Annotated in this window: 209 protein-coding genes, 10 tRNA genes and 1 other RNA gene (2 of these 220 running past the window's edge); 76 read left to right on the top strand and 144 right to left on the bottom strand. The window is 65.3% G+C overall.

The window, feature by feature from the left end; all coding sequences use genetic code 11:
- From J9314_RS09430 to J9314_RS09410, 5 genes are all read left to right on the top strand, one after another.
- On the top strand, positions 1-707 hold the 3' portion of the coding sequence (locus J9314_RS09430) for a DUF5058 family protein (RefSeq protein ID WP_210605433.1). The gene continues 40 nt to the left of window position 1, outside the view; 707 of the gene's 747 nt are visible here — the last part of the coding sequence; its start codon lies off the left edge, out of view; the stop codon is at positions 705-707.
- Between the two features lie 10 nt (positions 708-717).
- The gene (locus J9314_RS09425; RefSeq protein ID WP_210605432.1) at positions 718-1,449 is read left to right on the top strand and encodes a hypothetical protein; all 732 of its coding nucleotides are present in this window, start codon (positions 718-720) and stop codon (positions 1,447-1,449) included.
- 81 nt (positions 1,450-1,530) lie between these two features.
- The gene (locus tag J9314_RS09420; protein WP_210605431.1) at positions 1,531-2,763 is read left to right on the top strand and encodes an amidohydrolase; all 1,233 of its coding nucleotides are present in this window, start codon (positions 1,531-1,533) and stop codon (positions 2,761-2,763) included.
- Between the two features lie 4 nt (positions 2,764-2,767).
- Positions 2,768-4,201 (top strand): amidase, encoded by a 1,434-nt coding sequence (locus tag J9314_RS09415; RefSeq protein ID WP_210605430.1) that lies wholly within the window; start codon positions 2,768-2,770, stop codon positions 4,199-4,201.
- A gap of 141 nt (positions 4,202-4,342) precedes the next feature.
- The gene (locus J9314_RS09410; RefSeq protein WP_181273758.1) at positions 4,343-4,858 is read left to right on the top strand and encodes a ferritin; all 516 of its coding nucleotides are present in this window, start codon (positions 4,343-4,345) and stop codon (positions 4,856-4,858) included.
- 165 nt (positions 4,859-5,023) lie between these two features.
- Here the strand turns inward: J9314_RS09410 and J9314_RS09405 are convergent, their stop codons facing one another.
- Entirely contained in the window at positions 5,024-5,956 is a 933-nt protein-coding gene (locus J9314_RS09405; RefSeq protein ID WP_210605429.1) for an AEC family transporter, read from the bottom strand.
- An 82-nt stretch (positions 5,957-6,038) separates the two neighbouring features.
- On the opposite strand from J9314_RS09405, the gene J9314_RS09400 reads away from it, so the two are divergent.
- Positions 6,039-6,509 (top strand): Hsp20/alpha crystallin family protein, encoded by a 471-nt coding sequence (locus tag J9314_RS09400; RefSeq protein WP_210605428.1) that lies wholly within the window; start codon positions 6,039-6,041, stop codon positions 6,507-6,509.
- A 94-nt stretch (positions 6,510-6,603) separates the two neighbouring features.
- Here J9314_RS09400 and J9314_RS09395 read toward each other — a convergent pair whose 3' ends face one another.
- Positions 6,604-7,344 (bottom strand): class I SAM-dependent methyltransferase, encoded by a 741-nt coding sequence (locus J9314_RS09395; protein WP_210605427.1) that lies wholly within the window; start codon positions 7,342-7,344, stop codon positions 6,604-6,606.
- Positions 7,345-7,520: 176 nt separating this feature from the next.
- Between J9314_RS09395 and J9314_RS09390 the strand changes: the two genes are divergently transcribed.
- Positions 7,521-8,780 (top strand): aspartate aminotransferase type Ic, encoded by a 1,260-nt coding sequence (locus tag J9314_RS09390; protein WP_210605426.1) that lies wholly within the window; start codon positions 7,521-7,523, stop codon positions 8,778-8,780.
- Between the two features lie 155 nt (positions 8,781-8,935).
- Here the strand turns inward: J9314_RS09390 and J9314_RS09385 are convergent, their stop codons facing one another.
- From J9314_RS09385 to J9314_RS09375, 3 genes are read right to left on the bottom strand one after another with little or no spacing between them, the layout of a single operon-like run.
- The gene (locus J9314_RS09385; protein WP_210605425.1) at positions 8,936-9,790 is read right to left on the bottom strand and encodes a 3-hydroxybutyryl-CoA dehydrogenase; all 855 of its coding nucleotides are present in this window, start codon (positions 9,788-9,790) and stop codon (positions 8,936-8,938) included.
- 35 nt (positions 9,791-9,825) lie between these two features.
- Positions 9,826-10,332: a peptide deformylase gene (locus J9314_RS09380; RefSeq protein WP_181273763.1), complete on the bottom strand. Its 507-nt coding sequence runs from the start codon at positions 10,330-10,332 to the stop codon at positions 9,826-9,828.
- The gene (locus J9314_RS09375) at positions 10,325-13,726 is read right to left on the bottom strand and encodes a pyruvate carboxylase (protein WP_210605424.1); all 3,402 of its coding nucleotides are present in this window, start codon (positions 13,724-13,726) and stop codon (positions 10,325-10,327) included. The genes J9314_RS09380 and J9314_RS09375 overlap by 8 nt, the downstream gene beginning before the upstream one ends.
- Positions 13,727-13,903: 177 nt before the next feature.
- On the opposite strand from J9314_RS09375, the gene J9314_RS09370 reads away from it, so the two are divergent.
- Entirely contained in the window at positions 13,904-14,749 is an 846-nt protein-coding gene (locus tag J9314_RS09370; protein ID WP_181273765.1) for a ParA family protein, read from the top strand.
- Positions 14,750-15,119: 370 nt separating this feature from the next.
- Here the strand turns inward: J9314_RS09370 and J9314_RS09365 are convergent, their stop codons facing one another.
- Positions 15,120-15,701 carry a MerR family transcriptional regulator gene (locus J9314_RS09365; RefSeq protein WP_166971694.1) on the bottom strand — a complete coding sequence of 194 codons (582 nt, stop codon included), beginning with the start codon at positions 15,699-15,701 and terminating at the stop codon, positions 15,120-15,122.
- A gap of 230 nt (positions 15,702-15,931) precedes the next feature.
- On the bottom strand, positions 15,932-16,711 hold the full coding sequence (locus J9314_RS09360; RefSeq protein WP_210605423.1) for a lysophospholipid acyltransferase family protein: 780 nt from the start codon (positions 16,709-16,711) through the stop codon (positions 15,932-15,934).
- Positions 16,712-16,816: 105 nt separating this feature from the next.
- Here J9314_RS09360 and J9314_RS09355 point away from each other — a divergent pair, with 105 nt between their 5' ends.
- The 3 genes from J9314_RS09355 to J9314_RS09345 are packed head-to-tail and all read left to right on the top strand — an operon-like array spanning position 16,817 to position 19,902.
- The gene (locus J9314_RS09355; RefSeq protein ID WP_210605422.1) at positions 16,817-17,605 is read left to right on the top strand and encodes an alpha/beta hydrolase; all 789 of its coding nucleotides are present in this window, start codon (positions 16,817-16,819) and stop codon (positions 17,603-17,605) included.
- Between the two features lie 28 nt (positions 17,606-17,633).
- Complete coding sequence (locus tag J9314_RS09350; RefSeq protein ID WP_210605421.1) at positions 17,634-18,095, top strand: hypothetical protein; 462 nt, start codon at positions 17,634-17,636, stop codon at positions 18,093-18,095.
- A 49-nt stretch (positions 18,096-18,144) separates the two neighbouring features.
- Positions 18,145-19,902, top strand: coding sequence for a DEDD exonuclease domain-containing protein (locus J9314_RS09345; RefSeq protein ID WP_210605420.1), 1,758 nt, complete (start codon positions 18,145-18,147; stop codon positions 19,900-19,902).
- On the opposite strand, the gene trpD is transcribed toward J9314_RS09345, so the two are convergent.
- Positions 19,870-20,991 carry an anthranilate phosphoribosyltransferase gene (gene trpD, locus J9314_RS09340; RefSeq protein WP_210605419.1) on the bottom strand — a complete coding sequence of 374 codons (1,122 nt, stop codon included), beginning with the start codon at positions 20,989-20,991 and terminating at the stop codon, positions 19,870-19,872. The two genes, J9314_RS09345 and trpD, sit on opposite strands and share 33 nt — an antisense overlap.
- Positions 20,992-21,206: 215 nt before the next feature.
- On the opposite strand from trpD, the gene ctaE reads away from it, so the two are divergent.
- From ctaE to qcrB, 4 genes are read left to right on the top strand one after another with little or no spacing between them, the layout of a single operon-like run.
- Positions 21,207-21,845: an aa3-type cytochrome oxidase subunit III gene (ctaE, locus tag J9314_RS09335; RefSeq protein ID WP_484793038.1), complete on the top strand. Its 639-nt coding sequence runs from the start codon at positions 21,207-21,209 to the stop codon at positions 21,843-21,845.
- A gap of 57 nt (positions 21,846-21,902) precedes the next feature.
- Complete coding sequence (gene qcrC / locus J9314_RS09330) at positions 21,903-22,688, top strand: cytochrome bc1 complex diheme cytochrome c subunit (RefSeq protein WP_210605418.1); 786 nt, start codon at positions 21,903-21,905, stop codon at positions 22,686-22,688.
- Positions 22,689-22,737: 49 nt separating this feature from the next.
- Positions 22,738-23,781: a cytochrome bc1 complex Rieske iron-sulfur subunit gene (gene qcrA, locus J9314_RS09325; RefSeq protein ID WP_210605417.1), complete on the top strand. Its 1,044-nt coding sequence runs from the start codon at positions 22,738-22,740 to the stop codon at positions 23,779-23,781.
- Positions 23,778-25,406 carry a cytochrome bc1 complex cytochrome b subunit gene (qcrB, locus tag J9314_RS09320; RefSeq protein ID WP_181273774.1) on the top strand — a complete coding sequence of 543 codons (1,629 nt, stop codon included), beginning with the start codon at positions 23,778-23,780 and terminating at the stop codon, positions 25,404-25,406. The genes qcrA and qcrB overlap by 4 nt, the downstream gene beginning before the upstream one ends.
- A 451-nt stretch (positions 25,407-25,857) precedes the next feature.
- Here qcrB and J9314_RS09315 read toward each other — a convergent pair whose 3' ends face one another.
- The 7 genes from J9314_RS09315 to J9314_RS09285 all read right to left on the bottom strand — a co-directional run bounded on the left by J9314_RS09315 (position 25,858) and on the right by J9314_RS09285 (position 33,031).
- On the bottom strand, positions 25,858-26,787 hold the full coding sequence (locus J9314_RS09315) for a hypothetical protein (RefSeq protein ID WP_210605416.1): 930 nt from the start codon (positions 26,785-26,787) through the stop codon (positions 25,858-25,860).
- Positions 26,788-27,373: 586 nt separating this feature from the next.
- A complete protein-coding gene (locus J9314_RS09310; RefSeq protein WP_181273776.1) occupies positions 27,374-27,775 on the bottom strand; it encodes a cytochrome c oxidase subunit 4 in 402 nt (133 codons plus the stop codon).
- On the bottom strand, positions 27,772-29,469 hold the full coding sequence (gene ctaD, locus J9314_RS09305) for an aa3-type cytochrome oxidase subunit I (protein WP_181273777.1): 1,698 nt from the start codon (positions 29,467-29,469) through the stop codon (positions 27,772-27,774). Before ctaD ends, J9314_RS09310 begins: the two co-directional genes overlap by 4 nt.
- A complete protein-coding gene (ctaC, locus tag J9314_RS09300; RefSeq protein WP_181273778.1) occupies positions 29,466-30,338 on the bottom strand; it encodes an aa3-type cytochrome oxidase subunit II in 873 nt (290 codons plus the stop codon). The genes ctaD and ctaC overlap by 4 nt, the downstream gene beginning before the upstream one ends.
- Positions 30,339-30,448: 110 nt before the next feature.
- A complete protein-coding gene (locus tag J9314_RS09295; protein ID WP_210605415.1) occupies positions 30,449-31,189 on the bottom strand; it encodes a leucyl/phenylalanyl-tRNA--protein transferase in 741 nt (246 codons plus the stop codon).
- 33 nt (positions 31,190-31,222) lie between these two features.
- Positions 31,223-31,576 (bottom strand): HesB/IscA family protein, encoded by a 354-nt coding sequence (locus J9314_RS09290; RefSeq protein WP_210605414.1) that lies wholly within the window; start codon positions 31,574-31,576, stop codon positions 31,223-31,225.
- 78 nt (positions 31,577-31,654) lie between these two features.
- Positions 31,655-33,031: a dipeptidase gene (locus J9314_RS09285; protein WP_210605413.1), complete on the bottom strand. Its 1,377-nt coding sequence runs from the start codon at positions 33,029-33,031 to the stop codon at positions 31,655-31,657.
- A 23-nt stretch (positions 33,032-33,054) separates the two neighbouring features.
- Between J9314_RS09285 and J9314_RS09280 the strand changes: the two genes are divergently transcribed.
- Entirely contained in the window at positions 33,055-33,666 is a 612-nt protein-coding gene (locus J9314_RS09280) for a DUF3043 domain-containing protein (RefSeq protein WP_181273782.1), read from the top strand.
- Here the strand turns inward: J9314_RS09280 and J9314_RS09275 are convergent.
- Entirely contained in the window at positions 33,641-34,747 is a 1,107-nt protein-coding gene (locus J9314_RS09275) for a quinone-dependent dihydroorotate dehydrogenase (protein WP_210605412.1), read from the bottom strand. The two genes, J9314_RS09280 and J9314_RS09275, sit on opposite strands and share 26 nt — an antisense overlap.
- A 104-nt stretch (positions 34,748-34,851) precedes the next feature.
- Here J9314_RS09275 and J9314_RS09270 point away from each other — a divergent pair, with 104 nt between their 5' ends.
- From J9314_RS09270 to sucB, 3 genes are all read left to right on the top strand, one after another.
- Positions 34,852-36,327: a leucyl aminopeptidase gene (locus J9314_RS09270; RefSeq protein WP_210605411.1), complete on the top strand. Its 1,476-nt coding sequence runs from the start codon at positions 34,852-34,854 to the stop codon at positions 36,325-36,327.
- 152 nt (positions 36,328-36,479) lie between these two features.
- Positions 36,480-37,868: a dihydrolipoyl dehydrogenase gene (lpdA, locus tag J9314_RS09265; RefSeq protein ID WP_210605410.1), complete on the top strand. Its 1,389-nt coding sequence runs from the start codon at positions 36,480-36,482 to the stop codon at positions 37,866-37,868.
- A 21-nt stretch (positions 37,869-37,889) separates the two neighbouring features.
- Positions 37,890-39,770, top strand: coding sequence for a 2-oxoglutarate dehydrogenase, E2 component, dihydrolipoamide succinyltransferase (gene sucB / locus J9314_RS09260; protein ID WP_210605409.1), 1,881 nt, complete (start codon positions 37,890-37,892; stop codon positions 39,768-39,770).
- 78 nt (positions 39,771-39,848) lie between these two features.
- Here sucB and J9314_RS09255 read toward each other — a convergent pair whose 3' ends face one another.
- Positions 39,849-41,510, bottom strand: coding sequence for a serine/threonine-protein kinase (locus J9314_RS09255; RefSeq protein ID WP_210605408.1), 1,662 nt, complete (start codon positions 41,508-41,510; stop codon positions 39,849-39,851).
- 157 nt (positions 41,511-41,667) lie between these two features.
- Between J9314_RS09255 and lipB the strand changes: the two genes are divergently transcribed.
- The 3 genes from lipB to J9314_RS09240 are packed head-to-tail and all read left to right on the top strand — an operon-like array spanning position 41,668 to position 44,162.
- Complete coding sequence (gene lipB / locus J9314_RS09250) at positions 41,668-42,306, top strand: lipoyl(octanoyl) transferase LipB (protein ID WP_210605407.1); 639 nt, start codon at positions 41,668-41,670, stop codon at positions 42,304-42,306.
- A gap of 10 nt (positions 42,307-42,316) precedes the next feature.
- The gene (gene lipA / locus J9314_RS09245; protein ID WP_210605406.1) at positions 42,317-43,369 is read left to right on the top strand and encodes a lipoyl synthase; all 1,053 of its coding nucleotides are present in this window, start codon (positions 42,317-42,319) and stop codon (positions 43,367-43,369) included.
- A gap of 55 nt (positions 43,370-43,424) precedes the next feature.
- Entirely contained in the window at positions 43,425-44,162 is a 738-nt protein-coding gene (locus J9314_RS09240) for a DUF4191 domain-containing protein (protein WP_210605405.1), read from the top strand.
- Positions 44,163-44,253: 91 nt separating this feature from the next.
- On the opposite strand, the gene J9314_RS09235 is transcribed toward J9314_RS09240, so the two are convergent.
- The gene (locus tag J9314_RS09235; RefSeq protein WP_210605404.1) at positions 44,254-44,694 is read right to left on the bottom strand and encodes an RDD family protein; all 441 of its coding nucleotides are present in this window, start codon (positions 44,692-44,694) and stop codon (positions 44,254-44,256) included.
- A 142-nt stretch (positions 44,695-44,836) separates the two neighbouring features.
- Between J9314_RS09235 and glnA (J9314_RS09230) the strand changes: the two genes are divergently transcribed.
- Together glnA (J9314_RS09230) and J9314_RS09225 are read left to right on the top strand one after the other, a co-directional pair.
- A complete protein-coding gene (gene glnA, locus J9314_RS09230) occupies positions 44,837-46,261 on the top strand; it encodes a type I glutamate--ammonia ligase (RefSeq protein WP_181273792.1) in 1,425 nt (474 codons plus the stop codon).
- 132 nt (positions 46,262-46,393) lie between these two features.
- Complete coding sequence (locus J9314_RS09225) at positions 46,394-47,860, top strand: mycothione reductase (RefSeq protein WP_210605403.1); 1,467 nt, start codon at positions 46,394-46,396, stop codon at positions 47,858-47,860.
- Positions 47,861-47,928: 68 nt separating this feature from the next.
- Here the strand turns inward: J9314_RS09225 and J9314_RS09220 are convergent, their stop codons facing one another.
- The 3 genes from J9314_RS09220 to J9314_RS09210 are packed head-to-tail and all read right to left on the bottom strand — an operon-like array spanning position 47,929 to position 52,542.
- Positions 47,929-50,970: a bifunctional [glutamine synthetase] adenylyltransferase/[glutamine synthetase]-adenylyl-L-tyrosine phosphorylase gene (locus tag J9314_RS09220; RefSeq protein WP_210605402.1), complete on the bottom strand. Its 3,042-nt coding sequence runs from the start codon at positions 50,968-50,970 to the stop codon at positions 47,929-47,931.
- 5 nt (positions 50,971-50,975) lie between these two features.
- Complete coding sequence (glnA, locus tag J9314_RS09215; protein ID WP_210605401.1) at positions 50,976-52,334, bottom strand: type I glutamate--ammonia ligase; 1,359 nt, start codon at positions 52,332-52,334, stop codon at positions 50,976-50,978.
- A gap of 4 nt (positions 52,335-52,338) precedes the next feature.
- Positions 52,339-52,542, bottom strand: a complete 204-nt coding sequence (locus J9314_RS09210) for a hypothetical protein (protein WP_166975885.1) — start codon at positions 52,540-52,542, stop codon at positions 52,339-52,341.
- A 296-nt stretch (positions 52,543-52,838) separates the two neighbouring features.
- Here J9314_RS09210 and ald point away from each other — a divergent pair, with 296 nt between their 5' ends.
- Complete coding sequence (gene ald, locus J9314_RS09205) at positions 52,839-53,957, top strand: alanine dehydrogenase (protein WP_210605400.1); 1,119 nt, start codon at positions 52,839-52,841, stop codon at positions 53,955-53,957.
- Positions 53,958-54,016: 59 nt separating this feature from the next.
- Here ald and J9314_RS09200 read toward each other — a convergent pair whose 3' ends face one another.
- Positions 54,017-54,748: a FadR/GntR family transcriptional regulator gene (locus J9314_RS09200; protein WP_210605399.1), complete on the bottom strand. Its 732-nt coding sequence runs from the start codon at positions 54,746-54,748 to the stop codon at positions 54,017-54,019.
- A gap of 173 nt (positions 54,749-54,921) precedes the next feature.
- Here J9314_RS09200 and map point away from each other — a divergent pair, with 173 nt between their 5' ends.
- Together map and ppgK are read left to right on the top strand one after the other, a co-directional pair.
- On the top strand, positions 54,922-55,836 hold the full coding sequence (gene map / locus J9314_RS09195) for a type I methionyl aminopeptidase (protein WP_210605398.1): 915 nt from the start codon (positions 54,922-54,924) through the stop codon (positions 55,834-55,836).
- Complete coding sequence (gene ppgK / locus J9314_RS09190; RefSeq protein ID WP_210605397.1) at positions 55,833-56,666, top strand: polyphosphate--glucose phosphotransferase; 834 nt, start codon at positions 55,833-55,835, stop codon at positions 56,664-56,666. The genes map and ppgK overlap by 4 nt, the downstream gene beginning before the upstream one ends.
- Before the next feature lie 71 nt (positions 56,667-56,737).
- Here ppgK and rnpB read toward each other — a convergent pair.
- Positions 56,738-57,107: RNase P RNA component class A (gene rnpB / locus J9314_RS09185), an RNA gene on the bottom strand.
- A gap of 141 nt (positions 57,108-57,248) precedes the next feature.
- Between rnpB and J9314_RS09180 the strand changes: the two genes are divergently transcribed.
- Positions 57,249-58,025, top strand: a complete 777-nt coding sequence (locus tag J9314_RS09180; protein WP_210605396.1) for a YaaA family protein — start codon at positions 57,249-57,251, stop codon at positions 58,023-58,025.
- A gap of 43 nt (positions 58,026-58,068) precedes the next feature.
- On the opposite strand, the gene J9314_RS09175 is transcribed toward J9314_RS09180, so the two are convergent.
- Both J9314_RS09175 and J9314_RS09170 read right to left on the bottom strand, forming a co-directional pair.
- Positions 58,069-58,797, bottom strand: coding sequence for a zinc ribbon domain-containing protein (locus J9314_RS09175; protein WP_210605395.1), 729 nt, complete (start codon positions 58,795-58,797; stop codon positions 58,069-58,071).
- Positions 58,798-58,811: 14 nt separating this feature from the next.
- Complete coding sequence (locus J9314_RS09170; protein ID WP_210605394.1) at positions 58,812-59,702, bottom strand: Nif3-like dinuclear metal center hexameric protein; 891 nt, start codon at positions 59,700-59,702, stop codon at positions 58,812-58,814.
- Between the two features lie 128 nt (positions 59,703-59,830).
- Between J9314_RS09170 and J9314_RS09165 the strand changes: the two genes are divergently transcribed.
- Both J9314_RS09165 and J9314_RS09160 read left to right on the top strand, forming a co-directional pair.
- The gene (locus J9314_RS09165) at positions 59,831-61,378 is read left to right on the top strand and encodes a fatty acyl-CoA synthetase (protein WP_246490713.1); all 1,548 of its coding nucleotides are present in this window, start codon (positions 59,831-59,833) and stop codon (positions 61,376-61,378) included.
- A gap of 69 nt (positions 61,379-61,447) precedes the next feature.
- On the top strand, positions 61,448-62,860 hold the full coding sequence (locus tag J9314_RS09160; protein ID WP_210605393.1) for a uracil-xanthine permease family protein: 1,413 nt from the start codon (positions 61,448-61,450) through the stop codon (positions 62,858-62,860).
- 50 nt (positions 62,861-62,910) lie between these two features.
- Here the strand turns inward: J9314_RS09160 and J9314_RS09155 are convergent.
- Positions 62,911-62,987 (bottom strand) — tRNA-Pro (locus tag J9314_RS09155).
- A gap of 82 nt (positions 62,988-63,069) precedes the next feature.
- On the opposite strand from J9314_RS09155, the gene J9314_RS09150 reads away from it, so the two are divergent.
- Positions 63,070-63,567, top strand: coding sequence for a TetR family transcriptional regulator (locus J9314_RS09150; RefSeq protein WP_210605392.1), 498 nt, complete (start codon positions 63,070-63,072; stop codon positions 63,565-63,567).
- 137 nt (positions 63,568-63,704) lie between these two features.
- Positions 63,705-63,778: transfer RNA gene (locus J9314_RS09145), tRNA-Val, on the top strand.
- A gap of 83 nt (positions 63,779-63,861) precedes the next feature.
- On the opposite strand, the gene J9314_RS09140 is transcribed toward J9314_RS09145, so the two are convergent.
- Both J9314_RS09140 and J9314_RS09135 read right to left on the bottom strand, forming a co-directional pair.
- Positions 63,862-64,209, bottom strand: coding sequence for a cupin domain-containing protein (locus J9314_RS09140; protein ID WP_210605391.1), 348 nt, complete (start codon positions 64,207-64,209; stop codon positions 63,862-63,864).
- A gap of 27 nt (positions 64,210-64,236) precedes the next feature.
- Positions 64,237-64,902, bottom strand: a complete 666-nt coding sequence (locus J9314_RS09135) for a helix-turn-helix transcriptional regulator (RefSeq protein ID WP_246490712.1) — start codon at positions 64,900-64,902, stop codon at positions 64,237-64,239.
- Between the two features lie 48 nt (positions 64,903-64,950).
- Here J9314_RS09135 and J9314_RS09130 point away from each other — a divergent pair, with 48 nt between their 5' ends.
- Positions 64,951-65,550, top strand: coding sequence for a DUF2249 domain-containing protein (locus J9314_RS09130; RefSeq protein ID WP_246490711.1), 600 nt, complete (start codon positions 64,951-64,953; stop codon positions 65,548-65,550).
- On the opposite strand, the gene J9314_RS09125 is transcribed toward J9314_RS09130, so the two are convergent.
- Positions 65,534-65,707 carry a hypothetical protein gene (locus J9314_RS09125; RefSeq protein WP_210605389.1) on the bottom strand — a complete coding sequence of 58 codons (174 nt, stop codon included), beginning with the start codon at positions 65,705-65,707 and terminating at the stop codon, positions 65,534-65,536. The two genes, J9314_RS09130 and J9314_RS09125, sit on opposite strands and share 17 nt — an antisense overlap.
- A 19-nt stretch (positions 65,708-65,726) precedes the next feature.
- Positions 65,727-66,203: an Lrp/AsnC family transcriptional regulator gene (locus J9314_RS09120; RefSeq protein WP_210605388.1), complete on the bottom strand. Its 477-nt coding sequence runs from the start codon at positions 66,201-66,203 to the stop codon at positions 65,727-65,729.
- Positions 66,204-66,312: 109 nt separating this feature from the next.
- On the opposite strand from J9314_RS09120, the gene J9314_RS09115 reads away from it, so the two are divergent.
- The gene (locus J9314_RS09115) at positions 66,313-67,494 is read left to right on the top strand and encodes a trans-sulfuration enzyme family protein (protein WP_210605387.1); all 1,182 of its coding nucleotides are present in this window, start codon (positions 66,313-66,315) and stop codon (positions 67,492-67,494) included.
- A gap of 49 nt (positions 67,495-67,543) precedes the next feature.
- A complete protein-coding gene (locus tag J9314_RS09110) occupies positions 67,544-68,305 on the top strand; it encodes a MerR family transcriptional regulator (protein WP_210605386.1) in 762 nt (253 codons plus the stop codon).
- A gap of 27 nt (positions 68,306-68,332) precedes the next feature.
- Here J9314_RS09110 and J9314_RS09105 read toward each other — a convergent pair whose 3' ends face one another.
- The 3 genes from J9314_RS09105 to J9314_RS09095 all read right to left on the bottom strand — a co-directional run bounded on the left by J9314_RS09105 (position 68,333) and on the right by J9314_RS09095 (position 69,709).
- Positions 68,333-68,737 carry an HIT family protein gene (locus tag J9314_RS09105; protein WP_210605385.1) on the bottom strand — a complete coding sequence of 135 codons (405 nt, stop codon included), beginning with the start codon at positions 68,735-68,737 and terminating at the stop codon, positions 68,333-68,335.
- A 64-nt stretch (positions 68,738-68,801) separates the two neighbouring features.
- Positions 68,802-69,269: a redoxin domain-containing protein gene (locus tag J9314_RS09100; protein ID WP_210605384.1), complete on the bottom strand. Its 468-nt coding sequence runs from the start codon at positions 69,267-69,269 to the stop codon at positions 68,802-68,804.
- The gene (locus J9314_RS09095; protein ID WP_181275225.1) at positions 69,266-69,709 is read right to left on the bottom strand and encodes a DUF3052 domain-containing protein; all 444 of its coding nucleotides are present in this window, start codon (positions 69,707-69,709) and stop codon (positions 69,266-69,268) included. Before J9314_RS09095 ends, J9314_RS09100 begins: the two co-directional genes overlap by 4 nt.
- Positions 69,710-69,970: 261 nt before the next feature.
- Here J9314_RS09095 and aceE point away from each other — a divergent pair, with 261 nt between their 5' ends.
- From aceE to J9314_RS09065, 6 genes are all read left to right on the top strand, one after another.
- The gene (aceE, locus tag J9314_RS09090; protein WP_210605383.1) at positions 69,971-72,733 is read left to right on the top strand and encodes a pyruvate dehydrogenase (acetyl-transferring), homodimeric type; all 2,763 of its coding nucleotides are present in this window, start codon (positions 69,971-69,973) and stop codon (positions 72,731-72,733) included.
- 147 nt (positions 72,734-72,880) lie between these two features.
- Positions 72,881-74,080, top strand: coding sequence for a PucR family transcriptional regulator (locus J9314_RS09085; RefSeq protein WP_210605382.1), 1,200 nt, complete (start codon positions 72,881-72,883; stop codon positions 74,078-74,080).
- A gap of 55 nt (positions 74,081-74,135) precedes the next feature.
- Positions 74,136-75,041, top strand: a complete 906-nt coding sequence (locus tag J9314_RS09080; protein ID WP_210605381.1) for an ACP S-malonyltransferase — start codon at positions 74,136-74,138, stop codon at positions 75,039-75,041.
- 19 nt (positions 75,042-75,060) lie between these two features.
- The gene (locus J9314_RS09075; RefSeq protein ID WP_210605380.1) at positions 75,061-76,062 is read left to right on the top strand and encodes a beta-ketoacyl-ACP synthase III; all 1,002 of its coding nucleotides are present in this window, start codon (positions 75,061-75,063) and stop codon (positions 76,060-76,062) included.
- A gap of 118 nt (positions 76,063-76,180) precedes the next feature.
- Positions 76,181-76,432 (top strand): acyl carrier protein, encoded by a 252-nt coding sequence (locus J9314_RS09070; protein WP_009882400.1) that lies wholly within the window; start codon positions 76,181-76,183, stop codon positions 76,430-76,432.
- Between the two features lie 66 nt (positions 76,433-76,498).
- The gene (locus J9314_RS09065; protein WP_210605379.1) at positions 76,499-77,743 is read left to right on the top strand and encodes a beta-ketoacyl-[acyl-carrier-protein] synthase family protein; all 1,245 of its coding nucleotides are present in this window, start codon (positions 76,499-76,501) and stop codon (positions 77,741-77,743) included.
- Positions 77,744-78,073: 330 nt separating this feature from the next.
- On the opposite strand, the gene J9314_RS09060 is transcribed toward J9314_RS09065, so the two are convergent.
- From J9314_RS09060 to J9314_RS09035, 7 genes are all read right to left on the bottom strand, one after another.
- The gene (locus tag J9314_RS09060) at positions 78,074-78,565 is read right to left on the bottom strand and encodes a DUF3145 domain-containing protein (protein ID WP_210605609.1); all 492 of its coding nucleotides are present in this window, start codon (positions 78,563-78,565) and stop codon (positions 78,074-78,076) included.
- Between the two features lie 245 nt (positions 78,566-78,810).
- Positions 78,811-78,887: transfer RNA gene (locus J9314_RS09055), tRNA-Ile, on the bottom strand.
- A gap of 91 nt (positions 78,888-78,978) precedes the next feature.
- Positions 78,979-80,247, bottom strand: a complete 1,269-nt coding sequence (locus J9314_RS09050; protein ID WP_246490710.1) for an EAL domain-containing protein — start codon at positions 80,245-80,247, stop codon at positions 78,979-78,981.
- A 138-nt stretch (positions 80,248-80,385) separates the two neighbouring features.
- On the bottom strand, positions 80,386-80,532 hold the full coding sequence (locus tag J9314_RS19165; RefSeq protein WP_246490709.1) for a hypothetical protein: 147 nt from the start codon (positions 80,530-80,532) through the stop codon (positions 80,386-80,388).
- Positions 80,529-81,305 carry an MFS transporter gene (locus J9314_RS09045; protein WP_246490708.1) on the bottom strand — a complete coding sequence of 259 codons (777 nt, stop codon included), beginning with the start codon at positions 81,303-81,305 and terminating at the stop codon, positions 80,529-80,531. The genes J9314_RS19165 and J9314_RS09045 overlap by 4 nt, the downstream gene beginning before the upstream one ends.
- Positions 81,306-81,477: 172 nt before the next feature.
- Entirely contained in the window at positions 81,478-82,518 is a 1,041-nt protein-coding gene (locus tag J9314_RS09040; protein ID WP_210605378.1) for an LLM class flavin-dependent oxidoreductase, read from the bottom strand.
- Positions 82,519-82,599: 81 nt separating this feature from the next.
- A tRNA-Asn gene (locus J9314_RS09035) sits at positions 82,600-82,672 on the bottom strand.
- 246 nt (positions 82,673-82,918) lie between these two features.
- Here J9314_RS09035 and J9314_RS09030 point away from each other — a divergent pair.
- Complete coding sequence (locus J9314_RS09030) at positions 82,919-83,830, top strand: DMT family transporter (RefSeq protein WP_246490707.1); 912 nt, start codon at positions 82,919-82,921, stop codon at positions 83,828-83,830.
- Positions 83,831-85,042, top strand: a complete 1,212-nt coding sequence (locus tag J9314_RS09025) for a glycosyltransferase (RefSeq protein ID WP_343207055.1) — start codon at positions 83,831-83,833, stop codon at positions 85,040-85,042.
- Positions 85,043-85,077: 35 nt separating this feature from the next.
- Here J9314_RS09025 and gluQRS read toward each other — a convergent pair whose 3' ends face one another.
- From gluQRS to J9314_RS08960, 13 genes are all read right to left on the bottom strand, one after another.
- Entirely contained in the window at positions 85,078-86,058 is a 981-nt protein-coding gene (gluQRS, locus tag J9314_RS09020; protein ID WP_246490706.1) for a tRNA glutamyl-Q(34) synthetase GluQRS, read from the bottom strand.
- Positions 86,055-86,375 carry a GNAT family N-acetyltransferase gene (locus J9314_RS09015; RefSeq protein ID WP_210605377.1) on the bottom strand — a complete coding sequence of 107 codons (321 nt, stop codon included), beginning with the start codon at positions 86,373-86,375 and terminating at the stop codon, positions 86,055-86,057. Before J9314_RS09015 ends, gluQRS begins: the two co-directional genes overlap by 4 nt.
- A gap of 172 nt (positions 86,376-86,547) precedes the next feature.
- Complete coding sequence (locus tag J9314_RS09010; protein ID WP_210605376.1) at positions 86,548-87,390, bottom strand: amino acid ABC transporter permease; 843 nt, start codon at positions 87,388-87,390, stop codon at positions 86,548-86,550.
- Entirely contained in the window at positions 87,387-88,049 is a 663-nt protein-coding gene (locus J9314_RS09005) for an amino acid ABC transporter permease (protein ID WP_181275235.1), read from the bottom strand. Before J9314_RS09005 ends, J9314_RS09010 begins: the two co-directional genes overlap by 4 nt.
- A gap of 70 nt (positions 88,050-88,119) precedes the next feature.
- Positions 88,120-89,013: a glutamate ABC transporter substrate-binding protein gene (locus tag J9314_RS09000; protein ID WP_210605375.1), complete on the bottom strand. Its 894-nt coding sequence runs from the start codon at positions 89,011-89,013 to the stop codon at positions 88,120-88,122.
- Between the two features lie 45 nt (positions 89,014-89,058).
- The gene (locus J9314_RS08995) at positions 89,059-89,808 is read right to left on the bottom strand and encodes an amino acid ABC transporter ATP-binding protein (protein ID WP_425514179.1); all 750 of its coding nucleotides are present in this window, start codon (positions 89,806-89,808) and stop codon (positions 89,059-89,061) included.
- 148 nt (positions 89,809-89,956) lie between these two features.
- The gene (locus J9314_RS08990; protein WP_210605374.1) at positions 89,957-91,648 is read right to left on the bottom strand and encodes an AMP-binding protein; all 1,692 of its coding nucleotides are present in this window, start codon (positions 91,646-91,648) and stop codon (positions 89,957-89,959) included.
- Positions 91,649-91,680: 32 nt separating this feature from the next.
- Positions 91,681-93,372, bottom strand: coding sequence for an ABC transporter permease (locus J9314_RS08985; protein ID WP_210605373.1), 1,692 nt, complete (start codon positions 93,370-93,372; stop codon positions 91,681-91,683).
- Positions 93,372-94,142: a molybdate ABC transporter substrate-binding protein gene (modA, locus tag J9314_RS08980; protein ID WP_210605372.1), complete on the bottom strand. Its 771-nt coding sequence runs from the start codon at positions 94,140-94,142 to the stop codon at positions 93,372-93,374. The genes J9314_RS08985 and modA overlap by 1 nt, the downstream gene beginning before the upstream one ends.
- 95 nt (positions 94,143-94,237) lie before the next feature.
- Positions 94,238-94,639 carry a TOBE domain-containing protein gene (locus J9314_RS08975; RefSeq protein ID WP_181275240.1) on the bottom strand — a complete coding sequence of 134 codons (402 nt, stop codon included), beginning with the start codon at positions 94,637-94,639 and terminating at the stop codon, positions 94,238-94,240.
- Complete coding sequence (locus J9314_RS08970; protein ID WP_258234212.1) at positions 94,636-95,103, bottom strand: molybdenum cofactor biosynthesis protein MoaE; 468 nt, start codon at positions 95,101-95,103, stop codon at positions 94,636-94,638. Before J9314_RS08970 ends, J9314_RS08975 begins: the two co-directional genes overlap by 4 nt.
- The gene (gene moaC / locus J9314_RS08965) at positions 95,085-95,555 is read right to left on the bottom strand and encodes a cyclic pyranopterin monophosphate synthase MoaC (RefSeq protein ID WP_210605371.1); all 471 of its coding nucleotides are present in this window, start codon (positions 95,553-95,555) and stop codon (positions 95,085-95,087) included. Before moaC ends, J9314_RS08970 begins: the two co-directional genes overlap by 19 nt.
- A complete protein-coding gene (locus tag J9314_RS08960) occupies positions 95,552-96,781 on the bottom strand; it encodes a molybdopterin molybdotransferase MoeA (protein ID WP_246490705.1) in 1,230 nt (409 codons plus the stop codon). The genes moaC and J9314_RS08960 overlap by 4 nt, the downstream gene beginning before the upstream one ends.
- Before the next feature lie 40 nt (positions 96,782-96,821).
- Between J9314_RS08960 and moaA the strand changes: the two genes are divergently transcribed.
- Positions 96,822-97,910, top strand: coding sequence for a GTP 3',8-cyclase MoaA (gene moaA / locus J9314_RS08955; protein WP_210605370.1), 1,089 nt, complete (start codon positions 96,822-96,824; stop codon positions 97,908-97,910).
- Entirely contained in the window at positions 97,911-98,156 is a 246-nt protein-coding gene (locus J9314_RS08950) for a MoaD/ThiS family protein (RefSeq protein ID WP_181275243.1), read from the top strand.
- Between the two features lie 127 nt (positions 98,157-98,283).
- On the opposite strand, the gene J9314_RS08945 is transcribed toward J9314_RS08950, so the two are convergent.
- A complete protein-coding gene (locus J9314_RS08945) occupies positions 98,284-99,522 on the bottom strand; it encodes a HesA/MoeB/ThiF family protein (protein ID WP_210605369.1) in 1,239 nt (412 codons plus the stop codon).
- A gap of 69 nt (positions 99,523-99,591) precedes the next feature.
- A complete protein-coding gene (locus J9314_RS08940; RefSeq protein ID WP_210605368.1) occupies positions 99,592-100,839 on the bottom strand; it encodes a molybdopterin molybdotransferase MoeA in 1,248 nt (415 codons plus the stop codon).
- An 85-nt stretch (positions 100,840-100,924) separates the two neighbouring features.
- Here J9314_RS08940 and J9314_RS08935 point away from each other — a divergent pair, with 85 nt between their 5' ends.
- Positions 100,925-101,773, top strand: coding sequence for a CPBP family intramembrane glutamic endopeptidase (locus J9314_RS08935; protein WP_246490704.1), 849 nt, complete (start codon positions 100,925-100,927; stop codon positions 101,771-101,773).
- Positions 101,774-101,896: 123 nt separating this feature from the next.
- Here J9314_RS08935 and J9314_RS08930 read toward each other — a convergent pair whose 3' ends face one another.
- Positions 101,897-103,366, bottom strand: a complete 1,470-nt coding sequence (locus J9314_RS08930; RefSeq protein WP_210605366.1) for a peptide MFS transporter — start codon at positions 103,364-103,366, stop codon at positions 101,897-101,899.
- Positions 103,367-103,513: 147 nt separating this feature from the next.
- The gene (locus J9314_RS08925) at positions 103,514-104,875 is read right to left on the bottom strand and encodes an MFS transporter (RefSeq protein WP_210605365.1); all 1,362 of its coding nucleotides are present in this window, start codon (positions 104,873-104,875) and stop codon (positions 103,514-103,516) included.
- Positions 104,876-105,185: 310 nt separating this feature from the next.
- On the opposite strand from J9314_RS08925, the gene J9314_RS08920 reads away from it, so the two are divergent.
- Positions 105,186-105,605: a phage holin family protein gene (locus tag J9314_RS08920; protein ID WP_181275249.1), complete on the top strand. Its 420-nt coding sequence runs from the start codon at positions 105,186-105,188 to the stop codon at positions 105,603-105,605.
- 74 nt (positions 105,606-105,679) lie between these two features.
- Positions 105,680-105,910: a hypothetical protein gene (locus J9314_RS08915; RefSeq protein ID WP_181275250.1), complete on the top strand. Its 231-nt coding sequence runs from the start codon at positions 105,680-105,682 to the stop codon at positions 105,908-105,910.
- 73 nt (positions 105,911-105,983) lie between these two features.
- Here J9314_RS08915 and J9314_RS08910 read toward each other — a convergent pair whose 3' ends face one another.
- Together J9314_RS08910 and J9314_RS08905 are read right to left on the bottom strand one after the other, a co-directional pair.
- Positions 105,984-106,853 (bottom strand): alpha/beta fold hydrolase, encoded by an 870-nt coding sequence (locus tag J9314_RS08910; protein ID WP_210605364.1) that lies wholly within the window; start codon positions 106,851-106,853, stop codon positions 105,984-105,986.
- 14 nt (positions 106,854-106,867) lie between these two features.
- Positions 106,868-107,773: a universal stress protein gene (locus J9314_RS08905; protein ID WP_181275252.1), complete on the bottom strand. Its 906-nt coding sequence runs from the start codon at positions 107,771-107,773 to the stop codon at positions 106,868-106,870.
- 845 nt (positions 107,774-108,618) lie between these two features.
- On the opposite strand from J9314_RS08905, the gene J9314_RS08900 reads away from it, so the two are divergent.
- Both J9314_RS08900 and J9314_RS08895 read left to right on the top strand, forming a co-directional pair.
- A complete protein-coding gene (locus J9314_RS08900; protein ID WP_181275253.1) occupies positions 108,619-108,846 on the top strand; it encodes a hypothetical protein in 228 nt (75 codons plus the stop codon).
- Positions 108,847-108,960: 114 nt separating this feature from the next.
- Positions 108,961-109,033 (top strand) — tRNA-Ala (locus J9314_RS08895).
- A gap of 126 nt (positions 109,034-109,159) precedes the next feature.
- On the opposite strand, the gene J9314_RS08890 is transcribed toward J9314_RS08895, so the two are convergent.
- The 5 genes from J9314_RS08890 to yczR form a co-directional block, all read right to left on the bottom strand.
- Positions 109,160-109,666 carry a methylated-DNA--[protein]-cysteine S-methyltransferase gene (locus J9314_RS08890; RefSeq protein ID WP_210605602.1) on the bottom strand — a complete coding sequence of 169 codons (507 nt, stop codon included), beginning with the start codon at positions 109,664-109,666 and terminating at the stop codon, positions 109,160-109,162.
- Between the two features lie 122 nt (positions 109,667-109,788).
- Positions 109,789-111,249: an AlkA N-terminal domain-containing protein gene (locus J9314_RS08885; RefSeq protein WP_210605363.1), complete on the bottom strand. Its 1,461-nt coding sequence runs from the start codon at positions 111,247-111,249 to the stop codon at positions 109,789-109,791.
- 32 nt (positions 111,250-111,281) lie between these two features.
- On the bottom strand, positions 111,282-112,259 hold the full coding sequence (locus tag J9314_RS08880; protein ID WP_210605362.1) for an arsenic resistance protein: 978 nt from the start codon (positions 112,257-112,259) through the stop codon (positions 111,282-111,284).
- A 14-nt stretch (positions 112,260-112,273) separates the two neighbouring features.
- Positions 112,274-113,053 (bottom strand): YggS family pyridoxal phosphate-dependent enzyme, encoded by a 780-nt coding sequence (locus tag J9314_RS08875; protein WP_210605361.1) that lies wholly within the window; start codon positions 113,051-113,053, stop codon positions 112,274-112,276.
- A gap of 141 nt (positions 113,054-113,194) precedes the next feature.
- Complete coding sequence (gene yczR, locus J9314_RS08870; protein ID WP_246490702.1) at positions 113,195-114,643, bottom strand: MocR-like transcription factor YczR; 1,449 nt, start codon at positions 114,641-114,643, stop codon at positions 113,195-113,197.
- Positions 114,644-114,731: 88 nt separating this feature from the next.
- On the opposite strand from yczR, the gene yczE reads away from it, so the two are divergent.
- Positions 114,732-115,415 (top strand): membrane protein YczE, encoded by a 684-nt coding sequence (gene yczE, locus J9314_RS08865; protein WP_210605360.1) that lies wholly within the window; start codon positions 114,732-114,734, stop codon positions 115,413-115,415.
- Positions 115,416-115,488: 73 nt separating this feature from the next.
- Here yczE and J9314_RS08860 read toward each other — a convergent pair whose 3' ends face one another.
- Complete coding sequence (locus tag J9314_RS08860; RefSeq protein ID WP_210605359.1) at positions 115,489-116,862, bottom strand: pyridoxal phosphate-dependent decarboxylase family protein; 1,374 nt, start codon at positions 116,860-116,862, stop codon at positions 115,489-115,491.
- 160 nt (positions 116,863-117,022) lie between these two features.
- Between J9314_RS08860 and J9314_RS08855 the strand changes: the two genes are divergently transcribed.
- The 4 genes from J9314_RS08855 to J9314_RS08840 all read left to right on the top strand — a co-directional run bounded on the left by J9314_RS08855 (position 117,023) and on the right by J9314_RS08840 (position 121,083).
- On the top strand, positions 117,023-117,913 hold the full coding sequence (locus J9314_RS08855) for a TetR family transcriptional regulator (RefSeq protein ID WP_210605358.1): 891 nt from the start codon (positions 117,023-117,025) through the stop codon (positions 117,911-117,913).
- Entirely contained in the window at positions 117,910-118,821 is a 912-nt protein-coding gene (locus J9314_RS08850) for a beta-keto acid cleavage family enzyme (RefSeq protein WP_210605357.1), read from the top strand. Before J9314_RS08855 ends, J9314_RS08850 begins: the two co-directional genes overlap by 4 nt.
- The gene (locus J9314_RS08845; protein WP_246490701.1) at positions 118,818-120,356 is read left to right on the top strand and encodes a 3-hydroxyacyl-CoA dehydrogenase NAD-binding domain-containing protein; all 1,539 of its coding nucleotides are present in this window, start codon (positions 118,818-118,820) and stop codon (positions 120,354-120,356) included. Before J9314_RS08850 ends, J9314_RS08845 begins: the two co-directional genes overlap by 4 nt.
- 175 nt (positions 120,357-120,531) lie before the next feature.
- Entirely contained in the window at positions 120,532-121,083 is a 552-nt protein-coding gene (locus J9314_RS08840) for a YdeI/OmpD-associated family protein (RefSeq protein WP_210605356.1), read from the top strand.
- A 22-nt stretch (positions 121,084-121,105) separates the two neighbouring features.
- On the opposite strand, the gene J9314_RS08835 is transcribed toward J9314_RS08840, so the two are convergent.
- The 4 genes from J9314_RS08835 to J9314_RS08820 all read right to left on the bottom strand — a co-directional run bounded on the left by J9314_RS08835 (position 121,106) and on the right by J9314_RS08820 (position 124,368).
- Positions 121,106-122,386: an MFS transporter gene (locus tag J9314_RS08835; protein WP_246490700.1), complete on the bottom strand. Its 1,281-nt coding sequence runs from the start codon at positions 122,384-122,386 to the stop codon at positions 121,106-121,108.
- Positions 122,383-123,735, bottom strand: a complete 1,353-nt coding sequence (locus J9314_RS08830; protein WP_210605355.1) for a GH1 family beta-glucosidase — start codon at positions 123,733-123,735, stop codon at positions 122,383-122,385. The genes J9314_RS08835 and J9314_RS08830 overlap by 4 nt, the downstream gene beginning before the upstream one ends.
- A gap of 87 nt (positions 123,736-123,822) precedes the next feature.
- Positions 123,823-124,176, bottom strand: a complete 354-nt coding sequence (locus J9314_RS08825) for a DoxX family protein (protein WP_210605354.1) — start codon at positions 124,174-124,176, stop codon at positions 123,823-123,825.
- 119 nt (positions 124,177-124,295) lie between these two features.
- A tRNA-Ala gene (locus J9314_RS08820) sits at positions 124,296-124,368 on the bottom strand.
- A gap of 164 nt (positions 124,369-124,532) precedes the next feature.
- On the opposite strand from J9314_RS08820, the gene J9314_RS08815 reads away from it, so the two are divergent.
- Positions 124,533-125,744 (top strand): NAD(P)/FAD-dependent oxidoreductase, encoded by a 1,212-nt coding sequence (locus J9314_RS08815; RefSeq protein WP_210605353.1) that lies wholly within the window; start codon positions 124,533-124,535, stop codon positions 125,742-125,744.
- 43 nt (positions 125,745-125,787) lie between these two features.
- Here J9314_RS08815 and J9314_RS08810 read toward each other — a convergent pair whose 3' ends face one another.
- The gene (locus tag J9314_RS08810) at positions 125,788-126,060 is read right to left on the bottom strand and encodes a hypothetical protein (RefSeq protein WP_210605352.1); all 273 of its coding nucleotides are present in this window, start codon (positions 126,058-126,060) and stop codon (positions 125,788-125,790) included.
- 56 nt (positions 126,061-126,116) lie between these two features.
- Here J9314_RS08810 and J9314_RS08805 point away from each other — a divergent pair, with 56 nt between their 5' ends.
- A complete protein-coding gene (locus tag J9314_RS08805; protein ID WP_210605351.1) occupies positions 126,117-126,839 on the top strand; it encodes an alpha-ketoglutarate-dependent dioxygenase AlkB family protein in 723 nt (240 codons plus the stop codon).
- A 47-nt stretch (positions 126,840-126,886) separates the two neighbouring features.
- Here J9314_RS08805 and J9314_RS08800 read toward each other — a convergent pair whose 3' ends face one another.
- Genes J9314_RS08800 through J9314_RS08775 form a run of 6 tightly spaced genes read right to left on the bottom strand, consistent with a single transcriptional unit; the run spans position 126,887 to position 132,800 of the window.
- Positions 126,887-127,294, bottom strand: a complete 408-nt coding sequence (locus J9314_RS08800) for a cation:proton antiporter (protein ID WP_210605350.1) — start codon at positions 127,292-127,294, stop codon at positions 126,887-126,889.
- The gene (locus J9314_RS08795; protein WP_181275269.1) at positions 127,294-127,554 is read right to left on the bottom strand and encodes a monovalent cation/H+ antiporter complex subunit F; all 261 of its coding nucleotides are present in this window, start codon (positions 127,552-127,554) and stop codon (positions 127,294-127,296) included. The genes J9314_RS08800 and J9314_RS08795 overlap by 1 nt, the downstream gene beginning before the upstream one ends.
- Positions 127,551-127,928 carry a Na+/H+ antiporter subunit E gene (locus tag J9314_RS08790; protein ID WP_309136001.1) on the bottom strand — a complete coding sequence of 126 codons (378 nt, stop codon included), beginning with the start codon at positions 127,926-127,928 and terminating at the stop codon, positions 127,551-127,553. Before J9314_RS08790 ends, J9314_RS08795 begins: the two co-directional genes overlap by 4 nt.
- Positions 127,925-129,442 carry a monovalent cation/H+ antiporter subunit D family protein gene (locus J9314_RS08785; protein ID WP_181275270.1) on the bottom strand — a complete coding sequence of 506 codons (1,518 nt, stop codon included), beginning with the start codon at positions 129,440-129,442 and terminating at the stop codon, positions 127,925-127,927. The genes J9314_RS08790 and J9314_RS08785 overlap by 4 nt, the downstream gene beginning before the upstream one ends.
- Positions 129,439-129,771 (bottom strand): sodium:proton antiporter, encoded by a 333-nt coding sequence (locus J9314_RS08780; protein WP_181275271.1) that lies wholly within the window; start codon positions 129,769-129,771, stop codon positions 129,439-129,441. The genes J9314_RS08785 and J9314_RS08780 overlap by 4 nt, the downstream gene beginning before the upstream one ends.
- Positions 129,768-132,800, bottom strand: a complete 3,033-nt coding sequence (locus J9314_RS08775) for a DUF4040 family protein (protein WP_210605349.1) — start codon at positions 132,798-132,800, stop codon at positions 129,768-129,770. Before J9314_RS08775 ends, J9314_RS08780 begins: the two co-directional genes overlap by 4 nt.
- 112 nt (positions 132,801-132,912) lie before the next feature.
- Between J9314_RS08775 and J9314_RS08770 the strand changes: the two genes are divergently transcribed.
- The gene (locus J9314_RS08770; RefSeq protein WP_210605348.1) at positions 132,913-134,052 is read left to right on the top strand and encodes a glycosyltransferase family 4 protein; all 1,140 of its coding nucleotides are present in this window, start codon (positions 132,913-132,915) and stop codon (positions 134,050-134,052) included.
- Between the two features lie 98 nt (positions 134,053-134,150).
- On the opposite strand, the gene J9314_RS08765 is transcribed toward J9314_RS08770, so the two are convergent.
- The 12 genes from J9314_RS08765 to J9314_RS08710 form a co-directional block, all read right to left on the bottom strand.
- Positions 134,151-134,750, bottom strand: a complete 600-nt coding sequence (locus tag J9314_RS08765) for a histidine phosphatase family protein (RefSeq protein ID WP_210605347.1) — start codon at positions 134,748-134,750, stop codon at positions 134,151-134,153.
- The gene (gene rsfS / locus J9314_RS08760; RefSeq protein WP_246490699.1) at positions 134,747-135,154 is read right to left on the bottom strand and encodes a ribosome silencing factor; all 408 of its coding nucleotides are present in this window, start codon (positions 135,152-135,154) and stop codon (positions 134,747-134,749) included. Before rsfS ends, J9314_RS08765 begins: the two co-directional genes overlap by 4 nt.
- A 37-nt stretch (positions 135,155-135,191) precedes the next feature.
- Positions 135,192-136,793, bottom strand: a complete 1,602-nt coding sequence (locus tag J9314_RS08755; RefSeq protein WP_210605345.1) for a hypothetical protein — start codon at positions 136,791-136,793, stop codon at positions 135,192-135,194.
- The gene (gene nadD, locus J9314_RS08750) at positions 136,786-137,391 is read right to left on the bottom strand and encodes a nicotinate-nucleotide adenylyltransferase (protein WP_181275277.1); all 606 of its coding nucleotides are present in this window, start codon (positions 137,389-137,391) and stop codon (positions 136,786-136,788) included. Before nadD ends, J9314_RS08755 begins: the two co-directional genes overlap by 8 nt.
- Position 137,392: 1 nt before the next feature.
- On the bottom strand, positions 137,393-137,554 hold the full coding sequence (locus tag J9314_RS08745; RefSeq protein ID WP_166968546.1) for a hypothetical protein: 162 nt from the start codon (positions 137,552-137,554) through the stop codon (positions 137,393-137,395).
- Between the two features lie 174 nt (positions 137,555-137,728).
- The gene (locus J9314_RS08740; RefSeq protein ID WP_210605344.1) at positions 137,729-139,018 is read right to left on the bottom strand and encodes a glutamate-5-semialdehyde dehydrogenase; all 1,290 of its coding nucleotides are present in this window, start codon (positions 139,016-139,018) and stop codon (positions 137,729-137,731) included.
- A 3-nt stretch (positions 139,019-139,021) separates the two neighbouring features.
- Positions 139,022-140,188, bottom strand: coding sequence for a glutamate 5-kinase (gene proB / locus J9314_RS08735; RefSeq protein WP_210605343.1), 1,167 nt, complete (start codon positions 140,186-140,188; stop codon positions 139,022-139,024).
- Complete coding sequence (gene obgE / locus J9314_RS08730; protein ID WP_181275280.1) at positions 140,185-141,753, bottom strand: GTPase ObgE; 1,569 nt, start codon at positions 141,751-141,753, stop codon at positions 140,185-140,187. The genes proB and obgE overlap by 4 nt, the downstream gene beginning before the upstream one ends.
- A 100-nt stretch (positions 141,754-141,853) precedes the next feature.
- Positions 141,854-142,105, bottom strand: coding sequence for a 50S ribosomal protein L27 (gene rpmA, locus J9314_RS08725; RefSeq protein WP_166971488.1), 252 nt, complete (start codon positions 142,103-142,105; stop codon positions 141,854-141,856).
- 15 nt (positions 142,106-142,120) lie between these two features.
- Positions 142,121-142,429 carry a 50S ribosomal protein L21 gene (gene rplU, locus J9314_RS08720; RefSeq protein ID WP_166971486.1) on the bottom strand — a complete coding sequence of 103 codons (309 nt, stop codon included), beginning with the start codon at positions 142,427-142,429 and terminating at the stop codon, positions 142,121-142,123.
- A gap of 252 nt (positions 142,430-142,681) precedes the next feature.
- Positions 142,682-142,999, bottom strand: coding sequence for a chorismate mutase (locus J9314_RS08715; RefSeq protein ID WP_181275281.1), 318 nt, complete (start codon positions 142,997-142,999; stop codon positions 142,682-142,684).
- 98 nt (positions 143,000-143,097) lie between these two features.
- A complete protein-coding gene (locus tag J9314_RS08710) occupies positions 143,098-144,627 on the bottom strand; it encodes an alanine/glycine:cation symporter family protein (protein WP_210605342.1) in 1,530 nt (509 codons plus the stop codon).
- A 141-nt stretch (positions 144,628-144,768) separates the two neighbouring features.
- Between J9314_RS08710 and J9314_RS08705 the strand changes: the two genes are divergently transcribed.
- On the top strand, positions 144,769-146,061 hold the full coding sequence (locus J9314_RS08705; protein ID WP_246490697.1) for an SPFH domain-containing protein: 1,293 nt from the start codon (positions 144,769-144,771) through the stop codon (positions 146,059-146,061).
- Between the two features lie 113 nt (positions 146,062-146,174).
- On the opposite strand, the gene J9314_RS08700 is transcribed toward J9314_RS08705, so the two are convergent.
- Positions 146,175-149,198: an Rne/Rng family ribonuclease gene (locus tag J9314_RS08700; RefSeq protein WP_246490696.1), complete on the bottom strand. Its 3,024-nt coding sequence runs from the start codon at positions 149,196-149,198 to the stop codon at positions 146,175-146,177.
- A gap of 301 nt (positions 149,199-149,499) precedes the next feature.
- Between J9314_RS08700 and J9314_RS08695 the strand changes: the two genes are divergently transcribed.
- Positions 149,500-150,147, top strand: a complete 648-nt coding sequence (locus J9314_RS08695) for a vitamin K epoxide reductase family protein (RefSeq protein WP_210605340.1) — start codon at positions 149,500-149,502, stop codon at positions 150,145-150,147.
- 170 nt (positions 150,148-150,317) lie between these two features.
- Here the strand turns inward: J9314_RS08695 and ndk are convergent, their stop codons facing one another.
- The 6 genes from ndk to J9314_RS08665 all read right to left on the bottom strand — a co-directional run bounded on the left by ndk (position 150,318) and on the right by J9314_RS08665 (position 158,099).
- The gene (gene ndk / locus J9314_RS08690; RefSeq protein ID WP_210605339.1) at positions 150,318-150,731 is read right to left on the bottom strand and encodes a nucleoside-diphosphate kinase; all 414 of its coding nucleotides are present in this window, start codon (positions 150,729-150,731) and stop codon (positions 150,318-150,320) included.
- A gap of 82 nt (positions 150,732-150,813) precedes the next feature.
- Complete coding sequence (locus J9314_RS08685; RefSeq protein WP_181275286.1) at positions 150,814-151,179, bottom strand: DUF4233 domain-containing protein; 366 nt, start codon at positions 151,177-151,179, stop codon at positions 150,814-150,816.
- Positions 151,176-152,561, bottom strand: a complete 1,386-nt coding sequence (locus J9314_RS08680) for a bifunctional folylpolyglutamate synthase/dihydrofolate synthase (protein WP_210605338.1) — start codon at positions 152,559-152,561, stop codon at positions 151,176-151,178. The genes J9314_RS08685 and J9314_RS08680 overlap by 4 nt, the downstream gene beginning before the upstream one ends.
- Positions 152,558-155,821: an isoleucine--tRNA ligase gene (gene ileS / locus J9314_RS08675; protein ID WP_210605337.1), complete on the bottom strand. Its 3,264-nt coding sequence runs from the start codon at positions 155,819-155,821 to the stop codon at positions 152,558-152,560. Before ileS ends, J9314_RS08680 begins: the two co-directional genes overlap by 4 nt.
- 292 nt (positions 155,822-156,113) lie before the next feature.
- A complete protein-coding gene (locus J9314_RS08670; protein ID WP_181275289.1) occupies positions 156,114-156,869 on the bottom strand; it encodes an SDR family oxidoreductase in 756 nt (251 codons plus the stop codon).
- Between the two features lie 66 nt (positions 156,870-156,935).
- Positions 156,936-158,099: an acyltransferase gene (locus J9314_RS08665; RefSeq protein ID WP_210605336.1), complete on the bottom strand. Its 1,164-nt coding sequence runs from the start codon at positions 158,097-158,099 to the stop codon at positions 156,936-156,938.
- 127 nt (positions 158,100-158,226) lie between these two features.
- On the opposite strand from J9314_RS08665, the gene valS reads away from it, so the two are divergent.
- Both valS and J9314_RS08655 read left to right on the top strand, forming a co-directional pair.
- On the top strand, positions 158,227-160,872 hold the full coding sequence (gene valS, locus J9314_RS08660; RefSeq protein WP_210605335.1) for a valine--tRNA ligase: 2,646 nt from the start codon (positions 158,227-158,229) through the stop codon (positions 160,870-160,872).
- A gap of 348 nt (positions 160,873-161,220) precedes the next feature.
- On the top strand, positions 161,221-161,913 hold the full coding sequence (locus tag J9314_RS08655) for an AIM24 family protein (protein WP_181275292.1): 693 nt from the start codon (positions 161,221-161,223) through the stop codon (positions 161,911-161,913).
- 97 nt (positions 161,914-162,010) lie between these two features.
- Here J9314_RS08655 and J9314_RS08650 read toward each other — a convergent pair whose 3' ends face one another.
- The 7 genes from J9314_RS08650 to J9314_RS08620 form a co-directional block, all read right to left on the bottom strand.
- The gene (locus tag J9314_RS08650; RefSeq protein WP_210605334.1) at positions 162,011-163,297 is read right to left on the bottom strand and encodes an MFS transporter; all 1,287 of its coding nucleotides are present in this window, start codon (positions 163,295-163,297) and stop codon (positions 162,011-162,013) included.
- A gap of 12 nt (positions 163,298-163,309) precedes the next feature.
- Positions 163,310-164,596, bottom strand: a complete 1,287-nt coding sequence (gene clpX, locus J9314_RS08645) for an ATP-dependent Clp protease ATP-binding subunit ClpX (protein ID WP_210605333.1) — start codon at positions 164,594-164,596, stop codon at positions 163,310-163,312.
- A gap of 221 nt (positions 164,597-164,817) precedes the next feature.
- Positions 164,818-165,462 carry an ATP-dependent Clp protease proteolytic subunit gene (locus J9314_RS08640; protein WP_166971456.1) on the bottom strand — a complete coding sequence of 215 codons (645 nt, stop codon included), beginning with the start codon at positions 165,460-165,462 and terminating at the stop codon, positions 164,818-164,820.
- 26 nt (positions 165,463-165,488) lie between these two features.
- The gene (locus tag J9314_RS08635; RefSeq protein WP_166975828.1) at positions 165,489-166,085 is read right to left on the bottom strand and encodes an ATP-dependent Clp protease proteolytic subunit; all 597 of its coding nucleotides are present in this window, start codon (positions 166,083-166,085) and stop codon (positions 165,489-165,491) included.
- A 204-nt stretch (positions 166,086-166,289) separates the two neighbouring features.
- Complete coding sequence (gene tig / locus J9314_RS08630) at positions 166,290-167,648, bottom strand: trigger factor (RefSeq protein WP_210605332.1); 1,359 nt, start codon at positions 167,646-167,648, stop codon at positions 166,290-166,292.
- A 213-nt stretch (positions 167,649-167,861) separates the two neighbouring features.
- The gene (locus tag J9314_RS08625) at positions 167,862-169,277 is read right to left on the bottom strand and encodes a hypothetical protein (RefSeq protein ID WP_246490695.1); all 1,416 of its coding nucleotides are present in this window, start codon (positions 169,275-169,277) and stop codon (positions 167,862-167,864) included.
- A gap of 68 nt (positions 169,278-169,345) precedes the next feature.
- Positions 169,346-169,419, bottom strand: a tRNA-Gly gene (locus J9314_RS08620).
- Positions 169,420-169,554: 135 nt separating this feature from the next.
- Here J9314_RS08620 and J9314_RS08615 point away from each other — a divergent pair.
- The 4 genes from J9314_RS08615 to J9314_RS08600 all read left to right on the top strand — a co-directional run bounded on the left by J9314_RS08615 (position 169,555) and on the right by J9314_RS08600 (position 173,919).
- Positions 169,555-169,628: transfer RNA gene (locus tag J9314_RS08615), tRNA-Pro, on the top strand.
- Positions 169,629-170,581: 953 nt separating this feature from the next.
- A complete protein-coding gene (locus J9314_RS08610; protein WP_210605331.1) occupies positions 170,582-172,393 on the top strand; it encodes a DUF7933 domain-containing protein in 1,812 nt (603 codons plus the stop codon).
- Positions 172,394-172,753: 360 nt separating this feature from the next.
- Positions 172,754-173,398 (top strand): hypothetical protein, encoded by a 645-nt coding sequence (locus J9314_RS08605; protein WP_210605330.1) that lies wholly within the window; start codon positions 172,754-172,756, stop codon positions 173,396-173,398.
- On the top strand, positions 173,395-173,919 hold the full coding sequence (locus J9314_RS08600; RefSeq protein ID WP_210605329.1) for a TetR/AcrR family transcriptional regulator: 525 nt from the start codon (positions 173,395-173,397) through the stop codon (positions 173,917-173,919). Before J9314_RS08605 ends, J9314_RS08600 begins: the two co-directional genes overlap by 4 nt.
- Before the next feature lie 628 nt (positions 173,920-174,547).
- Here J9314_RS08600 and J9314_RS08595 read toward each other — a convergent pair.
- Positions 174,548-176,881: a Cys-Gln thioester bond-forming surface protein gene (locus J9314_RS08595; RefSeq protein WP_210605328.1), complete on the bottom strand. Its 2,334-nt coding sequence runs from the start codon at positions 176,879-176,881 to the stop codon at positions 174,548-174,550.
- A 788-nt stretch (positions 176,882-177,669) separates the two neighbouring features.
- Between J9314_RS08595 and J9314_RS08590 the strand changes: the two genes are divergently transcribed.
- From J9314_RS08590 to J9314_RS08580, 3 genes are all read left to right on the top strand, one after another.
- Positions 177,670-178,386 (top strand): DUF5819 family protein, encoded by a 717-nt coding sequence (locus tag J9314_RS08590; protein ID WP_246490694.1) that lies wholly within the window; start codon positions 177,670-177,672, stop codon positions 178,384-178,386.
- Positions 178,387-178,721: 335 nt separating this feature from the next.
- Positions 178,722-179,414 (top strand): HTTM domain-containing protein, encoded by a 693-nt coding sequence (locus tag J9314_RS08585; RefSeq protein WP_246490693.1) that lies wholly within the window; start codon positions 178,722-178,724, stop codon positions 179,412-179,414.
- A gap of 103 nt (positions 179,415-179,517) precedes the next feature.
- A complete protein-coding gene (locus tag J9314_RS08580; protein WP_210605326.1) occupies positions 179,518-180,117 on the top strand; it encodes a MarR family transcriptional regulator in 600 nt (199 codons plus the stop codon).
- 59 nt (positions 180,118-180,176) lie between these two features.
- On the opposite strand, the gene J9314_RS08575 is transcribed toward J9314_RS08580, so the two are convergent.
- The 3 genes from J9314_RS08575 to J9314_RS08565 form a co-directional block, all read right to left on the bottom strand.
- Complete coding sequence (locus J9314_RS08575) at positions 180,177-181,289, bottom strand: alcohol dehydrogenase catalytic domain-containing protein (protein WP_210605325.1); 1,113 nt, start codon at positions 181,287-181,289, stop codon at positions 180,177-180,179.
- A gap of 48 nt (positions 181,290-181,337) precedes the next feature.
- The gene (locus J9314_RS08570; protein ID WP_210605324.1) at positions 181,338-181,811 is read right to left on the bottom strand and encodes a ribose-5-phosphate isomerase; all 474 of its coding nucleotides are present in this window, start codon (positions 181,809-181,811) and stop codon (positions 181,338-181,340) included.
- A gap of 131 nt (positions 181,812-181,942) precedes the next feature.
- The gene (locus tag J9314_RS08565; RefSeq protein WP_181275299.1) at positions 181,943-182,548 is read right to left on the bottom strand and encodes a mycothiol-dependent nitroreductase Rv2466c family protein; all 606 of its coding nucleotides are present in this window, start codon (positions 182,546-182,548) and stop codon (positions 181,943-181,945) included.
- A gap of 204 nt (positions 182,549-182,752) precedes the next feature.
- On the opposite strand from J9314_RS08565, the gene pepN reads away from it, so the two are divergent.
- The 3 genes from pepN to J9314_RS08550 are packed head-to-tail and all read left to right on the top strand — an operon-like array spanning position 182,753 to position 186,992.
- Positions 182,753-185,407: an aminopeptidase N gene (pepN, locus tag J9314_RS08560; protein ID WP_210605323.1), complete on the top strand. Its 2,655-nt coding sequence runs from the start codon at positions 182,753-182,755 to the stop codon at positions 185,405-185,407.
- A 27-nt stretch (positions 185,408-185,434) separates the two neighbouring features.
- Positions 185,435-186,604, top strand: a complete 1,170-nt coding sequence (locus J9314_RS08555) for a mechanosensitive ion channel family protein (RefSeq protein WP_246490692.1) — start codon at positions 185,435-185,437, stop codon at positions 186,602-186,604.
- The gene (locus J9314_RS08550; RefSeq protein WP_181275302.1) at positions 186,588-186,992 is read left to right on the top strand and encodes a globin; all 405 of its coding nucleotides are present in this window, start codon (positions 186,588-186,590) and stop codon (positions 186,990-186,992) included. Before J9314_RS08555 ends, J9314_RS08550 begins: the two co-directional genes overlap by 17 nt.
- 116 nt (positions 186,993-187,108) lie before the next feature.
- Here the strand turns inward: J9314_RS08550 and J9314_RS08545 are convergent, their stop codons facing one another.
- The gene (locus J9314_RS08545) at positions 187,109-187,777 is read right to left on the bottom strand and encodes a DUF8185 domain-containing protein (RefSeq protein WP_210605321.1); all 669 of its coding nucleotides are present in this window, start codon (positions 187,775-187,777) and stop codon (positions 187,109-187,111) included.
- Positions 187,774-188,328 (bottom strand): acyl-CoA thioesterase, encoded by a 555-nt coding sequence (locus tag J9314_RS08540; protein WP_246490691.1) that lies wholly within the window; start codon positions 188,326-188,328, stop codon positions 187,774-187,776. Before J9314_RS08540 ends, J9314_RS08545 begins: the two co-directional genes overlap by 4 nt.
- An 84-nt stretch (positions 188,329-188,412) precedes the next feature.
- Between J9314_RS08540 and J9314_RS08535 the strand changes: the two genes are divergently transcribed.
- A complete protein-coding gene (locus tag J9314_RS08535) occupies positions 188,413-189,321 on the top strand; it encodes an acyl-CoA thioesterase (RefSeq protein WP_181275304.1) in 909 nt (302 codons plus the stop codon).
- Complete coding sequence (locus J9314_RS08530; RefSeq protein WP_246490690.1) at positions 189,318-189,551, top strand: hypothetical protein; 234 nt, start codon at positions 189,318-189,320, stop codon at positions 189,549-189,551. Before J9314_RS08535 ends, J9314_RS08530 begins: the two co-directional genes overlap by 4 nt.
- A gap of 182 nt (positions 189,552-189,733) precedes the next feature.
- Here J9314_RS08530 and ettA read toward each other — a convergent pair whose 3' ends face one another.
- The 9 genes from ettA to J9314_RS08485 all read right to left on the bottom strand — a co-directional run bounded on the left by ettA (position 189,734) and on the right by J9314_RS08485 (position 198,767).
- Positions 189,734-191,416 (bottom strand): energy-dependent translational throttle protein EttA, encoded by a 1,683-nt coding sequence (ettA, locus tag J9314_RS08525; protein WP_210605320.1) that lies wholly within the window; start codon positions 191,414-191,416, stop codon positions 189,734-189,736.
- A gap of 126 nt (positions 191,417-191,542) precedes the next feature.
- A complete protein-coding gene (locus tag J9314_RS08520) occupies positions 191,543-192,232 on the bottom strand; it encodes a DUF6993 domain-containing protein (RefSeq protein WP_210605319.1) in 690 nt (229 codons plus the stop codon).
- A 77-nt stretch (positions 192,233-192,309) separates the two neighbouring features.
- Positions 192,310-192,999: a single-stranded DNA-binding protein gene (locus J9314_RS08515; protein ID WP_210605318.1), complete on the bottom strand. Its 690-nt coding sequence runs from the start codon at positions 192,997-192,999 to the stop codon at positions 192,310-192,312.
- Between the two features lie 169 nt (positions 193,000-193,168).
- The gene (locus tag J9314_RS08510) at positions 193,169-194,749 is read right to left on the bottom strand and encodes a GTPase (protein WP_210605317.1); all 1,581 of its coding nucleotides are present in this window, start codon (positions 194,747-194,749) and stop codon (positions 193,169-193,171) included.
- Complete coding sequence (locus tag J9314_RS08505; RefSeq protein ID WP_210605316.1) at positions 194,746-196,443, bottom strand: dynamin family protein; 1,698 nt, start codon at positions 196,441-196,443, stop codon at positions 194,746-194,748. The genes J9314_RS08510 and J9314_RS08505 overlap by 4 nt, the downstream gene beginning before the upstream one ends.
- Positions 196,444-196,666: 223 nt before the next feature.
- Positions 196,667-196,740 (bottom strand) — tRNA-Arg (locus J9314_RS08500).
- Positions 196,741-196,859: 119 nt separating this feature from the next.
- Entirely contained in the window at positions 196,860-197,066 is a 207-nt protein-coding gene (locus J9314_RS08495) for a hypothetical protein (RefSeq protein WP_181275311.1), read from the bottom strand.
- An 80-nt stretch (positions 197,067-197,146) separates the two neighbouring features.
- A complete protein-coding gene (locus J9314_RS08490; protein ID WP_210605315.1) occupies positions 197,147-197,461 on the bottom strand; it encodes a thiamine-binding protein in 315 nt (104 codons plus the stop codon).
- Positions 197,462-197,576: 115 nt separating this feature from the next.
- On the bottom strand, positions 197,577-198,767 hold the full coding sequence (locus J9314_RS08485) for an acetyl-CoA C-acetyltransferase (protein WP_210605314.1): 1,191 nt from the start codon (positions 198,765-198,767) through the stop codon (positions 197,577-197,579).
- A gap of 226 nt (positions 198,768-198,993) precedes the next feature.
- Between J9314_RS08485 and J9314_RS08480 the strand changes: the two genes are divergently transcribed.
- Both J9314_RS08480 and nucS read left to right on the top strand, forming a co-directional pair.
- Complete coding sequence (locus J9314_RS08480) at positions 198,994-200,640, top strand: coiled-coil domain-containing protein (protein WP_210605313.1); 1,647 nt, start codon at positions 198,994-198,996, stop codon at positions 200,638-200,640.
- Between the two features lie 493 nt (positions 200,641-201,133).
- Positions 201,134-201,829, top strand: coding sequence for an endonuclease NucS (gene nucS / locus J9314_RS08475; RefSeq protein ID WP_181275315.1), 696 nt, complete (start codon positions 201,134-201,136; stop codon positions 201,827-201,829).
- 276 nt (positions 201,830-202,105) lie between these two features.
- Here nucS and J9314_RS08470 read toward each other — a convergent pair whose 3' ends face one another.
- The 27 genes from J9314_RS08470 to J9314_RS08340 all read right to left on the bottom strand — a co-directional run.
- The gene (locus tag J9314_RS08470; RefSeq protein WP_210605312.1) at positions 202,106-202,984 is read right to left on the bottom strand and encodes a hypothetical protein; all 879 of its coding nucleotides are present in this window, start codon (positions 202,982-202,984) and stop codon (positions 202,106-202,108) included.
- A gap of 443 nt (positions 202,985-203,427) precedes the next feature.
- Entirely contained in the window at positions 203,428-204,741 is a 1,314-nt protein-coding gene (gene murA, locus J9314_RS08465; protein WP_210605311.1) for a UDP-N-acetylglucosamine 1-carboxyvinyltransferase, read from the bottom strand.
- Entirely contained in the window at positions 204,741-205,208 is a 468-nt protein-coding gene (locus tag J9314_RS08460; RefSeq protein ID WP_135538628.1) for a DUF2550 domain-containing protein, read from the bottom strand. Before J9314_RS08460 ends, murA begins: the two co-directional genes overlap by 1 nt.
- A 22-nt stretch (positions 205,209-205,230) precedes the next feature.
- Complete coding sequence (locus J9314_RS08455; RefSeq protein ID WP_166971406.1) at positions 205,231-205,491, bottom strand: F0F1 ATP synthase subunit epsilon; 261 nt, start codon at positions 205,489-205,491, stop codon at positions 205,231-205,233.
- 3 nt (positions 205,492-205,494) lie between these two features.
- Positions 205,495-206,943 (bottom strand): F0F1 ATP synthase subunit beta, encoded by a 1,449-nt coding sequence (gene atpD, locus J9314_RS08450; RefSeq protein ID WP_181275318.1) that lies wholly within the window; start codon positions 206,941-206,943, stop codon positions 205,495-205,497.
- Positions 206,944-206,969: 26 nt separating this feature from the next.
- On the bottom strand, positions 206,970-207,902 hold the full coding sequence (locus J9314_RS08445) for a F0F1 ATP synthase subunit gamma (protein WP_210605310.1): 933 nt from the start codon (positions 207,900-207,902) through the stop codon (positions 206,970-206,972).
- 31 nt (positions 207,903-207,933) lie between these two features.
- The gene (gene atpA, locus J9314_RS08440) at positions 207,934-209,568 is read right to left on the bottom strand and encodes a F0F1 ATP synthase subunit alpha (protein WP_210605309.1); all 1,635 of its coding nucleotides are present in this window, start codon (positions 209,566-209,568) and stop codon (positions 207,934-207,936) included.
- A gap of 81 nt (positions 209,569-209,649) precedes the next feature.
- Complete coding sequence (locus J9314_RS08435; RefSeq protein ID WP_210605308.1) at positions 209,650-210,456, bottom strand: F0F1 ATP synthase subunit delta; 807 nt, start codon at positions 210,454-210,456, stop codon at positions 209,650-209,652.
- The gene (locus J9314_RS08430; RefSeq protein ID WP_181275322.1) at positions 210,456-211,007 is read right to left on the bottom strand and encodes a F0F1 ATP synthase subunit B; all 552 of its coding nucleotides are present in this window, start codon (positions 211,005-211,007) and stop codon (positions 210,456-210,458) included. The genes J9314_RS08435 and J9314_RS08430 overlap by 1 nt, the downstream gene beginning before the upstream one ends.
- 19 nt (positions 211,008-211,026) lie before the next feature.
- Positions 211,027-211,251 carry a F0F1 ATP synthase subunit C gene (gene atpE / locus J9314_RS08425; protein WP_101572413.1) on the bottom strand — a complete coding sequence of 75 codons (225 nt, stop codon included), beginning with the start codon at positions 211,249-211,251 and terminating at the stop codon, positions 211,027-211,029.
- Between the two features lie 79 nt (positions 211,252-211,330).
- Positions 211,331-212,077 (bottom strand): F0F1 ATP synthase subunit A, encoded by a 747-nt coding sequence (gene atpB, locus J9314_RS08420; protein ID WP_210605307.1) that lies wholly within the window; start codon positions 212,075-212,077, stop codon positions 211,331-211,333.
- Positions 212,078-212,430: 353 nt separating this feature from the next.
- A complete protein-coding gene (locus J9314_RS08415) occupies positions 212,431-212,877 on the bottom strand; it encodes a Cg1360 family ATP-synthase-associated protein (RefSeq protein ID WP_210605306.1) in 447 nt (148 codons plus the stop codon).
- A complete protein-coding gene (locus J9314_RS08410; protein ID WP_166971389.1) occupies positions 212,874-213,983 on the bottom strand; it encodes an MraY family glycosyltransferase in 1,110 nt (369 codons plus the stop codon). The genes J9314_RS08415 and J9314_RS08410 overlap by 4 nt, the downstream gene beginning before the upstream one ends.
- Positions 213,984-214,634 (bottom strand): L-threonylcarbamoyladenylate synthase, encoded by a 651-nt coding sequence (locus J9314_RS08405; protein WP_210605305.1) that lies wholly within the window; start codon positions 214,632-214,634, stop codon positions 213,984-213,986.
- Between the two features lie 39 nt (positions 214,635-214,673).
- Positions 214,674-215,561, bottom strand: a complete 888-nt coding sequence (prmC, locus tag J9314_RS08400; RefSeq protein WP_210605304.1) for a peptide chain release factor N(5)-glutamine methyltransferase — start codon at positions 215,559-215,561, stop codon at positions 214,674-214,676.
- Between the two features lie 25 nt (positions 215,562-215,586).
- A complete protein-coding gene (gene prfA, locus J9314_RS08395) occupies positions 215,587-216,663 on the bottom strand; it encodes a peptide chain release factor 1 (protein ID WP_210605303.1) in 1,077 nt (358 codons plus the stop codon).
- 1 nt (position 216,664) lies between these two features.
- Complete coding sequence (gene rho / locus J9314_RS08390) at positions 216,665-218,734, bottom strand: transcription termination factor Rho (RefSeq protein WP_210605302.1); 2,070 nt, start codon at positions 218,732-218,734, stop codon at positions 216,665-216,667.
- Positions 218,735-218,957: 223 nt separating this feature from the next.
- On the bottom strand, positions 218,958-219,860 hold the full coding sequence (gene thrB, locus J9314_RS08385) for a homoserine kinase (protein WP_246490689.1): 903 nt from the start codon (positions 219,858-219,860) through the stop codon (positions 218,958-218,960).
- 2 nt (positions 219,861-219,862) lie between these two features.
- Entirely contained in the window at positions 219,863-220,948 is a 1,086-nt protein-coding gene (thrC, locus tag J9314_RS08380; protein WP_210605301.1) for a threonine synthase, read from the bottom strand.
- Between the two features lie 2 nt (positions 220,949-220,950).
- Positions 220,951-222,294, bottom strand: coding sequence for a homoserine dehydrogenase (locus tag J9314_RS08375; protein ID WP_246490688.1), 1,344 nt, complete (start codon positions 222,292-222,294; stop codon positions 220,951-220,953).
- Positions 222,291-223,733 (bottom strand): diaminopimelate decarboxylase, encoded by a 1,443-nt coding sequence (gene lysA / locus J9314_RS08370; RefSeq protein WP_210605300.1) that lies wholly within the window; start codon positions 223,731-223,733, stop codon positions 222,291-222,293. The genes J9314_RS08375 and lysA overlap by 4 nt, the downstream gene beginning before the upstream one ends.
- The gene (locus J9314_RS08365) at positions 223,733-224,512 is read right to left on the bottom strand and encodes a DALR anticodon-binding domain-containing protein (RefSeq protein ID WP_210605299.1); all 780 of its coding nucleotides are present in this window, start codon (positions 224,510-224,512) and stop codon (positions 223,733-223,735) included. Before J9314_RS08365 ends, lysA begins: the two co-directional genes overlap by 1 nt.
- 122 nt (positions 224,513-224,634) lie before the next feature.
- Positions 224,635-225,810 (bottom strand): MFS transporter, encoded by a 1,176-nt coding sequence (locus J9314_RS08360; protein WP_210605298.1) that lies wholly within the window; start codon positions 225,808-225,810, stop codon positions 224,635-224,637.
- A gap of 66 nt (positions 225,811-225,876) precedes the next feature.
- Complete coding sequence (locus J9314_RS08355; RefSeq protein ID WP_210605297.1) at positions 225,877-228,426, bottom strand: ABC transporter permease; 2,550 nt, start codon at positions 228,424-228,426, stop codon at positions 225,877-225,879.
- Positions 228,423-229,202, bottom strand: coding sequence for an ABC transporter ATP-binding protein (locus J9314_RS08350; protein ID WP_210605296.1), 780 nt, complete (start codon positions 229,200-229,202; stop codon positions 228,423-228,425). Before J9314_RS08350 ends, J9314_RS08355 begins: the two co-directional genes overlap by 4 nt.
- A 123-nt stretch (positions 229,203-229,325) precedes the next feature.
- Positions 229,326-229,401: transfer RNA gene (locus J9314_RS08345), tRNA-Arg, on the bottom strand.
- Between the two features lie 113 nt (positions 229,402-229,514).
- On the bottom strand, positions 229,515-229,933 hold the end of the coding sequence (locus tag J9314_RS08340; protein ID WP_210605295.1) for a M15 family metallopeptidase. The gene runs 625 nt beyond the window's last position; 419 of the gene's 1,044 nt are visible here — the last part of the coding sequence; the start codon falls outside the window, past its right edge; the stop codon is at positions 229,515-229,517.

Here is a 229,933-nt window from a genome sequence, read left to right as displayed (position 1 = left end):
CCAACACACCGATCCTGTGGATCCTGGCGTCGGCGGTGATGGGAGTCGTCGTCGTCCAATCGCTCATCTACATGAGTGCCGTGCGGAAGAACGCCGAATCGGCCGGAATGAGCCAGCGTGAGGTCAGGGCCGCCTTCCGCGCCGGCGGGGTCGCAGCGATCGGGCCCTCGCTGTCCGTCGTGCTCGTGGCGATCGCCCTGCTGCCGCTGTTCGGCACTCCCCCGGTCGTCGTCCGCGTCGGCCTCATCGGCTCAGCCGCCACCGAGGTGGCTTCCGCCTCCATCGCGGCAGGAACCATGGGCGCGAACCTCGGTGATGAGTCCTTCACCCGCGGCGTCTTCATCGTCGCGCTCATGGCGATGAGCCTCTCGGGAGCAGGCTGGATGATCTGCACCCTCGTCCTCACCCCGATCTTCAAGCGCAGCTCCCACAAGCTGGAGAAGGTCAATCCCGCGCTCATGTCCATCATCCCCGGCGCCGCACTGCTCGCAGCCTTCGCGGCACTGACCTTCCGCGAACTCCCGAAATCGCCGACCCACGTCATCGCCGTCGTCGCCTCCGCGATCACCATGACCATCTGCCTCTTCCTCGCACAGAGACTGAAGTTGCCCTGGCTGAAGGAATGGGGATTGGGGATCTCGCTGCTCGTCGGACTCGTCGCCGCCTACTCCGCCCACTACGCCGGACTCGGCGCCCCGGCAGCCTGAGGAGAAGACCATGTCATCCATCATCACCGCACCCTCCCACGCAGCATTCGAACGGACCACGACGAAATGGGGGTCGATCACGCTGTTCATCGGCTTCCTCATCGCCACCTCGGTGCCGTTCTATCTGCTCTTCGTCGCCGATGCCGACATCGACTTCGGCACCATCATCACCGGTTTCCTCGCAGTCTTCGCCGTCTACGGGGTGTTCTGGATCGTCGAACCGCTCACCTACTTCCCCATCCTCGGACCGGCCGGGATGTACCAGGCATTCCTCATCGGCAACATCTCGAACAAACTCCTGCCCTCGGCAATCGTCGCGCAGGACACGATCGGAGCGAAACCGGGCACCCGCAAGGGCGAATACGCTGCGACGATGGCCATCTGCGGGGCAGCGATCATCCACGTCGCCTCGATGGTGCTCTTCGTCGGCATCCTCGGCACCTGGCTGCTCACGCTCATCCCCGAATCGGTGACCCTCATAGCGAAGCTCTACATCCTGCCGGCCATCCTCGGCGGAGTCACCGTCCAGCTCATCGCCTCACTGCGCCAGGTCAAGTCGACGCTCATCGCGCTCGGCATCGCCGCGCTCATCATCTTCGTCCTCATTCCGCTCGTTCCCGTTCTCGCTCCCGGCGACGTCGCCATCGTCGTGCTCCTCACCATCGCCATCACCTGGTTCACCCGGAAGAAGAGCATCACGGACCGGCGGGGCGATGACGGCGAGAACGTCGGCATCAACTGACCACCCGGCCACCCATCGAACAGCAGAACCACCCGTCTCCGGCATCTGCCAGCATGGAGGCAACCACGATGAAAGGACATCATGACGCTCAACCCCGTGTTCACCTCCGCGATCGAGGAGAACCTCGACCGCATCCTCGGCGACTACAAGGACTTCCACCGCTCCCCCGAGCTCTCCATGCAGGAGACGTGGACCGCCGGGCAGATCGAGAAGCGTCTGCACGAGCTCGGACTGAGCACCCAGACCTTCGGAGGGACCGGCATCGTCGCCGTCATCGAGAACGGTGAGGGGCCCGTCGTCGGCTACCGTGCCGACACGGACGGACTGCCCATCACCGAGGACACCGGACTCGACTACGCATCGACCGCCGAAGGCACGCTTCCCGACGGATCGACGACGAAGGTGATGCACGGCTGCGGCCACGACACCCACATCACCGTCGGACTCTACCTCGCCGCTTCCCTCGTCGAACACCGCGACCTGTGGTCGGGCACCGTCGTCATGCTCTTCCAGCCCGGAGAGGAGACCGGCGAAGGAGCGCGGGCGATGCTCGACGACGGACTCTGGGACTCGATCGTCCGCCCCGAGGTCATCTTCGGGCAGCACGTGTGGCCGGGACGCGCCGGCCACGTCTACGTCTCGTCCGGTACTGCCATGGCGATGTCCGACTGCCTCAAGGTCACGGTCAAGGGCAGACAGGCCCACGGCTCCCAGCCGGAGGCGGCGATCGACCCGATCGTCCTCGGCGCGTTCATGATCACCCGGCTGCAGTCGATCGTCTCCCGGGAGATCTCCGGTCGCGACATGGCGGTCGTCACCGTGGGCACCTTCCACGGCGGCCTCAAAGAGAACATCATCCCCGACTCAGCGGAGTTCAAACTCAACATCCGCACCTTCGACGAGGATGTCCGCGAGCTGGTCCTCGACCGAGTCCGCCGCATCATCCTCGCCGAGGCGCAGGCCTCCGGCGCACCCGAGCCCCTCATCGAGGACATGTACCGCTTCCCCCGCTGCTACAACGATCCCGAGGAGACCGGAGCCTTCGTCGACGCCGCCACCGCTGAGCTCGGATCCGAGCACGTCCACGTCGAAGACCCGGTCACCGGCAGCGAGGACTTCGGTGCCTTCGGCGATGACATCGGAGTCCCCTACGTGTACTGGTTCTTCGGCGGCTACTCCGATGCGAAGTTCACCGGCGACGAAGCACCTGCGGGCAACCATTCGCCCTTCTTCGCCCCCGACGACGTCGAGACCACCCTGACAACCGGACTCCGCACCGCTCTGACCGCAGTGCTGAGCAAGGTCGGGCGGTGACCCGATGAGCGAGGAACTGCGCTGGCTGTCCACCCGGGAACTCGCCGCCCGAATCGCTGCGAAGGAGATCTCGGCCCGCGAGGCGCTGGACGATCACCTCGACCGCATCGATCAGGTCAATCCCGCGATCAATGCTGTGGTCACCCGCGATGACGAGGCGGCCTATGCCAGCGCCGCCGTTGCCGACGAGGCTCTGGCCCAAGGTGAAAGCCTCGGGCCGCTGCACGGGGTGCCGATGACCCACAAGGACACCCACGACACCGCCGGAATGCGCACCACTTGGGGCTCCCCCATCATGGCCGACCGCGTACCCGACACCGACTCCCTCATCATCGCCCGGCTCAAGGCCGCCGGAATCACGACGACGGGAAAGACCAACGTGCCGGAGTTCGCGGCCGGCTCCCACACCTTCAACGAGGTGTTCGGCACGACCGTCAACCCTTACGACCGGACCAAATCGGCTTCCGGATCATCGGGCGGGGTGGGTGCCGCACTGGCCGCAGGCATCCAGGCTTCCGGTGACGGCTCGGACATGGGCGGGTCCCTGCGCTCGCCGGCCTCGTTCAACAATGTCGTCGGCTTCCGCCCGAGCAACGGGCGCATCCCGCACACCCCACCGGCGAATCCGTACTCCTGGCTCGCCCAGTCCGGATTCATGGCCCGCACCGTCTCCGACGTCGCGCTGCTCATGAGCGTGGCCTCCGGTCCCGAACCCACGGCACCGGCGTCGCTGCCCGAATCGGGAGGTGTCTTCGACCTCCCCGAATTCGGGCTCGGTGCAGGCTACTCCCCCGATCTCACGGGAGTGCGCATCGGCTTCTCCCCCGACCTCGATGGCCTCCTTCCTGTCGAGACGGAGGTGGTGGACATCGTCGGCGGGACGGCTCAGGTCTTCACCGACCTCGGTGCCCGAGTCGAGGGAACGATCCCCGACCTCACGGACGCCGACGAGGTGTTCGGGGTGCGCCGAGCACTCGACTTCGTCGGATCCTGGGGCGCGCTCTATGAGGCCAACCCGGACCGGATCAAGGATTCGGTGGTCTGGAACCTCCGAATGGGTCTCGAGCTGACCGGCGCCGAGGTGGCCTCCGCTGAGGCCGCGCGGGCACGCCTGCATTCGGAGGTCGAACGCTTCTTCTCGAGCGCCGACGTCCTCGTGCTCACGACGTGCCAGGTGCTGCCGTTCGACGCCTCGGTCGAATACCCCACCGAGATCAACGGAGTGGAGCTGTCGAACTATCTCGACTGGATGCGCGCACTGTGCCTGATCTCGGCCACAGGGTGCCCTGCGATCTCCGTGCCCGCCGGATTCTCCGACTCGGGCCTGCCCGTGGGTGTGCAGATCGTGGCCCGGCCGGGAGCCGATGTCGAGCTACTGCGCATCGCCCACGCCTTCGAAGCCGCTACCGGTCATCACCTGCGTCACCCACAGATCTGAGCTGTCCGAAGATGGGGCAGGTATGGCAAACCTGCGGAGAGTTTGCCGAGCCTTTCCACACTGGAACCATTCTAGAAAAGGTGTCAGGATAGTATCTGAGCAGGCGGAACGGATCCGTCTCGAATCGCAAAGGAGTAATACATGCACCTGAGCCCCGCCATGCAGAAGGTCCTCAACGAGCAGGTCACCCTCGAACTCGAGGCCTCCCTCGTCTACCTCCAGCTGTCCATCCAGCTCGACGATCTCGATCTGCCCGGAATGACGCGCTGGATGCGCGCCCAGTCCGAAGAGGAACAGGTCCACGCCGCGAAGTTCACCCAGCACTGCCTCGACCGCGACTTCGCCCCGCAGATCGGCGACATCGCAGCACCGAAGGTCTCCGGATCGCAGCCGATCGACTTCTTCAAGGCCGCACTGGCACATGAGGAGAAGGTCTCCGAATCGATCCGCAACATCTACCGCACCGCGCAGTCCGAGGCCGACCTCGACGTGCTGCCGCTGCTGCACTGGTTCATCGACGAGCAGGTCGAAGAGGAGTCGAGCATCTCCGAGATCATCGGCCGCCTCGAGCGTGTCGGCGACGACGGTGCAGGAGTGCTCCGCATCGACTCCGAGCTCGGCTCGCGTCACCCCGATATCACCGCTGACAGCGAGTGATCGACGCGCACATCGCGTGATCCATGCGCGTATTGCTTGAGTTCCGCACTCATGCATGATTGACGCGCACAGTGCGCAATCGCCACGAGAGGGCGGTCGGTTCCACACAGGAACCGACCGCCCTCTCTGCGCCTTCGCCTGTCTGCGCTTCACCTGGCTCCAAGCTCAACCAAGGACGGCGTGAGCGAGAAGCAGTACGAACGGCAGAGTGATGAGCATGACCACGGTCTGGCCGGCGATGAGGGCGGCCATGAGCTTCGCGTCCCCGCCCAACTGTCTGGCCATCACGTATCCCGAGCTTGCCGTGGCGATCGCCTGGAAGATCATGCCGACGAGAGCCGGCACCGGCGGCACGTCGAAGACCGCGAGCATGAGCAGAGACAGTCCCGGCACGACGATGAGCTTGATGAGCGTCGACGAGGTGATGGCGGCGGCGTGTGCGCGGAATGAGAATCGGCGGAGCCCGGCACCGACGCACAGCAGGCCGATCGGCAGAGAAGCCGCGGCCAGCGGATCGAGGACCATGGCCGCAGGGTCCGGCAGCCCCAGTCCGCTGATATTGGCCGCTCCCCCAGCCAGGCAGCCGACGACGAGAGGATTCGTGATGATGGCCCGCAGAAGTGCGAGGATCGAGCTCGGTGCCGTCCGCAGAAACTCGAAGCCGAGGCTGGAGATGACATTCACCGTCGGTACGAGGATCGCCGCGACGATCGCAGCCACGGCCGAGCCCTCGGATCCGAAGAGGCTGCCGGCCAGAGACAGTCCGATATAGGTGTTGAACCTGATTCCACCCTGCAGCACCGAGGTGAATGCGGGCAGGTCCCGGGCGATGACTCGGCGGGCCAGTACGATTCCGATCGAGACGATCACAGTGGGGATGACGAGCGCGCCCGCCAACCGCGCCACCGGCACATGGGCGACGTCCACCTCGGCGACGGAGGTGAAGAGGAGGACGGGAAGGAGACAATAGTATGCGAGCCTCTCCGCCCCTGACCAGAACTCCTCGCTGCCGAAGCCGGGCAGGTGCTTGAGCACGAGACCCAAGGCGATGAGCACCGTGACGGGAAGGAGGGCGAGAAGCACCGGAACCAGACTCACGAACTGAGAGTTTCATGAGTTCGGAATCATTTCAAAGTTGAGTGTGTTTGACTCAATATAGGAACCGAGCGAAAGGAAGCATATGGCTACACGATTCGACCCCATCCGTGATCTCGATCGATTCTTCTCCGAGGTCACCCGTACACCCAATGCGACGTCTCTGCCGATGGACCTCTACCGCGACGGGGAGGTCTTCATTGCCCGCATCGATATGCCGGGAGTCGACCCCGCCAGCATCGATGTCGACGTCGAGGATCGCACGCTGACCGTTCGCGCACGTCGCGAATCCGAGGTCGCGGACAAGGACGTGAAGTGGCTGACGCGCGAGCGCACCACCGGAACCTACGCCCGCCAGCTCACTCTCGGCAATCGGGTCGCCCTCGATCGGATCAGCGCCGACTACAGTGACGGCGTCCTCACACTGACCATCCCGGTCGCCGAGGAGGCTCGTCCGCGGAAGATCTCCGTCAACCACGCGTCGACGGGCAATCGGCCCGAGGTCGTCGGATCGACCTCGACCGACGGGCCCCAGGCTTCCGGCGGCGAAGGCTGACCAGCACTGCGAATCCCATCTGCATCGGCGGGCCGCTCCCTGCGAATGGGAGCGGCCCGCCGTCTCTGTGCCAGCCTCCGTTCGCCGCGGACTATCAGCTCGCCGTGTGCTCGAGCAGGTAGGCCAGACACATGTACGGCAGATCGACCGCGCCGGTGATCGGATGTTCGGTGCTCAGATACTCCCGCAGATTCGACTCCACCCGGCTGCGCGTCGCTGCGTTCGAGCGCAGCCAGTACGAGCGAGTGCGGGCCAGGTCGACGATTCCGTCGACGTCGAGCGGTGTCGCGAACTCGACGAGACGATGGTCGATGAGATCGAGTCCCCGGCCCGGCCGCGGACGGTACTGCGGACGGTAGACATCGCCGGCATGCATGATTCGGCTCAGTCGCAGCACCCAGTCGATACGCACATCGAGCTGATTGATGAGGATGAGCAGACGTCCGCCCGGACGCAGGATCCGGGAGATCTCCGCCGCCGCACGGTCCTCGTCGAACCAGTGCCACGCCTGCGCCACGGTGACGATGTCGAAGCGATCCGTCTCGGCGCCTGTGTCCTCGGCCGTGCCGATCAGCCCGTCCGCCGGATTGTGTTCGAGAGCAGCGGCGTCTGGGTCGACGGCGAGGACATGGCTGCCGCGCTCACCGAGCTCCCGGCTGAGGATTCCCGTACCGGCACCGAGGTCGCAGACCTGCAGACCAAACCACCCATCGTCCCACCCGTCGACGGCGAGATCGATCGCGGCCGCGGGATAATCGGGGCGCACCTGGTCATAGGTCGCGGCCTGAGCGCCGAAGCCACGTCCGTGCACCGCCTGCGCGCGTGGTCGCACCATCGCTGCCGCCTCTCTCCTCTCGGGGGAAGACCTGTGTGAGTCCTCGGTTGAGGTCGCGCACGTGTGAGCAGACGTGATCGCCGCGTCCCGAATACCACTCTAACGTCGGGCAGTGACCGGAGAATCGTTAGGATGGTCTCAACGGCCTGACCCCAGCTGCGAAGGAACGAACCACCATGCCCTCACCGTCCGACCTGCAGACACGCCTGGATGAGGCGTCGACCGCCTACGAGGAGTTCGCCTCCCGCGGACTCAAGCTCGACATCACTCGCGGCAAGCCCGCCCCCGAACAGCTCGACCTCGCCGCAGACCTCCTCACTGCGGTCTCCGGTGACGACGTCTTCACTGCCAGCGGGGTCGACACCCGCAACTACGGCGGCGCGGCCGGGCTCATCGAACTGCGAGAGATCTTCGCTCCCCTGCTCAAGGTGCCCGCCGCCCAGCTGCTGGCCGGCGGCAACGCGTCGCTGACCTTCATGACCCAGGCCCTGACGTTCGCGCTGCTGCACGGCACCGCCGTCGACGACAGGCCGTGGGGGCAGGGACCGCACAAACTGCTGTGCCCGGTGCCCGGCTACGACAGGCACTTCACTCTGGCCGAGTCACTCGGCTTCGAACTGCTCACGATCCCGATGGACGAAGAGGGACCGGTGGTCGCCGAGGCTCAGAAGCTCGCCGAGGACCCCGCTGTCAAAGGCATGTGGCTGGTCCCGATGTATTCGAATCCCACCGGCATCACCATCACCGAGGCTCGGGCGCGGCAGCTGGCGGCGATGCCGACCGCCGCCCCGGACTTCGCTCTGCTGTGGGACAACGCCTACGCGCTGCATCACCTGCGGGCAGATCATCCTGACAATCTCGACATCCTCTCGCTGTGTGCCAAGGCGGGGAACCCCGAACGGGCGTGGATCTTCGCATCGACCTCGAAGGTCACGCATGCCGGTGCCGGTGTGTCCTTCTTCGCCGGAGGTCCGGCGACCGTGGACTGGATGCTCGCCAACCTCGGGAAGGTCTCGATCGGTCCTGACAAGATCAATCAGCTGCGTCACGTGCGCTTCTTCGGTGATTCGGCAGGAGTCGAGGCGCATATGCGCAAGCATGCCGAGATCATCGCCCCGAAATTCGACGCCGTGCTCACAGCACTCAAGGACGGGCTCGGGGCGGAGAACCTGGCGACGTGGACCAGCCCCGACGGCGGCTATTTCATCACCCTGACGACGATGGACGGCATCGCCGATCGCGTCGTGAAGCTCGCCGCCGAGGCCGGCGTCAAACTCACGCCGGCAGGCGCCACTCATCCCTACGGGCTGGATCCGAACAACAGCATCATCCGCATCGCCCCGACGATGCCGACGCTCGAGGACGTCGAGCTGGCCGCCGCCGGACTCGTCGCCTGCGTGCGGCTGGCCAGCTATGAGAAGCTCATGGCCGGCTGAAGCAGCGTCACCGTCTGAGCAGCCTCGGTGGGCATCTCAGGGAAGACGGCACCGCCCCCGAACCGATCGGTTCGGGGGCGGTGCCGTTTCACGTCAGGTCGCAGCGGCCGGTGAGGCCGACTCGGAGTCTGCAGGCACTCAGCGAGTACGGCCGATCAGTACTCGTAGAAGCCGCGGCCGCTCTTCACACCGAGCAGACCGGCGTCAACCATGCGCGAGAGCAGCACCGGCGGCTTGGTGGCGAGGTCACCGGTCTCTTCGTACATGCTCTGTGCGGCGAAGAGGCAGGTGTCGAGTCCGACGAGGTCGGCGAGCTTGATCGGGCCCATCGGGTGCGCGCACCCGTTGACCATGCCCGTGTCGATGTCCTCCTTCGTCGCGAATCCGGATTCGAGCATCCGGATGGCGCTGCACAGGTACGGGATGAGGAGCGCATTGACGATGAAGCCGGGACGATCCTCAGCCTGGACTGGTTTCTTGCCGAGCACGTCCGTGACGAATCCCGTGACGGTGTCCCTGACATCGTCGGCGGTGAGCACGGACGACACGATCTCGACGAGCGGCTGCACGGGTGCCGGGTTGAAGAAGTGAATGCCGAGGACCCGTTCGGGACGCGAGGTCGACTGCGCGAAGCGGATGATCGGCATCGACGACGTGTTCGAGGCGAGGATCGCCTCGGGGTCGGTGACGACCTCGTCGAGTTCCGCGAATATCGACTTCTTGATGTCCTCGTTCTCACTTGCCGCCTCGATCACGAGCTGGCGGTCGGCCAGATCGGCGATGTCGGTGGTGAAGCGCAGGTTCGACAGAGCCTTGTCTCGGGCGTCGGCGTCGAGCTTTCCCTTCTCGACGGCGCGGCCCAAGGACTTCTCGATCCTCGCCTTGCCGGCAGCCGAGGCCTCGTCGTTGATCTCACGGACGATCACGTCGAGACCGGACTTCGCGAGCACCTCGGCGATGCCGGCGCCCATGAGTCCGCTGCCGATGACGGCGGTGCGTTGAATGGTCATTGTCTGCTCCTATTCGATGTCTGGTGGTGGAAGGTTCAGCTCATGCGGGCGAGGAACCAGTCGCTCGACCGGATCTGCTTCATGGCTTCCCGGCGGCGGTCTTTCGGCAGGGTCTGGATGTAGACCTGTCCGTCGAGGTGTCCCACCTCGTGCTGAAGCATCTGGGCGAACACCTCGGTGCCTTCGATCTCGACAGGCTCATTCTGCGCATCCACACCCCGCACCCGAGCGAACTCGTAGCGCGGGGTCGGGAAGAACAGTCCGGGCACGGACAGGCAGCCCTCTTCGATGTCGCGCAGCTCTCCCCCGAGTTCGACGATCTCGGGGTTGAAGACGCAGCCGGTGCGCCCGTCGAGGTCGTAGCCGAAGGCCCGCAGGCCGACCCCGATCTGCGGGGCCGCGACGGCGGCTCGGCCCTCCGGCCGAGCCGAGTCGACGAGGTCCTCGGCCAGTGCTGCGATGTGTTCGTCGAAGACGGTCACCGGTTCGCAGGCGCTGCGCAGAACAGGGTCGCCCCAGAGGCGGATGTCGCGTTCAGCCATCGATGACTACGACGAGGTCGCCGCCCTCGAGCTGCTGGACATCGGCGATCGCGACACGGGAGACGGTGCCCCCGGTCTGGGTCGTGATCGTCGCTTCCATCTTCATCGCCTCGATCGTTGCGATGGTGTCACCGGCGGCGACCGTGTCGCCCTCGTGCACCTGCATCGTCACGACGCCGGCGAAGGGGCTGCCGACGTGGCCGCGGTTGTTCGGGTCGGCCTTCTCCGCGGTCTTGACCTCGCTCTCGACCGAACGGTCGCGAACGTTGAGAGGACGCAGCTGGCCGTTGAGGGTGAACATCACCGAACGCATTCCGCGTTCGTCGGTGCCGCCGATCGCCTGGACGCCGATGAGTAGGTTCTTGCCCTTGGCCAGTTCGACCGCGTGCTCCTCGCCGGGGGTGAGTCCGTAGAGGTATTCGGAGGTCTCGACGACGGAGAGGTCGCCGTAGCTCGAACGCATCTGCTCGAATTCCTTCGTCGGCCCGGGGAACAGGAGCTCGTTGAGCTTGTCCTTGCGCTCCCGACCGGACTCCCTGAGCGCCTCGGCATCGGCGGGCTCGAGCTTCTCGATGAGGGGCTTGTGCGCTCGACCGGCCAGGGCCTTCGTGCGGAACGGCTCGGGCCATCCGCCCGGAGGATCACCGAGGTCGCCGTTGAGGAACCCGATCACCGAGTCCGGGATGTCGAACTTGTCCGGGTTCTCCGCGAAGTCCTCCGGCGAGACGCCGGCACCGACGAGGTGCAGAGCGAGGTCGCCGACGACCTTCGACGACGGAGTCACCTTGACGAGGTGGCCGAGGATCGAATCGGCCGCCGCGTACATGTGCTCGATGTCTTCGAATCGCTCCCCCAGTCCCAGGGCGACGGCCTGCTGGCGCAGGTTCGACAGCTGTCCGCCGGGGATCTCGTGACGGTAGACGCGGCCGGTGGGTCCGGCGAGGCCGGATTCGAACGGGGCGTAGACCTTGCGCACCGACTCCCAGTACGGCTCGAGGTCGCTGACGGCGTCGAGGCTGATGCCCGTGTCGCGGTCGGTGTTCTCGAAGGCCGCGACGAGGGCCGACAGGCTCGGTTGGCTGGTGGTGCCCGCCATCGACGCCGCCGCGGCGTCCACGGCATCGGCGCCGGCTGCGGCCGCGGCGTAGAGGCTGGCGAGCTGACCGCCGGCCGTGTCATGGGTGTGGACGTGGACAGGCAGGTCGAAGTTCTCCCGCAGTGCGGTCACGAGCTTCGCGGTGGCACCGGGACGCAGCAGACCGGCCATGTCCTTGATCGCCAGAACGTGTGCACCGGCGTCGACGATCTGTTCGGCAAGACGCAGGTAGTAGTCGAGCGTGTAGAGTTCTTCCTTCGGATCGAGGATGTCCGAGGTGTAGCACAGGGCCACCTCGGCCAGTGAGGAGTTCGTGGCACGGACAGCCTCGATGGCCGGGCGCATCTGCTCGACATCGTTGAGAGCGTCGAAGATGCGGAAGATGTCGATGCCGGTGCGAGCCGCCTCGTCGACGAAGGCGTCGGTGACCTCTGTCGGGTACGGGGTGTAGCCGACCGTGTTGCGCCCACGCAGGAGCATCTGCAGGTTGATGTTGGGAACCGCGGTCCGCAGCGCCTCGAGACGCTCCCAGGGATCCTCACCGAGGAAGCGCAGCGCCACGTCGTAGGTCGCCCCGCCCCAGGCCTCAATGCTCAGCAGCTCCGGGGTCATCCGGGACACGTGTCCGGCGACGGCCAGCAGATCGCGGGTGCGCACACGGGTGGCCAGGAGAGACTGATGGGCGTCTCGGAAGGTCGTGTCGGTCACGGCCAGGGCGGTCTGCTCGCGCAGGGCGCGAGCGAAGCCTTCGGGTCCGAGTTCAGCAAGGCGATCCCTGCTGCCAGGACTCGGGTCGACCGACAGATCGATGTCGGGGAGCTTGTCGCCGGGACGGATGCGCACACCCGGTTCGCCGTGGGGACGGTTGACGGTGACATCGGCGAGGTAGTCGAGCAGCTTCGAACCGCGGTCGGCGCTGACGCGAGCGTCGAGCAGCTGCGGACGCTCCTCGATGAAGGACGTCGAGAGATCGCCGGCGACGAACGAGGGATCGTCGAGCACAGCCTGGAGGAAGCCGATGTTCGAGGACACGCCGCGGATGCGGAACTCGGCGAGGGCGCGCTTGGCCCGGCCGACGGCCTGGGGGAAGTCCCGGCCGCGGCATGAGAGCTTGACGAGCATCGAGTCGAAGTGCGGACTCACGGCCGCCCCGGCGTGGACGGTGCCACCGTCGAGGCGGACACCGGCGCCGCCGGCCGAACGGTAGGCGGTGATCGTGCCGGTGTCGGGACGGAACGAGTTCGCCGGATCCTCGGTGGTGATGCGGCACTGCAGGGCGGCTCCCTTGATCCGCATGTCCTCCTGGCGCAGTCCGATCCCTTCGAGGGTCTCACCGGAGGCGATGCGCATCTGCGAGGCGACGAGGTCGACGTCGGTGATCTCCTCGGTCACGGTGTGCTCGACCTGGATGCGCGGATTCATCTCGATGAACACATGCTTGCCCGCACGCGGACCGTCGGTCTCGAGGAGGAACTCGACGGTGCCGGCGTTCTGGTAGCCCAGCGCCTTCGCGAATTTGAGGGCGTCGGCGTGGAGCGCCTCGGCAATGGCGGGATCGAGGTTCGGGGCCGGAGCGATCTCGACGACCTTCTGGTGACGTCGCTGCACGGAGCAGTCGCGTTCGAAGAGGTGGATGGCGTTCGAGTCGTTGTCGGCGAGCACCTGCACCTCGATGTGGCGGGGGCGCTGCACGGCCTGCTCGATGAAGACCGTCGGGTCGCCGAAGGCGCCTTCGGCCTCACGCATGGCGGCCTTGAGGGCATCTTCGAGATCCGAGGCCCGAGCGACTCGGCGCATGCCGCGTCCGCCGCCGCCGGCGACGGCCTTGACGAAGAGCGGGTACTCCATCGACTCGGCGTCTGCGAGGAGCTGCGCGATGTCGGCCGAGGGTCGGGTGGAGTCGAGGACGGGGATGCCGGCGTTGCGGGCGGCAGCCAGTGCCTGCACCTTGTTGCCGGCGAGTTCGAGGACGTCCGCTTTCGGGCCGATGAAGGTGATGCCCGCCTCGGCGCAGGCCCGCGCCAGATCGGGATTCTCCGACAGGAAGCCGTAACCGGGATAGATGGCGTCGGCGCCGCTCTCCTTGGCGACTCGCAGCATCTCCTCGACGCTGAGGTAGGCCCTGACGGGGTGGCCTTCTTCGCCGATCATGTAGGCCTCATCGGCCTTCATGCGATGTTCGGAGTTGCGATCTTCATAGGGGAAGACGGCGACGGTCGAGGCTCCGAGCTCATAGGCGGCGCGGAACGCACGGACGGCGATCTCTCCGCGGTTGGCCACGAGGACTTTAGAGAACATAGGTGTCTCTCACTTCTGTATCGGCCGCACTGGTGCGACTGGTCGACAGGCTGTCGGGAACATACTCTACTCAGTGACCTGGAACACTCTGTCGACCGGGGGTCCACTTTCGACTGAGACGTGTGTCTCGGCGTGGTCGGCGCGGCCGGGCACGGCCCGATACGTTACCGTAGGAGGGTGCTTGTCCTCAGTATCAGCAGCCTCAAAGGCGGAGTCGGTAAGACATCCGTGACGCTCGGTCTCGCCTCGGCGGCATACAGCAGGGGAATTCCGACCCTGGTCGTCGATATGGACCCCCAAGCGGATTCGTCGACCGGCCTCGATGTGCCGACCTCGACGCGCGTCGATATCGCCGATGTTCTCGCTGCTCCGAAGTCCCAGAAGATCCTGTCCGAGGCGATCATCCCCTCGGGGTGGGTCGGCGATAAGCTCGGGCATCTCGATGTGATCTCCGGTTCGCCGCGTGCCGCCGAGTTCGATCGCCCGTCGCTGTCGGAGCGCTATCTGCGTCGGCTCGAGGACGCGCTCAGTCGGATTGCCAAGGGATATCGTCTCGTCCTCATCGACTGTCCTCCCAGCCTCAACGGACTCACCCGCACGGCGTGGACGGCGAGCAATCGGGTCGCCGTCGTCACCGAACCGAGCTTGTTCTCCGTGGCCGCTGCCGACCGTGCCCTGCGCGCGACCGATGAGCTGCGCCAGCGCGGGGCGAGTGACCTGCAGCCGCTGGGCCTCGTGGTCAACCGGGTTCGTGCAGGGTCGACCGAGCACGACTACCGCATCCAGGAGATGCGAGAGATGTTCGGGCCGCTCGTGCTCAATCCGCCGCTGGCCGAGCGGGCAGTGATGCAGCAGGCCCAGGGCTCGGCCCGCCCCATCCACTCATGGCCGGGCAAACCAGCCGAGGAGGTCGCCGGTTCCTTCGACGCACTGCTCGAGCGTGCGCTGCGTTCGGAGAGCATCCGCAGCCGACGCGGCAGCGCTGCGGCGAAGCCGGAGAAGCAGAAGGCCGACAAGCAGTAGCGGAGCAGCAGCAACCGGACGAGGAGTCGCGCCCCGCTGCGAACCCTGCCGGCGCGGGTCGGAGCGGCCCGAGGGGAACCCGGAGCCACCACAACTGTATGTCCGAAGTGCCCACGCAGTGCATTTATGCACTGCGTGGGCACTTCTGCTAGACACTTACTCGAACGAGGCCACGGGTCGGGGTCCACCCAACTCGGACGAGGCCACGGACCAGGCACCGACTCCTGCACACAAGACCTCGGACCAGACATCCGCCTCACCGCACACAAGATCTCGTGCGGGAGCACCAACCCCACCGGGAATCGCGGAGGCGGTCCACCCTGTCGGATGGACCGCCTCGGCGATGGTGATGGGAACTCGGTGAGACTCCTCAGCCGCTCTTGCGTGCGCGACGAGCGGCGAGCTCGTCCATGGCCTCGATGACGGCGTCGTCTTCGGGGATCCGTTCGCTGGGAAGTTCGGAGAGCGTTCCTTCGACCTCGTTCCAGACGCGGCCGACGGCGATGCCGAACACACCTTGTCCGCCCTGCAGGAGGTCGACGACCTCATCGGGCGAGGTGCACTCGAAGACGCTGGCACCATCGGACATCAGAGTGATCTGAGACAGGTCCTCGACACCGCGGGACCGCAGATGATCGACCGCGGTGCGGATCGACTGGAGCCCGACGCCGGTGTCGAGGAGTCGCTTGACGATCTTGAGTACGAGGATGTCGCGGAAGCTGTAGAGTCGCTGGCTGCCGGATCCGGTCGCATTCCGGATCGACGGGGTGACCAGATCGGTGCGGGCCCAGTAGTCGAGACGACGATAGCTGATGCCGACGACCTTGCAGACGGTGGGACCGCGGTAGCCGGCCTCTTCGTCGAGAACGGGCAGATCATCATCGAACAGCAGCCCTTGGGCCGCTGACGGCATCGGCGTCATGTCGACGCTTTCGTGACTTGAGCGGTTCACACCGACTCCTCCTTAAAGTCCCTGGGGGAAGCGAAGGTCGCTTGGAAGGACCGAGAACATAGTCATTCTAGCCCTCTTCCCAGCGAACCTACAGTGGGATTCAACAACTCCAAGTTATTCTGCCTGCCCGGTCAGGACAAACACCGCAAGGTAACGATTTCTGCGTGTCGCCGTTATCGCAGTATTCGAACACGAACCGCTGCCGTCGGATGGAGCCGGTGGTGAGGGCTTCAGGGCTTCTTCGGCGGCGTGTCCGGCTTGTCGTCCTCGGCGCCGTGGCCGGCACCGGCGGACGGATCCTCGGGCTTTTCGGACTTCTTGGGCTTAGCGCTGGTGAGCAGCTTCGTCTTCACGGTCGAGGCGTAGGTGTCGACGTATTCCTGGCCGGAGAGTCGCATGATCTCGTACATGATCTCGTCAGTCACGGAGCGCAGCAGGAACCGGTCGGTCGGCAGCCCGGAGTATTTCGAGAAGTCCATCGGGGAGCCGAATACCACGCCGACACGACGCAGCTTGGGCACGAGCCTGCCTGCGGGCTGGAGCTTGTCGGTGCCGATGATGGCCACCGGAATCACGGGCGCGCCGGATTCGAGGACGAGCCGTGCGATGCCGGTCCGGCCGCGATAGAGCTTGCCGTCGGGTGATCGGGTGCCTTCGGGGTAGATGCCGAGCGAATTGCCCTCGCCGAGGACCTTGAGCCCGGATTCGAGAGAGGCCTGCGAACCCGATCCTCCGCCGCGGTCCATCGGAAGCTGGTTGTTGAGCTTGAAGAACCAGCGGGTCACCGCCCCTTTGATCCCGCGACCGGTGAAGTAGTCCTTCTTTGCAAGGTAGACCACTGGCCGCGGAGCGAGAAGAGGGACGAAGATCGAGTCCATGAAGTGGTTGTGGTTTCCCGCGATGATCGCCGGGCCGTCCGCCGGCAGATTGTCCAGGCCGCGCACCCAGGGACGGAAGAGGATCCGCAGGATGGGTCCGGCGAGGACTCGCTTGAGAAACCAGTAGAACACGCGCACCCTTCCATGTACGACTCCTTGTCGTCCTCGGCAATCATATATCCACACGAACCGTGAACGGCGATGCCCAGACTATGTCATTCGTGCCATGCTGGATGCATGGAGATCGATTTCACACCTCGGGCCGATCCGATGGCCGCCTACAGCAAGGTCGTCGGATCCTCGAGCGCGGTCCTCTTCCTGCACGGGCTGACCGGCTCACCCGTGCCCTGGGTGCCGATCGCACGCGCGGTCGCGGCTGAAGGCATCGACGTCAGTGTGCCCGTACTGCCCGGCCACGGCACCACCTGGCGGGATATGGACTCCACCGGGTGGGCCGACTGGCTCGCCGCGGCCCGCGGCGAACTCGGTCGACTGCAGGCCGCTCATGATCGCGTCATCGTCGCCGGACTCTCCATGGGAGGATCCCTCGCCCTGGCACTCGCGGCCGCGGAAGGCGCGCCCGACGAGATCGTCGTGGTCAATCCCGCGCTCTACATCGACTCCCCCTTCGCACCTCTGCTGCCCGCCCTCCGCCGAGTCGTGCGCACCATCCCGTCGATCGGCGGCGACATCGCCCACCCCGACCGCGATGAGCGTGCTTACCCCCGCACTCCCCTGGCACCGCTGGCGACCTTCCACCGGGCGCTGAATGTCCTGCGCGAGGACCTGTGGAAGATCGACCGCCCGGTCACCGCCATGATCTCCGGTGAGGACAACGTCGTCGGCCCGCGGTCGCTGCGCGTCCTGCGCTCGCGGCTGCCGCACCCGCCGCGCATCGTCCCCCTGCGCCGATCCCGACACGTCGCCACCCTCGATTTCGACGCCGACACCATCGCCGAGGTGGTGCTCGACCGAGCTTGCACCGACACTGTCGACGGAGCCGGGAGGAGCGCGGACGGGGAATAGCCCTCGCTCGCAGATTGCTGTGACGGATATGGATGACGAGCACGACCCCACGACGCCCGAGGACGGCCGGGAGGACGACGGACGGGAAGACTGGAGGGACGAGGTTCCCGATTCGGAGCGGATCGGCCGCGATCGTTCGCGCATCGCCGACGATGAGTGGGAGGACCTCGTCCGACAGATCGCCGAGCCCTCGGCCCCGATGGGTGATATCCCCGCCGAGGAGGTCCGTGCCGCTCTCGACGACGATCATTGGCAGCCGGGACCGGCCGAACCCATCGGCTGGCGCACCGCCTCCCCGACGCTCGTACTGTCCTGGGCGGCCGCCCTCGGCGCTGTCGCCCTGCTCCTCATCGGGGTCATCTTCTTCCGTCCGCTGCCCGGCTGGTATCTTCTCATCGGACTCGCCGTGGGCGTAGGCGGCGGCATCGGACTGTTCTTCCACCTCCCGCAGCACCGGTCGCCCGATGACGGCGACGGCTCCTCAGTGTGAGGACAGCATCGCTGCGCCCGTGTCATCGGCGGCTGAGACACTGGAGACCATGACCGTTCCATTCGACCGCGCCCCCAGCGCTCTGCAGAATACACAGCTGTCCTTCGACAGCCTCGGCACACCGCTGTCCGATGTCACGTTCGTCATCGTCGACCTCGAGACCACTGGCACCAGGGCGGGCCAGTCGGAGATCACCGAGATCGGTGCGGTCAAGACGCGCGGCGGTGAGGTGATCGGAGAATTCCAGTCACTGGTCAAACCCGAGCAGTCGGTCATCAGCCCCTTCGTCGCCCGGCTCACCGGCATCACCCATGCGATGGTCGACGACGCCCCCTCGATCGCCGCGGTCCTGCCGAGCTTCCTCGAGTTCTCGATCGGTGCGGTCCTCGTCGCCCACAATGCGCCGTTCGACATCGGCTTCCTGCGTTCGGCGTGCGAAAGGCTCGACTACCACTGGCCTGCGCCCACCGTCCTCGACACCGTGACCCTCGCCCGTCGAGTCGTCGGCCGCGATGAGGTCCGCAACCACAAACTCTCGACGCTTGCCGCTCACTTCGGCACCCAGGTCGCTCCCGATCACCGTGCGCTCTCCGATGCGCGGGCGACCGGGGAGCTGCTCCACCACCTGTTCGAGCGCTTCGGCGGCTACGGGGTGACCACCCTCGAGGAGCTGTCGACCGTACGCCAGTCCGGGTGGGCGAAGAGACAGGCGAAGTCGCACCTCGCCAAGGGAGTGCCGGCCGAACCCGGCGTCTACATGTTCCTCGACGGCACCAGGCGAGTCCTCTACATCGGCAAGTCGGGAAATATGGCCCGCCGCGTGCGCGGATACTTCAATGCCTCGGAGAACCGCGGCCGGATGGCGGAGATGATCACCGCTGCGCAGGAGATCAGCTGTCTGCCCTGCGCACACGCTCTCGAAGCCGAGGTCAGGGAGATCCGGCTCATCGGCGAACTCGCCCCGCCCTACAACCGACGCTCGAAGAATCCCGAGCGGAACTCGTGGATCGTGCTCAGCGACGATCTCTTTCCACGGCTGTCGGTGGCACGTTCGGACTCGGCACTCGAGCGCTCTCCCGCCCCGCCGCTGGGTCCATTCCGCTCGCGTAAACGCGCCCAAGCGGTCAAGGAGCTCCTCGACACCCTCTACCCCGTGAAGAGGTGCACGACGAAGGTGACGAAACGCAGCCTCGGCGAGCATCGACCCTGTGTGAGCGCCCAGGTCGGCCAGTGCGGAGGACCCTGCGCGGGTATCACCGACCCCGATGCCTACCGGGAGAGCATCGCAGATCTCTTCGACCTCCTCGGCGACGATCTGTCCTCACTGCAGCGTTTCGGCGCCGAACGGATGCAGCGCCTGGCAGGCGAAGCGCGCTTCGAAACGGCGGCGGAGGTCCGCGACGCGCTGCGGTCCGCGGTCACGACCGCCGCCCGCGCCGAGGACGTCGCCGGTCTGCGTGCCGTGCCGGAGATGCTCGCCGCCGCGCCCGGGTTCGAGTCCGGCTGGGACCTCGCGGTCATCCGTCACGGACGACTCGCCGGAGCCGGCCACGTCACTGCGCGATCCGGCATGGCGGAAGCCTTCGCGGCGCTGCGATCGACCGCGGAGTGGGTGCCGGCGCCCGGACCGCTGCCGCGGAGCACCGACTCGCTGCCGGAAGAGACGCGACTGCTGGTCGGCTGGCTCGAGACCGCGGAGCTTATCGATGCTGCGCCGGCCGATGATGCCGGCTGGTCGCTCCCCCGCGCAGGCGCCAACGCCCATGCGCGGGCCTCAGGTGCGATTGGCCTCGGCGACGCGATGTGAGACCTCGATGAGCTGATCGAGCTTCGCCGCACCGCTCCCGTCGTCGATCGTCTCGATCGCCGTCTGCAGCTTGGTCGCGAGTCGTTCGGTGAAGGTTCCGACGGCGGATTCGTCGGCGGCGACGAGAGCCGCGGCCGCGTTGACGGCGACGATGTCGCGGACCGGTGACCGCTCTCCCGAGAGCACAGCACGCGTGATGTCGGCGTTCTGCTCGGGCCCGCCGCCGCGCAGGTCGTCCTTCGTCGCCCGGTCGATGCCGAGGTCGAGGGCATCGAAGCTCGTGTGCTCGATCTCGCCGTGCCGGACCTCCCAGACGTCGTTGACCGCAGTGTTGCTCAGCTCGTCGAGGCCGTCACGAGACCGGAATACGACCGCCTGATGACCGCGCTTGGCCAGCGTGCCCACGACCAGCGGCGCCATCTGAGCGTCCGCGACTCCGATCGCGGCGTGACGGGCCCGTGCCGGATTCGTCAGCGGACCGAGGATGTTGAATGCCGTGGGCACGCTGATCTGTCGGCGGACCGCGGCGACGAACTGCATCGAGGGATGGAAGACGTTGGCGAAACAGAAGGCCAGCCCGACCTCCTGGGCGATCTGTCCGGTCTGCTCGGGAGTGATGTCGAAGCGCACGCCGAGGGCTTCGAGCACGTCGGCGGACCCGGAGGCCGAGGAGGTCGCCCGATTGCCGTGCTTGACCACCCGCTGACCGGTGGCCGAGATGATCATGGCCGCGGTCGACGAGATGTTCGCCGTCTTCGCTCGGTCACCTCCGGTGCCCACGATGTCGACGGAGTCCTCAAGCCCCGGCAGGGGCACGGCGTGATCCATCATCGCCGACACGAGCCCGGCGATCTCGTCGACGGTCTCGCCCTTGGTGTGATGAGCGGCGAGGAATGCGGCCATTGTCACATCAGGTGTCTTGCCCGACATGATCTGATCCATCGCCCAGGCCGCCTGGTCCCCGGTGAGGTCCTGCTGGTGCATCAGCGCCATGAGCAGATCCGGCCAGTTCTGCGCGGCTGCCTGTTCCGGGCTGGGGGCCGCAGAGGCCGGTGCAGCCGGTGTGGTCAGGGGCGTGGAATCGGTCATCCGGATGAACTCTCACTAGGTGTCGCCGTCGCCCCGCAGTACGGGGCGACCCTTACCTGCGGCATCCTATCCTGTGTTCGACACGCGGGCAGAAGTGACTTGCGAAACGAGATTCCAGCACCAGATCGCGGTTTTCGCTACATCGTGTAGAAATTTCTTTCCCGAAACCTGGGTAAAAGATGAAAACTCACCCCCAGACGGGTAATAATGGGGGTGTGTCAACTGCCACTGCATCTCAAACAGCGCCAGCACATCCGGTTGTCAATCGCCCGAATGTGACCACGGTGGGCTTCATCGTGTTCCTCGCGAGCGACCTGATGTTCTTTGCCGCGCTCTTCGCCATGTACTTCACCATTCGATCCGTCGTGCCGGAGCTGTGGGAGACGAGGACCGAGATCCTCGACATCCCGTACGCCCTCGGCAACACGATCATCCTGGTGTCGTCTTCGTTCACCTGCCAGCTCGGTGTTTTCGCCGCCGAACGGTTCCGTCCTCGCCGGACCGGATCCCTATTCAACATCTCCAAGTGGGGAATGGTCGAGTGGTTCTACCTCACGTTCCTCCTCGGAGCGGTCTTCGTCTCCGGTCAGGTCATGGAGTACGCGACCCTCGTCAGCGAGGGAATCGCCATCAACTCCGACGGGTACGGCTCCGTCTTCTACCTGACGACAGGGTTCCACGGCATCCACGTGACCATCGGCCTCATCTGCTTCCTGCTCGTCATCGGGCGTTCCTATGGGGCGAAGAAGTTCGGCCACCACGAAGCCACATTCGCGATCTGCGTGTCCTACTACTGGCACTTCGTCGATGTCGTCTGGATCGGCCTCTTCGGCGTCATCTACCTGCTGCAATAGCCGGTCTGAGATGCTCGGCCCCCACGACTCACAACACTTCAAGCAAAGGACGATCAAGTGAAGCTTCTAGCAGATCGCCGCAGACATCCCATGGCGCTGGTGGCGCTTCTTCTCGTGGGACTGCTGCTGACCGGCGGAGCCTATGCACTCTTCACACAGACTTCGAGCGCCAAGGCAGACACAGCCAGCGCATCGGACATCAAAGAGGGCAAGAAGCTCTTCCAGGCCAACTGCGCCACCTGCCATGGTATGAACGCAGAAGGTTCGAAGGCCGGACCGGGCCTCATCGGCGTCGGTGCCGCGGCAGTCGACTTCCAGGTCGGCACCGGACGTATGCCGCTGCAGGCCAACGGCCCGCAGGCACGTGTCAAGGAACCGCAGTTCGACGATGAGCAGACCTCGCAGCTGGCCGCCTACGTCGCTTCGCTCGGTCCCGGACCCGCAGTGCCCGAGGACGAATACCTCGACACATCGAAGGGCGACCCCGCTGCCGGCGGCGGCCTGTTCCGCACCAACTGCGCGATGTGCCACAACGTGGTCGGCGCCGGCGGTGCCCTGACACGCGGCAAGTATGCACCGAACCTCTCCGAGGTCTCGGAGAAGCACCTCTACGAAGCGATGCAGACCGGCCCGCAGAACATGCCGATCTTCAACGACGCTAACCTGACCCCTGACGACAAGCGCGATGTCATCGCCTACGTCAAGGAAGTCTCGGACAATCCCTCCCCCGGCGGATTCAAGCTCGGATCGCTGGGACCGGTGGCAGAGGGACTGTTCATCTGGTTCTTCGGACTGGCAGCCGTCATCGGTATGACAGTGTGGCTGTCATCCAGGTCCAAGTGAGTCCGGCCGTGTCGTTCACCATCCATCACGAGAATAGACGGGGAATTCAATGACCTCGAAAGAGCACTCCGGCGGCGGCAGCCAGCTCGAGGAGTTGAACGGGTTCACCAACCCGGGTCTGCCCGAGCACAAGCCGCGCTTGTCCGATGCGGATCCGCGGGCCCAGAAGGTCGCCGAACGACAGGTCGCGGGATGGTTCGTCCTGTCGATGATCGGAACCATCTGGTTCATCGTCGCCTACTTCCTCTTCTCCCCCGGCGAGTCGATGCGAAGCATCCGTCTGCACACCATGTTCGTCGGCCTCGGTGCCGCCGTGGCGATGTTCTCCATCGGCTTCGGTGCGGTCCTGTGGGCGAAGAACCTCATGAGCGATCACGAGGGAGTCGATGAACGCCATGACATCGGCGGCAGCGAAGAGGATCAGGCGATCGCGCTCGAGATCCTCCACCAGGCCAAGGAAGAGTCAGGCATCGCCCGACGCCCGCTCCTGCGCAACACGCTCATCGCCGCATTGGCCATCGCTCCGCTGCCTGCGGTCCTCGTCTTCCGAGACCTCGGACCGCTGCCCGGCGACAAGATGTTCAACACGCTGTGGTCGAAGGGCACCCGCCTGATCCGCGACGTCGGCGGAATCCCCGCGGTCGACTCGGAACGTCCGATCAAGGCCGACGAGGTCACCATCGGATCCGCCTACCACGTTCTGCCTTCCGGCATCGGCGACGAGGAGGCGAGCGAGCACCCGCTGAACGAGAAGGCCAAGGCCGCTGTTCTGCTCATGCGCATCGATCCGAAGGAGCTCAAGGAAGATCCGGACCGCAAGGACTGGTCCCACGACGGAATCGTCGCCTACTCGAAGATCTGCACGCACGTCGGCTGCCCGGTGGCACTGTACGAGCACCAGACCCACCATCTGCTGTGCCCGTGCCACCAGTCGACCTTCGACGTGACCGAACACTGCAAGGTCATCTTCGGCCCGGCCAAACGACCGCTTCCTCAGCTGCCCATCACCGTGGACAGCGAAGGCTACCTGGTTGCCCAGTCGGACTTCCCTGAGCCTGTCGGACCTACGTTCTGGGAGATCAACCACCCATGAGTACTACAACGCCAACCACCACCATCGGGAAGGCAGCGAACTTCGCCGAGACTCGCGTCGGGGCTTCGGTCCTGGTCCGTGAGTTCGGTCGCAAGATCTTCCCGTCACATTGGTCCTTCATGCTCGGTGAGGTCGCTCTCTACAGCTTCATCATCGTCGTCCTCTCCGGAACGTTCCTCACGTTCTTCTTCCAGCCCGCCATGGGTGAGCTGCACTACGAGGGTCCCTGGTTGCCTCTGCGCGGTGTGGAGATCTCCGAGGCCTACGACTCGACTCTGCGGATCTCGATGGAGATCCGCGGCGGCCTATTCATCCGTCAGATGCACCACTGGGGAGCCCTCCTCTTCGTCGCCGCTCTGAGCATCCATATGCTGCGCGTGTTCTTCACCGGGGCATTCCGCCGTCCGCGCGAGCTCAACTGGGTCGTCGGTGTCCTGCTGGTCATCATGGGCATGGCCGCCGGCTTCACCGGCTACTCGCTTCCCGACGATCTGCTCTCGGGCAACGGCCTGCGCATCATCGACGGAATCCTCAAGTCGCTGCCTCTGGTCGGCACCTACATCTCGTTCTTCCTCTTCGGAGGCGAGTTCCCCGGCATCGACATCGTGGCGCGTCTCTACACGCTCCACATCATGATCGTGCCCGCTCTGCTCATCGCGCTCATCGGCATCCACCTGGTGTTCGTGGTCGTGCACAAGCACACCCAGTACCCGGGTGCCGGTAACACCGAGAAGAACGTCGTCGGTGAGCCTGTCCTCCCGACATTCGCGGCCAAAGGCGGCGGATTCTTCTTCCTCATCTTCGGTCTGCTCTCGCTGATCTCGGCACTGTTCACGATCAACCCGATCTGGAACTACGGACCCTACGACCCGTCGCCGGTGTCTGCAGGTACCCAGCCTGACTGGTACATCGGTTGGGCCGACGGATTCCTGCGCATCGTGCCGGGCTGGTTCGAGTTCTACATCTTCGGATGGCCGATCTCGCTGAACATCAACAGCGCCGTGATCGTCATGGGCGGCGTCTTCCTCGTGATGTTCGTCTACCCGTTCTTCGAGGCATGGCTGCTCAAAGACAACCGTGAGCACCACATCCTCGACCGTCCGCGCAACAACCCGACTCGCACGGCCATCGGTGTCGCAGGAATCATCTTCTACTGCAACATGTGGGCCGCCGCTTCGGGTGACATCATCGCTGTGTTCTTCCAGATGTCGCTCAACGATATGATCTACATCTTCCGCACGGTGTTCTTCCTCGGACCGATCATCGGCTACATCATCACGAAGCGGATGTGCATCGCTCTGCAGCGCAAGGATCGTGAGATCGCTCTGCACGGCCGCGAGACTGCGCAGATCATCCGTCTCCCCCACGGTGAGTTCCTCGAGCGTCACGAGGCACTGCCCCCGCACAAGCTGTGGAAGCTCACCGCATTCGAATCGCCGGAATACAAGCCGGCCGAGCCGAATGCCGAGGGCAAGGTGACGAAGTCGGAGAAGCTGCGCGCACGACTGTCACGGTTCTTCTTCGAAGATCGTGTGGCGCCGGTGACGAAGCACGAGCTCGAGGCTTCGCATCACGACCATCACGATGCTGTCGAAGGTTCGGACAACAAGCAGCTCGGTCACTGACCGGTCGCAGTCGAGATCTCAGAGGGGCTCAGCAGTTGAATCTGCTGAGCCCCTCTTCGCGCATTCGTCCGCGTTCTGCCGATTCCGGACGAATAATGTCCGCGCGTCGTTCATCGAGGCTGATCCGACTGGCCTGCGGTATTGGGCTGCTGTGCTGAGCACGTTTGCCGTGCAGCCACGAGTCCTGGTGAGAGATCCCGCGGCACGCAGCCTGGCACCTCTACCACCAGGGCTGAGCCATCACCGTCGACCTCGTTCCTGGGCTCGGAAGTCAACGCGCTCAACCTCGACCTCCGCGGCGCCTGACAGCCGCTGCCAACGATTGTTCGGTCGATCCAACATGGTCTCGCTGGCCGAAACGCGCCGGATCGACCAAACAATTTGTTGAGGACAGGGAACGGACGTGCTTCTCGCTTACGGCAGCGGCAGTGGAGGCTTCCCGGCGGGGCGCTCAACCGAGATATGACGCGAGTAGCTGTTTGAACCTCGCCATATCGGTGCGTTTCGAGACACGAAGAACCACCCATCCCTCGGCCTCCAGCAGCTGCCGGCGTTCGATGTCCACACCGAACTGGATGGACGACGTCCTGTGGTGGTCACCTTCGTATTCGATGGCGAGCTTGATATCGGGGTACCCGAGGTCAGGATGCAGAGTCGCTCCAACCAGCGAGCAGTCTACTGACGGGTGGACGACAGGCTCCGGGAACCCGTTGTCGATGATCCACAGGCGCAGCCAGGTTTCGCGCGGAGAGTCGACCGTTTCGCGGATCAAAGCCAACGCCCGCTCAGCCTTCTTGCGTTCCCGAAGGTAGCCGCTTGCCTCAGCATGAGCGCGAAGTAGCTCGAGACTGGTGATCGGGCCGCTTCGACGGCGGCTGATGGCAGCGTCGCCCACCGCGATCAGCTCATTGTCGTAGAGCTGTGGCGCGAGTGCGAAGAACAGGTCAGTGCCGGAGATGATAGGCAGATCGTAGAAATCAGTTCTGTCGAATGCGGCTCTGCGCCGGAGTCTCACCCTCGCCCGACGGATACGCAGATAAGGATCGTCGCTGATGACATGAGTGCTGCGATCGATGACGCGATTGGGAAGCGGCAACCCATAGAGCACGGCCGCGGTCAGCGAATCGGCGACGATACTCGGGTGCAAGAGGCGAAGCGCCGAAAACTTGGTCCGCTGTTTCAGCCAGTTCCGGTCGGCCCATGGAGGACAGAGCACCATGGTGGAGGGGGCTGTCTCGATCCAGACACCGCGGAAGACCTGCGTGAACCGGGACTTATCTTGCAGAGCGAACTTGGTGAACCCCCGCGCCTTGAGATCATTGTTTGTGAAAGGGACGGGGGCCGTCTGAAAGTCCGCCGGCGATAGAATCGTTCTGCGCATGACTGACATGATGGACTCCCGGCTACCGTGAGGGAAAGCCCCAGGAATCGCCTGTGGACATTTCTCGCGGGTTCACAGCAGAGTACGTCTGAGTGCCGAATCCACTGCTTCCCCGCCGAGCTTGATGAACCTGGACTTCGGTCGACGCATGGAGCGATTCGAAAGAGACGGCCGTCCACAGGATTCGGTGGTGGAGTGGGGCGTCCGGAGTCGGGATCGAGGCGGGTCTTCGGCGAATTGTTCGGTCGATCCAACGTGATTTCGACGTTCAGAACGCCGCGGATCGACCAAACAATCGAGCCAGACGCTGTAGTCGTGAAGTGGAGCGAGCCAGACGCTGAACTCGTGAATCGGAGGCCGGAGGCCGAGTCCCCGGAGCCGCCCGCACGGCGAGAACCCGACACACGTTCCTGCCCCAGGACGAGAATGTACAACTCGCCTGTACACGCGCATGCGACGTACAAGCGAGTGAATAGGGCTGTGGCCCGGACTCGCTAAGAGTCCGGGCCACAGGTACTGTCCGACTGTGTCAGGCCGGTGAACGGATCACCGTAGCTGACGCTGCGGCGTCATGGTGCGAAGGTGATCAGTGGGCGAAGTCCCCACGATCGTGCTCGTACGACAGTCCCACGAGGGCAACGAGGCCGAGCACAGCACCGAAGGGGAAGATCCACCATCCCATCGCGATTCCGTAGAACGAGATGGCACCGGCGCCGGCGCAGACGATCGGCCACCAGCTCCACGGGCTGAAGAACCCGTAGTCGGCATCGGCGTCGGAGATCTCGGCGTCGTCGTTGTCCTGAGGCTGGACGCCGACGCGACGGTCCGTCAGCCACAGGTAGACGCCGATCATCAGGGCCATCGCGCCGACCAGGAGCAGCGCCGGGAATCCGACGAGCTCGGTGAAGTCGGTGAAGAACCCGTAGAACACGCCTACCGCGAGGAAGAAGAGTCCGCAGAGGTTGAAGACGTAGATCGATGACTTCATTTGGCGCTGTCTCCTGTGAGCTGGGGTTCTGCCTGACCGTGTCCGCTGTACTCAAGCAGCTCGGGGTGGTTGAGGTCGAACGCAGGACGTTCGGAGCGGATCCGCGGCAGGGAGGTGAAGTTGTGACGCGGGGGCGGGCACGAAGTGGCCCACTCGAGAGACGCACCGTAGCCCCACGGATCGTCGACCGTCACCTTCGGCGCATTGCGGGCGGTGATCCACACGTTCCAGAAGAACGGAACCATGGACAGACCCAGCAGCAGCGAACCGACCGTCGATACCTGGTTCATCCAGGTGAAGCCGTCCTGCGGGAGGTAGTCGGCGTAGCGACGGGGCATGCCGTCGACACCGAGCCAGTGCTGGACGAGGAACGTGCCGTGGAAGCCGATGAACAGCATCCAGAAGTGGATGTGGCCGAGCTTCTCGTTGAGCATCTTTCCGGTCCACTTCGGCCACCAGAAGTAGAATCCGGCGAACATCGCGAACACGACGGTGCCGAAGACGACGTAGTGGAAGTGAGCCACGACGAAGTAGGTGTCGGACACCGACTGGTCGAGCGCGGGGCTGGCCAGGATGACGCCGGTGAGGCCACCGAAGAGGAAGGTGGCGAGGAAGCCGATCGACCAGACGATCGGAGTCTCGAACGTGATCGAGCCTCTCCACATCGTTCCGATCCAGTTGAAGAACTTCACACCGGTCGGGATGGCGATGAGCATCGTCATGAACGCGAAGAACGGCAGCGCCACGACGCCGGTGACGTACATGTGGTGGGCCCACACTGTCACAGACAGCGCCGCAATCGTGATCGTCGCGAACACGAGCTCCTTGTAGCCGAACACCGGTTTGCGACTGAACACCGGGAAGATCTCCGTGACGATGCCGAAGAACGGCAGCGCGATGACATAGACCTCCGGGTGTCCGAAGAACCAGAACAGATGCTGCCAGAGCACCGGTCCCCCGTTGCCCGGACTGAAGACATGCGAACCGAGTATGCGGTCGGCACCGAGGACCAGCAGAGCCGCGGCCAGAGGCTGGAAGGCCATGAGGACGAGGATGCCCGTGATGAGCACGTTCCAACTGAAGATCGGCATGCGGAACATGGTCATGCCCGGTGCGCGCATCGTGATGACCGTGGTGATGAAGTTGACCGAACCGAGGATGGTGCCGAAGCCCTGCAGCGCGAGTCCGAGGACCCAGAGGTTTCCTCCGGCGCCTGGCGTGAACGTCGTATTGCTCAATGGCGCATAAGCCGTCCAACCGAACGATGCCGCACCCTGCGGGGTGAGGAAGCCGGAGATGGCGACGAGGCTGCCGAAGAGGTACATCCAGAACGCGAAGGCGTTCAGCCGTGGGAACGCCACATCCGGGGCACCGATCTGCAACGGCATGATGACGTTGGCGAATCCGGCGAACAGCGGGGTGGCGAACATCAGCAGCATGAGCGTGCCGTGCATGGTGAACAGCTGATTGTACTGTTCTTTCGTCTCCACGATCTGCATACCGGGCTCGAAGAGCTCGAGGCGGATGATGAGCGCCATCACACCGCCGACGCAGAAGAAGAAGAACGAGCCGATGAGGTACATGTACCCGATCGTCTTATGGTCCGTCGACGTGATCCAGTCGACGATGATCTTGCCCTTGCTCCGTGGAACCACGGGAGCGTCAAGAGCCGCCTGATCCATCGTGGCGGTCATTTCTCAGCACCTTCTTTCGGGTACCAGTTGCGATCGTACTCCGGTCCCAGCTGTCCTGTGTTGCCCTGATCGGCAAGCGACTTGGTGTAGTCGGCGAACTCTTCCTTCGACACGACCTTGACGTTGAAGAGCATCTCCGAGTGGTATTCACCGCACAGTTCGGCGCACTTGCCGACGTACTCGCCTTCCTTCTCGGCGCGCAGATGCAGGCTCTGGTCGTGGCCGGGGATCATATCGCGCTTCTCGAGGAAGGCGGGGACCCAGAAGGAGTGGATGACGTCGCGGGAGTGCAGGCGGATCTCCAGGTCGGTGTCGACCGGCAGGTAGAGAACCGGCGCGGTCTTCTCGGGAGCTTCCGTGCCGTCGAGCTCAACCTGCTTGCCGGCATAGTAGACGTCCTCGGTCTCATAGTTGAAGTCCCAAGCCCACTGCTTGGCGGCGACCTCGATGACCTGCTCGCCGGGAGTCGTATCATCGGTCGTCTTCTCCATCACCTGGACGTTCTGGAAGAAGAAGCCGAGCACGAGGACGACCGGGGTCACGGTGAACAGGATCTCGATGGGCATGCTGTAGCGCATCTGCACCGGCAGGCCGCGGTCGTGCTTGCGACGACGGTAGGCGACCATGGCCCAGAGAATGAGACCCCAGACGATCAGGCCGACGATGAGCAGCGCGATCCAGGCACCGTTCCACAGTGACGTGTATGCGTCGGTGTGGTTCGTCGCACCCTTGGATTCGACGGGGTAGAAGCCTGAGGCGATCTGCTCTTTCGTGCAACCCGATAGCAACGCCGGTATCAACACGGCGCTCAGAATGCCGAGCCGCTTCGCCCAGGACCGCTGCGGTCCTGACTGATTCGGAGAATCCACGTGCAGCCTTTCACAACGTTCTTTCGTCTCTGGTCAGGCCGAGAGACGTGTACTTACTCTGTCACCACCAAGACTACCGCTACACGCGGTAGAAATTCACCTGCGGATGTTCATTTGTTGAGAATACGCTGACAGAGATCGCCGCGGAGCGCGGAATCTAGCCGTGCGGAGTACTCGAGGCCTCCGACCTCCGACACGCCGAGGGTCTCAAGATGTGATGTCTGCCACTGGGTGTCGATGAGCCATGGCTCATCGGCCAACGGCGAATCCGCCGAGGTGGGACCGTCGTTCGCGGGTCCGGCCGGGTGACCGTCGGCGTCCGTCGGATCGTCCGGAGAGGCGCTCGTCGGCGCCACGGATCCGACGTCGACGGAGTCGAAGAGCGAGACGAGATGGGCCAGGGCGGCCTTCGACGCGTCCCGGCGAGTGTGGAACATCGATTCGCCGGCGAAGAAGGATCCGATCGCCACCCCGTAGAGTCCGCCGACGAGCTCATCGTCGGCCCAGACCTCGACCGAATGTGCCCATCCGTCGCTGTGCAGTCCGAGGTAGAGGGCGATGATCTCCTCGGTGATCCAGCTGCCGGACCGGCTCGGGTCGCCGCAGGCGCGGATGACGTGTTCGAAGGCCCGATCGGTGCTGAAGGTGAAGTGCTTCATCGACTTGCGCAGACTCTTGGTCACACGCAGGTCGCCGGGCAGCAGCACGCCGCGTCGTCGCGGTGCCCACCACCCCATCCGGCCGGTTCCCCCGTCGCCGACGCCCATCGGGAAGAGACCGGCCCGATACGAAAGAAGGACCTGGGGCTGCGTGGCCGTGTACGACACGGCACGCAGATCCTCCAGGTCCATCGGTCTCAGTCCAGTGCGATCAGCCGAAGCCGATCAGTGGAACGAGTCGCCGCAGGCACAGGACCCGCCGGCATTGGGGTTGTCGATCGTGAAGCCCTGCTTCTCGATGGTGTCCGAGAAGTCGATGGTCGATCCGTTGAGGTAGGGCACACTCATCCGATCGACGATGACCTCGACCCCGCCGAAGTCCCGCACGGCGTCACCGTCGAGGTGGCGCTCATCGAAATAGAGCTGGTAGATCAGTCCGGAGCATCCGCCCGGCTGGACGGCCACACGCAGGCGCAGGTCGTCGCGACCCTCCTGCTCGAGCAGGCTGCGCACCTTGTCGGCAGCGGTCGCCGACAGCTCGACCTCGTGAGTGGCCTCGGCATTTTCAGTCACAGTCATGGTTACTCCTTCACACGTTCCTGTCCCCAGGCTACACCGCGCACAACGTCTGCGCCTTCAGCCCTATTCCCGATCACGTCACCGATTCTCACCGAGGCGCTGCAGCAGGAGCGCCTCGGCGACGATCGCGGCCCGGAAGTCCGGCAGATAGAGCGACTCGTTCGCGCTGTGCGCCCGGGCATCGGGGTCTTCGACACCGGTGACGAGTATCGACGCGCCGGGGAACACCTCGAGCAGATCGGCGATGAACGGGATCGACCCGCCGATGCCCATCTCCACGGACTCGGTGCCCCACGCGTCGCTGAGCGCCTGCCGCGCAGTCTGGACGACGGGGTCCGAATCGTCGGCGCGCCAGGGACTGCCGCCCTCGGTATCGCCGATGCTCAGCTGAGCCCCGAAGGGCAGGTTCGCGCGCAGATGCTCTTCGACTGACCCGACCGCCGAGGCGGGGGTGTCCCCGGGCGCCAGACGGATCGAGAGCTTGGCACGCAGAGACGACTGCAGCGTGTTCGACGACACTGCGACGTCGGGGACGTCGAGGCCGATGACGGTGATCGACGGCTGCGTCCACAGCCGGGAGGCCAGGGTGCCGGTGCCGATGAGCTCGGTGGACTCGAGGACCCCGGAATCGGTGCGCAGGGTCGCCTCGTCGTAGTCGATGGCGGTTTCGGCTTCGGAGTGGAGTCCGGCCACAGCGACCGAGCCGTTGTCGTCGTGGAGGCTCGCGAGCACCTTCGTCATCGCCAGCATCGCGTCGGGTGCGACGCCGCCGTACATGCCCGAATGCACCGCGTGGTCGAGGGTGGAGATCTCGAATTCGACTGCGCACATCCCCCGCAGGCTCGTCGTCAGGGCCGGAGTCCCGGCCGCCCAGTTTCCGGAATCGGCGACGACGATGACATCGGAACGCAGACGGTCGCGGTAGGTCTCGAGGAAGTTCCGGAAACTCGGGCTGCCGGCTTCCTCTTCCCCTTCGAAGAACAGAGTGACGCCCACGCCGAGGCGGTCGGCCAGCAGCCGCAGCGCCGTGAGGTGGACCATGATGCCCGCCTTGTCATCGGCGGCGCCGCGCCCGAAGAGGCGATCTCCCTTCCGCGTGGCGACGAACGGTTCGGTGTCCCAGTCCTCGGCGCGACCGGGAGGCTGCACATCGTGATGGGCGTAGAGAAGCACCGTCGGTGCACCCTCCGGAGCGGGGATCCGGGCGACGACGGCCGGGTATCCGGGGGTGCCGTCCGCCTGCTCGGCGGAGAGGATGTCGACGTCGAGGCCGAGGCCCCGCGCCAACCCGGCGACCGCCTCGGCGCTGGCGGTGACCTGGGCGGCGTCGAAGCTCGGCCAGGCCACGGAAGGAATGGCCACGAGGTCCGTGAGATCGGTCAGGACGTCATCGAAGATGGCGTCCAATTCGGCATGCAGTTGTGCACTGTTGAGTGCTGAAGTCGATTCGGTCATTCTCCAAAGGTAGTATTCATCAGGTGTTCGGACGTAGAAAATCTCACGCGGAGGACGAAACCTCTGCCCCTCAGCCAGCCCATGACGAAACCGCCGCCGACGCCGCAGCCCGGCGCGAAGCGGAGCAGAAGAAGGGGCGCCCGACGCCCAAGCGCAGCCAGCAGGAGTCCGCGCGGCGCCAGCCCCTGGTGAATAGGGATCGCAAGGTTGCGAACCAGAAGGCCAAGGAGCAGCAGCGCAAGGAACGCGATCGTGCGCGCATCGGAATGATGAACGGTGAGGAGAAGTACCTCACCCGCCGCGACAAGGGCCCCCAGCGTCGCTACATCCGCAACTACATCGACGCCCGGTTCTCGATCGGCGAGATCTTCATCCCGGCGGCGATCCTCATCCTCGTCATCGCCTTCACCCAGCCGGTGCAGATCCAGCAGTACTTCACCTACGCCGTCTGGGGTCTCATCGCGCTCATCGTCCTCGACGGGTTCGTGCTCAACTACATCCTCAAGAACCGGCTGCGGAACAAGTTCGGTTCGGTCGAACGCGGCATCACCTTCTACGCGATCATGCGCAGCATCCAGCTGCGTCCGCTGCGCATGCCCAAACCGCAGGTCAAGCGCCGCCAGTACCCCGAGTGAGCAGACGGCTCGACCCGAGGCCGCGGATGACGCGGCCGGGGAAGAACGGACCTGAGTAGATCATCTCCGAATAGACCTGAACCAGATCGGCGCCCGCGGCCACTCGTGCCCGGGCGTCTTTCGCATCCGCGACTCCTCCGACGGAGATGACGGTGAGTGCGTCTCCGACCCGTCCCTTGACCAGCCGCAGCACCTCGAGAGAGCGCTCGGCCAGAGGCCGACCGGAGATCCCACCGGCCTGGTCGGTCGCGAACTGCTCCTCGGTACCGGTGAGGACTGAGCGGTCGATCGTGGTATTCGTCGTGATGAGGCCGTCGACTCCGGCCCTCAGGGCGAGATCACAGATCTCGAGGACATCGTCGTCGGCGAGGTCCGGGGCGATCTTGACCAGCAGCGGGACATGACCCAGCTGCGATCGCGGCTGCTCGACCACCTCGGCGGCGGTCTCCCGGACCGCGGCGATGATCGGTTCGAGGCTCGTCACCGACTGCAGGTCCCGCAGTCCCGGCGTGTTGGGCGAGCTGACATTGATGACGAGGTAGTCGGCCAGCGGAGCCAGTGCTCGCGTCGAGGCAGCGTAGTCGCCGACGGCCTCGGAGGCGTCGACGACCTTCGTCTTGCCGATGTTCACGCCGACGATCGGGCGCAGCCGCTGCGGCAGTGCTGCGATTCTCTCCCGCTGCTCTGCGATGTTGAACGACGCCTGCCTGGCGCCGTCGTTGTTGAAGCCCATCCGGTTGAGCAGGGCGAGATTGTCCCGCAGCCGGAACAGACGCGGTTTGTCATTGCCCGGCTGTGCATGGGCCGTGATGGTGCCGACCTCGATGTGTCCGAAGCCGAGCGCCGAGAGCGCGCGGACCCCGACACCGTTCTTGTCGAACCCGGCAGCCAGACCGATCCGATTGGGAAAGGGCAGCCCGAGGACGTCGACAGGATGCACCGTCGATCGGGCGCAGACGAAGCGCAGCAGCCGACCGAGGAGCGGCACGGAGTCGAGGATGCGCAGTGCGGTGAATGAGAGGTGATGGGCGCGCTCGGCGTCCATCGGCACGAAGAGGAGCCTGAAGATCAATGAATACACGATCCCAGACTATGTCAGAGACGGTCTCGTCTGCGGCATCACACATCCGCACCGGTTTGGCATTAGGATCGAATCAACGTTCAAAGACGACTGAAAGGGAACTCATGGCTGGTGCATCCACCCCAAGCAGCTACTCCACGATCTCACCGGTGAAGGCCACCGCCTCGGTGCTGGTGATCGGTGTCGCGGATTCCTCCGTGCTCGGACTCGAGGGTGCGAAGGCGGTGCGGACCGCCCTCGACGACACGGTGAGGGCGATCGGCTTCACGGGATCGGCTGGAGCGACCGCCCGCATTCCCGCACCCAAGGGCGTGTCCGCCGGATCGGTTCTGCTTGTCGGCCTGGGTGAGTTCGACCCTTCAGGTGAGGATGTCGCAGCCGCTCATGAGGCCCTGCGCCGCGCCGCCGGTGCCGCCCTGCGTTCGCTCGACGGAGCCGAATCGATCGCCGTCGCGCTTCCGGCGGCCTCTCCTGACGACGTCGAGGCGGTGGCTGTGGGCGCCGGTCTCGGCGCGTACAGGTTCCTCGACTACCGCAGCGAGGGCAAGGTCCCCGGAGTGCTCTCCGTGATCGGACCCAAGGGCAAGTCGTTCTCCGCCGCCCACGATTCGGGAGTCGTCATCGCGGCCGCCACGAACCGTGCGCGCGACCTCGTCAACACTCCCCCGCTCGACCTCTACCCCGAGTCCTATGCCGAGATCGTCAAGGCTCAGGCCAAGGAGCGCAGACTCAAGGTCACCGTGCTTGGTGACAAGGAGCTCAAAGCCGGCGGCTATGGGGGAATCATCGGCGTCGGGCAGGGGTCGACACGCGGACCCCGCCTGGTCAAGGTCGAATACGCTCCGAAGGGAGCCAAGCGCCATCTGGGCTTCGTCGGCAAGGGCATCACCTTCGACTCCGGCGGCATTTCGCTCAAGCCCGCCAAGAACATGGAGGACATGAAGTCCGATATGGCCGGCTCCGCCGCCGTCCTGCAGGCGCTGTTGGGAATCTCCGACCTCGGCCTGCCGGTCCGGGTCACCGCGTGGCTGCCCCTGGCCGAGAACATGCCCGGCTCCTCTGCGCAGCGGCCCAGCGATGTGCTCACGATGCGCAGCGGCAAGCGCGTCGAGGTCACGAACACCGACGCCGAAGGCCGCCTCGTGCTCGCCGATGCCCTCACCGACGCCGATGCTGAGCGGCCGGATCTGCTCATCGACGTAGCGACACTCACGGGCGCTCAGATCGTCGCCCTCGGCGAACGAACCTCCGGCGTCATGGGCACCCCGGCTGCCCGCGACGATGTGATCGCCGCTGCTGCTGCAGTCGGAGAGAATATGTGGGCGATGCCGATCCCGGAGGAGATGCTCTCGGGCTTCGATTCAACTGCCGCCGATCTCACGAACTCCGGTCCGCGTCCCGGCGGTATGCTGGCCGCCGCGGCCTTCCTCCGCGAGTTCGTCGGCGAGGACACGAAGTGGGCTCACATCGACATCGCGGGACCGAGCTTCAACGGCTCGGCTCCCTTCGGCTACACCCCGAAGGCGGCCACCGGCGCCGCGGTGCGCACCCTCATCCAGATCGCGAAGACGCTCAACTGACCGTGAGGTTCTACGCGTTGTCGAAACCGAAGTGATGATGACCACCTGTGGCCAATCAGACAGCGTTTGCTTTCGCCCCTGGCGAGAAAAGTGGAAAGATAAGACAGAAAGCTGCGTACCGCAGTCTTATTCACAGCTACGAGGAGTAATCCGTGAGTGACTCATTGACCTACGACCTTGTCGTTCTGGGAGGCGGAACCGGTGGCTATGCCGCTGCGCTGCGCGCCGCAGAGCTGGACATGAAGGTCGCTTTGATCGAACGCGACAAGGTTGGCGGCACCTGCCTGCACCGTGGCTGCGTTCCCACGAAGGCGCTTCTGCATGCCGCCGAGGTTGCCGACTCCGCCAAGAGCTCCGAGACCTTCGGCGTCGAAGCCGAGTTCAAGGGCATCGACATCGCCAAGGTGCTCGAGTACAAGGACGGAGTCATCACCCGCAACTACAAAGGCCTGCAGGGTCTGGTCAAGGCTCGCGGAATCGACACTTACTTCGGCACCGGCAAGCTGACCGGCAAAGACACCGTCGAGGTCACCGGTGAGGACGGCAACCACACCGTCAAGGGCACCAACGTGCTGCTGTCGACCGGTTCGACCTCGAAGACCATCGGCCTCGAGATCACCGATCGCGTGATCACGAGCACCGAGGCCCTCCAGCTGAACAAAGTGCCGAAGTCGGCGATCGTCCTCGGCGGCGGCGTCATCGGCGTCGAGTTCGCCAGCGTCTGGAACTCCTTCGGCGCCGACGTCACCATCGTCGAAGGCCTCAAGCACCTCGTGGCCAATGAGGACGAGACGATCTCGAAGAACCTCGAACGCGCCTTCAAGAAGCGCAAGATCGGCTTCAAGCTCGGTGTCATGTTCAAGGGCGTCGAAGAGACCGCCGAGGGAGTCAAGGTCACCCTCGAAGACGGATCGACCCTCGAAGCCGAGTACCTCCTCGTGGCAGTCGGCCGCGGCCCCGTCACCGAGGGCTTCGGATTCGAAGAGCAGGGCATCCCGATGGATCGCGGATTCGTCCTGGCCAACGAACGTCTCCACACCGGAGTCGGCAACATCTACGCCTGCGGCGACATCGTCCCCGGCCTCCAGCTGGCCCACCGTGCCTTCGGGCAGGGCATCTTCATCGCCGAGGAGATCGCCGGCCTCAACCCCGTGCCCGTCCTCGAAACGGGCATCCCTCGGGTCACCTACTGCGAACCGGAGATCTTCTCCGTCGGACTCTCCTCGGCTCAGGCCGAAGAGAGGTACGGCAAGGACCAGGTCGAATCGCTCGAGTACAACCTCGGCGGCAACGGCAAGTCGGTGATTCTCAACACGACCGGACTGATCAAGGTCATCCGCGAGAAGGACGGACCGGTCGTCGGCGTCCACGGCATCGGCGCCCGACTGAGCGAGCAGGCCGGTGAGGCGCAGCTCATCGTCAACTGGGAAGCCTTCCCCGAAGAGGTGGCGCAGCTCATCCACGCGCACCCCACGCAGAACGAAGCCATCGGCGAAGCCCACCTGGCTCTGGCCGGCAAACCCCTGCACTTCCACTCATAAGATCCGAGGAGACGAAAACTCATGTCGAATTCCGTTCAGATGCCGGCTCTCGGAGAGTCGGTCACCGAGGGCACAGTCACCCGCTGGCTCAAGTCCGTCGGCGACGAGGTCGAGGTCGACGAGCCGCTGCTCGAGGTCTCGACCGATAAGGTCGACACCGAGATCCCCAGCCCGTACGCGGGCACCCTGGAGAAGATCCTCGCTGACGAAGACGATGTCGTCGAGGTCGGCGGCGACCTCGCCTACATCGGCGACGGCAGCGGAGAGTCCTCGAGCGACGACGCCCCTGCCGAAGAACCCGCCGAGGCTCCGGCCGAGGAATCCGCACCCGCCGAGGAAGCACCCGCCGAAGAACCGGCTGCCGAGGAACCGGCTGCCGAGTCGGCCGACGAGCCCGCAGGTGGCACGCCCTCCTCAGAAGGATCGGGCGAAGGCACCGAGGTCACCATGCCCGCGCTCGGCGAATCCGTCACCGAAGGCACCGTGACCCGCTGGCTCAAGGAAGTCGGTGAGGAGGTCGAGGTCGACGAGCCGCTGCTCGAGGTCTCCACCGACAAGGTCGACACCGAGGTGCCCTCCCCCGTCGCCGGAACCGTCCAGGCACACCTTGCCGAAGAGGACGAGACCGTCGAGGTCGGTGCCCCTCTGGCGCGCATCGGCTCCGGGGCACCCGCCGAGGACGCTCCTGCCGAGGCTCCGCAGGACGAAGCACCGGCTGCCGAAGCACCGAAGCAGGAAGAAGCTCCCGCCGAGGCACCGAAGCAGGAGGCACCTGCCCAGGAGGCTCCTAAGCAGGAGGAACCGAAACAGGAGACTCCGAAACAGGAGTCGGCTCCTCAGCCTGCTCAGACCGAGTCCGCACAGTCGGCATCCGCCGCTCAGGCCGAGGAACCCGTTGAAACGGCTGCCGCGTCGGAGCAGTCCGGATCGGCACAGTCCGCTGCGGATACGGTCGGTGAGAACGCCGCCTATGTCACCCCGCTCGTGCGCCGTCTGGCACGCGAGAAGGGTGTGGACCTGTCGCGGGTCTCCGGCACCGGTGTCGGCGGGCGCATCCGCAAGCAGGACGTCGAATCGGCTGCGAAGAACGCCCCGGCCGCTGCTCCCGCTGCCGCCGGAGCTCCCGCCGGAGCTCCGAAGGAGCCGTTCAAGGTCGAGATCCCCGAGGAGGCTGCGAAGCTGCGCGGCACCACGGAGAAGGCCTCGCGGATCCGTCAGACCATCGCCAAGCGCATGAGCGAATCCCTCGACGTCTCGGCTCAGCTGACGCAGGTCATCGAGGTCGACATGTCCCGTGTCGTCAAGCTGCGCAAGGCCAACAAGGATGCGTTCGCGGCCAAGCACGGTTCGAAGCTGACCTATCTGCCCTTCTTCGCCAAGGCGATCGTCGAGGCCCTGCAGGTGCACCCGAAGGTCAACGCTCAGTATGACCTCGAGTCGCAGCAGATCACCTACTTCGATCACGAGCACCTGGCCGTCGCGGTGGACACTCCCCGCGGTCTGCTGGTGCCGGTGATCAAGGATGCAGGTGACCTCAGCGTCGCCGGCCTGTCCAAGGCCATCGACGATGTCGCCGACCGCACCCGCAACAACAAGATCATGCCGGACGAGCTCTCGGGCGGCACATTCACGGTGACCAACATCGGTTCCGTGGGTGCGCTGTTCGACACGCCGATCATCAACCAGCCGCAGATGGGCATCCTCGGCACGGGTGCCATCGTCCGTCGCCCGATCGCCGTGAAGACGGCCGACGGAGATGAGTCGATCGCCATCCGCGACATGGTCTACCTGCCGTTGACCTACAACCACCAGCTGGTCGACGGCGCCGATGCGGGACGCTTCCTGCAGACGATCAAGGCACGTCTGGAAGAGGGCAACTTCGAGGCCGATCTCGACCTCTGAGTCACATCTCTTCCGCACACGACCGAGGGGCCGATCATCCGTGATCGGCCCCTCGGCCCATTCATCCTCTCGATCACTCTAGGTCTCGGTGACCTCCGCGACGCGCCAGTGTCCGTCTACGAGCCGAAGTTCGAACTCGACGGACCGGGCGTCGAACCGCTGCGCATCCTCGCCGGTTCCGGCACTCGAGCGCATCTGCGCGCGAGCGACGATCTTCTCGGCCGCGGAAGCCTCGACGGTGATGTCCTCGACCTCGATGGTGTAGTCCTGCCCTGCGAAGGCTGCTTCGTCGATGAGTTCATCGGCGGCTGCGGCGGCCGAGCCCGGCACAGTCAGCAGCCGCAGTGCTTCGACGTCGCCGTCGCTCAGGGCTTCCGCGCGAGCCGAACAGAGCTCTTTGAGCGTCCGGATCGCCTCGGGGTCGCTCGGGGTCGAATCATCAGCGGACTCTTCGGTCTCCTCCGCGGCGGTGTTCTCAGGCGCAACGGCACCGGTCGAGGCCCGGCCGCCGTTCGGGCCCTCGCTCCCCTGCACAGCGTTCGGCACATCATTCATCGCTTCCGCACCGGGTCGCGATCCCCAGACGATGAGGCCGCCGAACACCGTCAGGCACACCGCCCCGGCGATCAGCCACCTGCCCGTCAGCGCGCCGCGCAGACTGCCGATACGCTCGCGCACTTCGGCTAGCTGACGACTCAGTCGAACGAGGCGACCACTCATTCCGTCGGCGGTGCGTGGACTCTTTCCTCCTCTGCTCCGCGGTGCCCCTCCCCCTCCGGCTCGTCGTCCGCGACGCTTTCGACCGAAGCGCGTTCGGGCATTTCTGCCGCCGCCTTCTCGTCGATGCTGCCGACGGCTGGACTCGCGTCTTCGCTCCCCACGGCTGGCAGCCCGCAGGGTCACCGCGGGATCGCTGCCGCCCGGAGTCGCGGTTCCATCAGTCGGCCCAGAGGGTGCCGAGGCGGCGGCCGTGTCTGCCTCGTGCGCGGGCGCCTCGTGAAAGGGCCCCTCATGTGTGTGCCGCTCGTGCGTACGTCGAGTAGGCGGGTGACCCGCCGCGACGCGCAGGCGGGCCGTCAGCGCCGCTTCCGGGTCCGAGGATCGGTCTGCCGGCACGAGCGGAAGCGCCGCGGGCCGGGCCAGCATCCGCATCGCCTCGGCCACCTCGTCGAGCGCTGCTGCCAGCCCGGCTCCCGAGGTCGGCGTCGCCTCCGGCGACATGTCGGCGAGGAGTTCCCCGACCACCGAGCGCAGGCCCGGTGACGACTCAGCCAGCGCGAGATTCACCGGCATCAGGCACTCCGCCCACGCTCGACCGCATCCTGCGTGATAGAGCATCTCTCCCAGCGCCCGCCTCGGCGAGGTCGGCAATGGTGCCGAGACACCCGGAATCAGGACGGGTCGGCCCTCGGCGTCGAGGGCGAATGCGGAAAGAGTGAGCCGGTCCGCGGCCGATTCGACATCCCGGAGCGCGGAGACGATGCCGAGGAAGAGCGTGCACAGCTCCGCATCCGTCAGCCCCTGATAGGTCCGCACCGCGTCCAGGACCAACCCTCCCGGGAACGAGGGCACGATGAGCAGGGAACGCGACCCGGTCGGCAGCTCCACCTCGGCGATGGGCAGCGACGGGCACCGCGCTTCATCGAATCCGCGATGATCGACTCCCCATGCATGTTCGCCGCTCGGCCCGATCACACGATGGACGACGTCCGCGATCGTCACCTGGAAATCCCACGTCATTGTTCGTCATCTCCATTGATGATGTTCGCTGCTGTTTGATGTGCTTTAATAGTGCTTGCCCAATGCTTCCGTGTCAAGATCCGTGTCCCACGGGAAGGTGTCGAGGGTCATCATTCGGCAGATTGAACCCTCGACAGAAGAGTCATAGTGTGGAGTCATGCCCCTGGCCACAGAAACGCTCGGGTTCGCTCCGGTCCTCGCGGACTATCGGCAGACCTGGGAGATGCAGAAGAGATATCACAACGAAGTGCTCGCAGGTGAACGGGAATCGACGATCCTGCTGCTTGAGCATTCCCCGGTCTACACCGCCGGGAAGCGCACCGAGGATCACGAGCGTCCCGACGACGGCACCGAGGTCATCGACGTCGACCGCGGTGGCAAGATCACCTGGCACGGTCCCGGCCAGCTCGTCGCCTACTTCATCTACCGCCTCAACGATCCCAAAGAGGTCCGGCTCTTCGTGTCCCAGCTCGAGGATGCGATGATCACCCTGCTCGCGGAATACGGCATCGATGCCACGACGGTCGGCGGCCGCGCCGGAGTCTGGCTGCTCGGGGACGGCCTCCGCCGCGACCGCAAGATCGGCGCGATCGGCATCCGCATCCACGAGGGGGTCACGATGCACGGATTGGCACTCAACTGCAGCAATGAGCTCGGAGCGTACGAGAACATCATCCCCTGCGGCATCGCCGACGCCGACACCACAACGATCAGTGCCGAACTCGGTAAGACGGTGACGCCGGAGGACACGGCCGCTCGTCTCAACGAGATCCTGCACGAGACCATCACCGCCTAGGAGGACGCAGATGACGATTGCCCCAGAAGGACGCCGGATGCTGCGGGTCGAGGCCCGCAATTCCGAGACTCCGATCGAAGACAAGCCCGCCTGGATCAAGGCGAAGGCGCATATCGGCCCCGAATACTCTGCTCTCAAATCACTCGTCCGCAAGCAGGAACTGCACACAGTGTGTGAAGAGGCCGGCTGCCCGAACATCTTCGAATGCTGGGAGGACCGCGAAGCGACGTTCCTCATCGGCGGTGAGCAGTGCACTCGTCGCTGTGACTTCTGCCAGATCGACACCGGCAAGCCCGCGGATTTCGACGCTGACGAGCCTCGGCGCGTGGCCGCCTCGGTGGCGGAGATGGGTCTGCGCTACTCGACGATCACCGGTGTCGCCCGCGACGATCTCGAGGACGGCGGCGCCTGGCTCTACGCGGAGACCGTGCGCAAGATCCACGAACTCTCCTACGTCGACGGACGCGGGACCGGCGTCGAGCTGCTCATCCCCGACTTCAACGCGAAGCCGGACCAGCTCGCTGAGGTCTTCTCCTCTCGTCCCGAAGTGCTCGCGCACAATGTCGAGACCGTGCCGCGGATCTTCAAACGCATCCGCCCGGCCTTCCGCTACGAGCGTTCGCTGTCGGTGATCACGCAGGCCCGCGAGGCCGGGCTGGTGACGAAGTCGAACCTCATCCTCGGCATGGGCGAGACGAACGATGAGATCATCTCGGCCCTGCAGGATCTGCACGACGCCGGCTGCGATCTCATCACGATCACTCAGTATCTGCGTCCCTCGCCCCGTCATCATCCGGTGACCCGGTGGGTCAAACCGGCGGACTTCGTCATGCTCCGCGATGCCGCGGAGGAGATCGGATTCCTCGGCGTCATGTCCGGGCCGCTGGTGCGTTCGTCCTACCGCGCAGGACGCCTGTGGGCGACCGCGATGCGCCAACGTGGAGAGGCGATCCCTTCGCATCTGGCTCATCTCGACAAGCACACGCCTGCCAAGCAGGAGGCCCAGGCCGTTGTGGATACCTTCGGCCCCGGCGAAGAGGTAGACTTGTCTGCTGAGCAATGAAGGCGCCCGTCACCGCAGGACGGGGCCGCAACGCCCTTCTAGAGCAAGTGAGAGAATGAGCGAAGAACCGCGTAAGGGACTTTTCCGGCGCAAGCCCAAGGATCCGAACAAGAAGCCCGGCCGACTGGCGCAGATGCGACAGGTCTACGAGCTGTCCGCCAAACACAACAAGGCGACTCCGTGGCTGCTGGCTGCCGCCGTGCTCGGACTCACGCTCATCGGCCTCATGGTCGGCCTGCTCATCGGCGGCACCACCGCGATCTTCACCACGATCCTCGGTTTCATGCTCGGACTCCTGCTGGGTATGTTCATGCTCGGCCGGTTCGCTGAAACCGCGGCCTTTGCGCAGATGGATGGTCAGCCCGGTGCCTTCGGTGCCGTTCTCAACACGGCTCGCCGCGGCTACCTCATGGATGACAAGCCGATCGCCATCGATCCGAAGAGCCGGGACCTCGTGTTCCGCTCGACCGGACGCGCCGGCGTCGTCCTGCTCAGCGAAGGTCCGAAGGGACGCAGCGCGAAACTGCTGTCCAAGGAGAAGAAGCGTCACGAGCGCATCCTCCCCAATGTGCCGATCCACACCTTCCAGGGCGGGAAGGAAGAGGGCCAGCTGTCGATGAAGCAGGTCGTTCCGACCGTGCAGAAGCTGCCGCGCAAGCTCAACCGCGCCGAGGTCCTCGCCGTCCGCAACCGTCTGGCGGCGCTGGGAACTCAGGGCACTCGCCCGCCGATTCCGAAGGGCATCGACCCGAACAAGGCCCGTCCGAACCACAAAGCGATGCGCGGCCGCTGACCGCCCCACACCTCCTATTGCTACCTGACGGCGGCCCAGCACCCTCGCGCGAGGTTGCTGGGCCGCCGTCAGGTAGCAATAGTAAGGGATTTCAGCGACGGAGGATGACGGTGACCGCCGCCAGATCATGGACGCCGCGGTTGTCTCTGTTGAAGATGAGCGCGGGAACGACGAGTACCACGAGCAGAGCGCGGATGAGCGATTTGAGCATTCCCGGGACGTGTCCGTCGAGACGGCGGACCTCGATGCCGAAGAGGCGATGACCCACCGAATAGCCCAAGGTGCCCACGAGCAGGAAATTCTCGAGGGCGAAGATCCCCGGTGCCAGGAACGGATTCGAGCCGTCGATGAGATTCGCGATGCCCAGGCACATCAGCCAATCGACGAGGAGCGCGAGGAGGCGCTTCCACGCCGGGGCCAGGGAATGGGAACCGGAGAACGGCAGGCCGAGCCTCTTGCCCGGCCAGTCGTCGGCCTCTCTTTCGAAGCGGGGCCCGTCGAGCCACGAACCCAAATCATCTCGATTGATCACTCCCCCAGCCTACGGAATCGGCCCTGAGTGAATCCTCAGGAAACATGCCCGAAACATGAGCGTCATCACGACTTCATGCAGACCCGACTAGGATTGACCGTGGTCAGCCAAACGGCCAACGTACCCTAACTAGGAGACCTAAGTGTTCTCGTCTGCTGAAGAACTCGTCAAGTACATCTCGGACAACGACGTGAAATTCGTCGATGTCCGTTTCTGCGATCTGCCCGGTGTGGTCCAGCACTTCAACCTCCCCGCCGCCTCGTACGGCGAAGAGGAGATCACCGAAGGTCTGCTCTTCGACGGGTCCTCGATCACAGGTTTCCAGGGCATCCACGAATCCGACATGAAGCTGCTGGCCGATGTCACCTCCGCCTACATCGATCCCTTCCGCGAGGCGAAGACCCTCGTCGTCTCGCACTCGATCGTCGACCCGTTCACCGACGAACCGTACTCCCGCGACCCCCGCCAGGTCGCCGCAAAGGCCGAGGCCTACCTCGAGTCCACCGGCATCGCCGACACCGTGTTCTTCGGCGCGGAAGCCGAGTTCTACCTCTTCGATTCCGTTCGCTACGACAACACTCCCGGCAGCAGCTACTACGCGGTCGAATCCGAAGAAGCGGCATGGAACACCGGTGAGGACGAGCCCGGCGGCAACCAGGGCTACAAGACTCCTTTCAAGGGCGGATACTTCCCTGTCTCCCCGCAGGATCACTTCGCTGACATCCGCGACAAGATGTCGCTGACGCTGGAGCAGATCGGCTTCGAGATGGAACGCGCCCACCATGAGGTCGGTACCGCAGGGCAGCAGGAGATCAACTACAAGTTCAAGACTCTCCAGCACGCTGGCGATCAGCTGCTCGACTTCAAATACGTCATCAAGAACACCGCTTTCGAAGCCGGCAAGTCCGCGACGTTCATGCCGAAACCGCTGTTCAACGACAACGGCTCGGGTATGCACTGCCACCAGTCGCTGTGGAAGAACGGCGAGCCGCTGTTCTATGACGAGAACGGCTACGGCGGCCTCTCCGACCTCGCCCGCTGGTACATCGGCGGACTCATCGAACACGCCGGTGCCGTGCTGGCGTTCACGAACCCGACGATCAACTCCTACCGCCGTCTGGTCCCCGGCTACGAGGCACCCGTCAACCTCGTCTACTCGGCCCGCAACCGTTCGGCAGCGATCCGCATCCCGGTGACCGGGTCGTCGCCCAAGGCCAAGCGCCTCGAGTTCCGCGTGCCCGATCCGTCGTCGAACCCGTACCTCGCGTTCTCCGCACAGCTGATGGCCGGTCTTGACGGCATCCGCAACCGGATCGAACCGCCGGAGCCGATCGACAAGGACCTCTACGAGCTCCCGCCCGAGGAGGCCAAGGACATCAAACTCGTCCCCGGCAGCCTCGACGAGGCGCTCAACGAGCTCGAGAAGGACCACGACTTCCTCACCGCCGGTGACGTCTTCACCCCGGACCTCATTGAGACCTGGATCCGGATCAAGCGTGAGAACGAGATCGACGTTGCACGTCTGCGTCCGACACCGACGGAGTTCGAGCTCTACTACGCACTCTGAGCCGCTCCGGCGCACGGAGGCTTCACCGCGCGTGGAATAGAGTGAGGGCGTCACGGGTTTGCACCCGTGGCGCCCTTTCGCCGTTTCGGGCCGATACCGGGCCGGACGTACAGACCCCTGGAGGGAACGACTTTGACGCATTATGATCTGCTTCTCATCGGCACCGGATCGGGAAACATGTTCCTCGACGAGCGATTCGCGGGCCTGAAGACGGCCGTCGCAGAGGAATGGCATTTCGGCGGCACCTGCCTCAACGTCGGCTGCATCCCGACGAAGATGTTCGTCTACCCCGCGACCGTGGCCGAGCAGGCCGCACAGGCCGAACGCTACAACCTTTCGGCCACGCACCCGCAGGTCGACTGGTCGGCTCTGCAGGAACGCATCTTCTCCCGCGTCGACGCCATCGAAGAAGGAGGGCGCGAGTACCGCAGCAGTGACCGACAGCCGAACATCACCGTCGTGCCCGAACACGTTCACTTCACCGGCGAGAAGACCGTCGTCACAGCCTCCGGTGAGCAGATCACCGCCGATCGCATCGTCATCGCCGCAGGTGCCCATCCGTTCATCCCACCGATCGACGGCCTCGACCCCTCCTTGGTCGACACCGAAGACTTCCCTGTCGTCACCTCGAACACCGTCATGCGCCGCCCCTCCCCTCCGCGCCGGCTGATCATCATCGGCTCGGGAATCATCGCGATGGAGTTCGCCCACGTGTTCGCCTCGTTCGGCACCGAGGTGACCGTCCTTGCACGCGGTCCCCGACTGCTCGGCAACCTCGACGAGGAGGCCGCTGACGAGTTCACCCGTATCTTCACCGAATCGCACACCGTCCTCACCGGGGCGCAGGCGAAGCGGTTCGACCTCGCCGACGGCGAGGTCACTCTCACCATCGAACCCAGCGGGCGCGTCGCCGAGGCGGACCTGCCCGATACGCTCACCGCGGACGTTGTGCTCGTGGCCACCGGACGCGTGCCCAACACCGCCGAGCTCGCCGTCTCCGCCGCCGATCACGATGTCATGACCGATGAGCGGCTGGCCGTCGACGAGTACCAGCGGGTGCTCTCCGGCGGGGCCCCGGTACCCGGCGTCTTCGCCCTCGGCGACATCTCGTCACCGCACCAGCTCAAACATGTGGCCAACCATGAAGCGAAGATCGTCGGACGCAACCTCGCCGCCGACGTGGCCGCCGGTTCCCCTGGATCGGCACCCGACGATGAACTCGCCGCCGTCAACCACCATGCGGTGCCCGGTGCGGTGTTCTCCTCCCCGCAAGTCGCCTATGTCGGTATGAGCGAACAGGATGCCAGGAACGCCGGACACGATGTCACCGTCAAGGTGCAGCAGTACTCGGATGTCGCGTACGGCTGGGCGATGGCCGATGACCCCGGAATCGTCAAGATCATCGCCGACCGCGACAGCAGGCTCATCCTCGGCGCGCAGATCGTCGGGCACGAGGCCTCGATGATCATCCAGCCGCTCATCCAGGCCATGGCCTTCGGACAGCGGGCCGACGAGGTCGCCACCGGCCAGTACTGGATCCACCCGGCCCTGCCCGAAGTCATCGAGAACGCTCTGCTGGGCCTGGAATTCTCGGACTGAGCACTCCCACCAGCGCCTGACCGGGCCCGGTTGCGCCCGAACCCGCAGACCCGCGCCGAGGCGGCCGTTCAGAAGCCGTAGAAGCGCTGCTCCATCACGGCGCGGGCATGGCGGGTGGTGCGCAGGTAGTCGTCCTCGAGGTCGTGGCCCGTTCCCGCCGCATAGCCGAGCAGTCGGGCGGTCGCCTCGAGTTCGGTGTGATCGGCAGGCAGCGATTCGGCGGTGCGACCGCGGAAGAGCATGACGGCGGAGCGCACATCCGTGGCGATCTGCCATGCGGCCTTGAGCTCGGCGGCGTCCTCGTCGGGAACCAGCCCCGTCTCGCAGGCTGCGTCGAGGGCGACGAGCGTCGATGTCGTGCGCAGTCCGGCTGTGTCATGGGCGTGCTCGAGCTGGAGGAGCTGGACGGTCCACTCGACGTCGGAGAGGCTGCCGCGGCCGAGTTTGAGGTGCCGACGTTTGTCGGCGCTGCGCGGCAGACGCTCGTCCTCCATCCGCGCTTTGAGGGTGCGGACCTGGGTGAGCGCCTTCTGCGGCATCTCGGTCGGATACCGCAGCGGGTCGATGAGGTCGAGGAAGTCGGTGATGAGTTCATCACTGCCGGCGACGGGTCGCGCCCGAAGCAGGGCTTGAGCCTCCCATGGCTGCGACCATTTCGCGTAGTAGGCCTGATAGGAGGCGAAGGTGCGCACGAGGGGCCCGTTCTTTCCCTCGGGACGGAGATCCGCGTCGAGGTCGACTCCCTGTGCTCCCTCGCTGGCTTTGAGCCGCGAGGCCAATCGGAGGGCGACCTTCGTGACATGCTTGCTCAGCATGCCCTTCGCGTCCGCGTCGAGGTCGGTGTCTTTCGCCCGGTAGACGTACATGACGTCCGCATCGGAGAAGTAGCCGATCTCCCGTCCTCCCCAGCGGCCCATGGCGATTACGGCGAAGTCGTATCCTGGGATCTCCTCGCTGTCGAGATCGGCCCGCACCGCCTGCAGCGCACCGCGGACGGCGAGGTCCATGAGATCGGAGAGGTCGCCGGGGATCTCGGTGCGATCGCCGACGCCGAGGACGTCGCGTAAGGCGATGCGCAGGAGCTCGCGGCTGTAGGTCTCCCGAATCGGCGTCACCGCGGCCTTGCCATGTCGTTTGAGCAGCCCGTCGACCTCGGCGCCGAGCACCTGCTGATCTCGGGCCTCGAGATTGTCCAGGCGATCGAGCCAGGCCACCGCTGCCGGCTGTCGCAGCAGCAGCTCGGTCGCATAGCCGGACAGGGACAATACCTCGGCGACGGACTTCGCGGCCAGGCCGGAGTCACGGAGCATCTTGAGGAACCATCCCGAGCTCGACAGGGATTCGCTGAGGCGCCGGAAGGCCAAGAGGGCGCGGTCCGGTTCGACGCCGTCGGAGAACCAGTCCAACAGTGCCGGCAGCACCTGTTTGATCACCATCGCGGTCCGTGACACACCGGTGGTCAGGGCCTTGATATGGCCCAGTGCGCCCTGCGGATCCCGGTAGCCGAACGCCTGGAGTCGGTCCGCTGCCGCCTGCAGGCTCGTTCCCCGCTTGTGGGCATCGACGACGGCTCCATGGACACCGACCGCGGCATCGAGGATCGGCCGGTAGAAGATCTGCTCATGCAGTCGGGTGACCTGCCGGGCGTAGTCCCGCCGGGCCTCTTCGAGTCGAGCACCGGTGCGGGAGCCGGAGCGGAACACTGACCGCGCGAGGATCCGCAGCTTCGCATCGTCATCGGGGATGAGTGCATTGCGCATCATCCGCGGGATCTGCACCCGGTGTTCGACGACCCGCATAAACCGGTAGGCGGTCGAGAAGACCGAGGCGTCCTGCTGACCGATATAGCCGTGTTCGCCGAGTTCGCCGAGCGCGACGAGTGTGTTCGGCGTGCGGATCTCCTCATCGGTGCGGCCGTGGACAAGCTGGAGCAGCTGTGCGGAGAACTCGACGTCGCGGAGACCGCCTCGACCGAGCTTGATCTGCCTGGGTGCTTCGGCGGCGGGGATGAGATCGACGACGCGGCGACGCATCGCCCTGATTCCGTCGATGAAGCCGGTGCGGGTGGCAGCTTTCCAGACCAAGGGCAGCAGCGACTGCGAGAACCACTCCCCCACCTCGGCGTCACCGGCCACGGGCCGAGCCTTGAGAAGGGCCTGGAACTCCCAGTTGTGAGCGATCTCGTCATAGTAGTGCTCGAATTCAGAGAGCGTGCGCACGAGTGCGCCGGCCTTGCCCTCCGGGCGCAGCGCGGTGTCGACCTCCCACAGAGCCGGCTCGCCGCCGGCGTCGGAGAGGATGCCGCGCACGCGCTGGGCGAGTTCGGTGGCCAAACGTCGCCCCTCTTCATCGGTGCGGGAATCGAGGACGAAGACGACGTCGACGTCGGAGACGTAGTTGAGCTCCCTGGCCCCGGTCTTTCCGAGGGCGATCACCGCGAGGCGCACGGAACCCGCCTCGTCGAGCTCGGCACGCGCGATCGCCAGTGCGGCATCGAGAGCGGCCGCCGCGAGATCCGACAGGGCGGCCATGACGTGCTCGACGATGTCCTCCGGAGACTCCGCCGAGAGATCGTCGGCGACCAGTCGCAGCACTGCGTCCCGATAGGTCCGGCGCAGCACCCGGATGCCGTCGTCGCCGGCGACCCCGGCGCGGGGAGCCGGATCATCCGGGTCCGCGCCGAGGGCCCCGAGCAGGCTCGCGCGCAGCGACACAGCCGAGGCATCGGGGGTCTCGATGAGGAGGAAGGGATCCGGTGCCAGCAGCAGCGGGAGGGAGTCAGGATGCCGTACGAGGTGGTCGACCATCGCCTCCGAGGTGCCCATGACGGCGAGCAGCCGGGCCAGCAGCGGACGGTTGAGCTCGTCCTCGGCGAGATCCTTCGCGGTCCCCGAACGCACCGCGCTCAGCAGCTGGGCCGACCCGTCTCCGGCCGCCTCGACCACCCGCAGCAGTCCGAGCGCGGCGCCGTGCGGGTCGGGGGTGGCCATGAGCAGGTCGACGAAGCGGGAGTCCGTGGCCAGAGGCTCCCCCAGGAGTTCGTCGAGCTCGTAGAGGAAGCGTGACGTTGCGTCCGGGACGGTCGTCGTGCGTGAAGTGATTCCTGCCATTGCGACTACATCGACGTGAAGTGCTTGGCGAGCTCGTAGGGCGTCACCTGAGCCCGGTAGTCGCTCCACTCCTGCTTCTTGTTGCGCAGGAAGAAGTCGAAGACCTCCTCGCCGAGCGTTTCGGCCACGAGGTCGGAGCTCTCCATCAGGGTCACCGCATGCGAGAGGCTGGCCGGCAGCGCTTCGATGCCCATGGCGCGGCGTTCGGTGTCCGAGAGCAGCCACACGTTGTCCTCGGCCTCCTCCGGCAGCTCATACCCTTCCTCGATGCCCTTGAGTCCGGCGGCGAGCATGAGCGCGTAGGACAGATAGGGATTGGCTGCGGAATCCAGCGCCCGGTATTCGATGCGCGCGGACGAGGACTTGCCCGAGTTGTACTGGGGAACCCGCACCAGCGCCGATCTGTTCCGGTGGCCCCACGAGATGTAGGACGGAGCTTCGTGGCCGGTCCACAGTCGCTTGTAGGAGTTCACGTGCTGATTGGTCACGGCCGAGATCTCGCCGGCGTGAGTGAGCAGACCCGCGATGAACTGACGCCCTGTCCGCGAGAGCTGATATTCGGCACCGGGTTCGAAGAACGCGTTGTTCTCGCCCTCGAACAGGGACACATGCGTGTGCATGCCATTGCCCGGCTGCGCAGACAGCGGCTTGGGCATGAACGAGGCGTAGACCCCCTGTGAGATCGCGACCTCCTTGATCACCGAGCGGAACGTCATGACGTTGTCGGCCATCGTCAGGGCATCGGCATAGCGCAGGTCGATCTCGTTCTGGCCGGGTCCCGCCTCGTGGTGGGAGAACTCGACCGAGAGTCCCATCGCCTCAAGCATCGTCACGGCCTCGCGACGGAAGTCGTTGGCGGTGCCGCCGTTGACATGGTCGAAGTATCCAGCTGTGTCCACCGGCATCGGTGCGGTGCCGTCGCTGATGCCTGTGACCGGGTCGAGGTTGTCGGTCTTGAACAGATAGAACTCGATCTCCGGGTGCACATAGAAGGTGAAGCCGCGTTCGGCGGCCTTCGCCAGCGTGCGTTTGAGGACGTTGCGCGGATCGGCCGGGGCAGGTTCGCCTCCGGGAACGTGGACATCGCAGAACATCCGACCGGTCGGTTCGACCTCTCCGCGCCACGGCAACAGAGAGAACGTCGACGGATCGGGCTTGAGGACCATGTCAGCCTCGTAGACCCGGGAGAGCCCTTCGACCGCGGAACCGTCGAACCCGATGCCTTCGGAGAAGGCTCCTTCGAGTTCGGCCGGGACGATGGCCACGGACTTCAGCTGTCCGAGGACATCGGTGAACCACAGCCGGATGAAACGCACCTCACGATCCTCGACGGTCCTGAGAACGAATTCCTCCTGACGCGACATCGGTTCAGCCGTTCCACTTCTCGTCGTCGTCATCCCACTTCTCGTTGCGCTCGCGGGCCTTCTCAAGTGCCGCCCGTGCGACCTCTTCGCTCTCGTACGGGCCCATGCGGTGCGTCCAATCGCTGACCAGGCCCTTTTCGACGGTGTTCGTCTCGAGATTGAAGTAGTACTTCGAGTCGGGGTCGTCGATATCTTCGTAGAGTCCCATGGCGAGCCTTCTCTCCTTGGTGGGGTTCTGCACTGACGTCTTCAGCTTACCGTTTCGCACCGAGTTCGCAGTGCACCCCGTCCATATCGTCCGGCTCGGTCTCTGCGCTGGCTGGATCCATGTTTTCCGCACCATCTGGCACCACAGAACACTGATTTCGCAACATTGATAACGGAAACAGGCATAAAGGTTTGCTCTGCAAACCTTCTAAGGAATACAGTGGGAGCCATCGACGGACGACGGCGAGGTCGGCCGTTCCCGCCCCAGCGGCGCACGATCATGAGAGAAGGAAGACAATGCGCATTTCAGTGCCCACCGAGGTCAAGAACAACGAGTTCCGAGTCGCCATCACCGCCGCCGGCGTCCACGAACTCGTCGCCCACGGCCATGAGGTCACCGTGCAGTCGGGAGCCGGCGAGGGCTCCTTCATCAGCAACGACGAATACGTCGCCGCCGGCGCCGTCATCGCCCCGGACGCCGCCGCCACCTGGGCCGCCGGAGACATGGTGCTCAAGGTCAAGGAACCCATCGCGTCGGAATACGGATTCCTCCGCAAGGACCTCGTCCTCTTCACCTACCTCCACCTCGCCGCCGATGAGGCGCTGACCCAGGCGCTGATGAACGCCGGCACCACCGCGATCGCCTACGAGACCGTCGCCCCTGACGGCGGCGGCCTGCCTCTGCTGGCCCCGATGTCCGAGATCGCCGGGCGACTGTCGACCCAGGTCGGCGCGCACAGCCTGCTCAAGGCCGAGGGCGGACGCGGCATTCTGCTCTCGGGCGTGCCGGGAGTCGAACGCGCCAATGTCGTCGTCATCGGCGCCGGTGTTGCCGGCACGAACGCGGCACGCATGGCTCTGGGCCTCGGGGCGAACGTCGAGGTCATCGACATCAACATCCCCCGCCTGCGCCAGATCGACGAGACCTTCAACGGTGCGATCGCCACGAAGGTGTCGAACAAGTATGAGATCACGAAGTCCCTGGCCTCGGCCGACCTCGTCATCGGATCCGTGCTCATCCCCGGCAAGAAGGCCCCCAAGCTCGTCACCGACGAGATGGTTGCCGGGATGAAGCCGGGATCGGTTCTCGTCGACATCGCCATCGACCAGGGCGGCTGCTTCGAGCACTCCCGACCCACGACCCATGACGACCCGACCTTCACGGTGCACAACTCGGTGTACTACTGCGTGGCGAACATGCCCGGAGCCGTGCCGAACACCGCGACCGCGGCGCTGACGAATGCGACCCTGCCCTATGCGGTGAAGCTGGCCGACCGCGGCTGGCATCAGGCACTGTCAAGCGATTCGGGGCTGGCGCGCGGACTCAATGTCCACAACGGGCACGTCACGAACGACAACGTCGCCGAGGCATTCGGCCTCGAGGCCGTGTCCGTGGCCCACGCCCTCGCAAACTGACCCCACAATTACTACCTGACGGCGGCCCAGCAACCTTGCGCGAGGTTGCTGGGCCGCCGTCAGGTAGTTCTGGAGACGATCGTGGTGTAGCGGAAATGCTCCTCGCACAGCCGCCCGGCCTTGTCCGCATCGCCTTCGGCGATCGCGTCGACGATCGCCGCGTGGTCGGCCACTGCGTGGTCGAAGAGCTCGGCGGAGAACGGATCATGACGGAAGCCGGCATTGATCTTCGTATCGATGTCGATCGCCATCCTCACCAGCTCGGGATTGTGCCCGGCGCGAGCGATGGCGAAATGGAACTGCGCGTCCGCGGTGCGGGCGGCGGCCGCCTCGGCGAGTCGGGAATAGGTCTCGGCCAGCTCTCGCAGCTCCGTGAGCTCCTCGTCGGTGCGCCGACGCGCCGCGGTCGCGGCCAGCGAGTTCTGGAACACCGCGCGGGCGTCGAGGAGGTTGCGGCGCTCGGCATGGAATTCGTCGATCCGGCCGGCCATCGGGGCCAGAGCCTCCGGACGGGCGTTCTTGACGAAGGTGCCTCCGCCGCGTCCGCGTCGGCGTTCGACGACGCCGAGCCGTTCGAGTCGCAGCAGGGCGGCGCGCACACTCGAGCGCGACACCTGCAGATCGGCGGCCAGGGTGCGCTCCCCCGGCAGCAGCGTGCCTTCCGGAAGAGCACCGACGGCGATGCCGGAGAGGATGTGATCGGCGATCTGCTGCGGCGCGCTCGTCAGGCTCACGACGTCCCCGAGGCCGGAGAACTCATGACCTGCTGCCGTCGTGTCGTCGCTCAACATGCCTCCCGGTCTCCTCGTGTGCCGCATGACGGATGCGTTCATGCGCTCCCGCCGACCGTCGATCGTCGACGCAGTTGCTTACGATTCTAGACGCGAGGCACCGCCGACCCGCACACCGACAGACTTCGCGAAGTGGGACAAAGCTCAAGAAGCGCCATAGAATCGGTTCCATCATGACAGCACACACGCGCCTGCTCACTCCCGGCACGATCTCCGCCGAACGCGGAGTGCCGAAGTCCATCCCCCGTCCCGAATACGTCGGTCGGGCCGACGCCGATGAGGGCCGCGGCAGCAACGTCTACACCGCCGAGGAGATCGAGACGGTGCGGGCCGCCGGCCTCATCGCCGCGAACGCTCTTGCCGCGGTCGGCGAGATGATCGCACCCGGTGTCACCACCAATGACATCGACGCGGTCGCCCATGAGTTCATGTGCGATCACGGAGCCTACCCGTCGACGTTGGGCTACCGCGGATTCCCGAAGTCGGTGTGCACATCGGTCAACGAGGTGATCTGCCACGGCATCCCGGATTCGACGGTGATCGTCGACGGCGACATCGTCAACGTCGACATCACGGCCTATTTTGAAGGGATGCACGGCGACACGAACTACACGTTCGCAGTCGGCGAGGTCGACGAGACCTCCCGCCTGCTCATCGAACGCACGTATGAGTCGATGATGCGCGGAATCAAGGCCGTCAGACCCGGACGCGAGATCAACGTCATCGGTCGCGTCATCGAGAAGTACGCCAAGCGCTTCGACTACGGCGTCGTCCGGGACTACAGCGGACACGGGGTCGGCCGTGAGTTCCATTCCGGGCTCATCGTCCCCCACTACGATGCGGCTCCTGCCCACGCCGAGGTGATCGAGCCGGGAATGATCTTCACGATCGAACCCATGCTCAACCTCGGCACCATCGACTGGGAGGTCTGGGACGATGCCTGGACCGTGGTGACGAAGGATCGGAAGCGTTCTGCCCAGTTCGAACATACCCTCGTCGTCACCGAGACCGGGGCGGACATCCTCACCCTCCCCGACGCCGCCACCGCCATCGCCGGCGGCCCGCAGAGAGAGAGGACCGTCGGATGAGCGACGAGACGACGAACCGCTTCGCCATCGGCATCGACATCGGCGGAACCGGCATCAAGGCCGCCCTCGTGGACACGGTGACAGGGAAGCTGCCGTTCAAAAGAATCCGGGTGCTCACCCCGAAGCCGGCGACTCCGAGCGCCGTCGCCGAGGCGATCGCCGGGCTGCTCGAGGACCTGACCGTGAGGGCGCTCGAGCTGGGGATCGTCGCGGACAGAGCCGATCTCGATGCCCTGCCCGTCGGCTGCGGATTCCCCGGCGTCATCCGCGATCACCTCGTCGAATACACAGCCAACCTCGACCAGAGCTGGATCGGGTCGAACATCACCGCCGTCATCGGGGCGCGCACCGGCCGGACCGTCTACTTCCTCAACGATGCGGACGGAGCAGGGCTGGCCGAGATGATCTTCGGCGCCGGTCGCGAACACCGGAAGAAGACCGTGCTGCTGACCACCTTGGGAACCGGGATCGGCACGGCCCTGTTCACACAGGGCCGGATGGTCCCGTACACGGAGTTGGGCCATATCGAGATGAACGGAGCCGATGCGGAGACGCAGGCCGCCGAATCGGTGAAGACACGTTTGGGGCTGTCCTATCCGGAGTGGGCGGCGCGTCTGCAGCAGTACTACACGCAGCTCGAACTCCTCGTCGCCCCCGACGTCATCATCGTCGGCGGCGGAGTCTCGAAGTCCCATGCGGAGTTCCTGCCGCTGATCAGCACACGGGCCACACTCAAACCGGCCAAGCTGCTCAACAACGCCGGCATCGTCGGGGCCGCGATGATCGCGGTCAACGGCGGCAAGGCGAAGGTGAAGAAGAGCACGTCCTGAGCACTTTGGCCCACCGGAGATCGAGTGAATTCCCGCCGAAGAGCGGGCGAAGAGCGGACCACCACGGGGAAGAGGACAGGCCACCGATACGCCGGGTTCTGTCGACGAGTCGGTTGCCCTTCTCGCCTGACGGCCATCTGTCTGGGACCGATGTTGCCACCGGCCTCAAGCAATCCACCCGACAGCTCGGCGAGCAGCCTCGAACGCTGTCTGTCTGATCTTGCTCCGGATGGGGTTTACCCAGCGGCACCGGTCACCCGGCACCCTGGTGGTCTCTTACACCACCGTTTCACCCTTACCCGACCGGAGTCGGGCGGTCTGCTTTCTGTTGCACTGGCCCGCGGGTTACCCCGGGTGGGTGTTACCCACCATCCCTGCTCTGCGGAGCCCGGACGTTCCTCAGCCCTCGACAAGGAGAGCCGCGACCGTCTGGTGACCTGTCCTCAAGCACCCCAGTCTAGCCCCTGCACCGCAGGCGAACACACCGGACTTCGCCTGAGCCCGAAACAGGAGCGAAGAACGTGACGAAGCTCATTCGGACCCGGCCTCCGTCGGCTCCTGACGTACTCCTACGATGGACTGGTGAAGATTCTGCTGCCGCCCTCCGAGGGCAAGACCCCGGCCGAAACCGGTCCGCCCCTCGACTTCGAAAGCCTCTCGGCACCGGAGCTCAATCCCAGCCGGAAGCGGGTTCTGACCGCCCTCAAGTCGGTCTCGAAGCGTCGGGACGCTCTCGCGCAGCTCGGCGTCGGTGCATCCTTGGCCGCGGACGTCGAACGCAACACCGTCCTCGACACGATGCCCTGCGCCCCGGCCCTGCTCACGTATTCCGGTGTCCTCTATGAGGCGATGGGCGCGGCCGAACTCGTCTCACGCGCCGCTGCGGACACGACTCTGGAGGAGCGGCTGCGACAGGTCCATGTCTTCTCCGCACTCTTCGGCCGGGTCCACGGGCTCGACCTCATACCGGCCTATCGGCTGGCGATGAAAACCGATCTCGGCAGGCTGGGTCGACTCACGTCGTTCTGGAAGCCGATCCTCGCGAAATCTCCCGAACTCGCACCCGCCGAGGTGGCCCTCGACTGCCGCTCGAGCGATTACCGATCCGCGTGGCCGGGGCCCCACGACCAGGTGATCACCATGGGTGCCGTGACCGTCAGCGGCGGAAAGCGACGCGTCGTCTCCCACTGGGCGAAGTTCTACCGCGGCGAGTTCGCCGGCCGCCTCCTCTCCGATGCCCGGGCACTGCCGGCGAGCACCGATGAGCTCGTCGCCCGAGCCGAGGAGAACTACGAGGTCGAGTTCACTCCGCACACGAAGTCGAAACCGGCCGTCCTCACGATCGTCCTGCCGGGCTGAGCCTCGCCCGGTCGAGCGGAGGAACAGCACGCCGGACCGAGCGTCAGCTGCGGCGCAGCAGCACCGCCTCGCATTCTTCGCATTCGTAGGTCTCGTTGACATCGGCGCCGAGCATCGCATTCCACGCCGCCCCGCCGATCTGCTGACCACAGGCCTGACAGTTCGGTCCCGTGAGCACGGCCGCACCCGGGCCTCCTTGAGCGACGTTCGCCTCGAAGACGGTGACGAGTTCGGCCGGCAGCTCGCCCTTGGCCTCACGCGCCGAGGCGGCATTGTCCTCGAGAAGGCCCTGCAGCTCGGCCTTGCGCTCCTTCACCGCTGTCTGAACCTCTTTGCCGGAGGCCGTGACCTCGGCGATGCGACTCTCGACGTCCGCCAGTCCCGCCTCGGCGGCCTCGAGGTTCTCCATCTCGGTCAGTTCGGTCTCTTCGAGTTCGGCGACTCGGGCTTCGTGACCCGCGATCTCGTCCTGCATGTTGACCATGTCTCTGCTGGTCAGTCCCGTGCCGTCGTTGAGTTCCGCGGTCTTCTTCTCGATCTTCGCCCGCTGGGCTTCGATGAGCGTGTTCGTTTCGGCGATCGTCGACCGATGCCCGTCGACGACCTCAGCGGCCTGCGTCTTCTCCTCACCGAGTCGTCTGTGGTTCGCGACGAGCTCCTGGAGTTCGGCGGCACGCTTCGGGTTGTCATGTTCATGGCGCAGGGCGCGGCCTGAGGCCGTGAGCTCGATGAGGGTCTGCAGCGCAGTGCGCTGGGCGTCGGTGATGAGCATCGTCGATCTCCTCGTCAGTAGCGTTCGACCCAGGGGTCCGTGTTGATGGCCGAGTGCTGCAGTGCGACCGTGAAGCCGCGGGCGGCGAACTCGGCGTCGAGCTCTCGGGCCGCGGTCTCCAGCCACACGGTCTCCGAGGCCCAGTGGGAGACGTCGATGAGCTGAGGGCTCCCGTCGTGGCGGTTCGCGGTGTCGCGGGCCTCTGTGGCGGGGTGATGACGCAGGTCGGCGGTGATGAAGACCTCGGCGCCGCTGGCCCGGACGTCGTCGAACAGGGAGTCCCCGGCACCGCCGCAGACGGCCACCCTGGTGACCGTCGCCGCCGGGTCACCGGCGATCCGCACACCCGTCGTCGTCCGCGGCAGAGCCTCGGCGAGGGTGCGTGCGATGTCACGCACAGGGGTCGGACGGTCCAGGTCGCCGACGCGGCCGATTCCGGTCGGACGGCCAGCCTCCGCGGCAGAAGAATCACGCACCACAGCGGACCGGGGCGTTGCCGGGATCGGTTGAGTATGCGTGACCAGCGGATCCGCGTCGGTGATGCCCAGCAGGGAGATGAGGACGTCGGAGACTCCTCCGCGGGCGGAGTCGGCGTTGGTATGCGCGTTGAACAGGGCGATGTCGTTGCTGATGAGCGTGTGCACCGCACCCCCCTTGAGGGTCGACGCATTCACCGATTTCACGGGTTTGAGCATGAGCGGGTGATGAGTGAACACGAGATCGGCATCGAGCACGACCGCCTCGGCGATCACCGCATCCATCGGGTCGAGGGCCAGGAGGATCGCTCGGACCTCCGCAGCGGGATCGCCGACGGACAGCCCCACGGAATCCCAGGATTCGGCGAGGGCCGGCGGCCACAGCGAATCGAAGACGTCGACGCAGTCACTCACCTTCGGATGCTTCATGGCACCACACTATTACATCAGCGAACCGCGGAGGTCGCCGATCGGTCCCCAGGTCACCTCGCCGATCACCCGCCCGTCCGAATGAGACGCAGTTCACTTTTCCGGGTCGTCGCTCCTATATTTGGCACATGACCTCTTCACAGTCCTCCGACTCTGAGTCCACCGCCCCCACCATGTCCACGGCGTCGACGATCTCCGACCTCATCCGCCGCAGCGCAGGCCGGTTCCCCACGGACACTGCCGTCGAATTCGCCGACCGGACCTGGACGTATGCCGAACTCGACGCTGCCGTCACGGCCGTCGCCCGCGAACTCGTGCGCCTCGGTGCCGCGAAGGGCGACCGTGTGGCCGCTTATGGCAAGAACTCCGACGTCTACCTGCTCCTCTACCTCGGCTGCGCCCGGGCGGGCATCATCCACGTGCCCGTGAACTATCAGCTGAAGAACGATGAGCTCGACTACATCCTCGACAATGCCGGGGCGGGAATCGTCTTCGCCGACCCCGACCTCATCGGGGCCGTCACGGCGACGCCCACAGGTGCGGCGGCCGAGGTCCTCGACCTGAACTCGCTCGTGCCGGTCGCCGCCGCCGTTGCCATCAGCCCCGCAGGCGACGGGGAATTCTCGGTCAGCGACACCGACGTCGCACAGCTGCTCTACACTTCCGGCGCCACCTCGGCGCCGAAGGGCGCGGTGATGACCCATCGTGCCCTCATCCACGAATACCTCTCCGCACTCCTCGTGCTCGACTTCGACGCGGGCGACCGCGCCGTCCACGCGCTTCCGCTCTACCACTCGGCACAGATGCACGTGTTCCTCCTGCCGCTGCTCTCGATCGGCGCGCACAACATCATCGTGCCCGCACCCGTGCCCGAGCAGCTGCTGGCACTGTTCGAAGAGCGCGAGATCAACTCCTTCTTCGCCGCACCCACCGTCTGGGTGGCCCTGGCCAACAGTCCCGACCTGCAGACCCGCAATCTCGGCAGTCTGCGCAAGGCCTACTACGGTGCCTCGATCATGCCCGGCCCGATCCTCGAACGCCTGCGGGCTCGACTGCCCGAACTCGGGTTCTTCAACTGCTTCGGCCAGTCCGAACTGGGTCCGCTGTGCACGGTGCTTCGGCCCGAGGACCACGACGCGCACCCCGGTTCGGCAGGCAAACCGGTGATGTTCGTCGAAACACGTGTCGTCGACGGTGAGGGCAACGATCTCGGACCCGGGCAGGAGGGCGAGATGCTCTACCGGTCCCCGCAGCTGTGCGAGGGCTATTGGAACCGGCCCGATGCCACTGCCGAGGCCTTCGACGACGGCTGGTTCCATTCCGGAGACCTGGTCAAGGTCGACGAGGACGGATTCGTCGAGGTCGTCGACCGGGTCAAGGACGTCATCAACACCGGCGGGGTCCTGGTGGCCAGCAGGCAGGTCGAGGATGTGATCTTCGAACTCCCCCAGGTCTCCGAGGTCGCCGTCGTCGGTGTCGCCGACGAGAAGTGGATCGAGGCGATCTCCGCCTTCGTCGTCCGCAAACCCGAGCAGGACGAGCTGAACGCCGACGAGGTGATTGCCCACGTCAAGAGTCGCCTCGCCGGATTCAAGGTGCCCAAGCGCGTCGAATTCGTCGCCGAACTGCCGAAGAATTCGGCCGGAAAGATCCTCAAACGCAGCCTGCGCGGCTGAGTGCGAGGCTGCGCATAGACTTCTTCCGACGGTTCGGACTCGAACCGAGCAGTTGCAGCAAGGAGCACAATGGTGAAATCGGTACAGACGGACGACGACGATCGGAATGTCATCCGCCGCGGATGGCGACTGCACAGCAACGGACGCACGATCGCCCAGGGCGCACGCGTCCTTCCCGAGGAGCGGCTGAGTTGGGCGCGGACCATCAGCATCGGCGCTCAGCATGTCGTCGCGATGTTCGGAGCGACCTTCCTCGTTCCCCTGCTCACCGGTTTCCCTCCGTCGACGACGCTGTTCTTCACAGCGATCGGGACGCTGCTCTTCCTGCTCATCACCAAGGGCATGATGCCCTCCTACCTCGGATCCTCGTTCGGGCTGCTCGCTCCGATCGGCGCAGTCACCGGGTTCTCGGCGACTTCAGGCGAGGAGCTCGACTCTCATGCGATGGCGCTGGCCCAGGGCGGAATCATCTCCGTCGGCGTCACGCTCGCACTCGTCGGGCTCATTGTGCATTTCGTCGGCGTCCGGTGGATCGAGGTGACGATGCCGCCGGTGGTCACCGGAGCGATCGTCGCCCTCATCGGCCTCAACCTCGCCCCTGCCGCCTGGGACTGGGTCAAGGCGGCTCCCCTGACGGCCGTGATCACCATCGCGGCGATCCTCATCACCACCGTGGCCTTCCGCGGCATGCTCGGGCGCCTGTCGATCCTCATCGGCGTTCTCGTCGGCTACGCGGCCGCCTGGCTGCAGGGTCAGATCGACTTCTCGACGGTCGCCCACGCCGGTTGGGTCGGGCTGCCGAGCTTCCACGCACCGGCCTTCGATCTCGGATACCTCGGGCTGTTCCTCCCCGTCGTCCTCGTCCTCATCGCTGAGAACATCGGCCACGTGAAGTCGGTGGCGGCCATGACCGGCAGAGATCTCGATCACCTGACCGGCCGCACCCTCTTCGCCGACGGCTTCTCGACCATCCTCGCCGGATCCGGTGGCGGGTCCGGCACGACGACCTACGCCGAGAACATCGGGGTCATGGCGGCCACCCGCATCTTCTCCACAGCTGCATACCTGTGCGCGGCGGTCATCGCACTCATCCTCAGCATGCTCCCGAAGTTCGGTGAGATCATCGCCACCATCCCGCCCGGCGTCCTCGGCGGTGCCGCGACCGTCCTGTACGGAATGATCGGTCTGCTCGGCGTGCGGATCTGGGTGGAGAACAAGGTCGACTTCTCGAATCCGATCAACCTCAACACTGCCGCGGTGTCCCTCATCGTCGCGATCGCGAACTTCACCTGGTCCCCCGGCGGACTGCAGTTCGAGGGGATCGCGCTCGGCACAGCCTCGGCGATCGTCGTCTATCAGGTGATGAAGGTGATCGCCCGGTGGCGCGGCACCGATCCCGATGCCCTGGTCGAGAGCCTCGCCGAGGCGGCCGGCCCGGCCGACGCAGATGCGCAGCCCCGTACGCGCCCCGATCCCGGCTGACAATGCAAAGTGCCGCAACCTCGCCTGAGCGATGCTGCGGCACTTTTCCCTGGTCGGGATAGCGGGATTCGAACCCACGACCTCCTCGTCCCGAACGAGGCGCGCTACCAAGCTGCGCTATATCCCGTGACCAGGAACTACTATAGCGATGGGAACGCGATCTGAAAAATCGAGATCGGCCGCCGACGCCGAATGAAAGGAACGTCTCATTGGCACTGACAGCCGAGACCATCACCGACACCGCTTTGGACATCCTTTCGCGCTACGGACTCGGTGATCTCTCCATGCGTCGACTCGCCCGTGAGCTCGAGGTTCAGCCGTCCGCGCTCTACTGGCACGTCAAGGACAAGCAGTCTCTTCTCGTCCTCATCTCCAAAAGCCTCAAGGTCGAGGTCGACGCATTGTGTCCCGTCACCGCGGACCCTCTCGCCGCAGCCCTGTCGCTGCGAGAAGTGCTGTTGAAATACCGCGATGGGGCAGAGATCGTGCTGCTCGGCTACTCCATCGCCGCCGCCGATGTCACACCCCGAGCGCTGAGCAGCGAACGCCTCGGCGCCGAGGTCTCGCAGGGCATCCTCACGCTGACCCTCGGGGCCGTGGCCGTCGAGCAGAACCGCAGACTCTTCGACATCGCGCCGGCGGGTGCTGCTGAGAACTTCGCGGCCAACGCCGCTGCGATGCTTGACGCAGTCCGCTTCCAATCCTGACCGAAGCGCCCGACACCGATCGGTAGGGACCAGTTCGATCGCCGCGGACTCGGATTCGGCGAGCCCTCCGGATTCGGAGGACCGGCCTGGGTATGGCATACTGATCAGGCGCTTGCGAGGTCATCGTCGGTGCCGTGGGGCCTATAGCTCAGTTGGCTAGAGCATCTCGTTTACACCGAGAGGGTCGGGGGTTCGAGTCCCTCTGGGCCCACAGGACGAACGCCCTCCTCCGGGAGGGCGTTTTCGCATTCTCCTGCGCTCCAGAGCCGGGTGGAGAGTCCTCAGAGCTCCGCGCTACGCGCCTGCGACGTCCGTGCGGATCGTCAGTATGAATGCCGCATCACTGAGCGCTGTCACCGAGTGCCGCTGGGACGGGATCGCGATGAGATCGCCTTCGCTCAGCTTCCAGGAGTCGTCGGCGGTCGCCAATCGCACCTCTCCCCTGAGCACCTGAAGGGTCGCTTCGGGCGGAGAATCATGATCGGCGAGTTCTGAGCCCGCGGACAGCGTGAGCAGTGCCTGCCGCAGGTAGGCGCCGACGAAGATGCCCTTCGCTGCGCGGCCGCTGTGTGAGGCTCGCGCCTTGTCCAGCAGCTCCGTGCTCAGTGCTGTGAGATTCTGTGCGGTCAGCTCGTCTGTCATCGGGGTCCTCTTTCCTGGGTGTCGGTCTCATCGTTGCTGCAGGTGGGCGCGGCAGGTCGTCGCTGTGGCGAAGGGCACGAGTGAGTCGACGGTGCGCGGAGACTGCGCGGCGTCGAGGAATCCGGTCATCAATCCTCGGTGGACGGCACACACCAACCGCCCGTAAGGGTCGAGGAATTCGCGCAGCGGGCAGTTGTGCAGATCGATCACGGCACCTTCGCCCGCGCTCGGAGCAAAGCCTGACGATTCGAGTACATCGAGCAGACCGGCAACGGCGTCGGTGCCCGTTCGGCCCGACCGCACGGCCTCGTCACTCCCCCACTGATGGCCCGCCTCCTCGGCCTCGATCTCCGGATCATCGCCCGCGGCGATGCGGGTCAGCAGTATCCGGGCGAGCAGATCTGCGCGAACACCCGCGGAGGTCTGCGTCGGCGGCAACCTGAAGCGCAGTTCTGGTCGGCCCGGCGTCTGCGTCGTCGACTGTTCGCGGACGACCGCGCCGCTGCGCTCGAGGACACCGAGGTGGAAGCGGATGGTGTTCGGATGGACGCCGAGGAGGTCGGCCAGTTCGACCGCAGATGCGCTGGTGCGTCCGCGCAGCGTTCGCACGATCTCCGAACGGCGCTCATGCCGCGGTGCCGCCGATCCTCCCCGCCGGCTCGACCCCGACAAGCCCGCTGCCGTCATCTCCATGGTGATAGTTTATACAAGACTCACTTGGATCAACTCAGAGGAGCCTCAGTGGCCGAAGAAGTCGTCATCGACGTGCGCACCGTCCCGAAGCCCGAGCGTCACCCACGCATCCTCGAAGCATATGAGCAGCTCGAGGTCGGCGACGGGCTGATCCTCGTCAACGATCATGTTCCCGAAGGACTGCGGGTGGAGATGGTTCGGGAGTACGCCGATGCGGTGGGCTGGGAACCATTGGACAGCGCCGAGGCCGCGGTGCGGGTACGCATCAGCAAGCAGGCGACCACCCCGGCCCCGCGAGTCGTCCTCGACGTCGCCGATGTCACCGCTTCCGCCGATGCCGCAGAACTGTCCGGCTCCGTCTGGCAGCTGTCTCCGCATCAACGTGGCCTCGATGCCAACGTCATCGCTCTCGGACCGGGCGGCGAGATCCGGGAACATGTCGGCCCGGACCTCGACGTCCTCATCCACGTCCTCGCCGGCGCCGGCGCACTCGAGACAGAGACCGGCTCGATCGAACTGACTCCCGGTCAGATCGTGTGGCTGCCGCGTCGGTCACGCCGCCGCTTCATCGCCGACAGCGAGGAGGGGCTGCGGTATTTCTCCGTCCACCAGCGCAAACAGGGGCTGACGATCACCGCTCGCCCTTGAGCTGAATCGACGGACCCCACAGCACCGGCTCGTATCCGGTGACCTCGCGGAAGATCGCCTCGAGGGCGAATCCGTCTTCGCGACGCGTCTCAGGTGTCACCGCTGCCAGGAACGCATCGACATCGGCGTCGGTCGGCTGCGTCTTGTTCTCTGCCATGCGTCGAGTATGACACGTCTCACTCCCCCGAGGGGATCCACGCCGAACCGTCCTCGACGCGGTAGATGAGGTTCGTGCGGGTGTGCGCGACGGCCGGGTAGCGCGTGAGGTAGTCGAGAACGAAGGACTGCACGGCCTCGGTGTCGGTGGCGACGATGTGGAGCAGATAGTCGTCGGCCCCGGCCATGTGATACATCCGCACCACTCCGGGAAACTGCGGAGCCGCCGCGGTGAAGGCATCGATCTCCGCACGGTCGTGCTTGGCCAGACGGATCGAGATGAGCGCCTGCAGACCGACCCCCAGCGCTGCGGGGTCGACGTCGAGGTGGAACCCGCGGATGACGCCGAGGGACTTCAGGCGCTTGAGCCTCAGCGAGGCCGTCGACTCGGAGATGCCCACGGCCGCAGCCAATGCCGCACCCGAGGCTCGCGCATCGGCGTTGAGCTCACTCAGGAGGCTGAGGTCGGTGGCATCCAATGAGACGTTCTGCGGCATGGCTCACAGTCTCGCATAGTCGATCGAAGATCCTCCCTCTCGGTGATCGATCACTGCAGATCGTTGACATCTTGTTGCCGCAGTCCGGAGAAGTGGATTGAATGTCGGTATGAACTCCCAGCATCCCGAAACCCGCATGGTCCACGGCGGAATGGACGGCCTCACCGAGGCGGGCGTCCACGTTCCCTCCATCGACCTGTCCACCACCAACCCGGTCAACGACATCCTCACGGGCGGCGATTCATATGAGAGCCTCGCCTCGGGACACCCGCTGGCCGACGGTGACTCAGCGGTGTACCAGCGCCTCTGGCAGCCCGGTGTCGCCCGATTCGAGACCGCGCTTGCCGGCCTCGAGGGCGCCGAGGAGGCCGTGGCGTTCGCCACCGGTATGGCGGCTCTGACTGCGGCGCTGCTCGCGGCCGTGGATGCCGGCACACCGCACATCGTCGCGGTCCGTCCGCTCTACGGCGGCAGCGATCATCTCCTCGAATCCGGCCTTCTCGGCACCTCAGTGACGTGGGCCGCCGAGGACGAGGTCGCCGATGCCGTCCGGCCAGACACAGGAATGGTCATCATCGAGACTCCGGCGAACCCGAGCCTCGATCTCGTCGACATCTCGGCCGTGGTCGCCGCGGCCGGGACCGTTCCGGTCCTCGTCGACAACACCTTCTGCACTCCGGTGCTGCAGCGTCCCCTCGCCCACGGGGCCGCCCTCGTCCTCCACAGCGCCACGAAGTACCTCGGCGGTCACGGCGATGCCATGGGCGGAATCATCGCGACGAACTCACAATGGGCGGCGCGGCTGCGCCGGGTCCGCGCGATCACGGGCGCGCTGCTCCACCCGATGGGCGCCTACCTGCTTCACCGCGGACTGCGCACACTGTCCGTGCGCATGCGCACAGCCCAAGACACCGCCGCAGAACTCGCCCGGCGACTCCGCTCGAGGCCGGAGGTCGCGGCCGTGCACTACCCCGGCCTGTCCGGATCCGACACCCGCAGCCTCGTCGGCCGCCAGATGGACGGCGGTGGGGCGATGATCGCGATCGAACTCGCGGGCGGCTTCGCGGCGGCGACCACCTTCGTCGAACACTGCGAACTCATCGTCCACGCCGTCTCCCTCGGTGGGGTCGACACCCTCATCCAGCATCCAGCCTCACTGACCCACCGCCCGGTGGCCGCGACTGCGAAGCCCGGCGACTCCCTGGTCCGTCTCTCGGTCGGACTCGAACACGTCGACGACCTCGCCGGGGACCTGTTCGCCGCTCTCGACGCCATCGGCGCAGCGGCTTGAGAAACCTGCCCTTGACCTTGACGCTGCGTCAACCTCTAGTGTTTTCGTCATGGACTGGTCCATTCAGGAAACAGCACGACTGACGGGAACGACGAGCCGAACTCTGCGTCACTACGACGCAATCGGCCTGCTGTCGGCGACATACATCGCCGCCAACGGCTACCGCTGCTACGACGAAGCTGCCCTGATGCGCCTGCAGCGCATCATGCTCCTCAAGGAGCTGGGGCTGCCGTTGGCTCGGATCGCCGAGGTGCTCGATCGCAGTGAGGACCCGATCGCAGCGCTCGAGCAGCACGTGCTCTCACTCGGACGCGAACGAGAGCGCATCGATCGGCAGATCGCCGCCGTCACCGCAACCATCACACGTTTGAAAGCAGGTGAGCCGCTCATGGCGGAAGAGATGTTCGATGGGTTCGACCATCGGGAGCACGAACAGGAAGTGACCGAAAGGTGGGGTGCCGAAGCGTATCGGCGCTCCGACGAGTGGTGGTCAGCGCTGAGCAATGAGCAGAAGACGGACTGGAAGTCCCGCGTCGAGGCTTTGTCCCGGAATTGGATCGCCGCCGCCGAGGCGGGGGCCGGCCCCGAATCGGACCGGTGCCAGGACCTGGCCCGACGCCATATCGAATGGCTCAGCGCCGTGCCGGGCACTCCGGCGAATGACCCGAAAGGCGATCTCGCCGGTTATGTCCGCGGGCTCGGCCGGATGTACGTCGACGACCCCCGGTTCGGGGCGAACTACGGCGGGAGCGCCGGGGCCGAACTGGTCAGGGACTCACTCGACCATTACCTCGAGACCCACGGGCTCTGAGGCGACTCCTCTCGGATCTCCACGGCCTCAGGACAGCTCGGCCAGTGCCTGCCGGATCTTTTCGGCCGGTTCCTCCAGCTGTTCCGGGGTCTGCATCGGGGCGCGATCATTGATGTCGAAGTCATCCATCGAGTTCGTCGGCAGGACGTGGATGTGCAGGTGAGGGACCTCGTAGCCGACGACGAGGAGTCCGATCCGCTCGCAGTCGAAGGCGTTCTTCTGTGCCTCGCCGATCCTCTTCGCCACGGCCATGAGATGGTCGAGCAGTTCCTGATCGGCGTCGATCCAGTGGGAGATCTCCTCGCGCGGGACGACCATGACGTGCCCGTCGGTCATCGGGGCGACGTCGAGGAAGGCGACGCACGCATCGTCCTGGTGGACGAAGGTGCCGGGGATCTCGCCGTCGATGATCTTCGTGAACAGCGTAGCCATGTGGGGTCCTCCTGAACTCTCAGCGCAGAATCGTGATCCGAGCCCTGCGCGCTGGGGTCTGATGTCAGAGGCTGGAGAGTGCCGCGTCGAAGTCTGCGGAGAAGTTCCGAGTCTCGGTGCGGGCGACCTGCCTGCCACTGACGATCGTACCTGCCGGAGAGATGACGAAGACCCCGCGTTCGGCCACACCGTGGTGTGGGTCGAAGACGCCGAACGCTCGGGCAGCGGCGCCGTGCGGCCAGAAGTCCGACCCGAGGAGGACATCGGTGCCGGTCTGCTGCGACCACGCCGCAAGTGTGTATTTCGAATCCACGGATACGACGAGGACGCTGACGGCTTCCTCGGCCTGTCGCATCCGTGTCTGCCGCTCATCGAGGGCGGCGAGTTCGTCGCCGCAGATCGGCGAGAAGGCGAACGGGACGAATGCGAGCACGAGTGCGGACCTTTCGGTCGCCTCGGCGAGGGTGATCACCGATCCGTGCTGATCGGGAAGTGAGAGATCCGGGGCCCGGTCACCGGGCCGGAGGATCATGAATAGTTCTTCTTGCCCACGAGCCGGAACCCGGCCCAGTCGTCGGCGGCGCTGACGGTCGAGGTCACGTGCATGCCGGCGGTGGGCGCCGCCTCGGAGATATCGGCCGGGGTGATATGACCGGGGCGATTGGCCTTCGGGCTGAGCAGCCAGACGACTCCGCCCTCCTTGAGGGTGGCCTGGGCATCGACGAGGCCGTCGATGAGGTCATCGTCGTCCGATCTCCACCACATGAGGATCACGTCGTAGACATCGTCCTCTTCGCCGTCTGCGATCTTATCGCCGATGATGGTCTCGATCGCCTCACAGAGTGCCTGGTCGACATCGTCGTCATAGCCGATCTCTTGCACATAGTCGCCCTTGCTCAGTCCGAGGTTGTGTCCCAGCTCGGCTGCAAGGGTCGAAGTGGAGGATGTCCTTTCAGAAGCGGAGTTGCTCATGCCTGTATTGTTCCGCCAACTGAGGTCAAGGTGCAAATGTCGGCGCGTCTGCCGATCGCAATCACGACCAAACCGCATCGAAGCACGCGATTGCGTCAGGCAGATCACAAGAGATCGGCAGAGCGAACTCTGCCCGCGCGTACTAGGCTGATGGCAGTATCGGGTGGACCCTGGGCTCAGACATCCTGCGAACCACACTCCATCTGATCGACATGATCTCTACACCAATGAAGATCGTGGAGCTGAAGAGAGGACCACATCGTGGACAATCGGAATCAGGGCGGACCCATCCTCAACGGGCTGCCCAGCCAGGTGCCTGACGTCGACCCGGAGGAGACCGAGGAATGGCTGGCCTCCCTCGACGGCCTCATCGACGAGAACGGTCGCTCCCGGGCCCGCTACGTCATGCTGCGCCTGCTCGAGCGCTCGCGCCAGAAGCAGATCGGGGTTCCCAGCCTCACCGCCACCGACTATGTCAACACCATCGGTCCGGAGAACGAACCCTGGTTCCCCGGTGACGAAGAGGTCGAACGTCGCTACCGTCGCTGGAACCGCTGGAACGCCGCCATGCTCGTCCATCGCGCCCAGCGACCGGGCGTCGAGGTCGGGGGCCACATCTCGACCTATGCCTCCTCGGCCACCCTGTACGAGGTCGGCCTCAACCACTTCTTCCGCGGCAAGGATCACCCGGGCGGCGGCGACCACATCTTCTATCAGGGCCATGCCTCCCCTGGAATGTACGCTCGTGCCTTCCTCGAGGGGCGGATGACCGCCGATCAGCTCGACGGCTTCCGCCAGCAGCAGTCGCACTTCATCGACGGCAAGCCCCAGGGCCTGCCCTCCTACCCGCACCCGCATCAGCTGCCGGACTTCTGGGAGCACCCGACCGTGTCGATGGGTCTGGGGCCCATGAACGCGATCTCCCAGGCCCAGTTCGACAAGTACCTGCACAACCGCGGCATCAAGGACACCTCCCAGCAGCAGACGTGGGCCTTCCTCGGCGACGGTGAGCTCGATGAACCCGAGAGCCGCGGTATGCTCCACGTCGCCGCGTTCGAGGAGCTCGACAACCTCAACTTCGTCATCAACTGCAACCTGCAGCGTCTCGACGGGCCCGTCCGCGGCAACGGCAAGATCATGCAGGAGCTCGAGTCCTACTTCCGCGGCGCCGGGTGGAACGTCATCAAGGTCGTCTGGGGCCGCGAATGGGACGCCCTGCTGGCCAAGGACCGCGACGGTGCTCTGGTCAACCTCATGAACGTCACACCCGACGGCGACTACCAGACCTACAAGGGCGAGTCCGGCGGATTCGTCCGTGACAACTTCTTCGGCCGCGACCCGCGGACGAAGGCGATGGTCGAGAACTACAGCGACGAGCAGATCTGGAACCTCAAGCGCGGCGGACATGACTACCGCAAGGTCTATGCCGCGTACAGGGCCGCCATGGAGCACACCGGACAGCCGACCGTGATCCTCGTCAAGACGGTCAAGGGCTACTCGCTCGGACCGCACTTCGAGGCTCGCAATGCGACCCACCAGATGAAGAAGATGACGGTTGAGGACCTCAAGCTCGCCCGCGACCACTTCCAGATCCCGATCTCGGATAAGGATCTCGAGGAGAACCCGAAGCTTCCCCCGTACTACCACCCGGGAGTCGACGCTCCGGAGATCAAGTACATGCAGGAGCGTCGCGCAGCCCTCGGCGGGTACTCTCCCGAGCGTCGCAGCACTCACATCGATCTCAAGATGCCCTCCGAGAAGGCGTTCGAGGCCGGTCGTCGCGGCTCGGGCAAGCAGCAGATCGCGACCACGATGGGCTTCGTGCGCATCCTCAAGGACCTCATGCGGGAGAAGGAGTTCGGTCACCGGATCGTCCCGATCATCCCGGATGAGGCCCGCACCTTCGGCATGGACTCGTTCTTCCCGACGGCGAAGATCTACAATCCGCACGGGCAGAACTACATCTCCGTGGACCGGGACCTGTTCCTCGCCTATAAAGAGGCCACGGACGGTCAGCTGCTGCACGTGGGCATCAACGAGGCCGGTGCGACCGCCGCGCTGACGGCGGTGGGCACGTCCTACGCCACCCACGGCGAGCCGATGATCCCGTTCTACATCTTCTACTCGATGTTCGGCTTCCAGCGCACGGGCGACTTCTTCTGGGCCGCCGGCGATCAGATGGCCCGCGGCTTCGTCCTCGGGGCGACGGCCGGACGCACCACTCTTGTGGCCGAGGGCCTGCAGCACGGTGACGGACACTCGCACCTGCTCGCCTCGACGTACCCGTCGGTCGTCTCCTATGACCCGGCGTACAGCTATGAGATCGCCCATATCGTCAAGGACGGCATCCACCGGATGTACGATCCCGCCGATGAGCGCGACCCGAACGTGCTCTACTACATCACGATGTACAACGAGCCGATGGTGCAGCCGACCGAGCCGGAGGACCTCGACGTCGACGGTGTCCTCAAGGGTCTCTACCTGCTCAAGAAGGGACCCGACAACGGCGGACCGAAGGTCCAGCTGATGGCTTCGGGCGTCGGTGTGCCGTGGGTCCTCGAGGCCCAGGAGCTGCTGGATCAGGACTGGGGAGTCTCCGCCGATGTGTGGTCGGTGACCTCGTGGACCGAGCTCCGTCGCGACGGACTGGATGCGGAGAACGACCGGCTGAAGAACCCCGAGGCCGAACCGCGCGTGCCCTATGTCACGGCGAAGATGGCCGAGGCCGAAGGCCCCGTCATCGCGACCTCGGACTACATGCGCGCCGTTCCCGACCAGATCCGCCAGTACGTGCCCAGCCACTTCACCTCTCTGGGCACCGACGGCTATGCGATCTCGGACACCCGTCCGGCCGCCCGCCGCTACTACCTCGTCGACGGGCCGTCGGTGGTCACCCAGGCCCTCCTCTCGTTGGCCGACACCGGTGCGGTGCCGAAGGAGAAGGCCGCCGAGGCGGCGCAGAAGTATCAGCTCGACGACGTCCGCGCGGGCTCCTCGGGGTCGACCGAGGGGGCAGGGGCCTGATCCTCTGACAGTTCTCGAGAGCTGAGCTCGACCAGGGCCGGAGAATATGGCCGGAGCCTCAAAGGCTCCGGCCATATTTGTACCCAAGTAGACGAGTTTGTATGTCGCTGACAACCAACTTGTGACAATTCGTCTAAGGTGGTGGCCATGATGTCCGATTCCGAGACCCTGCGCCGTCGCGCCGAAACCGCCCGCCGACTGCGCGCCGGAGTAGGAGTCCTGTCCTCGGTGACCCTGCAGCGCCTCGAGACCCAGCTGCCCTGGTACCGCACGATGTCCTCCTCCGACCGATCGTGGGTGGGAGTCCTCGCCCAGTCGGGAATCTCCTCGTTCATCGACTGGTACCGCAAGCCCGATACGAACCTGCGAGTGGTCTCCGACATCTTCAAGAACGCACCCCGGGACCTCATCCGCGCCATCAGTCTCCAGCAGACGCTGCAGCTGCTCAAGACCGTCGTCGAGGTCGTCGAGGAACGCGTGCCCGACATCGCCCGCCCGGCCGAACAGTCCGCTCTGCGCGAGGCCGTGCTCGTCTACTCCCGCGAGGTCGCCTTCGCCGCAGCCGACGTCTATGCCCGGGCCGCCGAGGCTCGCGGCAGCTGGGATGCGCGGCTGGAAGCCATGGTCATCGACGCCCTCGTACGCGGAGACTCCGTCGATGAGCTCGCCAGCCGCACCGCAGCCTTCGGCTGGCAGTCCGACGGTCCGGTCTGCGTCATCGTCGGCCGAGCTCCCCAGCGATCGGCGAAGAAAGGCCTCGAAGCCGTCAGACGCAAGTGCCGCCGCTGGGCCGATGACGCCCTCGTCGGAATCCACGACAATCGGCTGCTCATCGTCCTCGGCGGAGTCACCGAACTCGACGCCGCCGTCGAGGACCTCTCCGACTGCTTCGGCCCTTCCGAGGTCATCGTCGGACCGACGGTTCCGGCCCTCGCCGAGGCGGCCACCTCGGCGAAGGCCGCGATCCGGGCGCTCAAGGCCGCAACCGCGCGTCCTGACTCCCCACGGCCGGTCAAGGCCGATGATCTGCTGCCCGAACGCGCCCTGTCCGGTGACTCGATGGCGCTGAACGAGCTCATCGCCCGCTACTACGAGCCGCTCACCTCAGGGACGGGACAGCTGCTCAAGACCGTCAGCGCCTACGTCGAGTTCGGCGCCTCCCTCGAAGCCACGGCAAAGGCCCTGTCCGTACATCCGAACACCGTGCGCTACCGCCTGCGGAAGATCACGGACGCGATCGGGCTCGACCCGACGACGTCGCGCGATGCCTTCGTCATCCACATCGCATTGGTGTACGGACGACTGTCAGAGGACGGCCTATTGTCGAACACCGACAAAACTCCTTGACCCCGCCGCTGTGTCCACTAGATTGATCTGCGAAACCCAATGAAAAGAGAACTGAGTGCTAGCAATCACCTGCCCGGGCCAGGGTGCCCAGAAATCCGGATTCTTAAGCTCCTTCCTCGAACTCGAGACCTTCTCCGCCCAGATCGACGAACTCCAGGCCGCCTCGGGGATCGATCTGCGTCTGCACGGAACGGAATCCGATGACGAGACCATCAAGGACACCGCGCTGGCTCAGCCTCTCCTCGTCGCCTCGGCGATCGCCTGCGCCGCGGAACTCGGTGTGACACCCGCCGTCGTCGCCGGACATTCGGTCGGCGAGATCGCCGCGGCACAGCTCGCCGGAATCTTCACCTCGGCCGACGCCATGTCCTTCGTGTCGGTGCGTGCGAACGGAATGGCCTCGGCCGCCGCTGCCACCCCCACCGGCATGTCCGCCGTCGTCGGCGGAGTGCCCGAGGATGTGCTCGCCGCCATCGAGGCCGCCGGGGCCAGCCCCGCCAACGTCAACGGCGGCGGGCAGACCGTCGCCGCCGGTTCCCGCGAAGCCCTGGATGCGCTGGCGGAGAATCCACCGGAACGAGCACGAGTCATCCCGCTGCCCGTCGCCGGTGCCTTCCACACCGAGTACATGGCTCCGGCCACCGAAGCACTCGCCGCCACCGCCGAAGAGCTCGAAGTCTCCGACCCGCAGGTGCGCATCCTCACCAACTCGAACGGCTCGGCCGTTGCCGCCGGCCGTACCTATGTCGATCTGCTCGTCAAGCAGGTCACCAACCCCGTGCGCTGGGACCTGTGCCAGGAGACCCTCCTGGCACAGGGCGTGACCGGAATGATCGAACTCGTTCCCGGCGGCACACTGACCGGAATCGCTCGCCGCGCCATGAAGGGCGTGGAGACATACGCCATCAAATCAGCCGCCGACCTCTACGGCGCGCGTGAGTTCGCGGCAGCCCACGCCTGAGCATCGAAGGACACCAATCATGCCAACACTGAAGACAGCCGAGCCCGCACGGTTCTCCCGTATCGCGGGAATCGGTGCCTATCGCGCCGAGAACCTCGTCACGAACGACGACATCGCCGGGCCGATCAACTCCTCCGACGAATGGATCCGCCAGCGCACCGGAATCGTCACGCGTCGCCGTGCGAGCAAAGACGTCGGCGTGCTCGACATGTGCGAGGAGGCGGCTCTCGAGGCCATTGCCTCCTCCGGTCTCAAGCCCGAGGACATCGGCGGGATCATCATCTCCACCGTCACCTTCCCGTACTTCACCCCGTCGGCGGCCGCCGCGCTCACCGACCGCCTCGGCACGGGCCCGGTTCCCGCTTGGGACATCAGCGCCGCCTGCGCGGGATACTGCTACGGAATCTCTCAGGCCGATGCGCTGGTGCGTGCCGGGACGATGGACAACGTGCTCGTCATCGGTGCGGAGAAGCTCTCGGACGTCATCGATCCCGAGGACCGTTCGATCTCGTTCATCCTCGGTGACGGTGCGGGCGCCGTGGTGGTCACCTCATCGGACGAACCGGGCATCTCGAAGACCGTCTGGGGATCGAAGGGTGAGAACTGGTCGACGATCCGCATGACCGACTCCCTGATGGACATCCGCGACAACCGGGAGCTGCCGTTCCCCACTCTGCGTCAGGACGGACCGACCGTCTTCCGCTGGGCCGTCTGGGACGGCGCCGAGGTGGCCAAGGAAGCGCTCGCGGCCTCCGGCGTCGAAGCGAGCGATCTCGCCGCCTTCATCCCACACCAGGCGAACATGCGCATCATCGACGAACTCGCCAAGCAGCTGAAACTGCCCGAGTCCGTCGTCATCGCACGTGATATCGCCGACAACGGGAACACCTCGGCGGCGTCGATTCCGCTCGCCACCGAGCGGCTCCTGCGCGAGCAGCCCGAACTCAGCGGGGGCTTCGCACTGCAGATGGGCTTCGGAGCAGGACTCGTCTACGGTGCACAGGTCGTGCGCCTGCCCTGAGACACACCATTCACGGAAAACTCTCCGTGAATGTCTTAAGATATTCGGCGGGACACTCGTCGAATAGTTCCTCAAGCGGCCGAAAGACCCTCGGCCGGAATCAGAAAGTAGGAAAGAAATGGCATTCACCGAAGCTGAAGTCCTCGCTGGGCTCGCAGAGATCGTCAACGAAGAGACCGGCCTGGCTGTCGAGGCAGTCGAAGCCAACAAGTCGTTCACCGACGACCTCGACATCGACTCCATCTCGATGATGACCATCGTCGTCAACGCCGAGAAGAAGTTCGGAGTCAAGATCCCCGATGACGACGTCAAGGACCTCGTCACCGTTCAGGACGCTGTTGACTACATCAACAAGGCTCAGGAAGCCTGAACCACGCACCCGAACACGGCCCGTCCACAGACGGGCCGTGTCCACTCTATCGACGAGGTTTGTACCATGACATCTAAAGTTGTCGTCACCGGCATCGGTGCGGTAACCCCCTTGGGCGCGACTGTCGATGCCACTTGGGAAGCCATTCTGGCCGGCACGTCCGGCGTCCACACGATGGACAACGATTGGTCCGAGAAGTACGGCCTCGCCGTCGACTTCGCCGCTCAGGTCGACCCACAGGTCGTCGAAGACAATCTCAAACGCGTTCAGGCCAAGCGTCTCGACCCTTCGAGCCAGTTCGCGCTCATCTCCGCCCGTGAGGCCATGGCGGATGCCGGCCTCGAGGAGACCGATCCGGAACGCACCGCAGTCTCCTGGGCGACCGGCATCGGCGGAGTCTGGACCCTGCTCGACGCCTGGGACACCCTGCAGGAGGAGGGCCCGCGCCGGGTCATGCCCCTGACTGTTCCCATGCTCATGCCCAATGGACCGGCAGCGGCCATCGGCATGGAGTTCAAGGCTCGTGCCGGGGTGCAGACGCTCGTCTCGGCCTGCGCCTCGTCGACCGAGAGCCTCGGCCATGCCTACGACGTGCTGGCCTCGGGCCGTGCTGACGTCATCATCGCCGGTGGCTCCGAGGCCGCGATCCACCCGATCACTCTGGCGGCGTTCAACTCGATGCAGGCGCTGTCGCGTCGCACCGACTCTCCGGAGACGGCATCGCGCCCCTATGACGTCGACCGCGACGGATTCGTCATGGGTGAGGGTGCCGGTGCACTGATCCTCGAGACCGAGGAACATGCGAAGGCCCGTGGTGCGAAGATCTACGCCGAGGTGGCCAGCTGGGGCATCTCGAACGACGCTTACCACATCACCGGTGGTGAGCCGGAGGGCAAGCATGCCCTGGCCGCCATGCAGCAGGCCCTCGACGCAGGCGATCTGTCCGCGTCCGACATCAAGCACGTCAACGCCCACGCCACGTCGACTCCCGTCGGGGACATCCCTGAGTCGCTGGCGATCAGCGAGCTCCTCGGCGACAACGTCGGCGAGACACTCGTCTCGGCCACGAAGTCGATGACCGGCCACCTCCTCGGTGGCACGGGCGCTGTCGAGGCGATCCTCACGGTCAAGGCGCTGCAGACCCGCACCGCTCCCCCGACGATCAACATCGACGAGGTCGATCCGAAGGTCGTCGGCATCAACATCGTGCGGGACACTCCTGCAGAGCTTCCTTCGGGAGACATCGCGGCGATCACGAACTCGTTCGGCTTCGGCGGACACAACGCCGTCGTCGCGTTCCGCTCCGTCTGAGCCTCTGCGCGGCCTCTTCAGAGTTCAGCACACTCTGGGTACGGCTAGTAGAGTTTCGGCACACTTCAGGGTGGAGAGCCCAGTTTCAAACTTGGGCTCTCCACCCTGAAGTGTGCCGCTTCCATTTGTGCCCGTCATCGGCAGCAGTATCCGTCGATCATAGGATGGGCGAGGCTTGTTTCGCGCGTGGAGACTGCGTGGCTCTCGGCACCAATACCGCCTGCGGATAGGCGAAATGGGCACACCCGAGGTAGGAAGGTGTGCCCATCAGGCATATTGGGCGCCCGAACGGTCCCGCAGTGAAGCCGGTCGGATGCGAACGAGTGTTTCTCAGCCGACCTTGGTCAGCCAGCGGACGGGCGCGCCTTCGCCAGCGTGACGGAAGGCGTCGAGTTCTTCGTCCCATGCTTCACCGAGCGCGGTCGCCATTTCTGCGGAGAATTTCGCCGGGTCACCTGCGGCACGTTCCATCACGGACCGGATGCGGTCTTCGGGGACGAGGATGTTACCGGCAGTGTCGGTGACAGCGTGGTAGATGCCGAGATCCGGGGTATGGCTCCAGCGGCCGCCGTCGACACCTGCTGAGGGTTCTTCGGTGACTTCATAGCGGAGTGAGTCCCACCCGCGCAGCGCCGACGCGATACGGGCTCCGGAGCCTGCAGGCGCACGCCAGCAGACTTCGGCACGCACGAGTCCGGGTGACGCCGGCTGGGGTGTCCAGTCGAAGCGTGCTTGCGCACCGATCGCCCCGCCCGCGGCCCATTCGATGTGAGGGCACAGCGCACGAGGTGCTGAGTGGACGAAGAGTACGCCCTGTGTCATATCCATTTCTGCCTCCTACCTCGGATACGTCTTCCCCTACGATCCGAAAGGAGGTGCTGACCACATGATAGTCCATGTTCGGCCAGCGGCCAAGCATCAAAGACGCTGGTGATGTCGGGTGTCTGTGGTGGGCGTGAAGAACGAACACGAGTCCGCGTCGGGGCAGACCTTCACACCGGACTTACAATCCGAGTGTTCAGAAGAGCACGACTGACAGCGGACGGAAACGGCCTGGCTGAGCACTGTGGTGCCCCCGGCCGGACTTGAACCGGCGACCAAAGAATTATGAGTTCCCTGCTCTGACCAGCTGAGCTACGGGGGCCGACCGAGACAAGATTAGCACCAACGACGCGCCCGGTCCCATTCGGACGACACAGTCTCTGCTGTCGGCCCGGCAACCGCCTCGGCGAGGCTCAGGCGCGCTGTGCCGCCGCACCGTTGAGCGGTGCGACGCGCGTGAGGACGCTGCGGGCGGCGTCGACGCAGGTGTACCGGTCGGTGGTGATGTAGACGTCGTACTCCGTCTGGCCATCGCTGCCGGGATCGTTCCGCTTCGACGCGGCGACCATGCCCGACCAGTCGGGTCCGACTACGACGACACCATGCTCATTGCGCATCGGATCGGAGGCGTCGACGAGTCCGGTGCGCACTCCCGGGATCGGCGGTCCGTCGAACCCTCCGGAGAACATAGCGGTGAGGCCGACGGTGTCGCGGATCTTCTCATAACGGATACGGGTCGGCTCGGAGAACGCCTCGTCCTCGCCGAAGACACCCAATGCGATCGTCGCCGTACCCGACGCCAGCGCCCGTTCTTCGAGCGCAGCGATCTGAGCGATGAGCATCTCACGATTCATCACCAGCGGTTCACGACGCAGGCCCTGAGAGATCGAGTACGGAGTTCCCAGCGCCGGCAGGTTGCGCGAGTAGTGCGAGACGAGAGCATCCTCTTTCGGCTCCTCGAACGGGTGCGGCTCCTGTGTCGCCTCGCCGAAGTAGGGGCCGGACATGAAGCGGGCCCCAAGCGCGCGAACCCGGTCGAGATCGTCCTCGCTCTCGACCCCCTCGGCGAGGATGACCGCTCCGGTGCGTTCGATGTGGGCGTGGAGCAGACGGTTGAGTTCGGCCAGATGCGAATCCGAATCGATGCGCAGCACGTCCGGGTGAAGACCGACGACCGACGGGTTGACGAGGGGAACGAAGGAGGCGCTGCGCAGATCGGCCCCGACCGCCGACATGCCCACTCCCCAACCGAGGGTTCGGGCGGAGCGGACGGACCGCAGCACCGAAGCGGGAGAGTTCGCGACACGGTTGGCGTCGAGTTGGAGGATGACCGATCGGTCCGGTTCGCCCGTGCGGTCCTCGAGGGTGGCGAACGACTCCGCCTCGGCGTGAAGGAACAGCCGGTTCGACTTCGGCAGTCCGGCGCCTTCGGCGGTCCGCAGTGCGGTGTCGCGCAGGGAGGCGTCGATGTCACCGATCATCGACGAGGTGTGCATCGCCGATCGAAGATTCTCGGATTCCGCGCGGCCCAGCTCCGGATCGCCGATGGGAGCCTGCAGTATCTGATGTCCGACTCGATGGAAGGTGAAGGCGTCGACGACCGGAGCGAAATAGGTTTCGATCCCGCCCGAGCGCACGAGATCCTCGAGCGCCAGGTCATCTTCGGGTACAGCCTCGACCACTGTGCTTCCTTCCGTGGGCTGATGTGCGTTCACAGTCTTCCACATTCGGACACACCGGATTGTCTAAAATCTGTAACATTATTGCGCTGACAGCTGAGGGATTGTGACGACTCCGTCGGGAGCCTCACCGCGAGGAATTCACCCGCGGCGGCGGCCGCCTCGGCGAACTTCGATGAGTCCGACTGCACCGGCGAGGATGACGACCACGGCGATCGCAGCGAAGGCTCCGACCATTCCCATGTGCCAGCTGCTCACGGCGGTGATCGAGAAGGCCAGGGCGGTCATGATCGCCAAGCCCATCGATGTGCCGATGCGCTGCCGGTCTCGAGCACTCCGCCGGAGGAGCCCGCATACTTCAGCGGCACCTCCTGCAGCGTCAGCGTCTGATTGGGACTGATCACCATGCCCTGCGCCGTCCCGATGAACGCGAGCGTGAGCAGCATCCACCATTCGCTGCCGATCTCCTGGGACAGGAGCAGAACGACGGCGATGGTTGCGATGAGGCCGACGAGACAGGTCACGATCCCCCACACGACGAGGCGACGCCCGATCTGGAAGACGAATCGACCGGATACATCGGCGGAGACGGCGGACAGCAGCGCGGCGGGCAGTCCGATCATGCCCGCCGCCAGTGCCGAGTGGCCCAGCCCCTGCTGCATGTACATCGCCACGAGGACCCAGACGCTGGTCACTCCGAGGAAGTAGAGGGTGATGATGATCGAGCCGTTGCTGAAGCTGCGGATGCGGAACAGGTCGAGGTCGACCATCGGCGGACGGCCGAGACGCGCATAGCGGCGCTCCCACCTCGTCCACACCCAGATCATTGCCAGCCCCAACGGGAGGGCAAGCCACACGAACCAGCCGACGGACGATTCGACGAAGGACAGTGCATAGCCGGTGAGCACCCACTGCAGTGCCGAGGTCGAGGCATGGATGTCCGAGGAGATCGATGGGAGGACGACGTTGATGCTCGAGACCGACAGCAGCGACATGAAGAGGGGAACGAGACCGATGAAGAGGATCCGCTTCTGGGTCTGCGTCATCTTCGTCTCGCTCACGTGTCCTCTCCTGTGTCAGCTGGCGAAGGAACCGCCGGCGAGCGAAGCGCTCGCCGGCTGTGTGTCCGCTCGATCACTGCCATCCTACGTCCGTGTCCGCAGTCGAACCCGCCTGTCCACCCGAGACTGGGCACCGAGTCCGCGGGCGCAGCCGCACTGAAGAGGCGGGTCGTCAGGAGCCGGCCCGCTCCGTGTCCGCACTGGCCGGCACCCAGCCGAGTGCGGGTGCGACGTGTTCGGCGAAGGACTCGAGGATGTGGAGGTTGTAGTCGACTCCCAACTGACTCGGGATCGTCAGCATGAGAGTGTCGGCCGCCTCGACGGCAGCATCGGCCTTGAGCTCCTTGATCAGTTGATCGGGTTCACCGGCGTAGGTGCGCCCGAAGGTCGACCGGGTGTCGTCGATGATGCCGATCTGGTCTCCCTGTCCTCCACCCCTGCGACCGAAGTACAGGTCGTCGAGGTCGGTGGTGATCGGGAAGATGCTGCGGCTGACGGATACCCTGGGCGTCCAGTCGTGTCCGGCCTCGCCCCACGCTGTCCGATAGCGGTCGATCTGCTCTGCCTGCAGGTCCCCGAATGCTGCCCCTGTCGCCTCGGTGAGCAGGGTGGAGCTCATGAGGTTCACGCCCTGCTGTGCCGCCCATTCGGCGGTCGACGCCGAGCCTGCTCCCCACCAGATGCGACGGTCGAGGCCCGGTGAGTGCGGTTCGATCCGCAGGCTGACGCCGGGGCTGAACTGCTGCGGATCGGCAGGAGACACATGTTCACCGCGGATGGCGCGGAGGAAGAGGTCGAATTTCTCCCTGGCCATGGTCGCCGCCTTCGGTTCGCTCGGGTCTTCATATCCGAAGGCCTCCCACCCGCGCAGAGCCGGTTCCGGTGATCCTCTGCTGATGCCCAGGGCCACGCGCTGATCGGAGAGCAGATCGAGGGCGGCAGACTCCTCGGCGAGGTAGAGGGGATTCTCGTACCGCATGTCGATCACACCAGTGCCGACCTCGATGCGCAGGGTGCGTGCGGCGATCGCTGACAGCAGCGGAATCGGCGAGGCGGCCTGCGTGGCGAAGTGGTGAACGCGGAAGTAAGCGCCGTTGACGCCGATGTCGTCGGCACCGACCGAGATCTCCACGGCGTCGCGGAGCATCTGTCCGGCGTCCAGTTCGCCTTCGGCGTCATAGTGTCCGAAGCTCAAGAATCCGAAAGACTTCATGCCGGGTCAACCGGGCGTCGAGACCGTCTATTCCCCCGGGGACGACGAAGGCCCCGTCCGATGTGGACGAGGCCTTGACTGCTCCCCCGGCTGGGCTCGAACCAGCGACCCTTCGATTAACAGTCGAATGCTCTGCCAACTGAGCTACGGAGGAATGCCGCAGTCACCTGCGGACGTGCTGTCCAGCTTAGCAAACACCTGAGCGACCAGACAAAACGGGCTCGAGTGCTTTACCTCACAGACCCGAGACACAGACCTGAGGCAAACCCCACCGGCTGCCGTCGGGTAGCCGTACAGTCAGGACAGACACAGCTGAGCTCCCTCCCCTGTGTGCAGGCAGACGGTAAACTCGAATCGGCCCCCACCCCGTCTCAGCACCCTTCGACCCGGAAGTCTCACCGTGACCACAGTGGCAATCGCACTCGCCGTCCTGGCCGCAGTCGCCCTCGCCTATGGTGCCCTGTACCAGCACGACGCCGTCACCGGTCAGGACGATTCGCACAACGGGCTGAGTTGGGCGCATTTCGTCGAGCTGCTGAGCAACCGGCGCTGGCTGCTCGGACTCTTCATCCTCGGCCTCGGCACGGCCGGCAACTTCGTCGCCCTCGCGCTCGCCCCGGTCATGGTCGTCCAGCCGATCGGGGCCTTCTCCCTCATCGTCTCCGTGCTCCTGGGTGTCCGTCACCGCGGCCTCCGAGTCAACCGCCGGCTCGTCCAGGCCGTCGTGTGGTGCACGATCGGGGTGACGGTCTTCGTCGCACTCTCGGCGACCATCGCCCGCTCGGAAGTCCACCTCGGCGCGGATGCGCTGCCTCTGTTCTGGATCACCGCCGTCGTCGTCGCTGGCGGCCTGGTCATCATGCTCGCGTTCCGGCACGCACCGCAGCTCGTGCTCATCGTCTCGGCCGGGCTGCTCTTCGCATGCGTCGCCACGAACGCCCACCTCGTCAGCGTCCAATTCCTGCAGGCGGGTCTCGACCAGGTCACGTGGCTGAATGCGGGTGCGCTGCTTGCGGCGGTGGCGCTGGGCTCCTGGTTCGTCCAGAACGCCTACGCCGCGGGCCCACCCGAGATGGTCATCGCCGGCCTGACCGTCATCGATCCGATCGGCGCCGTCATCCTCGGCACGGTGGTGCTCGGCGAAGCGGCCGATGCCCCCGTATGGCTGATCCTCATCATCGCGCTCACAGGATTGGTCGCGTGCGCCGGAGTCGTTGTATTGTCGCGGTATCATCCCGATGTCAGAGATCGAGAAGCTCAGCGCAGGGACGCCCGCCGTTCCGATACCATGACCGACACCGAGGAGAGCTGAATCCTGTCTGCGCACCGTCCCACTCCAGCCCGCCGAATCCTCATTCCGGCCGAGACGTACGCCCCGGAAGTCAATGGTGCCGCAAAGTTCGCCGAACGCCTGGCTGCCGGACTCGCCGCTCGCGGCAACGATGTCCACGTCGCCTGCCCCTCGGCCACGGGGAAGCCTTCTGTCAGCGTCGAGGACGGAGTGACCGTCCATCGACTCACCGCCCACCGGTGGCCGCTGCATCCGACGTGGATGATCTGCATGCCCTGGGAGACGAAGCCCGAACTCTCGAGACTGCTCGACAGCCTGCAGCCGGATGTCGTGCACACGCAGGCGCACTTCGTCATCGGCCGCTACGCGTTCTCCGAATCGATCCGTCGCAGCATCCCCGTCGTGGCCACCAACCATTTCATGCCCGACAATGTGCGCCCCTATCTCAAGGCGCCGAAAGCCGTCCTCGACGGGGGCACGGCCATCGCCTGGTGGGATCTGCGCCGGAAGTTCCAATCGGCCGACTTCATCACGGTGCCCACCCAGCTGGCCGCTGACCTGCTCACGCAGAACGGGTTCTCCTCCCCCATCCGCGCGGTCTCCTGTGGGATCGATCTCGAACGCTTCGCCCATCTGCGTGAGACCGAGTCCCCCGCACCGAGGTCGGGTCCGCCGCGGGTCCTCTTCGTCGGGCGTCTCTCCTCGGAGAAGCACGCCTCCGACATCGTCGAAGCGGTCGCGAAGACCGACCCTGCACTCGGTCTCGAAGCCGATATCGTCGGCGGTGGTGACCAGGAGACACCGCTCAAGGAGCTCGCCGCGGAGCTGGGCATCGCCGACCGCGTCCACGTCCTCGGCAAGATCAGCGATCGAGAACTCATGGACGCCTACCAGCGCTGCACATTCTTCTGCATGCCCTCGACCGCCGAACTGCAGTCGATCGCCACGCTCGAGGCGCTGGCCTCCCGCAAACCTGTCGTGCTCGCCGATGCAGTGGCCCTGCCGCACCTCGTCCGCGACGGCGTCAACGGGTATCTCTTCCCGCCTCGCGACGTCGATGCCCTCGCCGACCGGTTCGCCCGCCTGTGCACGGCCTCGGATGCCGCATACGAGGCGATGTCGAGCGCCTCGCTGGATGTCGTGGCCAAACACGATATCGAATACACGCTCGATACCTTCGAGTCGATCTATGACGAGGTCATCACCGAAGCACTGGGATCCTCGGCGGCCTGAACACCGTCGAAGTGCACTGACACAATGCTCTGGGCTCAGTGCCCTGCCGGTGGAACGAAGACGGTCGGCTCCGCGTTGAGACGGTCGAAGTCGAGCTGATCGACCATGTCGTCGATGCCTGCCCAGCGCGGACCGGCGTCGTCGAAACCCAGTGACCCCTGCATCCAGGCGAACACATCGGCGACGGTCCAGCCGAGGCCGCGCAGCTGCTGATAGGTCACCGCACCATCGCGTTTGGCCAAGCGTCTGCCGTCGCTGTTGAGCACCAACGGCACGTGGAGCCAACCCATCCGAGCGGCCCCGAGCAGACCGGCCAGATAGGCCTGTCGCGGCGCCGAGGAGGCGAGATCGTCACCGCGGAGCACTTCGTCCACGCCGCTGGCAGAATCATCGACGACGACGGTGAGGTTGTAGGCGAAGACGCCGTCACCGCGTCGCAGCACGAGATCGTCGACGGTGGCCGTGACCTCTCCGAGCAGCTCGTCATGGATCGAATGAGCGGCGTTGTCGGTGCGCAGCCGCAGCGCCGGCTGCCTCCCCTTCTCCGCCAGTTCGCCTCGACGGGCCTCGCGTTCGGCATCGCCGAGGTTGCGGCAGGTTCCCGGATAGGCTCCTGGCGGTGCGTGCGGGGCACTCGCGGCCTGGGCGATGTCTTTGCGGGAGCAGTAGCATTCGTAGACCAGCCCGGCCGCATCGAGCCGGTCGATCGCCGCCGCATAGTGGTCCCGACGTGTCGACTGGACAAGCGGCTCTTCGTCCGCAGTGACGCCGAGCTCGGTGAACACGGCCAGTTGGGACTCGGCTGCACCGGTCTTCACGCGGTCGAGGTCTTCGATGCGCCAGAGGAAGCGCCTGCCTGTCTGTCGCGCGCGGACATAGGCCATGAGTCCGGAACGGATGTTTCCGATGTGCAGGTCTCCGCTCGGGCTCGGTGCAAAGCGTCCTGCACCGAACCTGGCATCAATGCCCGCACCGCGGCCGGCACCGGCACCGTCAGCGGCCGCCTCTGCAGTCACCGATCAGCCACGAGGTCGCGGTACTGCGGGAAACGCTCGAGGTAGTCCACGACGTAGGAGCAGGTAGCGACGATGGCTCCGCCGTCGGCACGGATGATGTCGAGGGCTTTCGTCACCAAAGTGCGCGCGAAGCCGCGTCGGGAGTAGCCCTCCGAGATGATCGTATGCTGGAGTTCGAGTGTCTGGGGATCGATGACTCGGTAGCCGAGGAATCCGATGAACTCCCCCGGAGTGTCATCGGTGAACAGCTCGAATCGTTCCCGGTCGACGTTCTTGACGACCTTGACCGGTGTGGAGCTGAGTTCGGGCTGCGGCATCTGCGACTCCTTATCACGGGTGTCGGCGACGGAGGACACCGACGACTCTGTCTCATGTGGATCGGCCGCGCGCGGCGGAAATCGACCGGTGTGCACCGACCCTCTCAGTGAACGATACAGGGTGACGGCGTGCCGGGTCAGTCACGGCCCGGCCCGCCACCCCCACGGAGGCTCAGTCGACGATCTTCGCGGACAGTCCCTCCGCCTCGGTGTTCGCTGTCGTCTTGCGCTGAAGCCTCGACTCGAGCCACCGGGCGAACGCCGCGACGATCATGTTGATGATGATGAACAGGACCGCACCGACGATGAAGGTCGGCAGCAGGTTGTTGTACTCGCGGCCGATGAGGTTCACCTGGTAGAGCAGATCCTGGTAGGTGACGATGAAGCCCAGTGCGGAATCCTTGAGAAGGACCACGATCTGGGCGATGATCGTCGGCATCATCGCACGCAGAGCCTGAGGCATGAGCACGAGGCTCATCACCTGGCCGGGCCGCAGTCCGATGGCCATCGCCGCTTCCCGCTGACCGGTGGGGACGGCGAGGATGCCTGCCCTGATGATCTCCGCCAGCACCATGCCGTTGTAGAGGGTGAGGCCGAAGACGACCGACCAGAACGGGCCGATGTCGTTGCCGAACATCAGGAACATCGCGAAGATGAGCAGCAGCACGGGCACGCCGCGGAAGAACTCGAGGACGATCGTGCCGGGGACGGAGATGATCTTCCTGCTGGACAGGCGCAGCAGTGCGAACACGATGCCGACGACCATGGCCAGCACGGACGCGACGACGGCGACCTTGAGGGTCGCGAGCATACCCTGGAGCAGCACCATCTGGATCTGAGCGAACGTGAATGGGTACCACTTATCGGGTTCCAGCTGACCGGCATCGGCGAACTTCCAGACGACGAACGCCGCGATCGCCAGCAGCACGAGGGCTGAGACGACGGAGAGGATGACGTTGTTCCGACGCGACTTCGGACCGGGTTCGTCGAACAGTACTTGAGTGGGTGCGCTCATCGCATGATCACCAGCTTCTTCTCCAGGTAGTCGAAGACGCGCCCGAGCACCAGGGCCAGAATGAGATAGGCCAGGGCGGTGCCGAACAGCAGCGGGATGACGAGGTCTCCGCGGACTTCGATGGCATTGCGCATCGCCGAGATCAGCTCCCGGTTGTTGAATGCCGAGGCGATCGAGGTGTTCTTGAGCATCGCGATGATCACGCTGCCCAACGGTGGGATGACGGTGCGGAAGGCCTGCGGCAGAATCACCTGACCCAAGGTCTGACCGAAGCTCAGTCCCACAGCGCGTGCGGCTTCGGCCTGGCCGACCGGGATCGTGGCGATGCCGGACTTGAGGGTCTCGGCGACGAAGCAGGCCGTATAGGCGGTCAGGGCGATCGTCGCGTAGACGAAGGAGTTGAACGAGCTCGTCGATCCGAAGCGGATGTCGAGGAACGGCAGGCCGAAGGCGCAGAAGAACATCACCAGCGTCAGCGGAGTGTTCCGCACGATATTGATGTAGGTCGAGGCGGCCGCCCGCAGCACCGGGGTCGGTGATACGCGCATGGCGGCGAGGATCGTACCCAACACCATCGACCCGACGAGGGCGACGGTGAAGAGCTTGATCGTTCCCCACGCGCCGGAGAGGAACATCTGGAGAAGCTCCAGGAAATCCATGGCAGATTCCTTAATCGATGCGAGGGCGCCGGGTTCGGCGCCCTCGCATCATGTCAATCTGTGGACGGGGTCAGTAGCGGTCGACTTTGGGCATATCGACACCGTCGGTGGATCCGAGGGTGTATTCGAAGGCCTTCTTCCAATCGCCGTCGTCCATGCCCTCCTCGAGGGCGTCGTTGACGGCGTCGCGCAGCGCGTCGTCACCCTTGGGCAGTCCGACGCCGTAGGGCTCTTCGGTGAAGGGTTTGCCGACGACCTTGAACTCACCGTCGTACTGCTTGGCGTAGCCGCGCAGAATCGCATCGTCCGTGGTCACTGCGTCCACGGATCCCGACTGGAGGTCGGTCACGCACTTCGAGTACGCGTCGTAGGTGACGAGTTCGGCCTTCGTGTACTTGTCTTCGATGTTCTGAGCCGGGGTCGACCCGTCGACGGAGCAGACCTTCTTGCCGTCGAGGTCGTCGGGTCCGGCGATGTCGGAGTCCTCGGCCACGAGAAGATCCTGACCGGCGACGTAGTACGGTCCGGCGAAGTCGACGACCTTCTTGCGCTCATCGTTGATCGTGTAGGTGGCCACGACCATGTCGACGTTGCCCTGTTGGAGGAAGGGCTCGCGGTTGGCCGAGACGGTCTCGGTGTACTTGATCTGATCTGGTTCGAAGCCGAGGTGCGCGGCGACCATCTTCGCGATCTCGATGTCGAAGCCCTCCGGCTCCTTGGAACCGGCAGAGACGTTGCCGAGTCCCGGCTGGTCTTTCTTCACACCGATAGTGATCTCTCCGGCGTCCTTGGCCTTCTGCCAGGTCTTCGAATCCTTGAGGTCGACATCGGTGGCCACCGAGTACTCAGGTGCCTCGGCCTTGTCCCCGTCACCGGAGGATTCCGGGGTTCCACCCTGGCCGCAGCCGCTGAGGGCCAGCATTCCGATTGCCACCGAGGCGACTGTCAGTCTGAGCTTCTTCATTGTCTCTCCTTGTGAGTGAGGTGATGCGGTAGGAAAAGGGTGGTGTCAGTTCGTCAGGATCTTCGACAGGAAGTCCTTGGCTCGACCGCTCTGGGGGTTGGTGAAGAATTCCTCGGGCTCGGCGACCTCGACGATCTCACCGTCGGCCATGAACACCACCCGGTGTGCGGCCTTGCGGGCGAAGCCCATCTCGTGAGTGACGACGACCATCGTCATGCCCTCTTCCGCGAGTCCGACCATGACGTCGAGGACTTCGTTGATCATCTCCGGGTCCAGCGCCGAGGTGGGCTCGTCGAAGAGCATCACCTTCGGCTTCATCGCCAGCGCCCGGGCGATGGCGACACGCTGCTGCTGTCCGCCGGAGAGCTGCGCGGGATACTTGTCGGCCTGATGAGCGACCCCGACGCGTTCGAGCAGCGCCATGGCCTGCTTGTCCGCCTCGGACTTCGAGAGCTTGCGGACTTTGATCGGTCCCAGAGTGACGTTCTCGAGGATCGTCTTGTGGGCGAAGAGATTGAACGCCTGGAAGACCATGCCGACGTCCGAACGCAGCTGCGCCAGTGCGGCGCCTTCGGCCGGCAGCTCCTTGCCGTCGATCGTGATGCTGCCCGAGGAGATGGTCTCCAGACGGTTGATCGTCCGGCACAGTGTCGACTTTCCCGACCCCGAAGGGCCGATGACGACGACGACCTCCCGCTCGGCGATGTCGAGGTTGATGTTCTTCAGGGCGTGGAATTCGCCGTAGTGCTTCTCGACGTTCGTCACCGACACCAGCGGTCGTGATTCATCTCTCATGTGAAGTGATCCTAGTGAACCAGAGCACACAAGAAAAACTCAGGCCCTTACCAGAAAGAACTGCAACCGACTTGTGACCTCGAACTCGATCCGGCCGCGACCGCGGCCGGATCGTGCCCACAGCCCGTCGATATCGTGCTCTCCAGCCCTACGCGGAGGCGCCGTGGGCGATCTTCTCGCCTTCCTCACGCAGCTCGATCTTGCGGATCTTGCCCGAGACCGTCATCGGGAAGGACTCGCGCACCTCGACGTAACGGGGGATCTTGAAGTGGGCGAGCTTGCCCGAACAGAACTCACGCACCTCCTCGGCGCTGAGTGAGTCGAATCCGTCCTTGAGGATCACCCAGGCCATGAGCTCTTCGCCGTACTTCTCGTCGGAGACGCCGATGACCTGGACATCGCGGATGGCCGGGTGGTGGTAGAGGAACTCCTCGACCTCGCGCGGGTAGACGTTCTCGCCGCCGCGGATGACCATGTCCTTGATGCGTCCGGAGATGTCGACGTAGCCGTCGTCGTCCATGATCGCCAGGTCCCCGGTGTGGATCCAGCGGGCGGCATCGATCGTCTCGGCGGTCTTGTCCGGCTGCTCCCAGTATCCGAGCATGACCGCGTATCCCCGCGTGCAGAACTCTCCCTTCTGTCCGCGCGGAACCGTCTGCCCGGTGACCGGGTCGGCGATCTTGATCTCGAGGTGGGGCATCACCCGGCCGACCGTCTGCGTCCGCTTCTCGAGCGAATCGTCGACCCGGGTCATCATCGACACCGGAGCAGTCTCGGTCATGCCGTAGCAGATCGCGACCTCGGACATGTTCATGTCCTCGATGACACGACGCATGGTGTTGACCGGGCACGGCGAGCCGGCCATGACACCGGTGCGCAGAGTGGAGAAGTCGAATTCGGAGAACTGAGGATGTTCGAGTTCAGCGATGAACATCGTCGGCACTCCATACAGCGAGGTCGCCTTCTCCTCGATCACGGCGGCCGTGGTCTTCACCGGATCGAACCCCGGAGAGGGCAGGACGATGGCCGCGCCATGGCTGAGTGCGGCGAGGTTTCCGATGACCATCCCGAAGCAGTGATAGTAGGGAACGGGGACGACGACGGCATCGGCGGGGGTGTAGGCGAGCATCTCACCGATGAAGAATCCGTTGTTGAGGATGTTGTGGTGGCTGAGCGTCACGCCTTTGGGGAACCCAGTGGTGCCCGAGGTGTACTGGATGTTGATGGGCTCGTCGGCCGAGAGGTCGTCGATGACCTGCTGCAGCCGCACCGCGTACTTCGCGCCCTCGTCGTCGAGCAGCTTCCTGCCCTGTCCGATGAGGTGGCCGAAGGATTCGTGCTCGCCGAGCGTCGCTCCCCCGGTGAGATCCTCGGGCACCGTGTCGAGGAAGACGAGGTCGAGGGACGGGACCTTCGCAGCCACCTCGGTGGCGATCGCGCGAAAATCCGAATGCGGGGGCGCCACGATCTGCGAGATCATCAGCGTCATGCCCGACTGTCCGACCACGTATTCGAGTTCGTGGCTGCGGTAGGCCGGGTTGACGTTGACGAGGATGGCCCCCATCTTCGCTGTCGCGTACTGGACGAGCGCCCATTCGGCCACGTTCTGCGCCCAGATCCCCACTCGGTCACCCTTCTTCACTCCGCGTTCGAGGAGGCCGATCGCCAGGGCGTCGGTGTCCCGATCGAACTCGGCGTAGGTCCAGCGCCGCCCCGAGTGCCGGTCGACCAGCGCCAGGGCCTCGGGGTGCGCCGTCGCGGTGCGTTTGAAGTGTTCGGCGATCGTGATCCCCAGCAGGGGTTCGGTCGATGTTCCCGAGGAATAGGAGAGTTCTGCCATGTCGTGTTGCTCCCTTGCTTCGATACGCAGGACTACTGTGATCTACTGCACAGTATTCCTTCTCTGTCCTCAGCGCAAAAGCTTGCCAGGAAGTAACCGCCGGCGACCTGTGTCGTCGTGTCGACGGCCCCTACACGGGACACGTAAGTGGCGCGGCCGGAGTCGATGAGCACGAGCGAGGAGGCCAGCTCGATGACGTCTTCGACGTCGTGGGTGACGAGCAGCGCGGTGCGTCCTTCGAGCACGCGGCGCATCACCCGTCTGGTCTCGATCCGCACGTCGACATCGAGTGCGGCGAGCGGCTCGTCGAGCAGCAGCAGGGTGGGATCGATGACGAGGGCACGGGCCAGCGCGATCCGTGCCGCCTGTCCCCCGGACACTGCGGTCGGCCGGCGCTCGGAGGTGCTGCCGACACCGAGGCGATCGAGCATCTCCTGGCCGCGTCGGCGCGCCTCCTGTCTCCCGACGCCGCGACAGCGGAGACCGAAGGCGACGTTGTCGATGACGTTGAGGTGCGGGAACAGCAGCGGGTTCTGGGCGAGGTGGACGATGCCGCGCGCATGGATGGGCGGCCAGACCCCTGCGTCGACGTCGAAGATCACGTCGCCGCCGATCCGCAGGCTGCCGGTATCGGCGGCCAAGGCACCGGTGAGGATCTGGAAGAGCGTGGACTTCCCGGCCCCGTTGCGACCGATGATCGCCGTCGTCGCTCCGCTCGGCACGGTGATGTCGAGTTCGGAGCCGCGTTCGGCCAAGGAGGCCTGCAGGCTGAGGTCGGGGTGGGACTCCGGGAACACCCGCCGAGGCGGCCGCGGGGTCGCTGCCGGCTGTGCGGTGGCGCCAGCGGGGATGGTGGAGCCGGCGGGAGCGGAGTCGGATCGGCGGTCCTCTTCGAGGTTCGCCGGTGACAGCGGAGTGGGACGGCGCACACGCGGCGCGTGCGGCGAACGGTAGGCCAGGACGATGATGACGAGCGCTGCGAGGACGAGCAGGAGCGAGAGCGCGATGGCCGACTGCGGATCGGATTCGCGCACGAGATAGATCTGCAGCGGCATCGTCCGCGTGACACCCTCGAGCGAGCCGGCGAAGGTGAGCGTGGCGCCGAACTCGCCGAGCGAACGGGCGAAGCAGAGCACGGCGCCGGTGATGATGCCGGGGCGCAGCAGCGGCAGACTGACGGTGAAGAACACTCTGGCCGGGGTGGCGCCGAGTTCGGCAGCGGCGAGTTCGAAGCGCGATCCCTGCGCCGCCACCGCGGTCTCGACCGACATCACCATGAACGGCATGGATACGAAGATCTGGGCGACGACGACGGCAGCCGTCGTGTAGGCCAGACCCAGCCCTGCCTCGGTGAGGGCGGAGCCGAGCGGAGCCGAACGGCCCCAGGTGTAGAGCAGGGCGAGACCGCTGACGACCGGCGGCAGGACGAGCGGCAGCAGGATGAGGGTGCGCACGACGCGCTGTCCGGCGAATCGCTTCGTCGCCAGCAGGTACCCGAGCGGGAACCCGATGGCGACGGAGACGATCGCAGAGACGGCCGAGGTCAGCAGCGACAGACCCATCGCGATCCGCGACTCGGGTGCCTGCACGACCGCGGAGAGGGTGTCCGGTTCGATCCTCGAGATCATCCCGATGATCGGCAGCAGCAGGAAGGCGATGCCGAATGCCGCCGGAATCCACAGCCAAGCCGGTGCTGTGGAGTGACTGCGGGTGCGTCTGCTCATCAGGGTGTGGCGAACCCGGCGTCCTCGAGCATCTTCGCCGCGGTGTCGGACTGCAGGTAGTCGACGAAGGCGTCGGCTTCCTTCTGGTGTTCGCTGGCCTTGACCGTGGCAGCCGGGTACTGGTTGACGACCTTGTCGGCGCCTTCGAGGTCGACCATCTCGACCTCACCATCGCCGCGCGGAATGTCGGTGACGTAGACGATTCCGGCGTCGGCCTGACCGGAGCTGACCTTGCCGAGCACATCGGTGACCGAGTTCTCTTCGCTCTTGGGATCGAGTTCGACGTCGTTCTGGTCGGCCCACTTCTCCGTGGCCGAGCCGCAGGGCACCTGCGGAGCGCAGATGACGAGGTCCTTGCCCGCGAAGTCCTTGGGCGTCTTGATGTTCTCCGGGTTGCCCTTGCCGACGGCCAGGGCGAGAGTGTTCGAGGCGAAGATCTGCGGGTCGCCGGCGAGCAGATCGTCGCCTTCCAGCGTGTCCATGTTCTTCTCGTCTGCGGTGGCGATGACATCGGCGGGAGCGCCCTCGGAGACCTGGGAGACGAGATCGGAGGATCCGGCGAAGGAGAACTTCACGTCCGAGACCTCGGGGTTCTCTGTCTTGAACTCGTCGGCGATGTCGGCGAAGACGTCGGTCAGCGAGGCGGCGGCGAAGACGGTGATCTCGGTCTTCTCTGCCGAATCACTACCCGAATCGTTCGAGGAGCCGGAGGAGCAGGCGGTCAGTGTCAGGGCTGCGACGGCGCAGAGCCCGATAAGGGTCTTCTTCATACTCCCATTGAACCCGCAGATGCGCCCCGTTGTCGACTTCAGTCCCCGGTTTGAGGCTCCAACTGTGGTCGAGTTCCGAATTCACGGCACAGAGATCAGTCCGCGGGCACCGTATCGACCGTGACCATCGTCGCCTTCACCGAGGCGGTGGCAAGGCTGCCCGGCCGCAGATCGAGTTCGCGGCAGGCTTCGGCAGACATCAGCGAGACCACTCGGAAGGGCCCGCACTGCATGCTCACCTGGGCCATGACACCGTCCACGGCGACATCGGTGACGAGGCCGGCGAAGCGGTTGCGCGAGGAGCTCTTGACGCCACTCGGATCGGCGAGTGAGGCCGCTGATGCTTGGGCGAGTTCTGCGAGTTCCCTGCCTTCGACGACCGCACGGTTCGACGAGTCCTTGAGGGCGGTGAGGCGGCCGTCGCTGATCCAGCGCCGGACGGTGTCGTCGCTGACGCCGAGGAATCGCGCGGCGTCACTGATGCGCAGCTGGGTCATTCGAGAGCTCCCACCCATTCGTCGGTGCCGTCGGTGAAGTGCTGGTGCTTCCAGATCGCCACACGCGCCTTGACCTCGTCGATGAGTTCGGCGCAGGCGAGGAAGGAGTCTGTGCGATGGGCGGAAGCCACGACGGCGGCCAGGGCGACATCACCGATCTCGAGGTCTCCGACACGATGGACGACTGAGAGCCGGACTTCGGAATGGCGAGAAGCGATGTCGGCGGCCACCTCGGCGATCTGCTGGGCGGCCAGCGGATGGGACTCGTAGTGCAGGCCCCGGACTCCCCGGCCGTCGTCGTGATCGCGGATGACCCCGGAGAAGCTGACGACGGCACCGCAGACATCGGTGAGGACATCGGGTTCGAGGGCGGTGGTCGAGATCTCGGTCTCGACGACTCCGGTGGTGATGACGGTGCCGCCAGTCTCACCGGCGATCGCGGTGGTCAAACCTGGCGTGTCCAATCTCCGCTCCTCCCTCCGGATTTCTCGGTGACCTTGATATCGCCGATCACGGCCTGGTTGTCGACGGCTTTGATCATGTCGAAGATCGTCAGCGCGGCCGTGGTCACGGCGGTCAGTGCCTCCATCTCGACTCCGGTCTTCGACACGGTCTTCACCGCGGCGGTGATGGTCACCGCATCGGTGGTCAGTTCGAAATCGACGTCGATGCCGGTCAGCGGCAGCGGATGGCACAGCGGGATGAGGTCGCTGGTGCGTTTGGCGCCCATCACCGCGGCGATGCGGGCCACGGGCAGGGCATCGCCCTTGGGCAGTCCGGCTTGCGCGATCATGTCGATGACCTCGGCGCGCGTGGTGATGGTCCCGGAGGCCACTGCGCGTCGTTTCGTCACGTCCTTGTCGCCGACGTCGACCATCTGGGCGGTTCCGGTCTCATCGACGTGGCTGAGTTTCATGCGATCTTCCACGTCATCAGCCTATCGCCCGCGGCTGAGAACGGATCGTCCGGTCCCGGCGTCTCAGGTGAGACGAACACGAGGTGGGTGGCCTCGGCATAGCTGTGGAGCAGGTGCGAGCGGGAGCCGCCGATGAACTGTAGCCCCTGGTCGGTGAGTCTGGCCCGGCGGATCTGGAGTTTGCCGGTCGGCGGGGTTTCGTCGAAACCGTGGGCCAGACGGTGGTATCCGACTTCGCGTGGGGGTTCATCGCCGGGGATTCCCAGCAGCGCGGGCCGGATGAACATCTCGAAGCTGATGAGCGTGCTCACCGGGTTGCCGGGAAGCGCGACCCAGGGATGGTCGGCGAGCCGACCGCAGCCCTGAGGTCCTCCTGGCTGCATGGCGATCGGTTCGAAGACCATTGCCGCGCTCGGGTCGGCTTCGGCGGCGAGTTTGACGACCTCGTGCGCGCCCTTGGAGATGCCGCCGGTGGAGATGACGAGGTCGGCGGTGCTGCCTCGCACAGTGTCGAGCAGCGCCTGGGGGTCGTCGGGGACGAACGCCACCTCGGTCTCCGCACCGAGGCGGCGCAGCCCGGCCGAGAGCGTCACGGAGTTCGCGTCGTTGATCCCGGCGGCCGCCTCGGCGGTGATCTCGTCTCCGGTGCTGATGATGAGGATCCGCGGCAGGGATCGCACGGGGAGTTCGGTGATGCCGCAGGCCGCAGCCACGCCGAGGTGGGCAGGTCGCAGCTGTGTGCCCGCGCTCAGCACGGTCTGACCGGCTCTGACATCGCTGCCGAGAGGACGGACGAAGTTCCCGACCTGGGGATTCTCGGTGCCGGTGGGAAGGTCGAGGGTGATCGACTCCGCCCCGAAGGCACCGGGCGCGGTGTCCTCGATGCGGATGATCGTGTCGGTTCCCGGCGGCAGCGGGGCTCCGGTCATGATCTCGACCGCGGTGCCGGGGGCGACGGTGTGGCCTCGGGCCCCGGCGGCGACCTGTCCGCGCACTGGGATCGGAGCGGGTTCCCCGGCACCTGAGCGGGCCTCCAGTGTGGCTGCGGCCAGGGCGTAGCCGTCCATGCTGGAATTGTCGAACCCGGGAACGTCGATCGGTGAGACCACGTCGGCATCAAGTCTGCGGGGGCAGTCGAGCAGGCCCGTGAGTGGGAGGCTGCGTGTCCCGGTCAGTGGATCGATCGTCTCGTATATCCGTGCTCGATGCATCTTCGCCGTAGTCATGGGACGATGATACGAGAGGTTCTGTAAGGAGGATGCCGCCATGTCGACGATCGGACTGCCGATGCCGGTGCTGAGGACTCCGACGCTCGACCCGGGCGACGGGTTCACCGCGCACGATGAGAACTCCCTCCTCGATCAATACGACCGCCGAGCACGGGATCTGCGGATCTCGCTGACGGACTTCTGCAATCTGCGCTGCACGTACTGCATGCCCGCCGAAGGCGTCGAGTTCATGTCCCGGGATGCCGCGATGACTCGTGAGGAGATCGTGCGCTTCGTGCGCATCGCGGTCGAGAAGTTCGGAGTCGATCAGGTGCGGTTCACCGGTGGTGAGCCCCTGACCCGCAAGGACATCAACGAGATCATCTCCGGTGTCGCTGCGCTCGAACCCCGACCGAACATCGCCCTGACGACGAACGCGATCGGCTTGGACAAGCGTGCGGCGAAGCTCAAGGCGGCCGGGCTCGACCGGATCAACGTGTCTCTGGACACCGTCGACCCGGAGACCTTCGAGACCATGGCCAGACGGCCGTTCCTCCACCGTGTGCTCGAGGGCATCGACGGGGCGCAGGAGGCCGGACTCGATCCGGTGAAGATCAACGCGGTCCTGCTGCCCGGCGTCAACGACCACCAGGCCCCGGATCTGCTGCAGTGGTGCCTCGACCGGGGTCTGAGCCTGCGCTTCATCGAACAGATGCCCCTCGACGCCGGTCACTCATGGGATCGCGGTGAGATGATCACCGCCGCCGACATCTTCGCCCTGCTCGAACCCCGCTTCGTGCTCACCCCGGATTCGGCGCCGCGCAACGGCGCCCCGGCGGAGAAGTTCCTCGTCGCCGATCGCCGTGATCCCGGAACCGCCCTCGGGACGGTCGGCATCATCGCCTCGGTGACCAGACCGTTCTGCGCCGACTGCACCCGCACGCGTCTGACCGCCGAGGGTCGCGTGCGCACCTGCCTGTTCTCTCACACAGAAGTCGACCTGCTCACGGCGATGCGGCGGGGCGCCGATGATGAGGCGATCGCCGATCTGTGGAAGGGCGCGCACTGGAAGAAGCTCGCCGGGCACGGGATGGACACCGACGACTTCGTGCAGCCCCAACGTCCCATGAGTGCCATCGGAGGATAAGTGCCCACCATCACCGTCCGATTCTTCGCCGCCGCCCGTGAGGCCTTCGGCGCCCGGGAGACCCGACTCAGCGCAGGATCCGTCGACGACCTCGTCGACACTCTCGCCGAGGCGGCCGATGAGCAGGCTGCGACCGTGCTGTCCCGGTCGAGCTTCCTCGTCAATTCCGTGGCCGCGACCGATCGCAGTGCCGCGCTTGCCGAGGGGGACACCGTCGACGTCCTGCCGCCGTTCGCCGGCGGCTGACGAGGGACCGCCTTTCAGCGCGCCTGAACGCTCCTCGATGCGCCGGAGCTGCGCGAATACTGTCGGGCGGTTCCGCACGGTCGCATCAGAACGACCCCTCCGTTCAGGGGAGTACAGTCGTTCGGTCTCAGCTGTTCTGGTGCACCGGTTGGGAGAGGTAGGCGAGGTATCCCCCGCTGACCGAGCTCACGGCGATCCCATGGGAACGGAGTGCCGCCGCGGCACGAGCCGAACGCACCCCGGAACGACAGTAGAGGGCGGCAGTGCGTCGGCCGGTGCCGTCCTCCTGATCGCGCTCGTCGGCCTTGTCGAGCAGCTGCTGCGGGTCATCGAGCAGTTCGTCCATCGGAATATGGATCGCGCCGGGCACCATCCCGGCGGCCACCTCATCGTCCTCACGGATGTCGACGAGCAGCCGGTCCGCGTCCAGATCGGGCCAGCGCTGCTCGGCCGGACCGAGGCCATGCGTGGCCTCACCTTCGCCGGCCGGCCCCACGCAGCCGCCGCCCGGTGCTTCGGAATCGTTCGCTGACGCCTCGGCCCTGCCGGTCGGTGCATTCGCATTGTCAGGTGTCGGCTGCTGCCCATAGTCGCCGAGGTGGTCCCGCAAGTCGGTCACGCGTGTGCGGTCGGGCCGCCTGGACACCGGAACTCTCTCCCAGCTCGCGTCGAGGCTGTTATGGATCGCGACCGCGTTCGTCAGGGGCCGTCCGATGCCGGTGAGCATCTTGACCGCTTCCATCGCCATGGCCGAGCCGATGCTTCCGCACAGGGGGCCGAGCACTCCGGCGGTCGCGCAGTCGGGGACGGAGCCTGGTGCCGGAACGTCCGGGTAGAGGTCGCGCAGCGTGGCGCCGGCGCGTGCGTCGAAGACCGCGACCTGGCCGTCGAAGCCGAGGATGGTGCCCCAGACGAGGGGGATGCCGAGGATCTCACAGGCATCGTTGGCCAGGTACCGGGTGGCGAAGTTGTCACTGCCGTCGATGACGATGTCGACACCGTCGAGCACCTCGAGCACGTTCTCGGGGGTGAGCAGGACCGGCAGGGTGCGGATCTCGATGTCCGAGTTGATTCCGCTCATCCGCTCCCTGGCCGAATCGATCTTGCGGGACCCGACGGCCGCCTCGGTGTGGATGACCTGTCGGTGGAGGTTGCTCAGCTCGACGATGTCGGGGTCGATGACCGTGATCGTCCCGATTCCCACGGCGGCAAGGTAGCTGAGCACCGGGGCGCCGAGGCCGCCGGCGCCGATGACGAAGGCGTGCGCTTCCAGCAGCGCCTGCTGCGCGGTCTCACCGAATCCAGGCAGACGGATCTGGCGGGCGTAGCGGGCCCGCTCGGCGGAATCGAGACGAGGTTCTGTCATGACTCCATCCTAGTTCGGAGTGTACGAGCCCAGTTCGGACAGTAGGCGATCAATTCGGGCAGGCCGGGATCAGATGTCCAGACACTCGATGATCGATCCGGCGGAGATCGTCCCCGTGCCGCGGGGAATGCGGACGATGACGTCGGCGATCGCGAAGTTCGTCAGACGAGTGCGCCCGAGATCGCGGACCTCTCCCCCGCCGGTGAAGGCACCGGGACCGAAGGTCACGGCTCGAGGGTGCTCGGCGAGTTCGGGGCCCTGGTAGACCCGCTTCGTCCATCGTTCGCGCAGCGAGTGCCCCGTCAGCAGGGACTGAGCGAACAGGTGGAAGGACAGGAACGCGCCCTGCGGGGTGCCGGGAAAATGGAGCAGCGGAAGCGAACCGAACCGTCCGAACCCCTGCGGGGCGCCCGGTCTCATGCCGAGGCGGACGAACCGGGATCGTCGGCCCTCAAGAGTCTGGCGCACGACTTCGAAGGCTCCGGCGCTGATGCCTCCCGTGGTGAGTACGAGGTCGACCGTGTCTTCCATTCCGCGCAGCAGCGTCAGGAACTCGCTGGTGTCGTCCCCACATGTCGCTTCGACCGGTTGACAGCCGAGTGCGGAGATCGCAGAAGAGAGCATCGGCAGATTCGAATTGCGAATGGTCGGACCGGCCGCCTCTGTCTCGGGTGGCGGCACGTCGGTCGGTTCTGTGTCGGTCGCCTCCGCACCGGGCGCTGGCGTCGCCGACCCGAGCGTGCGCAGTTCGTCTCCGGTGACGATGACTCCCACACGCGGTCGCCTGAGGACCTCGACCTCGTCGAGCCCGAGCATGGCGAGAGTGCCGACTCCGGCCGCCGTCAGTCGTGATCCGCTCGGGACGACGAGGGCGCCGGTCGCGATGTCCTCGCCCACCGAACGAATGTTCCACCCTCGGCCGGCGGTGGGCGGCAGGGAGGTGACACGGATCGACTCCGGAGCCGGGCCCGTCGGCCGGGCATCGGTGAATTCGACGGGAACGACCGCCTCGGCGCCGGTGGGGACCGGGGAACCAGTCATCACCCGCACGGCAGAGCATCGACGCAGCGGGACGGAATCGTGACCGGCGGGAACGTCGCCGATGACGGGAACTCCGTCTCCCTCCCGAACCGCTGTCCACGCCTCCCGGTCAAGGGCGAATCCGTCCATCGCCGAGGTGGGGAACGCGGGAACGGCGTGCGCGGCCGCGACATCTCCCGCGGTGGTGCGGCCGATCGCCTCGTGTGCCGACACGATCTCGGTGCCGAGTGGGGGCGCGAGATCGGCGAGGAGATCGCTGTAGTCCTCTGGATCCACTGAAGTCCTTTCGATACCCCGATCCTACGTGTCGGATCGAGTCGGTTCGACGTCGGGCGGTCTCCGCTCGTCTACAGTGTGGACCGTGGAGAACAATCACGCGCCCGATCTCGTCTCGCCTCGACTCGGGCTGCTCAGCCGGGAGGCCTGCGCCACTGCGCTCATCGCGATCTCAGCGATCGTCCTTTTCGGGGTCGGGACCACGTTTCCGCAGGTGAGGGTATTCGGCTACGCGCCGATACTGGCGGGACTCGTTGTGGCCTGGAGTGCGAACCGAGGTTTCGCCCGCGACCTCAGCGTCATCACCGCGTGCCTGGCGCTCATCTCAGCGATCTCGGTCGAAGCCGACATCTCCTGGACGAACATCGCCCGCATGGGAGTGGTGCTCTCGGCCGTCGTCGTCGGCCCGTGGCTGGTCACCCGATACCTGTTCAACGACCGGACGATCGTGTTCCCGCTCAGGCGGGGTCAGCCGTGGTCGCGGCTGGAGTGGGGATGGCTGGCCTTCGTCGTCGTGGTCGCGTGGGCGGTGCTGCCGCAGTACTTCCTGCGCACCGGGGTCTACCTCAACTGGCCGCCGCTGACGAACTGGTCGGAGATCGTCCGCCTCTTCTTCGGGGTGAACGCGGTGGGGATCTGGGACGAACTGTTCTTCATCTGCACGGTCTTCGCCCTGCTGCGCAAACACTTCTCGTTCTGGACGGCGAACGTGTTCACCTCGATCATCTTCGTCTCGTTCCTGTGGGAACTCGGCTACCGCTCGATCGGGCCGCTGCTGACGATTCCCTTCGCCCTCGTCCAGGCGTTCATCTTCACCCGCACGAAATCGCTGCCGTATACCGTCACGGTGCATCTGCTCTTCGACGCCCTCGTGTTCCTCACGATCGTCCACGCCCACCACCCACAGGCCCTGCCGATCTTCATCGGCGTCTGAGCCTCTACGCCGAAGGCCCCTCGCAACTCACAGGTTGAAGGGGCCTTCGCGTAGTCGTACGACCGGCAGACCGTGGTCAGCGGACGCTGGCCGTCAGGGTCCGGTCATCAGCTGCAGACGGGGTCAGCGGATGCCGCGGAGCAGCTTGAGCATCGGCTTCGTCAGGGTCAGCGCCAACAGGCCGATCACAATCGAGGCTCCACCGATCGACGTCCAGTACGGCGCCTGGTTGGCAGTGTCGAAGTATCCGCCGAGCACGCCGGACAGTGCGGTGCCCACGCCCGAGGCGAGGAAGAAGACGGCGATCATCTGCGACTGGAACACCTTCGGTGCCACCTTCGTCGAGAACGACAGGCCCACCGGCGAGATGAGCAGCTCGCCGAAGACGAACACCGCAAGTGTGAGCACGACCCACAGCAGCGGGGTGGCGTTCGTACCGGCACCCGAGAACGGCAGGAACATGAGGAAGCCAACTCCGATCAGGATCAGCGACAGTCCGGCCTTGACCGGTGTGGAGATCTGCTTCGGCCCGAGCTTCATCCACATGGTCGCGAACAGTGGCGCGAAGACGATGACGAAGAACGCGGGGATCAGCTGGATCCAGTTGATCGGCATCTCCCAGCCGAAGATCGACCGGTTGAGCTGGGTATCGGAGTAGATGGTGAGCACCCCGAAGATCTGCTGGTACATCGACCAGAACACGACGACCGTCAGGAAGAACGGGATGTAGGCGAGAACGCGGGAACGCTCGTCGGAGTTCGTCTTCGGCGAGGTGCCCATGACGATGAAGTAGCACGCTGCGGCGCCGGCGGAGATGCCCGCGATCCACCAATCGAGATTCTCGGGGTTGACGATCTTCGTCATCCACAGCAGGGTGGCGGCCAGCACGACGACGAGGACTTCGACGATGAAGAGGTAGAGCTTGTTCTTCGGCAGCGGGTTGACCACGATCCGGGACTCCGGAGGCAGGTTCTTCCGGCCGGTGAGGTAGATGACGAGGCCCAGTGCCATGCCGACGGCGGCGGCACCGAAGCCGTAGTGGAATCCGATGTTCTGCTGCAGGAGGCCGGTGAGCAGCGGTCCGATGAGGGCGCCGATGTTCACACCCATGTAGAAGATCGTGAAGCCGGCGTCACGGCGCGGGTCCTTCTCCTCATAGAGTTCGCCGACGAGCGCCGAGGCGTTCGCTTTCAGCCCGCCCGAGCCGAGTGCGACGAGGATGAGTCCGACCGCCACTCCCCCGAAGCCGGGGATGAGTGCCAAGCAGATGTGGCCGATCATGATGATGATCGCCGAGTAGAAGAGGACCTTCTCCGCTCCCGCCAGCCGGTCGGCGACCCAGGCACCGAGGATCGTGGCGAGGAAGACCGCACCGCCGTACGCTCCGACGATGCCCACGGCCGTGCCCTGCTCCATCCCCATGCCGCCGTCGGTGACGCTGAAATAGAGATAGAGGGCGAGGATGCCGTTCATCCCGTAGTAGGAGAAGCGCTCCCACAGTTCCAGGCTGAACAGCTGCATGAGCGGCAGGGGGTGTCCGAAGAACCGGGTATCGGCGCGGACGGCCTCGGTCGTCGAGGTGCTTGATGACATGATGTGCTTTCCGTAGTGGTGTGAGAACACACGTTTCGTGGCGTGTTTCACGATGGACCAGCGGACATCCTACTCTCCGGTCGGACCTCGGTCACACCGCGCGAACACTGGGACACAGCGTCCCAGAAAGCGGTCGATCAGAGTGATTCAGATCTCGTTCTTGTCGTTTCGAGCGCGGGCGTCATCACCGGAACCGATGCCACTGCGTCCGGCAACGGTGCGACGGCCGGTGGGGCCGCCTCGGCGCCGGGAGATGGAGGAGAACAGATTGAGCACACCTGCCAGGAGGACGATCGCCGAGGCGGCCACCGGCACGGCCATCGCCGTGGCCGTTCCCCGGTCCTCGGCGAGGATCCCGTTGATCGCTGAGGCCACGGACTGACCGACGATGATCGCCGACCCGGCCATCGACATGACCGTCGCCGAGCGTCCCCGCGGAGACCGTTCGGCCGCGAGGCTGAAGAACGTGACGAGGCTCGGGCCGATGGCCGTACCCATGAGCAGCAGGGCGATGACGATGACCGGCATCGACTCGGTCGCGGCGAGCACGACGGCTCCGGTCAGCAGGACGGGGGCGAAGCACAGCAGCCGTGCCCAGAGCGCGAAGCCGGCGGGGAAGAGCGCAACGGAGATCGCGAGGATCGCGGATCCGATGCCCATCACGCCATAGACGAGCCCGGCCTCTTCGGGGCGGCCGATGTCGTTCGTCAGTGCGGTCAGGGCCGTCAGGGTCGAGCCGAAGACCATGCCGATTCCGAACACCCCGAGGATGACGACGAAGACACCGGGGGTGAACATGTCCTTCGCCGGGGCACGCTCGGCCACAGCAGCGATGCTGCCGGCGGAGCGGGTCCGTCCTGTGGGGTGCAGCGCAAAGGCCGAGACGAAGACGAGGGTCATGACGATGGCGCCGATGATCGGCGCGACCGGATCGAACAGGGTCGCGAGCAGGCCGACGATGAACGGACCGAAGACGAAGATGACCTCGTCGGCGGCGGATTCGTAGGCCATCGCGCCGTTGAGCACCTTCGGCCGACGCGCCTGCGGCAGCACGGTCAGCACGATGTCGACGATTCTCGAACGAGACATCGGTGCGACCTGCGGCGAGGTGGCGCCGATCGCGAACGCCGCGATGAAGACCACGACGTCGGGCAGCGGGCTGAAGACGACCCAGGCCATGAATGTCAGAGCCGCACAGTTGAGAACGCCGACGATGAGGAGCACATAGCGCTGGCCCCAGCGGTCCGCGGCGGCACCGATGAATGAGCCGAAGACCGCCGTGCCCAGGCCGACCATCGCGGAGTTGATCCCGCCGAGGCTGAGCGACCCGCGGCCGGCGACGACAAGGGTGAGCACACCGACGACGATCATGGCGAAGGGCATCCGAGCGACGAACGCGATCGGGAAGTAGCTGCGGCCGACGGCTGAGAACAGGGTCGGTTCGCTTGCCGAGGCGACCGTTCCCTGTGGTCGAGATTCGGCTTCTGCGGGGAGGTTGCTGTCAGTCATACCAATCCAGTTTCTGCGCCCGCCTGTGCGGGGTCTGTGCCGCCGTGGTGACCTGGATCAAATCACTCGGTAGATGCACGCCGTCGTCGGGACCGTCCGGTCCGTCTTTCAGGCTACTGGTTCTGCGCGCCGGATTGAAGCGCGAGACGGCGACTTCAGGTTGAGTTTGGTCACCATCCCGGCGACGGTCGGCACGGTTCTCTCGTGTCTCTCGTGCCGGTCGGCACGGACCTCTCGCGAGGGTCGGCACGGACCTCATTCCCATCCTCGACTCAGAAAGAACGCAGATCGGTCTGGGAGGATGGCGAGCATGAACTTCTTCGCTCGAGTCGTCGTCAACGCGTGTGCGATCTGGGTGGCTGCCTGGATCCTGCCGGGCGTGACGATCACGGGTAATCATGTCGTCGAGGAGCAGGCCGGACCGATCCCGGCGATGATCATCTCCTACCTCGTCATCGGGCTCATCTTCGGATTGGCCAATGCCTTCATCAAACCGATCCTCAGCTTCGTCTCCGCACCGATCACGTGCCTGACCCTCGGGCTGTTCTCGATCGTGATCAACGCGCTGATGCTCGCACTCACGAGCTGGCTCAGCGGTTTCACTCCATTCGTGTTCACCATCGACTCGTTCTTCTTCTCCGCCATCCTCGCCGCGATCATCGTCTCGATCGTCTCCGCCCTGCTCGGATGGCTCGTTCCGGAGCGAAGCGCCGAACGCGACCGGAGATGAGCAAAGTTCTCTACGCGATGTAGACTGGCCGGTGAGTGTCAACGTGACCACCAGAAACATCTGCCGGAGGAACCATGTCCAATACTGTCGCCGCGAAGCGGACCCGCAACTCGGCATCCTTTGCCGACGTCATCGTCTTCATCATTGCGTTCGCTCTCTTCGTGTTCGGCCTCTACCTCTTCGGCGCGGCCTTCTCCTCGCCCGAGGGAACCGAATTCTGGGTGTTCTGGGGCGGCCTGCTCGCCGCGTGCTTCGCCTTCCTCCTGCCCATCCTCTACCGCTGGGCTCGCGACTCCCGTCGCTGAATGACTCAGCCTGTGAATAGGCGAGGGGCCGTTGCGCTGATGCGCAACGGCCCCTCGCCTATTCGCGCTCCGATCAGTCGCGTTCTGCGGCGAAATCCATGATCGCCGAGGCGGCCTCCTCGGACCGCTCGTAGTGCACCAGGTGCCCGACCCCGGCCAATTCGACGACGCGGACAGCAGGAAGCGCAGAGACGAACTCCCGGGTCGGTCCGATGGGGGCGATCGCGTCACGGTCCCCCGCGATGACGAGGGTGGGCATGGTCAAGGAGGGGGCCACCTCGGTGACGGTGTGAGCGACGGATGTCGCGTACGCCTCCGCCAGCGAGTCCCGATCGGCAAATGACGAGAAATAGCGTGCATGCTGATCGTGGATGTAGCGTCGCAGCCCCCGATCGCGGGTCGTCGCCATCATCTCACTCATGGCCCGCACGATGATCCGGCTGTCCAGCAGTGCACGGCCGGCGCGCTCGGGGAGGCGCGCGCCGAGGTCGTAGTAGGCGCGGGTGAGGGCGGTGAGGAATCGTGCCGAGCCCTCGAGCGCCGGAGACGTGATCGGGTTGATGAGGACGAGCTCGGGGACCGCGTCGGGGTGCGCGGCGGCGAGGTGGCTGACGAGGATCGATCCGAAGGAGTGCCCGACGAGGATCGGTTCGGTCTCCCACCGGCGAGCCACCTCGGCGCGCAGAAAGGACAGATACTCGATGTACGAGTCCAGGCCGGATCCAGCCTCCAATGGCCGAGTGTCACCGAATCCGGGCAGATCGGGCACGATGACCTCACGGTCGTCGATGCTGCCGGCGATGAGGTCCATCCCATGATGATCGCCGCGGAATCCGTGCACCACGAGCAGGGGCCGTCTCGCGGAGCTGCCCGGATGGACCCATGCCGCAGTGGCGTGAGCACCCAGTCGAAGTTCGATCCGGTGCGAGTCCCGTGTCCTCACGAAGTTGCGGACCCTCAGTTCGCGTCGGACGGTCGGTCCGGACTCACCGCTCGCCGGGGCACGACGACGACCGGTACGGGCAGCACCCGCAGCAGTCGCCTGGCCCGGGCGCCGATGGCCACCTTGCCGCCGCGTCCCAGGCGACTCGAGCCGATGAATGCGAGATCGCCCGGCTGCCAGTCGATCCTTTCGGCGGCCTCTTCGATGTCGGCGCCGACATGGGAGGTGACAGCGGCATGTCCTGATTCGAGCATCTCCGAGGCGCGTTCGGCCAGGACCGCTCCGCCGTACTGTTCGGCGAACTCGGTGACCTCCGCGACGTCGTCGTCATAGAGGCCTTCGTACTCGATCAGCGAGAGCAGACGCAGATCGACACCGAGCCCCGCCGCCGAGGCCACCGCAGCACCGATGAGGGTATTCGCTCCGGGACGCGCCCCGAAGAGAGCGGTGACACGAGAGATCGGACCGATGTCGGATCTGCCGGGAGGTGCGAGGACGACCGGCACCTCCGAGGAGTGCAACAGCGCCGAGGCCACCGTCCCGATCCGCAGCTGACGCATCAGGCTCGCCGCGCGTGCGCCGATGACGATACCCAGGGCACCTTCGGTCTCGGCGACCTCCATGAGCCCCTTCGATTCGTTCGCCGCGATGTGGATGACTCCCTTCGCGGGGATGTCGTCGGGGATGAGGGCCAGTGCCTCGTCGAGCCAGTCGTCGATCTGCTGAGCTACGATTCCCGAACCGTCCTGGGGCACGGCGCTGCCGGCGATGACGGTCGACGACTCCGGCCGGACGATGGTCACGACGAGTTCGATGTCGATGGAGCGGGCGATCGATATGGCGAGTGCGATCGCATCGCGTCCGCGATCGGTGGCGATGTATCCGACGACAAGACGTCGGGCTGCGGCGGTCTCTGACATTCTAGGCTCCCCTGTAGATGCACGTCTGGATCGATTCTACGTCGTGGCCCGGACATGGTCGTGGTCCGGACATGGTCGGTCCCATGCGCACAGAATCAGGCACACAGAACGTGGCTCACCTCGTCCGCCGGGGCGACGAAATCCGATGGCCCGTCGAATTGTCGAATCAATTTGAGAAAATAATGAACAAAACTTCCGCACACAATCAATACTGTGCTAAATTCGACAGTGCAATTACGGATTCGCAGATAAAACCTCCGATTGCATCCCGACCATTGTGGACGCTGACGCCGTTCACGCGAGATCCACGACCATGAGAGGAGCGCAGCTTCGATGATGAATATTCCTTTTTCAGGGCCCGACCTTCGAACGCCCGAGCATGGACTTGCTGCCTGCCTGCATGGCGGACTGGGACTCGTCGGCTGATCACCAGCCGTCATTCGCGTCTTTCTCCGCCGGTAGGCTTCCGGCCGAATTTCGGCTCAATGCCGATCATCGCCCGGAATCCGGCTGTCTTCCACCGGCCACTTGACCCTCGGTCCGGCCACACCCTATTCGGATAAAGCGTCCCAGGCAGCTCGTCTGCCGATGTGAACTGTCGAATCGTCACCTCTTCGCCACCTGCGGCTTCGATCCGCTGGCGCTTGCAGTGCTGTGAAGAGGAGTCCCATTTTCGACAGAGACATTCCTTTTCGCATCACCCGATTCGGGTTCATCACAACATTCTGATTCAGCGCACCTTGATTTGTGATGCGCATTGTCGGAATTGTTTCGCTCATTGCCATTCCGGGATATCTCCTGCCCAATTGCAGATATCCCCTGCCTTGAACCATGAAGGAATCATTGTGTCGACCACATTCCCATTCACCTACCCACGCCGGTGGGCCCTGAGCACCGGGATCAAGCTGATCCGGTGGGCCCGCCGCCCGGCCACGACCTCCGACGACCGCCGCCGGAAGTCGGAGCGCAGACGCGAGGCACAGCTGCGCGCTTATGAGCGGGACCAGCGCCTCCGTGAGCTGCGGGAGCGCGACATCGTCCGCTACCTCAGTCAGGTCAGGCCGTACGTCTAGCCACAGGCGGCCCGAGTCAGCCGACTTCGGGCCGCCTGCGCACCCCTGTGGCGAGCGTCACCTTCGCCCGATTTGGCCTGACACCCACGCCTGGGTAATATTGATCAGGCACAAGGGGGTATGGCGCAGTTGGTAGCGCGTCTCCATGGCATGGAGAAGGTCAGGGGTTCGAATCCCCTTACCTCCACCGCAGAAGGGCCGAGATCCGAAAAGGATCTCGGCCCTTCCTCGTTATCCATCCCCATTTGCTACCTGACGGCGGCCCAGCAACCTGGCGCGAGGTTGCTGGGCCGCCGTCAGGTGGTAAGAGGGGTCACTTGGGGTGGGATTCTAAGGTGAGCAGGCGGCGCTTCTTGTCCTCTCCCCAGGCGTAGCCGGTCAGTGAGCCGTTGGCTCCGATGACCCTGTGGCAGGGCACGATGATGCTGATCGGGTTCTTGCCGTTTGCGGCACCCACGGCCCGGGCCGCCGTGGGCCGACCCACGGCTTCGGCCAGTTCGCCGTAGTTCGCCGTATGCCCGTAGGGAATCTCGAGCAGACCCTGCCAGACGCTGCGCTGGAACTCGGTGCCCTGTGGTGCCAACGGCAGGTCGAATCCGCGTCGGTGACCGGCGAAGTACTCCCCCAGCTGCGCCGCGGTGTCGGCGAAGATCGTCAGATCATCGTTGGTCTCCGGTTCCGCGCCGAAGACGGTCGTGACCCTCGCCAGAACCGCATCCGAGACCTCGAGATACAGCCCGGTCAGGTGTGTGCCGTCGGAGGTCAGCATGATCGGACCCAATGGTGAGTCGATCACTGTCCGGTGCTGGCGGGCGGTCATATCCGGGACCGCGAATTCGGTCGGTCGGGTCGGCACGTGATGTGTCGGAGGGGTCGGTGACGATGTGGGCAGTGTCGTCGGTCCGCTCTGTGTCGGTAACTTCTGTGTCGGGGTTGTCGTCCTCATGAGTCTGTCCTCTCGGCAATGTGTGTTCGGGCGTGTTCGGCCCACAGCAGGTGAGTGAGATAGGACCCCCACGGGCTCGACCGTTTCGCGAGCGTCTCGACCTCGTCGACGAGATCGAGACTCGCCAGGGCCTTCTTCACTCCCAGATCGGTGTGGAGGAAGACGTCGGGATCCCCGAGGGCACGCATCCGAATGTATCCGAGGCTCCACGGCCCGATCCCCGGCAGAGCGAGGAGCAGACGGCCGGCCTCCTCACGGTCACAGCCGGCACCGAGGTCGATGTCACCGACCGCGAGTGCGCGGGCCAGCGCGCGGATGGTCGCGATCCTTCGTTTCGGCAGGGACCATTGATCACCTGGGATCTCCGCGATCACCTCGGCGGTGGGGAAGAGCGAATCGACCCCGTCCACGCGCAGCTCCGACGGAAGCGTCTCCCCCGCCCCAGCGACGAGGCGGCCCAGATGGGTTCCGGCGGCGGCCAGCGAGATCTGCTGCCCGAGGACAGTACGAATAGCCAGCTCCACCGGATCGGAATGCCCGGGCGAGCGGATGCCGGGATGCCGGTCGACGAGATCACGGAAGCCTGCCGTGCGCAATGTGGCGGCGACCGCTGTGGGATCGGCATCGAGGTCGAGGATCCGACGGGACCGCGCGACGGCGCTTCCCAGATCGCGAGTGTCGGCCAGGCGGAGTCGGCAGTCGACGTAGTCACCTGCACCCTGCCTCAGGGTGACGACCGCCGGACCGTGGGCCAGTCGCATCGACCGCGTGTAGGCTCCGTGTGCGACGGATTCGATTCCGGGCACCGCACGCACGCTGAGGTAGTCGAGGAGGTGGTCGAGATCGAACGGCGGGCGATAAGCCAGCCGAAGCATGAGCTCCGACGTTCCGGCACCGGACGCTCCTGCGCCCCGCAGCTGCCGGGGGCTGGCCGAGTACACGTCCCGGACGGTGTCGTTGAACTGGCGGATGCTGGAGAAGCCCGCGGCGAAGGCGATCTCGCTCATCGGCATCGCCGTGGATTCGATGAGGGTCCGCGCCGTGCGCACACGTTCGGTCCGCGCCAACGCCAACGGTCCGGCTCCGAGCTCGTCGCGCATAAGCCGGCCGAGCTGGCGGGCACTGTATCCGAGTTCAGCGGCGAGGCCGTCGACTCCGACCCGGTCAATGCAGCCGTCACGGATCAGTCGCACCGCGCGGGCGACGAGATCGCCGCGCGTGTCCCATTCGGGCGAGTTCGGGCTGGCGTCGGGCAGGCAGCGCCGGCAGGCGCGGAAGCCCGCTTCGGCGGCGGCCGCTGCGCTTCTGAAGAAGTCGACGTTCTCCCGCCGTGGGGTCCTGGCGGGACAGGACGGGCGGCAGAAGATGCCGGTCGTGCGCACCGCCGTGAAGAACATTCCGTCGAAGCGCCTGTCACGGGAGGTGACCGCCTGATAGCACTGATCGGTGGTGAGCATGTTTCCATTCTGGTCGCTGCCGACTGCGAATACTAGCGGTTTTCGGACACCGCAGTATTCGGGAGGATCTTCGGCAGGAACCGGGTGAGGACGAGGAGGAAGAGGACCTCGACCAGCGTCTGAGTGACCACCGTGGCCGGGCCGATGCCGGCGCCGGTCACCGCCCGCACGATCGGCAGTACGACGAGAGAATTCCTCGTCACCGCCGACAGCACCACGGCCCGTGATGAACCGGAATCGAGACCGAGCCAACGGGTCACCGTCCAACCGAGACCGACCATGACCACGGCGAAGGCCGCGAAGACGATGGCAACGCCGCCGAGGTGGCGGATCGAACCGCCGATCAGCGGAGCCACCGAGGCGGCGATGACCAGCAGGGTCACTGTCATCACGGGGTCCATCAGGGATGCTGCTGCCTGCGCGCCACGCTGCAGACGCCCCGACCGTCGTGCTGCCACACGCACGATGACCGCAGCGAGGAGCGGGACGATGATGAAGAGCACGAGCGCTGAGACCAGCGGGCGCGGCGGCAGTGCGGCGCTCAGTCTGCCTCCGGTGATCGCCCAGATGCTCACCGGCAGGAGGAGGATCTGGGCGATCATGAGGATTGGGGTGAGGCCCAGAAGCTTCTCGGCGCTGCCGTCGACGGCACGAGTGAAGACGATGACGTAGTCGATGCAGGGACACAGCAGCACGACGAGCATCGCCAGCAGCATCGGTTCGGCGAGATCGACGAACTCGGTGAGATCGACGACGGCGACGAGGCCCGCCACTATGAGAGGGACGATGAGGAAGTTCATGCCCGCCACCGCCGCCAGGAAACGCAGATCCCCGAACGCTCTCACTGCCCCTTCGAACGGGAGGTCGAGGAAGGTGAGGAAGAGCAGCACGATGAGGCAGGGCGTCAGTGCCCATTCGGCTGCCTGCCCGATCCCGGGAATGACCGACCCTGCCAGCAGACCGAGGGCGAGGCCGGCGACCCACCAGATGACCTTCGACGATGTGGCCACCGCGCGGCGGGCCCTCAGCCGTTCTCCGGCCAATAGTGCGAATCGGGCAGGGAGCGTCTGCCGAAGATCGCCTGACCGACCCGCACGCAGTTCGCGCCCTCTTCGATGGCGACCTCGAAGTCCCCGGACATGCCCATCGACAGTCGAGCGGGTCCGAGGAGTGAGGGGTCGGTCTCTCGGGTCCTGTCGCGCAGCTCCCGCAGCTGCTGGAAACACGGTCGCACACGCTCGATGTCCGAGGAGAAGACGGCCAGGGTCATCAGGCCCTGAATGTTGAGCCTGTCGAATTCGCGCACCTGCCTGAGGAAGCCGGTGAGCTCCTCGGGCGGCATTCCGAACTTCGAGTCTTCGGCAGAGGTGTTGACCTGCACGTACACGTCGAGGCTGCGCCCCTCGGCTTCGAGGCGGCGATCGAGCGCACGGGCGACCTTGATCCGGTCAAGCGCCTGGAATTCGCTGGCGAACTTCGCGACGTCCTTGGCCTTGTTCGACTGCAGATGACCGATCACGGCCCAATCGATGTCGAGGTCGGCCATCTCCTCGGACTTCCGAAACGCCTCCTGGACCTTGTTCTCCCCCAGCTTGTGACACCCGGCTGCGACCGCTGCACGGATGCGTTCCTGAGGCACGGTCTTGCTCACAGGCAGCAGTTCGATCTCCTGCCGGTCGCGACCGGCCCGCTCCGCCGCAGCCGAAATGCGTCGTTCCACCTCGGCGAGGTTGTCGCGGAAGTCCTCGACGGTCACCGACGTCGTGTACTGCTCATCGTGATTGAGTGCGTTGTTCTCTGCCATGTCCTCATCGTACGCAGACTCGTCATGTTCATCCCCCCCGGCACCCGGCCCGCGGACCGCCCGACCGAACCGACCCGAGTGACCTGAGGCCAGCCGACCGAACCGACCCGGCCGACACCTGCGCACTGGCGGCTGCGGGCTTCAGGCGACGATGCGGGCGCGCTCCTGCCGCTGCGGTGCACGGCGGTCGAGAGCATCCTGCCAGGCGGCGGCCAGTCGCGGCGCCACCTGGTCGAGTTCGGCCCGGGCGACCGTATAGGGCAGCCGGATCCACCCGTCGAGCCCTCCGGCCGGAGCGAAGTTCGGCCCGGAGACCAGCGCGAGCCCGTGCCCAGCGGCCGCGGCGGTGAGCGCGCCCGACCGCTCTTCGGGCAGACGCACCCACAGGGCCATCCCACCGGGTGGGACGACGACCTGCCAGTCCGGGCAATGGGCGCGCACTGCCGCTGCGAGCCGGTCGCGCGCCTGCCGCAGGCGCCGTCGGAAGTCGCCGACGATCGCATCGTGATCGCGCAGCAGTTCGACGGCGGCAAGCTGTTCGAGGACGGGAGCACCCAGGTCGAGCGCAAGGCGCGCCGAGGCCACCGCATCGAAACGGTGCTGCGGAATCCGCATCCACCCGATCCGCAGCCCGCCCCAGAAGATCTTGCTCGTGCTGCCGACGGTGATCGAGTCGGGCACGAGTGCCGCCATCGGCGTCGGCGCCGGGTGGTCGTCGAGGCCGAGTTCGACGAGTGACTCGTCGAACACCGGGACAACGGCGCTGCGCTCGAGCTCCTCGGCCAGGGCGGGCCGCTGTTCCTCGGGCAGGAGTGCACCGGTGGGATTGTGGAAGTCGGGGATGAGATAGGCCGAACGCACACGGTTGCTCCGCATCACCTCCCCCATCGCCGAGGTGTCCCAGAAGTGCCGTCCGGCACTGTCGATCTCAAGCGGATAGGACACACCACGGCCGCCGGCGGCCTCGATCGTCGCGATCGCATTCGGGTAGCTCGGGCTCTCGATGAGCACACGGGCGGGCGAGGTCAGCAGCGCTCGCAGTCCCACGGCTGCGCCGCCAAGGGCACCGGCGGTGATGAGGATCTCGTCGGGGTGCGTCGGCGCACCCCGCGCGGTGAAACGGTCTGCGACGAGCTCCCGCAGCGCGGGGATGCCCGAGGGGTAGTAACCGGTACCCGGCAGATAGGCTGGCAGTGCGTCCAAGGCCGAGGCGAAGGCCTCACGGACCCGGGCAGGGGCGGTCGTCGCCGTGCACGTGAGATCGATGAGACCCTCGCCGGGACCCACCGGTGAGAGCAGGTGGTCGATCCGGCCGCCGGGCACCGCGGGGATCTCCACGACGCTGCCGGAACCGCGGCGGGTGCGGATGAAGCCGTGCTCACGCAGCCGCGCGTACACGCGAGCGGTCGTCGTCCTCGACACGCCGATGCCGGCGGCGAGCTCGCGTTCGCTGGGCAGCCGGATGCCCACGGGCACCCGGCCGTCGCTGATGGCGCGGACGACCGCCTCGGCGACGGATTCATTGGCGGGAGACGCCCAGGGTCCGCTCCCGATGATTCCTGCCAGCCGCCGTGCGCTCATCGTCGTCATGGGACCACTTTCTGACAATTGGCTATTCTTTGCAAGGCCAATCGAGGTGAGAATGGGATCGACAGACTCCTCCTGACGAAAGAGAACCATGCCACGGTCCCACTCTCCGCGCCGGGAACTCGCCAATGTCGGGCCGATCAGCCAGCTCAGTGGCGGACGGCTCGCACGGCGACTCCCCCAGCTGATCATCGGCCTCTACCTCTACGGCGCGTCGATGGCGATGGTCGTCCTCGCCGGTCTCGGCATGATTCCTTGGGATGTCCTGCACTCCGGGATCCTTGCACATGTGCCGTTGAGCTTCGGCACCATCGTCACGATCACCTCGGTGCTCGTCCTGCTCGCGTGGATTCCGCTCAAGCAGATGCCGGGGCTGGGCACCGTCCTCAACGCGCTGAGCATCGGACCCGCGCTCGACCTCACGCTCCTCGTCCTCCCGCATCCGGAGGGTCTCGGCTGGCAGATCGCGTTCATGGTCGCAGGCGTCGGCCTCAACGGCGTCGCCTCGGCGATGTACATCGGCTCCCAGTTCGGACCGGGACCGCGCGACGGCCTGATGACCGGACTCTCCCGGGTCACCGGACGGTCGATCCGACTCGTACGCACCGTCATCGAGGTCAGCGTCGTCGCCGTCGGGTGGGCCCTCGGAGGCGTCATCGGCGTCGGCACCGCGCTCTACGCGCTGAGCATCGGACCGGTCACGCAGGCGCTCCTGCCGTTCTTCACCGTCGCCCTGCGCCCGCGGTCGGACGAGGCATCGGGCCAGGGCAGCTGAGCCGGACGCTCACGAGCGCCGCACCTTCGCACACGGAGGACTCACGAGCGCTGCGCACCCACGTGCCGGGCGCTCACTCCATGGTGTCGAGGATGTCGACGAGGTCGTCGAACGTCGTCAGCGGGTTGACGATCGCGAACCGTGCGTTCGGTCGTCCCGCATGCGAGCTCGGCACGACGAACGCCCGCTGATCGTTCAGCAGTCGGTCCGACCAGGCCTCATAGTCCGCCCGTGTCCATCCGTCGCGTTCGAAGACGACGACGGAGAGCTCGGGTTCGCGCACGAGGCGCAGGTGCTCGCGCCTGCGGATCTCCGTGGCGATCTGCATGGCCAGGTCGATCGAGTGTCCGATCGCCTCGCGGTACGTCTCGGCACCATAGCTGGCCAGCGAATACCAGAGGGGCAGTCCGCGCGGACGACGGGTGAGCTGAATGGCGAAGTCCGAGGGGCTCCATTCCTGGGCCTCGGTGAGCGTATCGAGATATTCGGCCTTCTGTGTGTGCGCTCGCCGTCCCGTATTCGGGTCACGGTAGATGAGCGCACACGCGTCGAAGGGGGCGAAGAGCCATTTGTGGGGATCGACGATGAGCGAATCGGCCGCCTCGACGCCGGTGAATTTGTGCCGGGCCTGCGGGGCCAGCATCGCGGCCAGTCCGTAGGCGCCGTCGATGTGCAGCCAGAAGTCCAACTCGTCCTTGAGTGCCGCGATCCCGGCGATGTCGTCGATCGTGCCGAAATTCGTCGTCCCCGAGGTGGCCACCACTGCGATCACCGCATCGCCGTGCTCCTGCAGTGCCTCGCGCACCCCGTCCGGGCGCAGGATCCCGTCCTCTCCTGTGGGAACGGGCGCGACGTCGACGCCCATGACCTCCGCCGCCGAGGCGACCGATGAGTGGGCCTCGGCACTGCACACGATCACCCACCGCCCCGGACGGGCATCGCCGAGCTTCTCCTTCTGCGCGTTGCGCGCGGCCACGAGCGCGGAGAGGTTGCCGATCGTTCCGCCTTGGACGAAGACGCCGCCGGCGGCCTCGGGCAGCCCGAACTCACCTGCCAGCCAGCGCAGCACCTCGTTCTCCGCATGGACGACTCCGGCACCTTCGAGCCACGACCCGCCGTAGAGGGCACTGGCGGAGACGACGAGGTCGAAGGCGACGGCGGCCTTCGTCGGCGCGCTGGGGATGAACGACAGGTACTTCGGGTGATCGGTCGAGATGCACGCGGGGGCGAAGATATGTTCGAAGATCGCCAGCGCCCGCGCGGACCCGAGCCCCTCCTCGGTGACGGTTGGGCCGGCCAGTCTGCGCAGCTCGGCTTCCGAGGTCGGATGATCGAGTGGAGTGTCCTCGGCCAGGGTGCGCCGTCGGGAGTATTCGAGGACCAGATTGACCAGGTTGCGGGTCTCGTCGGAGACGACGTGCATGCGGGAATGAAGACTGTCGGTCATGGGAGCTCCTCGAAAGCGGTCGATGGCGATGGGGTCGCCCACCGACTACGAGACTAACCGCATCCGAGGAAATTGTGAGGATCACCCCAGCCAATCGCAAGTTCTGATTTTCAGTCACAAGTACTTGCGATCCGCCGTTGCGCTCGGGTACATTCGCCCTATGAGCGCCGACCACCCACCCGGGTCGACACCGAGCCGGGCCAAGGAAGCCATCACCGGAGCGGGACTCTCCCAGCGCCGCGTCGCCGAGGCGATCGGCATCGATGAGACGAAGCTGTCGAAGGCGCTGTCGGGGCGGCGCCGGTTCACCGCCGAGGAGCTGCTGGGCCTGGCCACCGCGACCGGAGTGACCGTGCGGTGGCTCCTCGGCGATGAATCCCAGGTCTCGGCCCCGCCGCCGCGACGCGCCGCCGACGAATCCGATCACGAGGCCGCGCCGAAACGCGACATCGCGCAGGCGGCCTGGACGCTGTTCGGCCGCCACGGCTTCGATGCCGTGCGCATCTCCGACATCGCCGAGGCCTCGGGAGTCTCGGCGCCGAGCATCCACTACCACTTCGCCACGAAGTCCGATCTCTTCGAGGCGGCCCTCGACCATTCGGTCAAACTCGCGTTCGACCGCCAGATCGCGTGGCTCGACGGCATCGACGATCCCGCGCAGCGCCTGGCCCGTCTGCTCGAGCTGCAGTCGCCGCTCGGTCGGGAATCGCGCGGCGAATGGTCGATCTGGCTGCAGACCTGGGCCCGCCTGTCCCTGGAGGACACCGCACTGTCGGACTATCCCCGCAGCTACGAGCGGTGGTCGCAGACCGTGCAGACCACCCTCGAGGAGGGCCAGCGACTCGGGTGCTTCCGATCCGGCGACGCTCGCGCCATGGCCGATGAGCTGACCTCACTGCTCGACGGGCTCGGCATCAAGGTCCTCACCGGGGTCATGGACACCGCGACTTTCACCACCCGGCTGCAGTCCTACCTCGACCGCGCCGTCATCAGCACCTCACGACCAGAGCCACAGACACCACCAGAGCCACAACCAGAGGAGCCATCATGAACCGCACAGTCATTCTCACCTGCGCCGTCACGGGCGCCGGCGACACGACCGGCAAGAGCGAACACGTTCCGGTCACCCCTGAGCAGATCGCCGATGATGCGATCGCCGCAGCCCGGGCCGGTGCCTCGGTCGTCCACATCCACGTCCGCGACATCGAGACCAAGCAGGGCTCGCGCGAGGTCGCGTACTACCGGGAGGTCGTCCGGCGCATCCGCGCCTCCGACGTCGACCCGGTCATCAACCTCACCGCCGGGATGGGCGGCGACCTCGTCGTCGATCCGCAGGATCCGCTGACGACGATGCCGGGCACCGACCTCATCAACGCCCTCGACCGGCTCCCCCACGTCGAGGAGCTGCTGCCCGAGATCTGCACGATCGACTGCGGCTCCCTCAACTTCGGTGAGGGCTCGAACATCTACGTCTCCACCCCCGATATGCTCCGCGAAGGATCAAAACGGATCCAGACCCTCGGGGTGCGTCCGGAGCTCGAGATCTTCGACACCGGCAACCTGTGGTTCGCCAACGTCCTCGTCGAGGAGGGACTCATCGACGCTCCGCCGCTGTACCAGCTGTGCATGGGCGTCCCCTACGGCGCCCCCGCCGACCCCGGTCTGCTCGCAGCCATGGTCGATATGCTGCCGAAGGGCGCCCAGTTCACCTCCTTCGCCATCGGCGCCAACCAGCTGCCGTGGGTCGCCAGGTCGGTGCTTGCCGGCGGGCACGCTCGCGTCGGACTCGAGGACAACCTCTACCTGTCCAAGGGTGTCAAGGCCACGAACGCCGACCTCACGGCCCGGGCCGTCGAGATCATCAACAGCCTCGGCGCATCCGTGGCCACGCCAGACGAGGCGCGTGAGATCCTCGATCTGCGCGTGCAGACCCCGACCATCACGGGAGCCGACCTGTGACCGAATCCACCGCACCCGACATGTCCGACGCACCCGACATGTCCGATACCACCGACTCCGCAGTCTTTCCCGACTTCGCCGCGATCGAGACCGTCACCTGCGTCGGCGCCGGCACGATCGGCGGCGGATGGGCCGCGTACTTCCTCGCCCAGGGCTACCGGGTGAAGATCTGGGATCCCGCCCCTGACGCTGCGGAGAAGTTCTCCCGCCTGCTTGACGCTGCCTGGCCGGCGCTGGCCGAGCTCGACATGGTCGCCGGTGCCGACCCCACCGCTTGGTCGATCCACACCGACCTGACCAAGGCGGTCGCGGACACCGGATTCGTCCAGGAGTCCGCACCGGAGGACCTGGCGCTCAAACGCGGGCTGCTGGCCCAGATCGACGCCGCGTGCGATCGGAATGTCATCATCGGTTCGTCCACCTCGGGCTACAGCATGACCGAGATGGCCACCGAGGCGGTCCACCCGGAGCGTCTCGTCGTCGGTCACCCGTTCAACCCGCCCTACCTCATTCCCCTCGTCGAGGTCGTCGGCGGAGAGCAGAGTTCGACGACGGCCGTCGATTGGGCCGCCGGGTTCTATTCGCACATCGGCAAGTCCGTGATCCGCATGGACCGGGAGGTCCCGGGCTTCATCGCCAACCGCCTCCAGGAGGCGCAGTGGCGCGAAGCGCTGCACATGGTCGAACAGGGCGAAGCCACCGTCGATCAGATCGACCGCTCGATCACAGACGGTCCTGGCCTGCGCTGGCCCTTCCAGGGACCGATGCTCACCTTCCATCTTGCCGGAGGCGAAGGCGGGATGGCGCATATGCTCGACCATTTCGGCCCCTCGTTGAAGTCACCGTGGACACGGCTGACGGCGCCGGAGCTCAGTCAGCGGCTGCGCGACGACGTCGTGGCCGGATGCGATGTCGCAGCCGGTGCGCGGACGATTCCCGATCTCGTGACGCAGCGCGACACCGGGATCATCGCTCTGCGCCGGCTCACCGCCGAGCTCGCCCAAACCGGGGACACGGAAGCCAGGGACACAAGAGCGGTCGACACGAGTGAGCCGGCGGACACTCCACCGTCGCAGGCGCCGGATATGGGGAGGTCCGACAGCTTTGATGACTACACCACCGAGGTGGTGCCTGAGTGGATCGACTACAACGGGCACATGTCCGAGGCCTTCTACGTCCTCGTCTTCGGATTCGCCACCGATCAGGTGATGGACCAGCTTGGCCTCGACGCCGCGTACCGGACGGCGACGCAGGCTTCTCTCTATACCGTCGAATCGCATATCCGCTATCTCGACGAGGTGGCCCTCGGCTCCCGCCTCACCGTCACCCCACACCTCGTTGCCGCGGGTAAGAAGAAGCTGCACCTGGCGTATGAGATGTCGGTGGGTGATCGGCTCGTCGCCACGGAGGAGATCATGGCTCTCCACGTCGATCAAGGCGCCGACCAAGTGGTTCCGTTCCCGGCAGCCGTCGCCGAGCAGATCGCGGCGATCACACCGTCCCGACCCGACTGGGTGGGCCGCTCCATCGGCTGATTCCCAGGTGTCCAGGCGGCCGTCCGCTGTCTGTCAGGAATCCCGACTGATAGGAGTACTGTCGGTCAGGAATCGAGAAGTCGGTCGGAGCTCGTACCGCTATTCTGAATACGTTGCTCCGACCGACAGACCTGCGGGCGACCGCGGATCACCGCTCTCTTCAGAAGGATCACTCATGTCTCCCACTGCTGCTCCGGCAAAGACGATCAGCTTCTCAGCGACCACCGAGGTACTCGGCGATCGCCCGATTCTGCGCCTGCCGCAGGAGGCCAGTGACGTGCTGCCCTCTCGCGGACAGGTCGCCGTCAGCGGCCAGGTCGCGGGGGCCGACTTCACCACGGTCCTCGAACCCGACGGACGGAAGGGTCACTGGATCAGCCTCGACGATGCCCTGTGGTCCCACCTCGGCGAGGCCGAGGGCACAGCAGTCGACGTCACCGTCACCCCGAGCAAGGAATGGCCGGAGGTCACGGTGCCCGACGACCTCGCCTCCGCGCTCGAAGCGGCCGGCGACCTCGACGAGATGTGGCAGAGCCTGACCCCCATGGCACGCTGGGAATGGGTGAGGTGGATCAAGGCGACGAGAAGCGCAGACACGCGCGCCCGTCGCGTGGACGTCGCGATCTCGAAGTTGGAGAACGGCAAGCGCCGTCCGTGCTGCTTCGATCTGTCCTCGTGCACGGACCCGGAGCTGTCGAAGAGCGGGAAACTCATCGGGCTCACCTGAGCCGACAGACATCCCCAGCCAGTCACTGCCCCGCAGGCGCTGCGATGCTCGCTCGTCGTGGATGTACCGTCAATGTGAGCCCTGCGCCGAGGATCGACACGAGAGTTGCTGCGAGGAACAGCAGCCAGAACCCTCCGACCAAGGCGACGAGACCTGCCCCCAGCAACGGTCCGATCAGCTGTCCGAGGTTGGCGGCGCTGTTGACGAGGCTGAGATCGCGGGCGTGGTCGTCCGGATCGAGCAGCAGATCCGTGGCCAGGGCCAGACTGACAGCCATATAGGCCCCGTAACCGGCACCCATCACGCCGGCCGCGACCGCCGTCGCGGTGAAGTTCGGGCTGATGAGGATGATCACCCCCGAGGCGGCCTGCACGAGAGCCGAGACCACCGTCCACATTCGCCTGTCGCCCGATCGGTCGGTGATCATGCCGACGACGATCGAGGCGAGGACGACGAAGACCGTGTAGATGACGATGAGGACGAGCAGACGATCCTCAGCCTCGGCGGCGGGGATCATGATCCCGTAGAGCAGGAAGAACAGCAGCAGAGACGTGCCGAAGGCGTTGCCGACATTGACGATGAACCTGCTGACCAGCAGCCGCGTGAAGCTGGGGTCGACGAGTGAGGAGATGCGGGCGCGGGTGAGCTCTCGCCGCTCCCGCAGGGCGATGACCGCCTGGTGCGGCGGACGCGGGTCCGGCAGCAGCACGGCCGTGGCAGTGCCGACGACGAGGATGAAGCCCGCCAGCACCGCATACGATGCGCCGGTGCTCAGCCCGAGCAGGACGATCGCTCCGACCCCGACGACTATGCCGACCGCCTGCGCCGAACTCGCAGCCGCCGAGGCTGCTCCGCGTTGGTCATCGAGCTGATCGGCGATGAGGGCGGTCAATGCCGCCGAGGCCACTGACACACCCACCGAGGTGACCACCCAAGCCGCTCCGACGAGCACGGGTCCGTCCGCGGTGCCTGTGAGCAGCAGGCCGATCGCGGCGAGGACCGATCCGCCGATCGCCCAGGGTCGGCGCCTGCCGAACCGTGAGCGCGTCCGGTCAGAGAATCGGCCGGCCAGCGGGGCGACGACGATCCCGGCCAGCCCGCCGACCGAGAGCACCAGCCCCGACCACACGACTCCGTCGATCCAATGCCCGCTCTGGGTGTCGAGCTGCAGGGGCAGCAGCAGCTGCACCGGGGTGAGCTGCACCGTCCAGATTGCCAGCCACGCGAGGGTGAACCACACCATCCACATCCCGGGCACGCGCACCCGCGCTGCGGAGCCGCCTCGGCGGAGATGGTCGCTCATGCGTTCGCCGCGGCGATGAGATCCCGATACCAACGGTAGGAGGCCTTCGGGGTGCGGGCCCCGGTGTTCATATCGACGTGGACGAGGCCGAACCGCTGGGTCCATCCCTCAGCCCATTCGAAGTTGTCCAGCAGTGACCACACCGTGTATCCGTCGATGCGCACTCCGGCGGCCTTCGCCTCGAGGACGGCGGAGAGATGGGAGGACAGGTAGTCGATGCGTTCGGTGTCAACGATCTCGGTCGTGGTGGTCTCCGGTTCGGGGAACGCTGCCCCGTTCTCGCTGATGATGATCGGCGGCAATGTTGGACCGTAGCGGTGGTTCATGTCGATGAGGAAGTCGCGCATCGTATCGGGTCGGATAGGCCACATCGGACCGAAACCGGTGGTCGCGGCTCCCGGAGTGGGGATCATCTCGAAGGGCAGTTCTCCATCTGCCGAGCGCACCGTGATCGGGTTGTAGTAGTTGAATCCGTAGACCTCGTTCGGGGCGGCGATGAGGTCCATATCGCCGTCCATGATCGGCATCTCGACGCCGAAGGCGCTGAGGTCGGGATAGTCGCCGACGAGCAGCGGGTCGGTGAAGAGCCGGTTCATGATCGCGTCGAGCAGACCGGCCGCGGCGAAGTCAGCTTCCAATTCGGTGGCGGGGAGGATGAGGCTGTGGTTGAGAGTCGGTGCAGCCTGCAGTGCACCGTGTTCGCGCAACATCGGGGCGACGATCCCGTGTGCAAGGAGCTGATGGTGGACCGTGGGCAGGGCATCGAAGAGGAGGGTCCGGCCCGGTGCCAGCTCCCCCAGCGCGTATCCCTGCAGAGAGGTCGAGGCCGGTTCGTTGATCGTGTACCAGTGACGAACACGATCGCCGAGGCGGCCGGCCACGACCGCGGCATAGTCGGCGAAGTGGTGGGCTGTGTCCCGGTTCAGCCATCCGCCGGCGGCCTCGAGGGCGGCCGGCAGGTCCCAGTGATAGAGGGTTGGCTCAGGCGTGATGTCGGCGGCCAGGAGGCCGTCGACGAGGCGGTCATAGTAGTCGAGGCCAGCCTCGTTGATCGATTGACTCGCGCCGACGTCGGGGATGACGCGGGTCCAGGAGATCGAGAAGCGGTAGCGATGGACCCCGAGGCCCGACAGCAGTGCGATATCCTCATCGACGCGGTGATAGCTGTCGGGACCCGGCTCGGCGGTGCTGCCGTCGCTGACATTCCCGGGGGTGTCGACGAAGTCGTCCCAGATGGTGCGACCGCGGCCATCTGCGGTGCGGGCACCCTCGATCTGGAAGGCGGCAGTCGCCGCTGAGAAGTGGAGTCCCGACAGTGCCCGGCCGTCGTGCGGAGAAGTCCCGTCCATGAAACGAATATGTCACGGAAGACCCACCCCTGCAAGAGAATGACGGCAACCGACCCAGAACCGACCGGAGAGCGTCCGATCCGAACGTCAGCCCTCCGAGGCCGCACTCACCGACATCCACACCAGCGGGATCTGGAGCGGCAGCCGAGCGATGGCGATGGCCCGGGCCTTGGGTTCGTGCCAATGTTTGACCACGGTGTAGATATTTGCAGGGAACACCCCGACCATCAGTGCCGCTGAGGCCATGCCCCCGAGTCTCCGAGTGGCAGGCACCGCCAGCAGCGTGGCGCAGCCGACCTCGGCGACCCCGCTGGCGTAGGTCCAGAACCGGGGGTTGCCCAGTCGCGGTGGGACGATCGAGTCGAAGGGCCTGGGCCGAACAAAATGGGTGATCCCGGCGGCTCCGAGGAGTCCGGCCATGACACCGGTCTGAATCTTCATCGCTGGTCCACCTCCGCAGGTGTCGAGGATCGGCTCTGCCGATGATACGGATCCGTACCGGAGAACAGCCGGCAACAGGTCGACCGGGCCGGCGACGCCCGTCGCGGCAAGGACTTCTGTGGAGCTAAGGGGAATCGAACCCCTGACCTCTTCATTGCGAACGAAGCGCTCTACCAACTGAGCTATAGCCCCTTGCGGAACATAAGCTTACGCCTTCACCCGGGCACTGACCAAAACGCCGCCCGCGCCCATCGACGCACACTCCCACCTGGGGCCGAACCCTTTCGGACTCCCTGGTCACTGTTCGTTTCCCCGAGTACAGTCGGGACTGAGTCCCCTCTACGAAAGGACGTGTTATGGCAGAGGAATTCGGAACCGTCATCATCGGTGCGGGCATCGGCGGCGGAACCGTCGTCGAATCGCTGCGGGACGCTGGCTACGCCGGTTCGATCGCACTGGTCGGTGCCGATCCCGCCGCGCCGTATTACCGGCCCGATCTGTCGAAGAAGGTCATGCTCGAGAATTCGGATCCGGCCGACTCGGCGCTGCGTGGCGACGACTGGTACTCGGCCCACGATGTGACCACGTTCTTCGGCACCGCGGTCACCGCGATCGATCCTGCCGCACAGACGGTGACGCTCGATGACGATCGACAGCTCACCTACGGACAGGCGATCCTCGCCACCGGTTCCACTCCCCGCTCGCTCGATGTGCCCGGCGCACAGCTGGGCAACATCCATACTCTCCGCGACGCAGGAGACGCCGTGGCCATCCGCTCGCAGTTCGGCGACGGCAAGAAGGTCGCCGTCATCGGAGGCGGCTGGATCGGACTCGAAGTGGCCGCGGCCGCGAAGACCCAGGGCTGTGACGTCACGGTCATCCTGCATACCGACGCTCCCCCGCTGGCTTCCGTGCTCGGTGATGAACTCGGCGAATACTTCGAGCAGCTGCATTCGTCGAACGGCGTGAACTTCCTCAAGCAGGCGGATACGACCTCCTTCACCGGGACCGACGCCGTCGAATCCGTCGAGACCAGCGCCGGGAGTGTTCCTGCCGATCTCGTCGTCGTCGGGATCGGAGCGGACCCTGCCGTCGATCTCGCCGCCTCGGCGGGGCTGACCGTCGACAACGGCGTGATCGTCGACGAGCAGATGCGCACCTCGGACGGCAGCATCCTGGCCATCGGCGACATCGCGAACGCGCAGAACGTCCTCCGGAACGAACGACTTCGAGTCGAGCACTGGGACAACGCGGTACGACAGGCCGAGGTCGCCGCCTCGACGGTCAGCGGCGGTTCGAAGGTCGAGGACTGGCAGCCGTACTTCTACACCGACCAGTTCGACCTCGGCATGGAGTACGTCGGCCGCGGCGGCGCCGACGATGACGTCGTCATCCGCGGCGACAAGTCCAGTGGCGAGTTCATCGTGTTCTGGCAGCACGGAGGCCGGGTGTCTGCGGCGATGAACGTCAACGTCTGGGACTACGGCGATGAGCTGCGCGCCCTCATCGGCAAGGAGGTCGCCGCCGAGCGTCTGGCCGATGAGCAGGTGCCCGTCGGCGACCTCTGATGTGATTATCAGATGAGACCGACTCGGGGTCGGTGACCGCTGGTCACCGGCCCCGAGTGCTCTGTTCTGCGACGCACGGCATCATCCACTTCGGAGGCTTCACCTGGCCGCCGGAGAGCACCATGGCAGCGAGACTTCCCGGCTCTGCACGAGCCGCTGCAACGGTCGCGACCATCGCCCCCAGGGGCAGACCGCACAGGACGGTCATGGCAGTGGGATCGACATCCCGGAGGACGGCCGGCGCCGCGGTGTCGATCTCGAAGCGACCGGGTTCCCCGAATCCGATGTCGGCGAGCTCGAGTGCGTCTGCGGCCATCGCGTCTCCTTCGCTCTGCCCACCATCCTAGAACCCGCTCTGGCATCCTGGTAGACATGGATTCGCTCTTCGCCGATGAGGCATTCGACCGCCGCCCGCAGATCCTCGCCCCGGGAGCGGTCTGGATCCCCGGGTTCCTCTCCCCAGAGGCACAGACCTGGATCATCGGCCGCTATGCCGAATGGCAGTCCGGCCCGGTCCCGCCGCATGCGACGACGATCGCCGGGCACCCGATGAGCGTGAGAACGATCGGACTCGGATGGCATTGGCGACCCGGCCGCTACGACCGGCGAGCCGCCGACGTCAACGATCGCCTGGTGCTGCCGTTCCCGAACTGGATGACCCGATTGGGACGACAGGTCCTTGGGGCCGCGAGCACGGTCGTCGACGATGATGCCGAGCTCCCACAGGGTACGGCCGCCGGCTGGGGATTCGAACCCGGCGCCTACCACCCTGACGTCGCGCTGGTGAACTACTACGACGAACGCGCGAAGATGGGCATGCATCAGGACAAGGACGAATTCGATCCCGCACCGGTCGTCTCACTCTCCCTCGGTGATACGTGCCTGTTCAGGTTCGGCAACACCGACAACCGCAACCGCCCCTTCGACGACCTGAGGCTCGCGTCCGGGGACGCCTTCGTCTTCGGCGGTCCCGCCCGCTTCGCCTATCACGGGGTGAGATCGATCCTGCCGGGAACAGCACCTGAGCACGGACGGCTCGACCACCTCGGCGGGGGCAGGATCAACATCACCATGCGCACCACCGGCCGGGACTGAGCCGGCGCGATCAGCTTTCGTCAGCGGCCGGGACTGAGCCGGTGCAATCACCTTTCGTCGACGTCCGGATCGTCATCGACGTCAGGGTCGACATCGATGACGCCGGCCGGCGGGTGAGCCAACCGGTTCGGGTTCGTCTTGCGGTACACGGGCTGGCCGGAGAGCACGGTCGAGCGGGCGAGCGTGTTGCTGGCCACCGAGGACACGATGATCAGACACAGCACGGCGACGACGGCCATGAGCAGCGACGACCACGAGAAGCCCGCCGAGTGCAGGTCGAAGACATAGGCGGCGGCCACGATGAGCGGCATACCCAGGCCGGTGGCGGGAGAGAACACGTTGATCCGTGACAGGGCATCACGGACCCGGAACATCGCCAGTGCGGAGGCGAGCAGCAACAGCGAACCGGTGATCCCGAAGATCCCGACGAGGACGGTGGCCAGTGTCTCGTTCATCAGCGGTGCCCCCTCGTGAGGATGCGCGCGAGAGCGATCGTGGCCAGGATGCCCACCATCGAGGCGAGGAACACGACGTCGATGACGATCGAGGAGGACACTGCGATGCCGAGCATCGTCACGATCGCGATCGACGAGAAGTAGATGAGATCGGAGACCACGGCCCGTGAGCCTTGGTCACGAGCCGTGAGGACCCGGATGAGGCCGATGACGATGGCGGCGGCGAGGATGATCGCACAGATGCTGACGACGATGGTCATGAGCGGTCTCCTTCGTTCTCGGGCTGCGCTCCGGGGGCCCGTCCCCGGGTCATCGCGAGCAGACGCGACTCCATGTCGATGAGTCCGGCGAGGGCGGATTCCTCGGAGTCCTCGAACAGGGCGTGGACGAAGATCACCGGCGGGCTCGCCGAGTTGCCCGCTGCGATCGCCGCGACGAGGGTGCCGGGCGTGATGGTGATCGATGAGGCGAAGAGAGTGACCTCGAGGTCGGTGGCGCACCGCATCGGCAGCTCGACGATCATCGGCTCGGCATAGTCGGTGCGGAAGAGTCTGGTGACGATGGTGAACGAGCCGGTGAGGATCGCCCAGAGGATGTATGCCACGTAGCCGATTCCGTGGATGATGCGCATCATGGTGTCATCACCGCTTCGATGTAGTCACTGTGGTCGAGCAGCCCGTCGGCGGCCCGGTGGGTGATGTCGAGCAGCGGCTCGGGGAAGCAGAACAGTGCCACGGAGATCGCGATCATGATCGTGGCGGGCACGAGCAGGCGGGCCGGAATGCGCACGCTGCGCATGATGGGTTCGGCAGGTGCGCGGCCCGTCTCGGCCGAATCGGGACGGTAGGTCTGCATCGGCGGACCCCAGAACGTATTGCGCCAAGTCCGCTGCAGAGCCAGCAGGCTGATGAGCGCGCCGAGGACGATGGCCGCCACGAGGCTCCATCCGAGACCGCCGCCGTTGGCCGTGGCTGCGGTGATGAGTCCGACCTTGCCCCACAGCCCCGAGGTGGGCGGAAGTCCGATGAGGGAGAAGAGTCCGAGGATCATCAGAACGCTCGCCCACCGTTCGCGTGAGGCCAGCCCGGAGAGCTTTCCGAACGAACCCGAGCCGTAGGTCTGCTCGACCGCGCCCATGATGAGCAGGAGTCCTGACATCGTGATCATGTGGTGGATCATGTAGAACGCGCCGGCGCCCAGCGCCGCCGAGGTGAGCAGAGTGACACCGAGGAGGATGTGCCCGACGCCGGCTGTCATCTGGAAACCGAGGACGTTGCGCACGCGGTTCTGCCCGAAACCGGAGGTCGCGCCGATGAGGATGCTGGCCACGGCGACGAGGAGCAGAACGCTCACCCACGGCGCCGGTTCGCCGTAGATCGTGGTGCAGATGCGGTAGATCGCGTACAGGCCGACCTTCGAGTGCAGCCCGGAGAACAGCGACATCATGCCCGCCGAGGTGTTCGGGTAGCTGCGGACGAGCCAACCGTGGAAGGGTGCGCCTCCCGCCTTGATGAACAGGGAGAGCAGCACGACGCCCAACGCCAGTCCCGCCTGTCCGGACGGTGTGCCCAGACCGGCGAGCACGGCGAGGTTGACGGTGCCGGTGGCGCCGTAGACGAAGCCGACGCCGATGAGCAGCATCGTCGAGGTGAGCAGGTTGACCATGACGTAGATGCGGCCGATGCCGAGTCTGCGCCACGTGCCGGTGACGGCGATGAGCGCGTAGGCCGGCAGCATCATGACTTCGACGAAGACGAACAGGTTGAACAGGTCGCCGGTCAGCAGGGCGCCGTAGACCCCGGTGAGCATCATCAGGATGAGCGCGGGGACGAAACGGTACTGGTCCTCACCGGTGGTGATGAGGAACAGGCAGCTGATGAGGGCGACGAGCGAGGTGAGCACGAGCATGAGGGCGGTGAATGTGTCCGAGACGAACACGATCGCCAGCCCCGGCACGTAGTCGCCGACCGAATGGGCGATGACCGGAGTGTGGCGGTGGAGACCGAGGAGCCCGATTCCGCTGGCGCCGACGAAGAGGGGAACGCCGAGCAGCAGCGCGCGGTCGAAGGTGCGTGAGGTGATGAGCACACTCAGCGCCGAGGACAGCAGTGGTACGCCGATGAGCAGGAGGAGCAGCGCCGGGTTCATGAGTCTCGCTCCTCTCCGGTCTCGGGATTGCGCTTCTGGTCGTCGTCATGGCCGAGGACGGCCAGGGCCAGCATGAAGATCGTCACTGCAAGGGTGATGACGATGGCGGTGAGCACGAAGGCCTGCGGCAGCGGGTCGGCGGCATCGTCGAGGCCGCCGCGCCCGGCCAGGGGTTCGCCCCTCCAGGCACCGACGCCGGCCGAGAGGAGGATGAAGTTCGCGGCGTGTGAGATGAGGGTGAGCCCGAAGACTCCCCTGACCATCGACCGCTGCATCATCAGGTACACGCCGCCTGTCGTGAGGACGCCGATCGTGAGCGCGAGGATCATGGTGTCTCCTCTCCGTCGGCGGGCGGGTCCCCGCGGAGGATGTGCCGTGAGTTCGCGCGCACCTTGTGCTCGGTCGAGGCTTCTGATTTCCGTCGGCTGCGGTCGGGGCGTTCCCCGCGGATCGCGTCCATCGGACCGGCGAGCTCACCGTAGAGCAGTTCATCGGCGCGTTCGCGGGTGCGTTCGACGTCGCGGCGGATGATGCCGTTGGTGAGCACGTCATCCCCGGCCGGGGTCGCGGCGGAATCCGAGACACCGAGGATGTTGAACGACAGCAGCATGAGTCCGAGCACCGCAAGATAGACGCCGACATCGAAGAGCATCGAGGTCGTCCAGTGCTGGCCCGCGAACTCGGCGTGCAGCGGCTGGAGGAACGACCCGGCGAAGACGAGACCGATGATTCCGGTGACCACGGCGGTGGCCACGCCGGAGCCGATGAGGTAGAGGGGTGCGCGCGGAGGACCGATCGCGCGGTCCTTGGCCGTCGACAGGTAGGCCAGGCCGATGACGGCCGAACCGACGAGTGCGGCGATGAAACCGCCGCCGGGCGAATTGTGTCCGCGCCAGAAGATGACCAGGGAGGTCACGGCCAGCAGCGGACCGAGGATCTTGATGGTCAGCTGCACCGGGATGACGTTCGGCCAGGCCTCGTGCACCGCGCGATAAGCCGTTGTGCCCTTCGGGCGGATCGACACCCAGGGCGGTCGCGGAGGTTCGGGGATGTTCTCCGCCGGAGGATCGATGAACTTGTCCTTGACCGTCGACATCACCGCGACGATGGCGATGCCGGCCATGCCGAGCACGGTGAGTTCGCCGAGGGTGTCGAGAGCACGGAATTCGACCAGGATGGTGTTGACGATGTTGTGACCGCCGCTGATCTCCGGCGCCCGATCGAGATAGTACCGGCCGAGGTCCGAGCGTTCCCGACGACCGTTGAGCACGAGCGTCAGCCCGGTGACCGAGGCACCGACGAGGATCGCGAAGATGAGCCGGGGGCTCTGCTGCCTCTTCGGGTAGCGCCAGAACGAACGCGGCAGCTTCTGCAGCACGAGCATGATGACGATGATCGTCATCGCCTCCACGAGCAGCTGGGTCAGTGTGACATCTGGGGCACCGAGGGCGAGGATCTGGACTGTGGCGAGGATTCCGACCGCAGACAGCGCCACGACCGTGGTCAGGCGCGAATGCGAAGTGCACAGGACGAGCACGGCGACCGTGATGAGGATGAGGAGGATGACGTCCACCGGACGGCTCAGTCCCTCCTGGAGCTGCGGCAGACCCGCGTACACGGCCGGGATCGCTCCGAGGGCGAGCACGCACAGCCCGGCCAGAGACGTTGCGAGATACGGTCCGGAGTTCGCCGGCCGCACGAACGCCGAGAGTCCGTGTCCGAGGCGGCGCAGTCCGGCGTTGATCCCGTCGATGACGTCGGCGCCGGCGAAGGGCGGGGTGGCACGGTGGAAGAACGCGAACACCCGGGACCGGCGGACGATGATGACCACACCGATCGCGATGATGAGCACAGAGGCGAGCAGTTCGATGTTCACACCGTGCCACAGGGCCAGGTGCACAGTGGAATCCGCGGTCGGAATGGCCGCGGTGACCACCTGATCCAGAGGGTTGTCGAAGACGAAGAGCACGAAGCTCAGTGGGATCGACGCCAGGATCGGGACGGCCGCGGCACCGAGCATGACGGGCGATCCGCTGTGGATCTGCCGCGGTTCCGGCTCACGCCCGTCGATGAAGCTGCCCCACACCGTCTTCGCGCAGTACGCGAAGGTCAGCACCGAGGCGCCGACGGCGACGAGGAGCGCGATCCATCCGCTCCAGGCACCTCCGGGGGCGTCGCGCAGCGCCGTGAACAGGGACTCCTTCGAGACGAATCCGAGCAGCGGTGGGATGCCGGCCATCGACGCGCAGCCGACGATCATCACCGTGAGCGACACGGGAGCCTTGCGCATGAGTTGCGGAATCCGCGCGAGGTCGCGGGTGCCCGCGAGGTGGTCGACGACGCCGACCATCATGAACAGTCCTGATTTGAACAGGGCGTGGGCGATGACGTGGAGGGTCGCTGCGGCGATGGCCGCCTCGGTGCCGACTCCGATGACGGCGGTGATGAGCCCGAGCTGTGAGACCGTCGAATAGGCCATCAGCTTCTTCACATCGTGCTGGTTGAGCGCGAACCATCCGCCCAGGCATGCAGTGATGAGGCCGGCGACGATGAGCAGTCCGTTCCATGCAGGTGTGGCGTGGAACGTCGGAGAGAACCGCAGCATGAGGAAGATTCCGGCCTTGACCACAGCGGCGGCGTGCAGATAGGCCGAGACGGGCGTGGCCGCGGCCATCGCGTCCGGCAGCCATGGGTGGAACGGGAACTGGGCAGACTTCGTCATCGCGGCGATCCCCACGAGCAGGGCGACGAGCGTCGTCACGGCCGGTTGGCCGGCCCACACGGGTGAGCCGATGGCGTCGCTGAGATCGGTCGTGCCGGTGACGGCGATGACGACTCCGGTCGCCACCAGCAGACTCAGTCCCCCGATGAAGGTGAAGAGCATGGTCCGCAGGGCGGGGGCCTGCCCGGGTGAACCGGAACGAGCGATGAGGAAGAACGAGGCGAGCGAGGTCAGCTCCCAGCACACGAAGAGCATGAGGATGTCGTTGCTGAGCACGAGTGCGACCATCGAGAAGGTGAAGATCACCATCAGCCAGTAGAAGCTCGTATTCCGCCCGTGCGGCAGGTAGCTCGTCGAATAGACGAAGACGACGGCCCCGATGATCAGGGCGATATAGGTGAAGACCACGCCGATGCCGTCGCCGCGCAGCGCCAGATCCACACCGAAGCTCGGAATCCACGGATAGGAGACTTCCGGCGTGTTCCCGGCCATCACCTCGGCGGCGGTGGGAGTGAACAGCGCGGCCACCGCAAGATAGGCGGCGGCCAACGGCCATCCGCTGGCACGCCCCGCAACGCGGGTGAGGAAGGGAGTGAGGACGACGAGCGCCGCGAGTGCGATAATGGTGAGGATCATGACCGGGCCTCAGCGGCCGCGGGCACAGGTGATGATTCCTTCACTCACTGATCCTTCTTCGCGATGTGCGCAGACAGACTTTCGAAGACTCAGACTATCGACTCGGAGTTCCATGAGCAAAAGCACAATGAGCCCGTCATCGGCGCGACGGCTGTCGGTCTTCTTCGATGCCCGCTTCACGCGCACGACTCACCACGACGGGATCTCCCGCTACGGATCGTGTCTGCTGGCGGCTCTCCTCGAGGCCGTCGAGGGCACGGAGATCGATGTCACCGCCATCATCTGCGATGAGGCGCAGCTGGCGCTCCTGCCCGACTGCCGATGGGTCAGGCTGGGCGATCCCACCTCCCCCGCCGAGGTGGCGATCGCCGGCCGTCTCAATGCCCTGGGTGCCGACGTCGTATTCTCCACCATGCAGACGATGGGCTCGGCCGGACGCCGGTACGGTCTCATCCTCACCATCCACGACCTCATCTACTATTCCCATCCGCAGCCGCCGGGCGACCTGCCGCTGCCGATCCGACTGCTGTGGCGGGCCTATCATCTCAGCTATGCCCCGCAGCGCCTGCTGCTCGATCGCGCCGATGCCGTCGCCGCCGTGTCCGAGACGACGAAGGACCTCATCGAGACCCACCGACTGACGAAGCGCCCCGTGCAGGTGGTGTCGAATGCCGCCGAGGTGACGGCCGCGCAGCCGCGGACCGTGTCACGTCATGATGCGAAGACGCTCATCTACATGGGTGCGTTCCTTCCGTATAAGAACGTCGAATCCCTCATCCGCGCGCTCGAGCACCTGCCGGGGTGGACCCTGCACATCGCCAGCCGGATCGAGGGCAGGCGGGAAGCGCAGCTGCGGGCGCTCATCCCCGATCGGGCGCGAGTCGTCTTCCACCGCGGGATCAGCGATGACGACTATGCGTCGCTGCTCGCTGAGGCGACGGCGCTGGTGACGGCGTCGAAGGAGGAGGGCTTCGGTCTCCCGGTGATCGAGGCGATGGCCCGCGGAGTGCCCGTCGCGGTCTCGGACATTCCGATCTTCCGCGAGATCGCCGCCGATGCGGCCGTGTACTTCGAGCCCGATGATCCGAGTTCCATCGCCGAGGCGGTGCGTGCCCTCACGGACGAACAGGTGTGGGCACGGCATTCTGCGGACGGGCGTGAACGTTCACAGGCGTTCGACTGGGCGTCCTCCGCTCGCTCCCTCATCGACCTCATCCGCTCGGTCGCGCGGCAGCGAGAGATGCGGGGCTGACTGCAGGCGGTGCCGCTGATCGCGTTGACACCGCTGGAGACCGGGCGGTGGCGATCGTCGTGGCCGTGGTGGGGTCCACCGGTGCTCGGCCCTGGGGCTCAGCGCAGTGTGGTGCCCCAGCTGCGCAGCACCCAGCCGCGCTCCGAGCAACCGAACTCGCCGTGCCCGCAGTTGCCGAGCACTCCGATGCGGCCCGTGCCGGTGAGCCCGAGGAGGATCTCGGCGGCTCCTCGCAGCACCGCCCCGTGGGCGACGATGACGATCGTGTCGACGGTTGCTGTGTCGACGATGTCGGTGACGGCGGCGGCGACCCGTTGTCCGGATTCGGACCGCGATTCGCCGCCGGGGGGTGCGACATCGGCTCCGGACACCCATTCGGCAAGCTCATCCGGCCAGGTTTCGGCGACCTCGGCGCGGATCGAACCTTCCCACTCACCGAACGCTGCTTCGCGCAGTCGTGCGTCGTGGACCGTCTCGACACCGACGATGCGGGCCAGCTTCTCGGCGGTCTCCGCGGCGCGGGAGAGATCGGAGGCGACGATGAGTTCGGGACTGAGGCCGGAGAGGAGGCGCGCGGCCTCCTCGGCCTGTCTGCGACCGGTGTCATTGAGCGGGACATCAGTCTGTCCCTGGAATCGTCCCTCAACGTTGAAGTCGGTCTGACCGTGGCGCCAGAACAGGACCGTCTTCGCGGTCATCGTGGTGCGTCGGAGCCAGGCTCGTCAGAATCGTGCTCGCCGGGATCCGACAGCTGGAGATCGATGACGGGCACGTCCTTCCACAGCCGCTCGAGGGCATAGTATTCGCGCTGCTCGGCGGAGAAGACGTGGACGACGATCTCACCGAAGTCGAGGAGCACCCAGTCGCCGCCGCGGCCTTCGCGCCGCAGCGGCGTGCGGTCGTGTCCGCGCTGGACGGCCTCTTCGACGGCGTCGATGATCGCGCCGATCTGGCGTTCGTTGTCGGCGGAGACGATGAGGAACGCATCGGTGATGTAGAGCGTCGAGCTCACATCGAGTCCGATGATGTCGGTGCCGAGCTTGTCGTCCGCGGCTTTCGCGGCGGTTCTCAGCAGTTGGGTGGAATCGGCGATCTCGCTCACAAGATCCTTTCGCATGGATGCGGCAGTGGAGGTGATGTCAGAGGAACATGACGAGGGCGATGACGATGAGTGCCAGGGCGAAGAACGCAGCGACGCCGAGGACGATGTACGGCATCTTAGAGGGCTCTTCACCCATCAGGATCTGCCCGTCTTGGCCGGTCACGGAGCTCGCCCTGATGCGGGTCCCGGGAGGGTTCTCGGTCTCTTCGTCCTCATAGTCGGAGTTCGGCAGCGCCCAGGCTTCGGGCACTGCGTCCATGGGACGGGTCTCGGGATTCGCGGCGAGGGCGCGGGCGGCATCGTCGGAGCCGGTCTCGTTCGCAGACCGGTCTTTCGCCTCTCCGGCCCCGGTGGTCGGGGCCGAGTCCGCGTTCCGGCTCGATGCCGAGTCCGACGCGGCGCTGCGATTCTCGTCGACCTCGGGAATCTGCGCAGACGCGGCGGTGACGACTCGCACGCCGGACGTCGAAGGGGGTTGGACGATCGGCATCCGTCGTGACCGGGAGGTCGGTTCGGCGTCGTCGGCGCTCGGCGTCTGAGTGGGAGCGGGTGAAGGCTGCTGTGCCGACGGTGTTGAAGCGTCGACCGGACCACCGCTGATATCGGCCGAATCTGAACCGCTGGTTCCGGCAGTCTCAGAACCGTCGGAGTCGGCAGGTGCTGAACCGCTCTCGTCGGCAGCGGCCTGCGCCGATGCGTCCGGCTCTGCAGAGGTCGAATCCGCCGCTGGATCCTGCGGATCGGTGCCGTCCAGGGCCGAGTACGGCATCGACAGCGCATCATAGGGTTCGTCGTCGAGAGTCGTCGGGCGGGGCGCCGAGGCGGCAGTCACCGGTGCTTCGAAGTCGCGCGCGGCGACCTCCTCGGAGGCACCGCCGAAGCCGGCGGCATCATAGGATTCGTGTTCGGCCTGCGGGGAGTCCACCGTCGGTGCGGCGGGATCCGCCTTCATCCCGGACAACGGCTCATCCGAGGACGCCGTGGCCGTCTTGCTCTCGGGCGCCTTCTTCGATGGCTGCTCACTCGCCGACGACTTCGCCTCAGTCGTTTCGGCAGCGGAGGTCTGGTGCTCAGCGGCGGCGGACGAATCGACAGGCGCATCGTCTTCGCCGGTGGCTTCGGCGACTTCGGGCACGGGCCCGGTGAGTCGTCCTTCCGCGGCGGCCTCGCGCTCTGCGAGCTCCTGTTCGTCAGCGACGACGGGCATCGCTCCGGTGGACAGATCACCGTTGAGTGAGAGTCCATGCTCTTTGAGGTAGCGCTTCTTCTCCGCCCGCGACTGGAAGTGCGGCAGGGGTGTGCGCTGCGGGTCGAGACGATCCTCTGCATGAACAGGCGGACGCGTCTGAACTGGGTGGTCGGAGGCCAGCGCTCCGCGTTCGTGATTGGTAGGCGGTGCGGGGCTGGGGTCGATGCGCGAACTCCGATCGTCCCCGGATGTCTCCGACTCGTCCCCGGAAGCCTCCGAACGGGGCGCCGCATCCGGTTTCTTCGGAGGCAGCGGAGAGAGGAGGTCGGCTCGGGAGTTTGGCGCCTCAGTCGGCTGCTCAGGAACCTCTCGTGCCTCGAACGCCTGTTCCGCCGCCAACCGTTCGGCTTCTCGCCGCGCTCGACGTGACGTGAACTGCTCCTCAGCCATTCTCACTCCTGTACAACTCGTATTTCGCGATGTACTGCACGACTCCGTCCGGTACGAGGTACCAGACGGGCGCACCATCCATCACCCGTTGTCTGCAATCCGTGGACGATATCGCCAGTGCCGGAATCTGCACGAGACTCAGCCGATCAACCGGAAGCCCCTCACCGCGGAGTTCGTGCCCCGGACGACTGACCCCGACGAAGTGCGCCAAGGAAAACAGCTCATCCACATTCTTCCACGTCAGGATCTGAGCCAAAGCGTCCGCGCCGGTGATGAAGAACAACTCCGTGTCCGGACCGTAGCTGCGGGCGAGGTCGCGCAGCGTATCGATCGTGTAGGTCGGACCGGGCCGATCGACATCGGCCCGGGAGACCGTGAACCTCGGATTCGACGCGGTTGCGATCACCGTCATCAGATACCGGTGTTCGGCACTCGTGACCTCCTCGACGTCCTTCTGGTAGGGCCGTCCGGTGGGAACGAACACCACCTCGTCGAGGTCGAAGGTCGCTTGGACCTCACTGGCCGCAACGAGGTGGCCGTGGTGGATGGGGTCGAAGGTGCCGCCCATGACACCGACTCTGCGTTTGTGCTCAGCCATATCAGTGGCGGTGCGAAATGCCCTTCCACGACCGAGTCACAATGCCCATCGTGAGGAAGATCGCCAGGGCGGTGAGTCCGAACCAGATCGGATCCATCGGCAACTCATGGTGAGCGGCATGCTCCGCACCTTCGGCCGCGGCGGCCATAATGGCTGCGTTCACGAAATAACTCCTTCTGCTTGCTTCCGACGCCGCCCGCGCGACGTCGATCTCATTGCCTTCTCAGTTTCTCATGAACGACCCGCGAATCCGGCATCGACATGAATTCGTCGGTCACCGTGGAGCGAGAACCGGACCCGATCGGCCCGGGCTGCCCGTGTCGGCGCCGGAGGAGGCTCACGAACGGATCTGTCCGTTGCCCATCATCACCCACTTCGTGGTCGTGAGCTGCTCGAGCCCCATGGGACCGCGGGCGTGGAGTTTCTGAGTCGAGATGCCCACCTCGGCACCGAAGCCGAGCTCACCACCGTCGGTGAAGCGGGTCGAGACATTCACGCCCACCGCCGCGGCGTCGATGGCGGCGACGAAGGTGTCGGCGTTGTCGAGGTCCTTCGTCACGATCACCTCGGTGTGTCCGGAGCTGTACGCGCGGATGTGGTCGATGGCTTCCTCGATGCCCGAGACCAGTTTGACCGCGATCTCGAGCCCGAGGTATTCCTTGGCCCAGTCCCGCCGGGACACGCGCTTGATCTTCATCGTCGTCGGGGCATGGGCTGCGACGTCGGAATCCGCGTGGACGACGACCCCTTCGCCATCGAGTCGGTCGAGGATCTTCGGGAGCACACGCTTCGCCGCCTTCTCGTGGACGAGCAGGGTCTCGAGCGAATTGCACACGCTGGGTCGCTGGGTCTTCGAATTGAGCACGAGGTCGACGGCGGTCTTCACCGTCGCCGTCGAGTCGATGAACATGTGCACATTGCCCACCCCGGTCTCGATGACCGGAACGATCGACTCCTGGACGACCATGTTGATCAGTTCGGCTCCGCCGCGGGGAATGAGGAGGTCGACGAAGTCGCGGGCGTGCATGAGCACATTGGCCCCGTCTCGCCCGAACTGGTCGATGCCGTTGATCGCATCGGCCGGCAGTCCCGCCGAGGCGACCGCGTTGCGCAGGACGGTGATGATCTCCGCGTTCGAGTTCTGCGCTGCCGATCCTCCGCGCAGCACCGAGGCATTGCCGGACTTCAGGGCGAGGACGGCGATGTCCACGGTGACATTCGGACGAGCTTCGTAGATCGCTCCGATGACGCCCATGGGCACGCGGGTCTGGGTCAGGCGGATGCCGTTGGGCAGGGTGCGGCCGAGCACGACGTCTCCGACGGGATCGGCGAGGTCGACGACGGCATCGACGGAGTCGGCGATCGCTGCGATGCGATCGGCGTCGAGGCGCAGCCGGTCGAGCAGCGCCTCGCTCATGCCGTCGTCGATGCCGGCGGCGATGTCGGCTTCGTTGGCGGCGACGATCCGGTCGGTGTTCGCCCGCAGGGCATCTGCGACAGCGGTCAGTGCTGTGTTCTTCTCCGCCGTCGAGGTCGTTGCCAGCTGGCTCGCGGCGGCCTTCGCATTGCGGGCGATCCGGGTCACGCCGCGCACGGTCTTCGGGTGGATCTCGGATGCTGCTGTCATGGGCTATCTCCCCCCGCTCACATGTGTGAGAACGAGATCGTTTCGATGGATGACCTCTTTACGGTAGTCACTTCCCAGACGGGTGCCAAGTTCCTCTGTCGTGGCTCCGAACATGCTCGGCAGCTCGTCCGAGGAGAAGTTGGTCATTCCGCGCGCGATGACATCGCCGTCGAGATTGTGGATCTCGACCGGATCTCCCGCTTCGAAGTCGCCGTCGGCTCCGGTCACTCCCGCTGCCAGCAGCGAGGTTCCCCGGGAGCACACAGCCTGTTCGGCGCCCCTGTCGATGGTCACAGACCCGAACGTCCGTGCCAGGTGGCGCAGCCACAGCAGCCGCGTGCCGCGGCGACGGTGGGTGACCGCGAAGTAGGTCCCGACCTCGTCCCCTGCCAGCGCCGAGGCGGCGTGCGGTGCCGAGGTCAGCACGGCGGGGATCCCTGAGTCGGCGACCATGATCGCCGCATCGACCTTCGTGGCCATCCCGCCGGTTCCCGTCCCCGCGGTGCCGACTCCGCCGATCGCGATGTCGGTGAGATCGTCGAGACCGTGCACCCGGCCGATGAGTCGTGAGTCGGGACGGTCGGGTGGTCCCGAATAGAGGGCGTAGACGTCGGAGAGGAGGATCAGGGCGTCGGCGTGGGACAGGTGGGCGACGAGAGCCGCGAGACGATCGTTGTCGCCGAACCGGATCTCCTCGGTGGCCACGGCGTCGTTCTCGTTGACGATGGGAAGCGTGCCCAGGGCCAGAAGCTTGTCGATGGCGCGCTGGGCGTTCTTGTACTGGGTGCGCCGGATCAGGTCGTCGGCGCTCAGCAGCACCTGGCCGGGGACGAGGTCGTAGCGGCCGAGGGCCCGGGTGTAGGCGGCCATGAGCAGTCCCTGCCCGACACCGGCCGCCGCCTGCTGCGTGGCGAGGTCTCGGGGGCGTCGGCTGAGGCCCATGGGTTCGAGACCTGCCGCGATCGCGCCCGAGGAGACGAGGATGACCTCATGGCCGGCCGCGCGGTGGGCGCCGATGACGTCGGTGAGCGCGATGAGCTTGGCTTCGTCCAGCCCGCCGTCGATGGTCGTCAGCGAGGACGAGCCGACCTTGACGACGATACGGCGGGCCGCGGCGATATCCGCACGGGCACGCTGCGCGGAGCCGTGTCCGCCGTCTGCGGCGCTCACGCCTCGTCGGTCCGGGCCGCAGCCTCGGATTCGGTCTCGGACGCCGATCGGCTTTCGCGCTGTCCGCGTTCGGCCAGCCGTTCCTTCTCGAACTCGGCACGCACCGCGGCCTTCGCGTCCATCCGCTCGTGGTAGGCAGCCTTGCGCTCCTTGCGGGTGGCGCGGGCCTCTTCTTCGAGCCGGGTGTCGGACCCGCGGGATCCCAGCAGCTCGGCACCCCCGACGGTCGTCGGGTCCCAGTCGAAGACCACTCCGTCGTCACCGCCGATGACGATCGTGTCGCCCGGTTTTGCGCCGGCCTTGAACAGCGCCTCTTCGACACCGAGGTGGTCGAGGCGGTCGGCGAGGTACCCGACGGCTTCGTCGTTGCCGAAGTCGGTCTGACGCACCCAGCGGGCCGGCTTGTCGCCGAGCACGCGGAACACCGGGCCCTCGGCGTCACGTTCGGCACGGACCTCGAAGCCGCGGTCGTCGACGGCCTTCGGGCGGAGGACCACACGCTGCGGTGTCGCTTCGACTGCTTCCCGTCGAGCACGTTCGGCGAGCACGAGTTCGGCCATGGCGAAGGAGAGTTCGCGCAGGCCGGAGTGACTGACCGCGGAGATCTCGAAGACGCGGTAGCCTGCCGCTTCGAGGTCGGGGCGGACGATGTCGGCGAGGTCGCGTCCGTCAGGGATGTCGACCTTGTTCAGCGCCACCAGCTTCGGCCGCTCCGAGAGCGGCAGCAGTCCGCTGCCATCGTCGAGGTCGACGGCATAGGCGGCGAGTTCGGATTCGATGATCGCGAGATCGGACACGGGATCGCGACCGGGTTCCCACGTGGCCATGTCGATGACGTGGACGAGTCCCGCGCATCGTTCGACGTGACGGAGGAATTCCAGGCCCAGCCCCTTGCCTTCCGACGCCCCGGGGATGAGACCGGGCACGTCGGCGACGGTGTAGCGGGTATCCCCTGCCTGCACGACGCCGAGGTTGGGCACAAGGGTGGTGAAGGGGTAGTCGGCGATCTTCGGCTTCGCGGCCGAGAGCGCGGCGATGAGACTCGACTTTCCTGCCGACGGGTAGCCGACGAGTGCGATGTCGGCGATCGTCTTGAGCTCGAGGACGAGGCTGAGGCTCTCCCCGGGCTCGCCGAGCAGGGCGAAGCCGGGCGCCTTGCGCTTCGTCGAGGCCAGCGCGGCATTGCCGAGACCACCGCGGCCTCCGGCGGCTGCAGTGAGTTCGGTGCCGTCTTCGACGAGATCGGCGACGACCGAACCGTCGAGTGTCTTGACGACGGTCCCCTCGGGCACGGGGACGACGAGGTTCTGCCCGTCGGCCCCGTGGCGCAGGTCGCCCTTGCCGATTCCGCCGCCGTCGGCACGCAGATGCGGGCGGTGGTGCAGGGGCAGCAGGGTGGTGGTCTGCCGATCGACGCGGAAGATGATGTTTCCGCCGTTGCCGCCGTCTGCACCGTCGGGTCCGCCGAGCGGTTTGAACTTCTCGCGTCTGATCGAGGCACAGCCGTTCCCACCGTCGCCGGCGGCGAGGTGAACGGTGACGCGGTCTACGAACTCGGTGGCCATAGTGTCCTTATATCAGATGAAGGGTGAGTCTCGTGACTCACCCTTCATGGTCCCCGTGAGGGGAGAAATCATAATGCGATCGGTCAGATCCCGCTGAGGATCAGGCTCCGACGATGTTGACGATCTTGCGACCGTTGCGCTTGCCGAACTCCACGGCGCCAGCGGTCAGAGCGAAGAGGGTATCGTCTCCGCCGCGACCGACATTGGCTCCCGGGTGGAACTTGGTTCCGCGCTGGCGGACGATGATCTCGCCGGCCTTGACGACCTGACCGCCGAAGCGCTTCACGCCGAGGTACTGTGGGTTCGAGTCGCGACCGTTGCGGGTCGAGCTGACTCCCTTTTTGCTTGACATGTGAGAAGTCTCCTCTTACTTGATGTTCGTGATCTTCAGGCGGGTGAGGTCCTGGCGGTGGCCCTGACGCTTCTTGTACCCGGTCTTGTTCTTGTACTTCTGGATCACAATCTTGGGACCGCGGAGCTCACCGGCGACCTCAGCGGTGACCGAGACCTTCGACAGAGCGTCGGCGTCGGTCGTGACCGTCTCACCGTCGACGAGAAGCACGGCATCGAGTTCGACGCTGTCTCCAGCCTTCGCCTTCATGCGGTTGACTGTGATGATGTCGCCGACGCTCACCTTTTCCTGGTGGCCTCCGGCACGGACGATGGCATAGACCATGGTCGAACTCTCTTCCTGTTGAAACTCAGACGAACAGCGGTTATCCCTTGGCCGCAGCGAGGTCTCCCTCGCCAGCGTCCCATTGAGAGGAATCACCAGCCGTGATGCGACATGCGCACCGACGCTCAATATTAGTCGAAGCCGCAGGCGAACGGCAAACCCGCAGGCACTCCGGCACTCCCGGAACCGATGACTGTGAGGCAACTCTCATGCTGCGCCCGCCCTCGGCAGATCAGGGGACCAGGATGGAGATCAGCGTTCCCGTGATTCAGCGATGCGTTCATGGCGGCGAATGACCTCGGCGACGGTGAAGGCGAGGAATTTCTCCGCGAATTCGGGGTCGAGGTGTGATTCCTCGGCCAGCACCCGCAGGCGAGCGACCTGACGGGCTTCTCGTGATTCGTCGGCAGGCGGCAGACCATGGTCGGCCTTGAGCTCGCCGACCTTCTCGGTGAGCTTGAACCTCTCGGCGAGGAGGTGGATGAGGCTGGCATCGATGTTGTCGATGCTGTCGCGAAGCTCCAGCAGGCGCTGCTGGGCACGTGTCTTGTCGTCAGTTTTGGAGTCCACGGTCTCATTCTAACGATGACGGACACGGCGGTGCGCCGCAGTCTCATCGGGACTGCGGCGCACCATTGAGAACCGTCGGGATCGGCCGACGACCGGACTCAGGCCGGTTCTTCGACGGGCACCGCATCCTTCGTCTCGGGGTCGTTGAGGATACCGGCCTTGCGGTCGGCCAGGTACTTCTTCATCTCCTTCTTCACGACCGGCATGAGCAGGTAGAGGCCGAGGATGTTGATGAAGGCGCACATGAACAGTGCAGCATCGGCGAACTCGACGACCTTCGAGAAAGTGGCCACACAGCCGACGACGACGAACAGGCAGACGAGGGTGCGGAAGACCGTCACGCTCGCCTTGGCCCCGCCGAACAGGTAGCTCCACGCCTGCTCCCCGTAGTAGGCCCAGGTGATCAGGGTGGAGAAGGCGAAGAGCGCAACAGCGATCGCCAGCAGGATGGGGTACCAGGAAGCCACGGTGGAGAAGGCGTCGGACGCCAGCGCCACTCCCCCGATCTCTCCGGCGCCCAAGTCCTCCCGGTACGAGGCCTGGTTCGCGACGATGATGGTCAACGCGGTCATCGTACAGACGATGACGGTGTCGATGAAGGGCTCGAGGAGGGCGACGAAGCCCTCGGAGATCGGGCGGCGCGTCTTGACCGCGGAGTGCGCGATCGGTGCGGAGCCGATGCCCGCTTCGTTGGAGAACGCCGAGCGCTGGAACCCGATGATCATCACGCCGACGATGCCGCCGGCGATGCCCTGCGGATTGAAGGCGCCGACGAAGATCTCGGAGATCGCATTCGGGATGTTCGAGAAGTTGAGGCCGAGGACGAGCAGGCAGGAGACGACGTAGAAGATCGCCATGCCCGGAACTAGCTTGTCGGTGACCTTCGCAATCGAACGGATGCCTCCGAGGATGACCAAGGCGACGAGGGCTGCGAAGATGATGCCGAAGACGAGCGAGGCGAAGGGTCCGGCGAGGAATCCGTCATCGCCGCCGGTTGCGGTGCGCACCTGTGCGAAGGTCTGGTTGGCCTGGAACATACCGCCGCCGACGACGCCGAAGACGAGGATGGCGACCGCGAAGAGACCGGTGAGGACGGTGGCCACGGGCTTCGAGAAGCGGCGGAAAGCGACCGGCAGGTACTTGAACGGACCGCCGTGGACGACTCCGTTCTCGTCGATCTCGCGGTACTTCACCCCGAGGGTGCATTCGACGAACTTCGTGCACATGCCGAGCAGGCCGGCCACGATCATCCAGAATGTCGCGCCGGGTCCACCGAGTGCGATGGCCACACCGACACCGGCGATATTGCCCAGGCCGACCGTTCCCGACAGGGCGGAAGCGAGAGCCTGGAAGTGGGTGACCTCACCCGGATCGGACTTCGAGGAGAACCTGCCGCGGATGATCTCCAGCGACAGCTTCGCTCCGCGGGCCTGGATGAACCCGAAGTAGACCGTGAAGACCGCGGCCGCGAAGATCAGCCACAGAACGACGAAGGGAAATGAAATGCTCCCGAGGGTGATCGGGAAGAAGATGATGTTGCCGAACCACGTCGCGATCGGGTCGAACCAGGAGTTGATGGCATCGTCGACCGGCGAGACCGGCTCTGCTATGAATTCTAAGGTGTTCATGGTCAGTTAAACTCCCTGAGATCTATGTCACATTCAAGCGATCTGTGAAAACACGTCGGTTCAGTTATGGAACCGTTATCCAAGCCTGCCGATCCGCCGACTTTGAGACCCGCGTCTCATTCCGTGGCCTAGACTGAGACCATGACTCAGAACCCGCAGCAACACGGTCCACCGCCGAATCAGCCCCAGAATCCCGGCCCTGCTTCAGCCGTGAACCAGACCCCGCACTCACAGGACGGCCATGCCCAGCCCGCCGCGTATCCGGGCGCCGAACCTGTGTCGAATCCCAACGGTCACTTCGGGTCGCAGGGCTCTCACGCCGGTTCCTCGACATCCGCGAACTCGCCTCATGCGTACGGACCCCCTGGCGGCGGTCAGACGCATCCCGGGGGATCTCAGGGCACGGTCGGACAGCCGGGTGCCGATCCGCAGCGCCCGAACAGCAGCGGCCCCCGTCGATCGGCCCAGCCCGGCCCCACCTCGGCGCCGGGACCGCACGGATCTGCTCCTCCGCGCATCGTCTCTGCCGACGGTGAACGCGTGCGGGAGAAGCCGGCAGGCGGCGTCTCCGGCTACTTTGCGATCATCGGCGCCATCGCGCTGCTTCTTCTGGCTGTGCTCCTCGGCGTCGTCGGCTTCGTGCTGACATTTGCGCAGGCCGCGCTCGGAGTCATCCTCATTGTGCTCGGGGTCTTCAGCTTCGTCGCGTCGATGTTCCTGTTCAAGGGATGCACCTCGGTGGCACCCGGTCATGCCGTCGTGCTCCAGCTCTACGGCAAGTATGTCGGCACGGTCAGACAGTCGGGCCTGCGCTTCGTCAACCCCTTCTATACGAAGGACCAGGTCTCGACCCGCATCCGCAACCACGAGACGTCGACACTCAAGGTCAACGACCTCGACGGCAATCCGATCGAGATCGGCGCCGTCGTCGTCTGGCAGGTCAAGGACACCGCACAGGCGATGTTCGAGGTCGACGACTTCGAGGAGTTCGTCGCCATCCAGGCAGAGACAGCAGTCCGGCACATTGCGAACTCCTACGCCTACGACTCTTCGGACCCCCGTCGGATGTCCCTGCGCGACAACGCCGATGAGATCACGTCCCGACTCTCCGATGAAGTGGCCGCGCGCGTGATGGCCGCGGGGGTGACGATCATCGAATCTCGCATCACACAGTTGGCCTATGCGCCCGAGATCGCCCGGGCAATGCTCCAGCGGCAGCAGGCCACGGCGGTGGTCGCGGCTCGGCAGCTCATCGTCGAAGGAGCTGTGGGAATGGTCGAGACCGCCATCGAAGAGATCGAGGGCCGACAGATCGTCAGGCTCGGTCAGGCCGAGCGCAGCGATCTCGTGTCGAACCTTATGATCGTCCTCTGCGGAGATCAGGCGGCACAGCCGACGATCAGCACCACACGCAATCAGCAGTCGGCCGGCTGAGCAGCAGAGCAGCGCCCCGCGACGGAAGTTCCGTCGCGGGGCGCTGCTCTGTCATCGGCCAGGCGCCGGGTTTCAGCTCTCTGGCTCAGTCCCGGGCCCGGGTGGGATCGGACTCAGTCTTCGCCGATGATGACGAACGAGGTGGGCAGCTGCTCCTGTTGGGGTTCGGCTCTCTGCTTCGACGCATCACTCGGCTTCCTGGCCGGAGCCCGCTTCACCGGAGCGGCGGCGGCAACCCTCGTCGCGGTGTCCGCGCCGATCATCAGCGGCAGGTCCTTAGGCTCCTCAGGGGCCTGCTTCGCTGCGGTCTCGGACTCGCTGTCGCTGCTTCCGGACCTGTGGTCGGTTCGGACCTTCGCTTCGGCGCGAGCCTGGTCGTCCGTCGCGGCCTTATCGCTGTCGACGGCCTTCGCCTCGGTGCCGGCATTCGTTTCGGAGGCACTGCTGGTCTCGGTTTCCGATGCGGTCTCCGAGTTCCGGGAGTTCGAACGACGACGACCGCTGCGCGAACGCGAACGACTCTTGCCGTTGGCTTCGGCGTCCGGCTTCTCTTCACCGTTTCCGCTGTCGGATTCGTCCTTCTTCAGGGTGGCCTTCGCGATCGCTGCGACAGCTGATCGTGACGCGTCCGAGGACACGGAGTCCTCATGCGATTCGGCTTCGTTCTGCTTCGACTTCGATCCGGATTCGCCGCGGCGCTTCCGATCCCGACGGCTGTCGTTGTTCGACGAACGGTTTCCGCGGTGGGACTTCGAGCCTTCCTCTTCGGAGCCGGGCAGCAGCAGTCCGCGACCGCTGAGGTCGGCGCCCGCACTGACCATCGACTCGGCCAGGCCGGTGCCGATGCGCTTGCGCGTCATCTGCACGAGTCCCAGCGAGGTCACCTCTGCGACCTGATGCTTCGTCCGGTCACGGCCCAGGCATTCGACGAGGCGGCGCACCACGAGGTCACGGTTCGACTCGAGCACCATATCGATGAAGTCGACGACGATGATGCCGCCGATGTCGCGCAGACGAACCTGACGGATGACCTCTTCGGCCGCTTCGAGATTGTTGCGGGTCACGGTCTCTTCGAGGTTGCCCCCGGAACCGGTGAACTTACCGGTGTTGACGTCGACGACGGTCATCGCTTCGGTTCGGTCGATGACGAGCGAACCGCCCGAGGGCAGGTTGACCGTGCGCTGCAGGGCCTTCTGGATCTGCTCTTCGATGCGGTAGTGATCGAAGATGTCCTCGTCCTCGTTGTAGCTGTGGACTCGGTCCAGTAGGTCCGGTGCCACGGATTCGACGTATTCGTGGATGGTGTTCCAGGCTCCGTCGCCGTCGATGACGAGCGAGTTGAAGTCCTCGTTGAATACGTCGCGGATGATGCGCACGATCATGTCCGGCTCGCTGTAGAGCAGCTGAGGGGCGAGCACCTTCGTCGACTTCGACTTCTTCTCGATCGTCTCCCAGCGCTTGGCGAGGCGTTCGACGTCGCGCGAGAGGTCGGTGTCCGCTGCGCCTTCGGCGGCGGTGCGCACGATGACGCCGTTCGAATCTCCGACGAGTTCCTTGAGCAGCTTCTTCAGCCGTGCCCGTTCGTTGTCAGGAAGCTTGCGGGAGATTCCGGTCATGGAGTTGCCGGGAACATAGACGAGGAACCGTCCCGGCAGTGAGATCTGGCTGGTCAGGCGCGCACCCTTGTGCCCGATCGGATCCTTCGTCACCTGGACGAGAACCGAGTCGCCGGGGCTCAGAGCGGTTTCGATGCGGCGGGCCTTGCCGTCCATCCCGAGGGCGTCCCAGTTGACCTCACCGGCATAGAGCACGGCGTTGCGCCCCTTGCCGATGTCGATGAAGGCCGCCTCCATGCTCGGCAGCACGTTCTGGACCTTGCCCAGGTACACGTTGCCGATGAGGGAGGACTGCTGGCGGTTCTCCTTGAGGTAGTGCTCGACGGCGATGCCATCCTCGACGACGACGAGCTGGGTCTGGTCGCCGCTTTCGCGCACGAGCATCGTGCGTTCGACGGATTCCCGGCGAGCGAGGAATTCCGCCTCGGTGATGATGGGGCGACGGCGACCGGCCTCACGGCCTTCCTTGCGACGCTGGCGCTTGGCCTCCAGACGCGTCGAGCCCTTCAGCGAGGTGACCTCGTCACGATCGGTTCCACGAGTGCGGGACCGACGACGGCGGCGACGACGCGATCCGCCGTCGGAGTCATCGTCATCATCACCGTCATCGGACTGCGGTTCGTCATTCTTGGACTGTTCGGACTTCTCGTTCTCCGCTTTGGAATGAGTATCCTGCGAGTCGGAATCAGAGTCCGACTTGTGCTTCGAGCCGCGCGAATTCGAGCGTGAACCCCGTCGGGAGGAACGCGATCCCTCCTTCTGAGAGTCGTCATCGTCCTGGGATTCCTCCGAAGAGTCCTCGGACTGACCGTCCGCACCGTCGTTGGAGTCATCACGGCTGCGCGATCGGCGTCCGCGCCCTCCACGGCGGCGACGCGGACCGTTCGAGCTCTCGTCGTCGTCCTGATCGTCCCGCCGATCGGTCGCGGTGTCGTCGGTGTCCTCGGAGTCATCCCAGTCGTCGTCGGACTCGTCATCGATCTGCACGACCTCGGCGTGTTCGGCCTTCGGAACCTGGAAGATCAGACCGCCGGCCGGGGGCACCGACGGGGTCGCCCGCGGTTCCGTCGGCGCGGCTGCGGCGGGTGCGGCTGGGGGCGCCGCGAAGGGATTGCGCGGATCGAAGCTCACCGAGGTCTGTCCTGCCGCCGAGTCGTCGGCTTCGTCACCGCTCTCGTCGTCCTCGTCCGCATCGGCCTCATCGTTCTCCGATTCTCCGCGGACGAAGGATTCGAAGACGAGTCCGCGGTTGGCGACGGCGTCGCGGGCGGGTTTCGGGCCCCTGCTGCGCGGGGTCGGCTCATCCGGTTCGTCATCGTAATCGTCGTCATCGTCGGCATCGCCGGTACGCAGCGATTCGGCCGCCTCGGCGATGTCGTCGAGACGCGCACGCACATTGTCGTTGACGTCCTCATGGTCGCTGCCCTTGTCACTGACCGACTGCTGCAGATTCGCCAGATCGGCGAGGATGCCTTCGGTCGGATCTGTCGACTCTGTGCCGTCGTTCGACGTATCGTTCATCGTTACTCCCAGTCCGAAGACTCCGTCCACACCGTACGGATCTTCGGATCCTTGCATGGTCCTCGGGCGGACCGAAACTTGTGGATGGCACGTCCGGCTCGCGCTCTGCGCGTAGGCCTTCGGTGCTGCCTCATCTTGTTGTCGACCTACGAGGTCATACCCTCGACTCGGTGGAGGCACTTCTCCCGTTCGGTGTGGGAACAGGTATCCGTCATGCCATTATGTCACACATGTCCGCTTCCGCTGAGGTTTCGTCGGCACGGGGTTTGCCGCTCAGGTCGTGGGCAGGCATTCTTGAGGGGTGAACAGTGAACAGACTCTCTCCGCCGACGTCGACACCGAACCGGCCGCCTCGGCGTGGGTGCTCAGACGCGCTCCCTTCGGGATCTTCCTCATCATCGCCTCCGTGATCGGCTTCCTCGCGTCGTTCTCGCTCTCGGCGGAGAAGTACGACAAACTCGCTCATCCCGACGTCGTCCTCTCCTGCGACCTCAACCCGTTCTTCTCGTGCGGTTCGGTCATGGAGCATCCGGAGTCGGAGCTGTTCGGCTTCCCGAATCAGCTGCTCGGCATCGCCGCCTTCGTCTTCCCGCTCCTGCTCGGGGTCCTCATCCTCGCCGGGACGAAGCTTCCTGGATGGGTGATGATCGGGCTGAATATCGGACTGGCCCTCGGCGTGGTCCTCGTGATGTTCCTCTTCTACACCTCGATCTACAAGATCGGCGTCGGCTGCCCCTGGTGCATCATCGTGTGGACGATGACGATTCCGATGTTCGTCGCGGTCACCGGGCACAACGTGCTCGCCGGGCGGTTCGGCCAGCGGGTCACGCAGAGTCCGATCGTGCGCGTGCTGGCCAAGGAGAACGTCGCGCTGTCGGTGCTGTGGATGCTCATCATCTTCGCGTGCATCGTCGTCCAGTTCTGGGCGTTCTTCACCACCCTGTTCTGAGGTCTGGGCCGGTCCGCAGCTGGAGACCCGGGCCGGACCGGCATCACGACGTGCAGATCTGCAGACGTGCAGAAGGGCGCCCCACCGCGTGGTGGGGCACCCTTCTGCATTCCGGCCTGTCTGAGGCGAAAGCGCTCCGACTGCGTCTGAGCCGCATGCCTCGGCTCGTCTCAGGCGGGGTACCAGATCCCGATCTCCCGTTCGGCGGACTCTACGGAGTCGGAACCGTGGACGAGATTCTTCTGCACCTTCTCTCCCCAGTCACGGCCGAGGTCGCCGCGGATCGTGCCGGGTGCCGCGGACGTCGGGTCGGTGGCACCGGCGAGCGAGCGGAACCCGGGGATGATTCCCTGTCCCGAGGCGATGATGGAGACGATCGGGCCTTCCGACATGAAGTCGACCAAGGGCTGGTAGAACGGCTTGCCTTCGTGTTCGGCGTAGTGGGCGGCCAGCTCCTCGGCCGTGGCCGTGCGCAGATTCAGCGCGTCGATCCGGTAGCCCTTGGCCTCGATGCGGGCGACGATCTGCCCGACGAGTCCGCGGGCGACCCCGTCGGGCTTGATGAGAATGAGAGTGCGTTCCATTCCGGTCCTTCCAAGTTCGAGTGGACGTCGGTCCACAGTTTACCCGGGCGCCGAGGCGGCTCTGACCGGGTGTGGGCATGCATCATTCGCGTGCGGCGACCTCGCGGTCGATCCGCGCCGACCAGTACACCGCCACCGCCCACAGGGCGATGAAGAGGGCGGCGACGAAGAACATCGATGTGACGACGAAGCCCGAGGCCAGCAGCAGTACCTGCACGATCCAGCCGATGACCACGCCCGGCCGTCGCTGACCGATGCGACGAGGCAGCATGGCCACGCCGACGATCGCGAGCACCGCGATGACCGAGGCCCCGATGAGCAGCTGGCCGAGGGTGAGAGTCTGCGCTGATTTCACCTGCAGCCCGAAGGCCGTGAGCACCGCGAAATAGACGACGAAGAGTTCGCAGATGAGGATCGATCCGCACAGGACAGGATATTTCGACTTCACTGGTCCTCTTCCGTGCCCAGGAGCAGGCGGGCTTCGGCGACGGTGTAGAGCGACCCGGTCACGACGATTCCCGGGCTCGTCGCAGCGACGGAGTTCGCGAGGTCGATGGCCTTCATGAGGGCGGCGTTGAGGTCGGGGGTGACGATGACGGAATCCTCATCGACCCACTCCCGGGCCGCCTCGGCGAGGTCCTCCGCAGGCAGCGCACGAGCGCTGAGCGTCTCGCTGACGACGAACACGTCGGCGCTGCGGTGGAGCTCTTCGAGCACCCCGTCGACGTCCTTATCGCCCAGCATCGCCATGACCATGACGACGTAGTCGAAGTCGAACGCTTCGTCGAGGGTGTCGGCCAGCACGTGCGCAGCATCGGGGTTGTGTGCGCCGTCGACGACGACGCTCGGTCCGGTGCGCACGAGCTCGGCCCGACCGGGGGACGTCACACGCGCGAGTCCCTCGGCCACGGTTTCGGCGTCGAGGGGTTTGTCCTCGGCGCCGAGGAATGCTTCGGCGGCGATGATCGCGACCGTGGCATTGTGCGCCTGGTGGATGCCGTGCAGCGGCACGAACAGGTCGGAGTAGACGTCCCGACGCCCCTGCACCGTGATGAGCTGGCCGTCGACGGCCCGCTGCCGGTCGAGGAGTCGGAAGTCCCGGTCCTCGCTCAGCAGCGGCACCTCTCGTCGGGCCGCCTCGGCGTCGAGCACGGTCTGTGCCGCTTCGTCCTGAACGGCGCTCACCGCGACCGGGGCCGGTGCCGGGGAGGGATCGACGCTGCGGTCGAGGATGCCGGCCTTGGTGGCGGCGATCTCCTCGATCGTGTCGCCGAGGAACGCCTGGTGGTCGAGCCCGATCTTCGTGAACACGCACACCTGAGCGTCAGCGACGTTCGTCGAATCCCACGCTCCGCCCATCCCCACCTCGGTGACGACGACGTCGACGGGGGCGTCGGCGAAGACCGCGAAGGCGAGGACGGTGAGGGCCTCGAAGTATGTGAGCTTCGCTCGTCCCTCGGATTCCAGCTGCTCATCGACGATGTCGAGGTAGGGCGCGATCTCGTCATAGATCCGCACGAACGTCGCTTCCGACACCGGTGCGCCGTCGACGGAGATCCGCTCGGTCACCGAATGCAGGTGGGGGCTGGTGAACCGGCCGACCCGCAGGTCGTGGGCTGAGATGAGCGAGTCGAGCATCCGTGCCGTCGACGTCTTCCCGTTCGTTCCCGTGACGGTGATGGTCGGGGTCGCCGTGTGGATGTCGCCGAGGACCTCGCACGCGCGACGGGTGGCGTCGAGGCGCAGTTCGACCTGAGTCTCTCCTGCCCGGGCCAGCAGCAGGGCGTAGACCCGTGCGAGTTCGGCGCGGGTGGCCTCGTCCTCGCTCATGACCGTGCCACCGCCAGACGGGTTCCCGCCGGCAGCTCTTCGGGGACGAAGAGATCCCCGGCACCCTCGGCCGAACCGAACGTCAGTGACGTGGTCAGGGTCTCCCCCGCGATGAGGTCGGCATGGGTTTCGAGGGCCGCAGCCACCTCGGGGGTGGCTTCGATGGTCACGGAGATCCGGTCGGAGATGTGCAGGTCGAGCTGCTTGCGGATGCCCTGGATGGCACGCACCGCATCCCGGGCCATGCCTTCGGCCTCGAGTTCCGCGGTGACCCTGGTGTCGAGCGCGAGGAATCCCGAGTCGAGCGCGGCGAGTTCCATCCCGTCGGTGCCGGATTCGGCGACGGCCTCCAGGGTGTACTCACTGTCGAGGAGTTCGATTCCGCCGCTGGACACGGTGCCGTCGGTGACGGTCCAGTCTCCTGTCTTCGAGGCCTTGATGACCTGCTGGACCTGTTTGCCCAGGCGGGGTCCGGCGGCGCGGGCGTTGACGACGAGATTCTGCGACAGCGAGAATCCCGCGGCTTCGGCCTCGGCGACGTCGAGGACGTCGACGGTGCGGACGTTGAGCTCATCGGCGATGATCGTCGTGAAGTCCTCACCGAGGTCGGTGTCCGTGGCCACGGTCAGGCTGTTAAGCGGCAGGCGCACGCGCAGCTGGTTGGCCTTGCGCACCGAGGACGCCGTCGAGCAGATGTCGCGGGTGAGGTCCATGGCCGCGACGAGGTCGGCGTCGGCGGGGAACGCCTCGGCGTCGGGGTAGTCGGCGAGGTGGACGGAACGCTGCCCGGTCAGCCCGCGGTAGATCTCTTCGATCGTGAACGGCAGCAGCGGGGCAGCGACGCGGCAGAATGCCTCGAGGCAGGTGTAGAAGACGTCGAAGGATTCGTGCGTGTCCTCTGTCCCGTCCCAGAACCGGCGACGCGAGCGGCGCACATACCAGTTCGTGAGCATGTCGAGGTAGCTGCGGACGAGTTCGCAGGCGGCCCAGATGTCCAGGCCCTCCATCGCTTCGGCGAATTCGGCGATGAGGTCGTGGGTCTTCGCCAGCAGGTACCGGTCGAGGACCTGTGTGGAGTCGTACCGGGTCTGTGCCTGGTAGCCGGACTGCTCCCCGTCGGGGCCGTCGGCGGCGTTCGAGTAGGTCGCGAAGAACTGCCAAGTGTTCCACAGGGGCAGCACGACCTGCCTGACTCCGTCGCGGATGCCCTGTTCGGTGACGACGAGGTTGCCGCCGCGCAGGATCGACGAGGCCATGAGGAACCAGCGCATCGCGTCCGAGCCGTCGCGGTTGAACACCTCGTTGACGTCGGGGTAGTTGCGCAGCGACTTCGACATCTTCTGCCCGTCGGAACCGAGGACGATGCCGTGGGAGATGCAGTTCGTGAACGCCGGGCGGTCGAAGATCGCCGTGGCGAGCACGTGGAGCAGGTAGAACCAGCCGCGGGTCTGGCCCACGTATTCGACGATGAAGTCGGCCGGGAAGTGGTTGTCGAACCATTCGGAGTTCTCGAACGGATAGTGCACCTGGGCGTAGCTCATCGACCCCGAGTCGAACCAGACGTCGAAGATCTCCGGGATGCGGCGCATCACGGACTTGCCCGTCGGGTCGTCCGGGTTCGGTCGGGTGAGATCGTCGACCCACGGGCGGTGCAGGTCGACCTCGCCCGAGTCATTGAGCGGGAGGCGACCGAAGTCGGCTTCGATCTCGGCCAGGGAGCCGTAGACGTCGGTGCGGGGGTATGACGGGTCGTCGGAGGTCCACACCGGGATGGGCGAGCCCCAGAAGCGGTTGCGGGAGATCGACCAGTCGCGGGCGTTCTCGAGCCATTTGCCGAACTGGCCGTGCTTGACGTTGTCGGGCACCCAGTTGATCTGCTCGTTGAGTTCGACCATCCGGTCCTTGAACTCCGTGACGCGGACGAACCAGGACGACACCGCACGGTAGATCAGCGGGTTCCGGCAGCGCCAGCAGTGCGGGTAGGAGTGCTCGTAGGATTCGTGGCGGACGAGCAGAGCGCTGCGGCCGGTCATCGGTCCTGTGTGGTTGCGCAGGTCCTTGATGATCGCCTTGTTCGCGTCGAAGACCTGCTCACCGGCGTAGTCGGGAACGGTCGAGTCGAAGCGTCCTGCGTCGTCGACGGGTCGCGCGGCGGTGATCCCGTAGGAGTCGGTGAGCTCCTTGTCCTCCTCACCGAAGGCCGGTGACTGGTGGACGATGCCGGTGCCGTCCTCGACCGTGACGAAGTCCGCGGCGAGGATCGTGTGCATCCGCTCACCGAACTCATCCTGACGGCCTTCGAAGTATCCGAACGGAGGTTCGTAGGAGCGGCCGACGAGTTCGCTGCCGGGGAAGGTGCGCAGGACCTGCGGGTTCTCGCCGAGTTCGCGAGCGTAGGCGCCGAGGCGGGCCTGCGCGAGGATGAGGGTCTTGCCCTGCAGCTCCTCGGCACCGTCCTCGCCGGGGACGACCGCGACGAGCGGGATGTCCGGGTTGACGGCCACGGCCTGGTTGGAGGGCACGGTCCACGGAGTCGTCGTCCAGATGAGGACCCATTCATCGGCGTCGGTGAGCTTGTAGCCGATCGTCACGGCCGGGTCCTGACGCATCTTGTAGACATCGTCGTCCATGCGCAGCTCGTGGTTCGACAGCGGCGTCTCGTCCTTCCAGCAGTAGGGCAGGACGCGGTACCCCTCGTACACCAGCCCCTTGTCCCAGAGCTGTTTGAAGGCCCAGATGACGCTTTCCATGTATTCGACATTGAGCGTCTTGTAGTCGTTGTCGAAGTCGACCCAACGGCCCTGACGGGTGACGTATTCCTCCCATTCCTTCGTGTAGCGAAGAACGGAGGAGCGGCAGGCGTCGTTGAAGGCGGCCAGACCCATACGGCCGATCTCGGACTTGTCGGTGATGCCCAGCTGACGTTCGGCTTCGAGTTCGGCGGGCAGTCCGTGGGTGTCCCAGCCGAAGCGGCGGTCGACCTTCTTCCCGCGCATCGTCTGGAAGCGGGGAACGACGTCCTTGACGTATCCGGTGAGCAGGTGACCGTAGTGGGGCAGGCCGTTGGCGAAGGGAGGGCCGTCGTAGAAGACGAACTCGTTCTCACCGTTCTCACCGGGATCGCGCTGGTCGATCGAGGCTGTGAACGTGTCGTCCTCCTGCCAGTAGCGCAGCACGGCGTCTTCGATGGCTGGGAAGCTCGGAGAACTGGAGAGGCCGAAGGCCGAGGTCGAAACCTTGGGATAGAGAGGCTGGGTCATGAGCGTCCTTCTGGGTCACTGCGGTCACTGTCACGAGGACGACAGTTGCCGCGGTACCACCTCGCTTATCCGCAGCCCGCCCCGATGGGGCCGAGCCGTGGATCGCTCATTCTCAGGACGCTGACGGGTCCACCCGTCCGGTTCTACTGAGGTCACCACGCATTCGTCCGCCGAGGCGGTGCTGTGCTGTCGTGGACCCGTTCTTCCGGATGCTCCCCGGTGATGGCCGGATCGATGCACTCCAATCGTATACCGTCGACTCCGCCCGAGACCACTCCGCGGCGGGACGGGCTCACAGTCCCTTGTTGCGCGCCACCTTGTGCTGAGCTGCCTGCGCGATGGGTCGGATGACCATGAGGTCGACGTTGAAGTGGTGCGGCCGAGTCAGGGTGTAGACGACCGCATCGGCGACGTCCTCGGCGGTCAGCGGCTTCTCGACGCCCTCGTAGACCTTCGCCGCCTTCGAAGCGTCACCGCCGAGGCGCTTGACGCTGAATTCGTCGGTGGCGACCATTCCGGGGGCGATCTCGATGACACGCACGGGTTCTCCGGCGAGTTCGAGGCGGAGTGTCGCGGCCATCGAGTGCGAGCCGTGCTTGGCCGCAACGTAGCCGCCGCCTCCTTCGTAGGCCTGATGTCCGGCGGTCGAGGACATCACGACGATGTCCCCGCGACCGGATTCGATGAGGGCGGGCAGAAGGGCCTTGACCGTGCGCAGGACGCCGAGCACATTGATCTCGAACATGTCCCGCCAGCCGTCCACGGAGGCGTCGGCCACAGTGTCGGTGCCGAATGCGGCACCGGCATTGGCCACGAGCGAGTGCACTGCTCCCCCGGCGAGGACCTCCTCGGCCATGGCCGTCACAGCGGCGTCATCGGTGAGGTCGGCGACGATGTAGTCGGCTCCGGTCTCCTCGGCGAGGGCCTTGAGCCTGTCCTCACGTCGGGCCACGGCCACGACGTCCCATCCCTGTTCACGCAGCTGACGAACCGTGGCCGCACCGATGCCTGAGCTGGCGCCCGTGACGACTGCCCGCAATGTCTCCATCCTCATCCTCCTGGTTCTCGGCCCCGCGGTCGCGGGTGCCTCATCCGCACACCAGTCTACGGATTCTCAGGCCCCTTGGGGATCCGGATCCTGGGTCCGGCGGTGCACCTCCCCGGCTGCGGGAGACGAGACGGGTGGGGGCGTCGGAGGTTTGTCGAGCCTCCGGCGAGGGTTGCGCGGTCCGCCTTCGCCGAAGACCGTCCGTACGCCGGGGATCTTCACGGCCACCCAGGTGACGGCCGTGCAGACGATCGTGTAGGCGATCGGCATGATCACGGCGTGCAGGAGGACCCCGGGAACGGTGTCGGGCAGGCCCATCTCGTTGCGCACCGGATAGAGCACGAGCGGGTGGAGGAGGAATACTCCGAAGGAGTACGGATAGAACCGGTGCAGCAGGCCGAAGCCGCGGCGCAGGTGGAAGTGCAGCAGCAGATAGGCCGCCAGCGACGAGACGACGACGCCGGGGGCGAGGTATTCGTAGGGGAACATCCATGGCTTGTCACCAGGGCCGAGTCCCGCCCACACGGCGGTGCCTGCGATCGCGGCGAGCAGCGCGACCCAGGCGAGCATCGCCCCGCGCACCGACAGAACGATGTCGCGCAGCACCCAACCGAGGATGTAGAAGCCGGCCATGGGCAGGAACCGTGTGGCGATATTGGCCTCACCGACGTCGTAGATCATCGACACCCACTGGTCGAGCATTCCGATGCCGAGGAAGATCAGCCCCGTGCCCCACTGCAGTCGACGGGAACCGTGCACGCTCAGCAGCCGGAAGAACGGAGTGAGCAGGGTCAGGCCGGCGAGCACGTAGAGGAAGTAGAGCTGGACGAACGGCGAACCGGTGAGGATCGCAATCCCGGGATTCCAGTCGCTGTCCGGCTCGAGGTAGAAGCGGCGGAAGAGCACGTAGACGAGGGTCCAGAAGACGAGGGGGATGCCGATGCGCCAGACGCGTTTGGACAGAAATCTCCGCGGCTTGCTGCCGCGCTCGGGGTCGAGGGCCAGGGCACCGGAGACCATGATGAACACAGGCACCGACCATCGGCAGGCCGAGTCGATGGCGTTCGCCAGCCACCAGTCCGGTCCCATATCGGCGAAGTTCGTCTCAACGACGGTGCCGAGGGAATGGATGGCGACGACGGCGACGATCGCGATCACTCGGGCAGGGTTCATCCATGCCGTCGAGGTGGCCGGTGGATTCTCTGTCGGAATTCGGTCCAGGGGCGCCATATGCCAATAATCTCATTGTCCGCATCGCTTGCGTCTCACGTCCTCTTCAGGATGTGAGACCGCCCACCCGACCGAGGGCAGCGGACCGGTTTGGCCGAATCCGCACCGGGTGAGAAAATCAGCAGTTATGAACACTCCTGCCTTTTCGGACTCGACGCACGAGTCAGTGAATCTGCCTGACAAGCCGGCCCTCGAGGGCCTGCGGGACAAATGGGACGCTCAGTGGAGCGAGTCGGGCGTCTACGCATTCGACGCCGAGACCGATCGCGCGCAGGTCTACTCCATCGACACTCCCCCGCCGACAGCTTCGGGTTCGCTGCACGTCGGACACGTATTCTCCTATACGCAGACCGACATCATCGCCCGTTACCAGCGGATGCAGGGCAAGAACGTGTTCTACCCCCTGGGCTGGGACGACAACGGCCTGCCCACCGAACGCCGGGTGCAGAACTACTACGGCGTGACGTGCGATCCCGGCCAGGCCTACGATCCGGACTTCCAGCCCCCGGAGAAGGCTCCGAAGAACTCCCGGGACTTCGTGAAGATCTCCCGCCGGAACTTCATCGAACTCTGTGAACGGCTCTCGGCAGAGGACGAGCAGGTCTTCGAAGATCTCTTCCGCTCCACCGGCCTGTCCGTGGATTGGAAGTACACCTACCGCACGATCGACGACGATTCGCGAGCCGTGAGCCAGCGGGCGTTCCTCACCGATCTCGCCGGCGGCCACGCTTATTCTCAGGATGCGCCGACGATGTGGGATGTCACCTTCGGCACCGCTGTGGCACAGGCCGAACTCGAGGATCGGGAGAAGGAAGGCGCTTATCACAAGGTGAAGTTCTTCCCCGAGGGAGCCGACGGACTGGCCGACACCTCGGCGGAGCCCATCATCATCCTCACCTCGCGACCCGAGCTCATTCCCGCCGTGGTGGCCCTCGTCGCCCACCCCGATGACGAACGCTACGCACCGCTGTTCGGAACGAACGTCGTCTCCCCCCTGTTCGGCGTCAGCGTCGAGGTTCGCGCTCATGAACTCGCGAAGTCCGATAAGGGCACCGGCATCGCCATGGTCTGCACCTTCGGCGACCTCACCGACGTCACCTGGTGGCGTGAACTCGACCTGCCGACCCGCGCGGTGATCAACCGCGGCGGTCGTCTGGGGCTCGAGGTGCCCGAGTGGATCGCCGCTTCCCCGAAGCCCGAGGCGAAGGCCAACTACGAGGCCCTGGCCGGCAAGACGACGTTCACTGCGCGTAAGGACATCGCGCAGATGCTCGCCGACTCCGGTGACCTCATCGGTGAGATCGAGCCGATCACCCATCCGGTGCCGTTCTATGAGAAGGGCGACAAGCCGCTCGAGGTCGTCACCAGCCGTCAGTGGTACATCCGCAACGGCGGCCGTTCGGCGGAGCTGCGGGATGCACTCATCGCTCGGGGCCGCGAGATCGAATGGCACCCGTCGTTCATGCGCTCGCGCTACGAGAACTGGGTGGAGAATCTCAACGGCGACTGGCTCGTCTCCCGGCAGCGCTACTTCGGCGTGCCGATCCCCCTGTGGTACCGCCTCGACTCCGATGGAGCCCCGGACTACGAGAACCCGATCGTGCCCGAAAACCTGCCGGTCGATCCGATCGCCGAGGCGCCTGGCGGTTTCACAGAGGATCAGCGTGACGTGCCCGGGGGGTTCACCGCCGACCCGGACGTCCTCGACACGTGGGCGACGTCGTCGCTGACGCCGCAGCTGCTCGGGGGCTGGTCGCGCGACGAGGAGTTCTTCGACAAGGTCTTCCCCTTCGATCTGCGTCCGCAGGGACACGACATCATCCGCACCTGGCTGTTCTCGACCGTGGTCCGGGCGAATTCGCTCAATGACGCGGCCCCGTGGAAGCATGCGGCGCTGTCCGGATGGATCCTCGACCCCGACCGGAAGAAGATGTCGAAGTCGAAGGGCAACGTCGTCGTCCCCTCTGACATCCTCGCCGAAGCCAAGCCCGGTTACGGCCCGGATGCCGTGCGCTACTGGGCTGCCAGTGCCAAATTGGGCGCAGACACCGCCTATGACGTCACTCAGATGCAGATCGGTCGACGCCTGGCGATGAAGCTGCTCAATGCGTCGAAGTTCGCCCTTGCACAGGGAGTCCACGCAGGACTCATCGGACAGCTCGGGGCTGTGACTCACGACCTCGACCGAGCGCTGTTGGCGAAGCTCGCCGAGGTCGTCGATCAGGCCGGAACCCACATGGCTGCGTACGACTATGCTCATGCCCTGCGTGTGGCCGAGAGCTTCTTCTGGGAGTTCACCGACGACTACGTCGAACTCGTCAAGGACCGTTCGTACGGCGCCTCCGGCAGCGATGACCAAGTCTCGGCGCATGTCACTCTTGCGACAGCGCTCGACGTGCTGCTGCGCCTGTTCGCACCGTTCATGCCCTTCGTCACCGAGGAGGTCTGGTCATGGTGGCGCACCGGTTCGGTCCATCGTGCGACCTGGCCGGCCGATGAGTCGCTCAGCGTTCCGGGGGCCTCTGTGGATCCGGAGCTGCTCGCTTCTGTCGCGGCCGCTCTCACCGAGATCCGACGAACGAAGACTGAGGCCAAGGTCTCCCAGAAGACCGGTGTCGCAGCGATCACGATCCAGGCGCCGGCCGCGGTCGTGTCGGCGATCCGGTCGGCAGAAGGCGATCTTCGGGCCGCGGGCCGCATCGAGAACCTCGCCACAGAGGAGTCCGGAGACACGATCACGATCGGCGACGTCAGGTTCGTCGAACAGGCCTGATTGCCGGACTGATCACCAGCCCGAGCACCGACCGACCGCCGGCCTGATCATGGACCCGATCGCTGGCCGAGCCCAGAGACCCTGCGGCGCCCCTCTCACCTGGATGGGAAGCGGACCGCCGCAGGGTCTCTGCATGTCATCGTCCACGGGACTCCGAATGCCATCGGCATCGGGAGACATGCCATCGGTCAGGTGAGGCATGGCATCAGCCACGGGAAACCGCACCGCCCCGGGCGTGTTCCGGGATCGGCACACGAAATCCGCTCTCTCCGCTCGGGCGTCCACGTAGGATGGATCCGACAACCGAAGAAGTACGGAATTCCGTCCTGACCGAAAGGCCTGTGGATCATGAGAAGCGAACTCTTTTCCCAGCGCAATGCCGAGATCCAGAACCAGGATCGCTGGACCCTCCAGTCGAAGAAGATGCTGCGCACGGTGATCACCCCGAACGCTCCGATGATCGCCACCAAGGGCGCCATGGTCGCCTATCAGGGCGATGTCCGCTTCACCCACCAGGGGTCGAAGTCGGTCGGGCAGTTCATGAAGAAGGCCGCGACCGGTGAGGGCGGCAACGTCATGCGCGTTGAGGGTCACGGTGAGATCTTCTTCGCCCGTGAGGCCTCGAACATCTTCATGATGGCCCTCGAAGGACCCCAGGATGCGCTGACGGTCAACACGTCGAACCTGCTCGCCTTCGACGACGCACTGAGCTGGGAGATCAAGCGGATCAAGGGCGGAGTCGGCGCCATGGTCAGCGGCTCGGGTCTGTTCAATCTCGAACTCGCAGGGCAGGGCACCGCCGCCATCTGCTGCAAGGGCGAGCCGATGGTGCTCGACTGCTCTCAGCAGCCGACGTTCGTCGACCCGCAGGCCGCCGTCTGCTGGTCGTCTGCACTGGCCCCGCAGATCAAGACCGATGTCAGTGTCGGCACGTTCTTCGGCCGCGGCTCCGGCGAGTCGGTCCAGCTGGCCTTCCACGGTCCAGGCTTCGTCGTGGTTCAGCCCGCCGAGAACGCGGTCTACTCGGCTGCCCAGGGCTGATCCCGGACTCTCCGAGACTACGCCGGAGCGCCGAGGCCACTGTGCACACGCCGTGGTCTCGGCGCTCCGGCGTGGTCTCGCAGTCTGCGAGCAGGTCTCAGTCGGTGACCACGGTCTGTTCGCGACCGCCACGCTCGACTCGGTACCTCACGAACGCGGGGAAGATCATTGCACACGTGAGGACGAGCACGATGACGGCGAGTCCGCCGCCCGCCGAGGCGATCGTGGTATCCGAGGCGGCAGCGACCGAACCGTGCAACACGTCGGCGATCCTCGGCCCGCCGGCGACGACGACGATGAAGACACCCTGCATACGGCCGCGCATGTCATCGGTGGCCGCCTCCTGGAGCATCGTCGATCGGAAGGCCGAGGAGATGATGTCCGCTCCCCCGCCGACCGCCAGCCCGCAGAGCGCAACGATGAGTGCGGCCAGCCAGAAGCCGGAGGCGAGTTCGAGGGACAGACCGAAGACTGTCATCGCCGAGCCCCAGACGATGATCGCGACGATCACTGCCAGCCCCTGACGTTCGACCTTCGAGACCCAGCCGGAGAAGATTCCGGCCAGGGCGCTGCCGCCGGCCAGGGCGGCGAAGAGCAGGGAGAAGACGATGCCGCCTTCGGGCGGTCCGCCGAAGGACTCCGCGGCGATCTGGGGAAACAGCGCCCTCGGCATGCCGAAGACCATGGCGATGATGTCGACGAGGAGGGAGACCATGACGACCGTGTTCGTCCCCAGATACCGGAACCCGTCGACGATGCCTTTGAACCCTGATCGTGTATCCGGCTGCTTCTTCGGCAAGAGTGACGGCAGCCGAATGACTGCGTAGAGCGTCGCGAAGAGGAAGACCGCGTCGAGGACGTAGAGCAGCTGGTATCCGAAGAGCGGGATGAGCGCCCCGCCGATGACCGGGCCGACGACGGCGCCGAGGGTCATCACCGTCATATTCAGCGAGTTCGCCGCCGGCAGCAGATCAAGCGGGATGATCGTCGGAATCAACGCCCCCTTCGCCGGCTGGTTGAGGCCGAAGAAGGCCTGCTGCATTGAGAACACCGACAGCAGCAGCCAGACGTTGTCGACGTTCGCCACCGCAAGCACGGCGAGGAGCGCACTGGTGACGATGAGACCGATGGTCGAGATCACCAGCAGCCGACGACGGTCGATGACATCAGCCAAGGATCCGCCCCACAGGCCGAACACGACGAGCGGGACGAGTCCGAACGCACCGGCGAGTCCGACGTATCCGGAGGAACCGGTGATGTGGTAGATCTGCGCGGGAATCGCGACGACCGTCATCTGGGCACCAATGACGGTGACGATATTGGCCAGCCACAGACGCCGGAATGCGGCGTATCTCAGTGGTCGTGTATCAGCGAAGAGCCTCATGGACTAAGAGGCTCAGGCGGACTTCTTGTTCGTCCTGCTCCGCGTCTTCGGCACCAGGGTCGGTGCGACGTTGGACTCGACAACATCCTTGGTCACGACGACCTCGGCGATGTCCTCGCGCGACGGGACGTCGAACATGACCGGCTGCAGGACCTCTTCCATGATCGACCGCAGGCCACGAGCACCGGTGCCGCGGAGCAGCGCGAGATCGGCGATGGCTTCGAGAGCCTCGGTCTCGAAGGTCAGTGAGACGTTGTCGAACTCGAACATGCGCTGGTACTGCTTGACCAAGGCGTTCTTCGGTTCGGTGAGGATGGACATGAGGGCCGCACGGTCGAGGTTCGACACGGTGGCCAGCACCGGGAGGCGTCCGATGAACTCGGGAATGAGACCGAACTTGAGCAGATCCTCGGGAAGGATATCGGCGTAGAGGTCCTCTTCGTCGTTCTTCGACTGGAGCAGGGCACCGAAGCCGATGCCGTGCTTGCCCTTGCGGCCGGCGACGATCTCCTCCATCCCGGCGAACGCGCCGGCGACGATGAAGAGGACGTTCGTCGTGTCGATCTGCAGGAAGTCCTGGTGCGGATGCTTGCGTCCTCCCTGCGGCGGCACGGAGGCCTGAGTGCCCTCGAGGATCTTCAGCAGCGCCTGCTGCACGCCCTCGCCGGAGACGTCGCGGGTGATCGACGGGTTCTCGGACTTGCGGGCGATCTTGTCGATCTCGTCGATGTAGATGATGCCGTGCTCGGCGCGCTGGATATCGAAGTCTGCGGCCTGGATGAGCTTGAGGAGGATGTTCTCGACGTCTTCGCCGACGTAGCCGGCCTCCGTCAGAGCGGTGGCATCGGCGACGGCGAACGGCACGTTGAGGCGCTTGGCCAATGATTGGGCCAGGTAGGTCTTCCCCGAGCCGGTGGGGCCGACGAGCAGGATGTTCGACTTCGCGATCTCGACCTCGGCGTCGCTGCCGCCGAGGGTCTTCGTGTCCTCGCCAGACTGCAGAGAGCGGATGCGCTTGTAGTGGTTGTACACGGCGACGGACAGCGCCTTCTTCGCGGGCTCCTGGCCGACGACGTACTCCTGCAGGAAGTCGAAGATCTCCCGCGGCTTCGGCAGCTCAAGCTCGGCCTGATCGGTGCTGGAATCGCTGAGTTCCTCTTCGATGATCTCGTTGCAGAGTCCGATGCATTCATCGCAGATGTAAACACCAGGTCCGGCGATAAGTTTCCGAACCTGCTTCTGGGACTTCCCACAGAAGTTGCATTTGAGCAGATCTGCTCCGTCCGCACTGCGAGCCACTGTCACAACCTTTCGCCAGGGCACTTGGCCCCAACTCTACCGCTCGTGTTTCCTGTACCTCAATAGCTTCCCATACGACGCTGACACGAGTCCCCAGCGGCGTCATTCGGTGTGTCGCACGGCCGAGTCGTCACCGCGACCGACCGGACGCGCGAACGGGTCCGCACGAGTGGTGTCGTGCGGACCCGTTTCCGCTGGCCTTCACGGCCAGGCGACGGTGATCAGTCCGCGTTCTTGCGCGAGGACAGCACCTGGTCGACGAGACCGTAGTCCTTGGCCTGTTCGGCCGTGAGGAAGAGGTCGCGTTCGATGTCGTTCGACACCTGCGTCGCTTCCTTGTTCGAGTGCTTGGCCAGAGTTCCCTCGAGCCACTCACGCATCCGCAGCACCTCGGCGGCCTGGATCTCGAGGTCGGACGCCTGGCCCTGCCCCTGTCCCTGCATCGCCGGCTGGTGGATGAGCACTCGCGCGTTCGGCAGCGCCAGTCGCTTGCCGGGTGTTCCGGCGGCGAGCAGCACGGCCGCGGCCGACGCGGCCTGGCCCAGGCACACGGTCTGGATCTCCGGTTTGATGTACTGCATCGTGTCGTAGATCGCCGTCATTGCCGTGAACGAGCCGCCGGGCGAATTGATGTAAAGGGTGATGTCGCGGTCCGGATCCTGGGATTCGAGCACCAGCAGCTGGGCCATGACATCGTCGGCGGAGGTGTCATCGACCTGCGCGCCGAGGAAGACCACGCGGTCATCGAAGAGCTTGGTGTACGGATCCTGGCGCTTGAATCCGTAGGGGGTGCGCTCCTCGAACTGGGGCATGACATAACGCGACTGCGGCATGTTCGACGCCGTCGAACCCGGCATAAAGTTCATTGAATTCATTCTTCCCTCACTCCTGCTCAGTTGTTCTCGACATCGGACGCGCGGGTGACCATCTTGTCGATGAAGCCGTATTCCAGGGCCTCTTCGGCGGTGAACCAGTGGTCGCGATCGTTGTCCTTGAGGATCTGCTCGAGAGACTTGCCGGTTTGCTCAGCAGTCAGTTCCGCCATCTGCTTCTTCATGTGCAGGATCAGCTCGGCCTGGATCTTGATGTCCGTGGCCGTGCCGCCGATGCCGCCCAGCGGCTGGTGCATGAGGATGCGGGCGTGCGGGGTGGCATAGCGCTTTCCCGGGGTGCCCGAGGACAGCAGGAACTGCCCCATCGAGGCGGCCATGCCCATCGCCACGGTCGAGACGTCGGGCTTGATGTACTGCATGGTGTCGTAGATGGCCATACCCGCGGTGACCGATCCGCCCGGGGAGTTGATGTAGAGCGAGATGTCCGCTTCCGGATCCTCAGCGGCCAGCAGCATCATCTGCGCACAGATCGCGTTGGCGTTGTCGTCACGCACCTCTGAACCGAGCCAGATGATGCGTTCCTTGAGGAGACGGTTGAAGATATGGTCGTCCAGTCCCATTCCCCCACCGGCGTCGAGGCCGACGGGCGCTGTCATGTCGTGTGCGCTCACGTTTCACTCCTGTGTTCTGTGGATGGCTTGATATGGACTCTAACCGCTGACCATCGGGTTTTAGTCCGAGGCGGTGCCTGTGTTCGCCCTCAGCGTGAAAGGCAGCAGCGGAGATGCGAAGACGGCGGGTGCGGAACCGAATCCGCACCCGCCGTCTGATCAGGAATCCACCGCCGAGGCGGCTCTTCCTCAGTTCTCTTCCGCGGCCTCCGGGGTCTCTTCGTCCGCGTCGTCGGCCTCGGCGTCAACAGCCTCGGCGTCGTCATCGTCTCCTGCGGAGGTGAAGGCCTCCATGTCGACGACGTTTCCGGCGGTGTCCTTGACGGTGGCACCGGCGAGGACGGCGGCCAGGGCCTTGCGGCGCGAGACCTCTCCGACCAGGGCGTTGACCTGTCCGGAGCTGTCGAGCATCTGGGCGAACTCGTTCGGGTTCATGCCGTACTGCTGCGAAGCGGAGATCAGGTACTCGATGAGTTCGGGCTGGCTGACCTCGACGTTCTCGGTCTCGGAGACGGCATCGAGGATGAACTGGGTGCGCAGGTTGCGCTCGGTCTCCTCGGTGACCTCCTTGCGGTGCTCGTCGTCATCGACCCGGTTCTCGGACTCGAGGTGACGCTCCACCTCGTCGGTGACGATCTTGGCCGGAACGGGGACCTCGAGGGTCTCGATGAGGTGCTCGAGGACCTTGTCGCGGGCCTGCACGCCCTGGTCGGTCTCCTTCTGCTTGGCGGCCTGCTCACGCAGATCGTCACGCAGCTCGGCGATGGTGTCGAACTCGCTGGCCAGCTGGGCGAAGTCATCGTCGGCCTCGGGCAGTTCGCGTTCCTTCACAGCGCTCAGGGTGATCTTCACGGTGCCCTGTTCGCCGGCGTGCTCGCCACCGGCGAAGGTGGTCTCGAAGGTCGTGGTCTCACCGGCGGAGAGGCCGTCGAGGGCCTCGTCCATGCCCTCGAGCATGGTTCCGGCGCCGACCTGGTACGAGATGTCAGAGGCGGTGTCGATCTCCCCGTCACCGATGGTGGCGACGAGGTCGAGAGTGACGAAGTCGTCCTTCGCGGCGGGACGCTCGACCGAGGTCAGGGTGCCGAAGCGGGTGCGCAGCTGCTCGAGCTCGGCATCCACGTCTTCGTCGGTGACCTCGATGGGGTCGACCTCGACGGTGATCGAGTCGTAGGCGGGCAGTTCGATCTCGGGGCGAACGTCGACCTCGACGGTGAAGCCCAGGTCGCCGTCTTCGGTGCCGTCGAGTCCGGGCACCTCGGAGATCTCGACCTCGGGCTGGCCCATCGGCTTGAGCTCGTTCTCATCGACCGCGGTGCGGTAGAAGTCATCGAGGCCGTTGTTGATGGCCTCCTGGATCACTGCCGGCCGGCCGATCCGCTGATCGATGATGCGAGTCGGGACCTTGCCCTTGCGGAAGCCGGGGACGGTGACCTGCGCACCGATGGTCTTGTATGCCTCGTCGACGCTCGGTTTGAGTTCGGCGTATGGGACTTCCACGCTGATCTTGACCCGCGTGGGGTCGAGTTGCTCGACGGAGCTCTTCACAGTGCGACCTTTCAATTTCGACAGTCATGCATTTGCGGCCATCTTCCGACCCGACCGGCCCAGTTCGTGACCACAAACGGTCAGCTCACAGCCTGATCGGCCATCTCCTGGCCTGAGGGGGAGCGAAAGTCCACGAATACTTCGCGCACGTCCGCAAGACGCAATCACCCATATTACGCGAAACCCCAACCGATACGCGAAACCGGGCGCATTTCACCCGTCGTCGCAGCGCGAGGGTCCGTAGAGCTCATCGAGGGTGATGATGACATTCGCCGCTGTCCAGGACAGCGGTGCCACTGAGACGGGCTCACCGTCGGCGCTGACCTTCTCGGGAAAGGAACCGACGACGGTGCGGTTCGCGCTCAGCCAATCGAGGACCGCCTCGGCGCGTTCGACGTCCCCGAGGCGGGCGAAGCCGAGCCCCATGAGCGAGGTCGACGGGGTCCAGCTCGACCGGTCGATGATCCAGCCGTGTCCGGGCTTGATCCCACCGGCCGGCTGTTCCAGCCGCTCCCAGGCGCCCGCGAGCATCGGTGCCTCGAGCACGGGCGGTTTCGCGCGCTTGCCCTGTCCTGCCGCCGAAGCTGCCGATACATCGCGCGCGCCTGCACCCGACAGCGAGAGGTAGGCGATGGCCGAGTCGGGTCCGCCCGAAGTCGGGTAGCGCTGCAGACCGTTGGCACCGAAGGTCCGGGCGAACGTCTCGGCAAAGGCCTGCGCGGTCCCGAGCACCCCATCCACTCCCCCGCCGAGGTGGTCCCACAGTTCCGGTTCTGCCGCGCAGAGTCCGCTCAGCGCGTCGAGGCCGACGAGTGTCGGCGCGGCCAGGCCGAGCGTGACCCTGGATTCGACGACCTCCCAGTAGTCCGGGCCCGCCGGCGGGAGGCTGTGGCCGTGTCCCGTGTGGTCGAAGAGCCGTTCGGATGTCCGGTGCAGGAGGCTCCGCAGTTCGGCCAGAGCGAACGATTCGCCGTTCGCCGATGGCGCGGAGTGGACCTCGGTGACCGCCCACAGGACCAGTCCCAGCGCGTCGAACTGAGATTGACGGTCATCGGGGGCCAGGCCCGTCTCGGGTATCACCCGAGCGGCGAACGAACCGTCGGACGCCTGCAGTGATTGGAGATAGAGGAGCTGCTTCCAGCCGTATTCGGCGAAGCCGATGCGTGCGAACGCGACCGCGGCGAATGCGGCATCGCGGGCCCAGATGTAGCGCCAGGGGCCGACTCCTCCGGCCAACGTCGCCGGCAGTTCGTCGCTGAGCACCCAGAGATCGAGCAGGGCGGAGACCGCCGCCTCTCGTCGCTGCGCGGGCAGGGTGGCAAGCCAGGGGGCGCATCCGTCGAGGAAGTCCTGCTGACGTCGCGCGGGGCCCGAATCGTCGACATCGGGCATCACCCGCGAGGAAGCAGGTAGGTCTCGCGCTTCGTCAACCCCAAGACCCTTGCGTCGCCCTGACTTCGTGTAGGCGACCGTGACCGATCGGACCGGGTCGGGGTGGCCCGCCTCGGCGATGCCTGCGGCTATACCACCTCCGAGTCCGAGCAGACCCAGCCCGATGGCACCCCCGGAGAGGACCTGGCGGCGGGAGAGTCGCGCAGTCGGCATCCGCCCCAGTCCTCGTCCGTGCATGGCCGTATCCTACCGGGAGGGGCGTGTGGGCAGAAAAAACCGGCCTGACCCGAAGGTCAGACCGGCCGTGGAGGGGATGACGGGAATCGAACCCGCACCATCAGTTTGGAAGACTGAGGCTCTACCATTGAGCTACATCCCCGTGGCGCGAGATCGACTATAGTCGAGACTTCGCACCGGCACCAAATCGGTCTTTCATGAACTAGGTCACATCGCCGGCGAACCCCGAGTCCGAGGTGCGATTGCAGACCCGGCTGTGGTTAGATAGTAGCCGTCACGGGATGTGGCGCAGCTTGGTAGCGCATCTGTTTTGGGAACAGAGGGTCGCAGGTTCAAATCCTGTCATCCCGACCGACTTGGGTCGTTCGGAGAATCAACTCCGGGCGGCCCTTTGCGCTTTCACTTCCACTCCGTTTCTTTCAGACAGAAGGAATGACTTCTGCCGTCACCGAAGAGACACTGAGATCACGCGCACTCTCGCTCATCGCATGCATGGTTCCGCCTTGGGCGCACCTCTCTGCACCAGGGGCGAGTTCATATGTACTGTGCGCCGCGTCAGTGGATGACGATCTGCGTCTTCGTCTTTCCCTGCCACTTCATGCCGCGTCGTGTTCTAGCCGTGCTTCCTCGACGCCTTGCCATCGACCAACACGTGATCACCGGTCACCTTCGTCCATCTCTTCTTCAGGCCAGGGTTCTTGGCAGTGCCGAACCCGTCTCGCATCCAGTAGATGCCCTTCGGGGTCTTCCCGTCGCCTTCGCGCTTCTTCGTCGCTGTACCGTGGTAGCCGAGCCGCCAGAGGCTCCGAGACCCGCCTTCGCCTGAATCGAAGTGTGCGACACATTCTGCGCCGAGGCTTGCGCGCCTGAGCCCCCGTAGGCCTGCGCAGGCTCCGCGATTACGCCGCTTCCGAGGACAAGTGCGCCTCCGAGGATTCGGGCCGAGAGCGGGCGGAGGAGCCTGCGCATCCTCGTCGTGCGGGCAGTTGAGGGCGTGAAGTCAGCCATGGTTGTCTCCTTCGTGCCAGGCCCTCCCTCACGAACGGAGCAGGAGCTTTCGCGGATTATCCGAGTAAATGAAATCACCTTTTAAGGTGATCTGCACATCAAGCAAGTCCGTTTTGGATATATCATGGTCTATTCTTAAAATAGACATGTAGTGACAACACTTCATCGGTAATCAATAGATTTGATAATCAAATATCTAAATAATTTGGGAGTGATTCTGCGGTCCTGCGGCAGAGAGCGCCGACTGCCGCCGTACGTACGCGAATCGCGCTATCCAGAGAAGGGAACGCCTGCTCGTGAAACTCATCCGCCATCTCACCGGCAGAGGGGTCGCCGCCATCGGTGCGCTCGGCCTCATCTGCACAGCCATCTATGGCGCCCCCGAGCCAGCCACAGCCGAAACAGCAACACTTGCCCCCACGCACGAAGCTGATGGTCTCCACGACCCCACCGAGCTGTTCTTCGAAGACTTCGAAGTGCAAGGGTCAGGCACTCACTCTCTTGAGTCCTACGCGGGCAGCACGGGGGCAACCTACACTGCCGACACCTACTACCTCTCGGCGGAGCATTGCAACGGGTTCATCACCAGCTTCGACCAATCCACCAAACCCGATGGACATTGCAAGTCCGTCGGCCAGTGGAACTTCGTGCGCCAGAAGGCATACGCCCTCGGCCTCCTCACCGACACCCCGGAGACGAACCGGGCAGTATCAAGCAACACCAACAATGCGATGCGCAGCGAGTCCGGCGATCTCGTGCCCATTGCGAAGCAGCGCATGCTCGCCACGACCGCCCCACTGGATATCAGGGAGACGAAGAACCGGTTCATCACCGCCTCCGTTGACTACGCAGCAACCTCGTGCCACTTCGCTCACCCTCTGCTGCGGCTGTCGCTGGTGACCGACGAGAATAACGAACTCCCGATATCCGAGAATGCGATTGACCCCTGCAGCGATCAACGGAGTGAAACCATCTCGTCGCCCATTTCACCCGATGGCGACATCTACTACGGGCGATTCCCTGCCGACTCCGCAATCCTTCTCGACAGCGATCACTTGGGTGTCGTTCTGCGCAACGACCAGGGAGAACACGAGGGCAATGATGGCGCGTTCGACAACATCCGCCTCCTCGATGCCACACCGCAGTTGACGAAGAGCTTCGGACCGGACACGGTGCACTTCGGCGAGACCTCGACACTGACCCTGGAAGTGTCGAACACCAGCGACCTCGGCGCGAAGCGGGGATGGTCGTTCGACGACCAGCTGCCTGAAGGCCTGACGGTGGCCGATGCTCCCGCTCAGGGAGGAACCTGCCGGGCCGTCGTCACAGCAGCCCCCGGCTCCTCGACGATCAGCGTCACCGACGGCACGCTCAACGCCGGTGACCGCACATGCACCATTACCGTCGACGTGACAGCGTCCGCCCCGACCGGTGGCGACGCGGAGCCCGCCTCGTTCGAGAACTGCGCGGCCAACATCGCGGAACCGGTGGGAATCGACCTGCCCGAGTGCGCCGAGGTGACGTTCACGCCGGCGCCCGAAGACGACGCCGACCCAGATGGCGATGACACTCTCGACGGCGACTCGGACCCCACTGCAGGCACGGCCTCGGACCCAACCAACGACGCCTCGACCGACGCCGACCCGAGCGCAGAGGCGCAGGACGACGCAGAGGCAGACACCGACCCGAAGGCTGAGGCGGACACTGGCTCCGGCCCGAAGGCGGACAGTGAGGCCGCGACCGACGCTGACAGCGACCCGAAGGCGGCAGCAGACACGGACTCCGACCCGACCAGCGAAGCCGCAGCAGACGCAGGCTCGGGATCAGACGCACGCTCGGAGGCAGACAGCGACGCGGATGCTGCTGACGCTGACGGTCCCGGCAACCCCAAAGGCGCTGAAGCGGACACCGCAGCATCCGCGGATGGCTCGTCCACGGCTGGTACCAGCACCGCGAGCGGCACAGATGGCAACGGTTCGAGCAACGACGGGCACCTGCCGCGCACCGGCGCGAACGGCGCCGCCTCCGTCGGGCTCGCGGGCGCTGTATTGGTCGCCGCCGGAGCACTCGCAGTCGCAGCCGCACGCAGGCGTCGAAACGACGCATGAGTCGCGCTGCGATTCACCGATAGACCACTGGCGGGCTGGCGGCAAGCACCCGGCCCGCCAGCTGGAGAGGCGTCGAACCGCCTCGATCGGCACCGCACAGGTGCCTGAGCGGGCTTCGGGCATGGGGGCCGAGGCCCGCTCACCTGAATGGCACGAGAGCCAAGCGCCGTTCCGCCTGCGGCTGCTCAGCCGCCAGAGGCCTGTACTACTCCGGCAGGCGCCGGTCCGCGTCGCCGCCGTCTCTTCGACCTCTCTGTGGGCGGCGGAGACCTGAAAACTCTCAGCTTCAGCCGTGGGGAAGACCCGACGGTGTACCCCTGTGCGCCCCGAAGTCGCATTGCGAAAGCCTTGAAGGAGGAGATGATCATTTCCGCTGACGAAGCTCTGCTGCGCGCACTGGAGCGGGCTCCGCTCCGCACGCTCAGGCTCCGGGAGATCCGCCGCCGGAAGATCGTGTCGAATCCGAGCATGAACCTCGCCGTGCTCATGCGGCACGGGCTCGTCACGCGCATCACGCGCGGCACCTACACGGCCAATCCCGACGGCTTCGACGAGGGCGAGTGGATGCCAGGGCCAGAGTTGCGCGCACTCGCATGGGCAGCCGCCACCTACGGAGACAGCGAAAAGGTAGCCCTCGCGGGGCTCTCTGCGGCAGCGCACTGGGTGGCATGCCCGCGTCCAACGGCAGAGGCGTGGATTATCGTCGATGATCCGTACCTGGCCGCCACCACCACGCGACTCGATGGGGCGGTGGATATCCACGTCCGCGATGTCAGCTTCACCGACTATGAACTCACAGTCGAGAACACCGTTCTCGGCCAGGTGCACGTGCTGAGTCCGCGGCAGACGCTCGCGGATCTCGAACGCGTGGGTGCGGGCGATGCCCGCGTGCGCGAGGCCATCGACCTGCTCCGCGCACAGGACACTCTCCCGCAGTCTCCACCGGAGGACAGCCGCAGCGAAAGCCGGAACCAGCAGCAGAACCCAATGGAGGAAGTGCAGTGAGCGACCGCCGTATTCTCGTCACCGACGCCGCCATCACCCTCATCGCGACGCGAGGGATGCGAAGCGTAACCCACAGGGCCATCGACGACTACCTCGGCATCCCACTCGGCTCAGCAGTCAACGTTGCGAAGAACCGCCAGAGCCTACTCGCCGTCGCGAGCGAAGGCGTCTGCCGGCGGCTCGACGCACGTTGCACCCAGGCACTCCAGGCGGAAGACAATGGGGTGACCTTTTGCACCGCGCTCGCCTGCGACGACCCGCGCGTCTTCCGCGCGTTCGCGATCCTCAGCTTCGACCCCGAGCCGGACTGGCAGAGCAAGAAAACTCTGCGCTCCGCCTTCGCCTCATTGGCGACCGTGCTGTCCACACTCGCCGGGATCACCGAGGCGCAGGCCCGGATGGTTCTCGGCAGCCTCCTCGCCCGGCTGGCCTGCGGACCAGCCAGGGCAGGCCAGCTGCGCGAGGAGCTGCCGGAGCTGTTGAGGCCAGCAGCGCCGGAGCCGCCGTGCGTCGACTGGTAGGCCGCGCGGGCGCTCGTTCCTACTCGAACAGCGCGTCGATGAACTCCTCCAGGTCGGCTACCGGTATTGGATGTGCCCGCCGAGAATCCCTATGTTCATAATTCCCTGACGAGTCAGCCATTCGGCCTGCGCATGAACATATCTCCGCGTCGACAGAACGCATCACCGAGGAATGCATTCTCCAAGCCATTCTTGATGCATTCTTTCGACGATTCTCCGCTCCACTCAATATAGATCGGGGGATCCTCTTCGCGACACTGTCCATCGGATGAGTCGGATGATTGGAATCCAAGCGAATGTCATCGGCATCTGAGCATCTGCAGCGCAGCACACTCGCACTAGCGACAGCTGACATCGCCGAGTACAGGCCAGAGGGTCGCAACGCAGGTTCAAATCTTGCCATCCCGACAGACTCGGGCCGCTCGGAGAACTACTCCCGAGCGACCCCTTTTTTCGTACGCTACCCCGTCAAAGATGAGGAAGGTTCTCGAACGAACGCTTAACGGCGTTGACGCCGGCCCCCGGCACGAACCTGTCAAGATTCGTGTCCGGGGGCCAGAGCTATTGATTGCCTCTGCACGGACCGTTCAAGACTCCGCGTCCATCTCGGTCACATCCAGTCAGGCGATCAGATATTCATTCGCTTCCACCGCGCGATGACGACCGTTGCGGTACCGGCGGCCAGCAGCATCAGGCTGAGAGCAACCGCCGCAGCGATGCCGTCGGCACCTGTGCGAGGCAGGTCTCCCCCGTTGGAAGACGCGGAGCCATTTGCGTTCGCCGTACCCTGATGTGCTCCGGAGTTGCCAGCATCCGCAGCACCGTTCGAATCAGCCTTGGCAGTCTCGTTCGAGGCAGCGCCGGATGCCTTGTCAGCGTCAGCGTCGTCAGTCGAGTCGGCCTGCTTGTTCGCATCTTCACAACCGTTGGCATCAGCATCGGTGGATGTTGCCGCATCCTTATCCGAACCCGCCTCAGCGTTAGCATTCGTCGACGCCTTGGCATCGTCTACACCGCAACCATCAGCATCATCATTCGAGTCAGCATTGGCCGACTTGTCAGCATCAGCGTCGTCATTCGAGTTAGCCTCAGCCGACTTGTCAGCATCCGCATCATCGTTCGAGGAAGCCTCAGTTGCCTTATCAGCGCCGGCCGCCTTGTCAGCGTCGGCATCATCCTTCGAGTCAGCCTGCTTGTTCGCATCTTCACAGCCGTTGGCATCAGCATCGGTGGATGCTGCCGCATCCTTATCCGAACCCGCCTCAGCATTGGCATTCGTCGACGCCTTGGCGTCGTCTACACCGCAACCATCAGCATCATCATTCGAGTCAGCCTTTTCCGCCTTATCGGCATCGGCATCGTCGTTCGAGGAAGCCTTGGCCGACTCATCAGCATCCGCCTTGGTCGACTTGTCAGCATCGGCGTCGTCATTCGAGTTAGCCTCAGCCGACTTATCAGCGCCGGCCGCCTTGTCAGCGTCGGCATCATCCTTCGAGTCAGCCTGCTTGTTCGCATCTTCACAGCCGTTGGCATCAGCATCGGTGGATGCTGCCGCATCCTTATCCGAACCCGCCTCAGCATTGGCATTCGTCGACGCCTTGGCGTCGTCTACACCGCAACCATCAGCATCATCATTCGAGTCAGCCTTTTCCGCCTTATCGGCATCGGCATCGTCGTTCGAGTCCGCCTTGGCCGACTCATCAGCATCCGCCTTGGTCGACTTGTCAGCATCAGCGTCGTCATTCGACTTAGCCTCAGCCGACTTGTCAGCATCCGCATCATCGTTCGAGGAAGCCTCAGTTGCCTTATCAGCGCCGGCCGCCTTGTCAGCGTCGGCATCATCCTTCGAGCTAGCTTCGGTGTCATCCGACGACTCGTCGTCCGTGGTCACGGTCTGGGCCTCGTCATTGATGTCTTTGTGCTCTCCGATGAGGTTGTCGTCAGACGGGTCATCGGGAGTGTCAGCACCCTTAGTCGAGTCCTCACCAGCAGCATTGACCTCCGACGAGGTCAACGTTTCAAATGCCACTGCGGAGTCAACGGAACTCGTCACGGAGTCGTCTACCGTGATCTCGACATCGACTCGACCGTCTGCTGCCTCAGCGGTGAACGTCTTCGATCCGGAACCGATGACCTTGTTGTCGGCTTTGTTGATGAGTTCGGCAGACAACGTGTAGGTCTTGCCCTTGACGAGGTCGGAGTAGTCGACCGTGTCAATGACCTCAGCACCGCCAATGACCTCGGAGTACTCCTTGGCAAAGTCCGCGCTGGTGCGAACAGACGGTTCTTTCGGGTGGTCCCGGGTGTCAACGATCACCTGAGACTGATCTTCGGCAGCATCGAAGACCTTGCCCGTCAGATCCTTGTCATCACTGTCGGCCTCCGAGAGACCGATGTTGGCATCACCTGTGAGGTACTTGTACACCGCTTCGATCTTGGAGTTCCCCTTAAACGACTCGGGCACAGCTCCGTCCGAATAATGCCAGATGGCGAGCTGGGTCGCCTGAGCGGCTTCCACATTGCTCAGGCCATTGGCGCCCGCGTTCTGCGCCAACTCCGCTAGTGCGACCTTAGGAAATGAGTTGTGCACGATCCAGTTGATGTGTTCCAAGTTCTCAACAGACGGCTTCGTCTGCTCGCCGTCTTCATGGTACATAGACCAGGTCGAGACGATTCCTTTGTTCCCCTCTTCTGCGGAACCCTTTGTCAGCTCAATGCAGTATGCGTAGACTCCGGGTCCATAAGGCCCGTTGGTGTTGTCGGCTGGGCCAATCTGCGCGAGACCTGACACGCCGTTCCCTCCGAGCCCAGGATCGATGAAGGTCCATCGGTAGCCGCCGGTGAGGTAAAGACCATTGACCTCTGCCTTGTCACCGACCTTATCTGGCGTGCCTCCGGCTGCGTTCACAGGAGAGGTCGCCATGGCGAACGTTGCCATGATGGCCACCAGGAATGCCGTCACTATTCCAACAGGAGCTCGCCAGCCACTCTTCGGCTCTGACAGCCATCTCCGTAGGCCGACAGTTGGCGGTCGTTGGTTCATATTCGTTTGTCCTCTCGATTTTTCAGAACGTACTCGAGTGTTTCTCACGGCAGCCGAACACTTTCCTGAGTTCGGGCGATGATGTCCGTGCAACAGGTCAGCATGACTAGGTGTTGAAACCTTCCTAGGCAGGGGAACTGTCTGACCAAATAGAAATATTCGCACAGTCGATAACCCCGGTCAATCAGTTAGTGGTGATACTCGCCACGACCTCAGTTGTTGATAGTCAAATTGGCGTTGACTTTTCGTTATTTGATTAATTGTTGAACCGAAAGACAGGTACCGCAAGTAATTGAAGGCGAGGGCTAGGTCTATCGGAGTCACCGCTCTGACGCCCGCCAATCGGCCGACCTAGATAGCGGCCCGCCGCTGATTCTCGCCCATGAAAACGCGCTTCCACAATAGATTCGAAACGAACCAGCAGGCAAACGGTCGCTCGTCCGAAACGACAGTCAGAGCCATTTTTTCTTAGTTAAATATTTGATTGACGCCACACTGTTTAAATTTTTAATTCGCGACCCGCCCTCTTCAAAATATCTCGAAGAATTCAGTCACATCGACGATGCTATACAGTCAGATCATCGCCGTAGTTGATCGCGCTCTTTAGAGCAGAACCACGACCAGGGGTCCGTTAAATGCAGCACATTCCACGCGAGGCAGCGCCTCGATCCAGCTCATGGATCAGACGAGCGCTGATAGCTATAGCCATGTGTATTACAGCTTTCCACCTCTTCGCGACATTCCTGTGGATCGCTCCGTCCTCGTCACTGCGCGAGGTGCTGCCTGGCGAGCTGCTCTCGAAGTACATGATCCCGCTGTGGGGACAGTCATGGAGCGTGTTCGCCCCCGAGCCAATCAATGGCGACTACTACTTCGATGTGCGTGCGGTCGTCGCCACCGATGATGGAGAACAGATCACGAGGTGGGTGCGAGCCACCGACGCCGAACTCGACCATGCGACGTACAAGCCGTTCCCACCGCGTTCGGCCGGACTGGCAGTCAGCGTCGCCTCAGATCTCAAAGGGGCTTGGGATGGCCTGTCCGACGATCAGAAAGCGGTCGTCCGGCTCAACTACTTCAAGGGAGATGACTCAGCGGACCGGCTGAAGTCCAAATTGAGCGAGGACAGCGACGGAGGTGGTTCCGTCCCCGGGTACCTGAAGAAGGAACGTGTCGCCACAGCGTATGCAACCCAGGTTGCGAAGGCCATGTGGGGCGAGAAGGTACAACGAGTTCAGTACCAGGCGGCCAGACAGAATGTGGTGCCGTTCTCCGAACGCAACGATAAGAGTGCCGAACGACCGAAGATCCGGACAGTGCCCATAGGATGGCGCGCACTGGTCACCGAGAATCATCAGTCGGAGGAGGAGTTCGCCACGTACTTCTGCTCCTCGAACGAAGTGAGGTGCGCCGGTGAGCAGTGAGGAGGAACAGACTGGGACCGCCCCGATCACCGCACAGGTACGTATTGCAGCGGCCAGAGGCTGGACCCGGCTCGAAAATCTGCTCACCGGCCGTTATCACGCGATGTACGGATTGGCGGTCACTCGGATCCTCGTCGGCCTGACAGGGTTGGGGATCATCCTCACGAACTTCCATGCACGACACTACGCGTTCGGCGTCGGTGCGGCCTGGAACGGCGAGATCGCCGAACCCAAGAGCGACTTCCCGAACATCTGGCTCTTCTCCCTCTTCCACCGTGCCGTGACGACTCCAACCCTATTCACCGCAATGATGATCGGCCTGGCAGTCCTCGCCGTTGTCGTGGCACACGCGGATCGTCCTCCCGTTCTACCTCGTACTGTGGGTGAGCTTCATCGAACTCAACGACAGCGCGGGAGACCAAGGGGACAACGCCTACCGAATGTTCCTCATCGCGCTGCTGTTCGCGGACACGACCAGGCGATGGTCTTTGGATGCACGACGCCGTGCCCGCAGGAATGAAGCTCACGACACAGACGGGGGCTCGTGGCGCTGGATGCTCATCCTGGCGAACAACCTCGCCATCGTCGTGCTCGCCTTCCAAGTGTGCGCGATCTACATGTCCGGCGGCCTCTACAAGGCAGGGGGTGCCGCGTGGCAGCACGGGTACGCCGTCTACAACCCTCTGCACACACAGCAGTTCGGCACGTGGCCGGTGCTCTCAGACGTCGTGACCACATGGGGTCCTATGGTCGTCATGATCTCGTGGGGGTCTGTGCTCTTCCAGTGTGCTTTTCCATTCCTCCTGCTCAACAGGTATACGAGAATGGTGGGCCTGGTCGGGATTCTGTCGTTCCACCTGGGCATCGCTCTGCTCATGGGGCTGCCGTGGTTTTCCCTGACGATGATCGCCGTAGATGCGATCTTCATCCGCGATCACACCTTCGACCGCATACGCACATATCTCGCGCGCAGGCGCGCAGAGACCATGCGGCCGACGCGCGAATCAGACCCCTCAGTCGCGGCATAAGCAAAATGGCGCATACGTGGCCCATCGACGTCACGAGACCGAGCAGGCGTCAGACCCTATAGGGGAACCCTGCAGCCCGTGCGTCGGATGGCGATTCTGTATATTGTTGTCCTATCAACAAATCAATTTTCGAAGGAGACTGGCGGTGGAGATCAGAGACCGAGTAGATGGAATGCTGGAGAATTTCGAAGCCGAGAAACTATTCATGCACAGTTCCGGAATAGCCGTGATGTATCGCCTGTGTCGGGCCGTCTCCGTGTTCGAGAAGGCACAGATGCAGAAGTATGACCACGCCAAACACGCCCTGGAAGAGGCAGAGCTGTTGGCGCTCCTGCTGCTGAACGGTGCGGACCACCAGATGACCCCGAAGCAGCTCGCCGAGACGATGTACGTTTCGCCTGCGAACATGACTGCGAAGCTCACAAGGCTGGAACAGGCCGGGCTCATCAGACGTGAACGAAACCATGTGGACCGCCGCAGTGTCGGTGTGACACTGACTGATGCCGGTACTGCGATGGCGAAGGTGCGCATCCACGAGATGAACTCGGCCGCCGGAGATGTCCTGGAGGCGATCAATCCCGAGTGCGTCGAAGCTTTGTCGAGCTCCTTGCGCAGCCTGCTGGTCGCCCACAACGATGTCATCCCATCGGACTCGGACTCTGCCGGAGAGTCCGAATCATCCCAGCTGCGTGAAGTGGGCTGAGGCTCACACCTTCAGTGTGGGGCAAGAGAAGACAGTGAGGTCACCACGTGGTTCGAAGCTCAGGCCTCGAAGTCGATGATCTGCCGCACGACCCGGCCGTCCGAAAGGGCGTCGAAGGCCGAATTGAGATCACTCAGGCCGATGGTGTCTGAGATCAGCTCCTCGACCGGCAGCTTGCCCTCCCGCCACAGGTCGGCGTAGACGGGAATGTCCCGGCTCGGCACCGCTGAACCGAGATAGGAGCCGATGACCGTGCGCGCCTCAGCCGTCAGCGTCACCGGCGTGATGCACGACTGCGCATCCGGGGCAGGCAGACCCACCGTCACCGTCGTCCCACCCACGGCCGTCGCTGCGAACGCGGTCTCGAATGCCCGGGCATGACCGACGCATTCGATGACGATCGGAGCCTTCCGGTCTCCGAGCTGCTCCGGGGTGTAGACCTCGACGGCCCCGAGTTCCTTCGCACGCACAAGTTTGTCCGGGTTCGCGTCGACCCCGATGACTCCCGCGGAGTCAATCGACAGCGCCGTGATGAGCGCGGCCATTCCGACACCGCCGAGGCCGACGATCATCACCTCGTCATCGGGACCGGGGCGACCGGCGTTGAGCACCGCTCCCCCGCCGGTGAGCACCGCGCAGCCGAGCACCGCGGCGATCGGCGCTGGAACGTCATCGTCGATCGGCACGACCGAGGCACGGTTGAGCACCGCATGGGTGGCGAACACGGACGCGCCGAGGTGGTGGAGCACCTCGGTGCCGATGTGATCGTGCAGACGCACCTTGTGCCCGTCGAAGGGCAGGGTCCCCGCGCCGTTCGTCGCGCTGCCCGGAGTGCACGGGAGTTTGCCGTCAGTGCGGCAGTTCGCACATTCCCCACACCGGGGCAGGAACACTGTGACGACCTGCTGTCCGACCTCGAGGTCGTCCACACCCTCCCCGAGTGCCTCGACCACGCCGGCACCTTCGTGGCCGAGCAGCATCGGCAGGGGCCGGGGCCGATTGCCGTCGACGACGGAGAGGTCCGAGTGGCAGACTCCGGCCGCGCGCATCCGGATGAGCACCTCGCCGGGACCGGGTTCGTCGAGCTCGAGGTCCTCGATCGTCATCGGCTGCGAGGTTGCGAACGGACGCGGCCGTTCCATCTCACGCAGCACTGCGCCTCTGATCTTCACAGCAGTCCTCTTCTCGCCGCGCTTCCCATCCTCATCGCGTCCCGCCAGTCACAGAGCCTCTCGGCCCTGCTCCTCGTAGTCGCCCATGATCTTGATGCGGCGTTCGTGGCGGTCATCGCCGGAGAACGGTTCGGCCAGGAAGGCGTCGATGATCGCGATCGCCTCGTCTTCGGGGTGCTGGCGGGCACCGACCGCGACGATCTGCGCGTCGTTGTGCTGACGGGCCAGCTTCGAGATCTCCGGGTTCCAGGCCAGGGCGGTGCGCGCACCCTTGACCAGATTGGCCGCCATCTGCTCCCCGTTGCCCGATCCGCCGATCACGACTCCGAGGGCGTCGACTCCCGCGGCCTGATCATCGACGACGGCCTGGGCCGCGGCGATGCAGAAGGCCGGGTAGTCATCGAGGGCGTCGTATGCGAGGGCGCCGTGGTCGACGACGTCGTACCCTGCCTCGGTGAGGTGGGTTTTGAGGACCTCTTTGAAATCGAATCCTGCATGGTCGGTGCCGAGGTGAACCTTCATCTGTGTGCCTTTCACATTTCGCTGTGGATCGTTCGTAATCTGTGGCCAGCCGAGCGGTCATCGCGTGTCGGGAGCGGGTGGTGCTGGTCGAGTGCTCGAGTGCGGGCACTCACATGAGCGGGGTGCGAACCTCAGTCGAAGTTCGGTCCCTGGTCGCGTGTGCGCTTGAGCTCGAAGAAGCCGGGCGTCGAGGCGACGGCGAGGACACCGTCGAAGAGGCGGCCCGCGTCCTCACCCTTCGGTGCCGGAGTCACGACGGGTCCGAAGAACGCGGTGCCCGCAACGCGGCAGATCGGGGTTCCGACGTCGTCGCCGACAAGCGACAGGGCTTCGTCGTGGGAAGCCTGAAGCGCCGCGTCGTAGTCGTCGCTCTCACCGTACTTCATGAGATCCGCCGGCAGCCCCACCTCGGCGAGGGCCTCGGAGACGGCCTTCTCGAAGTCCTTCTCTCCGTCCGGGTGAATGCGGGTGCCGATGGCGGTGTAGAGCGGTTCGGCCACCTCGTCGCCGTGTTCGGCGATGGCGGCGGTGACGATCCGCATCGGAGCCAGCGCACGATTCATCAGCTCGCGGTAGTCATCGGGAATGTCCTTGTCGCGGTTGAGGAAGTTGAGGCTCATCGGCCGGAACTTCACCTCGACGTCGCGCACCTTGGCCACTTCGAGCCCCCAGCGGGAGGTCATCCAAGCCCACGGGCATGCAGTGTCGAACCACAGATCGAGTGTTTCCTTGCTCACTGTCTCTCCTCATTCTCGGGTTGTGCACGTGCCGCGGAGGGCACCCGCTGTTCCGATGCTCAATCTACCAACAAGGGCCGAACGCACCGAAAGCGGTCGGATCGCGGTCGAGTCATGCCGTGAAGAGGAATTCGACCGCTGTGTCGGTCGTTCATGAAAGAATGGCCGAGTACACCCGGTTCCCGAAGCGAAGGTCACCTCACTGTGCCGCAATACAACCTCACCCGCGACGAAGCACGCGAACGGTCCACCCTGGTGGACGTCTCGAGCTACGAGCACACCCTGATCCTCACGGGAGAGGGTGAGAGCTTCCGCGTGCGCTCGCGGATCCGGTTCACCGCCGCACCGGAGTCAACGACCTTCATCGACGCCATCACCGCCAGCGTCGAACGCGTGCGCCTCAACGGTCTCGACCTCGAACTCGCCGAGGTGGTCTCCCCCGCCCGCATCAGCCTTCCCGGTCTCGCCGCCGAGAACGAGCTCATCATCGACGCGCACTTCTCGTATATGAACACCGGGGAGGGACTCCACCGCTTCGTCGATCCGGTCGATGACGAGGTCTATCTCTATTCGCAGTTCGAGGTGCCCGACGCCCGGCGTGTGTTCCCCGTCTTCGAACAGCCGGACATCAAGTCCCCTTTCTCCTTCACAGTCGTCGCCCCCGAGAAGTGGACAGTCGTCTCCAACTCACCCACGCCGACGCCGGGTGACCCGAGCGAGACGTTCACCGACCTCGGCGAAGCGACGATCGAAGGAATGGCGGTCTGGCAGTTCGCGCCCACGACGCCGATCTCGTCCTATATCACCGCGATCATCGCCGGTCCCTACCGGTCGGTCCATTCGGAACTGATCTCTTCGGACGGATCTCCTGTCCCCCTCGGCCTGTACTGCCGATCCTCACTGTTCGACTACCTCGACGCTGACAACCTCTTCGGTGTCACGAAGGCCGGCTTCGAATTCTTCGAACGCGAGTTCGGAGTCTCCTATCCCTTCGAGAAATACGATCAGCTCTTCGTCCCGGAATTCAACGCCGGTGCGATGGAGAACGCGGGTGCCGTGACGATCCTCGAGAACTATGTGTTCCGGTCCCGTCCGACCGAAGCACTCATCGAGCGTCGAACCGTCACCGTCCTCCACGAACTCGCCCACATGTGGTTCGGCGACCTCGTGACCATGCGCTGGTGGAACGACCTCTGGCTCAATGAGTCCTTCGCCGAGTTCATGTCGACGCTGGCTACCGCGGAGGCGACGAAGTTCGCCGATGCGTGGACGACCTTCGCCACGATCGAGAAGTCCTGGGCCTACCGCCAGGATCAGCTGCCGAGTACCCATCCGATCGTTGCCCCGATCGAGGATCTCGCCGATGTCGAGGTCAACTTCGATGGAATCACCTACGCCAAGGGCGCCTCGGTGCTCAAGCAGCTCGTGGCCTGGGTCGGACGGGAGGAGTTCTTCACCGGGCTCAAGCGCTATTTCGACAAGCATTCATGGTCGAACACGGAGCTTGCCGATCTGCTCGATGAGCTCGCCGCCACCTCGGGCCGCGATCTGACCAGCTGGTCGAAGCTGTGGCTCGAGGAGTCCGGGATCAATCTCATCGAAGCCGACCTCAAGACGACGGGCGAAGCCGACGCCGAGGTGGTCGAAAGTCTGCGAGTCACGCAAGCTCCGTGGTCGCTCGACGGTCAGCCGACTCCGTCGTTGCGTCCGCATCGCCTGGCGATCGGCTTCTACTCCGATTCCGGAGACGGACGGCTCACCCGCACTCACTCGTTCCCCATCGACATCGACTCCGCTGCCGTCACCGTCGACGAGGCGCGGGGACTGCCCCGCCCGGACGTCATCGTCGTCAACGATGCCGATCTCAGCTACGCCAAGGTGAGGTTCGACGATCGCAGCATGGCCACCGCTGCCCGCCGGCTGAGCGACTTCGATGATTCGCTCACCCAGCTGCTCGTGCTCGCTGCCCTGTGGGACGAGGTCCGCGACGGTCAGCGTCCGGTCCAGGACTACCTCGACACCGTCATCACCCATCTGGGTGCGATCACGCACTCCTCGGGTCTACTCACCCAGATGCGTCAGCTCGACACCGCGGTCTCGTCCTACCTGCCTCCCGAGCAGCGCAAGGCCGTGCATGCCCGACTCGCCGACCGGTTCATCGAGCTGCTGGGAACCATCGAGGAGGGCACTGATCAGGCCTTCCAATTCGTCCGCGGGTTCATCAGGCACGCTGTCACCGAGGAGCAGCTGGAGCGCCTGAAATCATGGTTCGATCCCGCATGCGAAGCCGTCTCCGGGATCGCCCTCGACACCGATCTCACCTGGGAGATCCTCATCGGCCTGTGTGCCAACGACGCCGTCGACGATTCGGCCGTTCAGGAGATGAGCCGACGCGATCCCACCGCCACCGGCGCCCGACAGGCCGCGACCGCACGAGCCTCCCGCCTCACCTCGGCGGCGAAGTCCGAGACCTTCACCCGCCTCGTCGACGATGTGGATCTGCCGAATTCCGAACTCGGGGCACTGGCTCTCGGCTTCGGCACCGGGCTGCAGCGACCCGATGGTGAGATCATCACTGCACAGGAGCCGCTGCGGCCGTTCGCCGATGAGTACTTCGACCGCGTCGCGGGCTGGTGGGAGACCAGAACCCTCGAGACCGCGCAGACCTTGACTCTGCGCCTGTTCCCACCGGTGAGTTCCGTCACGGTCTCATCCGCCCGACAGTGGCTGGCCGATCATCCCGCGGCGTCGAAGGGCCTGCTGAGGCTGATGAGGGAGAACCTCGCCGAGGTCGAACGGGCGCTGGAGGTTCAGCGTGTGTCCAGCGCTTCCAAGGGATCATTGAACCTCGAGGGCTAGTCTCGAGAAATCATGACTTCTCACGCAATGGAAAACACTGTTCAAGCCGCAAGTGACTTCGATTGGTCGTTCCTCCTCGGTGCTCCGCTGCAGATCACGGTCATCGTCATCATGGCCTTCGTCGTCAATCTCATCGTCCGGTACTTCATCCGCCGGTTCACCACCGCGGTCGCCAAAGGCACGGTCGGCAGTGAGAAGGCCGAAGGTGCTGGGCTGACGAAGTTCTCGTCTGCCGCGCTCGAAGCGCAGCGGACGGGGATCGACCAGCAGACGATCAAGGAACGGCGTGCGCAGCGGGCCAAGACCGTGGGTCGCATGCTGTCCTCGGTGACGACGATCCTCATCAGCGTCATCGCCGCGCTGATGATCCTCGACGCGCTGAGCTTCAATATCGCGCCGATCCTCGCATCTGCCGGTATCGCCGGTGTCGCCATCGCCTTCGGTGCGCAGGAGCTCGTCCGTGACTACCTGTCCGGTTTCTTCATCGTCATCGAGGATCAGTACGGAATCGGCGACACCGTCGATCTGGGCGAAGCCGTCGGCGAGGTCGAGGACGTCGGACTGCGCCGGACCCAGGTCCGTGACCTCACCGGCACCCTGTGGCATGTGCGCAACGGCGAGATCTTGCGCGTGGGCAACCTCTCCCAGGGCTGGGCCCGCGCCGTTCTCGACATCCCCATCGACTACCGAACTTCGATGGATGACTACCGCGAGATGACCGCGGACGTCACCCGCACCCTGAAGAAGGATCCCGAGATCGCCCGAGCCATGCTCGAGAATCCAGAGATCGCCGGTGTGCAGTCCCTGTCCGGGTCGTACCGGGTCATCCGCACGATGGTCAAGACGAAGCCGAACCAGCAGTGGATGGTCGAACGTGCCTTCCGCGCCGAGCTCATGACGGAGCTGGCCAAGCGAGGAGGGCAGATCGGAATGGTCCAGGAGACCGTTCTGCGCACGCTGCCGGGCACGGATGAGAAATCCTCCGAGGAGAACTCCTCAGCAGAGAGTTCCGTGACCGGGTCCGTCGTCACCACCTCCGTCCGGGACGAGCACGGGCGGGACGAGCGTCGGGGACAGAAGTCCTCGGCCAGTCGCAGCAGCGAATCCCCCTCCCCGCTGCCCAGCGAGCAGGAGATCCGCGCCGGCGCACAGGAGGACTCACCGAGCGAAGGGTCGAACGATGACGCAGACGAGTGACGATTCGATCTTCGCGGCCGTCGGCGGCCATGAGACGTTCACCCGCCTCGTCGATGTCTTCTATGAGCATGTCGACGAGGATGCGCAGCTCATTGCGATGTACCCGGACGGGCACGAACTCACCGGGGCGAAGCACCGCCTGCAGACCTTTCTCGAGCAGTACTTCGGCGGACCGTCGACCTATCAGGAACAGCGCGGACATCCTCGCCTGCGGATGCGTCACTTCGATTACCCCATCGACTTCGACGCGCGGGACCGCTGGCTGCGATGCATGCGCGCAGCCCTCGACGACGTCGCCCTGCCTCCGCTCTACGACGAGATGTTCTGGGACTACTTCCAACGGGCGGCGACCGCGATGGTCAATTCCGCGAATCCCAACATCCGCTGATCAGGTGCGCGTGTGCCGCGCGCTGATAGCGCCGGATGATCGCGACCGTCGAACGGCCGGTCCGCAGGCTGGGCATTGTGCCCAGGCGATGCGGCGACTTCATGCGAGGCAGTGTCTCATACGCGGGCGCGGGTGAGCAGATGGCCTCCCGGTGCGGCGATGCGCAGCCAGCCCGAGGACTCCATCACGCTCAGCTTCCTGTCATCGTCGCGCCCGGCATTCGGGATGAAGCGCAGCGCGGCGGCAGCGAACGCCAGACCGCCGGGCAGTCCGGTACCGGCGGCACCCTTCATCTCGCGTGACCACACCCGGGAGCGCAGTGCTTTGACAGCGTGACCTCCCGAACCCTGGGGCGCACCGGCGCTGATCTCTTCGATCCCCTCGGCCGCGGCGGCATGAAGGTCGCCTACCGTGATCGTGTCGCGCATCTGCCATCCGGTGCGCGGTGGTGCGATGCCGGTCCAGGACACGAGCACCGAATTCGGAGGCACCGGCAGCGAGGTGCCGTTCTCCTCCCGGGCGAAGCGGTCGAGCAGGTTGGACAGCGGCACCGCCTCGTCGAGCCCGTCGAGTTCGGATCCGCGCAGCCGCAGCATCCGCATGCCGAGGACGAGCGGGGTCGGGTCGCCGATCCCATGCGGGAACAGCGGTGCGACCGAGGCCGCCAGGACGTCGGAGAAGACCTGCAGGCGCATCACCCCGTCGGAATCGGCCCTGTGGGCCAGCGAGGTGAAGGCGGACAGGTCGCGCATGGCCAGCGGGTCGGCGATTTCGAGCACACTCACCGGCGCGCCCTCCGCAGCGGTACCTTGCCGCCGAGCACGGAGTCCATGGCTTCGGTCTCTGCTGCGCTCAGCCGCCGCGGTCGGCCCGAGGCCTTGTCGATGAAGACGACGACCGTTTCGGCGACCGTATACGCGCGGGTGCCGTCGGGTTCGCAGATGACATAGCCGACCGTCACCGAAGCCGGGCTGACATCGCTGATGACGAGATCGACTGCGATGGGGCCGGACCGGTACGGAATCGGAGCACGATATTCGATCGCATGAGAGGCCACGAGCAGTTCGGTCGTCGCCGAGGCTGCCGCAAAGACGGCGGGAATCTCCACCCCGCTGATGGTCGCGGCGATTCCGAAGTGACCGGGTGTGGTCGGGGCGTCCGTGCTGTGCGTCGGGGACCCGAGGACCCGCACTCGGGCCTCTTCGAGCAGCCGCAGCTGGGTGACGTTGTTGACGTGCCCGTAGACGTCCATATCACCCCATCTCAGCTCCAGCAGTACGCGGGTGAAGTCGTCGAGAAGGGGGTCGGTGGCGCCTGAGTGCATGCGTCCCATCATGCCACCTTCCGCCCGGTGGTGTCGCACGCGATAGGATCGTGAACTGAACGCACGATCGGCACCGCCGTCCGAGGGAGAGAACCTATGACCGAAGAAGCATCCACCGAGGCTGAGGCGAATGTTGCACGATTGCACGAGATCCTCGACCTGCGGCGGCTCGACTTCACCGCGGCTTCGAGCGAGTCGGACTTCTTCATCGGCCACAGCCAGTACAAGCCGGACGGACGGGTCTATGGCGGTCAGGTGCTTGCGCAGTGCGTCGTCGCCGCTGCCGCAACTCTCCCCGAGGATCGGCTGATCCATTCCCTGCATGGGTATTTCCTCCGCGCCGGCGACGTCAGTGAGCCGATCGAGTTCGGCGTCGAGCGTCTGCGCGACGGTCGCTCTTTCTCCGCCCGCCGAGTGCATGCCTATCAGAAGGGGGCGCCGATCCTCTCCCTCATCGCCTCTTTCCAGGACGAACAGCCGGGCCTCGAACACTCCGAGGAGATGCCGACCGGACTGCCGGCCCCTGAGGACTGTCCCGAGGTGCTCGACCTCATCGGCGACGATGATTCCCCGGTGACAACGGAATGGCTGGCCAAACGCCCCTTCGAGATCCGGCCCGTCGAGACCTCCCTGCACGCCCCGCAGACCACAGCAGCCGCGTCTCGGGAGCAGCATTCCTGGATCCGCACCAGCGCACCGTTCGGTGACGACCCGGTGCTCAATGCCGCCGCTTTGGCCTATGCCAGCGATTTCAACCTGCTCGAGCCCGTGCTTCTGCACCACGATCTCACCTGGCGGACTCCTGGCCTGCGGGTGGCCAGCCTCGATCACGCGATGTGGTGGCACAGGCGAGTCCGCGTCGACGAGTGGATGCTCTACGTGCAGGAGTCCCCAGCATCACAGGGTGGTCGAGGACTCGGCTATGGACGCATCTTCTCCCAGGACGGAACTCTGCTCGCCACCGTGGCCCAGGAGGGTATGGTCCGGGTCAAGGAGTCCCGATGAGCGACGACACGACGATGATGGACATCATCGGCACCATCCTCCTTCGACTCGTCACTGTGGCGCTATTCATCGTCATTGCGATCCTCGCGCTGCTGTTCTTGCGGTCGAACACTGACCTGCACGTGGGCCTCATCGCCGTCCTGGCCATCGTGGTGGGCGTCGTCGGTGCGCTGCTCCTCCGGCTGCTCTTCACCGGCCTGTCGCGCCTCGGGCGCACGAGCGATCACTGAACTCCGTAGAACGCACGCTCACCGAACGCCGTCGGCTGCCGGTGCGGACCACCCGCAGAGTCGCTGACGCCGTGTGGGCGAACCGCGGTTGAGGAAAGAGCGTCGTCGTCCTCGGCAGCGACACAGCGATGCCCCGGTCCTGGTGACCGGGGCATCGCTGTGTCTGGCTCTGCGGCAGCGCATCAGTCGCGGGTGAGGCGACGATGCGTGACGCGGTGCGGCCTGGCCGCATCCTCGCCGAGGCGCTCGACCTTGTTCTTCTCATAGGCTTCGAAGTTGCCTTCGAACCAGTACCAGGCGGCCGGGTTCTCTTCCGTGCCTTCCCACGCGAGGATGTGGGTAGCGACTCGGTCGAGGAACCACCGGTCGTGAGAGACGACCACGGCACAGCCGGGGAATTCGAGCAGAGCGTTCTCCAGCGACCCGAGCGTTTCGACGTCGAGGTCGTTCGTCGGCTCGTCGAGCAGCAGCAGGTTGCCGCCCTGTTTGAGCGTCAGAGCGAGGTTGAGTCGATTGCGTTCACCGCCGGAGAGGACTCCGGCCTTCTTCTGCTGGTCCGGGCCTTTGAAACCGAACGCCGAGACGTACGCACGCGAAGGCATCTCTACCGAGCCGACCTGGATGAAATCGAGTCCGTCGGAGACGACCTCCCACAGCGTCTTATCCGGGTCGATGCCGCCGCGGGACTGGTCGACATAGGAGATCTTCACGGTCTCGCCGATCTTGAGGTCTCCCCCGTCGAGTTCTTCGAGGCCGACGATCGTCTTGAACAGGGTCGACTTGCCGACGCCGTTGGGTCCGATGACACCGACGATGCCGTTGCGCGGCAGTGAGAAGCTCAGACCGTCGATGAGCTGACGTCCGTCGAACCCCTTCTCGATCTTGTCCGCTTCGATGACGACATCGCCGAGGCGAGGCCCGGCCGGGATCTGAATCTCTTCGAAATCGAGCTTCTTGGTCTTCTCGGCTTCGGCGGCCATCTCCTCATAGCGGGCCAGACGAGCCTTCGACTTCGTCTGCTTCGCCTTCGGGTTCGACCGTACCCATTCGAGTTCGTCCTTGAGGCGCTTGGCCAGCTTCGCGTCCTTCTTACCCTGGACCTGGAGCCGCTCGCGCTTCTTCTCAAGATAGGTGGAGTAGTTGCCTTCGTAGGGGTAGAGGTGACCGCGGTCGACCTCGGCGATCCATTCGGCGACGTGGTCGAGGAAGTACCTGTCGTGCGTGATGGCGATGACGGCACCGGGGTAGGACGTGAGGTGCTGCTCGAGCCACAGCACCGACTCCGCGTCGAGGTGGTTCGTCGGTTCGTCGAGGAGCAGCAGGTCCGGCTTCTCCAGCAGCAGCTTGCACAGCGCCACGCGACGACGCTCACCGCCGGAGAGCACCGAGACATCGGCATCCGGCGGCGGGCAGCGCAGAGCATCCATCGCCTGTTCGAGCTGGGAATCGAGATCCCACGCATCGGCGGCGTCGATGGCTTCCTGCAGCTTGCCCATCTCTTCCATCAGTGCATCGAAGTCCGCATCGGGATCCGACATCTCCTCGGAGATCGCATTGAAGCGGTCGACCTTCGCCTTGATCTCGCCGACGCCCTCCTGGACATTGCCGAGGACGGTCTTCTCTTCGTTCAGCGGGGGTTCCTGCATGAGGATGCCCACACTGTAACCGGGGCTGAGCCGAGCCTCACCATTCGATGGCTGCTCCAGGCCCGCCATGATCTTGAGGATCGTTGATTTGCCGGCGCCGTTGGGGCCGACCATACCGATCTTCGCTCCGGGATAGAACGACATCGATACATCGTCGAGGATGACTTTGTCACCGTGCGCCTTACGCGCCTTATGCATGGTGTAGATGAATTCGGCCATAGTGGTCTCAGGCTATCGTTTTGGCACACCCCAGCGCGAATTGACGATCGCTTGAAGGCCGGCGCTCACCGCGACTCCGCGGAGGTACCGCTGTCAGTCAAAAGAACTGAGAGCTCCAGTGGATGCTCATCCGCCGCCCAGCGACGGGGCCTCACCGTCGCTGTCGCCGCCCTCTGCCGACCCAGAGGAGGAACCGCCGCCCTCCGCCGAGCTCTGAGATCCTGTCGATCCCTCAGAACCCGTTCCGCCGTCGGATCCCGACGAGTCGTCGCTGGGCTGGGGAGACTCCGTCGGACCATCATCTCCGTTGATGTCTTCGCCCGGCAGGTGCCCGGCGCCGTTCGAGTCGCCGTCTTCGTCGCGCTTCTCCCCCTTGGGCGCCTTGACGCCTTCGGGCCTGTCGACCTCGCCGAACAGGCAGGAGCCCGTCGACTCCGTGGGCTGCATGAGTTCAGCGGTGGCTTTGCCGGCACGGATCTCCCCGATGACGCAGCCTTTGTCAGTCTTGACACCGAACATCTTCGACGGCACGTCATTTCCGAGAGGCGACTCGTCGAGTGTCGCTTCGAGCTGCTCGGGCTTGTACCCGGCATCGAGCATGGTGGTGAAGAACTTCTTCGTCGACGGCACCGAATCCTTGTCACCGTCACCGGTGATCGGCTTGACGGCCTTGAGCACCTTATCCACTTCAGCGACCGGTGTCGGATGGGTCTTCTTCGGTTCCGGCTGAGAATCATCTGAGCCGAAGCCCAACAGAGAGCAGCCTGACAGTGCCAGTGTCAGTGCTGCGGCACCCAGCACAGGAACGAGACGCATCTGAGACCTCGGCGGGAGGGGACGATTGACAGTCTCACTCTAACCGATCGGGTCCGCCCCTGCGGGCAGCGAATCGGTCAGAACGGCGCGGCGGCGGCTGCAGTCTCACGCGCGATGGCGTCCTCGTCGCTGTCAGATGCCGATTCAGCACCCGACGTTGCGTCCACGCCGTCACCGCCGACGTCGGCGGCACCCGTGCCGTCGCCGACGGCCGATGATTGCTCAGCGACATCGTCATCCGCCTCGGCGACCGAATATGCGGAGCGCGCCGAAGTCGAATACCCGTTGCGCTCGACGTCCGATCCTGCGGGTGTGGCCGGCGCCTGCGATTCCAGACCGTCCCAACCGTCGCCCGGACTCGATTCGGAATCCGTCGCCTGCTTCCCCTGATTCTGACCGCGATCGGGGGCCTTCGACCTCCGGTAGTGCGCGGTGCCGTAGCGCAGGTCGGGCCCGATGTGGTCGGCCACGACAGTCGGGGCGATCCCGCTGCGATCGCCGTTGTCCCACTGACGGATCTTCAGACTGCCGGTGACGATCACCGCAGTACCCGGCTGAAGTGTCATCGAGGAGTTGCTGGCCAGGTCGCCGTAGCAGTCGACGCTGAACCACGAGGTGCCGTCGTCGATGAACTCGCCCGTATCTTTGTCTATGCGCCAGTGGTTGACTGCCAGTCGAAAGGACGCACAGGCTCGTCCGGACGGCAGCGTCCGGGCAGCGGGGGCGGTGGCGATGGTGCCGGTCAGCGTGATCGGAATGGCGGACATCGGAGGCTCCTTCGAATTGTCGAGTGCACCCGCCCATCGGTGGACGTGCGCATCATCAGTCAGCCTGGAACTTCGCCGCCGTGTCCAGAGACGCCGAATGCCCTGTGGAAAGACGATCTCCGTCCACAGGGCATTCGCGCTCGAGTCAGATGACCCGTGCGTTGAAGTCTCAGCTGAGCATCTCGAACGCCCGCCGGTGCTCTCCGATCACGCGCTTGACCGGATCGAGGTAGGAACTCTGGGCGACTCGACCCACAGCATCGCGCAGCTTTCCGTCGACCTCTGCAGCTGCGTCCTTCGCTCCCCTGCTTCGGGCGGACTTCGACATCAGTGAGGTGATGAGCGAGCCGATGAGTCCGATCACGAGGATGCCGATGCTGAGAATCCAGCACCACGTCGGCAGAGACCCCGCGCCGAGAGCCGCGACCAGCGCGGACACGATGACCCCGACGATGCCGATGATCGTTGCCACGAAGAAGATGATCTGCAGGGCGTTGGCCAATGACCACCATCCGGGACTCTGTCGTGTGATATCCACAGCCGTGACGGCCGAGTCGAGGTTCTCCGAGAGTTCGGCTGTGCTCGTCTTCTCGGCCTCGGCGGCATCGTTCTGCCACGCCTGCGGCATCGTCGCCACCGATTCGCTGATGAGTTCGTGGGCCATCAGTCTCACATGCGAGTTCTGGGCCTTCGTCGTGGCCGGAACCGAGGCCCGCACGAGTTCGTCGCGGCCCTGTCCGTGCTTGGCGCCGAGAGGGTCGGGAGCGTTGCGCTGCATCCAGGCGAGCACTGGATAGCCCGTCTTGCGATACGCCCGGCGGATGTAGTCGTCGTGAACGGTCTGCGCCACGGCTTCGACTCCTGCCGCGTCGGACATCGTCTCGACCAGGCGCGATGCTCCCGGCAGCTCGTCCGGTGGCGCCACGGGCTCCCCGAGCTCGGTGCGGATCCGTTTGGCCATCGCCTGCATGTCGGCAAGCAGACGTTCGGCCGCCGCGTCCTTCGAGTCGACCGTGTCGGCAAGAATGCTCCGCAGCTCCGGAATCCCATCCCGTGTCGTCGCCGAGGACACCCTCACGTTCGTCTCACTCAGGCCGTCTTCATTGAGCAGATGCCGCAGATGGTCGACGGCCGCCTTCTGCTCCTCAGGACTGAGCTTGTCGATCTGGTTGAGGACGACGACCATGTTCGAACTGTTCTCGGCGAGTTTGGCCAGGTAGTCCGAGTGCAGGGAGAAGTCCGCATACTTCTGCGGGTCGACCACCCAGAAGACGACGTCGACGAGTCCGACGAGGCGGTCGGACTCGACACGATGCTCGACGGCAGTCGAGTCGTGGTCGGGCAGGTCGAGGATGATGAGTCCGTGCAGCCGTCGTTGGTCGTCGCCGTCGAGTGCCGATTCGCGCCAGGTTCGGCTCCGTTCGGGCACACGCAGCCAGTTCAGGACATCGTTGCCGCCCTCGCCCCAGACGCACGCGGTCGGCCGCGATGTCGTCGGACGGCGAACACCCACACGAGCGATCTCGAGACCGGCGACCGCGTTGAATAGAGAGGACTTGCCCGATCCTGTTGACCCGGCGAACGCCACCACGGTGAAGTCCTCCCCCAGGCCAAGGCGGTCTTCGGCACGGTCGAGCAGGTTCTGAGCATCTGCACGCACGTCGCCGCCGAGCTTGTCCTGACTCAGAGACAGCGAATGTCGGATGCCTTCGGCCAGACGTCGGATCTCGGTCTGCGCAGAACTGTTCACAATGCCACCTCAAGTCGTTCACCGGACGAGCGCAGCGCGCCCGCTTGCCGCGCCGGTACCGCGGATAGTCTCAGTGCGTTGTCGAATGGTGCCCGGCAGTCGGCGACTATTCCCGCAGCGGCGGAGAGGAACCGCTGCCGGATCGAAGCGATGAGTTCGCGCGCCTCCGCCTCCCCGAAGATGGTCTCCGCCAGGCTCAGTGCCACACCTGCGCCTTGGCGGGCGGCCGGTTCAGCGGTACCGGAATGCTGCGGATCCCAGAAGGCTGCGTATTCGAGCACCGCGCAGACGCCGGCGACGCCGAAGGAGAGGATGCGTGCCTTGGACTTCTTGCCCTGACCGAGATCACGCACGAGTGCGTTCACCTCGTCCGACCATCCGCTGACGGCTGATTTGACGGCCCCTTCGAGACCGGATCCGACATGCCGCAGTTCCGGCTGCTCATCGATGAGCGCGGCTCCTGCAGCTGTATTGCGCCATTCGGAGTTGACATCGTCGACCACGCCGATCGCCTGCTCGCGCAGGGACACGGCCGCACTGCGCAGAATTGCGATGTGCAGCGGGGTGGCGGCATCGTGTTTGCCGGTCACCGCCGCAGAGATCCGGTCGCGCATGCGCGCCATGGTCGGTTCGAGACCGCGGAACAGCTGACCCGTTCCCACGAAGTCCTGCCACCTGGCATTCACTTCACCGTGGAGAACACGGCCATCGGAGAACACTTCGGCGAGCCGTGAGTCAGCCGTGCGGAAGACCGTGTCGACAGATGACGCCAGCGCGGCGTGAGCCTGTTCCTGAGCCTCGGCATGTCCGGCGAGTGAGTGAACTCTTCCCGGCAGCGCGGCGACCGCACCACTCAGGGTTCTCGACCGAATGCGTTGGAGCGATGCGCCCTCGGCTCCCACCTGCGCGACCCACGAGCGGATCGGATAGATCGCCGCATGCGGAAGCAGACCGTCTTCGAGCTCGAGTTCGGCCACGGAGAAGATAGGCGAGTTGGCCAGCCCCGCCTCGGCGAGCAGACTCGAGAGGTGGTGCCTGACCTCGCGATTGGCCTCGGGCGGAACCCTGTCAAGGACGATGGCCACCGAGGTGCTCCGTGCCGCCGCAGTCTTCAGCAGCGTCCACGGGGCGGCATCTGCGTATCGGTTGGCGGTGGTGACGAAAAGCCACAGGTCCGCGCTGAGCAGAGTTCGGCGCGAGAGTTCGCGGTTGGTCGCTGAAATTGAATCGATGTCGGGGCAGTCGAGGATCGCGGTGCCGGACTCGACGCTCTCATCGGGGATGAGGACGACGCCCGGCCGAGTGGACTCGGGATCGGTGCTGCGCGGCAGATCCGGCAGGAAGTGCTCAGAATCGAAGAACTTGGCATCTGCCGGATTGTGGATCACGACCGGATTGCCGGTCGTCGGTCGACGCACGCCTGCGGGGCTGACGGTCCGACCCACCAGGGAGTTCACGAGAGTCGACTTGCCGGCTCCGGTGGATCCCCCTACAGCGATGAGGAAGGGGGTGCGTGCGCGGTTGATGCGCGGCAGCACATAGTCGTTCAGTTCCGCGGTCAGCGCCGAGTGCGCAGCGCGACCGTCTTCGAAGTCATCGGTGCGCAGGGTGAAGCGCGTTTCGGATACGCGCTTGACGATATCGTTCAACGCTTGGCCGACCGGCGGCGTCACGGCACTCTTGCTCTCTGTCATCACGCATCCACTCTCTATGTTTTCCCAGCTCGGCACCAATTGCCACGCCGTATCGGAGCACAATTGCCCGCGACGGCTCACTGCCGGACCGCACGCGGGCGCATGAGTGCGCCGGGCTCGCATCGGATCTGCCCGTACGGGAGTGCCGTGAGTGGAGAATTCGGTGGGCGTGGATGATGTGGGACGAGTGTTCGCCGGGATGAGCGTTCCGTGGCTCGAAAAGCGCCCCCGGCGGGGCTCGAACCCGCGACCTACCGCTTAGAAGGCGGTTGCTCTATCCGACTGAGCTACGGAGGCTCACACATCGTAACCGATGGCCGCCGGAGAACAGAAAGCGGCCCCGGGCGGAGCGGGGCTCTCGGAGTCCGCGCCCACGGACCGGGGCTCAGCGCTGGCGTCGGCCGGTCAGCGGCGGTTCAGTAGCGGCGCGCGGCCTGTTCGAGTGCTTTGCGCACGGTCACGAATGACACCACTGCGACACCGGTAAGAGCGAGGATCACTGCGACGGCTTCGATGCCGAACGCGAAGTCGACGATGATCGGAAAGAAGCCTGCGAGCATGAAGCCCAGCAGGGCCAACAGGGTCAGGCCCGTAGCGATCGAGAAGTACTTGGCACCGTTCATTGTTCATCTCCTTTGTCCTGTTGGAAAAAGGGTAGTCCTCTACATGAGCCACGTCACTGTGAGAATCCTGGAAATTTCGATCAGCTCTCGCCGCGGGCGTCGATCGCCTTCTCCAGGCGCTCGAGCTTGCCGTCGAGCTCCCCGGTGTATCCCGGCCTGATATCAGCTTTGACCACAAGCGACACCCTCGTGCCGTATTCTCCGACGGCATCGGTGGCCGCTTTGATGACCGCGAAGACCTCGTCCCATTCGCCTTCGACAGTCGTGAACATCGCATCGGTGCGGTGCGGCAGCCCGGAACGTCGGACGATGTCCACGGCCGCCGCCACGGCGTCGTGGACAGAAGCGTCCGAGTCTTCTCCCCCGCTGGGGGCGACTGAGAATGCTGCGAGCATATTGCCTCTCCTTCTTCTGTGGGAGGCGGGGAACCGGAACGGTCCCCCGCCTCGGTGTCGGCCTCGTATGAACCGGACGACGATGCCGACGGCACCGCCGCTTCCGGATTGAGTCTCAGGCCCGAGGTGGAACGCTGACGATGAGCGAGTCGCCCTGACCGCCGCCTCCGCACAGGGCGGCGATTCCGGATCCGCCGCCTCGGCGCTGGAGTTCGAGCGCGAGGGTCAGGACGATCCGAGCCCCGGAGGCACCGATGGGGTGGCCGAGTGCCACCGCACCGCCGTTGACGTTGACCTTCTCCGCGTCGATGCCGAGGTCCTTCGAGCTGGCCAGGCCGACGGCGGCGAACGCCTCGTTGATCTCGTAGAGATCGAAGGAGTCCGCGGCCACGCCTTCGCGCTCGGCCGCGGCCCTGATCGCCTGCGAGGGCTGATGCTGCAGGGTCGAATCGGGTCCTGCCGTCCACGCGTGGGACCGGATTTCCGCAAGAATCGGCGCGCCGAGCTCCTCGGCCTTCTCGCGTGACATCACCACGACGGCGCACGCGCCGTCGGAGATCTGGGAGGCATTGCCGGCGGTGATCGTTCCGTCCTTGCGGAACGATGGGCGCAGCTTGGACAGTGATTCGACGGTCGTGTCGGCTCTCACTCCCTCATCGGCCGAGACGGTGACGTCTCCCTTGCGCGAGCTGATGGTCACAGGGACGATCTCGTCGTCGAAGGCACCCGCCTGCTGTGCCTGGGCGGCACGCTGGTGCGAACGAGCGGAGAACGCGTCCTGCTCCTCGCGGGAGAACTCACGGTCTCCGGCGTTGGCGTCTTCGGTCAGACCGCCCATGGCCTGATCGGTGAACGCATCCCACAGGCCGTCGTAGTCCGTATGGTCCTTGACGACGACGTCGCCGTACTTATACCCCGAACGCGACTTCATGAGCATGTGCGGGGCCTGGCTCATCGATTCCTGTCCGCCCGCGACGACGACGTCGTACTCACCGGCACGAATGAGCTGGGCAGCCTGGGTGATCGTGTTGATCCCGGACAGGCAGAGCTTGTTGACGGTCACGGCAGGCACGGACATGGGGATACCCCCGGCAACGGCCGCCTGTCGTGCGGGCCCTTGGCTGTTGCCGGCCTGGAGCACCTGGCCCATGATGACGTAGTCGACGTCGTCGCCCTTGATGCCGGCACGCTCGAGTGCCCCGGCGATGGCGTTTCCGCCGAGCTCGACAGCGCTGAGTTTCGACAGCTCACCCTGCAGCCGTCCGAATGGTGTGCGCGCTCCGGCGACGATCACTGCGTCTGCCATTTCTCCTCCTCGGTTCCGCGCCGGAAACCTGATCCCGGCACGTGTGTTGTTCGATATGCCCCAGCGTAGTCGAGGAGACTGTGGCCTCGGTCACGGGGTCCCGTCCCACGTCTTCGATCGCCTCTGTCCACTGTCGTGCATTCGCACCCAACACTCATGGAGTCTCCGTTAGAGTAGGACGAGGACAGCCCAGATCATCCCTTCCAGACGACAGGAGTTCGCTTCAGTGACGCCCACCGAAGAATTCCGCACAGCGATGCGCGGCTACGAAAAGAGTGAAGTCGATTCGCGCCTGCAGCAGCTGCGCACCGAGGTCGAGTCGGTCCGCAAAGCGCTGGCGGATGCGCGGAGCCAGGTCATCAATGCCGACCGGGCGAAGCTGCAGATCGCCGGTGAGCTCTCGGAGGCGAAGGCCCAGCTGAAGAAGGCTGCGAACGACAATGCCGAGGCCTCGGGCCCTCCCGGCAGCCGCATCGACCACCTGCTCAAAATCGCCGAATCCCAGGCCCGTGAAACGCTGGCTCAGGCCAATTCCGATGCCGAGACCATCCGCAACAAGGCCCGCGCCGAGGCGGCGTCCGCCCGCGCCCGGATGCACACCGAGAGCAATGACACCCTGTCCAATGCACGGTCCGAGGCCGATGCGATCATCTCGTCGGCCGAGCTGCGCGCCGAGGAGACCGTCAAGGCCGCGGAGAAGCGCGCCGCCGAGCTCAAGGCGACGACCGAGCGGGAGACCAACCAGGCCAGGGAAGCCAATGCCGCTTCGGCCAAGGAAGCGCGCGAGAGCCTCGACCTCGAGCTCTCCGAGCTGCGTGCGAACGCTGAGAAGGAAGGCGCCGATCTGCGTGCCGCGGCGAAGACCGAGGCCGAGGAGACCGTGGCGGCCGCGCAGGCTCAGGCCGACGAACTCCTCGCCGCCGCGAAGGCCCGCGATGAAGCGTCGAAGAAGGCCGGCAACGACTTCGACGTCGAGCTCGCGGCCAAGCGCAAGGACGCAGAATCCGAACGCAAGAAGCGCTACGAAGAGGCGCAGGCCGAGAACAAGAAGCTCATCGACGATGCCCAGGCACGGGCGGCGAAGGCCGATGCTGAGGCCAAGGAGGCCGCGGAGCGCGCGGAGACCACGCGCACGGACGCCGTGAAGAAGGCCGACGAGATCATCGCCGATGGAAAGTCCCGCGCTCAGGCCCTCATCACCGAGGCTCGCGCCACCGCAGAGGCCACCATCGAGGAATCCGCCGCCGAGGCCAAGCGCAATGTGGCCTCCGCCCAGTCTCAGGTCGACCTGCTCACGAAGCAGCGCAAGACCATCACCGCACAGCTCGATCAGCTGCGATCGCTGTTCGCCATGCCCGGTGTCATGGGCGGTGACAGCATCGATCCTGCGAAGGCAGAGTCAGCCTCCCACGCCACAGAACAGATCGCAGACGGTCAGGAGCTCGAGGATCTGCTGGCCGAGGACTCCGCCGATTCGGACGGTTCGTCCGGTGGCGACTCCGACGGAGCCGCTGCCACGTCGGACGACTCCGCCGCAGAGGGCGATGCGTCGACGAAGGCTGCTGCCGCTGGCACCGAGGCCGAGTCCGCAGGCGAGAAGAATTCGCAGAACAGCGAGACCGGTCAGAGCGCTGCGAAGTCACAGGGACACCAGGGGGCGCAGCAGGGCACGAGCTCCAGCGGCTCGAAAGACTCCGCCGACACGAACGGGGAGTCAGCTGAGTCCTCCGATGAATCCGCTGACCAGGGCGGGAAGGGTGACGACCTGCCCAATGGAGCCACCGACGAGGACACCATCTCGATCGATGCTCAGGTATCCGGTTCGAAGAAGGACAGCGCGAAGACCAGCCGTTCACGCAACTCGCTGCGCTGAACTCGCAGCGATCGCATCGCTGAGGGATGAATAGACCGAAGGGACCCGTTCGCGGGTCCCTTCGCCGTTCTGCTGCATCCTGAGTGAGGCCAGTGCGTCCTTTATGGGCCCAGTGCGTCCCGCGTCATTCCACTGGGTCGCTGTCGGATCACGTCGACCGCCCTCATCATCTGAAGCGTTCGAAGCAGCGCGGGTGCCAGTGCCGCCGGCTGTCGACTCCGATCTCCACTCCGTGCCTGGCCTCCTGTCGCCAGGCGACGATGTGAGTCGAGGACGCACTGACCTCGCGTCCGCAACCGGGGCACACGTAGACCTTGCCGGAATCGCTGCCTCGCACCGTCTGCACCGACCAGGTCCCGTCCGAAAGTGAGCGGCTGGTGCGCATCCCGGACACCGCATCAGAGAGGTCTCTGGGACTCCGCTGCCATTTGTTCGTGCGACGCGAGGATGAAGATCGTGGCATTGGCCCATTGTCTCACGTAGGCTGAAGCGCGTGCGTCTTGTCATTGCCGAATGCTCCGTTGATTATGCCGGTCGTCTGACCGCCCACCTCCCGATGGCTACCCGCCTCATCATGCTCAAGGCAGACGGGTCGATCCTCATCCATTCCGACGGCGGTTCATACAAGCCGCTCAACTGGATGACTCCCCCGTGTACGATCCGGCACGTCGAGCCGGACGCCGAGCAGACGGCCGCCGGTCTGACCGAGTTGTGGGAGGTCTCCCAGACGAAGACCGGTGATCGTCTCATCATCTCCATCGCCGAGGTGATCTCCGATGACAGCTACGAGTTCGGGGTCGATCCCGGTCTGGTCAAAGACGGCGTCGAGGCGCATCTGCAGGAGCTGTTGGCCGAGCATATCGAGACCCTCGGCACCGGATACAGCCTCGTCCGTCGCGAATACATGACAGCGATCGGTCCGGTCGACATTCTGGCCAAGGACAGTGTGCAGAAGTCCGTAGCGATCGAGATCAAACGTCGCGGAGACATCGACGGGGTCGAACAGCTCACGCGCTACCTCGAGCTGATGAACCGTGATCCTCTGCTCAGCCCTGTCGAAGGGGTATTCGCCGCTCAGGAGATCAAGCCCCAGGCGCGGACGCTCGCCGAGGACCGCGGCATCCGCTGCGTCGTCCTCGACTACGACGCTCTGCGCGGTATGGACGATCCGGACTCGCGCCTCTTCTGATCGGCTGGTCTGCCTCTATTCGGCTGTCTCAGCCCGGGGTGATCCTCGGCTGGACAGAGCCGCGCCGTCCTACCTCACGCCTTGACGCTGGTCCTCTGCCGTCGTTCAAGGCCACGCGCGTCCGTCCACCACACGCGCCTGTCCTCTGCCATCGTTCAAGGCCACGCGCGTCCGTCCACCACACGCGCCTGTCCTCTGCCATCGTTCAAGGCGGAACACCTCTGTCGAGTCATGCACCGATCTAGAGACGCTGTCCGCCCTGAGCGAGGTCGCGGATCACACTTCCCGCTGCCGTCTCTCGTCGACGACCACGCGCCGGCGCACAGTTTCCTTGATGCGCAGAAAGGCGTCGGCGGTGAACAGCTCGCTCCAGCGGATCCGAAAGACCATCCACCCTTCGTTGCGGAGCGTATACTCGCGACTCCTCTCGCGTTCGAACGACTGCTGAGGATCGCCGCCGTCGAGGTGGTACTTCGCCGCTCCGTCGACCTCCGCGATCACTTTGGCGCGGACATCTGCGAAATCCGTCCGTGCCAGATGCCTGCCGCTCTCATCGCAGATGTCGACCTGCGGTTCGAATCCGGAGATCGAATGCTCAACGAAGCGCACCGCGCAGATCGGCTCCGCCACACTCTCCCGGCGACTGTCGATGTTGTCGAGCGCGGTCAGGATCTTCCGAGTGCCAGTGCGAACCGGGTGGGATTCGAAATAGGTCCGGATCTCGTTGGACGTCAGGACCGATTCGCGCACCGCGGAGTCGAGCACTGCCACGGAGAATGCCAGTGGGCAGTCGCGAGCGATGTCGAGCATTGTCTGCAGTACGGTCGTGACCGGAATCCCATTGACGATCTCATGCGCACCGGTGTCCATCGACCGACGCCTGACCAGCATGTTCGCCAGACGCACGCCGTAGCGGGGATTGACCGATTCAGCGTAAACCTCGCTCCGGTCGATATAGGGAATCGGAAGGGCGTGGACGACGAGTGCGCTGCGGTGGGAGAACACCGAGTCCGGAGGCATGCGATCGACATAAGATCGGACCAGGATCCTCACATCCTCGGCACGCTTGCGCTGGCCCTTCGCCTCCTTGGGCAGAGTCGTCCTGGAAGCCTCGGCGATCGCGGCGACGAAGCTGTGTGCAGGGTTGTCACACACTGTCGTGACGAGGTAGCGACCCCGCTCCAACCGCCGCAGACAGCATCGCTCAGCCGCTTTGATGCGATGACAGTCCCACCCCGCGGCGTTGAGAGCGGCCGTCGTCAGACATCCATACATGCCACCAAGCATGAGCGACCGGACCGTGCCGTGGCCACCCCGAGAATTCGCCCTGTGGATAATCATCGACTCGTGCGCACAGGTGGCGAGTTCTACGTCCTGCACGCTGACGAAGTGGCGCTATAGAGCTGTCTGCGGGGAGAAATGCAACCGTCGGCAGACCTCGTTCAAGGCGAAGCGCACATCGCGAGCCGTCGACCGTTCCACAGACGCGCTCCGGCTTGAACGAGCGAAACAGCTCTCGACAGACGCGCGTCGGCTTGAACGAGCGTAGCGAAGAAGAGCCTGGGCGAGTGTGGCGGGGCCTGATCGCGGGTGGCGGGCTACTCGAAACTGAGTACGTCGCGCTTCTCGACGCGTTCGATGTCGACGCCGAGGCTGCGCAGGTTGGCCACGAAGTTCTCGTAGCCGCGCTCGATGTGATCGATGCCCGACACCTCGGTCACTCCCCCGGCACGCAGGGCAGCCATGACGAGACCGGCCCCGGCGCGGATATCCGAGGCCTCGACCTCGGCGCCGGAGAGGCTCTCGCTGCCGGTGACGAGCGCATGGTTGCCGTCGATGCGCACCTTCGCGCCGAGGCGGGCGATCTCCTGGACGAATCGCCACCGAGCCTCGAACAGATTCTCCGAGAGCAGTCCGATGCCGTCGGACACCGAGTTGAGGGCAATGACGAACGGCTGGAGGTCGGTGGGGAAACCGGGGAACGGCATGGTGGCGACCCTGATCGCATGCGGACGTTCGGCACCGATCACGCGGAAGCCGTGACCGATGGTCCCATCGCCGAGGCTGATCTCACCGAGGTCATCGACGCTCGCTCCGGAATCCCTGAGCTTGAGCCCGATGTTCGGCATGAGTTCGAGCCCGACGCCGCGAACGGTGACGTCGCCGCCGCTGAGTGCGGCGCCGAAGGCGAACGTGCCGGCGACGATGCGGTCGCCCACCGTCCGGTGGGTCACCGGTCGCAGCGCTGAGACGCCGGTGATGGTGAGTTCGGAGGTTCCGATGCCGTCGATGTCCGCACCCATCTCGACGAGCATCGTGCAGATGTCGACGATCTCGGGTTCGCGGGCGGCATTCGAGATCGTCGTCGATCCCTGCGCCAGCGTGGCGGCCATGACGAGGTTCTCGGTGGCTCCCACCGAGGGAAATTCGAGCACGATCTCGGTTCCGCGCAGACCGTCAGGGGCTTCGGCGACGAAATAGCCGTGATCGAGGTGTACCTCGGCGCCGAGGGCCTCGAGCCCGGCCTGGTGCATGTCGAGGCCGCGCGAACCGATGGCGTCGCCCCCGGGAAGAGCGACGTGGGCTGCGCGCATCCGCGCGGTCAGCGGGCCGAGCACGGAGATCGACGCGCGCATCGCACGGACCAGTTCGTAGTCGGCTTGGATCCCGACCTCGTCGGGCACATCGATGCTCACGACCCCAGCGGTCGAATCGTAGTCGACTTCGCAGCCGAGCCGTACGAGGAGTTCGACCATGATCCTCACATCGAGGATCGCAGGAACATTCGTGATAGTGGTCCGACCGACGGCCAGCAGGCTGGCCGCCATGAGCTTGAGAACACTGTTCTTCGCGCCCCTGACGTCGATGACGCCGTGCAGACGCGACGGACCTGTCAAACGGAAGACATCCATCAGGTGAAACGTCCCATCGTCGGATTGAAACCGGGAGGCGAGGACTCCAGCCACGAGGCCATCGTGGACAGCGACTCGGTGTCCATCGCCAACGACACCGAACGCGGACGACCATCCGCCTTGCCGTAGGAGCAGTCGACGACGACGGCATCGGGCAGAACGGAGTACTGCTCCCCCGAGGTCGGCTTGCGCCGCACGAGGATGTCGAGATCGGCCCGCGGCAACCGGAATGCCGCCCGCCGGGTCAGAGCGAACACCGGATACCAGTCCAGGGACGCTACCGAGAAGACCGCGACACCCAAACGCCAACGTGGGCGAGAAGAATACTCCTCGCCCACGTTGATGGAACAGTCGAAAGCACCCGAGAGCTTCGAGATCGACCTGCGTCGGATCGTCACGACGACGATCAGAGCAAGCGCGAGTCCTACCAATGAGAGCAGAACGATCAGCAGGACAGAAGGGTTCACGGTTGCCAGTGTAACGTGCAGATCAGAGAAGTTCGGCCTGATCAGCGGCAATGATCACGCGATTGTTCTCCACCGAGAGGAAACCACCATCAGCCTTGACCCTGATGGTCTCCTCACCGGTGGTGAGAATCCGCGCCTCGCCATCGGCGACGACACCCAGGACAGGCTCATGACCTGCCAGGATGCCGATCTCGCCGTCGAGAGTGCGGGCGATGACGCGCTTGGCCTCACCGACCCACACTTCGCGATCGGCAGCCACGACATTCACTTCGAGTGTCGCCATGGCTTACTTCTGCATCTCTTCGTAGTTGCGCATCACATCGTCCAGGCCGCCGACGTTGAAGAACGCCTGCTCCGGGATGTGGTCGACCTCGCCGGAGCAGATCTTCGAGAAGCCTTCGATCGTGTCGGCAAGCGGCACAGTCGAACCGGGAACCTGAGTGAACTTCTCAGCGGTGTAGGTGTTCTGCGAGAGGAACTGCTCGATGCGACGGGCGCGGTGAACGACGAGCTTGTCCTCTTCACCGAGTTCGTCGACACCGAGGATGGCGATGATGTCCTGCAGCTCCTTGTTCTTCTGCAGAATCGCCTTGACCTCGTTGGCCACGCGGTAGTGCTCGTCACCGACGATCAGCGGATCGAGGATGCGCGAGGACGAAGCCAGCGGGTCGATCGCCGGGTACAGACCACGGGAGGCGATGTCACGGCTGAGCTCGGTGGTCGCATCGAGGTGAGCGAACGTCGTGGCCGGTGCCGGGTCCGTGTAGTCGTCGGCGGGGACGTAGATCGCCTGCATCGAGGTGATCGAGTGGCCCCGCGTCGAGGTGATCCGCTCCTGGAGCAGACCCATCTCGTCAGCCAGGTTGGGCTGGTAGCCCACGGCGGAGGGCATGCGACCCAGCAGGGTCGAGACCTCGGAGCCGGCCTGGGTGAAACGGAAGATGTTGTCGATGAACAGCAGCACGTCCTGGTTCTGCACATCGCGGAAGTATTCCGCCATGGTCAGGGCCGCCAGGGCCACGCGCAGACGGGTGCCTGGCGGCTCGTCCATCTGCCCGAAGACCAGTGCGGTGTCCTTGAACACGCCTGCCTCGTCCATCTCCATGATGAGGTCGTTGCCCTCACGGGTGCGCTCACCCACACCGGCGAACACCGAGGTGCCCGAGTGGTTGTGAGCGATGCGGAAGATCATCTCCTGGATGAGCACGGTCTTGCCGACGCCGGCGCCGCCGAACAGACCGATCTTTCCACCCTGCACGTAGGGGGTCAGGAGGTCGATGCTCTTGATGCCGACCTCGAGCATCTCGGTCTTCGACTCGAGTTCGTCGAAGGCCGGTGCCGGGCGGTGGATGGGCCAGCGCTCGGAGATCTCGAGCTGCTCACCGTCGGCGAGGTTGAGGCAGTCACCGGTGGTGTTCCACACGTGGTGCTTGGTGACGTCACCGACGGGCACCGAGATCGGTGCACCGGTGTCGACGACTTCCTGACCGCGGACCAGGCCGTCGGTCGGCTGCAGCGACACGGCGCGGACGAGTCCGTTGCCCAGCTGGAGGCCGACCTCGAAGGTCAGCTTGCGCGTGCCTTCGGACAGCTCCACCGAGGTGGTCAGTGCGTTGTAGATCTCTGGCACGGAGTCGAGCGGGAACTCGATGTCGACAACCGGGCCGATGACTCGGGAAATCCGACCGAGGGCTGTGCCCTGTGCCGGAGAGGTTTCCGTTGCTGTGGCAGTCATGGTCTCTTTCTCTCTGCTCTCGCCGGTCAGTCGCCGGCTGCCGATGCCGCGAGGGCATCCGCCCCACCGACGATCTCGGTGAGTTCCTGGGTGATTTCCGCCTGGCGAGCCGTATTGGCCAACCGGGTGTAGGTCTTGATGAGATCGTCCGCGTTGTCCGTGGCCGTCTTCATCGCGGCCTGGCGCGAGGCCTGCTCGGAGGCCGATGCGCTCAGCAGCGCCGAGAGGATGCGCGAATCGATGTACCGCGGCAGCAATGCGTCGAGCACGGCCTCCGCACTGGGTTCGAACTCGTAGAGAGGGAACGCAGTGCCGTCATCGGTCGATTCGGCCGCTCCACCCGTGCTCGCCTCGTCGGCGTCGACGACTTCGAGCGGCAGAAGGCGCCGGTACTCGGGATCGTGATTGACGCTCGAGACGAACTTCGTGAAGACGATGTAGATCTCGTCGAGACCCGCGTCAGGATTCTCCGGATCGAAGTCCTCCAACAGTGCCTCACCGATCTCCCGAGCCACCTCGGCGGTCGGGTTCTCGGAGAAGCCGGTCCAGGCGCGTTCGATCGGACGATCGCGGAAGGTGTAGTAGTTCTTCGCCTTGCCGCCGACCGTGAACAGCTTCACGTCCTTGCCCTCTTCGTGCAGAAGCCGGACGAGCTCTTCGGCCTCGCGCAGCAGGTTCGCGGAATAGGCTCCCGCGAACCCACGGTCGGGTCCCATGACGAGCACTGCGGCCCGCTTGACGTTCTCCGACTCCGTGGTCAGCACGTGATCGACGTTCGACTCGCTGGCGACCGCCGAGACCGCACGGGTCAGGGCGTTCGCATACGGGCTCGCCGCCTGTGAGCGGGCGATGGCCTTCTGAATCCGCGAAGCAGCGATGAGCTCCATCGCCTTGAAGATCTTCCTCAAGGACTGTGTCGAGCGGATCTTCTGTTTGAAGACCCTCTGCTGGGCTCCCATCAGTTCTTCCTTTCGCCGTTACGGAACAGGTTCAACGCTTCTGCCGAACGATCTGCTCCTGCTCGACATCATCCGCGGAGGCAGCGGCGGTGTCTTCGCTGCCGGCCTTCGATCCACCCTGATCCGCGCTGACGAACTCCTCGGAGAATCCGGCCAGTGCCGACTTGAGCTCTTCGGTGGTGTCGTCATCGAGCTTGAGGGTCTCACGAATGGTCGTGAAGATTCCGGTCTTGCGCTCGATGTACTCGTGCAGCTCGGATTCGTACCGCAGGACGTCCTCGACAGGAATCTCGTCGAGGTAGCCGTTGGTGCCGGCAAAGATCGACACGGTCTGCTTCTCGAACGGCATCGGAGCGTACTGACCCTGCTTGAGCAGTTCGGTCAGGCGTGCACCGCGAGCCAGATCGCGCTTCGTCGCCTCGTCGAGGTCGGAGGCGAACATGGCGAATGCCTCGAGCGAACGGTACTGAGCCAGCGAGATCTTCAGCGTACCGGAGACGCCCTTGAGCGCCTTCGTCTGGGCGGCACCGCCGACGCGGGAGACCGACACACCGACGTCGACAGCAGGACGCTGCCCGGCGTTGAAGAGGTCCGACTGCAGGAAGATCTGACCATCGGTGATCGAGATGACGTTGGTCGGAATGAACGCGCCGACGTCGTTGGCCTTGGTCTCGATGATCGGCAGACCGGTCATCGAACCGCCGCCGAGCTCGTCGGAGAGCTTCGCACAGCGTTCCAGCAGACGCGAGTGCAGGTAGAAGACGTCACCCGGGTAGGCCTCGCGGCCCGGCGGACGACGCAGGAGCAGCGACACTGCACGGTAGGCCTCGGCCTGCTTCGAGAGGTCGTCGAACACGATGAGGACGTGCTTGCCGTCGTACATCCAGTGCTGACCGATGGCAGAACCGGCGTAGGGCGCCAGGTACTTGTAGCCGGCGGGGTCGGAAGCGGGCGAGGACACGATCGTCGTGTATTCGAGCGCGCCGGCCTCTTCGAGGCTGCGGCGGACGCCGGCGATCGTGGAACCCTTCTGGCCGACAGCGACGTAGATGCAGCGGACCTGCTTCTTCGGGTCGCCGGTCTCCCAGTTGGCCTTCTGATTGATGATCGTGTCGATCGCCAGAGCGGTCTTGCCGGTCTTGCGGTCGCCGATGATCAGCTGACGCTGTCCGCGTCCCACCGGGATCATCGCATCGATGCTCTTGTAGCCCGTCTGCATCGGCTCGCGCACTTCCTGGCGATCCATCACGCCTGCGGCCTGGAGCTCGAGCTCACGACGACCGACGGTTTCGATGTCGCCGAGACCGTCGACGGGACGACCCAGCGGATCGACGACGCGACCGAGGTATCCGTCGCCGACCGGGATCGAGAGGACCTCGCCGGTACGGTAGACGTTCTGCTCTTCGGCGATTCCGGAGAACTCACCGAGGATGACGACGCCGATCTCCCGTTCGTCGAGGTTCTGGGCCAGGCCCAGGGTGCCGTCTTCGAATCGGAGGAGTTCGTTGGCCATGGTTCCGGGCAGACCGGAGACGTGGGCGATGCCGTCACCAGCGGTGACGACCTTGCCGACCTCGGTCTTCTCCGAGCTCTCCGGGTTGTACGAATCAACGAACTTCCCGAGAGCGTCCCGGATCTCTTCCGGGCGAATTGTCAGTTCCGCCATCTGGTTTCCCTGCTTCCTTTACTCAAATCTTGCGTCCGACGACCGGTGGGCCGCCTATGCCGGAGGAGCCGGCCACTTGTGTCAACCTGCGAGCTTGCGCTGCACATCGGCCAGTCGATCGGCCACGGTGGAGTTCATCATCTCGTCGCCGACCTGGACCCGGACTCCCCCGAGGACACTGGGGTCGACCTGGACATTGAGCACGAGTTCGCGACCGTAGCTCGCCGACAGAGCCGACTGCAGCTTCTCGGTCTGCGCCTCGGTCAGCGGCTTGGCGACGGTGACGTCCGCAACCGAGCGCTGCTGCCGGGCCGCGAGGATGTCGCTGTACTGATCGAGTGCGGTCGCCACGCGGAGGCCGCGCGGATGCAGTGCCGCCTGAGCGATCAGGGTGATGGTGTCGGGGCTGGCCTTGCCGGAGAGCAGATCGGAGACGAGGCTCCGCTTGGTCTCCGCCGGCGCCTCCGAATCGAGAGCACGAGCGAGTTCGTGCTCCGATTCCAGCAGGCGCGCGAAGCGGAAGACTTCCTCTTCGACCTGACCGAGTTCGCCATTGGCCTGGGCAGCGGCTGCCACGGCAGTCACGCCTGCGACCTCGAGGCTCGTGACCAGATCCTGGGTACGAGCCCATCGCTGGGCAACGGCCGCATCCGCGATGCGCAGAACCGCATCGGTTGTCCGAGTCGAGAACAGAGTCCGCAGCAGCTGCTGCTTCTTCTCGGCCGACTCGGACGAGTCCGCCAAGGCCTTGCGCAGCCCGACATTCTCCGCCAGCACTCCGACGACGGCGAGCGTGCCTTCACCGATGCCTCGGGGGTCATCCGCCGAGATCTCGGAGTTCGCGTTTTCGAGAACGGCCTGCAGGGACAGTCTGCTCGACTGGAGCATCACGCCCCCTTGACCGGCTGCGCGGAGGAGTCGGACTCGAGATCGGCGATGAAGCGATCGACCACATTGGCCGAGCGCTGGTCATCGGTGAGCGACTCACCGACGATGCGCGAAGCCAGGTCCGTGGCCAGCGTGCCGACCTCGGAACGCAGCTGCACCATGGCGGCCTGACGTTCGGCGTCGATCTGGGTCTGTGCCGTTGCAATGATGCGATCAGCCTCGGTGTGAGCCTGTGCCTTCATGTCGGCGATGATCTGAGCGCCCTCTTCCTGAGCCTCGGCGCGCAGTCGTGCAGCCTCTGCACGACCGTCGGCGAGCTGCTTCTGATACTCGGCCAGAGCCTGATCGGCTTCGGCCTGGACCTTCTCGGCCTTCTCAATTCCACCCTGAATGCGCTCGGCGCGCTCATCGAGGGTCTTATTGAAGGCCGGCAGGACGTACTTCCAAACAACCAGGAAGACGATCAGCAGGCAGACGGCACTCCAGACGATGTCGTACAGCGCGGGGAGAAGTGGGTTCTCCTCGGACGCGACGATGGTAACCGGAGTCATCTTTCAGTCCTCTTCGAGATCAGGGCAGGAAGAACGGGGTGGCGATACCGATGAGGGCCAGGGCCTCGATCAGAGCGATACCGAGGAACATGTTTCCGCGCAGGGCGCCTGCCATCTCGGGCTGACGAGCGGTTCCCTCGATGGTCTTGCCGATGACGATACCGACACCGATACCGGGACCGATGGCCGCGAGGCCGTAACCGATCGTCGAAACGCTACCTTCAACTGCGGCGAGCATATCCATAGGATGCTTTTCCTTTCATAATGGAGTCGGGTGGTTGGCCCGACCGTGCAACTCGTGAGTTACGGTTCTGGGAGCTATCTCAGTGGTCGTCCGAGATAGCGGCATTGATGTACACGCAGGCGAGCAGTGCGAAGATGTACGCCTGAAGGACGACGACCAGCATCTCGAGGAGGAAGACGAACATTCCTCCAGCGAAGGTGAGGATCGAGAAGAACTGGAACCCGTTCGACGCGTCGAAGAGGAAGAAGCTGGTCGCCGAGAAGCAGAGGACGAGCAACAGGTGGCCGACCATCATGTTCGCGAAGAGTCGGATCGCCAGCGTGAACGGCTGGGTGACGAACTTCGTGATGAACTCGATCGGGATGAGCAGGATGTGCATGGCCGGCGGCACTCCGGGAAGGATCAGAGAATCCTTCAGGTAGCGGCCGAGGCCCTTCTCGGCGATGCCTGCCCAGTGATAGGTCACGTAGACGACGAGGGTGAGGACGATCGGCAGTCCGATGACGCCGGTGCCGGGCATGTTGAGGAACGGAATGAGCTTCGTGACGTTCCAGAACAGGATGCCGAAGAAGATCGCCACGATGAGCGGCATGAACTTCTTCGCTTTGTCCTTGCCCATCGTGTCCTCGGCGATGCCGACGGTGACGAATTCCATGGCGAGTTCCATTGCCGACTGGAATCGCGTGGGGACGAGCTTCATCCGCTTGGCCCAGACCGCGAGGAGGATGACGACGGCTACCGTAGCGAGGACGCGGATGAGCATCACGCGATTCATCTCGAACGGAGTGCCCTCAAAAAGGAAAGCCGCCGGAAAGAATTCCGCCATCGATGGCGCGTGAAAGCCGCCTTCAGCAGCACTGATCGTTGTGTTCGCGGCGTTGAGTGTTCCCACGTTGTTATTTCTCTCCCATGGTCAAGGGCCTTGATGGCCTGGCCTTGGCCGCGCAGTCAACGCACGGCTTGAGGTTCAGGAGCGACAGAGGGCGAACTTGCGCCCCAGCACCGCAACTACTCTACCAATTGTAGAGAGTCACCGACAAATTCATCAGGCTTCTCTGTGCAATTTCTGTCAGCGATTTTATCCGACACGTCATCACTTGGTCGACGGGGGCAGCGGGCGGGTTACCGGTGGGTCAGCTGATCGGCTGTTCGATCCCAGCGGCCACGCTGCCGAACCCTCTACTTCGCGTCCGGATCGACGTAGGGGACGCGTCCCTTGACGACGGTGACCGCCTCGACGATGGAGCTGCCGAGCACGGCGACGACGATGGTCAGGAACGCCACGGTTCCGTCGAGCCAGGTCGCGTCCTTGATCCGCCAGATGACGATCATGAAGATGAAGGCCTTGAACAGGAAGCCGACGCCGAGCAGACCGGCGATGGTCGTCAGTCCCATGTTCCGACCCAGGTACATAGTCACCAGCGTGATGATGATGAAGACTGCGGCCAGTCCCCCACCCACGGCTCCCCCGACGAGACCGGGCGTGCCCGCGGCAAGCCAGCCGATGCCCATACCGAGGGCGGCGACGACGATGACGAGGACGATGCCGCGCACGAGCAGCGACCTCCAGACCCTGGTCCAAGCGGCTTCGACGTCGGTCTCGGGGCGCGGTGTCGGGTCTGTCACGAGATTTCCTCTCTGGCTTTCTGACGCATTCGCAGGGGGTAGAACGTGAAGATCAGGGTGATGGCGACCAGGCCGCCGATGACGCAGGCGACGAAGAACCATCCTTTGAACAGGAGCAGCACCGAACCGAAGGCGATGAGCGCGGTCCAGGTGTAGAGGATGAGTACGGCACGAGCGTGTGAGTGGCCGAGCCGCAGCATCCTGTGGTGGAGGTGTTTGGCGTCGGCGGAGAACGGTGACTGCCCGGCACGCAGACGGCGCACCACCGCCAGCCCGAGGTCGAGCAGCGGCAGGAACATCACGGCAATCGGCAGAATGATCGGCATGAAGGTGGCGAATGCCCTCTCCTGACCGATCAGGGCAGGGTCGACCTGCCCGGTCACCCGAATCGTCGAGGCCGCGAGCAGCAGGCCGATGAGCATCGATCCCGAGTCGCCCATGAAGATCCGCGCGGGGTTGAAGTTGTGCGGCAGGAAGCCCAGGCACGCTCCCACGAGGATCGCGATGATGAGCGAGGCGAGGTTGGCATACGACTCCGGTGAGGCGTCGCGGGCGAGCCAGTAGGAGTAGATGAAGAACGCGATGCCCCCGATCGCGACAACGCCGGCGGCCAGACCGTCGAGTCCGTCGACGAAGTTGACGGCGTTGATCGTCACGAGGACGACGAGGACGGTGATGATGAGCGACATCCGCGGGGAGCCGATGATGACTCCTCCGAAGGGGATGGACAGCAGCGCCACGCCCTTGATGGCCATGAAGCCGGCGGCCAGCGCCTGTCCGGCGAGCTTGGCCATCCAATGGAGATCCCAGATGTCATCGATGACGCCGAGCAGACAGAGCAGTCCGGCGGCACCGGCGATGCCGATGATCGGACCGGGTTCGACGAAGATCCGCTGCAGGAACGGCGTCTGGGAGGCGAAGACGAGGCCGACGATCAGCCCACCGAACATCGCCACTCCACCCAACCTCGGCGTGGGGACGGAATGCACGTCGCGGGCCCGCAGAGGTGAGAAGATCCGCCCCCGTTCGGCCACCCGCTTGACCATCGGGGTCAGCAGGTACGCCACGAGGGCGGAGACGATGAGGATGAACAGGTAGGCGCGCACTCAGCCGTCCAGGTCGATGAGGTCGGGGACGATCTCGCGCAGCTGATCGGCAGTGATCGGTCCGGAACGGACGATGCGCGGGGTGTCGCCGCTGAGGTCGATGATCGTCGAGGACATCCCCGACTCGCGGACTCCCCCGTCGACGTAGATGTCGACGTCGTCTCCGAGCATCTCCTGCGCATCGTCGGCGGTCTGAGCGGCCGGTCGGCCAGAGATGTTCGCACTCGAGACGGCCAGAGGCCCGGTCCGGGCGAGCAGGGCCAGGGCGTATTCGTCGTCGGGCATGCGCACGGCCACGGTTCCGTGGGTGTCGCCGAGGTCCCAGTCGAGCGAGGGCTGCGCGTTCGCGATGATCGTCAGCGGACCGGGCCAGAATTGCGCGGTGAGTGCCAGCAGAGTCTCATCGACGCCGTCGATGAGACCGAAGATCGTCTCCGAGCGGGGAACGAGGACCGGTGGAGGCATGTCGCGCCCGCGGCCCTTCGCTGCGAGCAGGGCCGCGACCGCGGAGGCGCTGAAGGCATCCGCGGCGATCCCGTAGACGGTGTCGGTGGGGATGACGAGCAGACTGCCCGTGTCGGCCACACGCGCACACTCGTCGAAGACGAGGTCGCGGATATCGGCTTGGCTGACGTCGAATCGTCTCGACACGAGTTCTCCGTTTCGAATCTCTTGGCAGTGGTTGAGCGGTCAACGGCCGTCGCTCGCCGTGCGACGAGCGACCGTATAGCGGTCGCGTCCAGTGTAGTCCGGGTAGGTCGCAGGCTGTCTCAGACTGGCCGAGGCATCGAGCAGTTCACGTGCTCCGGGCCCCTGCTCCTCACTGTGCTCCATGAGGAACAGTCCACCGGGTCGCAGCAGCGCCGCGGCCTCGGCGATGATGAGAGCCGGGATCTCGAGTCCGGTGCTGCCGCCGTAGAGTGCGGCGGCTGGATCGTGTTCGGCGACTTCGGGATCCTTCGGGATCGCGGCATCCGGCACATACGGGGGGTTCGTCACGACGACGTCGGCCCGTCCGATGAGCTCGGGATGACTCTGCGTGATCGACGTGGCATCCGCTGCGAGGAATTCGACAGTGGAATCGCCGAGGCTGACCCGTTCCAGATTCGTCTGTGACCATTCCAGCGCCGCGGGTTCGCGTTCGATGCCGAGGACGTCGACTCCCTCGTGTTCGCTGGCCAGTGCCAGGGTGATCGCCCCTGATCCGGAGCACAGGTCGATGACGAACGGCCGCTCGGATCGCGCACGGTCGGAGAGCTCGGCGAGGGCGGCACCGACGAGGAGTTCGGTCTCCGGTCTGGGGACGAAGACTCCCGGTCCGACCTGCAGTTCGAGATGTCGGAAGTGGGCGACCCCGGTGAGATGCTGCAACGGGATCCGCTGCCGCCTGGCTGCACAGAGTTCGGCGAACGCAGTGGTGACCTCGGCCGGCACCGACTCGTCGAAGAGTCGTCGGCGGCCCAGAGTCGCTGAGTCGATGCCCCAGGCGTGGGCGAGCAGTGCCGACGCATCGACCTCCGGGGCGGGAACTTCTGCTTCGCGCAGCAGAGTGACGGCTCCGCGCAGCAGATCGCTCACGCGTGCGGGCGCTCCGGTGTCCAGTTCACTCCCCCAGGGCGTCGAGGCGCGCGGCCTTGTCGGCGTCACGGCAGGATCCGATGACAGGGTCGAGTTCTCCGGCGAGCACCTGGTCGAGGTTATAGGCCTTGAAACCCGTGCGGTGGTCGGTGATCCGGTTCTCCGGGAAGTTGTAGGTGCGGATGCGTTCGGAACGGTCGACTGTGCGCACCTGGGAACGGCGGATGTCGGCGGCCTCGGCTGCGGCCTCCTCGGCCTGTTTCGCCAGGATCCGGGCTCGCAGCATGCGCATGGCGGCCTCTTTGTTCTGCAGCTGGGACTTCTCGTTCTGGCAGCTCGCCGTGATCCCGGTCGGCAGATGGGTGATTCGGACGGCGGAATCCGTCGTGTTCACCGACTGTCCGCCGGGCCCGGAGGAGCGGTAGACGTCGATGCGCAGATCGTGTTCGTGCAGGTGGACCTCTTCGGGCTCATCGACCTCCGGGAAGACGAGGACGCCGGCCGCTGAGGTGTGGATGCGGCCTTGGGATTCGGTCACAGGAACGCGTTGGACACGGTGGACGCCGCCTTCGAACTTCAGCCAGCCGTACGCACCGTCGTCCTTCGCTTTGACTGCCAGGGAGACGTCTTTGTAGCCGCCGAGGTCGGAGTGCGTGGCGTCGAGGAGCTGGCTCGACCAGCCGTGGGAGTCGATCCACCGCTGGTACATGCGCAGCAGATCGCCGGCGAACAGCGCGGACTCCTCGCCGCCCTCACCGGCCTTGATCTCGATGATCGCATCGCGGGCGTCATCGGGATCGCTCGGGACGAGGAGGTCTCTGAGCTCACCCTCGACGGCCGACATCTCCTCGGAGAGCCGTTTCGCCTCGGCGGCGAAATCGGCATCGTACTCTGCCAGCTCGAGGGCGGCCGAATGGTCGGCCTCGAGCTGGGAGAAGCGCCGGGCGGCCTCGGCGACCCTATTGAGTTCCGCGTACCGCCTGGTCAGCTTCTTGGCCCGGCCGGCGTCAGCGTGGACGGCGGGATCGGAGAGTTCCTCCTGCACCCGCGCATGCTCATCGAGCAGAGCGCTGACACTGGCCGTGAGGGTGGAATCGGCCATCTCAGTTGTTGTCGGTCGAAGACTTCGGCAGAGGAGTGGTCTTCTGAACCTGCATGAGGAACTCGGCGTTCGAGCCGGTCTCTTTGAGCTTGGACATGAGCAGTTCGACGGCCTGCTGCTGCTCGAGACCCGAGAGGAGTCGGCGCAGCTGCCACATGACCTTCGTCTCTTCGCCCGTCATCAGCATCTCTTCGCGGCGGGTGCTCGACGCGTTGACGTCGATGGCCGGGAAGATGCGCTTGTCGGCGAGCTGACGGCTCAGGCGCAGCTCCATGTTGCCGGTGCCCTTGAACTCTTCGAAGATGACCTCGTCCATCTTCGAACCGGTCTCGACCAGCGCGGTGGCGAGGATGGTCAGCGAACCGCCGCCCTCGATGTTGCGTGCGGCACCGAAGAACTTCTTCGGCGGGTAGAGAGCGTTCGCGTCGACACCGCCGGAGAGGATGCGGCCCGAAGCCGGCTGGGCGATGTTGTAGGCGCGGCCGAGGCGGGTGATGTTGTCGAGCAGAACGACGACGTCGGAGCCCATCTCGACGAGGCGCTTGGCCCGTTCGATGGCGAGTTCGGCGATCGTCGTGTGGTCGTCGGCGGGACGGTCGAAGGTCGAGGCGATGACCTCGCCCTTGACCGCGCGCTGCATGTCAGTGACTTCCTCGGGACGTTCGTCGACGAGGACGACCATGAGGTGCGCTTCGGGGTTGTTCTCGGTGATCGCGTTCGCGACCTGCTGCATGATCGTCGTCTTGCCCGCCTTCGGGGGTGCGACGATGAGTCCGCGCTGTCCCTTGCCGATGGGCGTGATGAGGTCGATGAGACGTGTCGAGTGCAGCTTCGACGTGGTCTCCAGACGCAGTCGCTCCTGCGGGTAGAGCGGAGTGAGCTTGGAGAACTCGACGCGCGAGCGGGCGTCGTCGACGGTCAGACCGTTGACGGAGTCGAGGCGGACGAGCGCGTCGAACTTCTCGCGCTTGTTGCCCCGCTGTTCGTTCTCGCGCGGCTGGCGGATCGCGCCGGCGACGGCATCGCCCTTGCGCAGGCCGTTCTTGCGCACCATGGAGGCCGAGACGTAGACGTCGTTCGGTCCCGGCAGGTAGCCGGAGGTGCGCAGGAAGGCATAGTTGTCGTGGACGTCGAGGATGCCGCCGACGGGGATGAGCACGTCGTCGTGACGGATGTCCGGTTCGTCATTGCCGCGGCCGCGACGCTTGCGGTCCCGCCCGCGTCCGCGGCGGTTGCCGCGGTCGTCATCGTCGTTGTTGTTGCGACCCCGACGGTTGTCACGGTCGTTGTTGCCGTTGCCCCGGTTGTCGCGATCGCCGCGGTTGCCACGGTCATCCCGGTTGCTGCCGCCGCGGTCATTGCGATCGTTTCGGTCGCCGCCGCGGTCGTTGCGATCATTGCGGTCGTCCCGGTTGCTGCCGTTGCCGCCGCGATCGTTGCCGCCACGGTCATCGCGGTCACCGCTGCGGTCGTTGCCGTCGCGGTCGTTCTGGCGATTGCGACGATCGTTGTCGCGACCGCCGCGGTTCTCACGGTCGGCGCCGCGGTCCTGACGTCCCGACCGGTCGGCCGATTCGTCCGAATCCTGTTCGCGGGACTCGCTCTGGTCGGAACCGCGTGAGCGCGACCGGTTCCGGCGGGACCGCTGACGATCCTGGTCGCCGTCCTTGTCCTCGTGCGATTCCGCCGCCGGCTTCTCGGGGGCGGACTCGCTCGCGGCGGGGGCATCGCTGCTGGGTTCGACGATGAGTGCCGGAGCATCCTCGGTCGGTGCGGACTCGGCGGGCGCGGCCCGGCGCGAGGAGCGGCGATTCGCCGGCTCCTGCTTCGGCTCGTCCTTCTTCTCCGCTGACTTCCCCCGGGCGGCGGAAGCGGCGGACTTCTGCTCGGCGGGGGCGGAGGCGCCCGATCCGCCCGAATGGCTGTTGATGGCGTCGATCAGTTCGCTCTTGCGAAGTCGACGGTAACCCTTGATTCCCAGACCCGCTGCCATTTCCTGGAGCTGGGGCAGCCGCAGCGCTGTGAGGCTGCCGCTTCGCGGCGTGGAATCGTGAGTGGTGGTTTCAGACACGAAGGTCCTTCTCCCTCTTTCGGCCGTGCGGCATGTGCCGTTTGCTCACGGCGACGGAAACACCATTGACGGTGCGTTGTGAAAGAAAACCTGCAAAAGAACGAGCAGGAGATGTTCCGGAATGTATGACATCGGCATCGGACCCGTGAAGAACAGCGGGAAGCCGTGCACGACGGAACACCCTCAGTCTACTTGTTCGTCGGCGATCACGCGAATCGTTTCGTCAACTTTCTCGGATCACCCGATATCCCCCGAGGTCAATGGCGGTCCGACGGCAGACGACGCCGTCGGGCACCGCCGCATCGGGGACGGAGTCGGCGAGGACGAGGACCGTGGGACCGGCCCCCGAGATGACCGCCGGCAGGCCGCGGTCGCGCAGTGCGTCGACGAGGGCCATGGACTGCGGGTAGGCGCCGCGTCGGAATTCCTGGTGGAGCCGATCGTCGGTGGCGTCGAACAGCGCCGAAGCGTCGTTGACGAGGCCATGGATGAGCAGTCCCGCACGGGCGGAGTTCTCCGCCGCGACCGGGTGAGCGATGTCCGCGGGGATGAGGCCGCGGGCGATGTCCGTGTCCAAGCGGACGGAGGGCACGAGCACGGTGACGGCCTCGAGCGTGCGCACCGGCACCTGCCAGGACCGGGCCGGACCCGAGAGAGAGACGGTGAGCCCGCCGAAGATCGCCGGAGCCGCATTGTCAGGATGTCCCTCGTAGTCCGTGGCGATCTCGAGGATGCGTTCGCGAGTGAGTGCCTGACCGGTCGCCCAGTGCCCGAGTTCGGCGGCCAGTCCGATTCCGGCAACCACCGCGGCGGCCGAGGATCCCAGGCCCCGTGAGTGCGGGATCCGGTTGCGACAGTCGAGTTCGATCCGGTCGAGCAGGCCCGGCTCCGCGTTGGGGAATTCCGCGGCGAACACCTCGGCGAGGACTCGCATGACGAGATGGGTGCGGTCGCGTGGGAGCACGTCGGCGCCCTCCCCCGTGACCGTGACGCAGTTCGCCTCGTCGACGGGTGCCTCACGGACGCTCAGGGTGAGCGTGTCGACGATGTCGAGGGCGAGGCCGAAGGCGTCGTATCCGGGTCCCAGATTCGCCGAGGTGGCCGGGACCTCGAGTCGCAGGCGCACGCTCAGCTGTCCTCGAGGCCCAGGGCGCGGGCGGCGCTGACGGCGTCGATCGAGACCCGCAGCGGCTCGATCTCCGAACCGTCGGTGGTGTGCAGGGCCCAGGAGGGGTCCTTCAGCCCGTGCCCGGTGACGGTCACGGCGATCGTCGCGCCGGCGGGGATGCTGCCGGCTTCCGACTTCTTCAGCAGTCCCGCCACCGAGGCGGCCGATCCGGGTTCGACGAAGATTCCCTCTTCGCGGGAGAGGAATTTGTGGGCAGCGAGGATCTCATCGTCGGTGACCGATTCGATGAGTCCGCCGGAGTCCTCACGTGCGGCGACAGCCTGAGTCCAGCTGGCGGGATTGCCGATGCGGATCGCGGTCGCGATCGTATCGGGTTCGTCGACGGGATGGCCGAGGACGAGCGGCGCGGCGCCGTCGGCCTGGAAGCCCCACATCTGCGGCAGCTTCGCCGCGACGCCCAGCTCGCGGTACTCGTTGTAGCCCTTCCAGTAGGCCGTGATGTTGCCGGCGTTGCCCACGGGCAGGACGTGGATGTCGGGAGCGTCGCCGAGGACATCGACGACCTCGAAGGAAGCGGTCTTCTGGCCCTCGATGCGGTCGGGGTTGACCGAGTTGACGAGGTGGACGGGATAGGACTCGGAGAGCTTGCGGCACAGCGTGAGGCAGTCGTCGAAGTTGCCGTCGACCTCGAGCAGCGTGGCACCGTGGGCGATCGCCTGGCTCATCTTGCCCGGAGCGATCTTGCCCGTGGGCACGAGCACCGCGCACGTCAGTCCTGCCTTCGTGGCGTAGGCCGCGGCGGATGCGGAGGTGTTGCCCGTCGATGCGCAGATGACCGCCTTGGCCCCGTGGGCCACGGCCTTAGTGATCGCCATCGTCATCCCGCGGTCCTTGAACGATCCCGTCGGGTTGAGTCCCTCGTACTTCACCCACACCTGGGCGCCCGTGACCTCGCTGAGCTTCTCCGCTCTGATCAGCGGGGTGCCGCCCTCGCCGAGCGTGACGGCCGGGGTGGTCTCGGAGATGTCGAGGAGGCTGCGGTATTCCTCGACCACGCCCTGCCACTGGTGTCTGGGGTAGTTCATTCTCACTGTCCTTCTACGCGGATCACGGATTTGACGGCGTGGACGACGGGCAGATCGCTGAGCCGATCGACCGTCTTCCTCAGTATCGAGTCGGTGTTCGAGTGGGTGGCGAGCACGAGCTTGGCGTGCTGCACTCCGTCATCATCGATCTCACCGACCGTCTGGCGCATGAGCTCGATCGAGGCGCCCTCATCGGCGAAGACCTCGGACACCGCTGCCAGCACACCGGGCCGGTCGACGACATCGAGAGTGATGTGGTATCGGGTGGTGATCGACGAGATCGGCAGGATGTGCGAATCCGAGTGGAAGGGCCGCTCGTACTGTCCGCGTCCGCCGAGCACCTTGCGTCGGGCCACGGAGACGAGGTCGCCGAGCACGGCCGAGGCGGTCGGGGCTCCGCCGGCACCCTGTCCGTAGAACATCAGTTCGCCGGCAGCTTCGGCCTCGATGAACACCGCGTTGAAGGCTCCGCGGACGGACGCCAGCGCATGGCTGCGATCGAGCAGCGCGGGATAGACGCGTGCCGAGAGCCCGGCTCCCGTCGGGGACGAGGCCACACGCTCGCATACGGCCAGCAGTTTGATGACGAAGCCCTGGTCGCGAGCGGTCTGGACCATCTCCGAGGTGATCCCTTCGATGCCTTCGACGTGGACGTCGTCGATCGACACGGGCGCATGGAATGCCAGCGAGGACAGGATCGCGGCCTTCGCAGCGGCATCGTGTCCGCCGACGTCGGCGGTCGGATCCGCCTCGGCGAAGCCGAGTTCCTGGGCCGTCGTCAGCGCCCGGTCGAAGTCCCAACCCTCGGAGTCCATCTGATCGAGGATGAAGTTCGTGGTGCCGTTGACGATGCCGATGATGCGTTCGATCCGGTCCCCGGCCAGCGAGTCGCCGACGGGACGGATGATCGGGATGGCCCCGGCCACGGCCGCTTCGTGCTCGAGGCGAACACCGGCAGCATCGGCCGTGGACATGAGTTCGCCGTAGCTGGCGGCCAGCAGCGCCTTGTTCGCGGTCACCACCGACGACCCCTGCTTGAGGGCTGCGAGGATGAGTGATTTGGCCGGTGCGATCCCGCCCATGAGCTCGACGACGATGTCGGCACCGGTGATGGCGGCCTCGGCGTCGGTCGTCAGCAGCGCGGGGTCGATGCCGGGACGGGGCTTCGATGCGTCCCGGACGACGACGGCACTGAGTTCGAGCGGCGCGCCGATGCGTTCGGCCAGGCCGTCAGCGCGGTCCTGAATCCGCGCGGCGACCTCCGAGCCGACGACTCCGCATCCGAGCACGGCAACCTTGAGTGCCTGCATATCCTCACCTTTTCCGCTGTTGAAATCGACGCTCATCTGCTCTCCGCCTCTCCCCCGGACATTCCGGGGTCGGTGGCGAACATCAGCGAGTGGTCTTCGGGCTTGACGATCCACTTAACTCTATCGGCATCGACCGCGAGCACTCCCGGCCGGGGCAGATGATTGTAATTGCTGGCCAGCGATCGGCAGTAGGCGCCCGTGGAGGGCACTGCGACGAGATCGCCGGCAGCGACGTCGGCGCCCATATATTCGTCGCGGACGATGATGTCGCCGGATTCGCAGTGTTTTCCGACGATGCGCACGATCGCGGGTTCGGCACTCGAGGCGCGATTGGCCAGGGTGCAGGAATAGTCGGCGTCGTAGAGAGCGGTGCGGATGTTGTCGCTCATTCCGCCGTCGACGGCGACGTACGTCCTGATTCCGCTGTCGGTGCTCACCTGTTTGACGGTGCCGACCTCGTAGAGCGAGAACACTGCTGGGGAGACGATGGCGCGGCCGGGTTCGATCGAGATCCGCGGCACGTTCGTGCCCAGTCCGCGGCACTCCTTGGCCACCACCTCGGCGAGCTCGGCAGCCATCTCCGCAACCGGGATCGGGGTGTCCTGGCTGGTGTAGCGGATGCCGAAGCCGCCGCCGAGGTCGACGTCGGGCAGGTCGATTCCGTGCTCGGCCATGATCTCGGCGCGGAAGGCGAGGACACGGGAGGCAGCGACCTGGAAGCCGGAGATATCGAAGATCTGTGAGCCGATGTGCGAGTGGAGGCCGTCGAGACGCAGATGCGCGGAGTCGGCGACCAGCTGTGCTGCCCGGGCCGCGGTTCCGTCGGACAGGGAAAGACCGAACTTCTGATCTTCATGGGCGGTGGCGATGAAGTCATGCGTGTGAGCCTCGACGCCGACGGTCACCCTGAGCATGACCGGTGCGAGAACCCCTCTGGCCGCGGCGATCGCTTCGAGTCTGGCCACCTCGTCGAGACTGTCGACGAAGATCCGCCCGATGCCGTAGTCGAGGGCGTATTCGAGCTCTGCGACGGACTTGTTGTTCCCGTGCAGACCGACACGCTCACCGGGGACGCCGGCGGCGCGAGCGATCATCATCTCCCCCATCGAGCAGGTGTCGAGGCCGAGGCCCGCTGCATGGACCCAGCGAGCGACAGCGGTGCACAGGAACGCCTTTCCGGCGTAGTAGACGTCGGCGCCGGCCAGTCCCTTCTCTGCCGAGAAGGCGGAGGAGAAGGTCGAGACGTAGGACTCTGCGCGGGAGCGGAAGTCCGCGGCGTCCATCACGAGAGTGGGGGTCCCGTATTCGGCGGCGAGGTCGGTCACCGAGTGACCGGCGACGGTCAGCACACCGTCGGCGTCCTTCGTCACATTGTCCGACCACAGGCTCGGGAGCAGAGCGTTGACGTCATCGGGGTAGGGCAGCCACACCGGGGCCGGGGTCGCGTGGAGCGTCCCTGCGATATGAGCGGGCATCAGATCCTCTCCGGCGCCGCGGCGCCCAGTTGTCTCAGTCCAGTCGCTAGGACGATGATGGCGGCACTGACCAGGACGAGCCTGGATGCGTGCCGGGCGGTGATGGGTTCGTCGACCGTCGGCGTCACCGGACACCGGTGCAGCCAGACCTCGGCGGCATCCGCGACCTCGGTCAGCGCCGCGACGAAGAGCGCCGGATCGCCGAGGCGAAGCGACCGGGTGAGGCGGCCTCGGACCGCGGCCAGGGCGTTGAGCAGACGCGTCTCACTGGGGTCGACGAGGACCGAGTCGTCGCTGGTCTCGACCGTGATGCCGGCGGCATCGGCGCGGCGCCTCTCCCGGCAGACTGCGGCATGTCCCTGTTGGAGGACGGCGACCGTGTCAGGATCGGCAGGTCGGTGTGACCACCTCGGTGATGGTGCGACCTCCCCGTGGACTGCGGAAGATATTGCCGAGGTGCCCGCGGCGATGAGGTCGAAGGCGATCCGTGCGCGTGCGGCCGGTGTGAGCGTGATGTTGATGAAACCCGGTCCGGCGACGGCTGCGGCGGCCACCTCGGGATAGGACTGCAGATGGGCGCAGATATCCGTGGCGAGTTCCAGGCGGCGGTCCGGATCTGTTGCGGCGCGCAGCGCTGCAGTGGTCGTCCAGTCTCCGAGTTCCGGTCGTGACGGGGGCGTGACGGTGATCTCGGCCGCTGCGAAGCCTGTCGCCGTGAGATCGGTGTCGGCCAGCACCAAAGCGCGCGCAAGTGCGGTCTGCAGATCTTCCGGGGTCACTCGAACAGAGTACTCGGAGCGGCTGCGTCGGCACGAATCATCCGTCATCTTCGCTCTCATGACGAGACACGGCAGCGACGAGGCCTCGTCTCGGGGCTGAGACATCCCGCGTCGTCGCCGACTCAGATCGCACCGGGACGACACGCCGCGCGGCTGACGAGGAACTTCACGACGACCGAGACGAGCACCACGGCGAAAGCGGGCGCCATGCTGTCGAAGCTCTGGATGAGGAACGCGAAGATCAGCGGGCCGGTGGCTGCCAGCAGGTAGCCGCCGCCCTGGACGAAACCGGACAGGGATGCCGCCGACTCCGCGTCCCGGGCACGCAGCGTGATGAGCGTCAGCGCCAGGGGGAACGTCGAGATGCCGATGCCCAACAGCACCGTCCACAGCACCGGTGCGGCGGTCGGCAGCAGCCACAGCCCGATGTAGCCGACGGCGAGGCTGAGGCAGAAGGCGACGACGATGAGGTAGGCAGAGGTCATCTTCTGCGCGAGGGCCGGGAGGACGAATCCGAGGACCAGCGGGATGGCGGTGACGAGCGCGAGCATCGCACCGGCGAAGGCGGCGTCGAAGCCCGAGCGGGTCAGCAGGGTCGGCAGCCAGGTGAAGAGGATGAAGTTGTTGAATGAGGTCAGTCCCGTCATCGTCATCAGCGCCCAGGCGCGGCGGCTGCGCAGCAGACGGGCCAGCTCGCTGCCGCCGACGACGGCGGCGGCCACCTCGGCCGAGGGAGCCGGGCGGAGGACTCGAACGACGATCCAGACGCACACTCCGAGAGCGGCGAAGCCGGCCCAGACGAGCAGAGAACCGCGCCAGCCGACGCCGTCGGCCAGCGGAACCGCCACGAGGGGCGGGATGAACGTGCCGAACTGGAGCAGTCCGACATGGACGGTCGACATGAGTGCCACCCGGTCCGGGAAGTACGACTTGACCAGGGGCGGGAGGACGACGTTGCCGATGCCCATGCCCAGCAGCGCGAGCACGCTGAGTGCGAGGAACAGCAGCGGGGAATCGATGAGGGCTCTGATGCCGAGGCCGATCATCACCATGACCATCGCGGCCAAGGTCAGCCCGAGACCGGAGAACCGGGAGTAGAGGCGCGGGGTGAGGAAACCGCTGAGACCGTAGAGCAGCGGCGGGAGCATGCCGATGACGGCGAGGAAGACCGCACCGAGGTGGATCTCCTCCCCCATGACGTCGAGCAGCGGAGAGAGGCCGGTGACTCCGGGCCGCAGATTGAATGCGGCGATGACGATTCCGAGGATGATCAGAATACGAGTCCACGCAGAGTTCATGACCTCTTTCCTATCAGACCGATGGGTCCCTCCTCCCGCGCGGGGTCAGCAGTCGGGTGCGCGGGTTCAGTAGTCGAGTTTGAGTCCCTCGACCGGCGACAGCCGTGCGGCGCGGCGCGCAGGCGCGAGAGCCGAGAGGATCCCGGCGACGATCGCGACGCCGAGGATGCCGAGGAACGACAGCGGCGAGAAGTCGACGATGAGGTCGGTGGAGTAGTCGTGGGTGAGCAGGCGAGTGCCGACCAGCCCCAGAGCACCCCCGAGGGCGAGCCCGATGAGGGCCGCGACCGAGGAGATGAGCACGGCCTCGAACGCGAGCAGGGCACGCAGCTGTCCGATGCTCAGCCCGAGCGCGCGCATGAGGGCGTTCTCCCGCCTGCGTTCGATGACCGAGAGGCTGACCGTGTTCGACACGCCGATGAGGGCGATGAGGACGGAGACGAGCAGCAGTGCCACAGCCCCGGCGAGCATGACGTCGATGAGTTCGGAGAACGCCCCGCGGGCGACCGCCGAGCCGTTGACATCGTCGCTCGGCACGTCGAGCGCCTCGGCGACCGATTGCCGGATCCTATCGATCTCACCGACCTCGACGTCCTCGTCGAGGCGGACGAGCACGGCCGTCGTCGTCGCCGAGACCCCGAGCGAGTTGCCCACATCGGGGGTGGTGAAGAACGCGAGACTGGACAGGCCCTCACGCTGCACCGGAACGGCCCGTTCGTTGAGACCCTTCACCCGCACCGTCGCATCGGGATAGTCCTCGGGAACGACGACCCGACCGGGCACCAGATCGGCCGCGGAATCGCCGAGGACGGTCGCCGCGGACTCGGGGTCGAGCACGAAGATCTCCGGACGGTCCCCCTTGAACTCCTCGACCGCCTCGGCGCGGTGAGCCGAGACTGCATAGGCGACTCCCGGGATCTCCCGCACCTGCTCGAGCTCCTCATCGTCGACGAGGCCGGACAGCGACACGGACACATCGACGGGATACCGCTGATCGAAGCCGTGACCGAGCGTCGCCTTCGTCGACAGCCCGCCCACGAGGATCGTCGCGACGAGGGTGACGCCGATGATGAGCGCTGTCGCGGTCGTGGCCGTGCGACGCGGATTGCGCAGAGTGTTCAGGGTCGCCAGCTGGCCCGGCACGCCCCACGGGCTGAACAGGACTTCGCCGATCCATCCGACGACCGGGGGGATGATCTTCGCCGAACTGACGATGAGCCCGGTGACGATGAGCCCTCCGCCGACGGCCCCGCCGATCACCCAGGACTGCGCGGTCGAGATCGCATAGAGCGAGACGACGATGAGGGCGACGCCGGTGATGATGAGCACGAAGCCGATGATGTGCCGCGGCCGGCTGCGCGTCGACGGTGTCAAGGAGGCGTCGAACGGCTGCAGTGCCTCGAGCGGTGTCACGGCGATCGCGCTGCGGGCGGGGCGGATCGTAGCCAGGATCGTCAGCAGCGCACCGACGGCGACGCCGGCGACGAGGGCGGAGACCGGAACGGTGAGAGTGTCATAGGGGAATTCCTCCGGCCACCAGCGCACGGTCGCGAACATCAGTCCATGACTCACGCCGACACCGGCGAGGACGCCGAGAATCGACCCGATGAGACCGACGGCGAGTCCCTCGGCGACGACGGAGCCGTACATCTGGGCGCGGGAGGCGCCGAGACAGCGCAGCAGCGCGAGTTCGCGCCGTCGACCGGCCACGATGACCGAGAACGTGTTGGACACCACGAGGATGGCGACGACGACCGAGATGCCGGCGAAGACGAGCAGCAGCGCGGTGACCACGGCGTTGCCGCCGGAGAGTCGGTCGGTCTTGACGTCGACGGCATCGGCGACCTTGTGGGCCTCGAGGCTGCCCTTGAGATCAGAGGAGTCGACGACCGTCTGCAGTTCGGAGCGCACGCGTTCGGGGTCGGCCCCGTCTTCGAGTGCGATCTGGACGGCTATGACGTCGCCCTGCTGGGCGAAGTACTCCTGGTAGCCCGCGGCCGTCGTGAGTGCGCGGTCGACTCCCGGCAGTGCCGGGTCCTCCCCCATCTCGGCGAGACCGACGACTGAGAAGGTCACGCTGTTGTGGCTCGGACCGCGGTAGATCGGCATGTCCTCGTCTCCGGACTCCACCGGAACCGAGTCCACGGTGAAGCGGATCTCGTCGCCGATGCCGACGTCGAGGCTCTGGGCGGTGCGGGAATCGAGGACGAGGTCGGTCGTCGAGGCGGGTCGGTGACCGGCGACGACTCCGAAGGTGTCGAGGCGCTCATCGGTCGGAACCGGGGAGAGTGCGAAAGAGCTTTCGGAGAAGCCGGTCGACCGGCCGGTGGTCACGGTCCGTGCGGACAGCGAGGCGGAGTCGACTCCGTCGATTTCGGACATGGGAGTCAGCAGCGGGGCTGCGGATTCCCCACCGACGAACACGTCCTGAGCGGGGATGACCGCGAGGTCGGCGTGGGAGAACGACCGGCCGACGGCGTCTTCGAGGCTGGTCTGCAGAGAGGAGTTGATGATGAGCGTCGTGGCGACGAAGCCGGCGGCCAGGGCGATGCCGAGACCGATGGCGAGGAAGCGCGCCCAGTGGATCCGGATCTGCGCCAGGGCGACAGCGATCACAGAGAACTCAGTTCGCTCAGTGCGCTCACGACGCGCTCCCGAGTGGGTTCGCGGACCTCACCGGTGGCGTGTCCGTCCTTGAGCAGGACGACGCGATGGGCGTGCGAGGCCGCCATCGGATCGTGTGTGACCATGATGATCGTCTGACCGTAGAGGCTCGTGGCGCGGCCGAGCAGGGAGAGCACCTCGGCGCCGGCATGGGAGTCGAGGTTTCCGGTGGGTTCGTCGGCGAAGATGACGTCGGGGCGGGTCAGCAGCGCACGGGCCACGGCGACACGCTGCTGCTGACCGCCGGAGAGTTCGTGCGGACGGTGTTTCAGCCGATCGCCCAGTTCGAGGCGTTCGACGACCTCTGCCTTCCACTCCTTGTCGATCCTCTTCCTCGCCAGAGATACGGGCAGTTCGATGTTCTGCTCCGCGCTCAGCGTCGGGACGAGGTTGAACGCCTGAAAGATGAACCCGACCCGGTCGCGACGCAGCTGTGTCAGCTGCCGATCGTTGAGCCGGGTGATGTCCTTCCCGCGCATGATGATCGACCCCGAGTCGACGCGATCGAGTCCGGCCAGGACGTGCATGAATGTCGACTTGCCCGAGCCGGAGGGCCCCATGATGGCCGTGAAGCGGCCCATCTCGAAGTCGACGCTGATGTCGTCGAGCGCCTCGACCGCGGTGTCTCCGCGCCCGAAGGACTTGCGCAGGTTCTTCGCCTGCAGGACGACATCGGGAGCGGCTGGAGCAGGAGCCGTACGGTCGGTCTCATCGGATCGGTTCGACATCGAGGCCTCACATCGCTTCTCAGAGTTCGTCTCCGACCACCTTAGGCCCTGGCGGCAACGTCGACCATTTGGTGCAGGTATGCGAAACCGCCCACCTCAGCTGGTGAGATGGGCGGTGTGATGTGGTGCCCGCGACAGGATTCGAACCTACGACCTTCTGCTCCGGAGGCAGACGCTCTATCCACTGAGCTACGCGGGCAACGGATGCAATGCTATCACCGAACTGCGGCACCGCCCAAAACGACGCCGCGTGCGATCGGTGTTCGATCGCACGCGGCGGTTTTCGGTGCATATCGGCTCTGAACCCGCAGGTCAGGCGCCCTTCATGGCTTTGCGTCCGGGAACGTATTCCCAGTGCCAGAGTTCATAGGAGTTGCGCTGAGCCCAATCGGGGTTCTCCCAGCCGTACTTCTTCGCGTTCGCCACCAGCCATTCGTACTGCTCCCCCGAGCCGCTCTGGGTGCCTCCACCGAGGTCGAGGGCCAGGCCCCACCCGTGGTTGGAGGTGCCGGGTCGAGCCGCGAAGCCGGGCTTGCGGGCTGCGACGGAGACCTGCGACTCGAGCGAGCGGTAGGAGTCCGTGACAGCGAGTTCCTTGCCGGTGTCCTTCTTGAACGCGGCATTCATCTTCGCAAACGACACGGCCGCGTCGCTGCGCAGCTTGTGGTTGCCGACTCCGATCTCGCACAGCCAGGAATCGGGGAGCTCGCCATTGCTGGCCTCACCTTTCG

This window comes from Brevibacterium oceani (assembly GCF_017948325.1).
Classification (GTDB): domain Bacteria; phylum Actinomycetota; class Actinomycetes; order Actinomycetales; family Brevibacteriaceae; genus Brevibacterium; species Brevibacterium oceani.
Note: the sequence above shows the minus strand (reverse complement) of the source record. Positions and strands in the feature narration are given on the sequence as shown.

Bases quoted from the DNA above. Each gene is read 5' to 3' on its own strand.
- J9314_RS08930 (WP_210605366.1), bottom strand. From the start codon at position 103,366: ATGTCATCAAGCACCTCGACGACCGAGGCCGTCCGCGCCGATACCCGG.
- J9314_RS09100 (WP_210605384.1), bottom strand. From the start codon at position 69,269: ATGATCCTCCGGCCCGGTGACCGGGCCCCGGATCTCTCACTTCCCGAT.
- J9314_RS09310 (WP_181273776.1), bottom strand. From the start codon at position 27,775: ATGAAGTCATCGATCTACGTCTTCAACCTCTGCGGACTCTTCTTCCTC.
- rplU (WP_166971486.1), bottom strand. From the start codon at position 142,429: ATGGTCTATGCCATCGTCCGTGCCGGAGGCCACCAGGAAAAGGTGAGC.
- J9314_RS08765 (WP_210605347.1), bottom strand. From the start codon at position 134,750: ATGACCGCGAAGACGGTCCTGTTCTGGCGCCACGGTCAGACCGACTTC.
- lipA (WP_210605406.1), top strand. From the start codon at position 42,317: ATGACGATTGCCCCAGAAGGACGCCGGATGCTGCGGGTCGAGGCCCGC.
- ileS (WP_210605337.1), bottom strand. From the start codon at position 155,821: ATGACCCAGCCTCTCTATCCCAAGGTTTCGACCTCGGCCTTCGGCCTC.
- J9314_RS08555 (WP_246490692.1), top strand. From the start codon at position 185,435: ATGGAAAACACTGTTCAAGCCGCAAGTGACTTCGATTGGTCGTTCCTC.
- J9314_RS09415 (WP_210605430.1), top strand. From the start codon at position 2,768: ATGAGCGAGGAACTGCGCTGGCTGTCCACCCGGGAACTCGCCGCCCGA.
- J9314_RS09355 (WP_210605422.1), top strand. From the start codon at position 16,817: ATGGAGATCGATTTCACACCTCGGGCCGATCCGATGGCCGCCTACAGC.
- modA (WP_210605372.1), bottom strand. From the start codon at position 94,142: ATGAAGAAGACCCTTATCGGGCTCTGCGCCGTCGCAGCCCTGACACTG.
- J9314_RS09115 (WP_210605387.1), top strand. From the start codon at position 66,313: ATGAACTCCCAGCATCCCGAAACCCGCATGGTCCACGGCGGAATGGAC.
- J9314_RS08495 (WP_181275311.1), bottom strand. From the start codon at position 197,066: ATGAACGGTGCCAAGTACTTCTCGATCGCTACGGGCCTGACCCTGTTG.
- J9314_RS09210 (WP_166975885.1), bottom strand. From the start codon at position 52,542: ATGGGACTCTACGAAGATATCGACGACCCCGACTCGAAGTACTACTTC.
- J9314_RS09070 (WP_009882400.1), top strand. From the start codon at position 76,181: ATGGCATTCACCGAAGCTGAAGTCCTCGCTGGGCTCGCAGAGATCGTC.
- J9314_RS09105 (WP_210605385.1), bottom strand. From the start codon at position 68,737: ATGGCTACGCTGTTCACGAAGATCATCGACGGCGAGATCCCCGGCACC.
- J9314_RS09135 (WP_246490712.1), bottom strand. From the start codon at position 64,902: ATGGAGATGACGGCAGCGGGCTTGTCGGGGTCGAGCCGGCGGGGAGGA.
- J9314_RS08490 (WP_210605315.1), bottom strand. From the start codon at position 197,461: ATGCTCGCAGCATTCTCAGTCGCCCCCAGCGGGGGAGAAGACTCGGAC.
- J9314_RS09390 (WP_210605426.1), top strand. From the start codon at position 7,521: ATGCCCTCACCGTCCGACCTGCAGACACGCCTGGATGAGGCGTCGACC.
- J9314_RS08815 (WP_210605353.1), top strand. From the start codon at position 124,533: ATGGCAGAGGAATTCGGAACCGTCATCATCGGTGCGGGCATCGGCGGC.
- J9314_RS08590 (WP_246490694.1), top strand. From the start codon at position 177,670: ATGTGTATTACAGCTTTCCACCTCTTCGCGACATTCCTGTGGATCGCT.
- J9314_RS08780 (WP_181275271.1), bottom strand. From the start codon at position 129,771: ATGATCCTCGCGCTCACGATCGGCGTCCTCACGACAGGCGGCGTGTAC.
- J9314_RS08550 (WP_181275302.1), top strand. From the start codon at position 186,588: ATGACGCAGACGAGTGACGATTCGATCTTCGCGGCCGTCGGCGGCCAT.
- J9314_RS08755 (WP_210605345.1), bottom strand. From the start codon at position 136,793: ATGGCTGAGGAGCAGTTCACGTCACGTCGAGCGCGGCGAGAAGCCGAA.
- obgE (WP_181275280.1), bottom strand. From the start codon at position 141,753: ATGGCCACCGAGTTCGTAGACCGCGTCACCGTTCACCTCGCCGCCGGC.
- J9314_RS08700 (WP_246490696.1), bottom strand. From the start codon at position 149,198: ATGAACGATACGTCGAACGACGGCACAGAGTCGACAGATCCGACCGAA.
- J9314_RS08960 (WP_246490705.1), bottom strand. From the start codon at position 96,781: ATGACTACGGCGAAGATGCATCGAGCACGGATATACGAGACGATCGAT.
- J9314_RS08805 (WP_210605351.1), top strand. From the start codon at position 126,117: ATGGATTCGCTCTTCGCCGATGAGGCATTCGACCGCCGCCCGCAGATC.
- thrC (WP_210605301.1), bottom strand. From the start codon at position 220,948: ATGAACTACCCCAGACACCAGTGGCAGGGCGTGGTCGAGGAATACCGC.
- J9314_RS08650 (WP_210605334.1), bottom strand. From the start codon at position 163,297: ATGAGGCTCTTCGCTGATACACGACCACTGAGATACGCCGCATTCCGG.
- J9314_RS09095 (WP_181275225.1), bottom strand. From the start codon at position 69,709: ATGAGCAACTCCGCTTCTGAAAGGACATCCTCCACTTCGACCCTTGCA.
- J9314_RS08625 (WP_246490695.1), bottom strand. From the start codon at position 169,277: ATGCACGGACGAGGACTGGGGCGGATGCCGACTGCGCGACTCTCCCGC.
- trpD (WP_210605419.1), bottom strand. From the start codon at position 20,991: ATGACCGATTCCACGCCCCTGACCACACCGGCTGCACCGGCCTCTGCG.
- J9314_RS08770 (WP_210605348.1), top strand. From the start codon at position 132,913: ATGAGCAAAAGCACAATGAGCCCGTCATCGGCGCGACGGCTGTCGGTC.
- J9314_RS08360 (WP_210605298.1), bottom strand. From the start codon at position 225,810: ATGAACTCTGCGTGGACTCGTATTCTGATCATCCTCGGAATCGTCATC.
- J9314_RS08445 (WP_210605310.1), bottom strand. From the start codon at position 207,902: ATGGGAGCCCAGCAGAGGGTCTTCAAACAGAAGATCCGCTCGACACAG.
- J9314_RS09005 (WP_181275235.1), bottom strand. From the start codon at position 88,049: ATGGATTTCCTGGAGCTTCTCCAGATGTTCCTCTCCGGCGCGTGGGGA.
- J9314_RS09040 (WP_210605378.1), bottom strand. From the start codon at position 82,518: ATGAAGTCTTTCGGATTCTTGAGCTTCGGACACTATGACGCCGAAGGC.
- ald (WP_210605400.1), top strand. From the start codon at position 52,839: ATGCGCATTTCAGTGCCCACCGAGGTCAAGAACAACGAGTTCCGAGTC.
- J9314_RS08790 (WP_309136001.1), bottom strand. From the start codon at position 127,928: ATGATGCGCATCATCCACGGAATCGGCTACGTGGCATACATCCTCTGG.
- J9314_RS09015 (WP_210605377.1), bottom strand. From the start codon at position 86,375: ATGCCGCAGCCCGAACTCAGCTCCACACCGGTCAAGGTCGTCAAGAAC.
- J9314_RS08825 (WP_210605354.1), bottom strand. From the start codon at position 124,176: ATGAAGATTCAGACCGGTGTCATGGCCGGACTCCTCGGAGCCGCCGGG.
- J9314_RS09085 (WP_210605382.1), top strand. From the start codon at position 72,881: ATGATGTCCGATTCCGAGACCCTGCGCCGTCGCGCCGAAACCGCCCGC.
- J9314_RS09160 (WP_210605393.1), top strand. From the start codon at position 61,448: ATGGTGAAATCGGTACAGACGGACGACGACGATCGGAATGTCATCCGC.
- map (WP_210605398.1), top strand. From the start codon at position 54,922: ATGACAGCACACACGCGCCTGCTCACTCCCGGCACGATCTCCGCCGAA.
- J9314_RS08975 (WP_181275240.1), bottom strand. From the start codon at position 94,639: ATGACCCAGCTGCGCATCAGTGACGCCGCGCGATTCCTCGGCGTCAGC.
- J9314_RS08635 (WP_166975828.1), bottom strand. From the start codon at position 166,085: ATGACAGCGCCCGTCGGCCTCGACGCCGGTGGGGGAATGGGACTGGAC.
- qcrB (WP_181273774.1), top strand. From the start codon at position 23,778: ATGAGTACTACAACGCCAACCACCACCATCGGGAAGGCAGCGAACTTC.
- J9314_RS08640 (WP_166971456.1), bottom strand. From the start codon at position 165,462: ATGAACTTTATGCCGGGTTCGACGGCGTCGAACATGCCGCAGTCGCGT.
- atpB (WP_210605307.1), bottom strand. From the start codon at position 212,077: ATGGCGGAATTCTTTCCGGCGGCTTTCCTTTTTGAGGGCACTCCGTTC.
- J9314_RS08520 (WP_210605319.1), bottom strand. From the start codon at position 192,232: ATGCGTCTCGTTCCTGTGCTGGGTGCCGCAGCACTGACACTGGCACTG.
- J9314_RS08795 (WP_181275269.1), bottom strand. From the start codon at position 127,554: ATGACCATCGTCGTCAGCATCTGTGCGATCATCCTCGCCGCCGCCATC.
- ppgK (WP_210605397.1), top strand. From the start codon at position 55,833: ATGAGCGACGAGACGACGAACCGCTTCGCCATCGGCATCGACATCGGC.
- sucB (WP_210605409.1), top strand. From the start codon at position 37,890: ATGTCGAATTCCGTTCAGATGCCGGCTCTCGGAGAGTCGGTCACCGAG.
- J9314_RS08835 (WP_246490700.1), bottom strand. From the start codon at position 122,386: ATGAGCGACCATCTCCGCCGAGGCGGCTCCGCAGCGCGGGTGCGCGTG.
- J9314_RS09400 (WP_210605428.1), top strand. From the start codon at position 6,039: ATGGCTACACGATTCGACCCCATCCGTGATCTCGATCGATTCTTCTCC.
- J9314_RS08875 (WP_210605361.1), bottom strand. From the start codon at position 113,053: ATGGCAGAGAACAACGCACTCAATCACGATGAGCAGTACACGACGTCG.
- J9314_RS08920 (WP_181275249.1), top strand. From the start codon at position 105,186: ATGAACTTCTTCGCTCGAGTCGTCGTCAACGCGTGTGCGATCTGGGTG.
- glnA (WP_210605401.1), bottom strand. From the start codon at position 52,334: ATGTCGCGTCAGGAGGAATTCGTTCTCAGGACCGTCGAGGATCGTGAG.
- atpD (WP_181275318.1), bottom strand. From the start codon at position 206,943: ATGACTGCCACAGCAACGGAAACCTCTCCGGCACAGGGCACAGCCCTC.
- J9314_RS09200 (WP_210605399.1), bottom strand. From the start codon at position 54,748: ATGTTGAGCGACGACACGACGGCAGCAGGTCATGAGTTCTCCGGCCTC.
- J9314_RS08710 (WP_210605342.1), bottom strand. From the start codon at position 144,627: ATGAACACCTTAGAATTCATAGCAGAGCCGGTCTCGCCGGTCGACGAT.
- J9314_RS09165 (WP_246490713.1), top strand. From the start codon at position 59,831: ATGACCTCTTCACAGTCCTCCGACTCTGAGTCCACCGCCCCCACCATG.
- J9314_RS09075 (WP_210605380.1), top strand. From the start codon at position 75,061: ATGCCAACACTGAAGACAGCCGAGCCCGCACGGTTCTCCCGTATCGCG.
- murA (WP_210605311.1), bottom strand. From the start codon at position 204,741: ATGGATGTCTTCCGTTTGACAGGTCCGTCGCGTCTGCACGGCGTCATC.
- lysA (WP_210605300.1), bottom strand. From the start codon at position 223,733: ATGCCCGCTCATATCGCAGGGACGCTCCACGCGACCCCGGCCCCGGTG.
- J9314_RS09350 (WP_210605421.1), top strand. From the start codon at position 17,634: ATGGATGACGAGCACGACCCCACGACGCCCGAGGACGGCCGGGAGGAC.
- J9314_RS08515 (WP_210605318.1), bottom strand. From the start codon at position 192,999: ATGTCCGCCATTCCGATCACGCTGACCGGCACCATCGCCACCGCCCCC.
- J9314_RS08840 (WP_210605356.1), top strand. From the start codon at position 120,532: ATGTCTCCCACTGCTGCTCCGGCAAAGACGATCAGCTTCTCAGCGACC.
- J9314_RS08890 (WP_210605602.1), bottom strand. From the start codon at position 109,666: ATGACCGCCCGCCAGCACCGGACAGTGATCGACTCACCATTGGGTCCG.
- J9314_RS08800 (WP_210605350.1), bottom strand. From the start codon at position 127,294: ATGAACGAGACACTGGCCACCGTCCTCGTCGGGATCTTCGGGATCACC.
- J9314_RS08670 (WP_181275289.1), bottom strand. From the start codon at position 156,869: ATGGAGACATTGCGGGCAGTCGTCACGGGCGCCAGCTCAGGCATCGGT.
- J9314_RS09065 (WP_210605379.1), top strand. From the start codon at position 76,499: ATGACATCTAAAGTTGTCGTCACCGGCATCGGTGCGGTAACCCCCTTG.
- J9314_RS08530 (WP_246490690.1), top strand. From the start codon at position 189,318: ATGAGCGACGACACGACGATGATGGACATCATCGGCACCATCCTCCTT.
- J9314_RS09110 (WP_210605386.1), top strand. From the start codon at position 67,544: ATGGACTGGTCCATTCAGGAAACAGCACGACTGACGGGAACGACGAGC.
- J9314_RS09000 (WP_210605375.1), bottom strand. From the start codon at position 89,013: ATGAAGAAGCTCAGACTGACAGTCGCCTCGGTGGCAATCGGAATGCTG.
- J9314_RS08855 (WP_210605358.1), top strand. From the start codon at position 117,023: ATGAGCGCCGACCACCCACCCGGGTCGACACCGAGCCGGGCCAAGGAA.
- J9314_RS08785 (WP_181275270.1), bottom strand. From the start codon at position 129,442: ATGAACCCGGCGCTGCTCCTCCTGCTCATCGGCGTACCACTGCTGTCC.
- J9314_RS08775 (WP_210605349.1), bottom strand. From the start codon at position 132,800: ATGATCCTCACCATTATCGCACTCGCGGCGCTCGTCGTCCTCACTCCC.
- J9314_RS08430 (WP_181275322.1), bottom strand. From the start codon at position 211,007: ATGACTCCGGTTACCATCGTCGCGTCCGAGGAGAACCCACTTCTCCCC.
- J9314_RS09295 (WP_210605415.1), bottom strand. From the start codon at position 31,189: ATGGACCTGGAGGATCTGCGTGCCGTGTCGTACACGGCCACGCAGCCC.
- moaA (WP_210605370.1), top strand. From the start codon at position 96,822: ATGTCGACGATCGGACTGCCGATGCCGGTGCTGAGGACTCCGACGCTC.
- J9314_RS09140 (WP_210605391.1), bottom strand. From the start codon at position 64,209: ATGACAGACGAGCTGACCGCACAGAATCTCACAGCACTGAGCACGGAG.
- qcrA (WP_210605417.1), top strand. From the start codon at position 22,738: ATGACCTCGAAAGAGCACTCCGGCGGCGGCAGCCAGCTCGAGGAGTTG.
- J9314_RS08810 (WP_210605352.1), bottom strand. From the start codon at position 126,060: ATGGCCGCAGACGCACTCGAGCTCGCCGACATCGGATTCGGGGAACCC.
- J9314_RS08830 (WP_210605355.1), bottom strand. From the start codon at position 123,735: ATGGACGGGACTTCTCCGCACGACGGCCGGGCACTGTCGGGACTCCAC.
- J9314_RS09170 (WP_210605394.1), bottom strand. From the start codon at position 59,702: ATGAAGCATCCGAAGGTGAGTGACTGCGTCGACGTCTTCGATTCGCTG.
- ctaD (WP_181273777.1), bottom strand. From the start codon at position 29,469: ATGACCGCCACGATGGATCAGGCGGCTCTTGACGCTCCCGTGGTTCCA.
- J9314_RS09220 (WP_210605402.1), bottom strand. From the start codon at position 50,970: ATGGCAGGAATCACTTCACGCACGACGACCGTCCCGGACGCAACGTCA.
- J9314_RS19165 (WP_246490709.1), bottom strand. From the start codon at position 80,532: ATGACCGCCCTGGCCTTCTCGATCACCGCCGTGAGCAGCTGGCACATG.
- J9314_RS08985 (WP_210605373.1), bottom strand. From the start codon at position 93,372: ATGAGCAGACGCACCCGCAGTCACTCCACAGCACCGGCTTGGCTGTGG.
- J9314_RS08705 (WP_246490697.1), top strand. From the start codon at position 144,769: ATGACTCAGAACCCGCAGCAACACGGTCCACCGCCGAATCAGCCCCAG.
- J9314_RS09375 (WP_210605424.1), bottom strand. From the start codon at position 13,726: ATGTTCTCTAAAGTCCTCGTGGCCAACCGCGGAGAGATCGCCGTCCGT.
- J9314_RS08740 (WP_210605344.1), bottom strand. From the start codon at position 139,018: ATGACAGCAGCATCCGAGATCCACCCGAAGACCGTGCGCGGCGTGACC.
- J9314_RS09380 (WP_181273763.1), bottom strand. From the start codon at position 10,332: ATGGCTGAACGCGACATCCGCCTCTGGGGCGACCCTGTTCTGCGCAGC.
- nadD (WP_181275277.1), bottom strand. From the start codon at position 137,391: ATGGCTGAGCACAAACGCAGAGTCGGTGTCATGGGCGGCACCTTCGAC.
- ettA (WP_210605320.1), bottom strand. From the start codon at position 191,416: ATGGCCGAATTCATCTACACCATGCATAAGGCGCGTAAGGCGCACGGT.
- J9314_RS09255 (WP_210605408.1), bottom strand. From the start codon at position 41,510: ATGACGTGGGATTTCCAGGTGACGATCGCGGACGTCGTCCATCGTGTG.
- yczR (WP_246490702.1), bottom strand. From the start codon at position 114,643: ATGACGACGATGAGCGCACGGCGGCTGGCAGGAATCATCGGGAGCGGA.
- J9314_RS08570 (WP_210605324.1), bottom strand. From the start codon at position 181,811: ATGAAGGTTCACCTCGGCACCGACCATGCAGGATTCGATTTCAAAGAG.
- J9314_RS08375 (WP_246490688.1), bottom strand. From the start codon at position 222,294: ATGAGCGTCGATTTCAACAGCGGAAAAGGTGAGGATATGCAGGCACTC.
- J9314_RS08860 (WP_210605359.1), bottom strand. From the start codon at position 116,862: ATGACCGACAGTCTTCATTCCCGCATGCACGTCGTCTCCGACGAGACC.
- J9314_RS09120 (WP_210605388.1), bottom strand. From the start codon at position 66,203: ATGCCGCAGAACGTCTCATTGGATGCCACCGACCTCAGCCTCCTGAGT.
- J9314_RS08945 (WP_210605369.1), bottom strand. From the start codon at position 99,522: ATGACAGAACCTCGTCTCGATTCCGCCGAGCGGGCCCGCTACGCCCGC.
- J9314_RS09290 (WP_210605414.1), bottom strand. From the start codon at position 31,576: ATGACTGTGACTGAAAATGCCGAGGCCACTCACGAGGTCGAGCTGTCG.
- J9314_RS09425 (WP_210605432.1), top strand. From the start codon at position 718: ATGTCATCCATCATCACCGCACCCTCCCACGCAGCATTCGAACGGACC.
- J9314_RS09240 (WP_210605405.1), top strand. From the start codon at position 43,425: ATGAGCGAAGAACCGCGTAAGGGACTTTTCCGGCGCAAGCCCAAGGAT.
- J9314_RS08990 (WP_210605374.1), bottom strand. From the start codon at position 91,648: ATGGCAGAACTCTCCTATTCCTCGGGAACATCGACCGAACCCCTGCTG.
- J9314_RS09410 (WP_181273758.1), top strand. From the start codon at position 4,343: ATGCACCTGAGCCCCGCCATGCAGAAGGTCCTCAACGAGCAGGTCACC.
- J9314_RS09175 (WP_210605395.1), bottom strand. From the start codon at position 58,797: ATGCTCATCACCGACGCCCAGCGCACTGCGCTGCAGACCCTCATCGAG.
- J9314_RS09285 (WP_210605413.1), bottom strand. From the start codon at position 33,031: ATGACCGAATCGACTTCAGCACTCAACAGTGCACAACTGCATGCCGAA.
- ndk (WP_210605339.1), bottom strand. From the start codon at position 150,731: ATGGAACGCACTCTCATTCTCATCAAGCCCGACGGGGTCGCCCGCGGA.
- J9314_RS09060 (WP_210605609.1), bottom strand. From the start codon at position 78,565: ATGACACAGGGCGTACTCTTCGTCCACTCAGCACCTCGTGCGCTGTGC.
- J9314_RS08455 (WP_166971406.1), bottom strand. From the start codon at position 205,491: ATGGCGACACTCGAAGTGAATGTCGTGGCTGCCGATCGCGAAGTGTGG.
- J9314_RS08665 (WP_210605336.1), bottom strand. From the start codon at position 158,099: ATGGCGCCCCTGGACCGAATTCCGACAGAGAATCCACCGGCCACCTCG.
- J9314_RS09315 (WP_210605416.1), bottom strand. From the start codon at position 26,787: ATGCGCAGAACGATTCTATCGCCGGCGGACTTTCAGACGGCCCCCGTC.
- J9314_RS09010 (WP_210605376.1), bottom strand. From the start codon at position 87,390: ATGAGCGCACCCACTCAAGTACTGTTCGACGAACCCGGTCCGAAGTCG.
- yczE (WP_210605360.1), top strand. From the start codon at position 114,732: ATGCCACGGTCCCACTCTCCGCGCCGGGAACTCGCCAATGTCGGGCCG.
- J9314_RS09420 (WP_210605431.1), top strand. From the start codon at position 1,531: ATGACGCTCAACCCCGTGTTCACCTCCGCGATCGAGGAGAACCTCGAC.
- J9314_RS09270 (WP_210605411.1), top strand. From the start codon at position 34,852: ATGGCTGGTGCATCCACCCCAAGCAGCTACTCCACGATCTCACCGGTG.
- J9314_RS09385 (WP_210605425.1), bottom strand. From the start codon at position 9,790: ATGACCATTCAACGCACCGCCGTCATCGGCAGCGGACTCATGGGCGCC.
- J9314_RS09395 (WP_210605427.1), bottom strand. From the start codon at position 7,344: ATGGTGCGACCACGCGCGCAGGCGGTGCACGGACGTGGCTTCGGCGCT.
- J9314_RS08850 (WP_210605357.1), top strand. From the start codon at position 117,910: ATGAACCGCACAGTCATTCTCACCTGCGCCGTCACGGGCGCCGGCGAC.
- J9314_RS08885 (WP_210605363.1), bottom strand. From the start codon at position 111,249: ATGCTCACCACCGATCAGTGCTATCAGGCGGTCACCTCCCGTGACAGG.
- moaC (WP_210605371.1), bottom strand. From the start codon at position 95,555: ATGAAACTCAGCCACGTCGATGAGACCGGAACCGCCCAGATGGTCGAC.
- J9314_RS08995 (WP_425514179.1), bottom strand. From the start codon at position 89,808: ATGAGAGATGAATCACGACCGCTGGTGTCGGTGACGAACGTCGAGAAG.
- J9314_RS08535 (WP_181275304.1), top strand. From the start codon at position 188,413: ATGACCGAAGAAGCATCCACCGAGGCTGAGGCGAATGTTGCACGATTG.
- J9314_RS08350 (WP_210605296.1), bottom strand. From the start codon at position 229,202: ATGTCGAACCGATCCGATGAGACCGACCGTACGGCTCCTGCTCCAGCC.
- rpmA (WP_166971488.1), bottom strand. From the start codon at position 142,105: ATGTCAAGCAAAAAGGGAGTCAGCTCGACCCGCAACGGTCGCGACTCG.
- J9314_RS09125 (WP_210605389.1), bottom strand. From the start codon at position 65,707: ATGGCAGAGAACAAGACGCAGCCGACCGACGCCGATGTCGATGCGTTC.
- J9314_RS08505 (WP_210605316.1), bottom strand. From the start codon at position 196,443: ATGACAGAGAGCAAGAGTGCCGTGACGCCGCCGGTCGGCCAAGCGTTG.
- J9314_RS08925 (WP_210605365.1), bottom strand. From the start codon at position 104,875: ATGACTGACAGCAACCTCCCCGCAGAAGCCGAATCTCGACCACAGGGA.
- J9314_RS08435 (WP_210605308.1), bottom strand. From the start codon at position 210,456: ATGCTCCAGTCGAGCAGACTGTCCCTGCAGGCCGTTCTCGAAAACGCG.
- J9314_RS08680 (WP_210605338.1), bottom strand. From the start codon at position 152,561: ATGAGCGAGGACGAGGCCACCCGCGCCGAACTCGCACGGGTCTACGCC.
- J9314_RS08605 (WP_210605330.1), top strand. From the start codon at position 172,754: ATGATCATTTCCGCTGACGAAGCTCTGCTGCGCGCACTGGAGCGGGCT.
- lipB (WP_210605407.1), top strand. From the start codon at position 41,668: ATGCCCCTGGCCACAGAAACGCTCGGGTTCGCTCCGGTCCTCGCGGAC.
- J9314_RS09345 (WP_210605420.1), top strand. From the start codon at position 18,145: ATGACCGTTCCATTCGACCGCGCCCCCAGCGCTCTGCAGAATACACAG.
- J9314_RS08655 (WP_181275292.1), top strand. From the start codon at position 161,221: ATGAGAAGCGAACTCTTTTCCCAGCGCAATGCCGAGATCCAGAACCAG.
- atpA (WP_210605309.1), bottom strand. From the start codon at position 209,568: ATGGCGGAACTGACAATTCGCCCGGAAGAGATCCGGGACGCTCTCGGG.
- J9314_RS08915 (WP_181275250.1), top strand. From the start codon at position 105,680: ATGTCCAATACTGTCGCCGCGAAGCGGACCCGCAACTCGGCATCCTTT.
- atpE (WP_101572413.1), bottom strand. From the start codon at position 211,251: ATGGATATGCTCGCCGCAGTTGAAGGTAGCGTTTCGACGATCGGTTAC.
- prfA (WP_210605303.1), bottom strand. From the start codon at position 216,663: ATGGCCGATTCCACCCTCACGGCCAGTGTCAGCGCTCTGCTCGATGAG.
- valS (WP_210605335.1), top strand. From the start codon at position 158,227: ATGAACACTCCTGCCTTTTCGGACTCGACGCACGAGTCAGTGAATCTG.
- J9314_RS08540 (WP_246490691.1), bottom strand. From the start codon at position 188,328: ATGATGGGACGCATGCACTCAGGCGCCACCGACCCCCTTCTCGACGAC.
- J9314_RS08485 (WP_210605314.1), bottom strand. From the start codon at position 198,767: ATGGCAGACGCAGTGATCGTCGCCGGAGCGCGCACACCATTCGGACGG.
- J9314_RS08905 (WP_181275252.1), bottom strand. From the start codon at position 107,773: ATGTCAGAGACCGCCGCAGCCCGACGTCTTGTCGTCGGATACATCGCC.